Origin of the sequence: Klebsiella quasivariicola (assembly GCF_002269255.1) — a bacterium.
In the GTDB taxonomy this organism is placed as follows: Bacteria; Pseudomonadota; Gammaproteobacteria; order Enterobacterales; family Enterobacteriaceae; genus Klebsiella; species Klebsiella quasivariicola.
Genome location: NZ_CP022823.1, coordinates 3759295 through 3986740 on the forward strand (window position 1 = coordinate 3759295; position 227446 = coordinate 3986740).

Below are 227446 nucleotides of genomic sequence, written 5' to 3' on the forward strand. Positions count from 1 at the left end.
TAGGCCGCTGATAAGGCGGCACGCGCGCCAGATCCACGCCGTCGAGCATAATTTGCCCGGCGGTCGGTTGTTCAAAGCCCGCCAGCATGCGCAGCAGCGTCGATTTCCCGCAGCCTGATGCGCCCAGCAGAGCAAAAATTTCGCCTTTGTAGATAGTGAGACTGACGTCGTCGACCGCGTGCTGGCCATCAAACGACTTGGTTAAGTTACGGATTTCCAGTAGCGGGGTCAGCGCTTTGGGGGCTTTCGCCTGTGGGCGGGGCATTACGTCGTTCAATCGGGTGCTCTCCGGCAAAAAAACGATCACCATATGGTCCGGTGCCATACTTCGTGCTTAACAGTGCATTTGCACCATCCTGGTGCGTCTGCTCGCCGGGCGCGCTGCTATTTCCCGGCGAGTACCGAACTGATTCGGCCCGTTCACCGGGCCGTCAGAGATTATTTGCCACTCTTCACTTTGGTCCACGCGCGGGTGCGCACGCGGTCGATCTTCGGATCCTGCACCTTCAGCGTGAACAGTTTGGCGAATACATCCGCTGGCGGATAAATCGCCGGGTTGTTACGGATCGTCTCGCTGACCAGCGGCGTGGAGGCCTTGTTGCCGTTGGCGTAGAACACCTGGTCGCTGATCTTGGCGATCACATCCGGGCGCATCAGATAGTTAAGGAACTGATAGGCTTCATCTTTATTCTTGGCGTCGGCCGGCATAGCAAAGACGTCAAAGAACGCCAGCGCGCCTTCTTTCGGAATAAAGTAAGAGACGTTGACGCCGTTCTTCGCCTCTTTCGCGCGGTTGGCCGCCTGCCAGACATCCCCTGCCCAGCCGATCGCCACGCAGATATCGCCGTTGGCAAGGTCATTAATATATTGCGAAGAGTGGAAGTAGCGAATGTTCGGCCGCAGTTTCAGCAGCAGGTCGGTGGCCGGGCCGGTATAGTCATCTGCTTTACTGCTGTTCGGATCCTTGCCGAGGTAGTTCAGCACGGTGGCGAAAATCTCTTCCGGCGCGTCGAGGAAGGAGACGCCGCAGCTTTTCAGTTTTTCGAGGTTCTCCGGCTTCAGCACCAGATCCCAGCTATCCACTGGCGCATCTTTGCCCAGCACCGCTTTCACTTTATCCACGTTGTAGCCAATACCCGTCGTCGCCCACAGATAAGGCACCGCGTATTTATTCTCCGGGTCATGCTTGGCGACCAGCTTCAGCACTTCGGGGTCAAGGTTCTTCCAGTTCGGCAGCTTGCTCTTATCCAGCGGCTGGAACACGCCCGCCGCCAGCTGGCGTTCAAGGAAACTTGCCGACGGCACCACCAGGTCGAAACCGGTGCTGCCGGCCATTAATTTGCCTTCCAGCACTTCATTGGAATCAAAAACGTCATACACGACTTTAATCCCGGTCTCTTTTTCGAAATTTGCGACCGTGTCCGGCGCAATATAATCAGACCAGTTATAAACATGCAGGGTTTTTTGTTCGGCGGCGAGCGAACCGGCAGAGACGGCCATCAGCGCACCCGTAACCAGACCTGTTAACCATTTTTTACCAAAGGCGGTCATATCTCTTTTCCTTCTCAACGCCCGTTAACATACGGGCTCAAATATACGCATTTCTACGCATGCAAAAATCATGCATATTTTTTCATTGCCTGAGAAAAGGAGAGCGGATCTCTCCCGGAGTGGTTGCTCGCAACTGGAAGCATCGCCAGAATAACTGTAGCCAGAATAAGAGGCTATAGCCCAGGTAAAAAAACGCCTTTTATCAAATTTTTATGCAATAACGGTCTACGTGATAAGCCAAAACGGCCGGAATGGCGGTGAATAATGCTTTAAGAAAAGGTTAAATGCAGAATAAAAGCGGGTAATACGCAGCCGCTGCGGTAGTGGCTGCGCTAATTTTAGGCAGGCTTAGTGAAGAAAATGGTATTGCACGTTTTCCGCTGCCGGCTCTTCTTCTTCGCCTTTGTACAGTAGCTGATTGGCACCGGCTTCGAGGATCACCATCGAGATCTGCTCTTCACTTTGGCGGAAAAACCAGGCGAACTGCTCCAGGGTCACCCCGGGGCCGATGGACAGCGACTGGCAGACCACCAGCTTGGGCAAATTATCGTCCTGAATGTCGATAAACGCCTTCACGGTTAATGAGCTGGCGTTGATGGCCGAGAGATCCGCCGACAGCGCCAGCAGGGCAGACGGCTTCACCTCCGCCAGGGCGGAAAAGAGCACCACGTTGTCCACCAGGTCAATTTTGGCATCAAAAATACCGTCGAAATTCTGCATATGCGGCAGGTGCAATGCCTGGCAGGAATCGCACTCAAAAAAGCTGATGCCGATCTCGTCCAGCCAGCGACGTAGCGTATCCAGACCTGGAACGACCAGTGAATCCATAGTGCCTGTGACCTCTTACAGTGGAAAAACGACGCCATAGCTTACGCAAAAAAAGCGCCGCGTACCATGGCCGTCTTGCATCCGGCGGTTAGCCGCCTATTTTCAAACAGAATTCCGGCGTCGCCTGGCGCTCGATCCAGGCGATCATCTTGCCGGCAATATCCACCCCGGTGGTGGTTTCCACCCCTTCCAGCCCCGGTGAAGCATTGACCTCCATCACCAGCGGCCCGCGGGTGGCGCGTAAAATATCGACACCGGCGACGTCAAGCCCCAGAGTTTGCGTCGCCTTGATAGCGATAGCCCGCTCCTCGTCGCTAATCTGCGCCACCGTGGCCACGCCGCCGCGGTGCAGGTTAGAACGAAAGTCGCCCTCTTTTGCCCGCCGTTCGATCGCCGCCACCACCTCATTGCCGACCACCAGGCAGCGAATATCGCAGCCTTTCGCCTCGGCAATATACTCCTGCACCAGGATGTGGGCGTTCAGCCCGCGAAAGGCGTCGATCACGCTCTCCGCCGCCTGACGGGTCTCCGCCAGCACCACGCCGATCCCCTGGGTGCCTTCCACCAGCTTCACCACCAGCGGCGCGCCGCCCACCATGGCGATCAGGTCGCTGGTGTCATCAGGGGAGTGAGCGATGCCGGTCAGCGGCAAATCGATGCCCTGGCGCGCCAGCAGCTGCAGCGAGCGCAGCTTATCACGAGCGCGGGTGATGGCGACGGATTCATTCAGCGGGTAGCTTCCCAGCAGCTCAAACTGGCGCAAGGCCGCAGTGCCATAGTAAGTGATCGCCGAACCGATGCGCGGGATCACCGCATCAAAATGCGGCAGCTGGCGACCTTTGTAGTGGATAGACGACGCCACTGGGCTAACGTTCATATAGCAGGAAAGCGGATCGAGGATCTCAACCTGATGACCGCGCTTCTGCGCCGCTTCGCGCAGGCGTCGACATGAATAAAGCGTTCCATCCCGGGATAATATGGCAATTTTCATCCTGCACCTCTGCAAAAAGACCCGCTCTGGCGGGCCTCAGCTATCGATCAAACTCTCACCTTTCCTGCAGCCGGCAACTGATATCGCCTGGCCGGTGCAGCAGTGTACACGTAATCAGCGCGTTGCCCACCCCTGCTTATGCAGATAGTCGAGAATAAACGGGCGGCTCTCTTTCACGATAGTGCGACGGATATGATCGCTCCAGGTATCACGGCGGGCGTTGCTGCTGCGCGACAGATAATAGTGCGCCAGCTGGTCGTCATACTCCGCCAGCAGCGCGTTATCCAGTGGCTGATAGCGGTTCTCATGCACCAGCATGGCCGCCGGCATCCGCGGCTTGATGTCCGGGTTATCCGCCGGCCAGCCGAGGCAGAGGCCAAACAGCGGTAGAACATGCTGCGGCAGCGCCAGCAGCTCTGTCACCGCCTCGATGCTGTTGCGCAACCCGCCGATATAGACGCCGCCCAGTCCGAGGGACTCGGCGGCAATCAGCGCGTTTTGCGCCAGCAGCGCCGTATCAACCACGCCGATCAGCAGTTGTTCAGCCAGCCCCAGCTGCGCCTGCGGGCAAATTTGCAGGTGGCGGTTGAAGTCGGCGCAGAAGACCCAAAACTCCGCCGCCTGCGCCACGTGCTGCTGGCCGCCGGTCAGCGGGACCAGACGTTCACGCAGGGCCGGATCGGTAATGCGAATAATGGAGATGCACTGTAAAAAACTCGAGGTAGATGCCGCTTGCGCGCTGGCGATAATGGCTGCGCGCTGTTCGTCGCTCACAGGCGCATCGGTGAAGTGGCGGATGGAACGGTGGCTGCACAGCAGCTCAATGGTCGGCGTCATTGCGTTTTTCTCTGTCAGACAATGTTTCAGGCTTAGAAGAGTGCGTTAACTGCGGGGCCACAATCTGCGCCACCCGCCACATGACGGCGATGGCGGCGGGGATCATCAGCAGGATCCCGGCAAAAATCATCACCAGCGCCGCGGTCGGACTGGCCACAGGCGCAGGCAGCCGGACATACTGATTAAGCGAGAGCCAGGCCAGGGTTAATAACCCCATCCCGAGGATCTCAAGCAGCAGAATACTTTTCGGCAATGGGGCAGGTTTTCGCATCACGCCTCTCCGGTTGATAAACGTAGCACACCAGGCAATCCCAGCGCGCCGCCGGGTCAGTATACGGGTTTTGATAGTACGACATTTATCAAACATAGCCGTAAACCATCGAAGCAAAAGGCAGAACCTTCTTTCCCTCCCCGGCCGATGCAGGCATCATAAGCACCATTCGCCATCCGGCAGAGGTTTAAGGAGAGAAGCAATGTTTACCGTTATTTTTGGTCGTCCAGGCTGCCCATACTGCGTTCGTGCTAAAGAGCTGGCAGAAAAACTGACCAACGAGCGTGATGATTTTAACTACCGCTACGTGGATATTCACGCCGAAGGCATCAGCAAAGCTGACCTGGAAAAAACCGTCGGCAAACCGGTTGAAACCGTACCGCAGATTTTCGTCGACCAAAAACACATCGGCGGTTGCACTGATTTTGAAGCCTGGGCGAAAGAAAACCTCGGTCTGTTTGCCTGAGTAGATTTATTTGCTAGATGAATGACTGCGCCAGGCATCAAGCCAGGCGCAGATAAACAAAAAGCACAGCGCCCCAAGCGCGCACCAGAACACAGCGCTCAGCACCCACGCCATCTCCTGCCAGAACGTTCGGTGCGTCACGAAGAATAAGCGCATCGTGACCATACAGACCGGTGCCGCCAGCATCGCGCCCAGCAAAGGACGCAGCACCCGCTGACCCGGAGAGAGACAGCTCGCCGCCGCCCCTGGCAGCAAAAAGAAGAGCAGGCCCAGCTCCGGATTGCCGCTGGCGCGAAAGGCCCCTTTCATATGTAACAACAGCGATAAGCACACCACAATGAACAGAACGAAGCCGCAGATAATACCGGCCCAACTACGCTCAGATTTCACCGTATCCTCCTGATGTCGCCTCTAACTCACGTCCACGTCGCCCAGTCAGATAAAGCATTTCGGCAATCCATGCCAATAACTCCCCGTCCAGCGTAAAAACGATTGTCACTAGCCGCCGCATCCAGGAAGGATTAAACTAGCGGGTATATTTTTGCTGGTTATAACAGGGTGCCAGAATAGGTTCGCCACAATGCGAACACCAGAGCAACCTTAGACCAAATAACCATTTCCTTCAACAACTTACTAGTAAACGAGAAGTTGGCTTTCGTGAATATAAACGTCGCAGATTTGTTAAACGGGAATTACATCCTGTTATTATTCGTTGTACTTGCATTAGGACTATGCCTGGGAAAACTGCGTCTCGGCTCAGTACAACTTGGTAATTCCATTGGCGTTTTAGTCGTTTCTCTATTATTAGGCCAGCAGCATTTCGCGATTAACACCGATGCCCTTAATCTCGGCTTTATGCTGTTTATTTTTTGCGTTGGCGTAGAAGCCGGCCCCAACTTTTTTTCGATTTTTTTCCGCGACGGCAAAAACTACCTGATGCTGGCGCTGGTGATGGTCGGCAGCGCAATGCTGATCGCCCTGGTGCTGGGTAAAGTCTTCGGCTGGGATATCGGGCTCACCGCCGGTATGCTGGCGGGGGCCATGACCTCCACCCCAGTGCTGGTCGGCGCGGGAGACACCCTGCGCCATTTCGGCCTGCCCAGCGATCAGCTGGCGCAGTCGCTTGACCATCTGAGCCTCGGCTATGCCCTGACCTACCTGGTTGGCCTGGTGAGCTTGATCGTCGGCGCTCGCTATATGCCCAAGCTGCAGCACCAGGATCTGCAGACCAGCGCCCAGCAAATCGCCCGTGAGCGCGGTCTCGATACCGATTCAAAACGTAAAGTCTACCTACCGGTGATCCGTGCCTATCGCGTCGGCCCGGAGCTGGTGGCCTGGGCGGACGGTAAAAATCTGCGCGAACTGGGTATTTATCGCCAGACCGGCTGCTATATCGAACGCATCCGCCGCAACGGCATTCTGGCCAACCCGGACGGCGATGCGGTGCTGCAGATGGGCGACGATATCGCGCTGGTAGGCTATCCGGACGCCCACGCCCGCCTCGACCCCAGCTTCCGTAACGGCAAAGAGGTGTTCGACCGCGATCTGCTCGACATGCGCATCGTCACCGAAGAGATTGTGGTCAAAAACCACAACGCCGTCGGCCGCCGCCTGGCGCAGCTGAAGCTCACCGACCACGGCTGCTTCTTAAACCGGGTTATTCGCAGCCAGATTGAAATGCCTATCGACGACAACGTGGTACTGAACAAAGGCGACGTACTGCAGGTCAGCGGCGACGCCCGCCGTGTGAAAACCGTGGCCGACCGCATCGGCTTTATCTCCATTCACAGCCAGGTGACCGATCTGTTGGCCTTCTGTGCCTTCTTTATCGTCGGCCTGATGATCGGCATGATCACCTTCCAGTTCAGCTCCTTCAGCTTCGGCATCGGCAACGCCGCCGGACTGCTGTTCGCCGGCATCATGCTTGGCTTCCTGCGCGCCAACCACCCAACCTTCGGCTATATCCCGCAGGGGGCGCTGAACATGGTGAAAGAATTTGGTCTGATGGTATTTATGGCCGGGGTCGGACTCAGCGCCGGCGCCGGGATCAATAACGGTCTGGGCGCTGTCGGCGGCCAGATGTTGGCGGCAGGGCTTATCGTCAGCCTGGTGCCGGTAGTGATCTGCTTCCTGTTCGGCGCCTACGTGCTGCGCATGAACCGGGCGATGCTGTTCGGCGCCATGATGGGGGCCCGCACCTGCGCCCCGGCGATGGAGATCATCAGCGATACCGCGCGCAGCAACATTCCCGCGCTCGGCTACGCGGGCACCTACGCCATCGCCAACGTCTTGCTCACCCTCGCCGGGACGCTCATCGTGATCATCTGGCCAGGGCTACAATAAATTTTTTGCGAAAAAAACCGTCACAGGCAGAACTTTTTCTCAGGGCATCAGTCATAAGTAATGCCACTGCTTTTCTTTGATGTCCCCATTTTGTGGAGCCCATCAACCCCGCCACTTCGGTTCAAGGTTGATGGGTTTTTTGTTGCCTGCGTTTCACCCGCATGCACATCTCGCACCGCTTCAGCGCCTCTCTTCCTGCGCCCTCTCCCCTGCCAACTGCCCGACCATCATGCGGATTGCCGCCTTAGACAACGGTGCGCGGTCGGTGACAAAGTGCAAGGTCATCCCTTCAATAAAGGCGTCGAGACCGCGGGCGGTATCGGGGGCAAACCATTGTTCCAGCGTCTGCTGGCTGCGCCGCATCCAGTTTTGCATCACCGCCTTCAGCGCCGGCTGACTGCTGCAAAAAGCATACAGCTGGTACATCAGCTTCATATTACGCGCCGTGGTCACCTGGGCGCTGAAAATCAGCTCAGCAATGGCATCGCAGGCTTGCTCCTGATTCGTTACCCCAACGAAGCCTTGCTGGTAGTGCGCCGACATCTCGGCAGTAAACAGGCTGAACGCCTCCTCAATTAACGCCTCAATGCCGCTAAAATAGTAGGTCAATGACCCCAGCGGCACATTCGCGCAGGTGGCGATTTTACGGTGCGTTACCGCATGGACGCCGTGCGCCGCGATGGTGTCCAGCGTCGCCTGCAGGATGCGCTCGCGGCGCTGCGGATCGTTCGGTCTACGGGCCATGATTTTCCTCTTCCGGTTTATGTACAAATGTACACATGCTTGCTACTGTTGTCTTCACTCTTCTCGTTTAAGGCGTTTACGGATGACGACGCAATCCTCGCGCAGAGCGCTGCAGCTTCGGCTGTGGGCGCTGTTTATGTTCTTTTTCATCCCCGGCTTGCTAATGGCCTCCTGGGCCACCCGCACGCCGGCGATCCGCGATCTGCTGGCACTCTCCACCGCAGAGATGGGCGTAGTGCTGTTTGGCCTGTCGGTGGGGTCGATGAGCGGTATCCTCTGCTCGGCATGGCTGGTGAAACGCTTTGGTACCCGCAAGGTTATCCGCACCACCATGTCCTTCGCCGTACTCGGCATGCTGGTGCTCAGCCTGGCGCTGTGGATCTCTTCCGCCCCGCTGTTCGCCTTCGGTCTGGCCATCTTTGGCGCCAGCTTTGGCTCGGCAGAAGTCGCGATTAACGTTGAAGGCGCGGCCATCGAGCGGGAGATGAATAAAACGGTGCTGCCGATGATGCATGGATTTTACAGCTTCGGCACCCTGTTCGGCGCCGGGGTGGGCATGGCAGTGACTGGATTCGGTCTGCCTGCCGCCCCGCATATCCTGGCGGCCGCGCTGGTGGCTGTCCTGCCCATCGCCATCGCCATCCGCGCCATTCCCGATGGCACCGGCAAAAATGCCGCCGAAGCCGCCCACGGTGAAGCGAAGGGTCTGCCGGTATGGCGCGACGCGCAGCTGCTGCTGATCGGGGTCATCGTCCTGGCGATGGCCTTTGCCGAAGGCTCGGCCAACGACTGGCTGCCGCTGCTGATGGTGGACGGCCACGGCTTTAGCCCCACCTCCGGCTCGCTGATCTATGCCGGCTTCACCCTCGGCATGACGCTGGGCCGCTTTACCGGCGGCTGGTTTATCGATCGCTACAGCCGGGTGACGGTGGTCCGCGCCAGCGCGGTGATGGGTGCCCTGGGTATTGGCCTGATCATCTTCGTCGATAACCCCTGGGTGGCAGGCATCTCGGTACTGCTGTGGGGCATTGGCGCCTCGCTCGGCTTCCCGCTGACCATCTCCGCCGCCAGCGATACCGGGCCGGACGCGCCCAAGCGCGTCAGCGTGGTGGCGATCACCGGCTATCTCGCTTTCCTCGTCGGGCCGCCGCTGCTGGGCTTCCTCGGCGAACATTTCGGCCTGCGCAGCGCCATGATGGTGGTGCTGGGTCTGGTGATGGTGGCGGCGCTGGTCGCCCGCGCGGTGGCTAAGCCACAGTCTGAACCCGTTATGGAGAACAGCTAATGAGCATCAAACTGATTGCGGTGGATATGGACGGCACCTTTTTAAGCGATGCCAAAACTTACAACCGGCCGCGCTTCCTCGCCCAGTACCAGCGAATGCGTGAGCAAAACATTCGCTTCGTGGTCGCCAGCGGCAACCAGTATTATCAGCTGATCTCCTTTTTCCCGGAGATTGCCCATCAGATCGCCTTTGTGGCGGAAAACGGCGGCTGGGTGGTGAGCGGCAATGAAGACGTGTTCAACTGCCAGCTGCCGGTTCACCATTTCAATGCCGTGGTCGACCATCTGCAGACCCTGCCAAATATCGAAATCATCGCCTGCGGGAAGCGCAGCGCCTACACTCTCAACCGCTATAACGACGCGCTGAAGACGGTGGCGGCGAAGTATTATCACCGCCTTGAACTGGTGGATGATTTTAACCATCTCGATGACACCATCCTCAAATTTGGCCTCAACGTGCCGGACAGCCTGATCCCGGACATTCAGCCGAAGCTGCACGCGGCGCTGGGGGACATGGTCACCGCGGTGGCCACCGGCTACGGCAGCATCGACTTAATTATCCCGGGCGTGCACAAAGCCAATGGGCTGCGCATTTTGCAGCAGCGCTGGGGCATTGAGGATCACGAGGTGGTGGCGTTCGGCGACAGCGGCAACGATATCGAAATGCTGCAGCACGCCGGGTTTGGCTTTGCCATGGCCAACGCCCGGGAAGACGTCAAAGCCGTCGCCCGCTATCAGGCGCCGCACAACAACGAAGAAGGCGTGCTGCAGATTATTGATAAGGTGTTAGATCGCGAAGCGCCGTTCGCCTGACAAGACCCGGATGCGAGCGCATCCGGGTTGAAAACAACTACCCCTGCTGCGAATTGCCGATGCTTTTATCTTTCAGGAAGTAGATCATCAGCCCCAGCCACAGCACCCCGCCCAGCAGGTTAAACAGGCTGAACAGCCCGTTGCCGCCCAGCGCGTAAGCATGTTTGCTCAGCTCGATGCCGACGGTGAAGATTAGCATCTGCAGCATCCCCATCGCCGCCGAAACCGTGCCTTTGCTCATCTCGCTGGCGAACAGCGTTAAGCGCACCAGGCCGGCGTTCGCCAGGCCAATCCCGAAGGCGTAGAAGCTCAGGCCGGCGGTCATCCACAGATACGCATGGGAAGAGACCACGGTCGCCGCTGCGGAGAGGATCAGACCAAACATGATCGGCCAGCCGCCCATGATAATCAGCGAGCGCACGGTCCGGCGCGAAGTCAGACGCGCCAGCACCAGGTTACCGGCAATCAGCGCACCGAAAATCGGCACCTGCAGCATGCCGTACTCATAGCTGGTGGCCTGTTCACCGCTGATAATAATCACCGGCGACTGGGCAATCCACGCCAGCAGCGGCAGGCTGACAAAGCCGGTGGCCAGCGCGCCGGCGACGAAGCGCAGGTTTTTTAGCACCAGCCGATAGTCGCGGCCCAGCTCTTTGACCGACAGCTTTTCGCCGAGTCGCGTCGCGGTTTCCGGCATCGCCCGCTGCAGGCCGAAGAACGAAATGGCCGCCAGCACGGCGAACAGGACAAACATCATCTCCCACGGCAGGATATGCACCCAGGCGGCGCCCACCAGCGGCCCCAGCAGCGGGGCAATCAGCGCCACGTTAGCCATCAGGGCGGTAATTTTGATACACACCGCCTCCTCGAAGGACTCCTGGATCGCCGCATAGCCCACCGCGCCGATAAAGCACAGGCTGATCCCCTGCAGAAAGCGCAGCAGGGTAAACTGCTCGATGGTCTGCGCCAGCAGCGTCGCCAGGCAGGTAACGATAAACCAGACCACGCCGGTCAACATCACCGGACGGCGGCCAATACGATCCGATAGCGGCCCCAGCAGCCACTGTAAAAACATACCGCCAGCCAGATAGGCGGTCATCGAGGTAGGTACCCACTCGTTGCCCACCTGAAATTCCTGCACCACGGCTAACATGCCCGGCTGAATCATATCGTTGCCGATATAAGTGGAAAACTCGTACAGCACCAGACATAGCGGGAACAACAGCGCCTGCCTTCCGAGGCGGCGGCCTGAAAGCGAATAATTTTGCATGAAATCTCTTATCTATCAAAAATCGCGCAAAGTGTAATGAAACTCCCGGCGCGGAGATAGTGAATTGTGGGTGACACCGCACAATATTGCGCATCCTGCGCCGCGTGCTGGCCCTCCCCGGCTATTCAGCTTGTGTATATATTCCGTTTATGTTTCAGCAATGTGACAAACGATATACTGACGTTTTTCAGGTTGTTAGCACTGAAACCACTATGCAAAATTTCTTAACAACCTGATTTTTAAGACAATGCTGCTTTATCTCTGCGCTGCTTTTTTTTAGAGTAAGCGGCTTATTTGCTCTCGGACCAACAAGCCTGGAAGTCTATGCTGGAAAATATTAATTACGCGCTGTTCGCCCTGCTCAACGCGACACCGGCCTCGCCGCAGTGGGCCATTGAGGTAGCCCTTTTCATCGCCAAAGATCTGATCCTGATCGTGCCCCTGCTGGTGGTGACATTATGGCTGTGGGGACCCGCCCAGCGGCAGATGATATTTAAGCTGATGCTGGCGCTGATGCTCAGCCTGACCGTGTCGTGGGCGATCGGCCACCTTTACCCGCACGATCGGCCTTTTGTCGCCGGCGTAGGCTATAACTTCCTGCATCACGCCGCAGACGACTCCTTCCCCAGCGACCACGGCACCGTCAGCTTTACCTTTGCCCTGGCCTTCCTGTTCTGGCACCGTCTGTGGTCCGGCGCGCTGTTGATGACTATCGCCGCGGCCATCGCCTGGTCCCGCGTCTATCTCGGCGTCCACTGGCCGCTGGATATGGTCGGCGGCCTGCTGGCCGGCATGTGCGGCTGTCTTGGCGCGGCGCTGATCTGGCATACGTTCGGTCCGGCGCTGTACCGTCAGCTGCAGCGGCTGTACCGCCTCTGCTTCTCCCTGCCGATCCGCAAAGGCTGGGTACGCGGCTAAACGCCAGCCGCCGCTGCGGCCACCGCGTGACTAACCCGCAAGCGACAGGTAAAATCCCGCTAACGCCCTGCCCCCGCAGGGCGATTTTAGCGCAGAGGGAATATGGAAACTCGCCGTGACGAACGTATCAGTCAGCTCATTCAGGCACTCAAACGCAGTGATAAGCTGCATCTGAAAGAAGCCGCTTCCCTGCTTGGGGTGTCGGAAATGACCATTCGTCGCGACCTCAACGGCCACAGCGGCCCGGTTGTGCTGCTCGGCGGCTATATTGTGCTGGAACCGCGTAGCGCTACCCATTACCTGCTCAGCGATCAAAAAACCCGGCTGGTTGAGGAAAAACGCCGCGCTGCCCGCCATGCCGCGGCACTGCTGGAGGCCCATCAGATGGCCTTCTTTGACTGCGGCACCACCACGCCGTGGATCATTGACGCCATTGACGATGCCCTGCCCTTCACCGGCGTCTGCTACTCCCTGAACACCTTTCTGGCCCTGCAGGAAAAACCGCAGTGCCGGGCGGTCCTGTGCGGCGGGGAATTTCATGCCAGCAACGCGATTTTTATGCCGTTGAGTCTTGAGGATACCCTCAGCCATCTGAGCCCCGACATCGCCTTTTACTCGGCGGCAGGCATTGACTGCGAGCAGGGGGCAACCTGCTATAACCTGGAAGAGCTGCCGGTCAAGCACTGGGCGATGCGTCACGCCCGCTACCACGTGCTGGTGGTCGACCACAGCAAGTTTGGCAAAGTGCGTCCGGCGCGGATGGGGGCGTTAGCGAAATTTGACGTGATTGCCAGCGACATCTGTCCGGATGACGAGCTGGTGGCGCTGGCGAAGGCGCAACAGATCTCTCTGCTGTATTGAAGACTGCCCGCGCCCCACAAGGCGCGGGCATGGCATCAGGAGAACCAGCTGCCGAACCAGCCGTGCAGTTTCATCAGCACGAAGTCGATCATCCGGCTGAAGAAGCCGCCCTCTTTCACCGGCTCCATGACGATCAGCGGCCGCTGCTCGATGGTTTTATCATTCAGCTTAAAGTCGATAGTCCCGACCACCTGCCCCTTCTCCAGCGGCGCGGTGAGCTGCGGCTGATTTAAGGTGTAGCTGGCTTTCAGGTTCTTCAGCTGGCCCTTCGGCAGGGTGATAGAGCCCGCCTCACCGGCCCCCAGTTTCGCTTCGCTGCTGTCGCCAAACCACACGCGCTGGGTGACGAAGGTGGCATCTGGTTTAATCGGCGTCACGGTTTCATAGAAGCGGAAGCCCCAGGTCAGCAGTTTTTCCGACTCGTTAAAGCGAATGCGGTCGGTTTTGGTTCCCAGCACCACCGCTATCAGACGCATATCGCCCTGAGTGGCCGAGGAGACGAGGTTATAGCCGGCCCCGGCGGTGGTCCCGGTTTTCACGCCGTCGGCGTTGAGATTGGTGCTCCACAGCAGACGGTTGCGGTTCGGCTGACGAATTTTATTAAAGGTGAACTCTTTTTCTTTATGTACCGCGTACTCTTCCGGTACGTCGTGGATCATCGCTTTGGTCAACAGCGCCATATCGCGCGCGGTACTGAACTGCCCCGGCGCATCAAGGCCGTGGACGGTCATAAAGGTGGTATTGGTCAGCCCCATTTTTTTGGCATAGCCGTTCATCAGACTGACGAAAGCATCCTGGCTGCCCGCCACGTAGTCAGCAATCGCAATGCTGGCGTCGTTCCCGGACTGAATGATGACCCCTTTATTCAGATCTTCCACCGAAACCTGCATGCCGGGTTTGAGGAACATCACCGATGACCCGCGCAGGGCCGGGTTGCCGGTCGCCCAGGCATCACGTCCGACGGTCACCATGTCGGTCAGTTTGATTTTTCCCGCTTTTATCGCCTGCCCCACCACGTAGCTGGTCATGATCTTCGTCAGACTGGCCGGGTCGAGTTTTTCATCGGCATTGCCTTCGCTCAGCACCTTCCCGCTGGCATAGTCCATCAGGATCCAGGCGCGAGCGTCAATCGAAGGGGCGTCGGGGAGTTGTTCTGCAGCCTGCACCGCAGGTGCGACAAGAAGTAATAGTGCGCAACCTGCCGCGAGGCCGCGAAGGGAAAAAGCGTCATGCATCATAAGAGCCACCCAAGTATCCTTTCCAAACAAAATATGCCGCACCACTCTGACCGCGCCGCAGCAACCGGTGAGTAAAGCGTACAAATGACCTTAAAGAAACAGCGAGTTGGTAAAGTTTTTAAAGTTTACGCAATAACCTGCCGCTGTGCTTTAATCAGAACAATTTTTTTGATCGCGATTGCCTAAATATTATCTTTATTATGGCATGCCAAAAAATAGTTTATCAAATTCAACGTTCTGCAATACTTTCAACGTTATAGCTTTGTTGATGTTTGGACAAATGCGGACAAATGCGGACATTTGAATGCCCCAAATCATGCCCCAAACCCCATTCTGCCCCAAAATTAGCCCCATTTTTAGCATTCAAACCGGGACATGATCCTGCATCAGATCGATGATGGTATGCGTTATCACGCCGCCAACTTCAACGTCGTCAAGCGCATCTCCCTCGACCGCTTCTCCGTCAGCAGTAATCAGCGCCGACCCCATCACTTTCGCAAACTCCATACGGCCGTCATACCGTATTAGCACTGTATCGCCCTGCTGCAGCCGTCGGGCAACGTCAATGACCACATATCCGTCGCTTGTTTCGATTGCAAGCGTATTGGCGCTTAGGTTACACAGACTGGTAATGCTGATTCTGCGTTCGATATAGTCAACTGCTGGCGAAGGAAAGCCCATATCACAGCCCTCCGTTTGGATTGAAAAGCTGGAAAGTGCGGTTATCGCCTTCCTCAGTAGACACGTCCCGGAATGTCGTGACGTAATTCTCCACCCACTGGTTAGCCTGCTTTGCAGACCATATCCAGTTCGACGCTTCCAGTTCCCTGATAAACCGCCTTGTCGTGACTGCGCGCCGCCCGTTTGGCTCAATAACAATTGACCGGAACCAGGCGGCCTCTATGTCTGCTGTATGTGGCATGATCTGAACCTCTCAATGATGTCGCGGTAGGGATACCCGTTACCGGATACCCCCCGCACAGATCCCGGCGTGCGCGATTTACGCACCGGGCTCCTGCCTCGGGTGTCTGGCGGTGAACCGCTCCACAGGCCTGGACGCAGGTATTTGCCACCAACGGCACTATTTCGCCATCAGACGAAACCCTGAAGTGCGATAAGCGCGAGATGTCAGAAAATCAGATTCTGGCCTTTTATTTTATCGGCGTACTGAAAGTCGCGGTCTGGCGCTGGATTAAACGCGTGGATGAGGAAGGTGAGCTCGCCCGTGACCATATCGGCCCTATCGCCCAGGAGGTTATCAAGATTTATGAGCATTATTGCGGCGAAGGTTCGTGGCGTCAATGTGGCGTCTTCGGTTACGACGAATGGGCAGAACAGCCGGAGGAGTGGCAGGATATCCCGGCCCGCGAGGAAATCACCGAAACCGATGGAGACGGAAAAACCCGCGTTATCCAGGAGGCGGCGGCCGCAACCCGCATTCTCACTCGGGAATATCGCGCTGCCGGTAGTGAGTATAAGCTTCGCAAGGACGAACTCCTGTGGGCGGTAACTCAAGCGACGCGCATCGTCAATGACAGGGCGTTGAAGGCCGCTGGTATTAATCTCCCTCAAGCGCCCGATGAAATATCACATTATATTAAAGGTTAGGAAAACCCGTCATGTTATATCTAGCGGTTTTTTTAAGTTGATCTAATAAACGGCCACTCCGGGTCAATGTCGATACTGTAGTCAGTTGGTGCAATATCGACATTGATTGTCCGCGGGTCGCCATAGGTAAATGCATATAGCCCGTTATCACCCTCGACGTAATATCCTGCGACAAACGGAGTGTTTCCGTTTTCAACGTCGTAGCCAATAGATTCAAAAATTCTCATAAATTGGTCACCTTCGCTTTATCGACATACAGAGAGCCGGCAGACATGCCGCTGAGCGTGATTTTTATCACCATAAACTCTGCCCACTCAGGTGTATACGACCTCAGCAATTGCTGGTCTACGCGCACCCAGTCTGCCAGGGTTGCAGCATCAAGAGTGCGCGTTGGGCCGACCTGCTCATCCCTGCCGGTAATGGGCGTTCCGTACTGATTTTGATACTGGGTCGTAGCGTAATAGAACTCTACAAAAATTTGCCCCGCCAACGCAGCCCCTTTCAGGTACAGCGCATACTGACTGAGCGATCCTGGTGCAGCCTTAACCCTGAGTTTAATTTCCGACAGTGAGCCAACACCGAAACTTTTCGCCACCTTCATGGATTTTGTGCCAGAAAGTGAGGTATCAGTGGAAACTGTCAAATTGAGGTTATAGCCCGCAGTACGGCTTTTTATTTCGGCCATATCCTGGGTGATATACCAGTCCATAATCGTCGGACGCGTATACAGCGGGTCAGATAACGTATTCTGCCTGTCAGATTTTAACATAGGTACCAGCGTATTCCCGCCACCACCAATAGTCGTAATGCCGCGGGTGATAAATGGACCAGACCCGTCGTTAATTTCATAGTTTCCGGCGGGGAGAACCAGATTCATCAGGTTGACGTCCGTCAGTTTAACCCCGTTAGTGTTGGCCCCACACCTGAAAATAGTCGGCGCTGACGCTGGCAAAGGGGCTGAAAACCCGAGAATCTCCCCGCCACTGACAACAATTTCAGCCCGCTCAGATGAGGCTGTTTCAAACGGTATCCCGGTCAGTTTATTTGACGCGTTGTTAACCTCAATGTGGCACTCTGAAAACTCAATTCGTCCGCCATTGGTGACAGCGATTCGCCCCATATAATCGAGACTGCAATTAACGAACCGAATGGCACCATTAGGGTTATCATTCCTGACCCCGACACCTGACGAGGTGCTAAGCAGGCTGTCGGTGTACCCAATACCCTCGCCATAGTTTGAATATCCCGACGGCATCCAGACGTGATTCACACAGCGATTAATAGCGCGGCCGATGTGCTTGATGATGTATGCGTTTTGACCGTAGGTATCACCTATCCCAAACTCCTGCGCGGTAATACCCAGCGTCATAAACCCGGCCCCCTGACCCTCTGGGCTATGGAATACGTTGAACGCAACATTGCTGTTACGTCCGGGGCCGATAGCGGTAAATCCAGCCTGTTTAACGGTAAACAAATTAGCGAGATTATTAATATCTGATTTTTTGCTGTTAAAAATGCGCATGAAATAGTTGCCCTGAGCGTCAGGGATGCCCTGCGCATCAATCACGACATTCCCGCCTTCACCAACAATTGACGCATAGGTAATATCAATATCCGTTTTCGCGTCATTCCATGATGCGAAATTTCGCGCAAGCCTGATTTCAGCCGGCCGCTGCAGGTCATTATTAATATGTTCTATAGCCTGCAATAATTCATAACGAGAATAGACCCTAATATACGCATCGCGCAGGTAGTCTCCCACCGTAGAGGAGCGGCCCAGCACGCTGCGAAATGCCAACAAATCTGCTCCCATCCCCTCTTCGCCTGAACCCAGGTTTTGGCGAAGCGTATCGCCATCCATCAGCACGAAATGAGTGACGTCGTTTGCGAAGCTGGCCGCTGTAGTGCCGGTAGTTGTAAAACCGACATCAGTAGCAGCATTGAGACGGTAATACTGGTTATCATACCGGATATACTGGTTACGGGCGCCAAACTGGAACGGTCCGTCTTCATAGTCGCCGAGAAATACGTAACCGGAGCTATCAAGAAAAGCCTGGAATCGGTTTTCCTTATCGACCTGGGATACATCAAAAGTGGCTTCCTGCTCGACTATCTGGGTGGAAAAACGGGACTCAAAGTCACTCAGTTTTACAGTAAACGCAGACTCCAGTCCGAACCATGACATACGGCTACGACCGAGCCGATCACTCCAGAAAGAGGATGTAATATCATTCAGGGCAAGGTCCAGATTCTGAGCGTTATCAAAAACGTTGCGCATGTCTGCCGACGGGACCGGATCCCGCGTTAAATAAAATGGCATAGGGGTATTACCTCAGAAACAAATCAGGCAGGAATTTCAGGCCAGGCGATATCGGGAGCGGTAGCTGTATCAATGCGGCTCAAAGCAACACGGTATTTTTTCCACTCAGTCAGTTGCATGACTTCTTCGTCGGTCTGGATACCAAGCTCTACAGCGTCGTTTAGAGGGGCTATTTTTGCGTTTGCCTCTCGCATCAACTCGGTTAACAGCTCAATAGCGCTGCTCACTTCAGCCTGGTGTTTAGCCTCCGGGTCACTAATCCAACCATCGCCATTCCATTTTTGGTAGCTGTCAGTGGGTGCTATTGCCGTCACATCATCTGGCAGGGCGCCGAGTTCTGAAATCTCAACAGGCTCTCCAGATATGGTGCTGTATACGATTTTTCCGCGATGGTCCTCGAAAATAGACCACAGGCCCGCAGCGGTATTAAAAACCGCCGTTTCTCCTGTGGCTGTTTCGGGTGGTGAACTTTGAGTGCTGAAGGCAGGCAAGCCGGTATGAGGCGGGATCGACAATTCTTCAACGCCCACCAGCTCCCCCGTATCGTCGCTGATATGATAAACGGTTACCACCTGAGGTTTGTCAGACATTTCAAAAGACATTATGCGAGCCTCACGATGTAGTTAAATGCGATGTTTTTGACGGTGTTTTCTGCGTTACCAGCAGCATCGACAGTAATGATGTGCGAGTGAGCGCCAAGAGCCAGGGTATGCGTGTGCGCGCCGGCAGTAGAGGTTGTGCCAAAGTTATTGCCGCTGTTGCTGCCAACTTCCTGATCGCTACCGCCCTGCTTCTGCATTGCCGATCCCCACGTGTGGTTGTGGTCCCCGTTGCTGCTTGTCGTTTTGGTACCGAGATCGGTCGATGTGGCCGACGCTGTGTGTGAGTGTGATTTAACGCCATCCTGTTCCTGAGACAGCACCGCACGCCCGGTGGCCGGCTTCCCCTTAATGGTCCAGCCTCGCATGTCTGGAATGACACCTGACGGGTAAGCTGTAGCCAGTAACGGGTATGCCGTAAGGCTGAATGCCTGCCCCTGCATGAAAGCGAAATTACCATCTGCCGGCAAAATGTCAGAGGGCCATGGTATGGGGGTGCCAACTGGCAGAGCGCTCCGCGCAACCGTGTTAACTGAACTGATCAGCAGAGATACCAGTTTTGCTGTATCTCCATCATCAAGCACATCCTCTTCGGTTGTCTCAGCCATGAACTGAGCTAAGACGCTCGCCATCACCGTCCCCTGGCGCAGGGCTTTATTAATCTGTGCAGACCGGGCCAGCCCCGCTGTAAATCCTGTAGAAAGGGCTATCAAACCTTCCCATTCCGTCTGAGATGTCACATTTGAGCCAGATGCGATGGCAAACGGTTTAAAGTTATTAACTGGCATCAGAAGTTTTCTCCCCATGCGCCGGACTCAAAGCCAGCGATATAGTCATTTTCGACATCAAATCCAAAGAATTTATATCCATTAGAGGGCATAACTGTTTCCCTGACTCTTACCCCGGCGGCCTTTACGGTAAGAAGGCCTGCACGCACAACAAAAACAAACTCAGCCGGGAGTTTATCTATTGGGTTAATGTCATATCGCGATGGCGTGTAATCATCAGGAAGAGAAATAAAAGGACCACGGTTCATTCCAGAATCAAATATCAACCGGTCTGTTACAGACATTAAATATTCAGAATCAATGACGATGAGCACTGAGATAGTCATATCCTGATTATCGAGGATGATCATTTTAATCCCAGTACCAGAAAGCGCTGTTTCCAGAATGTCAGGCAGCGTTCCGTTCTGACCATTCCAGTTATTAATCCCTACTCTGGCCTTTAACACGACCCGATATACGTCATCGCTCAGGTAGGTTAATGCATCAGAAGACTGGTACGGACCAAGCCAGATCCCCTGATCCCAGCCAACTCGCTCTTTGTCCCATTCAAGGAAAACACCAGATATCGGCGCGGCAACAGTTCGGGCTACACCAATCCATTTACCAAGAATATCAAGTTGTGCCCCTACGCCAGTATCTATATCGAACGCAGAGATAAGACCGGACACTGAACCAGACACATCAATTAGCGGCCTTGTCGACAGATCAACATGTTTTACAAATTTTGGTTTTCCTGCATGGTAGTTGGAAATAAGATCGGTGTATTTGCTCATGCTGTCACCGTTATCTCTATATTCTCCACGCTACATGAAACGGCCTCGTCATATACGACTGTGACATTAGCTGCTGCGACAGACTCAGCCGACCGACCTATTAACAGCTCCATAATGTCGTAATATCGCGCATTCCCTCCACTGACTACGCCGAGGTTCGCCGGGGAATAAACCCGGCTCAGCAGCACACCATCACCAATAGCGAGAGAGTTAATGTACGAAGCCACAGCGGCTTTCATTTCATCGCCAATGTCTGAGGTGTAGCCAGTTAACGCCTTCAGGGTAATTGACACATATACCGGAACATCTACCGGGCGAGAGAAACGAATGGTATAAGGATTTCCATACTTATCTGTGACTACCACGGCCGTCGTGCCGTAGGTGGATACTCCCTGCCCCTTCACGCTTCGGATGGTACTGGCAATTTCTGTTGCATCCCCACCCTCAACGACAGCAGAAATAGAGTGCTCTGGTAACCCGTTAGCGTCCGTAATCTCGGTATCATTCTCAAACAGCTTGTGACGGGTTACGCCTTCAACGTTAGCAATTGCACCATCTACCGCGTCAAACGGCGTGAGAGAGGCCAGCGCGACGCTTTGCGCCTGCCTTACGCGTAGCTGCGCATCCATCTCAGCAGCGACACCTACCGTGGCCGCCAGAGGGTTAGTCACCGAAGACCATCCACGCGTCGGCGTGTTGATGCCATTTACCGACCCCGCCACCGCAGCTACGGCGCCAGCATTCGCACACGTGGCCGTCGCCACCACGGTACCATCAGAGCCAATCACTACCGTCGCCGGCAGATTCCACACCACACTGTTTGTGTCGCGTACCGAACCATTTGTGATGGTCGTGCCGATAGTGCCGGTCAGCAGTAGATCGACCGTCGAATTAGTCGCTGCACGCCGGGTAATGCCGTTAATTTTGACGTTGCTCGTCAGTGCATCTGACAGGGCCGTCGCCGGCGAGAACGAACGGTAAACCGAAATGGCTGTGTTGTTCGCGTCATGAATGGCCAGAGCCACCAGCGCCACCATCTGGCCGTCCTTGCTGTCAGGATCGAGATAGGCATCACTGCTATAAATCTGCTGGAAATAGCCGGTGATAGTATCCAGCACGGTCTGATAGTCTGGCGCACTTATCCCCTCAGCGGTTACCGTTGCCGATAAGCCGAGTGTATCGAGGTCCAAAGACATTACGCCTCCGAGGTTACTGTGGTTGTCCCGTAGAGGGTTTCTACCGTTGCTGTGAACGTTACACGGCGCGTACGCCCATCAACTTCGGTATTAAATTCGGTGATAGAGCTGACGCCCTGCGTTTCCAGGATGCGGCGTCGGATAGCCAGGTTATAGGTATCGGGCTTTTGCTTACCCAGTACCGACTGAATCCAGGGTGTTCCCTCTGTGGTATCGAGGAACCACTGACCGTACCAGAGTAAAAATCGCGTTTTAATGGCCTGCGCGACAGCCTCAGGGGAATTAACCAGCCAGGTATCATCACCCTGACCGAAGGTGTAATCCCCGTCATCATCTTCTCGACGGTAGCGCATTACTCAGGCCCTCCTGTGCTGTCGTTGCCATGTTCAACCCCTCCATGCGTGTGCGTCATCAGGCTCTTACCGCCAGCGGTCACGTCGTTAGTTACGGTGACCGGGCCGTGCATCGTCGCGGTGCCTCCGCTATCACCCATACCTTGCGACAGGTTGCCGTTGATCGTCACGTTGCCATTAAGAATGATTTCAGGGGATGTTATTTCCGTTCCGCCGTCGGCGCTGGCCGTCAATTTACCAGGCGTTTTAACGGTGACGTCATGACCTGCAGCCACCTCAATAAATGCTGCCCCGTCATCGGTACGCAGCTGCACGGCCGTAGTGCTGATGCCGCCGATTTTCTTCGCCTGCGACTGCGGACCAACAATACAGAAGGCATCAGACAAATCGTGCATTCGCCCGTCTACCGGCTCCTGTATGCCCCCGCTCTGCCACCAGAAATCAATGCAGCGGTCGGCAAAAATCACCAGGCATTCATCACCTTCTTTAACGGGAAAAGTCAGCGTACAGCCACCACCGCGAGGGAAGACGACAGGAACGTCCACCAGCAGCGGGTAATCCTTCGTGCTTTTGTTGCCGTCGTTATCTCGTTCGACGTAGCGGATTGCCGGCTGAACAACAGCAGTGACGGCATCAGGATCAAATGACTGGATGATGCCGGGTAGCGCAACACGCATTTGCTCGCCGATCACCTTCCGTTCAGACGCCAGAACCTCCGCCAGCGCACCACTGCGGGTTTTGTCAGATACAGCCATTTGCTTTACTCCGGGCATTAAAAACCCGCCGAAGCGGGTTATTTTTTAAGCTTGCATTTTTCAGTGGTGCCGTCACCTCTTGGTAGATTATCGGCATCAAGAGTGCGCTTTTGCAGTGTCATTGTTTTGTGAACTGTATTGAATACGAGGAAATGATGCACGTGAATGCCTCCGTTCTGCCCCCATTCATCAAACTCAAAAATAACGGCATTTTCGTCATCTTCATAAGGATTTGAAAATCCCTTTGTATCGCTCATCAGTACGCCATTTTTAATAGCTGCATGCTGATAATTCACGCTCTCATATAATATGTAATCATCTTTACCACAAATTATATTTATTGGCGGTCCGGATACCCCTGAGGCAAAAGTAAAAAAGGGCAAGCTTAAAAGTAAAGGAGCTAAAAATTTAACATACCCCATAATTAGTTAGACACCTTTTTGCAAGGGAAGGACCCGATAACTTTCGGTGCATCCATGTTATTTTGTAGAAGTTGAACGTTCAAAAATCGAGATTCAGAGCCAGGTCGATGAATGTACTGAAACCCGTAGTTATTCCCGTCTTTGGCGGGCATCAGGCCCATGTCGATCTTTATCCCATCACTACCTAAGTTTGTGATTTTTTGAGATGTCACTCGCTCACCATTGATAACGTCCATTTCGCCTAGGTTTGCCACTACAGTGTATGGTCCGCAGTATGCGGTATATCCGTTTGCAAGGGCTCCAAAGGAAATGAATAAACCTATAATTATGGCGAAAGTTTTCAATGTTACCCCCGGTTTAGCGAATCCATCGTTCTCAGATCGGTAGCCCCACGCGCTTCACACATCATATCCATGTACCACGCCTGGCCCCGTGTATCGCCAGTGTACATAATGCCGCGCACAATATAAACGCCGTCGGTCGCAATGCTCGCGGGTTGTGCGGTAGTACCCTCAACGGTGATGTTGCCGTTGTTGTTCTGGTCGGTGATGCGTCCCTGAGTCATGGCGATATCGTTATTACCCAGTACCGTGCGATAGACGGAGGCCTGATTCAACTCGATCAGCCCGTTAACCCGGATATTGGGGTTAATCAGACAGCGCACGTTAACACCGCTGCCGATGGTTTGCTGCGGCATACCGATGAGGCCAGTCGCGCTGTTCAGCTTAATAGCATCGTGAACCACTTCGTTTTTCGCCACCATCTCACGCTTACCATCAACAAACATCCAGTCAGCCTGGCATTGATCGGCAACGTTATCCATCAGGTGACGCGTCATGCCAAACAGCACCCGCCCACGTGGGAAGACCGTAGCGGGCATAGCAGGAGTGCTTCCCTCAGTCGCGCCTTTTGCGTTGAAATCCTTCATCAGTGCCGCATTGACATCTGCAACCGTATAGCCCGCAGCAAGCGTCTGCGTCATGATCGAGGTTGCAAATGCCCGGTCTGAGTCGGCCGCCTGAATCAGCACAAAGCTGTCGATGGGGTTATCTTTACCGGTGATGGTGTAGCGGATCTCGCCATCAAAGATTAGCCCATAATTTCGCCCGTCCATCTGGCCTACTTCGTCGTGGTTTACTGTTCGCGCTACGCCGACCTGGCTGGCGGAAACATCAGCCGCAATCCCGTCGTAACCGGCAATTACCCGGATACGGGTAAATTCATCGCCAACAATCCGGTTAACGGTATCAGCAGCGAGGTTATACACCTTGAAGGTCCCTACCCGCGTTTCACTGCTCAGATTGAACCAGTCGATGGTAAAAGTGACCTTGAAGCTACCGAAATCGGTAGCGTTGCCTTTCGAGTCGACAAGCTGCAACTCAAAATGCCGCATCCAGTTCTGTGACATGATTACTCCGTTACCGCATAAAGATGGCTGTTTATTCCGAGATCGGTTTCGGTGGGGTTTTCGTTCGCCGGGTTATCACAGCCGACATAAAGCGAAAACCCCAGCCCGAGATAATCGTACTGCGCCAGCAGGTCAGCGCCGGTGATAAGCGGTACGCCTTTAATCAGGTCGCCACCGCTGCTGTCCATGATGTCCAGACACCAGAACGCAGCCCGCCAGGTAACCGCCATCTGAAAACTCTGCCCCGCCAGTGATATTGAAAACGACTGATTTTCTGGTGACAGCGGGATTTCTGATACGGCCATTTATCCTCCGGTTGCGTAGCCAGCCAAGCGGCTTAACAGAGACTCATTTTTCGCCGTCGGCGTTTTAACTCCTGAGTTCTGCACTGCCGAAGTATTAGCCCCCAGTTTCATATCTTCTTTGGCTGCTACCTGCGTGGTGGTTGTACTGGTAATAATTACCTCACGAAGCGTTAGCTCTGCGGACAGAACATTTTCTGACGCCCTGTCGGTGGTAACCTCCAGAGCACGGATCAGCATGTTGGTGTAAATCCGCTTACCGGTCACCACATCGAAAGGCACCCTGCTGTTTTGCAGGTCCAGCAACTCCTGATACGTTTCTTTCGGGCTAAGCCCTGCGCTCAACCCGATAGAGGTGGTATCCAGGAAATCGAGCAGTGACCCGCCGCCGGCAAAACCGACCTGCATAACCACTTCAGATGGGCGGCGGTAGGCGTGGTCAGAAATTGCAGCACCAACCTCTACCGGGTGTTCGGTAATTTCCAGCGTGTCATTGTGCTTTTCAGAAATGACAACACTGGGAACTATCAGCCCGATCCGCCGGCTCTGCTGCTGAAATAGCGTTGAGAGAATATCCATCAGCCGGCCCCACTTTGGTTAACCCGCAATACCCTGGCGTTTGCCTCAAGTTGCCGGCGCCCGACTTCCTGCCCGACCTCCTGAGCATTTGCGCCATAGATGTTGTAGGTGTTCTGCTGTTGAACTTGCGCGCCAGCAGCCTGATGAGCCAGTGGGCTGTTCCAGTTCGAATAACCCTCCTTGCGGGCCATAGACTGCATTAGCGCACCCATCGTATTTGGGTCTGACAGGTTAAGTGCTGCCGTAGGCGATACGCCCATCCACCCGGCTACCTGCCTGGCGTACTGCTGCGGGTCGTTATTGTCTCCCGCTGGCGCCCAGGTGCTTACAATATCCATGATGGTCTGCAGACGGCGGCCGGTCGTTTTCCCGGTGAAGTAGCGCATCAGCTGGTTCTTCATGGCGCTCCAGCCTTCAAGCGCAGATCCAAAGTTCCGGAATCCTCCACCTCCTACAGGTCGTATATTCCCCGGATTATTGTTCCGATCGGCGAGAGTTTTCTGCTCGTGCTGATACCAGCCGCCGTCACTGAAGCGGGTTTTAACCTCCTCCCAGAAACCGAGGACCTTACCCCGGGCGTTAACGGCACTACTGGTTACGCCAGGCAATGCATCTGGCTGATCGCTCCCCTGTTTCAGTAGCGCTTTACCGATGCTGGCGGCATCGGACCAGCGGCCGTCTTTGATGGCATTCAGCAGGTCGCCAATCAGGCTCAGCATTTTGCTGAATTCGCCCATCTGGGTAATAAAGTTGCTGAAGTCCCACTTCAGTGACCAGGATTTAGGGTCGATGTTCAGAAGCTTCGCCAGCGCCTTCCCGAGATCGATGACCGTTTGTTTCAGGTCGCCAACCATCTTAAGCGCGGCATCAACTTCAGGTTTCCATTTCTCCCAGTCGATAAGGCTTTTGCCGCCCTCTTTCCAGGTCTGGTAATCCTCCCAAAGCAACGCTATGGCACCCGCAAGGCCAAGCACCCAGGTAATAGGCGACGCCATCATGGCGCGGTTCAGTAGCCACCAGGCTGCAGTCAGTGCCCCGAGGAGCTCTATCAGCTCCTGAGACTGCTTATCCAGAGAATCCCACCAGTCACTGATACCCTGGCCTAACTGCATGAGCCGGTAAATCATCCTGCCGACCATTTCACCAGCCCAGAGGATCCCCTTAACCGTTGCGGTGATTGCGCCTTCGATTTTCGGGAAATTGTCCAGTATCTGGCGCCGCAACCGGTCCAGCGACCCGGCCAGGCCATCAGCGAGGCCGGAACCGATTTTATCCCGTGCCATGCCGGCCATTTCGCCGAACGAGCGCAGCGACGTCATGAATTTGTTTGAACTGACGGCTGCCACGTCGGCGTTATAGCCGATCGCCTTCGCCATTGCGGTGTATTCGGCGCTGAACTGTCCGATACCGCGACGCATAGCCATCAGGGTGTTTTCATCAATACCCAGCATCTGCGCATACTGATTTGCGCGGTAGTACGGCATGCTGCTTAGCCGCTGGCCGACGCCGGTAAAGATCGTCGCCATGTCCCGCATATTGCCTTTGGCATCGCGCGTCTGCACGCCCAGGCGATTCAGGAACCCTTCGGCGCCTGGGTTGTTACGCACGAACCGTGACAGATTTTCCAGAGAGCCGCGGGCGGCGTCCACACTGCCGCCCATCTGACTGACGGCGTAACCTATCTGTTTGATGCCCTGGACCGTTGCTCCGGTCCGCTGAGAGGCCCAGTACAGGTTATCGAGGCTGCTGGCGATTTTAGCTGTGAAGACCACAACTGAAGCGGCCGCCAGTTCAACTTTGGTACCGAGTTCAATTGCCTTGAGCGTTGTCCCTGTAATCACAGCATCGAACTTTCTGGCGCCTGCCTCATCAACCTTGAACCCAAGCGAGATCAGAAAGTCCTTGAGCGTTTCAGCGTTCATTAGCCTCTCTCCATTTCGCTATGCGGTAATCGTTATCGGCTTTGAGGTCCAGCCAGTCATTCATGCGGGCAACGTCGGCCAGGTCGACCGAACCATCCTTCAATGCGGTGTAAGGAATGTACCCGGCTTCCACCGGGCGCATCAGGAAGCTTTCGCCTTCCGGCAGGGATTCCAGCGTTAATCCTGCGGCGACGGGGCCACCGTCTCGCTGTCGGGGAGTTCTTTCAAAAAATTTCCCAGGCTGTCGGCGACCACCCGCGCCACCAGCTGCAGCATCGTAAACAGGTCGATATCGTCGAACATCAGCACGCCCTGATCGAAGACTTTCACCCATCCCTTTTCGTGCTGACGGGAAACGACGCCCAGGCAGGGATATATCACCGCGTTAACGTCTTCATCCGGCAGTGACGCCAGAGTGTCGGCAATTTTAGGCAAAACAGCATCCAGCACAGCAGATCCCCTTTGCTTATCAAAAACAACCTTCCCTTCACCATCCCTGACCACCAAAGATTTCAGCGTACTGAAATCACTGACCAGACCGGCCAGCACCGGCAGCAGCTTACGGCTTACCTTCAACTGCTGGAAAACGTCGAGCTTCGCCGTACGGTAGTTAACGCCTTTGATTTCAAATTCCATCGGTTAGAACTCCCCCAGCAGCTGGTCGATTTTGATGCAGTCGAATACCCACGACACCGTATTGCCAACTTTGGCGTTAGCGTGATCCGGCTGTTTCTGGAACGCGCATCCGCGGGCGGTCGAGATATCGCCGGATGCTTTGTTTCGCACGACGATAACGTTATTGCCCCAGGTGGCGGAGGACTGACTCTGTGCGTTGTACATCAGGGACAGCTTTTTGTTTACCGGGGAGGTTTTCAACAGAGTGACGGTGATTGTGCCGCTTTTGCCGCCGTGCAGGCTATGCATGCCTTCGCCGTCCGCACCGATGGTCATGGTGTTTTTTGCCTCGGTCATCACGACCGTTATGCCTTCTTCGGAGTTCGCTGAACCGGAACCCAGATCGATACTCCCGGTCGGTCCGGTAAGGGAGGCCGATACGTCAATAAAGCTGTAGGTATTTCCCATTTATTCCCCCTTAACGGACCACGTTGATCTGCACATCGGCATAGTGAATGGCGCCCGCCAGTTTAATCGCTGCCTGAATCACCGGCGACTTACGCGCTTCACGGTCAGACTGCGCCTGATTGGCTACCACATCGGCATGGACGTAATAACCTTTGGTCAGCGTATCCCCGGATTCAATCTGTCCAATCGGACCGCCATTCCAGACGCCCGGAGCAATCAGGCCGTTATTCACCGCCTGATCCAGCGATGCTTCGACGTTGGTCATTAACCGGGTAACGCCGGCATCGGTCTGCGGAATTTTAGTGGTCGAGGTGTACAGCAGGTTAAATAGATTGGTCTGAACGTAGTTTTGCAGCCAGTCCAGCCCGTGGCGCTCGTCGAAGAAGTCGCCGTTAGCCATTACACCCTGCTGGATAATCGCAGTGTCGTTGGCATAGTAGACGTAGACGTTACCGTTAATGGCATCAATAGCGGCTGCCTGTGCGGTCGTCAGCGTCTCGTACGTCACACCAGGCTCGGTTTTAAACTTCAGGGTGATTGTGGTGTTGTTGCCGGTAAAGTTCACCGTAAACGCACGACCGAAGGCCGAGATAGCGGCATATTTGCTGCTGGTACTGTACTGCCAGAACGTGCGGGAGTAGGCCGCTGCCTTCAGCTTATAGCCGATATTGTCGGTATTACCGGATACCAGCACATTCGCGTCATCAGTGGTTACCGCCAGAATACGGCTAAGACTGGAAGCCTCGATCGCCGCGGCCACCGAAATCACATCCGCTTCAACCAGATCGGCACTATCGGCAATCGCTAGTCCGTACCAGTTGGTGTATTGCAGTGAGGCATTAACCGCCTGCAGCAGGGTTTCGCCTCCCGTCTCCGCTTTCCCCCAGCGGCCGATATAGACCAGAGTTGGTTTTGGTGACTGTGAAAAGAAGATGGTCGCCGCCTCGTACTCGGGAGAATCGACACCAAAATCATCGCCGATATCCTCAATGGCTGAATACTGGCGAATACGCTCAGTGACCGGGATAACGGTAGAGGTACCCAGAATGAGGAGCGCACCGAAGTTACGCCCCGTTGCCGCTACCGGTGACATGATGACATCAACGTTAACGACATTGGAAACAGGTAAACCCTGTGCCATGTTTTAATCTCCAAAGAATTGCACTGGCGCGTCGACCAGCGATTTAATGCCGTACTGGCGGATGATTTTGCGGCGCAGGTCAACGCTGATATCGTAACGGCGTACCCACTGGTTATTGATGAGTTCGGGAAGATTGAGAAGTCGCCCATGCTGCAGGAACGTCAGCCCGGCGCGGTTCAGTTCGGCGTTGTTCTGAGCCACCAGAAGGCCATCACGAAATCGCGTGGCCGTCGCCAGACCCTGCGGGCCATAAAAGCAGAGGATCAGGCTGATGGTTTCGTGTGACCACTGCTCGGTGTTCTCTTCGCCCTGCACGTATGCCGGGTTGAAGTCCTCCTGGATGCCGGTAATACCGAACGCGCACCAGGTGGTGCCGTTTTTTGGGATGGCCTGCTGCGGGTCGGTCCAGCGAGGGTACACCAGCGTGGCATCCAGTCCGGTTATGCCCCGTATCCAGCGGCTGATTAGCCGTTCCAGATCTTCATCGTAGGGCGGCGAATCCCCGACTGGCGTCAGGTAACCCGCCGTAGTGCTGTCGTTACTCAATTGGCGTTCCCCCGTCGAATTCCAAGAGCTCACAGTGAGCCTGAACGAAACCGGCACCGTATGCCGTGTACGGATCGACAAAGGTCACGCGGTACTCTCTCCCTCTGTACGTCACAGTGTCAGCGTCTAACCCTGGCTGACCCTGCGTCAGGCGGAATTGCGTGACGATAAGTATCGCACCGTTAATGTTCTGTCCGGCGGCCATGCGCTTCGCTTCAAGCGAACGGTCGACAGTCACCACGCCAGAGAACGGGATATCCTGCGCGGTGTTAACTGGGAAGTTATCTTCATCAACCGTCTGCACCTGCCGGTGACACACCAGCGTCAGATCGACAAAATCCGGGTCTAACAGGACTTCTGTCACATCGAGTAACGGCATTATTTTTTCCTCACGACGTAGTTAATTGCCCGCAACAGGAAGCCATGCGCATAAAGCGGCTTGTCGCCAGGTAATCCCTGCGCTCGCCGGCGCTGGAGCGTTTTCTCCGAGAGAGGCGTGAGGCGGTCACCGTCACCGATAACCGCTTTTGCAGCGTCTCGGGCAATCTGGCCGGCGGCTTCAAGATGCTGTTCCGCCATCCCGGCATTACCATCAAGCGCCGCCTGTGCGGCAAGTTTTAACCGGGCAGTGGTTTTATCCCTAGAGTCTTCAATCCCCATGTCGAGAAAAGGCCGCGGTGGCAATGTCACGGTTTCGCCGTCGATCTCCACCGTGGCGCCAGTGGATTGCAGGTAACCAATTTCTGCATTGTTCAGCGGCCCTTCTTCACGTTGTGCCTTATCCGCCGGAATACCCACCAGCACGTCAGTACCGGAAAGCTGCTTCAGCGCGTCGAGGACACCGGCGTAATTGTCCTCGCGAACCGTTAGCCCAGATTTCATAGCAGTTGCCTGCCACCGGCGCCGAACATCGACCACCACCAGAAGAACTCGCGGCCGTAGCCGGTGTTGTTCCAGAAACCTGCATCAGGGTTGATGATCCCCGACACGTCGTAACTGGCGCTGACCTTATCGACAGATTTCGACGTCAACACACCACCGCCGGCAGAGTTGACCCCGCCACCGATAGCGGATGCTGCAATCGCCCGCCCGCGCAGCTCGGTATAGTGCGCGACAAACAGCTCAGCCAGATAAACGAACTGATCGCCCAGCACGTCCTGATTGAGGATGACGTCAGCCTGCCCCAAATAGAAATTCACTGCGGGGTCGGGATAACGGGTGGTGTCGGAGAACTCTGGGAAGTCGGCGCGGAATTGATTACTTGTTGGTAGAAGACTGTTTTTTGGCATTGCCAGCCTCCTGCTTTCCATCGTCAGTAACAGGATTTTCAGCGGCAGCCTTCAGATCAGCGATTTCCTTATCTTTATCGGCGATCTGGGCTAATAGCGCAGCGTTAGCACTTTCCAGAGAGGCGACATAAACCTTCAGGTCAGCGTTAGCCGCTTCTAGTTGCTCTGCCTCTGCGTCGTCGATCTGTTTTGCATAAGCTTCAAAAGCCCAGTGAGATTTAACATTGTCAGGGAAGTCAGCGCCGCTATGGACACCTTTGGTGATTTCAAACTTAGAACCATCCGCGAGGCTCAGCGTTGCGGCAGCAGTTACGAGATACTTCATGTGATTACTCCATTAGAAGGCGAGGTTTCCCTCGCCCACATAGGTTATCAGGATGCCGGAACGTCCAGGTAAGAGAGCGTATTGGAATACGGCACTTCAACCTGCCCCAGTTTTCCGTAGTACACGGTCAGTTGCTGCATGCTGCGGTACTCCAGTGGCGTGTTCAGCAGCGGCACCATCGGGAAGCGAATGTACTTTTCGTCCTGAGTGTACGCAACGATACGGTGAGAACCACCGGCACCACGTTTTGACGCCCACTTGATGGAGACGATCTCCAGCGGTTCACCATTCTCCTGAAATGCGATGCTGTTGATTTTCACGTACTCCAGAACGGAGATGTTACCCGCAGAGGAAACCTTTTTAATGGTCAGCAGGCCAAACAACTCTGGCGCCAGGCCGATTTTTGCCGGGCATACCGCATAACCAGAACGCATCCACACGTCGGTCAGCAGCAGGTTAATATCCTGCAGGATGACGTCCGGATCGGTTGTAGCTGTCCAGGCTGCGGCGGCAGCTAGCGGCGTGATATCTGGCAGGTTAAGCATGCCGGCCACGCCCAGGCCAGAGTCACCGATATACACCTGCTCGTCGGTATCCATGTTCCATTTCAGCTTCATCGCTTCGTACTTCTGGACATCAATAGGACGTCCCAGCTTCTGAGCGGATGCCAGCTCAAGAACGGTCCATGACACCTCCGTCGCCCACGGCGTCAGGTTGTTACGGGTAGGTTCAATGTTGAGCTCAGGGCCAGGCGTTGCCGTGCCCTTCTTACCCATCCAGTTTTTACCCATCGGGTTTGGGCCGCCAACGCTGGAGAAATCAGTGTTTGTGAAGGATGATACTTCGTCCGCAATGGAGATATCGCTACGCAGTGGTATATCGCGGGTGTACTTAACGGACACCAGCGGCATGTTCAGCGTTTGGTCCATGCGCTCCAGCTCACCGACCACAAAGGCGCCGGTTGAGTCGATAGTCGCTCTGTCAACTGTAAACATTCATTCTTCCTCAGATGTTAAATGCGATTTCGATTCGACCGTCGGCTTCGCCTGGCCCCATAACCTCTGCGTTAGGCAGCAGTGGCGTATTTGTTGCGGTGGCATCCTGCACCAGCACAAAAGTGCCAACCGGGCTAGGAGTAGTCCCACCAGCCACCCGGACATATACCGGATCACCTTTTTTCGCAGTCGCCGCATTGCCTGCCGTTGCCTTGACGCAGATATAACCGCGCTTGAGGTTGTCACCAACCTGATTGGCGGTAACGCCGAGATAGGCCAGATCAATAGCCGACGTGATAGGGAACGGACGTACGAAAATACCTTTCACTTTTGCAATGGTGTCGCCATCCACCAGGGGAACGAATTGATCGTTAACGTACTTACCCGGCAGGCCATAGGTTGAAAATAAGTTGGTGTGGTTCAGAGTAACCGGCTCGATAGTCAGATCACGCGGGCGCGTTACTGCACCGACAAACCCCAAGGGCATGCGGGTTAAATATGCATTTCCAGCCATGTTGAATTACCTTATTTGCGCTTGTTCCAGAAATCGGCGTTGATCTTGTTCAGTTCCGCCGGGGACATGTTTTTGGTGCTGTGGTTGCTGTCGGTTGTACGGACGCCGTTATTCAGCGGCAGCAGGTTATTTTTCGCCTTGTTGATTTCGACAGCGGCCTTAAATACAGCGTCAACCGTCGACTTTGGCGCCTTAGTGAAATCATCAACGCCAAATGCTTTCAGGCTGTCACCCATGCGCATGGCATGGCTGAGGACCTGACGTTTAAGCCCCTTATCCCCGGTAGGCTGGAAGCCAGGAGCGATAATCTCGGCATCCGCGATGATGTTGCGCTTAAACGCAGCGTCACCGGTCACCTTCTTATCTTCTTCCGCGTCTTCGTCACCGGTCGGGGTGTCGTCCGGATCCGGGTCCGCATCGGTAGTTTTACCCTCCAGCGCGTCAATGCGGGCGATCAGCGCCTGCGCCCACTCGGGCACGCCTTCGTCGTTGGTCTTCTCTTTCTCCGGTTCGTCTGGCGTTTCGTCTGTGGTAGTCCGGTTTTCGGTCGGCAGCGCGGTAGCCTGAGAAGGGATATTGATGTTGATGGTAGAGCCAGGGATAGATCCCATCGCATCAGAGGGTAAATCTGCTGCCGCGGCCTCATCAGCCAAGCGGGCCAGCGCGTCGTCATCACGCGTACGAATGGCCGCTACCAGCTTCTGTAGTAACGTAGGTTTCATGTTTTTTCCTTTGGGTGATGGGACGGAATCCCCGATTGCACAGCGGCCGCCAGCCCGTCCCCGGTCAATGCCGACGGCCAGGTGGTTACCCGTGATCTGGTATTGCTTCCCCTTGCCAGGGGAGAGCTGTTTGTATTTGGCGTCATAGCCGCAGCTGACGTCGGTATAGCCAGCCTGAATGGCGTCGATAGCCTCCTGCCGCTTAACCAGAACATCCGCAATCAGCAGGTCCGATTTATCGCCAGTAGCGCGGCGAACGTTCTGGATGTGTCCGTGGCCCAGCTCGGAGTAGTTGGAAGGGTTAACGAAGACGATTTCGCCATTCTCCCCCTCTGGATGCTCCAGTGTGACGGCGACGCCTTCAAAGCTCGCCATCGTCTCCGGGGAGAAAACCTCATCCTCTGTGCGCCACACCGTCACGGTGCCGGTTAATGGGTCAGGCTCAAGATTCACCTCTTCCGGCAGGTAAATTTGCGTCCCGGTTCGTGCTATCGGGACGTCTTTGCAAAGCAATGAGCCATCGGCCTGCAGGTATAGCGTCTCCCCCAGCCTGGCGGTGAAGTAATATTTCATGGGTTACCTGCTGAATTACGGACAACAAAAAGGCCGCTCAGTGGCGACCTTCGGTTAAGGGATAATTGTTCAAAATGACAGGCTATTTAACATAATGGTTCTTACCCGCACCAGAGAAAATGGACTCGATTAAAATGTCCGGTCAAAGCGGCAAAAGACCCGGTTTAGCGGGCTATTTTGGCCTCTTTTTCATCACAACATTTTGATAACATTTCGCGGATTTGAGGTTTCAACCAGAATGACAGGGATAAGCCGCATTTTTCATTTTCTCGGTTCAGGGATCTGCACTTCTGACCAGCATTTGCAGTTCGGCAAACACCCGGCGTGTCCGGTCATGCCGTCGAGGGTTGGCGGGTCATCCCAGCGTACGAATTTATCTTTCATTTTGCGGTGTGATGGTCGGGTACCAGCGCCTTCAATGCGCCACCAGTAGCCCTCAGAACCAACAGCCAACGCACGGGCCTGTGTCAGAGCTCCAGTTGCACGGCCTATCTCCGTACGGGCAATCATGCGTGCCCTGCTGGCTGCTACGCCGCCGGTCTGCATAATCATCTCGTAGAGCTGATCCGGGCGCTCACCGTTGACCATCGCCTCAATGGCTCGAGTCTGGATATCGCGCACCCGGTCGGCAGACTCCAGGGGAAGAGATTTCATCAGCTGTATCTGGCGATACACGATATCCTGCGCTACCTGGCCGACGGGTGTGTTACCCATCACATCCCGCAGGCCGGCGCCTATCTCCTCAGAGACTGACCGCCATTGCCCCCACTCCTCCTGCTCGACCTGGGCGAACATTTTCTTGCCGACCATTTCCGCCCAGTCGTCAATCACCATCGAGTAGTCAAGAAGCCGGGAAGCGATGCTGTCAGCGCTGGCCTGTGATCCATCGTAAGAGCCCGTGACGATTTGGTTTATCTGGTCGACTATCGCCAACAGGCTTTTCTGATACTGGCGCTCCGACCGGCGGCGGAGGTTCGGTTTCAGATTCAGTCTCCTCCCACTGGGCTTTCGCATCTTCAATATCCTTGTCAGTAATTGAACCGCCGATGCCGATCACATCGGAGATATTACGCAGGTCGTTCATTGCTGCGTGTACCGGCATGATCTGGCGGTCTACCAACGCAGTGAGCGCCGTAGCAACGTTGTTAGCCATCGTCGAGCGGTCCGTGTCGGACATCTCCCAGAGCTTGTTAAACTCAAAGGTGAAGTCATCAGGCAGAGGCTGACCGAAGAGAGAGCGCCAGCTGACATCCAGCAACTTGCGAACATGGCGACGTAGCCGGCGCTCCTGCAGCGAGTTAACGCGGCTATAGTAGTTTTCGAGGTCACCATCGCCGGTATTGAATCCAGCGGGAGACTGCCCGAACAGACGAACCAGCGGGATACCCGTAGCGCCTGAGACCTGCTCGGCGAAGCGAAGGAGCACATCAGCCACGCCTGCGAACGAATAGCTGTGCGTTTCGAACTTGTCCGAGGCATCCATTAAGGTCATGCCTTCGATGGTCTGGAATTCTCGGATCATGTCCAGGTGACGCATCAGTCCTTTTTCAAGGTCGCCACCCGTAGCCAGTATCGTGCGCAATTTCTCAATGCTGTAGGTTCGAAGGTGAGCTTTGTGGATCAGCTGCGTGGTGCCGACTGTCGCTGTATCGAATGCCTGAATGCGTTCAAAGATGCGCTCGACAACAGACATACCCCAGCCGTTTTCCGTCTGGGCCTGCTGGAATGGCAATGAGTCGCCCTCCATACGGATAAGGCGGCTGTGATGGATTTTCCAGGGGGGAATACCCTGCTGGTTAACCACCACCTTGTAAAATTTCGGCTTTCCAAACTCAGGCCCGTAGTCAGTCACCAGGTTGTGGTAGGTAGGATTGACCATCCAGCGATCCAGTGCCATGACGCCTTTAAACTGCCCCTCTTTGATGCGGTCAATATTTAACGGAGTGGACATATCCTGCCCGTCAATCAGCATGACCAAAATCGCGCCACCGTACAGTCGTGACCACTTCAGGACATCATTCACCCCATCCCAGATAGCGAAGTCATCCCAGAAGGTTTCTACTTTGCCCTTCTGTCCCGGCTCCAACTTTGAACTGATGCTGATCCCCTTTCGGGTCATATCATCGGCCATAGAGTCAACGCCAGCGCCAACAAGAAACGATGACCGGTAGGCAAATTCCAGCATCACACGGTTGCGCGTGATATAGCCTGGAACGTACGTGCCGCCGGTCTGGATGTTCTGGGTATTAGTGCCGAGTTTGGCGGTGAAGTTATTGTACCCGTCAGCGGTCCTAACGGGCTGTTGTGCGCCGTTATGGCGTTTCTTACGGGACATATTAAGCTCCAGCCAGTTTGGCCCAGATATCGAGGGATGAATCCATCGGCGCGTAGTTAATCATCACTGAGTCGGCCAGGTTAGGTGACTTGGTTCCTTCTGGCTGCTTGTCCACCAGGATCTTACCGACGGCGTTTTTGGACCATGTGGGCTGCGACAGCTCCATCAGAAGCCGGTCTTTATTTTCCATCGTGCTACTGATGGAAATAATCTGATCGGGGTTATAGTCCATTCCCTGAAGCGCGCGAAAGGTATTACGGAATAGCTTGCGGAGATGCCACCAGCTTTGTGCTTTAGCATTCGCAAACATATCTTTGTTCAATCGGGCAGGTTTGCCGTTATCGCCGGGGACAGCTTCATCCTCCGGGTCAAAGACACTGCCACTACCTCGGAACGGGGTCGCAGTGATGTAACCCAGCCGTTCGGCCTGGCGAAGTTCGTTTATCACCCTGGCATCACCGCGGGCGCCGGCACCCAGGCCGTCTTCATCAAAACGGAACTCATCGAGGCCGAAATCATCGCAATAGCCAAAGACCTTAACGACGGAAGCATAGATATCGCTACCCTCGCCAGACCATTCTTTGACGTCCTGCAGCAGGAAGCCGTAACGCGCCGAGAAGCCGTTTTTATCCTTGCCCTCGTCCGCAATGTCCATCGCTCCGAGTCGCTGACCGCTGGGCTGAATACCCAGCTTAATATGAGCATCAACCGCAGCCTGTACCCACTCAGAGGGGATCAGGATGCCTTCAGCGGATGCCTGATAGTTCAGGTCAAGTTCCTGGGCGACGATGACCGGGTTATCAATTTTCTCGCATTCCTTGCGGTACCACTCATCATCCTTGCGCGGGTCACTGCGCCAGTGGAAGGTAAATACAGGGATTTTCCCGCTGTGTCGCTTCTGCGCGAATGGGTTACTCATACCGTTAACGGACGAGAGATCGATACGGCAGCGCGTAGTTTGAGAAAGAGCGGCATCTATCAATAGCGGGCGCTGAAGAAATGCCGCCTCATCCACAAAGTAAAGCGTCGTACGGTCACCGCGGCCGATGTTATCGCCAGCCTCCCCCTTAATAACAGCCCCCGTCTCCGGGAACTCAACGCGCATGTAAGGGGCGTGCTTTTTTTCCGTCCAGGATCCGCGGAACTCAACGGGCAGCATTTCAACAAATTTGCGGGCCTTCCAGAAAAGTGCCTTCGGGTCACCGGTGCTGTCCACGTACTCCTCTTTACGGGAGCCGAAGCCAATCACCATTTCTTTGTTGAACAGGCACAGCGAGCAGGCAAGCCCTATCGAGGTCCAGCTCAGTCCCATTTCGCGGCTCTTTTCCGTGAGCCCGTTTTCGAGCTGGCTACGGCGTTCCATTATCCAGTTAATCCACTCTTCCTGTTTCGGGAATAGCAGAAACGGAATGGTTGCCGGTAATCCGTAGTCGAGGTTACGGGGGTCTGTGGTCATGCCCCAGTCGATAATGAACTGCGCCGGGTCGTTACGATAAAACTGCGTAAGCGCAGGGAGAACGTCAGGGTTCTGCCGTATGCGCTGCAGGCGCTCCATTCTCCACTCAAAAACCATGTTGTAATCAGGATTTTTGAAGTCAAAGTGGAAAGGCAGCGGCATGAGATAATTTCCTAAAAATCGACCCTATTTAACATAATGACCGTTACCCGCACCACGGGATCGGCACTCATCACTGATTAAGCCTGAAACGTCGTTTTGTGCGGGTTAACTGGCTAAAAGTGGCAAAAATAGAGTGAATAAGTCGTGCATAAACCAGGGTCAAAAATGCATAGGTTTTTTAACCTGCGTAATTCTTGTTTTTGCAGTTTTAGCCCATCAGCTTTTTGTATGCGTCGGCTGCTTCCTGCGGGGTCATTGCTACCGATTCGGTTTTAATTGGGCCACCGTCCTTCCCGGTGCTTTCTACCTTCAGCTTGTTACTGTAGGCATCTCCTACATCTTTAGCGGCCTGCTCAAGTAGCTGCGCGGTCATACCGTAGTTCTTCATTCTTTCGGCATTTATGGCCATGCGGTTGAGCACGCGGAGACGGTACGCCTTATTGGCGATCGGAATGTCAGATATCTCGGTCTGGAAGCGCTTACGGGTAGCATTGAAAAGGTCTACCCATTTCTTAGCCAATCCCTTACCGCTAACCTTCGTCGGATCGTTTTGATCCACCTGCTGCCGGGTTATTTTTATCCCAAATTCTTTTAGGACTTCATCAGCGACCTGCGAGGGTGCTTCGTAACAAGCAACCGATTGAATTATGAAAGCTTTAACCTCTGGTTTTAATGCCGCCATAATTCACCATCCGTCCTAACCTGTCCTGAATTTAAGCCAGTCTCAGCATGCAAGTCCCGCACGCCCTGGCAACATCGATATGTGCAACCTCCGCTGGCCTGTTCGCCGCATCAACCATTTCCCGCACGTCTTTGCTGGCACCGTAACGCCGGACCACTCCAACGAATTCCTCGACGTCGTGACCTCGAAGTTTAAGCACCGGCTGCCCGGTCTCTTTGTTGAACTTCGGCGCGCCGAATTCATCGGTAGCCTGGGCGATGTGATAAAGCTCATGTTCCACCAGTGCACAGAATTCGACATCGCTGCATTGCTCGCAGTAGTCGGCAGCCAGCGTGATGATGAACTTCGGTATGCGACCGAACCATTCATGCATCTGCTGATCCATTCTGGCTTTCTGCCAGCCACCGGCGCGCATCATTACCTGCTCACACTGACCCAGCACAATGCGCCCGCTTTTGGCGAATGAGCCAGAGGCCCACATGAACGCGACATCAGCTTCGAGCAAGTGCGTATGGTCAGGGTTATGGATTCGTCCGTCTTCGGAGAGGATGTTCTGGTTAATCCACTCGCCAATTTCGGCAGCAGGGATAAGCCGGGTGTAAGGCAGCCAGTTCTCACCAGTGAAATTGACGGGAGGGAATGGCCTATAAATCTTTTCATCGCTCATGAAGAACAAACCTCAGCGTGCGTCAACTAAAAACCTTAATTGGTAATCCCGATTTGATATTGCATGCCTAGTTAATGACTTCAGCTCGCCCCCTTGAGTTCGATAAGTTAATACCCATATAAATTATGCTGGGTATGTTTATCAACTTGTAAGGACAACACATGAGTGAATTAATTAAAAACTCTTACAGACTGATTGTTTTCAGTCGCGAGGAAAACAAAGCATTACTCGAGTTAACTTCTAATGCGCCTTTCGGTGCCATTAGCCGTGGCGACTCGATCAATGTTAATGATATGAGAGGGGACAAAGCTGAGTCTATCTGCACCTCTTCAGGACCCTATGCCACCGTCACCAACGTAGAGCATAGAGTTACTCAGGGTCCCTTTGGTGATATCGACCACACTACAAAGATCACTATTGACAACAGCAACAAAGACTTTAGTCAGTGATACCAAAGGGTGATTCCGGTCACCCTGTTTTTAGTTTGTGCATTGCGACTTTATATAGTCCTGCAGGTAGCTCACCTGGCCGGTGGCTGTGGCGATTCCGGCTCGGAGACGCCAATAATCCCGCTCAGCGGAGTCAGTAAGTCGGGGGCTGGAAGCATCGCCCACGCCGCCGGTGCCGGTCGTTCCGTTCTCTGAACATCTGGCGTTGAGCTGCAGCCGACGCTTGCCAGAAGCAACATCACGCTCAAGCTGATCGATAGTGGCTTTAGCATCTGCCAGTTCTCCGGTGTATTTGGCATCAAGTGCAGCAACGTCTCGCTGACGGGCCTGCATGTCAGCGATGGTGTCTTTCGCCAGGCTGAGTTGCTCAGTTGCTTTATCGCGCTGCTTTTTGAACTCGGTGGCGTTGCCGTGGTAGTGACTGGCCAGCCACCCAAGGCTGACTATCAGGCAGATAACCACTGCGCTGATAATGGCGGTTAAGCGGCTCATTTCACACCGTCCAAACAGAGCTGTTTCTCTGCTGCACGACGTGTCACCAGGCCAGGGAGGACTTTCCCATCACCGTATACCCAGCGAGGAAACTGGCTGCAGGCTTTTTCCGTTTCCCCTGCTTTCAGATACCGAAATAACGTGGATTGCTTCATGGTTGCACATCCACAGTTAAACGTTATGGACGTGACGGCAGCGAACGTGTTGTCGCTCAGTTGCCGGCCATTGCCGTAGGTGTTCACGCAACGCTCAGCCTCAAGGATGTTTCGCTCCCAATCAGCGGCGATCTGCTTATCAGCTTTACGCACGCCAGCTTTAACGCCGTGGGTGTTGCCGATGCCATCAGTGAGAACGGCAGCCGGGCAAACATACGGATCACGCCGACAACCTTCAGCATTACCAATCAGCTCAAGCCCACGCTCGTTGGTCCGAACGTTACCAGCATTCAGCACGATTGCGATAATCGCGCCAACAGAACAAACCACACCGGCAGCACCGGCCTTTTTAGTCAGTTGCGCCATCGTTGTTTATCCTGTTCATTGATTCGGTGATCACCTCTGCTGATGATGGACGCTCACGGACCGGTTTCTGCTGAACACCATGGAGATAATCAGCCAGCAACTGCGTTCGCTTGCTGTCTTCGCTGCGTTCTTTCCTTGCATCCATACGACCCAGTACAAACGACGCGAGAGAAATCACCACGCCGATAAAACCAAAGAGGATATAAACCATGTCTTGGGTAGTTATCCCCAACATTGAGGCGACAGCGGCCAGCCACCCAAAGAAATGGGTAACGATATTCTCGTTCTGGTTGTTCATTTTCATGATCTCTCACCTTCGATTAATACGGAGGCTGTGATAGGAATAAAAAAGGCCGCATCAGCGGCCCTTTAAAAAAATTTGGGAGGGAAGAGTTTTTCTTTTAGTTTTAAAAGCCATTTTGGAAGTTTAGACTTTGGCCGCCAGATATTTCTTGCTTCAGTTCTAGCGCGCTCTTCAGTCATACCAGGAATCTTAAGCCAACGCTTATAGGTGCGATATTCAAATACTCTATTTATCAAGTAACCAATAAATGGGAAAACGATTTTTATAATCGTGGCAACAAAGACGAGAGTCGTCATCGCTGCAAAATGTTCCCCAATCTTATTAGGAATAGAAATTATGAAATCAAGCATTTAAGATCCAAAAAACCCGCTTAGTGGCGGGTTAATATGTTGCTGTTGCTCAGTTCGCTTTAACGTCCCGAGCCTATCACAATTCAAGCACTTTACGCGCAAGAATGCAAGTAAAATCTATCGCCATTTGCGCCAAACGCGTCACACATTGGTGCGTAAAGCATCGATTCTGCAAGATTAAGCCAAACATCGATCCTACTTTCACACGTTCTCAGGCACCACTCGGGGTGCTTTTCGTTAAGGTCGCGGGCCATCGCCTTTTTACTGAGGCACTTGATATACCTGTCTTCTATAAGCGCATAAAGCCTCTTATGTCCCGAGCGAACCAATATCTTCCCAAGCACAGAATTGATGGTCAGCGCTTCTTCATCAGAACAAAACGCCAGACCGCTTTTATTCTTACCCCCGAGGATTTCTTTTAAAAATGCTTCCAGCTCAGGCTTAGTAAGCCCTGATTTTTTCATGCGGCGCAAAGCGTCATTGGTAGCCGTTTTAGTTATCTTCCCGGATGCCAGTAGCTGGTTAAACATATTGCCACCACTACCGCCCCCGATATATGACCAGCGACCCCACATGCGCAGCTTTCCCTGTATCCAGATACTTTCCAGAGTGCGGAGGCGAACCATTTCACCTGACTTACCAATCTCAGAAGGGTTAATCATTCATTCACCTCATTTTTAAAAATATGTCCGGGGATAATTTCAAAGGAGTTGGAGCACTGGTTTCCCCAGCGGTCCCAGCCAGGCCAGGATTCGCGCGCAAATAGCTCTACGCGTGATACGTCTCCGTAAAGCTTCTCCAGCCGGTGGCGAACCTCCCACGGCTTTTCGCTGTGCTCGCCCAGGCATGAATACACAACTTGTTTGATCGATGCGTTGACGCGCTCCAGCCCAATACCGCGGGTAGCAATCAACAAATCCTCAGTGTTTGCCCTGGTGTAGTTGCCGCCGTTCATCCGTGTCTCGCTGTTGAGCATGGAAAGCAAATCGTTGAAATCCACCAGCTCACCTTCGGCTATCGCCTTATTGAATCGCCGCTCTGCATTTTGGTTGAGTTTTACCCACGTAAAACCCTTCATCGTGCGAATACGAAAGCCCCAGGCTTCAGCCAGCTCGATCGCTTCTTCCGTATGCGTGCCGGTGTACCACATTGCTAAAACAGCATCTTCAGCAGCCACTTCCCATACTGGTAAATGTTTAAGCTCTGAGAGGCTCATTGTGGCGTAGTGATTCTCTGCTGCACCATTGCTGATTTTGTTGCCGTATTGCCAGGGCGGATCGACGTAAATAAGTTGGTAAGTCATGCGTTGATCTCCCCTAACTCCTGAAGAACCTGCGCCAGCAGTTCGCTTTCAGTACCGAATTTTTCTTCCCATGATTTACGGCCAGCATGAATAGCAACGCCGTGACCGCCCGTGCGGTGATGTGCGTGGCATAGAGGGATTACATGGAAGTTGTCAGCACGGACAGATAAGCCCGTGCCAGAGCTGCAGTGATGGATTTCAGCCGGTGATTCACCGTAATCAAGATTTCGGCAAACTATGCAACCAAGCGCGGCCACACGGCTAAGATGGAGCTTTTCAGCTTTGTTTTTTGATTTGCTCATACCGCACCGCCTGGGTGCGACAGACAAACAGAAACACCGCGCACAAAGGCACGGCGTAAAATAGCGTTGCTGCGTTTTTGCGTCATCACTTTACTCCGGTGATGGCGCGATAGGTTCGGTGTTCAGCCGAAGTGATTAGTATAAATCAGCTTTTCTTCTTCCGGAAGAATCTTTTACATTGCTTGTGAGATTCCTCGGTATTTATGATTTCCCCATCCTCCATTGGGGTAAGAACAAAAATCCCCCCAGGCAGGCTATCAACGACATAACGACCCAGAATGCGAATTGCTTCAATAATCTCTTTCTCATTCATTAGTTAGCACCTTGTGAATATTCCATAATTAGTGGTTTTTGCTTTTCCTGTACAGTGATGGCTAAAAATGAACTCGCGACGTTCTGGAATACAATGACATATTTAGATCGTCCATCAAGACCCTATTTTCACGGATAAAAGAGAATGATCGAAAAAATACAAATAACAATAAATTCAACATCTTAAATGAAAATTACGAATATAAAAAAGTCATTCACATTTTTTCTCTGGCGCAACCCCCTATTTCACTCAGATAGAAGAATCCAGCCAATTTCAGAATTTAATTAATTGCATGTTAAATGGATCAGCAGAAAACACTACCGCGACAAAGAATGCACATTTTGTGTAGTGTGCAAGCCCCTATTTACTAGGCCAGAAAAAGAAAACCCGCAAAAGCGGGCTTAAGGTGATGGGCTAATAATCACTGAAGTAACTTGGGTTCGACCTTGCTGTGAATCTCCCAGAGGCTAATTCCACAGCTCCCGCAGAAGTTAGCCAGGTAGTCCAGACCTGACCACTCCCTGATTCCACCACGAGCAGCCTCGACAAAAACCGCGATATCCTTATCGCGCCATAAACCGAACAACCGCCAACCTCCTCCGTCAGGGCTTTTTACCGCAACGATGCGGGTAAGAACTCCCGTGTTGAACAGTTCGGTGAAGGCCGGCTTCTTCCTGGTTATCATTCGCATAAATAACAAACCTTAGATTTGTTGATAACAAATGTCGCTTTTGCGTTTTATGACTTCACCTCCTGAGGGACGGCTGCGAGCATGGCCCGGTACACAGCATTGCCTGTCCATAGCTTATTAACCGCCGTAGTTTCGATTCGAATAGCACTTGCTCCTGCTGACTGCATTTCAGATGTCGGCTCCTTCGGCACCATCACGTAACCATCCGGAATTACCGGAGAGTTACCAGCCTGGAGCATAGCGGCGCGGCGATTTACCACCTCGATTAACGCTTCTTCGGCATCACCCAGGCAATCAGCGATACCACGGCGATCGCCGTCGAATTCATTCAGGTCGAGCCGTATTCGAGCAACCTTCTGTAATGCGTCCAGCACATCCTCCGGCACTACCGGCTGCTGCGCGTGGAGATAGAGCGGAGCCGAGCGCCAGAATTTAACCTCGCGAGCCAGTATCCTGGCAGCATGCGCCATCGGTGAATTTTCTTCGTCGTCAGATAAAACATTTTCCAGAGTTGGATTCTGTAGATACGTAAGATGGTCAGGGACCGCCACCGACTCGCTGTCCATTGCGGCCAGCGCCATGCGGGCTACTCGCTTGAGAATCTCTACATCGGCGAGCCCCAATGTGTAGCCGGCTTTTAAATCAAAGACAGCCTGAACATTCTCTTCTCTGGTTAACTGGTTATTGGTCATTGGTTGACTCCCCGGAACAAGATTGACTGCTGAAAACCGATTAAGAACCACAGGCCATCAGCACGCTGGCTCATCTCGTACCAGTCTTCTTGGTTGAGGTCTGAAACGAGGTTGTCACCGCAAATGCATTTATCAACGCCTCGAGGCTCAGAATCGTAGACAGCACCTGGAGTAAACCAGGCAGGCTTGGTCGAGATAACGCAAAGCATTTTTGTAACGGCCATCTACTCAGCCTCCCACTTGATGCCAGCGGCGGTCAGCACCGCCTCAACATCAGCCTTCAGGTAAACAGCCATGCGCTCACCTGAGATAGAGACGAAACCAGGGCGCGGCAGCTTCACGGGGACGCTGATGCATAGCATCTGCTCCAGCGTATCCATGCGGTTGTTTCTGACGAAATACCCGACCACCTCGCCACCCTCACAAACGGCCTCGTTGCTAATTTCAGCAAACAACTCTTTTCTGCTAATCATCAGAAACCTCCACGCCTGCCGCGCGAATAGCGGCGATTACGTCCGATTTTTCGTAGCAATCAGTCACGCCAGCCCATAGACGGGTTGTTGGCAGCTTCACGGTGACGGTGCGGGACTCCAAATGTTCGATGTACGCCTTCAGCACATCAGCGCGGTGTTTTCCCAGCGGCTTCACTACGCCGAACCGCCTATCTGTGTTCACCCAATCTGTTTTATCGCTCCATTCCATGTAAGCCGTGCGGAAGGACTCCAGCTCGGCGATGCGCTGGCGATATGAATCCATTAAGCTGAAATTAGGTTTAGGGCCAATAGGTGGCCTCCACAACTCCCCGCCATTGTCTCTGTACCCGAGAGATTCAAGTGTTCTCTTTGCGCTCTCAGTCTTCTCCAGTGCCTCTACCAGCTCAGCGCTAAGCGCTTTAACTGCACGCCAGGCCATTTCCGTTGAGGAATAAACATAACCGCAGTCCCCATACGCGAGGCTGAGTTTCTGACTGCGGGCCCACGCTTCGAATTTCTCTCTCTGCCCCAGTTCGGTGATATCAGTTGTCATGCTGCACGCTCCTGTTTTGACTTACTCAGCACCTCTTTGTAGCTGGCCTTGGCTGCTTTCTTTGTTGGGCACCATTCGCCCTGAATATCACGACGCGGGTAGCCATAAGATGCATCGTATGAGCATCTGAACATCCGGCATTTCCCGTGACGGTCATACTCGACCTCTGGAAGTTGATAACCCAACAGCCATTCACCGAATGGCAGGCAACTATCAGCGTCGAGGTATTCTTCGTAACGCGTCTTTTTCTTCGGTTCAGGTAGCGCAGAAATAGCTAATTTTTCGCCTTTATCTGTGACGTGATAGAGCGTTCCACCGCCAACAAAATCAGGAGCAGGCCTGGAGGTTGCGAAACCATCAGAAACCAGTTTTTCCCACGCCCCATTGTCCGTATGACCATCTCCGGCGAGGAAATAATTTCGGTACGGCGTTCGGTTGCGCTCATTGATACCCAGCGCATGCTGCATAAGCTCGATTCCGCTGCTCATTTGGCCTCCTGTTTAACGAGCGCCAGCCCATCCTTGATAAATGCGTGGTATTTCTTCCCGGTAAGCGCAGATTCAACAACAGGCGTCAGCGGCAACAGGACAGAAATAACTTTCGAGAATTCTTCAAATCCGATATCGAATTTCTCGTAAAGAAGTTCATCAAAATCAAAACCATCATTCCGCTGCTCATCGCTAATGTCGTACATAGCGCTCAGTAATTCTTCAATATCAAAGTAGTCGATGCTCATTTGTCGCCCTCTTCGCGCAGCGCAGCTTCCCATTCAGCCAGTGATTTTTCAGCGTATTCACCTGACAGGCCATCGGCAGCCAAGACCGGGTCGTTTGCTAAATCCTCTTTTGCGGTCAGAATCATGCGCACCACGTCGCCTACCTCAGCCATTGGCTTATCAACGAATCCGTGATTGAAAGCGGCTGCAAGGCGGCTTGCTGCAAAGTTGATGCCTTCAATGCGCCCTTCAGCCTTAATCCCGGCTACGATGTGATCGGTGGCATGGGTTTCCAGATTCATATTCAGCGGGTAATCAGCATCAAGTTCTTCATGGATGAATTCAGCCAAATTATTTCGGCTTTCCTTCAGCACCACATTCTCCGCAGCCAGCTGCTGGTACGCTTTCGCCAGCTTCAGGAACTTCTGCTCTCTGATCGACAGCTCGCCCGCAGACTCCAGCGACTGAATGAGCTCGATTACTGTTTCAATATTCATACAGCCTCCCCTAACACCCAGCGCAGAGCATCAGCGTAATCTCCACTGGCGCCCTCGAGGGCTTTGGTTATTTCTTTGCGGGTTTTAATGCGTGGTTTCTTATCGCCCAGCACCTGACGCTGGCGACGCGCTTTTTCATGGCCGGTAGTGCCAGCAGTTGCCGCTTCGATTTCGGCTACCTTTTCCCGCTGTTCTTCGGGTTTCAGTGATGCCAGTTGACGCGCCTGGGTAACTGTTACTGTGCCGGACTCTACAGCGTCTTTGACTGCCTGAGTGGCATCCAGCAGTGATAGGGTTGCGCGTACAGTGGGGACGCTGACACCGAACATCAGCGCGAGGTCTTCCTCATCATGCCCGCGCTCCAGCGCATCAGCCATTTTTTTGGCTCTGCCCAGCGGTGTATCGGCTTGGCGGATTTCGTTTGCGCTGACCATCGCCTGAGCCATGCGTACAGCTGAACCGCGTTTAGTAACTGCCGGAACCAGCAGCGGGGTTTTTCCCTCTTTTGCCAGACGCCTGTTAGCTTCCAGGGTATGGCGTACACGCTGACGGCCATCAACCACGCATGACAGGCCACTTTCCGGGTCTTTCCAGACGATAATCGGCTCAAGAACGCCCTGATCCATGATGTTCAGCACCATTGCTTCGCTGATAGGCAGGTGGATACGCTCATCGTAAAGCGGGTGAGTTTTGTCGGTAACCAGATGCAGGTTTTCAGGTTCGAACGTCAAAACGTTCGTTTTGCCACTGGCGCCGTATACAACTTTTGAGTCTTTAGCCATTTTTAACCTCGCCGTTTGTCACTTCTGATACCCATTTTTTCTCTATCGCCTTCCGGGCATTTGCTTTTCCACCAGCCCAGTAACTATGCTCGACGCGATGATGCTCATACGGGCACATCAGGGAAACTGAACAGGAACCGAATGTGTAATTCTTCCAGCTAAATTCCGGAGAAAGCCCACACTCAGGGCACACAGGTAATTTCACTGAGCCACCTCGCGGAGTTTGCAAAATTTAATGCTGTAATACGGACTGTCAGGGTTGGTGATTTTGGAACTCAGGAAGCCCGCCTCTTGCAATCGTCCGCAGCGGTAGTGCGGCCGATCGATAGTGCCGACCAGAGACTGCCACTCAAACCAGACGCCAACCGGGACAGACTGGAGCAGCTTAATATCTATCGACGTGAGGTTATGAGACGCTCTGAACGGTGTTTTATCTCCGCCAGGCATCCAGTAGCCGTTCAGGTTCTGCGCCTTGCCTTCACGCTCCAGCACCAGAAGGCGTGCCAGCATTTCAGGTGGTTGCAGGTCGAAATATCCAGCAAGGTCGCGGCAGGTTACTTTTCCTAACTCGCTCAATACGTCAGTGATTTTTTCCATCAGATTTAATCTCACGCTTAAATTTGTTAGCCCCGAAAACCTTTCGGGATGTTGGTATCAACTTTGCCGCTAAACCCAGGGTTGCCGCCGACTGCGAGGTTTACCGGGCACAGCTTCAGAGCCAACTCAGGCCATTTGCTGCGCAGTGTCTTCATGGATTGAATTTTTGAGCACCAGAACTGGTCGCGCTGAATACGCTCAATCATGGTGCGCATTTGGTCATGACTGCAGCCGTGCTCCTGGCGCAGCAAGCGAACCTCTTGCGCCCAGGCTACAAAGTTTGGTTCTCTCGGTTTTGCCAGAGAGCCGTCGAACTCGGCAGCACGCTCGTACATCTCGATGATGGTCGACCAGAACCACATCGCGAGATCGAAATCGTCATCGGTAGCCAGGATGCCGTCTTCGGTAGCATCAGGAAGATTTTCTTCCGGGGTGACTGTTTTCTGAGTCGATTCAGAAAAGTTATCCACAGGATAAATCTCTCCCGCGTGGTTTTTATGATCTGTATGTAGTGATCTGTTTTTAAGATCTGTATAGAGATAGGATTCGGCTTGAGAGCCGTTTCCAGGATTCGGCTCATAAGCCGTTTCCATTCGGCTCTTGGGACGAATGCATTCGGCTCTTGAGCCGTTTCCATTACTTTCAACTACTTGCTTCGATTCGGCGTTTAAGCCGTTTCCATTCGGCTCTTGAGCCGTTTCCATTACTTTCAATGACTTATTCCCATTCGGCTTAAGAGCCGAATCCAGTATTTGCGGGAATATCCGGGAAATGAGTGCATCCTGATCGATGCGGTAGTGTTTTTTTGGCGTACCAGCTACCTGGCGAAGCTCTTCTTCGATAACTCCTGACAGGTACTGATCTGTGATTTTGAACATCGCCTTTCGGACCACATCGCCGTCTTTAGCACGCACCTCCTTTGCAAGCGCCGCATGCTCTTTGTAAAACCAGCCATCGTCCAGGCTTGACTTACCAGACCAGAACACCAGCTGGTTCAGGATGGCGGCCAGCAAATGCTGCTGCCTGTCTCCTGCAAATAAATCCAGATACGGTCCGGGGATCGTGATGCAATTCCCCTGTCCTGACATGGCCTGAACAATGTCAAACACCTGATTGCTCATACCGAAACCTCATTGTGTAGCCGTAAAAACTCTCTCAATCCCACCCAGCCAACAGTCCCGCAGGCTTTGCGGTAGGAAACATCTTTCTCGGTTGCCGTGATTACCGTCACCATGTGGCCCTTCTGCCTGTGCTGAAAGCGTGCTCCGGCCTTAGGGATGCCGTTGCTTGCACGATCTCCTTCAGACGGCGCATACGCCGGATAAGCCCGCTTCAGGCGAGCAATCAATTCAGCAGCAGACTGGTTACACATAGTCACCTCCGGAATCAGTGGTATTTCGTCACTTCAACAGCACCAGGCTGATACGCCTTGCTGTAAACGGCCTCGATAGCGTCATCATGCGCATCAATCGCCGTACCAATGGCGTGCTGGGCCGCCAGGAGCGCCCGGCGCTCAATGGTGTCGTAGATACTCAGTCGATGACGGATTTCACGCGGGAGAACGCGCAAGATGGCCGGGAGCAGAATGCGGATTTTCTCGCGCTGCAACTCGGTTTCCCCCTTCAACCAGCGATGGAAAATATTCTGCTGATTGGCCCAGGTCTTCCCTGGTACCAGGCGCAGTTGATTACCACCAATACGCGCATACTCTTCAGCGATTGAATTAGCTGCATTCGCCTGGCCAACTTCTGCAGCCCAGGCGAGCAGGGCCATTTCGATGTGCTCGTGTTTGATTTCCATCAATCAGACTCCTTCTGTCGCTTGGTGATAATTTCTTCCGTAAGCCCGCTGATTGGTGTCGGGTGAAGATCCGGACGAAGTTCGTGGGGAGTGACAACCCACCCGCCCATCCGACAAAGAGGAATCACGCGGTCGCTAGGTACGCTATTGCGGCTAATCCAATTTGCTACTGATTGGCTAGATTTAAAGTTGAACATCCGCGCGACGCAGGAAACATTCCCAATCGCCCTGACGGCCTTCTCTGTGATGTTTTTGTATGGCGTAAGCATTCTTACCTCCTGTGAGTTGGTAAGTAGAGAATACTACACAAAGTAGAGAATGCAACTACTTAAAATAGAAATGACTAAAAACACGCCCTGCCGTAATCTTCTACCTATGGTAGAAAAATCGAATAAGCATCAAGACTTCGCAGACCGCCTTAACCAAGAGATGAGTAAAAAGAACTTGTCTGTTAAGCAATTAAGTCATGCGGGACAGGTCACCTACGAAATGGCTAGGCGGTATACGCTCGGCACAGCAAAACCACGCGATGAAAAGCTAATTAGAATTGCGGAATGGTTGAACGTGCCTCCAGCCTGGCTCGACTACGGGGCAGTAGAAAACGTAGCTGAATCCAATATCGTTCCAGAGGCTTCCACCCCCTCCCATCCAGATAAAGGCGACGAAACAGAATTCACCAGCTTAAGCGATGAAGAGAAACGCCTGATTCGAGTCTTCCGAAAATTCCCTGATGCCGAAGCAAACAACATGCTTCTGGCCTTTGAGATTCGCTATAAGAAGCTCCTGGAGTTCTACAGCGAATACGCAGACCCAGACAAAAAATAACCCCCAAACAACTTCCCTAAACCCAGCAATGCTGGGTTTTTTTGTGTCTCCAAAACAATAAAACAACCAAAAGTAGATATTTATTTCTACTTTTGGTGTTGACCAATCTACTTTATGTAGTATTCTCTACTTATCGACACAACGGTGCGATAGGTTAAACGTTCCGCTACCCGGCGATAAGGGACAACTAAACGAGGTTATCACCATGACTAAAGCAGAAATGATTCAGTACCTGATGAACCGCTATCAAGTTTCATACCGCATAGCACAGGATGCACTAAGCGATAACGACTGGGATTTGATGATGGCTGCAGGCGATATTCGCGATGAATTGAATGCGGAAGTCTGACCAATTTGGTTACTGAGGTGAGGAGAAGAGATGATTAGAGAAGAAGAGGTTCCAGCGTGGAACCGGTTCTGCATTAAGGTCACCCTGTTTTTGGTTGCGGTCTTATTTGTCAGTTTTCAGTGCTGGGGTGGCGTATGAGCAGAAACGGCATTCGTTCGCTGGTAATTGTCATTCTATTGATGATTCCGGTATGGGTATCAGCAGCAATGTTCCTGGTTCCTCTGTGGAGGGTTTTTCATGGCTAGTTTACCGAAGCACAATCCTCAGGTTCAGGCAGCTCAAAGCAAGTTAGCGATAGCCCATTTTGTTGATAGCAAAGAAATGTGGGCTCAGGCCATGGAGTCAATGAAAGTTATTCATGACTCCGAAAAGCACGAAGAAGACAATATGTTTTGTGGGCGCGTAGAGGCGCAGTCAGGACTTAAATTTAGCGATATCTCTTTAAATTATGACATGTACGGAGATTTAATTTTCGTCAATGCAGATATGCATACTGCTCAATATAAAATTAACACCGAAGTTTCATATTAATTAATTACCAATTTACTTAATGCCTTAAGCGGCAGGCATCCACACACCTTAATACAGGAATAAATATGGAAACCGAAACTCATAACTGCTATGGCTGCGGCGGCTCCTTCGCACGCCAAGAACTTCAATACCGCCCTTCTGGTAAAGGTGCATATCGGAAAGAAAGATATTTCTGTCCAGCATGCAACGAGAAAGAGAAGCAGAAAAACATTCTGGCTAACTCTATATCTACGTTTCGTAAATCCTTGCCTTCACAACCGGGCTACATGAGCCATAAACGCTGGTAGGTGGCAAATGATAATAACATCTAACCGCATCCCTCTACATATCAATGAAAGGGCCTCACAGGTTCTGGGCTTGTATGACAGCGGAAATATAAAGCCATGTCGGATCAAATGCGGAAATTTAAGTTTAAAGCTTGGCAGGAAATGGCGCTTGTTATCCAGAAATAATGGGAATTGCTGGGAGGTAATGAGCCATAAAAAATATAACCAAATTAAAGACAGGAGATAGCCATCATGAAAGTTGAGTTCAACGATCAGGGAGCGACCGCGACCGCCACTATCACCAGTACAGTATTCGAGTTCCGACGCCATAATCGCGCGGTCGAGACAACTTTATTCCTGGCTCCTGGCGTTCGTGCCAGCAGGAGCGGCTTCTTTATCTTGAAAACGGTGATATCTGGCAAAGTCATTCATGTACTACGTGCGTACAAAACGCTTCAGGCGGAGGCTATACGATGAGCAACCAAAACAGAGAATTAACCCTAGAGGCGTTTCGTGCAGAGATTAAAGCTCAGGACGTTGATCCACTGGATTACGCGTTTATCTGTCCCGCATGTAACACCGTTCAAAGTGCACGGTGGTTGATTACCGCTGGAGCCGGGAAAGACTTTGAAGAGGTGCAGGGTGTACTGGGATTTTCCTGCGTTGGTCGCTTCACGGGTGCTGGTAGTGACCGTATTGAAGGTAAAGGCTGTAACTGGACGTGCGGCGGTTTATTTCAGATCCACAAGCTGACCGTGATCACCCCGGACGAAAAGAAACACCCTCATTTTGAAGTTGCAAGCCAGCAGCAAGCACACGAGTTACGCATAAAACTGGAGGCGCGCCATGTGCCAGGCGCTAATTCTTAAATACTCAAACGCCGACCCTGAGCAGCTGCTTGGCGTCATCCCTCTGGAAGAGGTTGCCGAACTGATGCGGCTACGGATCCGTAAGCAGGTTCAGAATGAGGTCGAGTCCGAACTGATGGACCGTGTTGCAACCGCGGAGGATGAAGCCAGTGAGGCAGAAGGACGCGCAGACGACTGGCAGCAGGATGCGGAATGGCTGTACCAGTCCATCAAGGAAGCCTTAGATCAGGACTGGGAAACCGCGAAAGAAACACTCAGAAGTGCGCTTAATAATTCACAAGCAGGTTAATTCAGTTCAAACAATGCGACAGCACACTGCATGATTTCCAATAATCAACATTAAGCCGGGACACTGATTATAGTTTCCCGGCCATGAGGTTATTTATGGCCGATATTACTCGTGAAGATGAATGGGTGATGGAAAAGGGAATTGTAGCGAAGATGTATATGACTCCCCGGCAAATTAAATCTTACCGGGAGGGGCGATGGATTGAAGGGGTTCATTATAAGAAGCACCCACCTGACCCCAAAGCTTCAGAAGGAAGAGTGACGCTTCTCTACAACTACACCAGGATTAATAGGCTCGTTGGAGAAACTTAATGAATATGCCTGCTGGCGTAGAGCTGCATGGGAAGGGTATAAGGATTAGCTTTCTATATCGCGGCATACGTTGCCGCGAAGTTTTGCGAGGCTGGACTGTATCAAACAGTAATATACGGAAGGCTGGTAATCTCCGCGCTTTAATTGTAAGTGAAATTCAGCAGGGTAAATTTGACTACGCAGAGTATTTCCCCGAATCAAAAGCGCTTAAAAAATTCACTACGACACAAAAAATTAAAACCTTTGGTGAATTGTGCGAAGTGTATCTGGATGCAAAAAAACTTGAGGTATCGGCAGCATCGTATAAAGGATCTGAGTCACGCGTAGCTACCCTTTCCGCCATCGTCGGAAGAAATACTCTAATTGCTGACATCCAGCATACAGACCTGCTGAACTACAGGAATACGCTGTTAACTGGCGATACCATTAGCGATCATGCACCCTGGCTACAAAAAAAAGGCCGCGCTGTATCCACGGTCAATGGCCTGATGAATAACCTGACTGCATTACTCAAACTGGCAAACCTGAGCGGCTTTATAAGCCATACCCCGCATGACGGGATAAAGATGCTTAAGCGCTCCAGGCGAGACCCGGATCCGCTCCTCCAGAGTGAGTATGAGGGTTTTATAAACGCCCTCCCGCAGAGGCATGCTCTGCTTTGGACAACGGCCATCTTTACCGGCCTTCGTCATGGAGAACTCACAGCGTTAGCCTGGGAGGATGTAAATCTTGATAAAGGTGAATTGTATGTCAGACGCAACCAGACGAATGAGGGGCTATTCGTTCCGCCCAAAACCGAAGCGGGGATCAGAACGGTAACTCTGCTTAAACCTGCACTGGGTGCTCTGCGCGAACAATTCAAGCTAACAGGTGCATTAAGCAAAACTGAAATCACCTTCCATCACCGTGAACATGGCTTAACTGAACAACAAAAATTGCGGTTTGTGTTTGTCCCGCCAAAAAACTGGCGCGGGGAAACGAAGTATTATGGATCTCAGTCTCTGGGGTATAGTTGGGAGGCAGGGTTAAAGAAGGCGGGGATTAGAAGCAGGCGCCCGTATCAGTCACGCCATACATTTGCATGCTGGCTTTTAACTGCCGGTGCCAATCCGTCGTTTATCGCCGGACAGATGGGCCACGAGAACGCGAAGATGGTTTATGAGATTTACTCGAAGTGGATCGGTGAAATGAATCGTAACCAGGTAGACATGCTGAACGACAGCTTTTCTGACGTAGTGTCCCATGGGTGCCCCAAACGCAAGGTAGTGGGTATAAAAAACCTTTAATTACAGTCAAATAAAAAGAGTTGCCGGAATATTAACTTTATCCCAACATGATCGCCGATCGCGCTGCAACGGCAGTGAAACAAACTCAGGAGCGAAAATGATTACACTGTGGGGACGTAATAACTCGACCAACGTGAAGAAAGTACGCTGGGTGCTGGAGGAGTTGGAACTGCCTTATCAGCAGATCCTCGCCGGGCTGGAGTTTGGTCTCAATCATGACCCGGAATATCTGGCGATGAATCCGAACGGACTGGTGCCGCTGTTAAAGGATGATGCCACCGGGGTGGTACTGTGGGAATCAAACACCATTATTCGCTACCTTGCCGCCCAGTATGGCGTTGACCGTCTGTGGCTGGCCGCGCCGGCGCAGCGCGCGCAAGGGGAAAAGTGGATGGACTGGTCCAACGGTACCCTCTCTCCCGCCCATCGCCCGGTGTTAATGGGCCTGGTCAGGACGCCGCCGGCGCAGCGCGACCCGGCGGCCATCGCCGCGGGGATCGGCGCCTGTGAATCGCTGTTTGCCATGCTCGATGACGAACTGGCCAAAATGCCGTGGCTCTCCGGGGAACAGTTCGGCCTTGGCGATATTGCCGTTGCCCCCTTCGTCTACAATCTGCTGTCGATCCTCGATAGCTGGCAACCGCGGCCCCATCTGCAGCGCTGGTATCAGCAGATTAGCCAGCGTCCCGCCTGGCGCGAAGTAGTGCAGATCCCGGTGACCTGAGGTTAATTCTCCGGACTCAAGCGCAACAGCTCGCCGTTAGACTCGTCGGTTAAAACGTACAGATAGCCGTCGGGTCCCACGCGAACGTCGCGGATACGCTTCCCGCGCGCCTCCAGTAACCTCCCCTCCTCGCGGACCTGATTACCATCAACCGATAAGACGATAAGCGACGTCTCCTTCAGCGCGCCGATAAACAGCTTATGCTGCCACTGGGGAAAAGTCTGCGCCGCGTAAAAGGCCATCCCGCTCACGCCGGGGGAGACCGGCCAGACATACAGGGGAGGCTCGGTACCCGGGGCCGTTTTGCCCTTCGCCTCCGGGATCGGCTGACCGCTGTAGTTAATGCCATGCGTCGCCAGCGGCCAGCCGTAGTTTTTCCCCGCCTGCGGGATGTTAATTTCATCTCCGCCGCGCGGGCCATGCTCATTGAGCCACAGCGCGTCGCTCCATGGGTTCATCGCCATGCCCTGCGGATTACGGATGCCGTAGGCCCAGATCTCCGGCCTGGCGTCGGTCCGGCCGACAAAAGGGTTATCCGACGGGACGCCTCCGGTTTCCGTCAGGCGGACCACTTTCCCCTGCAGCTTGCTGAGATCCTGGGCAGTGGGGCGCTGATTGTTTTCTCCCAGACCGATAAACAGATATCCTTTGCCGTCGAAGACCAGCCGGCCGCCGAAATGGTTGCCGACGGAGAGCTTCGGCTGCTGGCGAAAGACCACGGTAAAGTTCGACAGCTGCGTGGCATCCTCGCTTAACCGCCCGTAGCCTACCGCAGTGCCGGCTTTGCCGCTGGCGTCGCTTTCCGCATAGCTCAACCATACCCGCCGTGATTGGGCGAAATCCGGGGCCAGCGCCACATCCAGTAAGCCGCCCTGGCCGTTGGCCCATACCTGCGGCACGCCGGATATCGGTGCCGACAGGCCTTTACCTGGCTGCCAGCGCTTCAGCTCGCCGCCACGCAGGGTAATCAGCATACCCTGATCGTCGGGGAGAAACGCCAGGCTCCACGGATGTGCCAGCCGGTTTTGCAATACCTCAACCCGCACCGCGGCCTGGCTCAGGGCTGGTAGCGCTAAGGCGCTCAATAGCAACAGCAGTGGGATCGGACGCATGGCATTCTCCTTTCGTCAGCTCTGGGCTAAAGGGTAGCCAGCGGGGAAATTTGCGCGGGGATTTTTACATAACCTTTAACAGGGGAAGCGTTCACTTCCCCTGGGTTGCAGCCGATCAGGCATGAGTGATTGGCGCCAATTTATTCAGTTTATGAATATTTGAAGTCAATCCCGTCAGACAGCGTTCTAGCTTCTCTACGTTAACAGCGATGTACAGTGGACAATCATGATGCCCACTCATCAGGCATACTGCCGCTGCGGCGACGGACTCGCCGGCCAGACGAAGGGCCTCCTTTTCCTCCGGTGAAACAATATGCTGCAGGCGCGGCGCCTGCGCACGCATTTCACGGCAAAGCTCAAACAAGTTTTCACGCAGATGGTCATTTTCGCTGACTGACATGTAGCCTTTGGCCTTTCGCAGCTGCAGATAGGCATCAATATCAATATTGGCATTGATGAGCTTCTGCAAAAGGTGGCGGTACAGTCTGTCAACGGTCATCACGGTTCCTCCTCTGTCGTCCTTTACCCTTTCCATAATACGGTTATTTTTTGTGCAAAATGATGCGCCAGGTCAATTATTACCAAGCCTTTAACACCCTTTACAATGTGACAACTTTACGGTTTTGTAGGTTATATAACAAATAAAATGTAATACGATCACAATTAATTCCACAATGAAATCAAATACAGTTTAGTGCCATTTTTGAGTCAATTAGTGCCAATAAGATCACAATACAGCATAAACACAGTTGCACAACTGGCAGTCAGGATGTCATAACAAATAATTAATGTGATACGTATAACACAAAAGAAAAACAGCGAGCGCGTGGCGTACTTCGCTGATAATCTCTCTGCTCGTTTGCAAGGAACTGAACCATGACGTCCGGTAAAAGAAACTACCTTCTGTTGAGTCTTTTCGATTTCCTCTACCTGTTCGCCTGGTCGTCGACCATGGCTTTCTTTGTCATCTGGACCACCCAGCATCTAGGTATCAGCGCGACGAAAACCGGCCTTCTCTATTCGGTGAATGCCTTCATCGCTCTGCTGATGCAGCCTTTCTTCGGCTACATTTCCGATAAGTTCGGCCTGAAAAAACGGCTTATCTGGCTGCTGGTGGCACTCCTACTGCCGGTGGGACCTTTCTTTATCTACGTCTACGCGCCGCTGCTGGTGCATAACTTCTGGTTCGGCGCCCTGCTCGGGGGGATCTATCTGGGGATTATTTTTAATTCCGGCTGTGGGGTGATCGACTCTTACATCGATAAGATTTCTCGCCGCTACCAGTTCGAATACGGTCGGGTGCGGATGTGGGGCTCGTTAGGCTGGGCGGCGGCAGCCTGGATTGTAGGTAAATATATCGACAGCAATCCTAATCTGGCCTTCTGGCTCGCCAGCCTCGCCATCGTCATCGCCGCCATCTGCTTTATGCTGACCAAAATTGAATTAACCGACGCCGATGTGGCGCGAAGCGAGTCGCTGAAGGTCTCCCATGCCCTTGAGCTGGCGAAGAATGGTCAGTTCTGGATGCTGCTGCTCTTTACCCTCTTCGTCACGCAAATTTACGACACTTACGATCAGCAATTTGCGCAATACTTCTCACTGCAGTTCCCGACGCCGGAGGAAGGCAACCGCTGGTACGGGATCCTCGCGTCCATTCAGGTCTGCGGCGAAACCCTGTTCCTCTGCCTGATGCCATGGTTTGTTAACCGGACCGGCGCTAAATGGGCGCTGATCATCGCCGGGTTAATCATGTCGGTACGTATCGTCGGGTCAGCCGTGCCCCTCGGCCCGGTGTGGATTGGTGCGGTGAAAATGATGCATGCCCTGGAGAAACCCTTAATTCTGGTGTCCGTCTTTAAATTCATCGCCGCCAACTTCGACCATAAACTCTCGTCAACCGTCTATTTACTGGTGCTGTTTGTCGCCTCGATCGCCACCGCCATCTACTCCCCGCTGGCAGGCTATCTGTACGATACCATTGGCTTCGCCAACACCTATCTGATCCTCGGCGGCATTGCCGGGCTCTTCACCCTGATCTCCATCTTCACCCTGCAGGATAAGCGCGAACCGAAAAAGCCCGACGCGACCCCCTCAGACGCCGTGACGTCGGCACAATAACCCGCCAGGCCGGGCATTATCTGGTGCGCGCCACTAACGGCTTTTGCAGGAGCGTTTCCAGCACCCGCAGCGGCGAAAGATGCGGGTTAGTCATCGCGCTTACCGGCAGCAGGAACGTCTGTTCAAGCAGATACTGGCCGCGCATCGCCGCATGCGGGGTCTGATCGGAAAAGCAGATCCAGGTGCTGCCAGCGGCAAAGTCGATCTCCTGCTGCACCCCCTGTCGTTGGTACTCAGGGGCGCTTTTCATCGCATCGTGCAGGGCCAGCATCAAATGATCGTAATGGCTGCGCCGGGTTTTGGTGATCCCCAGGGCCGACTGCAGCCAGGCGCCAAACGGCGACCAGGGTTTCAGCTGCGGCAGGAAGCGCGCCGCGAGGGTATCGAAATGCTCCCCCGTTCGCCAGGTGCGGGGTTCGCCGCGGGGGTGAATATTGCAAAAGACGCGCAGAATACGCTCACCATTGACCGGTCGTGACGGAAAAGCATCCACATGCAGACGGGAGTCATCTTTGCGCCAGGAGGTCTTCTCCCGCCAGGCGGTGATGGGATGCAGGCGCAGACTGGTTTGCGGATGGTGCAACGCCTCGCCATAGCCTGGCAATAACGCGTCGATCAGCTGCAGCGTCATCTGATGATAACGCGCCAGCAGCCGGGCGACGGCGGCGGTTTTTTGCTGATCGGCAACGCCTTTGAGCGTGCGCGAGTCGGGTTGATAACTGATGTTCTTGCGCCGCGGCGCGACCAGCTCGGGCGTGAGCAACCCCTGCTCCGCCGCGGTTAATGAAAAGGCCAGCTGCGGCAGATAGAGCACATTCCCCTGCTCAAGGGAGCGTTGGATCTGCGGCGGCTGCGGGGGGATCTCCAGATTACTGAACGGCAGGGTGGCAATTGCCACCGGTGCACTTATTGGTGTCATTTCCTTGCCTCTTCTCCTCGCGGTCATCGAGGTGTTTAGTAAAGAAATTGTTATATTTTTGTAGAATACAACGTAAATAACCGCCGTTTTTATCAGGAATGGCGGTTTACGCACAACCAAACCGCCAGGATGCGCTTCAGCCGAGCGCTTTTTCACCATTAACCGCGACGGAGCTATACTCTTTTTCGCAAAGATCTGTAGAATTCCTGCCCTGACCATTCCAATAATTGAACACTTTTTAAGCTATGAGCAATGTCACGCATCAGCCGAAAATCGGCTTCGTCTCCCTGGGCTGCCCGAAAAACCTCGTGGACTCAGAGCGTATCCTGACCGAACTGCGCACCGAAGGTTATGACGTCGTACCCACCTACGACAACGCCGATATGGTGATCGTTAACACCTGCGGCTTTATCGACAGCGCTGTGCAGGAATCGCTGGAAGCGATTGGCGAAGCGTTAAAAGAGAATGGCAAGGTGATCGTCACCGGCTGTCTCGGCGCGAAAGAGGATCAGATCCGCGAAGTACATCCGAAGGTGCTGGAGATCACCGGTCCGCACAGCTATGAGCAGGTGCTGGAGCACGTCCACCACTACACGCCGAAGCCGAAGCACAACCCGTTCCTGAGCCTGGTGCCGGAACAGGGCGTTAAGCTGACCCCGCGTCACTATGCCTACTTAAAAATCTCCGAAGGCTGCAATCATCGCTGCACCTTCTGCATTATTCCGTCTATGCGCGGCGACCTGGTGAGCCGTCCGATTGGCGAAGTGCTGGCGGAAGCCAAACGCCTTGCTGACGCAGGGGTGAAAGAGCTGCTGGTCATCTCGCAGGACACCTCCGCCTATGGCGTCGACGTTAAGCACCGCACCGGTTTCCACAATGGTATGCCGGTGAAGACCAGCATGGTCAGCCTGTGCGAAGAGCTGGCGAAGCTCGGCATCTGGGTGCGCCTGCACTATGTCTACCCGTACCCGCACGTTGACGATGTGATCCCGTTGATGGCGGAAGGCAAGATCCTGCCGTATCTCGATATTCCGCTGCAGCACGCCAGCCCGCGAATTCTGAAGCTGATGAAGCGTCCAGGCTCGGCGGATCGTCAACTGGCGCGTATCAAGCAGTGGCGCGAGATCTGCCCGGATCTGACCTTGCGTTCCACCTTCATTGTGGGCTTCCCGGGCGAAACGGAAGACGATTTCCAGATGCTGCTCGACTTCCTGAAAGAGGCGCGTCTCGACCGCGTCGGCTGCTTCAAATACAGCCCGGTTGAAGGCGCCACCGCCAATGAGCTGGCGGATCAGGTGCCGGAAGAGGTGAAAGAGGAGCGCTGGAACCGCTTTATGCAGCTGCAGCAGCAGATCTCTGCCGAGCGTCTGCAGGAAAAAGTGGGTCGCGAAATCCTGGTGCTGGTGGATGAAGTTGATGAAGAAGGCGCCATTGGCCGCAGCATGGCCGACGCCCCGGAAATCGACGGCGCGGTCTACCTGAACGGCGAAACCCGCGTTAAGCCGGGCGACGTGGTGCGGGTGAAAGTCGAGCACGCCGACGAATACGACCTGTGGGGAACCCGGGTCTAGTCCAGCTTCCCGGATAGCGGCTTAGTGCATTCCCAGCCTACGGGGTCCTCCCGTAGGCTCCCCCCCCAGGCCCGCGCAAGCACAGCGCCGCCGGGCAAGCATTGATTACTTCCAGGCAGACCTGTTACATCGTTATTTTGCCGGGTGGCGCTACGCTTACCCGGCCTACAGTGCGTGCGATCTGTCGTTAATTTATTCACCATTGTTGCTGAAACTGCCGGTGCTGGCGGCCTCAACATCGCTGAGACGTTCCCGGAAGGCCGGGGCAGCCCGCATGGATGCGGGCTGAGGGCCGTGTTTTGCACGGACGCTGCCTCGGCCCGACCCGAAGCCTGCAGGGATAAGTCGAAGGGACCACGCAGTGGCGATTTTGCTGGCCGGAGCCCGGGGGTACAGGGGGCGGCGGCGACTGGCCGCCCCCTGTGCGCTCCCTGCGCCGTAAGAGACATAACGCAGAAGACTAACCGGGAGCGCAAACTACGCTGAAGCCACAAATAATATAAAGCACCGCACGGCGGTGCTTTCCCTCACCCTACCCCTTTAACTTCGGATCCAGCGCATCGCGCAGACCATCGCCCAGCAGATTAAACGCCAGCACGGTCACGAAAATCGCCACCGCCGGAAACAGCGCCACATGCGGGGACATCACCATATCCGCCCGCGCCTCGTTAAGCATCGCGCCCCACTCCGGGGTGGGCGGCTGCGCGCCAAGGCCGAGAAAAGACAGGCTGGCCGCCGAAATAATCGACACCCCAATACGCATTGTGAAGTAAACCACGATCGATGACACCGTCCCCGGCAGGATGTGGTTGAAGAGGATGGTGGCGTCGCTGGCGCCGATGCTGCGCGCCGATTCAATAAAGGTCTGCTGCTTTAACACCAGCGTATTGCCGCGCACCAGACGGGCGAATGCCGGGATCGAGAAGATCGCCACGGCGATGATCACGTTGGCCATCCCGCTGCCCATGACGGCAACCACCGCGATCGCCAGCAGGATCCCTGGAAAGGCGAACAGCACGTCGCAAAGTCGCATAATGAGCCGGTCCCACCAGCCCTCATAGTACCCGGCCAGCAGCCCCAGCACCGTGCCGATAGCCGCGCCAATCAGCACCGCCAGCACCCCGGCTGCCAGCGAGATCTGCGCCCCGACCAGCACCCGGCTGAAAATATCCCGCCCCAGGGAGTCGACACCGAACCAGTGCACCAGCGAGGGCCCCTCGTTAAGCCGATCATAGTCAAAATAATTTTCCGCATCGTACGGCGCTATCCATGGGGCAACGATGGCTACCACAATCAGCAACAGCACGAAAATACCGGCGCCCATCGCTACCGGCTGGCGACGAAAGCGCCGCCAGAACTCATGCCATGGGGTATGGATCTCGCCGGGTCTGATACCCGGCATGGCGTTCAGCGCCGCCTGCCTTCTCCAGTTGAGCAATCGCACCTTACTTATACCTGATAGCCGGGTTTATGGCCGCGTACAGCACATCCACCACTAAATTGATAAGAATAAACTCCAGCGAAAAGAGCAGGACTTCCGCCTGAATCACCGGGTAATCGCGCATTTCTACCGAATCGACCAGCAGTCGCCCCAGCCCCGGCCAGTTGAAGACCTTCTCCACGACGATCGAGCCGCCGAGCAGGAAACCGAACTGCAGCCCCATCATGGTGACCACCGGGATCATCGCATTGCGCAGACCATGCTTAAGCACCACCCGCGTTTCGCTCACTCCTTTCGCCCGCGCGGTGCGCATATAGTCTTCATGGAGCACATCGACGAACGATGCGCGGGTAAAGCGCGCCATGACCGCCGCCACCGCCGCGCCAAGGGTTAGCGAAGGCAAAATATAGTGCCGCCAGCTGTCGGCCCCCACCGTCGGCAGCCAGCCCAGCTCGACAGAAAACACCTGCATCAGCAGCATACCGAGAGCAAAGGCCGGAAACGAAATACCGCTCACCGCCAGCGCCATCCCCAGGCGATCAGGCCAGCGATTACGCCACACCGCGGCCGCGATCCCGGCCGCCATTCCGAACAGCACCGCCCAGCTCATGCTGGCCAGCGTCAGCCATAGCGTGGGCATAAAGCGGCTGGCTATCTCGCTGGCAACAGGACGCCGCGAGGCCATGGAAATACCAAAATCGCCGCGCAGTACGCTGGTGATATAGTGCCAGAACTGGACATGCAGCGGCTGGTCAAGCCCCAGCTGCTGGCGCACCATCGCCACCACCTGAGCGTCGGCCTCCGGTCCGGCAATCAGCCGCGCCGGGTCACCGGGCAGCATATGCACAAACAGGAACACCAGCACCGCAACGATAAGCAGGGTGGGGATCAGCCCCAGCAGGCGCTTAATCACATAATTCAGCATCTCCCCCTCCCATCCCGGGAGAGGGAACGCATGAGGATAGACATGATCACTGCGTCAGATCCGCCTGCTCGAAGCTAAAGCCGGTATCCGGCTGGATATAGAAACCGGTGAGGTTCTTGCTGTGGGCGGAGACCAGTTTCTCGACCACCAGCGGCACCCACGGCGACTCTTTCCAGATAGTATCCTGCGCCTCTTTATAGAGTCTGGTTTTCTCTTGCGGATCGGTGGTTTTCAGCGCCTCGCTCAGCGCTTTATCCACCTGCGGGTTGCTGTAAAACGCGGTGTTAAACAGCGTCGGCGGCCAGTTTTGTGAGGCGAACAGCGGCGACAGCGCCCAGTCGGCTTCACCGGTGGAGGCGGACCAGCCGGTATAGAACATCCGTACCCCGCTCTCTTTCTGCCCTTTGCCTTCCACTTCCGCCGCCCGCTGACCGGCGTCCATCGCCGTCACCTGTGCCTTAATCCCCACCTGCGCCAGCTGCTGCTGGGTGAATTGCAGCACTTTCTGCGCGGTGCTGTGGTTATGGGACGACCATAGCGTGGTACTGAAGCCGTCAGGATAGCCGGCCTCTTTCAGCAGCTGGCGCGCTTTCGCCGGATCGTAGGGCCAGGCGGTGTAGGTCTGGGCGTAGGCAATCGACGGCGGCACCACGCCGGTTGCCGGGGTGGCGTATCCGGCAAACGCCACCTTGACCAGCGCCTGACGGTTAATCGCATAGTTGATGGCTTCGCGCACCTTCGGGTTATCGAACGGCTTCTGCGTCACGTTCATGCTGATGTAGCGCTGCATGATCGACGGGCTGGCCACCAGCTCCAGTTTGCTGTTTTTTGCCAGCAACGGCGCCTGCTCGTAAGGGATCGGGAAGGCAAACTGCGCTTCGCCGGTCTGCAGCATCGCCGCCCGGGTGTTGTTATCCACCACCGGACGCCAGGTGATGGAATCCAGCTTCGGCAGGCCCGGCTGCCAGTAACCCTCGAACTTGCTGACCTTCACGAAGTCCGTCTGGTTCCAGGTGTCGAGCTTATATGGCCCGGTACCCACCGGATGGAAGCCAATATCCTTGCCATATTTTTTCAGCGCCGCCGGCGAAATCATTGCCGTCGCCGGGTGGGCAAGAATATTAATAAACGCCGAGAACGGCTGCTTCAGGGTGATTTTGACCGTGGTCGGATCGACCGCCTCAGTGCTGGCGATATTTTTATACAGGTTATAGCGCTTGAGATGGTTATCCGGGTTGCTTGCGCGGTCGAGGTTCGCCTTGACCGCCTCGGCGTTAAAGTCGGTGCCATCCTGGAATTTCACCCCGCTGTGCAGCTTGATGGTGTACACCAGACCGTCCGGCGATACGGTATAGCTCTCGGCGAGGACGTTTTGCAGCTTCATCTCTTTATCAAGGCCGAACAGGCCTTGATAAAAGGACTTCGCTACCGCCTGCGACAGCGTATCGTTGGCGTCATAGGGATCAAGGGTTGTGAAGTTGGATCCTACCGCCACCACCACATCTTTGGCGGCAAAAGCGGGCGCGCTCGCCAGCACTGACGCGATACTCAGCGCCAGCCACCATTTGCGTGAAACAGGTTGTGTCATCGTGTTCTCCTGAAAAGGTGCATTATGTGTTGTTATGTTCAGCCCAGCACATCGGCGGATTCACGGGCAACAAAGTGGCCCGGCCCTACCTGCTGCAATGGCGCGCTGGCGATCTCTTCGCCCCGCTTATAGATATTCCCCGGGACGTCATCCGACAGCAGGATCCGCTGCGGATGACGAAAGGTCGGGTCGGCCACCGGTACGGCAGCCATCAGCTTACGGGTATAGGGGTGCTGCGGGTTTTCAAACACCGCGCGGCGGGGGCCTATTTCGACAATCCGACCACGGTACATCACCGCCACGCGGTGGCTGATGCGCTCCACCACCGCCATATCATGGGAAATAAACAGAAACGCGATGCCCATCTCGCGCTGAAGGTCGAGCATCAGATTAATTATCTGCGCCCGAATGGAGACATCCAGCGCCGATACCGACTCATCGGCTATCACTACCTTCGGATTTAGCGCCAGCGCGCGGGCAATGCAGATCCGCTGCCGCTGGCCGCCGGAAAAGGCGTGGGGGTAGCGCCAGGCATGCTCCGGCTGCAGCCCCACCCGCTTCAGCAGCCAGGCAACCCGCTCGCGCGCCGCCTCGCCGTGCAGCAGCCCGTGGACCCGCAGCGGTTCCATGATCGAGTCACCGACCGTCTGACGCGGATCAAGCGAAGCGTAAGGATCCTGAAAAATAAACTGAATATTGCGCCGCAAAGATTGCAGCTTGCTGCCGGAGAGGGTATCGATTCGCTGGCCGTCGAAGGTAATGTTCCCCCCCTGGGTCTCCACCAGTCGCAGCAGCGCCCGGCCGGTGGTCGACTTGCCGCAGCCGGACTCGCCCACCAGCGACAGGGTTTCCCCCGGCCAGAGATCAAAACTGACCTTCTCCACCGCATGCACTTCGCGCGTCACGCGGTTGAGCCACCCGCCGCGCACCGGAAAACGGACGACCAGGTCGCGCACCTGCAGGATCGGCTCGCCGGCTGCCACCGTGTCAGATGTTTCGCTCTCCGCCAGCGGCTGGCCCGGCAACGGAAAACGGCGCGGCAGATCCCGGCCGCGCATCTCCCCCAGCCGCGGAACCGCCGCCAGCAGCGACTGAGTATAAGGGTGCTGCGGCGAACGAAAGATCTCCTCAACGCTGCCGTTCTCTACCGCCTCGCCGCGATACATCACCAGCACCCGATCGGCGATATCGGCCACTACGCCCATATCGTGGGTAATAAAGATCACTCCCATCGCCATCTCCTTTTGCAGGACGGCAATGAGTTGCAAAATTTGCGCCTGGATGGTGACATCCAGCGCGGTGGTTGGCTCATCCGCAATCAGTACCGCTGGCCGGCAGGAGAGCGCCATGGCGATCATCACCCGCTGGCGCATGCCGCCGGAGAACTGGTGCGGATAGCGCGAGAGCATCTCTTCCGCCTGGGGAATACGCACCTGGTCGAGCATCTTTTTCGCCGCGCGCAGCGCCTCTTCGCGCCCCAGCCCCTGGTGCAGGCGCAGGGATTCGGCGATTTGTTCGCCGATAGTAAACACCGGGTTCAGCGAGGTCATCGGCTCCTGAAAAATCATCGCCAGATCCGCGCCGCGCACCCGGCGCATCTCGGCGTCCGTTTGCTCATTGAGCGCAATCACCTGCCGGTTACGGCGCCGCAGCCACAGCCCCTCGCTGCTCACTTCGCTGCTGGCGGCGTCGAGCAGGCGCATCAGCGCCAGGGCGGTCACCGATTTTCCCGAACCGGACTCGCCCACTATCGCCAGCGTCTCGCCGCGGCGCAGGCTGAAGGAAAGCTGACGCACAGCCTGCACCTCAGGCGCATCCTGTTGGCGGAACGCGACGTTCAGGTTGCGCACCACCAGTACCTCGCAGGTATCCGTTTCGTGAGTTTGCGGCACTCTCCCTCTCCCTTGTTCTATTCGCGATAAATGCCAATGGTCGGCGTATCGCCGGCATAGCACCAGGCGCGGTACATGCCTTCACTGTTAAACGGTAAAACGACGTTGCCTTCGCGATCGACGGCAATCAGCCCGCCGCTACCGCCGAGAGCCGGCAGTTTCTCCATTACCACTCGTTCACAGGCGGTGTAAAGACTCAGCTGACCATACTCCATCAGGGCGGCAATGTCGTAGGCCGCCAGGGTACGCATAAAGACTTCGCCGGTGCCGGTGCAGGAGACCGCCACGCTGGCATTGTTGGCATAGCACCCCGCGCCCGGCAGCGGGCTGTCGCCGACGCGCCCGGGCAGCTTGTTGGTCATACCGCCGGTGGAGGTCGCCGCCGCCAGGTTACCCGCCAGGTCGAGCGCCACCGCGCCGACGGTGCCCATCTTTTGACGTTCGTCAAGCGGAGCGGCGTGGTGGTCGAGGATAATCTCCCCGCCCGCTTTCGCCTCCTGCAGCTGCAGCAGTCGCTCGGGGGTGGAAAAGAGATCGTTATCGACGCGCGCCATCCCGCGGGAGAAGGCAAAATTTTCCGCGCCCTCGCCAATCAGCAGCACGTGCGGGCTCTCCTCGAGTACCAGACGCGCCGCCAGCACCGGATTACGCAAATGTTTGACCCCGGCCACCGCCCCCGCCTGCAGGCTATAGCCGTCCATCACGCAGGCGTCCAGCTCGTGGGTTTGATCGCGGGTAAATACCGCGCCCATCCCGGCGTTAAACAGCGGACACTCTTCCAGCAGCCGAACGGCCTCGGTCACGGTATCCAGCGCACTGGCGCCCGCGGCCAACATTTTCTGTCCGCTTTCGACGATAGCCGACAGCGCCGCCACGTACTCCCGCTCCCGCTCCGGCGTCATCTGCGCGCGGGAAATCGCCCCTGCGCCGCCATGAATTGCTATTACCGCCTTGCCCATTTCGCCAGTCCTTAACGATAAAGTAGAGAACCCCGCCCTGTCGTACCGCGTCGCGGCGCCGGTCTCATCAGGAATAAGGGTATTGATATCATTATATTGCTGAATGTCTTATACAATTTTTGAATATAGAAAGTGCGGCCAGCAATGTAAAGCCTCCTGGCCAGGTGGCATACAGCCCGCGCCGCTTTTCTGCCATAATAGGCGTTTTCGCTGTTTTGCCCGCAGGAGTGACCCATGGATTTTACCGCCGGACTGATGCCGCTCGACACAGCCCTCACCCAGATGCTCGATCGTATTACGCCGCTGAGCGCGACGGAAACTGTACCGCTGTTGCAGGCCTTCTCGCGCGTCACCGCCCATGACATTGTCTCCCCGCTGGATGTTCCCGGCTTTGATAACGCGGCGATGGATGGCTATGCCGTCCGGCTGAGCGACCTCCGCGATGGCGCCGCGCTGCCGATCGCGGGTAAGGCCTTTGCCGGCCAGCCTTTCAACGACGCCTGGCCTGGCGGCACCTGTATCCGCATTATGACCGGCGCGCCGGTGCCGGCTGGCTGCGATGCAGTGGTGATGCAGGAAGAGACCGAACAGAGTGACAGCGGCGTGCGCTTTACCGCGCCGGTAAAAGCCGGGCAGCATATTCGCCGTCGCGGAGAAGATATCGCCCACGGTGCAGTGGTCTTCCCGGCGGGTACGCCCCTGACGGTAGCGGAGCTGCCGGTGCTGGCTTCGCTGGGCATTGCCGAGGTCGAGGTGGTGCGCAAGGTTCGCGTCGCGGTCTTCTCGACCGGCGATGAACTGCAGCTGCCGGGCCAGCCGCTCGGCGACGGCCAGATTTATGATACCAACCGCCTGGCGGTGCACCTGATGCTGCAGCAGCTGGGCTGCGAGGTCATTAACCTCGGCATTATTCCTGACGACCCGGCGAAGCTGCGTGACGCGTTTATCGCCGCCGACCAGCAGGCCGACGTGGTCATCAGCTCCGGCGGCGTCTCGGTGGGCGAAGCCGACTACACCAAAACCATTCTTGAAGAGCTGGGCGAAATCGGCTTCTGGAAGCTGGCGATCAAGCCGGGCAAACCCTTCGCCTTCGGCAAGCTCAGCAGCAGCTGGTTCTGCGGCCTGCCGGGCAATCCGGTTTCCGCCACCGTCACCTTCTGTCAGCTGGTGCAACCCCTGCTGGCGAAGCTATCCGGTAACCACGGTTCGCTTCAGGCGACCCGTCTGCGGGTTCGCGCCGCCACGCGGCTGAAAAAGTCCCCGGGCCGCCTCGATTTTCAGCGCGGAATTCTGCAGCGCAACCCGGACGGCGAACTGGTGGTAACCACCACCGGTCATCAGGGCTCGCACATATTTAGTTCCTTCAGCCTCGGCAACTGCTTTATCGTGCTGGAGCGTGAGCGCGGCCACGTGGAAGCAGGCGAATGGGTCGAGGTCGAACCGTTCAGTCACCTGTTTGGGGGGCTGTAATGGCCGTGGAGCTGAGCGATAAAGAGATGCTGCGCTATAACCGGCAGATCGTCTTGCGCGGTTTTGATTTTGACGGTCAGGAGCGGTTAAAAGCCGCTCGCGTGCTGGTGGTCGGCCTCGGCGGGCTCGGTTGCGCCGCCGCCCAGTATCTGGCGGCCGCGGGGGTGGGCCAGCTTACCCTGCTCGATTTCGATACCGTCTCGCTGTCCAACCTCCAGCGCCAGACGCTGCACAGCGACGCCACCCTCGGCCAGCCGAAGGTGGATTCCGCTCGCGAGGCGCTGGCGCGTATTAACCCGCACGTTCATCTGGTGCCGCTCAATGCCTTGCTGGATGAGACCGCGCTGGCGGCGCAGATTGCCGATCACGATCTGGTGCTCGACTGTACCGACAACGTCGCCATTCGTAACCAGCTCAATGCCGGCTGCTTTCGCCATCACACCCCGCTGGTCTCCGGGGCGGCGATCCGCATGGAGGGGCAAATTAGCGTCTTCACGTATCAGGAGGGCGAACCCTGCTACCGCTGCCTGAGCCGCCTGTTTGGCGAAAACGCCCTCACCTGCGTCGAAGCCGGGGTGATGGCCCCGCTGGTGGGCACTATCGGTTCGCTGCAGGCCATGGAAGCCATTAAACTGCTGAGCGGCTACGGCACGCCTGCCAGCGGGAAAATCGTCATGTACGATGCCATGACCTGCCAGTTCCGCGAAATGAAGCTGCCGCGCCACCCGCAGTGCGAGGTCTGCGGCTCGCATTAACACCCCACCACCGGCAACGAAAGTCGCCGGTGGTTTTGCGACCTCTCTCGTTATTTTCTCCCCGCTGGCTTATCCCCCTCTCGCTTGTTGATTTACGTCAATATAACTTTCATTCGAAAGTGTTTTTATATTCATACGCAAACAAGAGGGTAAATCATGATCTTCAACATCCAGCGCTATTCCACCCATGACGGCCCAGGGATCCGCACCGTCGTCTTCCTGAAAGGCTGCTCGCTGGGCTGCCGCTGGTGCCAGAATCCGGAAAGCCGTGCCCGCAGCGAAGACCTGCTGTATGACCCGCGCCTGTGCCTTGCCGGTTGCGATCTGTGCCAGCGGGCGGCGCCGGATGTCATCACCCGTACCCTGGATGGTCTGATCATTCATCGGCAAAAGGTTAACGATAAGCATATTACCGCGCTGCGCGACTGCTGCCCCACGACCGCGCTGACGGTCTGCGGCGAGGAGAAAAGCGTCGAAGAGATCATGGCGACGGTGCTACGCGATAAACCGTTTTACGATCGCAGCGGCGGCGGTATTACGCTTTCCGGCGGCGAACCCTTCATGCACCCGGAGCTGGCGCAGGCGCTGTTCGAGGCCAGTCATCACGCGGGCATTCATACCGCCGTGGAAACCTGCCTGCACGTGCCGTGGAAATACATTGCTCCCTCCCTGCCCTCTGTTGACCTGTTTCTGGCCGACCTCAAGCATGTCGACGAAGCTGTGTTCCAGCAATGGACCGACGGCAGCGCCCGACGGGTGTTAGATAACCTGCAGCGCCTGGCGCAGGCAGGGAAAAAAATGATTATTCGCGTGCCGTTAATCCAGGGGTTCAACGCCAGCGAAGCCGACATTACCGCCATTATCAATTTTGCTGCCGACCGTTTGCAGGTCAGCGAAATCCATTTCCTGCCGTACCACACGCTGGGAATGAATAAATACCAACTACTCAGTCAGCCCTATACTGCACCGGATAAACCGCTGGATGCTCCTGAGCTGCTCGCCTTTGCGCAGGATTACGCGCGAAGCAAGGGGCTAACGGCGATATTACGAGGATAACCCTATGACTACTCTGAAACTCAACACGCTCAGCGCCCGCATCCAGGCCCATAAAATGGCGCTGGTGCATATCGTCAAGCCGCCAGTTTGTACCGAGCGCGCCCGCCACTACACTGAGATGTATCAGCAGCATCTTGATAAACCGATCCCGGTGCGCCGTGCGCTGGCGCTGGCTCACCATCTGGCTGAGCGCACCATCTGGATCAAGCACGATGAGCTGATCGTCGGCAACCAGGCCAGCGAAGTGCGCGCCGCGCCGATTTTCCCGGAATACACTGTCAGCTGGATTGAAAAAGAGATCGACGATCTCGCCGATCGCCCGGGTGCCGGCTTCTCGGTCAGCGAAGAAAACAAACGCGTACTGCATGAAGTGTGCCCATGGTGGCGCGGCCAGACCGTGCAGGACCGCTGCTACGGTATGTTTACCGATGAGCAAAAGGCGCTGCTCGCCACCGGTATCATCAAAGCGGAAGGCAATATGACCTCCGGTGATGCTCACCTGGCGGTCAACTACCCACTGCTGCTGGAAAAAGGGCTCGACGGGATGCGCGCCAAAGTCGCCGAACGCCGCTCGCGCATTAACCTGACGGTACTGGAAGACCTGCACGGCGAACAATTCCTGAAAGCGATCGATATCGTGCTGGAAGCCGTGAGCGATCACAGCAAACGCTTCGCCGCGCTGGCGCGCGAAATGGCGGCGAAAGAGGCGCGCGAACCGCGTCGCGACGAGCTGCTGACAATCGCCGAAAACTGCGAAGTCATCGCCCATGAACCGCCGAAAACCTTCTGGCAGGCGCTGCAGCTGTGCTATTTCATTCAGCTGATCCTGCAGATTGAATCCAATGGTCACTCGGTCTCCTTTGGCCGTATGGACCAGTACCTGTACTCGTACTATCGTCGCGATGTTGAGATCCAGCAGTCGCTGGATCGTGAACAGGCCATTGAGCTGCTGCATAGCTGCTGGCTGAAGCTGCTGGAGGTCAACAAGATCCGCTCCGGCTCACACTCCAAGGCTTCTGCCGGCAGCCCGCTGTACCAGAACGTCACCATTGGTGGCCAGAATCTGGTAGACGGGAAGCCGCAGGACGCGGTCAATCCGCTATCGTATGCCATCCTTGAATCCTGCGGTCGTCTGCGTTCTACCCAGCCGAACCTCAGCGTGCGCTACCACGCCGGGATGAGCAACGACTTCCTTGACGCCTGCGTTCAGGTGATCCGCTGCGGCTTCGGTATGCCGGCCTTCAACAATGACGAGATCGTAATCCCGGAATTCATTAAGCTGGGCATCGAGCCGCAGGACGCCTACGATTACGCCGCTATCGGCTGTATCGAAACCGCGGTCGGCGGTAAGTGGGGCTACCGTTGCACCGGCATGAGCTTCATTAACTTCGCGCGGGTGATGCTGGCGACGCTGGAAGGCGGCCGCGATGCCACCAGCGGCGAAGTGTTCCTGCCGCAGGAGCACGCCCTGTCGAAAGGCAACTTCGCTAACTTCGACCAGGTGTTGGCCGACTGGGATACCCAGATCCGCTACTACACCCGGAAGTCGATTGAGATTGAGTATGTGGTTGATACCATGCTGGAGGAGAACGTCCACGATATTCTCTGCTCGGCGCTGGTGGACGACTGCATCGAACGGGCGAAGAGCATTAAGCAAGGCGGCGCGAAGTATGACTGGGTTTCCGGCCTGCAGGTGGGCATCGCCAACCTCGGCAACAGCCTGGCGGCAGTGAAAAAACTGGTCTTCGATCAGGGCGCCATTGGCCAACAGGAACTGGCGAAGGCGCTGGCGGAAGACTTCGAAGGGCTGACTCACGAGCAGCTGCGCCAACGGTTGATCAACGGTGCACCGAAGTACGGTAACGATGATGACAGCGTGGACGAACTGCTGGCGCGGGCCTATCAGACCTATATCGATGAGTTGAAGCAGTATCACAACCCGCGCTATGGCCGCGGCCCGATTGGCGGCAACTATTACGCCGGGACATCGTCTATCTCCGCCAACGTCCCGTTCGGCGCGCAGACCATGGCCACGCCGGATGGCCGTAAAGCGCACGCCCCGCTGGCGGAAGGGGCCAGCCCGGCCTCCGGTACCGACCATCTGGGGCCAACGGCGGTCATCAGTTCAGTGGGTAAACTGCCCACCGGGGCGATCCTCGGCGGCGTGCTGCTTAACCAGAAGCTGAATCCATCAACGCTGGAGAACGAGTCCGACAAGCAGAAGCTGATGGTGCTGCTGCGTACCTTCTTCGAGGTGCATAAAGGCTGGCATATCCAGTACAACATCGTGTCGCGCGAGACGCTGCTGGAGGCGAAGAAACATCCTGACCAGTACCGCGATTTAGTGGTCCGCGTCGCTGGATACTCGGCGTTCTTCACCGCCCTGTCGCCGGATACTCAGGACGATATCATCGCCCGTACCGAGCATACGCTGTAACCCTTCGTGCCCGCTGGCGCTACGCTTAGCGGGCCAACCCAGTTCAGCAGGCCGGGTAAGGCCACTCCACCACCCGGCATTTTTTCTCTGCGTGCACTTTCATTCGAAATAAATTTGTGCTCCCCATCACATTGTAATTAGAATGTTACTGGTCGAAGTTAAGCCAGGAGCACTCTCTTATGACCGTTAAAGTTATCGTCACCGATATGGACGGAACTTTTCTCAATGACGCCAAGCAGTACGACCGCCCGCGTTTCCTCGCCCAGTTTGCGCAGCTCAAGCAGCAAGGTATTGAATTTGTTGTCGCCAGCGGTAACCAGTACTATCAGCTGATCTCCTTTTTCCCGGAAATTCGCGAGCAGATTTCATTCGTCGCAGAAAACGGCGCTCTGGTTTATGAACATGGCAAGCAGTTGTTCCACGGCGAACTGACCCGTCACGAATCACAGGTGGTGATTGGCGAACTGCTGAAAGATCCGCAGCTGAACTTTGTCGCCTGCGGCCTGCAGAGTGCCTACGTCAGCGATAAAGCCCCGGACGCCTTTGTCGCGCTGATGGCGAAGCACTACCATCGCCTGCAGCGAGTGAGCGACTATCACGCCATCAACGACACCCTGTTTAAATTCTCGCTTAATCTGCCGGACAGCGAGATCCCACAGCTGATCGATAAGCTGCACGTGTCGCTCGACGGCATCATGAAGCCGGTCACCAGCGGCTTTGGCTTTGTCGATTTGATTATCCCTGGCCTGCATAAAGCCAACGGCATCAGCCGCCTGCTCAAACGCTGGAACCTTTCGCCGCAGCAGTGCGTCGCCATCGGCGACAGCGGCAATGACGCCGAAATGCTGAAGCTGGTGAAATACGCCTTCGCCATGGGTAACGCCGCCGACAGCATTAAGGCCATTGCGGGTTATACCACCGACGATAATAACCATGACGGCGCGCTGAACGTCATTCAGGCCGTCCTCGATAGTACCACTCCCTTCAACGCGTGACCCTTCGCCGGGGTCTCATGCCCCGGCTTTTCCATTTTGTGCGCCGCAGCAAGATTTTAAACTTGCATTAACTCCATTTTAACTTAAATTAACGTTTGTAAGATTTAATACTTTCGAACGAAAGAAACAGCGAGGTTATTATGGCTGCTCTCCCGACTCACGAAACATTACCTGCCGATCACAAAGCGGCGATTCGCCAGATGAAACAGGCCCTACGCGCGCAAATCGGTGACGTTCAGGCGGTATTTGATAAACTTTCCGCGCACATCACAGAGCGTCTGGACGAAATTGAGGCCCTGAAAGCCGCCGGCCAGGAGGTTTGGCCGACGATCCCGTTCAGCGATATCGCCGAAGGAAGAGTGAGCGATGCCCAGCGCGCGGCGATTAAGCGCCGCGGCTGCGCGGTGATCAAGGGGCACTTCCCGCGCGAACAGGCGCTGGCCTGGGACAACGCCATGCTGGAATACCTGGATCGCAATCATTTCGACGACGTGTACAAAGGCCCCGGCGACAGCTTCTTCGGTTCGCTGGAGGCTTCGCGCCCGGAGATCTATCCGATCTACTGGTCCCCCTCGCAAATGCAGGCGCGCCAGAGTAATGAAATGGCGGCAGTGCAATCCTTCCTTAACCGCTTGTGGCGCTTTGAGCAGGACGGCACACGCTGGTTCGACCCGGATGTCAGCGTGATTTACCCCGACCGTATTCGCCGCCGTCCGCCGGGAACCACTTCGAAGGGGCTGGGCGCGCATACCGATTCCGGGGCGCTGGAGCGCTGGCTGCTCCCCGCCTACCAGCAGGTCTTCGCCAACGTCTTTAATGGCCATATCGACGCCTACGATCCGTGGGACGCCGCGCACCGTACCGAAGTGGAAGAGTATACCGTCGACAACACCACCAAATGCTCGGTGTTCCGCACCTTCCAGGGCTGGACGGCGCTGTCGGACATGATCCCGGGACAGGGGCTGCTGCACGTGGTGCCGATCCCCGAGGCGATGGCTTATGTGCTGCTGCGCCCGCTGCTTGACGATGTGCCAGAAGATGAGCTGTGCGGCGTCGCGCCGGGCAGAGTGCTGCCGATCTCTGAGCAGTGGCACCCGCTCTTAATTAAAGCGTTAAGCTCAATTCCGGCGCTGAATGCCGGCGATTCGGTCTGGTGGCACTGCGATGTGATTCACTCGGTGGCGCCGGTGGAAAATCAACAGGGCTGGGGCAACGTGATGTACATCCCCGCCGCGCCGATGTGCGAGAAGAATCTCGCCTACGCGCAGAAAGTGAAAGCCGCTCTGGAAAAAGGCGCCTCGCCGGGAGATTTCCCGCGCGAGGACTATGAAGCCAGCTGGCAGGGCCGCTTCACCCTGGAGGATCTGAATATTCACGGCAAACGGGCGCTGGGTATGCCGGTCTAATCGTCATACGGCCCCGGCGTTTCATGTCGTTAGTCACCCGGGTAAGGCGGAAACCGCCACCCGGGTAACGGACAGGGATTACTCAATACCTTTGCTGCGCAGGTAATCTTCGTAGTTGCCGCTGAAGTCGATCACGCGTTCCGGGGTGATCTCCAGGACGCGGGTGGCCAGAGAACTCACGAACTCACGGTCATGGGAGACGAAGATCAGGGTGCCCTGATACATCTCCAGCGCCATGTTCAGCGATTCAATGGATTCCATATCCAGGTGGTTGGTCGGTTCGTCCATCACCAGGATGTTTGGCTTCTGCATCATCAGCTTACCGAACAGCATGCGCCCTTTCTCGCCACCGGAGAGGACCTTAGCCGGCTTTTTAATATCGTCCTGGCTAAACAACAGACGGCCGAGGATGCTGCGCACCGCCTGCTCGTCGTCGCTTTCCTGCTTCCACTGACTCATCCACTCGAAGACCGTCAGGTCGTTTTCGAACTCGTACTCATGGTCCTGCGCGTAGTAGCCGATTTGCGCGTTTTCAGACCATTTCACGCTGCCGTTGTCCGGCTGCAGTTCGCCCACCAGGGTTTTCAGCATGGTGGATTTACCCACGCCGTTAGCCCCCAGAATGGCAATCTTCTCGCCCACTTCCAGCAGCAGATTGACGTTTTTGAACAGCGGACCTTCATCAAAGCCTTTGGTAAGGGCTTCCACTTCCAGCGCATTACGGAACAGTTTCTTGTCCTGCTCGAAACGGATAAACGGGTTCTGACGGCTGGAGGCTTTGACCTCTTCCAGCTTGATTTTGTCAATCTGACGCGCGCGCGAGGTCGCCTGACGTGATTTAGAAGCGTTGGCGCTGAAGCGGCTAACAAAGGACTGCAGGTCCGCAATCTGCGCTTTTTTCTTGGCGTTATCCGCCAGCAGACGCTCCCGCGCCTGGGTGGCCGCGGTCATGTATTCGTCGTAGTTGCCCGGATAGACGCGCAGTTCGCCGTAGTCAAGGTCCGCCATATGGGTGCAGACCATGTTCAGGAAGTGACGGTCGTGCGAAATGATGATCATGGTGCTGTCGCGATCGTTCAGCGTCTGCTCCAGCCAGCGAATGGTGTCGATGTCCAGGTTGTTGGTTGGTTCATCAAGCAGCAGGATGTCCGGATTGGAGAACAGCGCCTGCGCCAGCAGAACACGCAGTTTCCAGCCCGGCGCGACTTCGCTCATCGGGCCGTAATGCTGTTCAACCGGAATGCCGACGCCGAGCAGCAGTTCGCCCGCGCGCGCTTCTGCGGAGTAGCCGTCCATTTCGCCATATTTGACTTCCAGATCGGCCACTTTATAGCCATCTTCTTCGCTCATCGCCGCCAGGGCGTAGATGCGATCGCGCTCCTGCTTCACTTCCCACAGCTCGCCGTGGCCCATGATGACCGTATCCAGCACGGTGAACGCTTCAAAGGCGAACTGATCCTGACGCAGCTTACCGATACGCTCGTTCGGATCGAGAGAAACGTTGCCCAGCGTCGGTTCGAGATCGCCGCCGAGGATCTTCATAAAGGTCGATTTACCGCTGCCGTTGGCGCCGATCAGACCATAACGGTTGCCGCCGCCAAATTTAACGGAGATATTTTCGAACAGCGGCTTACTGCCAAACTGCATGGTAACGTTGCTGGATACTAGCACGGGGATATCCTGAAAAAAGAGTATGAGGGGTGTGATACAGCAGACATTATGCCAGCAAATGACACACTTTTCACGGCCTGCGGTAAATTCCGCCGCGGCGCTTGTGCTAAGGTCTTTGTCAGATGAGGCGGAAACCCGCGCTCAAACGGTTATTCTGTACGTCATTATGAGGAGCCCCATGACCACCAGCCTACCGCGACATCCGGCCTTTTTATCCCTGCAGGGCGGTATTAATTTTCGCGACCTGGGCGGCCAGCGTGCCGCCGACGGACGCCGTGTACGCAGCGGCAAGCTGCTGCGCTCCGGCGCGCTAAACCGGTTGACCGCAGAGGATCTCAACCACCTGGATACCCTGCCGCTCAGCCGGGTGCTCGACTATCGCGACCCCGGCGAAGTGCAGCGCACCCCGGACAAACTGAGCCCGCTTACCCACTATCTCAACGCGCCGGCCAATCCGCCCGTCAGCGAGGTCAACGCGAAGGTTACCGAGCTGAATGCCGCCACCCTTAACGCGCTGAACGGTGAACAGTTCATGCTGCAACTCTATCGCCAGCTGCCGTTTAACAACCCGGCCTATCGCCAGCTCGCCGCGTGGCTTACCACCCCTTTTGACGGCGCCTTACTGCAACATTGCGCGGTCGGCAAAGATCGCACCGGCGTCGGCTGCGCGTTAACCCTGTTCGCCGTCGGCTGCGACAGCGAAACGGTGATGGAGGAGTACCTGCTTACCCACGGCATGTTAACGCCGGTGGAGGAGTGGATGCTGGAAAGGCTGGGCAACGACCTGACCGCCCAGGGGCGCCAGAGTCTGGCGGATATCCTGACGGTGAAAGAGTCCTATCTCGCCGCCGCGCTGTCGGCCATCCACCAGCGCTATGGCACCGTCGACGCCTGGCTGGCGAAAGAGTATCAGCTCACCGCTCCGGTTCGCGCCGATCTGCAGACCCGGCTGCTGGAAGAATAGCGTTTTTTTCTACCCCGAGGGGGCGCTGGTGTCGCCCGCCGGGACGCGTCAGCAGGGACGACAGGGAAAAAAATGTGATTTCGTACACATCTGATTTACCTGTTCAGCGGAATGCACATATAATGCGCTCCCATCTACTGTCTGAATCATTTAACAAAGGCCTGTGTGGCGTTGATTTCGCACACGACATTAAAGACTATGAAATTATCTACACTCTTAGCGGCAGCCTTCGCCATCGTAGGCTTTTGCAATACAGCGTCTGCTGTCACCTATCCTTTGCCAACCGATGGCAGCCGTTTGGTTGGTCAGAACCAGGTCATCACCATTCCGGATGATAACAAGCAGCCGCTGGAATACTTCGCGGCGAAATATCAGATGGGGCTTTCCAACATGCTGGAAGCCAACCCGGGGGTGGACACCTATCTGCCGAAAGGCGGTAGCGTACTGAACATTCCTCAGCAGCTGATCCTGCCGGATACCGTGCATGAAGGGATTGTCATCAACAGCGCGGAAATGCGTCTGTACTACTACCCGAAAGGCACCAACACCGTCATCGTTCTGCCGATCGGGATCGGTCAGTTAGGCAAAGATACGCCGATCAACTGGACCACCAAAGTCGAACGTAAGAAAGCCGGCCCGACCTGGACGCCGACCGCCAAAATGCATGCTGAATACGCCGCTGCCGGCAACCCGCTGCCAGCCGTCGTACCGGCCGGCCCGGATAACCCGATGGGCCTGTACGCGCTGTATATCGGCCGTCTGTACGCCATCCACGGCACCAACGCTAACTTCGGTATCGGCCTGCGCGTAAGCCACGGCTGCGTGCGTCTGCGCAACGATGACATCAAATTCCTGTTTGAGAACGTGCCGGTCGGCACCCGCGTGCAGTTTATCGATGAACCGGTAAAAGCCACCACCGAGCCGGATGGCAGCCGTTATATTGAAGTTCACAACCCGCTGTCGACCACCGAAGCGCAGTTCCAGGGCGGCGAGATTGTGCCGATCACCCTGACTCAGCCGGTACAGGCGATCACCAGCCAGTCTGATGTCGATCAGAACGTGGTTGAGCAGGCTATTCAGAACCGCTCCGGTATGCCGGTGCGTCTGAACTAAGTTCTGCATGACGAGAAAAACGGCGGGCCTGATGCCCGCCGTTTTTTTATCTGTATTTTCCCGGGCGACTAAACCGTGCCACATCGCAGCCCCGCTACGCGCAGCGCCAGCTAGGGACCTCACATTAACCGTTATTAACGAGAATAATCCCACCGTGATCGTAGCGGTAGTGACAGTGGGCATACTCCAGCGGCGTGCCGTCTTCGAGATAGATAACCTGCTCCACCTCCAGCACCGGATCGGTCGGCTCGCAGTGAAGATGCTGCCTGTCCAGCTCGTCCGGTTTCATCGCCCGTACCACACGGTAAGAGCCCATCAGCTTCAGCCCCAGCGTCTCCTGCAGGTAGCGAAACACCGACCCTTCCAGATGGTTTTTAGTTAACCCTGGCACCAGCCCCACCGGCATAACCGTCAGGTCCAGCGATACTGGCTCGCCGTTGAGCAGCCGCAGGCGGACAAAGTCATACACCGGGGCATCGGCGTCGATCAGCAGCGAGCTTTGCTCCTTGTCGCTGGGAAAGCGCACCGCAAAGCGCACCACTTCGCTTTGTACCTCGCCAAGATGCTCCCAGGTTTTGGTGGCGCCGAAATAGTCGCTGCCGGGCAGCTCCCACTGCGACAGCTGAAGGAAATTTTTCCGCACAAAGGTGCCCTGCCCTTTACGGGTATAGATCAGCCCTTCGACGATTAACTGGCGCATCGCCTGCTGGATGGTCATCCGGCTGGTGCTGAACTCTGCCGCCAGCGCAAACTGGTCGGGTAGCGGCGCGCTGGCAGGATACTGCTGGCTGATGATACGTTTTTTTATTTCCCGCGCGATTTGCAGATACTTCGCCGTCATTCCCCGGTCCTTATCCATTCAGTGAGTGGCTGGCGGGCAGAATACACAATCTGACCGCCAGGACACCGTTACATCGTTTCGCCGTTGCTGTGGATCACCTGCTTCAGCCACGCATAGCTCTTCTTCGGCACCCGCCGCAGGTCCTTGAGGTCATGGTTCTCACGATTGACGTACACCACGCCGTAGCGCTTACGCATATCGCCCTGTGAGCTCAGGATATCGATTAATCCCCAGCCGAGATAGCCAATCACCTGCGCCCCATCCTCAAAGATGGCCGCTTTCATGGCGTTGATATGGTCGCGATGGTAGGCGATGCGGTAATCATCGGCAACCGGATGTTCACCATCCCAGGATTCGATCACCCCGATGCCGTTTTCAATCGGGAACACCGGCAGGCGCCAGTCGTTATAGTAGCGAGTAATGATCGTCCGGAAACCCAGCGGATCAATCTGCCAGTTCCATTCCGTCGCTTTCAGGAACGGGTTATCCTGGTTACCAAATAACATATAATTATTGACCGCAGTTCCCGGCGGGATGACATCGCTATTCAGTGTGCGGCTGGCGTAATAGCTGAACGCCAGATAATCGACCTTCACCGTCGCCATCAGCGCAAGATCCTCCGGACGATAGATATCGTCAAAGCCCTCGCGGGCGACAAAGTGCATCACCTCCGGGCTGTAACCCTCGCCGGCATAGGCCCGCAGCAGGTTCTGGTTTAAAAACTCATCCAGTTGCTGGGCGCAGAAAATATCCCGCGGCTTACAGGTGGCCGGATAGACCAGCGCGTGAGCCAGCATCCCACCCATCAGACACTGCGGCTTCGCCTGATGCAGATAATGGGTGAGATGGACATGCGCCATCATGACATGGTGCTGGATCAGATACAGCTCGCGCAGGGTTTTCTCTCCCTGCAGGTAGCCGGAAATCAGAAACGCTTCCGGCGAATGGTACAGATTCTGTTCATTGAAGGTTAGCCAGTACTTCACCTTATCGCCGTAACAGTCGATCATCTTCTGACCATAGCGGATAAAGGCATCCATTACCCGACGGTCGGTAAAACCGTTGTAGCGCTCCGCCAGGGAGAGCGGCATATCAAAATGGTACAGACAGATCATCGGCTCGATGCCGCGGGCAATAAGCTCATCGATAAACTGATGATAAAAGGCGATCCCTTCTTCATTAAACTCCCCATCCCCCTCCGGGCACACCCGGCTCCAGGCGATCTGGAAGCGGTAGCAGTTCATGCCCAGATCCTGCATCAAATCGAAATCTTCGCGGAAGCGATGATACGAGTCAGTCGCCACCTTCCAGTCCGAGGCGAACTCCGCCGGTTGACGAATATCGTACACCGACATCCCCTTGCCGCCCTCGTTCCACGCGCCTTCCGTCTGCATGCTGGAGACAGAATTACCCCATAAAAAATCTGCCGGTAGCGTCTTTTTCATACTGCACCTCGGTATATGACTAGTCATTTAAAATTTATGACTAGTCATATACCGAAAAACGAACAGGTAAGCAAAGCCCGGGATCGGTTTCTGTGAGCCGGACAAAAAAAGATCGCCCCGGGGGGCGATCCTGGCGATCGACGTGGATGAGGGCACGATGCTGAGATCAGGCGCTGAGTTTGAAGAGCCAGTAGCCGGTGAGCGCCGCCCACAGCAGCATGGGGATGGAGTACAGATGGAAGCGCCACCAGATGCGCCGATCGCCGGCCATGCGCAGGGCGATAATATTGGCCAAAGATCCCGGCAGCAGGCCAAAGCCGCCCACGTTAACCGCCCAGGCGAGCAGGATCGACGGCGGAACATAGTTGAGCAGCAGAATGGTCGAGGGCACGTTACTGATCACTTGCGACAGGCCGATGGCGGTCAGCCACAGTCCACCGCCGGAGAGCGTCCCCATCCCGCTCAGCACCTGGTGCAGGGCCGGCAGCTGGGTCAGCAGATGGACGTCAATAAACATCACCATAAACACCAACAGCAGTGACCAGTCGACATGGACGATCACCGCCCGGGCCAGCACCAGGAAGCCCAGCAGCACCAGTGCCAGTCCCCACAGGGCCTGATTCATCTCCAGCGCCGTCAGGAACACCAGATACAATCCCAGACAGCTCCAGACGAGCTTAGGCTGCCACGACGGCGCTCTGTCGCTGCTCTGGTAGCTGAGCCGCTTCGCCGGGAAACAGAACCAGCACAGCACCAGCAGGGTCAGCATCATCGCCGCCGCCAGCGGCAGCATCTGGCCGATAAACCCGAGGAAAGAGAGGCCGGATCGTCCCCACAGCAAAATATTCTGCGGGTTGCCGATCGGCGTCAGCAGCGACCCGGCGTTCACCGCCAGCGCTTCGAAAATAATCAGCCGGTTCACCGGGATGGCGCACCACTTTTTCAGCGTCAGCGTCAACGGCACCACAATAAACAGGGCGACGTCGTTGGTGAGAAAGGTGGACAGCAGCGCCGCCGCCAGCACCATAAAGATGGCCAGCTGCCGCTCTGTCACAAAGCGGCGGGCCATTTTACGCCCCAGCACGTCAAAATAGCCGCTTAATTCAATTCCCTTAGTCAACAGCATCAGACCGCTGAGCGTGACGATGGTATGCCAGTCAATGGCTGCTGGCCAGCTTGCCGGAACAAACGGCACGATGGCGCTGAGCACGCAGGCGATAATCAGCAGCAGGTGTAAAAACCGGTCGCGCAACAGCGACTGGACGAAGGGAAGAGTCATACTTCCTGGGATCCCTGTTTTTGGGTAAATTTCAGGAACATCGCCAGCGTCTCTTCGCTCACGTGATGCTCCATCCCTTCCGCATCGCGGCGGGCAATCTCCTGACTGACGCCAATCGCCAGCAGAAAGTTTTCCACAATTTGATGGCGCTCGCGGCTTTCCTGGGCCAGCTTCTCTCCCTCCGGGGTTAAGAAGATCCCGCGCCAGGGGATCTGTTCAATAAGACCGACGCTGGCCAGGCGTTTGAGCATTTTGGCGACCGTGGGCTGCGAAACGCCAAGACGCGCCGCCATATCCACCTGGCGCGCCTCCCCCACTTCGTTGATCAGATCGGAGATCAGCTCGACATAGTCATCGATCAGCTCGCGGCGATGCGCTTCCCGCACCTGACGGAACCCCTCAACGTGCTCTTCAACATTTACTAACTGCGTCACTTTTTTTGTTATTGGCTTACCTGCGCGACGGTTCATTGTGCTTCCTCATTCGTGTGACGCGTCAAGCATCATATAAAAAGATCCACATTGTAATGGATTGCGGCAAGAGCACAAAAAATTAACGTTTTAGCCATAGCTATAAAATATAGCCTGTGCTATATCTGTATGTAATGCAAACAGCCATCATGGATAGACGGTGTGAACAGGCAGGAGGAGAGCAGATGAGCGAATTCAAGAGGTGCTTAAACGTGTTTAGCCATTCACCCTTTAAAGTACGATTAATGCTGATCGGTATGCTGTGCGAGATGATCAACGGTAAACCGCAGCAAGACAAACCCAATCCCTGAAGCGGCGTCGCGGTACGCCGCTTCATTTTTCTGTCATCTTCTGCCGGTAAAATGGCCAGTTCCCCCCGTTTCCCTGACCTTTTTTCAAGTTTTGTAAGCGTCCTCGCAAAACAATCTGTTATGTCTGGTTGACCTTACCATTTACAAGCCCTATCTTTGCACAGCCCTGCCACATTCGCGGCTCGCAGAGACCCTCTTCACGCACTGTCCAGCAGGTTTTACCCCTTGACGCCAGGGGATGCGCATGGCCTCTTTTTGATTGTTTACTATGAATGTCACCACCCTGAAAGATACGCTGGTTGCCCGCCGACTGGCACCGAACCCATGGACAGGATTCTACTTTTTACAATCGCTGTTAATTAATCTGGCGCTGGGCTATGAATTTAGCCTGCTCTATACCGTGGCATTTACCTGCGTGTTACATCTTCTGTGGCGCGCTTTTCCGCGCGTCCAGAAAGTGGTGGTCGGCGCCTATTCGCTGCTGGCAGCCCTGTACTACCCCTTCGGCCAGGCCTACGGCGCTCCTAACTTCAACACCTTACTGGCGCTTCACGCCACCAACGTGGAAGAGTCCACCGAAATTCTGACCATCTTCCCGTGGTACAACTATCTGCTGGCGGTCTTCATTTTCGCGCTGGGTATCATTGCGGTCCGCCGCAGGATCGTCGCGCCCTCCCGCTGGGGAAAAATGGAAACCCTGGGCCTGCTGTTCACTCTCGGGGTCTTCTTTCTCCAGCCGGTGCAAAACCTCGCCTGGGGCGGCGTGTTCAAGGTGATTGATACCGGTTATCCGGCCTTTCGTTTTGTCAAAGACGTGGTGGTAAATAACAACGAGGTGCTGGACGAACAGGCGCGGATGGCGCAGCTGGCCGGCATGAAAGACAGCTGGCACGTGCTGGCGGTGAAGCCAAAGTACCATCTCTATGTGGTGGTGATCGGTGAAAGCGCGCGCCGCGACGCCCTCGGCGCCTTCGGTGGCCACTGGGACAACACGCCATTTGCCAGCTCGGTGAACGGGTATCTGTTTAACAACTATGTCGCTGCCAGCGGCTCGACGCAGAAATCACTCGGCCTGACGCTTAACCGGGTGGTCGACGGCAAACCGCAGTTTCAGGATAACTTTGTCACCCTCGCTAACCGCGCGGGTTTCCAGACCTGGTGGTTCTCCAACCAGGGGCAGATTGGCGAGTACGACACCGCTATCGCCAGCATTGCCAAACGTGCGGATGAAGTCCAGTTCCTGAAAAACGGCGATTTCGAAGCCAATAAAAATACCCAGGACGAGCAGTTATTAAAGCTGACCGAGCAGGTGCTCTCCACCCAGCGCACCCAGCCGCAGCTGATTGTCCTGCATCTGATGGGCTCTCATCCGCAGGCCTGCGACCGCACCAAAGGCAAATACACGGTGTTCGTCCAGTCAAAGGAGACCTCCTGCTATCTCTACAGCATGACGCAGACCGACACGCTGCTGGCTAAGCTCTACCGGCAGTTGCAAAATTCGGGCAATACCTTTTCACTGACCTATTTTTCCGATCATGGCCTGGCGTTCAAGGAGCGGGGAAAAGAGGTGCAGTATCTGGCGCATGACGATAAGTTCCAGCAGAACTTCCAGGTGCCGTTTATGGTGCTCTCCAGCGATGACAAAGCGCATAAAGTGATTAAGGCGCAGCGTTCGGCGAATGATTTCCTCAGCTTCTTCTCCCAGTGGACCGGGATTCAGGCGGCAGAGATCGCCCCGCGCTACCGGTTTATCTCCGAGCAAAAGGCCGGTCCGGTGTATATCACCAACTTCCAGCTGCAGAAGGTCGATTATTCCCACCTCGGCACCGATGAGTTCACGGTCAACTAATCGTTCAGTCCCGGCCAACCGGCCGGGCCGCCTGCCAGCAGGCAAAAAAAATCCGCCCCGAGAGGCGGATTTTTCATATCACCGGAGTGATTAGAAGCGGTAACCCACGCCAGCAATCCAGGTACCGACGTCAACGTTACGAATACGAGACTGCTCGTAGGAGAAGTCCAGGGCAACGTTTTCGATCGGGTTGAACTGCAGACCAGCACCGTAAGAGAAACCGTAGTCGCTCATATCGGATTTCTGGTTCGGGAAGTTGTTGTTCTGGAATTTACCGTAACCAACACCCACTACGCCGTAGATGCTTGCCCAGTCGTTCAGACGGTAAGCCGGACCTGCGGTGATGCCGTAGTACTGACCTTTGTTGTAAGTACCGTTGCTGGTGTTATCCTTTTCGGTGTAGGTGAAGGAACCGATAACACCCAGCGGGTTGTTATCTTGCTCGTAACGGTATTTCAGGTTGAAACCGCCAGCTTTGTTCGCTTTACCCTGCATGTCGCTCTGCGCGTAACCGCCGGTTACGGTAGAAGTTGCAGCAAATGCAGTGGTACCTACGGATGCAGCCAGAACAACGGCCAGTGCTGAAAGACGTGCAATTTTATTCATAACCACCTCAAATGTGTTTCTAATAAGTCCTAAGCCTTAAATATATCAAAAATTTTTGGGAAACTCTTTGGAGTTTACATTGTCTAACATACTTTTTCATGTAACCAAAAGTTTCCATATTTCTATAACAATATGGAAAACAACAGTTTTTGTCGTTAACTTACATCTTAACGCTCATTAAGAAATTCGCAAGCATCCAGATTAATCCTAATCGACGGGCGCATTTCTCAGCCATGTTCGCCATTGTACTGTTTTTAGCCCCGTTTTTTTCAACATTAGCTCAACCGCTACCCGCTAATTCCAGTACACTGGAACTTTTACGACTTTTGACAAAACCTGACAGGAGAAAGGATGCCCGGTCCATCCCGAAAAACAGCGGCATGGTTGCCGATAGTTGTGATTTTAGTCGCGATGACCTCAATTCAGAGCGGCGCCTCGCTCGCCAAATCGCTGTTCCCGGTGGTCGGTGCCCCGGGCGTCACCGCCCTGCGCCTGGCGCTCGGGACGCTGATCCTGGTGGTGGTATTCAAGCCATGGCGGCTACGTTTCTCACCGGCGCAGCGCGTGCCGCTGCTGCTGTACGGCCTGGCGCTCGGGGCGATGAACTACCTCTTTTATTTATCCCTGCAGCGCATTCCGCTCGGCGTGGCGGTAGCTCTGGAATTTACCGGCCCGCTGGCGGTGGCGCTGTTCGGTTCGCGTCGTCCGCTGGATTTCGTCTGGGTGGCGCTGGCTATCCTCGGATTGTGGTATCTCCTGCCGCTGGGGCAGAACGTGGCGCAGGTTGATTTAACCGGCGCGCTGTTCGCCCTTGGCGCCGGCGCGTGCTGGGCGGTCTATATCCTGACCGGGCAACGTGCTGGTGAAGAGCATGGGCCAGCCACGGTGGCGATGGGGTCGCTTATCGCCTCGCTGGTGTTTGTGCCGTTAGGCATGGCGCAGGCCACCGATACGCTGTGGCAGTGGTCGCTGCTGCCGCTGGGGCTGGGGATCGCCATTCTCTCCACCGCGCTGCCCTATTCTCTCGAGATGATGGCCCTGACGCGCCTGCCGACGCGCACCTTCGGCACGCTGATGAGCCTTGAGCCAGCCTTAGCCGCTCTCTCTGGTATGGTCTTTCTCGGTGAAACCCTGAAGCTCTCCCAGACCCTGGCGCTGGGCGCGATTATCATCGCCTCAATGGGCGCCACGCTGACCATGCAGCGACAAAGTAAAATCGAGCAAGTCGATATCAATTAACATTCTGTTACGGCGGCAGCCCGCAGCGCCTGCGGGCCCGTTTTTATCAATTAACCGTCTGATCCTTCAGTTCTTTTTAAATAACCAACCGCTTTGCGCTATCAGAGTGATATGGCCTGCCGATGCCGCATACTTAAAATCCCTTGCTATACTTAGTCCCGAAGTTACCTGGGACAACGCTCCACATCATTCCGATTTGAAATGTGACGAGCATCAATATCAAGAGGATATGAAACGATGAGTACCGCAAAACTGGTTAAATCAAAAGCGTCTAATCTGGTCTATACCCGCAACGATGTCGCTGACAGCGAAAAGAAAGCGACCATTGAGCTGTTGAATCGCCAGGTGATCCAGTTCATTGACCTGTCTCTTATCACCAAGCAGGCACACTGGAATATGCGCGGTGCGAACTTTATCGCCGTGCACGAAATGCTGGATGGCTTCCGTACCGCGCTGACCGAACATCTGGACACCATGGCCGAGCGTGCCGTACAGCTGGGCGGCGTCGCCCTGGGCACCACTCAGGTCATTAACAGCAAAACGCCGCTGCAGAGCTACCCGCTGGACATCCATCACGTTCAGGATCACCTGAAAGCACTGGCTGACCGCTATGCGGTGGTAGCGAACGATGTGCGCAAAGCGATCGACGAAGCCAAAGACGAAGATACCGCAGATATTTTCACCGCGGCCTCCCGCGATCTGGATAAATTCCTGTGGTTCATCGAAGCGAATATTGAATAAGGCTCTGCCGCCGGCTGCTTCGCGGTCGGCGGCGCCTGTTACTTTTCCTACCGCTTTTCCTTTCCCTTTTCTTCTCAAGCCATTCATCAACAGCGGGTCATGCACCTTTTTAGGGCAGCGTATTGATGAAAATGCGCACAAAAGTAAAACAATTGTAATAATCACCTCACACAATCGTTACACCGAGATTGTTTTCCCGTCAGTGTTTGCGCTAAAAATGGGCTCGTAATTCAGCGACCTGATGATGCACCAAAATAACGCCCCGTTATGGTGCGATCGCTATCCCAAACGATCGATATTGTGCAACCACTGCCGCTTCGTTTGTTAGAAAACAACAAGTTGTAAAAGTGGCACGATTTTTTCATTAGGCTAGTCGTTCTCGCAGGGGATCGTCCCGTGGATATAAAAGGAAATGCTATGAAGTCTGTATTTAAAGTTTCACTGGCTGCACTGACCCTGGCTTTTGCGGTTTCTTCCCATGCCGCCAATAAGACGCTGGTTGTCGCCACCGATACGGCGTTCGTCCCGTTCGAATTTAAGCAAGGCGATAAATATGTCGGGTTTGACGTTGACCTGTGGGCGGCTATCGCTAAAGAGCTGAAGCTCGACTACACCCTGAAGCCAATGGACTTCAGCGGCATTATCCCGGCGCTGCAAACTAAAAATATCGATCTGGCGCTGGCCGGGATCACTATCACCGAAGAACGTAAAAAAGCGATCGACTTCTCCGACGGCTACTACAAAAGCGGCCTGCTGGTGATGGTTAACGCCAACAATAACGACATCAAAGATGTCAAAGATCTGAACGGTAAAGTGGTGGCGGTGAAGAGCGGTACCGGCTCCGTTGATTACGCGAAAGCCAATATCAAAACCAAAGACCTGCGTCAGTTCCCGAACATCGATAACGCCTACATGGAGCTGGGTACCGGCCGCGCTGATGCCGTGCTGCACGATACACCGAATATTCTCTACTTCATCAAGACCGCCGGCAACGGCAAGTTCAAAGCGGTAGGGGAATCACTGGAAGCGCAAAACTACGGTATCGCCTTCCCGAAAGGCAGCGACGAGCTGCGTGAGAAAGTGAACGGCGCGCTGAAAACGCTGCGCGAGAACGGCACCTACAACGAAATTTATAAAAAATGGTTCGGCACTGAACCAAAATAATAAGAATCAACTTCGCCGGACGCAGGTCCGGCGAAATAACCACGATCTTCCGATGCCCGCTGTGCGGAAGAGCGTATTTTGGCGGAGGCATTCCTCTGCTCTCGACACGGTAACAGGAACGTATTATGCAGTTTGACTGGAGTGCCATCTGGCCTGCCATTCCGATTTTGCTGGAAGGCGCCAAAATGACGCTGTGGATTTCCGTCCTCGGCCTGGCCGGCGGCCTGATAATCGGTCTGGTGGCCGGTTTCGCCCGCTGCTTCGGCGGCTGGATCGCCAACCACATCGCACTGGTGTTTATTGAAATCATTCGCGGCACCCCGATTGTGGTGCAGGTCATGTTCATCTACTTTGCGCTGCCGATGGCCTTTAGCGACCTGCGCATCGACCCCTTCTCCGCAGCGGTAGTGACCATCATGATTAACTCGGGCGCCTATATCGCGGAAATTACCCGCGGCGCGGTGCTCTCCATTCATAAAGGCTTCCGCGAAGCGGGCCTGGCGCTGGGCCTGTCGCGTCGCGAAACCATTCGCCACGTGATCCTGCCGCTGGCGCTGCGCCGCATGCTGCCGCCGCTGGGCAACCAGTGGATCATCAGCATCAAGGACACCTCGCTGTTCATCGTCATCGGCGTCGCCGAACTGACCCGTCAGGGACAGGAGATCATCGCGGGCAACTTCCGCGCCCTGGAAATCTGGAGCGCCGTTGCCGTGATTTACCTGATTATCACCCTGGTCCTGAGCTTTATTCTGCGCCGTCTTGAAAGAAGGATGAAAATCCTGTGATTGAATTTAAAAACGTTTCCAAGCACTTTGGCCCGACCCAGGTGCTGCACGATATCTCCCTGAAGATTAATCAGGGTGAGGTGGTGGTCATTATCGGCCCTTCCGGCTCCGGTAAGTCAACGATGCTGCGCTGCATCAATAAACTGGAAGAGATCACCAGCGGCGATCTGATTGTCGATGGCCTGAAGGTCAACGACCCGAAGGTGGACGAACGTCTGATCCGTCAGGAAGCCGGGATGGTATTTCAGCAGTTTTATCTGTTCCCGCACCTGACGGCGCTGGAGAACGTCATGTTTGGTCCGCTGCGGGTCCGCGGCGCCAGCAAGCAGGCGGCAGAGAAACAGGCGAAAGATCTGCTGGCGAAAGTCGGTCTGGCTGAGCGCGCGCATCACTATCCGTCTGAACTCTCCGGCGGCCAGCAGCAGCGTGTAGCCATCGCCCGCGCGCTGGCGGTGAAGCCAAAGATGATGCTGTTTGATGAACCGACCTCAGCACTCGACCCGGAACTGCGCCATGAAGTGCTCAAGGTGATGCAGGATCTGGCGGAAGAAGGCATGACGATGGTGATCGTGACCCACGAAATCGGTTTCGCCGAAAAAGTGGCCTCGCGGCTGATCTTTATCGATAAAGGCCGGATCGCCGAAGACGGCAACCCGCAGGAGCTGGTGAAGAACCCGCCAAGCCCGCGCCTGCGCGAATTCCTGCAGCACGTCGCTTAATCCACAGCGGCTCTCTCCCCCATAGAGAGCCGCTTTCCAGATTCCTCTTCCCTCCCCTTTCGCCATCGGCTTCTATACTTACCCGTTTACGTTGCAACGGAGGTGCCCATGCCGTGGATCCTGCTTTTGCTCGCCGCGCTGTTTACTGCCCCGCTTTCCGCCGCCGCCCTGCCCGGCGTCCCGGCGGCCAACACCGATAAAAACAGCGCCAGCGAACCCGATGTAGAACAGAAAAGAGCGGCTTATGCCGCCCTGGCCGACGTGCTGGCCAACGACAGCGCCCGTCAGGAGCTTATTGACCAGTTGCGGAAAGCGGCCGCCACGCCGCCGCCCGATAACACCCCGACGCTGACGCCACCGGCGGTGAAAGAAGAGACCACGGTGCTGGAGAACGTCACCCAGATCAGTCGGGAATACGGTGAGCAGCTCTCGTCACGCTTTTCCCAGCTGTGGCGCAATATCACCGGCTCACCGCATAAGCCCTTTAATCTGCAAACCTTTACCAGCGCGGCCTGGCATTTTTTACTACTGGCCGGGCTGGTGTTTGCCTTCTGGTGGCTGGTGCGCCTCGCAGCGCTGCCGTTGTATCGTAAAATGGGCGAATGGGGACGGCATAAAAATCGCGATCGCGGTAACTGGCTCCAGCTGCCCCTGACCATCGCCGGGGCGTTTATCATCGACCTGCTGCTGCTGACGCTGACCTTGTTTGTCGGTCAGCTGTTAAGCGATCGCCTGAATGGTAATAACCCCACCATCGCCTTCCAGCAGAGCCTTTTCCTCAACGCCTTCGCGCTGATTGAGTTCTTTAAAGCCATTCTGCGGCTCATTTTTTGCCCACGCATCCCGGCGCTCAGGCCCTTTAATCTCGGCGACGAGGCCGCGTCATACTGGAGTCTGCGCCTGAGCGCGCTCAGCAGCCTGATCGGCTACGGCCTGATCGTCGCCGTGCCGATTATTTCCAACCAGATGAATGTGCAGATTGGCGCACTGGCTAACGTCGTGATTATGCTGTGCATTACGCTGTGGGCGCTGTATCTGATCTTTCATAACAAAGCGGTGATTACTCAGGGGCTGATCCACCTGGCCGACCACTCACTCGCCTTCTTTAGCCTGTTTATCCGCGCCTTCGCGCTGGTCTGGCACTGGCTGGCCTGCGCCTACTTTGTGGTGCTCTTTTTCTTCTCCCTGTTCGACCCGGGCAACAGCCTGAAATTCATGATGGGCGCCACTCTGCGCAGCCTGGCGATTATCGGCGGTGCGGCGCTGGTGTCCGGCATCCTGTCGCGCTGGATAGCCAAAACCATCACCCTGTCGCCCGCGACCCAGCGAAACTATCCTGAGCTGCAAAAGCGGCTCAACGGCTGGATCTCCGCCTCGCTGAAGGCGGCGCGTATTCTCACCGTCTGCGTCGCCATCATGCTGCTGTTGAGCGCCTGGGGCCTGTTTGACTTCCGCGAATGGCTGCATAACGATGCCGGACAAAAAACGGTGGATGTGCTGATCCGCATCGCCCTCATCCTCTTCTTCTCTGCCATCGGCTGGACGGTGCTGGCCAGCCTGATCGAAAACCGGCTGGCCTCGGATATTCATGGCCGCCCGCTGCCCAGCGCGCGGGCCCGAACGCTGCTGACGCTGTTTCGCAACGCGCTGGCGGTGGTGATCAGCACCATCACGGTGATGATCCTGCTCTCGGAGATTGGGGTTAACATTGCGCCGCTGCTGGCGGGCGCCGGGGCGTTAGGGCTGGCGATTTCGTTTGGCGCGCAAACCCTGGTCAAAGACATTATCACCGGCATATTTATCCAGTTTGAAAACGGGATGAACACCGGCGATCTGGTCACCATCGGCCCTTTGACCGGTACCGTGGAACGCATGTCGATTCGCTCAGTAGGGGTGCGCCAGGATACCGGCGCCTATCACATTATTCCCTGGTCCTCGATCACCACTTTTGCCAACTTCGTGCGCGGCATTGGCTCGGTAGTCGCCAACTATGATGTCGACCGTCATGAGGATCTGGATAAAGCCAGCCAGGCGCTGAAGGCGGCGGTGGACGATCTGCTGGCCCAGGAGGAGATCCGCGGCCTGATCATTGGCGAACCATCATTCGCCGGGCTGGTGGGGCTGAGCAATACCGCCTTTACGCTACGCGTCAGCTTCACTACCCTGCCACTGAAGCAGTGGACGGTGCGCTTTGCCCTCGACACTCAGGTGAAAAAGCACTTCGATCGCGCCGGGGTTCGCGCGCCGGTACAGACCTGGCAACAGCTGCCGATGCCGGGCTCAGACAGCCCGGCCGCGGAGTAGCGTTAGAACGGACGGCGGCGTTTGGCGTCGTCCATAAAGCTCCAGGCGATAAAGCGGCTCTGCTTTTGCCCCTGGGCCATCTCTTTTTTCACCACTTTCACGGCCCCAACCTCGGTCAGCAGGCGGTAGAGCGGCGGCAGATTGTCGCCGCGCGACACCAGCGAGGTAAACCATTTCACCTGGCGGGCGAAGTCCTGGCTTTCGCGGATCATCTGCGAGATAAAGGCCACTTCGCCCCCTTCGCACCACAGCTCCTGCTGCTGACCGCCAAAGTTAAGCCCGCTGTCGGCGCCGAGTCCGAGATTGCGGCGCTTGCGCTCACCGCCCGCCCGGGCGCTCTCTGCAGAGTCATGGAACGGCGGATTACACAGCGTGGCGTCGTAGGTCTCGTTTTTGTGGATCACGCCGTGGAAGATGGCCTGACTCTCTTTTTGCCGGCGCAGACGGATCTGTCGGGTCAAGCCGGGGTTGCCATTGACAATCGCCTGTGCGCTGGCGAAGGCCTGCGGACTGATTTCGCTGCCGGTAAAACGCCAGCCGTACTCGTGAGCGCCAATCAGGGGATAGATGAGGTTGGCGCCGGTGCCAATATCAAGGATCGTGGCATCCTTCGGCACCTCACCGCTGTCTCCGGCCAGCAGATCCGCCAGATGATGAATATAATCGGCCCGCCCGGGCACCGGCGGACAGAGAAAGCCGTCAGGAATGTCCCAGTGTTTAACCGCGTAGAAATGCGCCAGCAGCGCTTTATTCAACGCCTTGACCGCCTGCGGATTGGCAAAATCAATAGTCTGCTCACCCAGCGGATTGAGCGTAATGTATCCCTGCAGGTCAGGATGCGCCTGGCACAGCGCGGGCAGGTCGTAGCGTTGATGGTGACGGTTACGCGGGTGTAACCCCGGTTTCTGGGCTTTCATGACAATCTCCTTTGAACAGCCGCGTAAGATACCCGTTGACGGCGGCGCGGTAAATAAGGGAGTCTGGATATCTCTATTATCCGTGACAGGTGCAGCATGTACTTTTATCAACCTTCGCAGGGCCACGGCCTGCCGCATGACCCGCTGAACGCGATTATCGGGCCTCGTCCGATAGGCTGGATCGCCTCACAGGACGCTGAGGGCCAGCGTAATCTGGCGCCATACAGCTTTTTTAACTGCTTTAACTATCGGCCGCCGATCATTGGTTTCGCCAGCAGCGGCTGGAAAGACAGCGTGCGAAATATCGTCGAAACGAAAGAGTTCGTCTGGAACCTGGCGACGCGCCCGCTGGCCGCCGCGATGAACGAAACTTCCGCCTCAATCCCACACGATGAGGACGAATTCGTCCGCGCCGGTCTCACTGCCGCCGCCAGCCGTCTGGTCAGCGCCCCCCGGGTCGCGGAGAGCCCGGTGAACTTTGAGTGTCGTCTGTCGCAGTGTATTCAGCTCACCACCGCCGACGGCAACCCTGTCGATACGTGGCTGGTGCTCGGCGAAGTGGTCGCCGTGCATATTGATGAATCACTGCTGGACAACGGCATCTATCAAACCGCCCGGGCCCAGCCGATCCTGCGCGCCGGCGGCCCGAGCGCCTACTACAGTATTGATGACAGCCTGCGTTTTGACATGATCCGCCCGGACGCCCGCTAACGCACAACATCGGCGCGGAGAACCATACCTGCGCCGGTTGCAGCAAAAATCCTTGTTTTTACATAAAAAATCCCCTCACACGCAGCCTTGACGGGCCTACACTTAAGCTATGTCCCATGCTGTTTATGAGGATATGCTGATGAAAATTACCTCGCTGCTGTTCGCCGCTGCGCTTGTCATCTATGCCAACGCAGCCTTTTCCCTTCCGCCGCCAGATGCCCCGACGCCGGTCGGGCCGCTCCGGCCTGTCGGTACCGTCTCCGCCTCCGGTGCCAGCACCCTTGATGACCTGGTTGCCGCTCTCGCAGATAAGGCCCACCGCCAGCGGGCACTGGCCTGGCGGGTCAATGCCGCCAGCAGCGGCAACCGGCTGTACGGTTCAGCTATAATTTATCAATAACCTTTTACAGGAGGCAGATGATGGCATCAGGTTGGGCAGGCGATGGCGCCGTTCAGGATCAGATCGACAGCACCATTGACGATGCGGTGGCTCGCGCCCGCCGCGAGCTTCCGCGCGGTGAAAGCAACAAATTTTGTGATGAATGCGGAGAGCCGATTCCGGAGGCCCGTCGACAGGCCATTCCTGGGGTCAAATACTGTGTGAAGTGCCAGCAGGAGAAAGATTTACATAACAATACATTTTCAGGATATAATCGTCGCGGATCCAAGGATAGCCAGCTACGCTGACTTGCCTTTACCGTTCATGACAGCCTTTCGCATTATCTTTTCGCGCACATTTTTTAGCGGAAAAAGTCGCAATATGTGCCCTTAAACGCGTCGGTCTTCCTCGCTACGCTTCGTGACGAAAAGAATGAGAAATAATTTATTAATAATCAGTAAATTATTAATCATTCAAAAAATTCGATGAAGACTGTGAATTTCCTTCGATTTTATCTCTCGCAAAAAAGCGTGATACTTATCACATCGACGGAACATCGTCCCCTGAACAGAACAACCTGCGAGAGATTAACTATGAAAAATATTAAATATGCTGCCGCTGCCATCGCCCTGACCGCCCTTTCCTTCGGAGCCTTTGCCGCTGAGCCGGTTACCCCCGCTCAGGCTGAAAGCATGAATAAAATTGGCGTGGTGTCTGCGCAAGGCGCAACCACTTTAGATGGTCTGGAAGCAAAACTGGCTGCTAAAGCCGAAGCCGCTGGCGCAACCGGCTACAGCATCACTTCCGCCAACACCAACAACAAACTGAGCGGTACCGCGGTTATCTACAAATAATCGCTGTTCCCTCGGTAAGCCACTGAATTAACCCTGAAAAGGCCTTTAATACCCTTGCCTTGCCCGTCCGAGCCACCGGACGGGCTTTTTTTTATCCTGCAGATCCGATTACCAGCAGTCGTCGACGCGGCTGAAGCCCTGCTCCAGGGTTGTGACTTCCCCGCTGGCCAGCAGACAGCAGGCAAGCTGAATTTTCAACGAATTGGGCACCGGTTCGACACCGGCGACGCAGCGTTCAATCCAGCGCGCGGTGACCTCGGGATCTTTCGACGCCGGCAGAACCACCGCCTCCGCTGCCGTCGCAGTCTGGCGTTCGTACAGCACCCGCACACCCTGCTCATCGATCAGGCTGATCTGCGGGCAGCGCTGCGGATTGGCGTACACTTCGCCCTCGGTACCGTGCATCAGCAGCGCGCGGCCACCGGTCTCACGAAAGAAGTTCGCCACCCGCGGAACATATTCCGGATGCGACACGCTGGAGAGACGCAACGCCTCCCCTTCGCCAAACGGCGTGGCCAGCTTGGCCAGGGTATGGGCGCTGTTGCGCACGCCCATCCGCCAGCGCATCGCCAGCTGTTTCTCCAGCGGCGCACAGAAGGCGCCCACCGGGATATACACCGGCTCATGCCCCTCCAGCTGCGCCTGTGCCTGTCCGGCGTGCCGGGTGACCGGAATGTCCAGCAGGGTAAAAATGGTTTCGGTCAGCACCCGGGTGGGATCGTGACTGACGCCGTGAACCACCACCGGAAATCCCAGCTTGTGCAGGAGCATCGCCAGCAGCGGCGTCAGGTTCGCCTGCTTGCGCGCGCCGTTGTAGCTGGGGATAACGATCGGCATCGGCTTGCCGGTGGGCGGGGTCAGGCGCAGCGTATGCTGCTGCATCGCCGCGTAGAACCCTTTCATCTCCGCTTCGCCTTCGCCTTTGATACGCAGGGCGATTAATATTCCCCCCAGCTCCAGCTCCGGCACCTCGCCGTCCAGCATCCGCGCGTAGAGCGCGCGGGCGGTCTCTTCATCGAGGTCGCGGGCATGATTCTTACCGCGACCCACCTCTTTTATAATTTTGCTGTACTCCATGGCTCCCCCTGGTGCATCACGCGCCGGCGTCAGCGACGTTTGCGGCCTGTCTGTTTTGCTGTCTGTTTTGCTTTCCGTTTTACTATAACCTCCGGGACGCCCGGCTGCTCTATGGGAAAAACAGGTAACGCGTTCAGTAGACGCGCGCCATAGTTTTTGGTCAACAGGCGCTTATCGTAAATCACCACCTCTCCCCAGCAGTGATGGCTGCGGATCAGACGCCCCACCTGCTGAATAAGATTAAAGGAGGCGCTGGGCAAACTCTGTACCTCGAAAGGGTAACGATTGAGGCTTTTCAGCCATTCGCCTTCGGTGATCACCACCGGACTGTCGATGGGCGGAAAGGCGATTTTATGGATATGTACCTGGCTTAGCAGCTCGCCCTTTAAATCCAGCCCTTCGGCAAAGGACTGCAGACCCACCAGCACGCTGCGTTCGCCGCTTTCCACCCGTTTGCGATGCAGCTCCACCAGCCGATAGCGCGGCTGGTCGCCCTGCACCAGCAGCATCAGGCGCAGATCGGTCACATGCTCAAGGAAGCGGTTCATCGCCCGCCCGCTGGCAAACAGCACCAGCATCCCGAGATGTTTCTTGCTCTCTACCTGCTGGCGAAAATAGGCCGCCATCTCGGCTATATGCTGCTCTTCGTTATCCATCAACGGTTCATAGCGCATTTGAGGAATAATAATTTTCCCCTGCTCCACGTGGTTGAACGGCGAATCCAGCGCCACGAAGCGGTCACCCGCTTTCTCCTTCAGACCACTCATCTCCTGCAGGCGCGAGAAGCTGTTTAGCGAGCGCAGCGTCGCTGACGTCACGACGATATGCGGCACGCTGCGCCACAGCAGCCGTTCCAGCTGATCGCTGACGCGGATGCCGACGCAATGGAACCAGACGTGGATCTGGCCGTCGCGCACCACCCGCGTCGCCCATTTAGTCACCGGCGCACCCGAGGATTGCGCCAGCGACGCCAGGCGCCACAGCTTGCTTTGGCTTTCAAACATACCGAGCGCGCGGTTCATCTGCAGCAGCACCCGATGCAGGCGCACCACGTCATGGCTGCCGGTCTTTTCGCTGAGATCGTTCAGGAACAGCTCCGCCAGCCCGCGCAGCATCTCGGTGAGCTTCGCCAGCCGCTGGCAGATCTCCATCACCTCCTGCGGCAGTTCGCCCATCGGGAAACGATGCTCCGCTTCCTGACCGGCGGGCATGTAGAGATTGAGAATATTATTCAACGAGGCAATCAGCTCGAACAGCTCTTCGCAATGGCCGGTGAGCCGCTCCGGATTGGCCAGCGGCGGCGTGGTTTTCGGGCGGAACTGCTCCATGCAGGTGGCAACCAGCTTGCAGAACAGATCCAGCTGCAGGCGAAACCAGGGGGCGGTGATCTCGGCGCTCATCTCCAGCGCGTCGCGGGCGACGTCCGGCAGATGATGGCCTTCATCGAGGACCAGCAGCAGGTTTTTCGGCTCCGGCAGCACCGCCTCGCTTTCCATCGCCGCCATCACCAGCGCATGATTGGCTACCACCACTTCCGCCTCCTGAATTTCCCGCCGCGCCACAAAGAACGGGCACTCGCGATAGTAGTGGCAGTTACGGTTCAGGCAGCTGGCCTTATCGGTGCTCAGCCGGCTCCACAGCGCATCGTCAATGGCTTTGTCGGTGTGATCGCGCAGGCCATCCCAGCGGTAGCTGTCGAGATCCTGCTTCAGGGTCGCGCACAGCTTCTGCTCGGCCTGGTTATTCGGGGTGAGATCGTCATCGAGAAACGCCAACAGATCCTGCTGCGACGGCTCGGTGCTGGCCAGCGCCGTCAGGTTGCGCGGGCAGACGTAGCGCCCACGACCGAAGGCGGCGGTGAAGCGCAGATCGGGAATGATTTTACGCAGCAGCGGCAGGTCTTTACTGTAGATTTGATCCTGCAGAGCGACGTTGGCGGTACTGACCACCAGCGTTTTTTGCTCCTCACGGGCGATAGCGATCCCGGGGATCAGGTATGACAGCGTTTTACCGACGCCGGTCGGCGCTTCGATAGCCAGATGCCTGCCCTCTTCCCCGGCGAGCGTTTTCGCCACATCGGCGATCATCTGCCGCTGCGGAGGGCGGGGAATAAAGTCCGGGATCTGTTCCTGAAGCGCCTTATACCAGGCGGCGATTTGCGCTTTCAGCGCAGCGGTCAAAGCCATGAGAAAACCTGAATACTGTATAAACAGCCACTATTGTGCCATTTTTGCCTGCCCGGAGGTATTGCTTTCTGCTGAGAGTGGAAGCGTGCTCGACAAATAGTGTAACGGAAAGAAAAAGGCCCGCCGCCGCGTAGCGGACAGACGGGCCTGAGCCGGGCCGCGTTATCGCGGCCGGGGCACCAGCGCGTTATTCGCCAGCCGGCTTACGCGGGCGACGGCGGCGCGGCGGTTTGCCGTCCTGAGTGCGCGCTTTCGGCGCCTCGCCGTCCTGACGACGCGGGGCGCTGCTCTGGCTGCGCGGCTGTCCGCTGCGCCCCTGCCCCTGGCCGCCGCGTCCCTGACCCTGACCACGACCGCCGCCACGCTGCTGGCGACCGTTCTGGATAGGTTCGGCTTTAATGGACGGATCCGGCTCATAGCCGGCAATCGCGATGCGCGGGATCTCTTTTTTCAGCAGGCGCTCGATATCGCGCAGCAGCTTGTGCTCATCCACGCACACCAGCGACAAGGCTTCGCCGGTGGCCGCCGCGCGGCCGGTACGCCCGATACGGTGGACGTAATCTTCCGGTACGTTCGGCAGCTCGTAGTTCACCACGTGCGGCAGCTCTTCGATATCCAGACCACGGGCAGCGATATCGGTCGCCACCAGCACGCGAATGCCGCCGGATTTAAAGTCGGCCAGCGCGCGGGTACGCGCTCCCTGGCTCTTGTTGCCATGGATCGCCGCGCTGCGAATGCCGTCTTTGTTCAGCTGCTCCGCGAGGTGGTTGGCGCCATGCTTGGTACGGGTAAACACCAGCACCTGCTGCCAGTTGCCTTCGCCGATAAGCTGCGACAACAGTTCGCGCTTGCGGTTCTTATCAACGAAATGGACGTGCTGGGTGATCTGCTCGGACGCGGTGTTGCGGCGCGCCACTTCCACTTCCAGCGGGTTGTGCAGTAGTTTCTCGGCCAGGCCCTTGATCTCGTCGGAGAAGGTCGCCGAGAACAGCAGGTTCTGCCGACGCGCCGGCAGTTTGGCCAGTACGCGGCGGATGTCGTGGATAAAGCCCATATCCAGCATGCGGTCCGCTTCGTCCAGCACAAGGATTTCTACTTTATCCAGACTGACCGCGTTCTGATGTTCAAGGTCCAGCAGACGGCCCGGGGTGGCGACGAGGATATCGACGCCACCGCGCAGTTTCATCATCTGCGGGTTGATGCTCACGCCGCCGAATACCACCAGCGAGCGAATATTCAGGTATTTACTGTAATCGCGGACGTTCTCGCCCACCTGCGCCGCCAGCTCACGGGTCGGGGTCAGGATCAGCGCGCGTACCGGACGACGGCCCTTTGCGTGCGGCTCATTCTGGATCAGGCGCTGCAGCAGCGGCAGGGTAAAGCCCGCCGTCTTACCGGTGCCGGTCTGGGCGCTGGCCATCAGGTCACGGCCCTGCAGTACCGCTGGAATGGCCTGCTGCTGGATAGGGGTCGGCTCAACGTAGCCCTGCTCAGCGACAGCGCGCAGGATATCGGGATTCAGGCCAAGGGAATCAAAAGACATAACAACTCCGAACCGCCCCGGCCCGGTGAAGGGCGTAGTTTTCAGGGAGATTATTGCGATAGAGATGGCAAAAACCACAATGCCATGAAGGGGCGCAGTCTAGCAGATTTTGTGACAGGCCGCATAAAATCTGCAAAAGAATGCCGGGTTTATCTGGCGGGGGGAGCAGGCCGCTGAGCGCGCTCAGCGGCCTGGTGCGTCATTGCAGCGCGGTTAACGCAGACGATACTTAATTTTTTCGACGATCTTCGCGGTGGAGATGCCATAGCGATCGTGAAGGGTCGGCAGCGCCCCGGCTAACAGGAACGCGTCGGGCAGCCCCACGCTATCCAGCTCACAGCGCACGCCCTTACGCATCAGCAGCGCGGCCACCGTCTCCCCTAACCCGCCGACCGCGGTATGGTTCTCGGCGGTTACCACCAGACGACCCGGCTTCGACGCCTGTTCAATAATCGCTTTTTCATCCAGCGGTTTGATGGTCGGCACGTGCAGGACCGCCACGCTGATGTTATCGGCCCGCAGCTTTTCAACCGCCTCCAGCGCGCGCATGGTCATCAGCCCGGAGGAGATGATCAGCACATCGTTGCCCTCCTCCAGCAGCTTCGCTTTACCCAGTTCGAACTGATAGTCGTATTTATCCAGCACCAGCGGCACCTTACCGCGCAGCAGGCGCATATACACCGGACCAGGGTGATCGGCGATAGCCGGCACCGCCTGCTCGATCTCCAGCGCATCGCAAGGATCGACGATGACCATCCCGGGGATACCGCGCATAATCGCCAGATCTTCGGTGGCCTGATGGCTAGGGCCATAGCCGGTCGTCAGGCCCGGCAGCGCCGCGCAGATCTTCACGTTCAGATGCTCTTCGGCGATAACCTGATGGATAAAATCATAGGCGCGACGGGTCGCAAAGGCGGCATAGGTGGTGGCAAAGGGAATAAATCCCTCCTTCGCCATCCCCCCTGCCGCCGCCATCAGCAGCTGTTCGGCCATTCCCATCTGGAAAAAACGATCCGGGAAGGCCTGGGCGAAAATATGCAGGTCGGTATATTTTGACAGATCCGCGGTCATGCCGACGATTTCCGGGCGCTGCGCCGCCAGTTTTGACAACGCGACGCCGAAGGGCGCAGAGACGGTCGCCTGGCCTTCATCAGCAATCGAGGCGATCATCGCCGACGTTTTTAAACGGGGTTGACTCTGGCTCATTACAGCACTCCTTCCGGTTTGTTAGCATCCAGCACGGCGATCGCTTTTTGCCATTCGTCTGCATCGACGCGAATAAAATGGTTTTTATCGCGGGTTTCGAGGAACGGCACCCCTTTGCCCATCAGCGTGTCGCATAAAATGACCCGCGGCTGGTTGCCGGAATAACTTTTCGCGTTGTCAAAGGCGGCCATCACCGCCGCCAGATCGTTACCGTCCACGCGCTGTACGTACCAGCCGAATGCGGCCCATTTTTCATGCAGCGGCTCGAAGCCGAGGATTTTGCGTGAATCGCCGTCAGCCTGCTGTTTGTTGACGTCGACAAGATTAATCAGGTTGGTCAGGCCATAGTGAGCCGCCGACATCGCCGCCTCCCAGGTCGACCCTTCGTCCAGTTCCCCATCGGACATGGAGTTGTAGACCCAGGCCGTGCTCTGTTTCTGCCGCAGCCCGAGCGCCATACCGACGGCGATGGACAGCCCCTGCCCCAGCGAACCGCCGGACATCTCCATCCCTGGCGTGTAGGTCGCCATACCGGACATCGGCAGGCGGCTGTCGTCGGAGCCATAGGTTTCCAGCTCGGCTTCCGGGATAATGCCCGCCTCCAGCAGCGCGGCATAATAGGCGATGGCGTAATGACCGTGAGAGAGCAGGAAGCGATCGCGCCCCTCCCACTCGGGATCTTCCGGGCGATAGGTCATCGCGTGGCTGAAGGCGGTCGCCAGTACATCGGCATAGCCCAGCGCCTGGCCGATATAGCCCTGCCCCTGAACTTCCCCCATTTGCAGGGCGTAGCGACGAATACGCCACGCCGCCGCGGCGACTTTTTGTGATTCGGTGATCTTCATCTGTTTGCCTCGCTTAGTGAATTAACATGCCGCCGTTAACGTCCAGGGTGATACCGGTGGAGTAGGAAGAGAGGTCGCTGCCGAGGAACAGCGCGGCGCGCGCGATGTCTACCGCGTCGCCGAGGCGGTTCATCGGGATCCCGGCAAGAATGTTGGCCGTCATGTCGTCGGTCAGCTTGCCGGCGGTAATGTCGGTCTGAATCAGCCCCGGGGTGATGCAGTTAACGCGGACGTTATCCGGGCCCAGTTCGCGCGCCATCGCCCGCGCCAGGCCAAGCACCCCAGCTTTTGCCGCGCTGTAGTGCGGGCCGCCGAAGATACCGCCGCCGCGCTGGGCGGAAACAGAAGAGATGCAGACGATGCTGCCGGATTTTTGCGCCCGCATGGTGGGAATTACCGCCTGCGACATCAGCAGCGTGCCGCGCAGGCTGACATCGAGCACGGCGTCATAGTTGGCGCGCTTGATATCCATCAGCTTCAGCGGCTGGGTAATTCCGGCGTTATTGACCAGTACATCGACCCGACCATATTTCGCCAGGATCTGTTCAATGGCCGCCTGCACCTGCACTTCGTCGGCGACGTTGGCCGCCAGGCCAAGATGGCCTTCACCCAGCGCCGCCGCCGCGGTTTTGCTGGCTTCGCCATTGAGGTCGATAATGACCACTTTCGCGCCGTTGTCGGCGAATAATTTCGCGGTGGCGAAACCCAAACCGCGTGCGGAGGCCGCGCCAGTAATAATGGCGACTTTATCTTTTAATAACATAGTTTCACTCCATGACATTACGTCATATTAATTAACAGGATATATTTCCGTTATTGTGGTTCATCGAGGAAGAGAATCACCACCAAACCAATGGCGGCGCAGATACCAAAATAGGTAAATACAGAATTAAAACTCCCCGTTTTATCAAGTAAGAAACCGGCTGCCATCGGCGCGACAAATCCACCGAGGTTGCCGCCGCTATTAATTATGGAAGAAGCGATCGGATAGGTTTTGCTATCCGAAACGGCCATACCGTAAGCGGTAAAAGCCGGCCAGCCGATATTCAAACAAAAACCGACAAAAAATAATCCAATACAGACCGCCAGGGTGCTCGCCGGGATATTCAGCATAATTAACATCATGACCACCGTTGACACCGCAGTAAACATCATGGTGGGTTTACGTCGGCGGCCCAGGACTTTATCTGAAATCCACCCGCCGCCGATCGCGCCAATAAAGCCGCCGATGCACGGCATACTGGCTACGAAGCCCATACTCATTACATCAAAGCCACGCTCTTTGACTAAATACAGGGGGATCCAGGTTAATAATCCGTACAGCACGCTAACCATCATAAAATACGCCAGGCAGTCACCGAGAATATTTTTTGAGGTGAATAAGCCTTTCGCCGTATCAATTGGCGCCATCTTCTTTACCCGAATGATTTTATCCAGCCAGGTGAATCGATCGGCAATTAATATATTTTCGCGTACGCTATTATTATGACTTTCACGCCCGGCATTAATCTCTGCCAGTTCGCTTTGTGAAACAAATCCGCTTTCTGATGGCTTTGACTTCACCAATAAATACCAGGCTATCGCTGCCACAATCCCGGGTATCGCGAAGGAGAAAAAGACCCATCGCCAGCCCCAGGTCACCGCAATCCACACCGCCAGCGGCGGGACGATAATCGGCGCAAACATAGTGGCCGCGATATATACGCCGGTTGCTGTGGCTTTCTCCTTTGGTGGAAACCAGTTATTTATGGTGGAAGCCAGCCCCACCGGGCATGGCCCTTCGCTAAGGCCCAGTCCCAACCGCACCAGCTTCAGGCCAAACACCGAGCTTACCGTGCCCATTAGCCAGGTAAAGGCGGAGAAACCGAAAATGGACAGTGAGACCAGCCCCCGGGTACCGCGTTTGGCGATGAAAAAGCCGGCCGGGATCTGGCTTACCGCATAGCCGAGGAAAAACATACTGGCAATCGCCCCGGCTTCAAAATTGTTGATATGAAATTCATCAATGATAAACGGCAGTACCGCGCCGATATTTGTTCTGTCGGCGTAATTTATGGCATACACCAGAAAAATCATCGTCAAAACTACGAGACGATATTTTGTTTTCCTGGCGTCAGTACAGACTAGTGTATCTATACGTGACATAGGGTTTCCTCATCTTATACCTCATCCACCTCACTGCCCGTTGCCGCTTCGGATCACCGCGTTTTCACTTTCCATACAGCAGCAGGAGATAAATATCTTTTCGCTCAGCTAAACAGGTGGTTAGGTGTTTTATTATGGCGATCTCAACGCATCGCCGTTTGTGATCAGGCCTGTGAGAGGAATATAACAACCCCACAATGAAACGGTATTCAAAAAACCTCAATTATGATTGAGAAAAATTGAGTTAGTGACTTCCCGCAAATTTTTAGCGTTTACTGACAGGCGCTCTTTTAATGAGATAAATTGTTAAGCCCATCACAAATTAACGTTGTTTTTTCGCTTTTCCCTATGCTGGCTATCCTGGCTGCGCCACGCTGTTCGCTATTTTATTTTATTCGCGCCCTGCGCAGGATGCCGTCATGAGTCAACCGCTGCCCAATAAAAATTTGCCGATGCCCTCTTTACGCAATATCCAGGCGTTTATTGAAGTCGCCGATACCGGCAGTCTCAACCTGGCCGCAGAGAATCTCAACATTACCGCCTCGGCGGTCAGCCACCAGATAGCCAGCCTGGAGCACTTTCTGGGGAAAAAACTCTTCTCCCGCAGTAGCAAGGGCGTCATGTTGACCGCGGTGGGAGAAAAATATCTCAAAGAGGTTTCCGGCGCGCTGAATATGATTGGCCAGGCCACCAGCCAGGTGATCAACGATATTCATCAGGATTATTTACGTATTCACTCGGCGCCGAGTTTCGGCCTGCTGTGGCTGATGCCTCGTCTGGATAAATTCCGCCAGGCGTGGCCGACGTTAAAAATCAGCCTGACCTGCTCATATGAAAGCATCCAGTTCTCGCGGGATAATATTGATATCGATATTCGCCACGGCCTGTCACAGTGGCCGACGCTGATGGTCAGAACCATTAAAAATGAATGCGTACTGCCCTACAGCGCAGCCTCTTATTTAGCCGACCACCCTGTTCGCACCCCGGAAGATCTGCTGGCCTGCGATCTGATCCACTCCGACAGTACCTTAATTAACTGGAGCAACTGGCTGTCGTGGCACAAGGTCCGCGGCTGGCACAAAAACTTTATCTTTAACTTCGACCGGTCATACATGAGTATTGAGGCAGCCCGAATGGGGATGGGAGTGATCCTTGAAAGCAATCTGCTGGCCGGCGGCCATGTGCGCCAGGGGCAGCTGACGCCGGTATTTGCCGACGAGCGGAGTATGCCGGTCGGCGCGCACCACTTCGTTCTCCCCCACGCCAATGAACAGAAGGAGAAGGTTCAGCGCTTCTTCACCTGGGTCGCCGGGGAGCTACAGGAAGACGGTTTTCATATTTAGTCCTGGCGGGTGGACAAACCGCCAGTCGGCGCCTAAAGTTAATCAATCGATTGATTAATTTTTGCAGAACGCGATGACCACTAAAGGCGAACAGGCAAAAAGTCAGCTTATCGCAGCCGCTATCGCCCAGTTTGGCGAATACGGCCAGCATGCCACCACCCGCGATATCGCCGCCCAGGCCGGGCAGAATATCGCCGCGATCACCTATTATTTTGGCTCGAAAGACGACCTGTACCTCGCCTGCGCCCAGTGGATCGCCGATTTTATCGGGGATAATTTTCGTCCGCACGCTGAAGCGGCAGAGGCCTTGCTTGCCAGTGAGGCCCCCGATCGCCAGGCAATACGCACCTTGATCCTCAGCGCCTGCCACAACATGATCCTGCTGCTGACCCAGGATGACACGGTTAACTTAAGCAAGTTCATTTCCCGTGAGCAGCTGGCGCCGACCGCCGCGTACCATCTGATCCACCAGCAGGTGATCGCCCCCCTGCACCACTATCTCACCCGGCTGATTGCCGCCTGGACCGGCCGCGATGCCGGTGATACGCAAATGATCCTCCACACCCACGCCCTGCTGGGCGAGGTGCTGGCTTTTCGTCTCGGGCGCGAAACCATTCTGTTGCGCACCGGCTGGACGCAGTTTGACGCGCAAAAAACCGAACAAATTTTCGCAGTCATTACCTGCCATATCGATTTCATTCTGCATGGGTTATCGCAAAGGAGTTTGGGCTGATGAAAAAACCCGTCGTCGTCATTCTGTTGATTGTGATTATTCTCGCCGCGCTGGGCGGCGGCTGGTGGTGGTACCAGAACAGCCGGCAGCAGCCGCTGACCCTGTATGGCAATGTCGATATCCGCACCGTCAACATGAGCTTCCGCGTCGGCGGCAGGCTAGCCTCGCTGACCGTCGACGAAGGCGACAGCATCCGCGCCGGGCAAACCCTCGGCGAGCTTGACCGTGCCCCCTATGAAAACGCCCTGCTGCAGGCCCAGGCCAATGTCTCCACCGCCCAGGCGCAGTATGACCTGATGATGGCCGGCTACCGCTCGGAAGAGATTGCCCAGGCCGCGGCGGCGGTAAAACAGGCGCAGGCCGCTTACGACTATGCGCAAAACTTTTATCAGCGCCAGCTCGGGCTGCGCGCCAGCAGCGCCATTTCCGCCAACGATCTGGAGAACGCCCGCTCCTCACGTGACCAGGCGCAGGCAACGCTCAAATCGGCGCAGGATAAGCTGCGTCAGTACCGCGCCGGTAACCGCCCGCAGGAGATAGCGCAGGCCAAAGCCAGCCTGGAACAAGCGCAGGCGGCATTGGCCCAGGCCAAACTGGACCTGCACGACACCGTGCTCACCGCCCCTTCTGACGGCACCCTGATGACCCGCGCCGTCGAGCCCGGCACCATGCTGAACGCTGGCGGCACCGTGCTGACGCTGTCCTTAACCCATCCGGTATGGGTCCGCGCCTACGTTGACGAGAAAAACCTCGGCCAGGCGCAGCCGGGACAAGAAGTGCTGCTCTATACCGACGGCCGGCCGGACAAGCCCTATCACGGTAAAATCGGCTTTGTCTCGCCGAGCGCTGAATTCACGCCGAAGACCGTCGAGACTCCCGATCTGCGCACCGATCTGGTCTACCGTCTGCGCATTGTGGTGACCGACGCCGACGGCGCGCTGCGTCAGGGGATGCCGGTGACCGTCTCCTTTAACAACGGGAACGGACATGAGTGAGGCCGTCATCGCCTTAAACGGCCTGAGCCGCCGTTTTCCCGGTATGGACCGGCCAGCGGTAGCGCCGCTGACCTGCACGATCCGCGCCGGCTACGTCACCGGGCTGGTGGGCCCCGACGGCGCAGGGAAAACCACCCTGATGCGAATGCTGGCCGGGTTGCTCAAGCCCGATGAGGGCAGCGCCAGCGTCATCGGCTTCGACCCGCTAAAAGACGACAGCGCCCTGCACGCGGTGCTTGGCTATATGCCGCAGAAGTTCGGCCTGTATGAAGATCTGACGGTGATGGAAAACCTGACCCTGTACGCCGACCTGCGCAGCGTCACCGGCGAGGCGCGGAAGAAAATATTTGCCCGTCTGCTGGAGTTTACCGCCCTTGGGCCGTTCACCGACCGGCTGGCAGGCAAGCTTTCCGGCGGCATGAAACAAAAGCTGGGGCTCGCCTGTACCCTGGTGGGCGACCCGAAAGTACTGCTGCTTGATGAGCCTGGCGTCGGCGTCGACCCTATCTCCCGCCGCGAGCTGTGGCAGATGGTGCACGAGCTGGCCGGCGACGGCATGCTGATCCTGTGGAGTACCTCTTATCTCGATGAAGCCGAGCAGTGCCGCGATGTACTGCTGATGAACGAAGGCAAACTACTCTACCAGGGAGAGCCGACGGCGCTGACGCAAACCATGGCCGGACGCAGTTTCCTTGTCTCCAGCTCGCAGGAGAACAATCGCCGTCTGCTGCAGCGGGCGCTAAAGCTGCCGCAGGTTAGCGATGGCGTGATCCAGGGCAAGTCGGTGCGCCTGATCCTGAAAAAAGACGCCCCTATTGATGAGGTCCAGCAGCAGGCCGACATGCCGCCGCTGCAGGTGGCGGAGACGGCGCCGCGCTTTGAAGACGCGTTTATCGACCTGCTCGGCGGCGCCGGCACCGCCGAATCGCCGCTGGGAGCGATCATCCATCGCGTTGACGGCAGCAAAGACGAAACGGTGATTGAGGCGCAATCATTAACCAAAAAATTTGGTGATTTCGCCGCCACCGACCATGTCGATTTCCAGGTCAAGCGCGGCGAAATCTTCGGCCTCCTCGGTCCCAACGGCGCCGGGAAATCCACCACCTTCAAAATGATGTGCGGTCTGCTGGTGCCTACCTCCGGCAAAGCGCTGGTATTGGGGATGGATCTCAAGGTCAGCTCCGGCAAGGCGCGCCAGCATCTGGGCTATATGGCGCAAAAATTTTCGCTGTACGGCAACCTCAGCGTCGAGCAGAACCTGCGCTTTTTCTCCGGCGTCTATGGCCTGCGCGGCCGGGCGCAAAGTGAAAAAATCGCCCGGATGAGCGATGCTTTTGGCCTGAAAAGTATCGCCCGCCACGCCGCCGACGAGCTGCCGCTCGGCTATAAACAGCGGCTGGCGCTGGCCTGCTCGCTGATGCACGAGCCCGATATTCTGTTTCTCGATGAGCCCACCTCCGGCGTCGACCCGCTTACCCGCCGCGAGTTCTGGCTGCATATCAACAGCATGGTCGATAAAGGGGTGACGGTGATGGTCACCACTCATTTTATGGATGAGGCGGAATACTGCGATCGCATCGGGCTGGTCTATCACGGCAAGCTTATCGCCAGCGGTACCCCGGATGCGCTGAAGGCGCAGGCGGCGGATGACAGCCAGACGGACCCGACCATGGAACAGGCGTTTATTACTCTGATTAACCGCTGGGATAAGGAGAATGACCATGAGCAGTAACCTCCTCTCCTGGCGACGGGTCCGCGCCCTGTGTATCAAAGAGACCCGGCAAATCGTCCGCGATCCCAGCAGCTGGCTGATCGCAGTGGTGATCCCGCTATTGCTGCTGTTTATCTTCGGTTATGGCATCAACCTCGACTCCAGCAAACTGCGGGTCGGCGTATTGCTGGAGCAGCAGAGCGAAGAGGCGCTGGATTTCGTCCATACCATGACCGGCTCGCCCTATATTGACGCCACCGTCAGCGACAGCCGCAGGCAGCTGGTTGAGATGATGCAGGCCGGGCGCATTCGCGCCATGGTGGTCATTCCCGTCGATTTCGACCGCCAGATGGCCCGCGCCGGCGCCAGTGCGCCGATTCAGTTGATTACCGACGGCAGCGAGCCCAATACCGCGAACTTCGCCCAGGGCTATGTGGAAGGTATCTGGCAGATCTGGCAGCAGCAGCGGGCGGAAGACCGCGGTGAAACCTTTGAACCGCTGATCGACGTGCAGATGCGCTACTGGTTTAATCCGGCCGCCATCAGCCAGTACTTTATTATCCCCGGCGCGGTGACCATCATTATGACCGTGGTCGGCGCCATACTAACCTCGCTGGTGGTGGCCCGCGAGTGGGAACGCGGCACTATGGAAGCGCTGCTGTCGACGGAAATCACCCGCGCCGAGCTGCTGCTGTGCAAGCTCATCCCCTACTATTTCCTCGGCATGCTGGCGATGCTGCTCTGTATGCTGGTATCGGTATTTATTCTCGGCGTGCCCTATCGCGGCTCGCTGCTGATCCTGTTTGTCATCACCAGCTTGTTTTTGCTCAGCACCCTGGGCATGGGGCTGCTGATTTCAACGATAACCCGCAACCAGTTTAACGCCGCCCAGGTTGCGCTGAACGCCGCCTTTTTACCGTCGATTATGCTGTCCGGGTTTATTTTCCAGATAGACAGTATGCCGGCGGTGATCCGCGCGGTGACCTACGTGATCCCGGCGCGCTATTTCGTCAGCACCCTGCAAAGCCTGTTTCTGGCGGGTAATATTCCGGTGGTGCTGCTGGTGAACGTGCTGTTTTTGATTGCGTCGGCGGTGATGTTTATCGGTCTGACATGGTTGAAAACCAAGCGGCGTCTGGATTAGGTTTTGCCCGGTGGCGCTGCGCTGACCGGGCCTGCGGTAGGTTTCGGTCGCCCGGGTCCGACATGAGGAAGGTTCTATGTTTCACCGTTTATGGACATTAATCCGCAAAGAGCTGCAGTCGCTGCTGCGCGAACCGCAGACGCGGGCGATTTTAATCATGCCGGTACTGATTCAGGTGCTGCTGTTTCCCTTTGCCGCGACGCTGGAGGTGACCAACGCCACCATCGCCATCTACAACGAAGACAGCGGCCGCCACGCGGTAGAGCTGACCCAACGCTTCGCCCGCGCCAAAGCTTTTACCCATGTCCTGTTGCTGAAAAGCCCTCAGGCGATCCAGCCGACCATCGACGAGCAAAAAGCCCTGCTGGTGGTGCGCTTTCCGGCCGATTTTTCGCGCAACCTCGACAACTATCAAACCGCCCCGCTGCAGCTGCTGCTCGACGGGCGCAACTCTAACAGCGCGCAAATCGCCGCCAACTACCTGCAGCAGATCGTGAAAGACTATCAGCAGGAACTGCTCGAGGGGAAAGCGAAGCCGAATAACAGCGAACTGGTGGTACGCAACTGGTATAACCCGAATCTCGACTATAAATGGTTCGTGGTGCCATCGCTTATCGCCATGATCACCACCATCGGGGTGATGATCGTCACCTCGCTGTCGGTGGCCCGTGAGCGCGAACAGGGAACCCTCGACCAGCTGCTGGTCTCTCCCCTTGCCACCTGGCAAATCTTCGTCGGTAAAGCGGTGCCAGCGCTGATTGTCGCCACCCTGCAGGCGACTATCGTGCTGGCGATCGGGATCTGGGCCTATCAGATCCCGTTTGCCGGCTCGCTGCTGCTGTTTTACTTCACAATGGTAATTTATGGCTTATCGCTGGTGGGCTTTGGCTTATTGATTTCGTCGCTGTGCGCCACGCAGCAGCAGGCGTTTATCGGCGTGTTCGTCTTTATGATGCCGGCGATCCTGCTCTCCGGCTACGTCTCGCCGGTAGAAAACATGCCGCAGTGGCTGCAGGATGTCACCTGGATCAACCCGATCCGCCACTTTACCGATATCACCAAGCAAATTTATCTGAAGGATGCGAGTCTGAAGATAGTGTGGGGAAGTTTGTGGCCGCTACTGGTCATAGCGGCCACCACCGGCTCAGCGGCGTATGCGATGTTCCGAAGAAAGATTGCCTAGTTTTTTATCTTTCGCCAGCAGCGAGACCACCGCCGGGCCTGCCAGTATCACCAGCCCGGCGAGGGCCAGCAGCAGGTTATTGTGCAGCACGCGCGACAGCAGCCACAGCGCTATCATGGCGGCGCCAAAGTACCAGGTCGTGGTGAGCTCCTCAAGGAAGTCTCCCACGTCGCGCCAGCGCGCCTCATGGTGACGCTGCAAAAACAGCATCGCCAGCAGCGTGACGCTATAGAGGACGCACAGTCCCAATCCGACGCGCACCAGCGCGCCGCTCATCCAACCCATCACCAGTACTGCCACGACCAGTAGATGCAACATAATCTGCCAGCAACTAAGACCTGTTGCGACGCGTACACGTTGTTGCCACTTCATGGCTTCTCTCCTGAAGGATTTTTCTCTGTTACTCAGAGTACCGCACTTTACGGAAAATTCCGTATCACCGCATCTTTTTGTGACGTCTACTACACTATTTTATTCAGGAAAGTGACATTTACTGGAGAATTATGGCTGAGCCAACGTCGGGATTTTCGTTGAACGTGCTGACAATTAACACCCATAAAGGCTTTACGGCGTTTAATCGGCGTTTTATCTTGCCCGAACTACGCGACGCCGTGCGCAGCGTCAGCGCTGACATTGTTTGCCTGCAGGAAGTGATGGGCGCTCACGAAGTTCACCCGCTGCACATCGAGAACTGGCCAGATACCACCCATTATGAATTTCTCGCCGACACCATGTGGAGCGATTACGCCTACGGGCGCAACGCGGTCTATCCGGAAGGCCACCACGGCAATGCCGTACTGTCGCGCTTTCCCATTGAATACTATGAAAATCGCGATATCTCGGTCGGCAACGGTGAGAAACGCGGTCTGCTGTACTGCCGCATCGTGCCGCCAGAAAGCGGCGTGACGATCCATGTTATCTGCGTTCATCTGGGCTTACGCGCCGACCAACGGCAGGCGCAGTTGACCATGCTGGCGGAGTGGGTCAATACCCTGCCCGCCGGTGAGCCGGTGGTGGTGGCCGGGGATTTTAACGACTGGCGTCAGCAGGCGAATCAGCTGTTAAAAGCGCAAGCCGGGCTGGAAGAGATCTTTACCCGCGCCCGCGGGCGACCAGCGCGCACATTCCCGGTCAGTTTTCCGCTGCTGCGCCTTGACCGCATTTACGTCAAGAACGCCCATGCCAGCCAACCGAAGGCGCTGGCGCTCAAACAATGGCGGCATCTGTCCGATCATGCCCCCCTTAGCGTGGAGATACATTTGTGAAATGTCGTTGGCAGGAAGGCAACCGCATTACGCTACTGGAGAACGGCGACCAGTACTATCCGGCGCTGTTTGCAGCCATCGGCCGCGCCAGTCGTCGGGTGATCCTCGAATCCTTTATCTGGTTTGAAGATGAGGTCGGTCGGCGGCTACACGCGGTCCTGCTGAAGGCCGCCCGCCGCGGCATCCAGGTGGAGGTTTTGCTCGACGGCTACGGCTCACCGGATCTCAGCGATGAGTTTGTCGGCGAACTCACTGCCGCCGGGGTAATTTTTCGCTACTACGATCCGGGTCCTAAGCTGCTGGGGATGCGCACCAATCTGTTCCGCCGTATGCACCGTAAAATCGTGGTGATCGACGACACCACCGCCTTTGTCGGCGGCATTAACTACTCCGCCGAGCATATGAGCGACTACGGCCCCGAGTCAAAGCAGGATTACGCGGTGCAGGTCGAGGGACCGGTGGTGCTCGACATCCTGCAGTTCGAACTGGAAAATCTGCCCACTAGTGAACACACCCGCCGCTGGTGGCGCCGCCGCCGTCACCAGCCGGAGATCAACCAGACGCCCGGCGAGGCGCAGGCGCTGTTTGTCTGGCGCGACAATCAGGATCACCGGGACGATATTGAACGCCACTATCTGAAGATGCTGACCAGCGCCCGCCGGGAGGTGATCATTGCCAATGCTTATTTCTTTCCTGGCTATCGCCTGCTGCATGCGATGCGCAATGCCGCGCGGCGCGGCGTGCGGGTCAAGCTGATCGTCCAGGGCGAGCCGGATATTCCGATTGTGAAGTTTGGCGCCCACCTGCTCTATCACTACCTCGTTAAGGGCGGAGTGCAGATCTACGAGTATCGCCGCCGTCCACTGCATGGCAAGGTCGCCCTCGCAGACGATCACTGGGCCACCGTCGGGTCGAGCAACCTGGATCCATTGAGCCTGTCACTGAATCTGGAAGCCAATCTGATCATCCACGATCGGGTGTTTAACCAGACGCTGCGCGATAACCTCAACGGGCTTATCGCCAGGGATTGCCAGCGCATCGATAAATCCATGCTGCCGAAACGCAGCTGGTGGCGGCTGGGCGTCAGCGTGATGGCCTTCCACTTTCTGCGCCACTTCCCGGCGTGGGTCGGCTGGCTGCCGGCCCATACCCCGCGCCTGGCGAGGGTTAGCCCGCCGGTGCAACCGGAAATTGAAACCCAGGATCGCGTCGAATCACAAACCAGGGATAATCCGCTATGAGCAAATCGCATCCCCGCTGGCGGTTGGCGAAAAGAGTATTGACCGGGCTCTTTTTTATCGCCGTCATCGTCCTGCTGGTGATTTACGCGCAGAAAGTCGACTGGCAGGACGTGTGGAAGGTGATCCGCGGCTACGACCGGCTGGCGCTGGGCAGCGCCATTGCGCTGGTTATCGTCAGCTATCTGATCTATGGCTGCTACGATCTGCTTGGCCGCGCCTATTGCGGGCACAAGCTGGCGAAACGCCAGGTGATGCTGGTGTCGTTTATCTGTTATGCCTTTAACCTGACGCTCAGCACCTGGGTCGGCGGGATCGGTATGCGCTACCGGCTGTACTCGCGGCTGGGGCTGAACGGCAGCACCATTACGCGTATTTTTTCCTTAAGCATTACCACCAACTGGCTGGGCTATATCCTGCTCGGTGGCGTGATATTCACGGCGGATCTGGTGAAGCTGCCGCCGCACTGGTACATCAGCCAAACCACTCTGCGCATTATCGGTGGGGTGATGTTGGTTCTCACGCTTTGCTATCTGTTCGGCTGCGCGTTCGCCAAACGCCGTCACCTGACGATTAAAGGCCAGCGGCTGGTGCTGCCCTCCTGGCGCTTCGCGCTGCTGCAGATGGGACTCTCTGCGGCAAACTGGATGGCGATGGGGGCGATAATCTGGCTGCTGTTGGGCAGCGAGATTAACTATTTTCTGGTATTAGGGGTGCTGCTGGTCAGCAGTATCGCCGGGGTGATTATCCACATTCCGGCCGGGATCGGCGTGCTGGAGGCGGTATTTATCGCCATGCTCTCCGGGGAAGAGATTACGAAGGGCGCGATCATTGCCGCTCTGCTCGCCTGGCGCGCACTCTATTATTTCCTGCCGCTGCTGCTGGCGACGGTGGCTTATCTGCTGCTGGAGAGCCGGGCGAAAAAGCTGCGGCAGAAGAACGAACGCAAGCTGGCCCGCGAGTAAAACGACCAGGTCACGCTGCGCTTGCACGGCCTAAACGCCAGCCGGATGATTCCCTCTCCCTCCGGGAGAGGGCCAGGATGAGGGAAAGCACTGCAGTGTGGTTGTTTATGTTATCAGTGGCTTCAGCGTAGTTTGCGCTCCCGGTTAGTCTTCTGCGTTATATCTCTTACGGCGCAGGGAGCGCACAGGGGGCGGCCAGTCGCCGCCGCCCCCTGTACCCCCGGGCTCCGGCCAGCACCGGCAGTTTCAGCAAGAAAGGTGAATAAATTAACGGCAGACCGCACAAACCGTAGGCCGGGCAAGGCGCCAGCCGCCGCCCGGCAACATCACGGGTACCGTGCCTGAAATCTCGCCCGGCGGCGCTGCGCTTGCACGGGCCTAAACGCCAGCCGGATGATTCCTTCTCCCTCCGGGAGAGGGACAGGGTGAGGGAAAGCACTGCAGTGTGGTTATTTATGTTATCTGTGGCTTCAGCGTAGTTTGCGCTCCCGGTTAGTCTTCTGCGTTATGTCTCTTACGGCGCAGGGAGCGCACAGGGGGCGGCCAGTCGCCGCCGCCCCCTGTACCCCCGGGCTCCGGCCAGCAACATCGCCGCTACGCGGTCCCTTCGACTTATCCCTGAAAGCTTCGGGTCGGGCCGAGGCAGCGTCCGTGCAAAACACGGCCCTCAGCCCGCATCCATGCGGGCTGCCCCGGCCTTCCGGGAACGTCTCAGCGATGTTGAGGCCGTCAGCACCGGCAGTTTCAGCAAGAAAGGTGAATAAATTAACGGCAGGTCGCACGAACCGTAGGCCGGATAAGCGTAGCGTCATCCGGCACAAGACGGGTATGGCGCCGGAGATATCCTGCCCGGCGGCGCTGCGCTTGCACGGGCCTAAACGCCAGCCGGACAGTTCCCTCTCCCTTCGGGAGAGGGCCAGGGTGAGGGGAAGCACTGCAGTGTGGTTGTTTATGTTATCGGTGGCTTCAGCGTAGTTTGCGCTCCCGGTTAATCGTCTGCGTTATGTCACTCATGGCGCAGGGAGCGCACAGGGGGCGGCCAGTCGCCGCCGCCCCCTGTACCCCCGGGCTCCGGCCAGCAACATCGCCGCTACGCGGTCCCTTCGACTTATCCCTGCAGGCTTCGGGTCGGGCCGAGGCAGCGTCCGTGCAAAACACGGCCCTCAGCCCGCATCCATGCGGGCTGCCCCGGCCTTCCGGGAACGTCTCAGCGATGTTGAGGCCGTCAGCACCGGCAGTTTCAGCAAGAAAGGTGAATAAATTAACGGCAGGTCGCACGAACCGTAGGCCGGATAAGCGTAGCGTCATCCGGCACAAGACGGGTATGGCGCCGGAGATATCCTGCCCGGCGGCGCTGCGAATGCACGGGCCTAAACGCCAGCCGGTCGGTTCCCTCTCCCTCCGGGAGAGGGCCAGGGTGAGGGGCAGCACTGCAGTGTGGTTGTTTATGTTATCTGTGGCTTCAGCGTAGTTTGCGCTCCCGGTTAGTCTTCTGCGTTATGTCTCTTACGGCGCAGGGAGCGCACAGGGGGCGGCCAGTCGCCGCCGCCCCCTGTACCCCCGGGCTCCGGCCAGCAACATCGCCGCTACGCGGTCCCTTCGACTTATCCCTGCAGGCTTCGGGTCGGGCCGAGGCAGCGTCCGTGCAAAACACGGCCCTCAGCCCGCATCCATGCGGGCTGCCCCGGCCTTCCGGGAACGTCTCAGCGATGTTGAGGCCGTCAGCACCGGCAGTTTCAGCAAGAAAGGTGAATAAATTAACGGCAGGTCGCACGAACCGTAGGCCGGATAAGCGTAGCGTCATCCGGCACAAGACGGGTATGGCGCCGGAGATATCCTGCCCGGCGGCGCTGCGCTTGCACGGGCCTAAACGCCAGCCGGACAGTTCCCTCTCCCTTCGGGAGAGGGCCAGGGTGAGGGGAAGCACTGCAGTGTGGTTGTTTATGTTATCGGTGGCTTCAGCGTAGTTTGCGCTCCCGGTTAATCGTCTGCGTTATGTCACTCATGGCGCAGGGAGCGCACAGGGGGCGGCCAGTCGCCGCCGCCCCCTGTACCCCCGGGCTCCGGCCAGCAACATCGCCGCTACGCGGTCCCTTCGACTTATCCCTGAAAGCTTCGGGTCGGGCCGAGGCAGCGTCCGTGCAAAACACGGCCCTCAGCCCGCATCCATGCGGGCTGCCCCGGCCTTCCGGGAACGTCTCAGCGATGTTGAGGCCGTCAGCACCGGCAGTTTCAGCAAGAAAGGTGAATAAATTAACGGCAGGCCGCACGAACCGTAGGCCGGGCAAGGCGCCAGCCGCCGCCCGGCAACATCACGGGTACCGTGCCTGATATCTCGCCCGGCGTTGCTGCGCTTGCCGGGCGTCAGGAGATGTAACCCTTTAATAAAAAGGGTTAGCGGCGGTTGCCCATAATACGCAGCAGCATCAGGAACAGGTTAATGAAGTCCAGATACAGCGTTAAGGCGCCGAGAATCGAATATTTACGCAGTGTGGCGCTATCGCGGGTATCAATCTGCTCGCCGATGTTTTTCAGCTTCTGGGTGTCATACGCCGTCAGACCGACGAACACCAGCACCCCAATGTAGGTCACCGCCCACATCAGCGCTTCGCTCTTCAGCCACAGGTTCACCAACGACGCCAGCACGATACCAATCAGCCCCATAAACAGCATGCTGCCGAAGCCGCTCAGATCGCGCTTAGTGGTGTAACCATACAGGCTCATCGCCCCGAACATCCCGCCGGTGACCACAAAAGTGCTGGCGATCGATGAGTAGGTATAGGCGATAAAAATGCTCGACAGCGTCAGCCCTGTCAGCGCCGAGTAGAGCATAAACAGCGTGGTGGCCATCCCGGCACTCAGCCGCTGCACCATCCCCGACAGCACAAACACCAGCGCGAGCTGAGCAATAATCAGCCCGAAGAAAGTGATTTTGCTCGAAAAGACGAACATCATCACCGCCGGGGTGTTGGCCGCAAACCACGCGATAAACGCCGTCAGCAGCAGGCCGACCGTCATCCAGCCGTACACCTGCGCCATGTAAGTCTGCAGGCCGGTACGGCCCTGCACTATTGAATCGGAACGCGGATATCTGTCCATGACTCTCTCCTGATTAACCAAGTTTCACCCTGTAAGCGTATCACACTACCAGCGCTCTGCCGCCTGACGATCGCTGTCGCGAGCGTCGACCCAGCGTTCGCCTTCCGGCGTCGCCTCGCGCTTCCAGAACGGCGCGCGGGTTTTCAGGTAATCCATAATAAACTCGCCGGCGGCGAAGGCGCTGCCGCGGTGGGCGCTGGTGACGCCGACAAACACAATTTCTTCCCCCGGCCACATTTCGCCAATGCGGTGGATAACCGTCACCCGGCCCAGCGGCCAGCGCTCGCGCGCCAGCTCGACAATTTCCGCCAGTGATTTCTCGGTCATCCCCGGATAGTGTTCGAGGGTTAAGGCTTTCACGCTGTCGCCGAGGTTGTGATTGCGTACTTTACCGGTGAAGGTGACCACCGCGCCGTCTTCATCGCGTTCGGCCAGCCAGGGATATTCCTCGCCGACGCTAAAGCGCGCCGGGCTGACCACGATACGGGTTTGCGTCATCTTAGCCTCCCGTTACCGGTGGAAAGAACGCCACTTCGTCGCCGCTGGCGACCGGATGGTCAAACGCGTTCAGCGTCTGGTTGACTGCCGCCAGCAGCTTGCCCTCTTCCAGGGCCAGCGCCCAACGGTCGCCGCGAGCGGCAAGCTGCTGACGCACGGCTTCGACGGTCGCCAGGTCGCTGGCGTCGAGAGTCAACGCATCGGTACCCACCAGCTCGCGCACCTGGGCAAAAAACAGAACCTTAATCATGGCGTTCACCCGCCTTAAAATCCCCGGACTTGCCGCCGCTTTTCTCCAGCAGGCGCACCGGGCCAATCACCATATCTTTCTGTACCGCTTTGCACATATCGTAAATGGTCAGCGCGGCAACCGAGGCAGCGGTCAATGCTTCCATTTCGACGCCGGTTTTCCCGGTGAGCCGGCAGAGCGACTCGATGCGCACCCGGTTATGTTCCGGCTGCGCCTGCAAATTGACTTCCACTTTGCTGAGCATCAGCGGATGGCACAGCGGGATCAGATCCCAGGTGCGTTTGGCCGCCTGGATCCCGGCGATACGCGCGGTGGCGAACACATCGCCTTTGTGGTGACTGCCGTCGATAATCATCGCCAGCGTCGCCGCCTGCATTTCGACGAATGCCTCGGCGCGCGCTTCGCGCACCGTTTCTGCTTTGCCGGAGACATCCACCATATGGGCTTCGCCCGCGGCGTTAATATGGGTCAGTTGTGACATAAATTATTTCTTCAGGTGGGGAAGGAAGTTACACGGACGGGTGCGGGCATCCAGCTGCGGGGCAATGATGTTGTCCCACGCCGTGCGGCAGGCTTTGGTCGAACCCGGCATGGCGAAAATCAGCGTGCGGTTAGCAACGCCGGCCACGGCCCGGGACTGCAGGGTCGAGGTGCCGATCTCTTCGAACGACAGCATGCGGAACACTTCACCAAAGCCTTCGACCTCACGGTCAAACAGCGGCAGCAGCGCTTCCGGCGCCTGATCGCCATCGGTAAAACCGGTCCCGCCGGTGATCAGTACCACCTGCACGTCGTCGCTGGCGATCCACGCCGATACCTGGGCGCGGATGGCGTAGCGGTTCTCTTTCACGATCGCCTTATCGACGACATGGTGCCCCGCCTCCTGCGCCGCCTCGCGCAGCCAGTGGCCGGAGGTGTCGTCCTCTTCGCCGCGGCGGCTGGAAACGGTTAGAACAGCAATACGGGTCGGGATAAACTCAGCGCTAGCCTGGCTCATCTGAATACTCCTTTCGAAAACGATTAACCGCCAATATAGGACAGGTTCTGCGTAATACCGGTGTTGCCCTGATGCAGGAAATGGGTCTGCTTTTTATGGGTCAAGGCTTCGGCGATCCGCGCCTCCAGCTCGGCCTGCTGCCGGTCGTCGGCCATCAGATCGCGCAGATCGACGCCGCCATCGCCAAACAGACACAGATGCAGTTTGCCAACGGATGAGACGCGCAGACGGTTGCAGGTGGCGCAGAAGTCTTTTTCATACGGCATGATGAGGCCGATTTCACCGGCGTAATCAGGATGACAGAAGACCTGCGCCGGGCCATCGCTGCGCTGGCGGATCTGATGGATCCAGCCGCGACGCAGCAGTTCGTCGCGCAGCACTATGCCGGAGAGATGATGACGGCGGAACAGGTCGCTGCCCTCGCCGGTCTCCATCAGCTCAATAAAACGCAGTTGAATACGGCGCGGCTGGATCCACGCGAGAAAGGTATCGAGCTGGTGGTGGTTAACATCGCGCATCAGCACGGTGTTGACCTTCACCTTGTCAAAGCCAGCGGCGAAAGCGGCGTCAATCCCGTCCATCACCTGGCGGAACTTGTCCTGGCCGGTGATGGCGTGGAACTGACGGGCGTCGAGGCTATCAACGCTGACGTTAATCGCCGTCAGCCCGGCATCGCGCCAGCGTTCGACGTCGCGCGCCAGACGGTAACCGTTAGTGGTGACCGCAATCTGACGGATCGCGCTGTTTTCACGCACTGCGGCAATGATCTCAGTGAAGTCGCGGCGCAGGGAGGGTTCCCCACCGGTCAGGCGAACTTTTTCAGTGCCCAGCGCGGAGAAAGCGCGCGTGACCCGGCGCACTTCGTCTACGCTGAGAAAGCCGTTGTTATTGACGGCGCCGGGCTTGTAGCCATCCGGCAGGCAGTAGGTGCAACGGAAATTGCACACATCGGTAATCGACAGACGCAGGTAAAAAAACTTACGCGCGAATGCATCGGTAAGCTGTGAGGCCATATACACCTTTCCAAATACGGGAGGCGCGGTCATTTCTTCCCACGCCCTGGCGACACCCGGAGGGGTCGCGGCCAAACCGCCATATCTTTTGACACAGGCGAAGAGGCTAGAGTGTTAACAGGTTATGCCGATAGTAGCGCGTTACGGACGGTTTCGCCATTTGCGATTTCGCTATATAAGCTTGTATATATCGCTAACTTCGTGCATTTTCGCTACAGAATAGCCATAAATCATTTTTTTGCCTTGATATCGGTCAGTTTGTCAGGCTCCTCCCATCGTCTTTTAGGGGTAGATCGGGTAGTGTGTGGCCGTTTATGTGAAATAAGGAATTTCTATGCGCAATCGTACATTCGCTGACCTCGATCGGGTGGTCGCGCTCGGCGGCGGGCATGGTCTGGGCCGGGTGATGTCTTCCCTCTCCTCGCTCGGCTCGCGGCTGACGGGCATTGTGACCACCACCGACAACGGGGGTTCTACCGGGCGGATCCGCCGCTCGGAAGGCGGCATTGCCTGGGGCGATATGCGCAACTGCATCAATCAGTTAATCGCCGAGCCGAGCGTGGCGTCGGCGATGTTTGAGTATCGTTTTAGCGGTAATGGCGAACTTTCCGGGCATAACCTCGGAAACCTGATGTTAAAGGCCCTCGATCACCTCAGCGTGCGGCCTTTAGAAGCTATCAATTTGATCAGGAACCTGCTGAAAGTCGACGCGTTTCTTATCCCGATGTCGGAACAACCGGTGGATTTGATGGCGCTCGATCATGAAGGCCATGAAGTTTACGGCGAAGTGAATATCGATCAGCTCGACAACGTACCCCAGGAGCTGATGCTCACCCCGCCGGTGCCGGCCACCCGTGAGGCAGTGGAAGCTATCGCCGAAGCCGATCTGATCCTCATCGGCCCGGGAAGCTTTTACACCAGTCTGCTGCCGATCCTGTTGCTCGACGAAATGGCTCAGGCGCTGCGCCGAACCCCAGCGCCGATGGTGTTCATCGATAATCTCGGCAAAGAGCACAGCCCGGCCGCCAGACTGTCGCTGGCGGAACGCGTTGCGATTATGGAGCGCTACGTGGGTAAGCGGGTGGTGGATGCGGTCATCGCCGGCCCGAAGGCCGATATCCGCGGCATCGACGACCGGCTGGTGATTCAGACGCCGCTGGAGGCCAGCGATGTGCCCTATCGCCATGATCGGGCGCTGCTGCGCGGGGCGCTGGAAAAAGCGATCCAGCTGCCGGGCTGACGCTGCGCGCCGGAGGGACTGCTTTCGGCGCACCTTAAAATCTTAAGGTTGTCTTAAAATACGGCTGGCACTATACCCTTATCTTTTTCTGTGGGTAGGTATTATGTCGTTATTACCTCTGCGTCGGCCAGTTCTCAGCCGCACGGCTTATTTGATTCTCTTTGCTTGCTATATCGGTATCTTTCTCAACCTGGCCTTTTATCGCCAGGTTTTCCCGCTACTGCCGGTAAACAGCCTGCATAACTGGCTGGTATTCCTCAGTATGCCGATCGTGGCCATTAGCGTGATGAATATCATCACCACCCTCGCCTCGTTCCTGAAGCTCGATCGGGTGGTCATCAGCCTGTTTATTCTGCTCAGCGCGTCGGCGCAGTACTTTATCTGGTCCTTCGGCGTGGTGATTGACCGTTCGATGATCGCCAATATCTTCGATACCACCCCGGCGGAAAGCTTTGCTCTGCTGTCGACGAAAATGGTCATCGTGCTGGGACTTTCCGGACTGTTGATGGTTCTGGTCGCCTGGTGGATTAAAGTTCGTAAGCCCGCCTCTTTCTGGCGCGGCGCGGCGATGCGCCTGCTCAATATCGCCGTTTCGACGCTGCTGATTATTCTGGTGGCCGCGCTGTTCTATAAAGATTACGCCTCGGTGTTCCGTAACAACAAAGAGCTGGTGAAATCCCTGAGCCCTTCCAACAGCATTGTGGCGGTCAACTCCTGGTATGCTCACCACCGGATGGATAACCTGCCGCTGGTGAAGATTGGCGAAGATGCCAAACAGAAACCGGTGATGCATAACGGTCCCCGCAAGAACCTGACGATTGTCGTGCTGGGCGAAACCTCGCGCGCCGGGAATTTCTCGCTGGGCGGCTACGGGCGGCAGACTAACCCACGCCTGCAACAGGACGACGTGGTGTACTTCCCGAAAACCACCTCCTGCGGCACGGCAACCGCGGTTTCCGTCCCCTGTATGTTCTCCAATATGCCGCGCGCGCATTACGATGAAGAACTGGCGCACCATCAGGAAGGCGTCCTGGATATTCTGCAACGCGCTGGTGTTCAGGTGCTGTGGAACGATAATGACGGCGGCTGCAAAGGGGCTTGCGATCGGGTGCCGCACCAGAACGTGACTGACCTGAAGCTGACCGGCCAGTGCATCGATGGCGAATGCTACGACGAGGTGCTGTTCCATAATCTGGATAGCTACATCGACAACCTGCAACAGGACGGCATTATCGTACTGCATACCATCGGCAGCCACGGCCCGACCTATTACAACCGCTACCCGGCTGAATTCAAAAAATTCACCCCGACCTGCGATACCAATGAAATCCAAAGTTGTACGCAACAACAGTTGACCAATACCTACGACAACACCATTTTATATGTCGATTATGTCGTTGATAAAGCCATAAAATTACTACAATCCAAACAGGATAAATTTACCACTAGCCTGGTTTATTTGTCCGACCACGGCGAATCGCTGGGTGAAGATGGCGTCTATTTACATGGTCTGCCGTACTCCATCGCGCCGGATACGCAAAAACACGTGCCCATGCTGCTGTGGCTGTCGCCGGATTACCAGCAACGCTATGGTGTTTCCAGCCAGTGTTTGCAACAACAGGCTAAGACGAAGGATTATTCCCAAGATAATCTGTTCTCCACCCTGCTCGGCCTGCTCGGCGTCAGCACCCACGAGTACCAGGCAGCAGATGATATTTTAACGCCATGTAGAGAGGCTGGTTGATGAAAATCTTAGTCATTGAAGACGATGCGCTGCTGTTGCAGGGATTGATCCTGGCGATGCAAAGTGAAGGATATGTGTGCGACGGCGTCTCCACAGCGCACGAAGCGGCGCTATCGCTGGCCAGCAATCATTACAGCCTGATCGTACTCGACCTCGGCCTGCCAGATGAAGACGGCCTGCATTTTCTCACCCGTATGCGGCGAGAGAAAATGACCCAGCCGGTGCTGATCCTCACCGCCCGCGATACGCTTGAGGATCGCATTAGCGGTCTCGATACCGGCGCGGATGACTATCTGGTGAAACCCTTTGCCCTGGAAGAGCTGAATGCGCGCATTCGCGCCCTGCTCCGCCGGCATAACAATCAAGGCGATAACGAAATCAGCGTTGGCAATCTGCGCCTCAATGTCACCCGCCGGCTGGTATGGTTGGGTGAGACGGCGCTGGAATTGACACCGAAAGAATATGCCCTGCTGTCGCGACTGATGATGAAGGCCGGTAGCCCGGTCCATCGCGAGATCCTCTATAACGATATCTACAGCTGGGACAACGAGCCGGCGACCAATACCCTGGAAGTGCACATTCATAACCTGCGCGATAAGATTGGTAAATCGCGGATCCGCACCGTCAGGGGCTTTGGCTATATGCTGGTTAACAGCATCGACACGGAATAGACCATGGCTCTTTTTGCAACCGAAACCTGGACCATGCGCCACCGACTGCTGCTGACCATTGGCACCATTCTGGTGGTCTGCCAGCTGATCAGCGTCTTCTGGCTATGGCATGAGAGTAAAGAGCAGATCCAGCTGCTGGTGGCCAGCGCCATCGAAGGCCACAACAACCAGAAACATGTGGAGCATGAGGTTCGGGAAGCGGTCGCCAGCCTGCTGGTGCCGAGCCTGCTGATCGTTGGCCTGGCGCTGTATATCAGCATGCTGGCGGTGCGCAAGATCACCCGCCCGCTCTCACGACTGCAAAGCGAGCTGGAGAGCCGCACGCCGGACAACCTCACCCCTATTGTGCTCAGCGAATCAGTGCCCGAAGTCACGGCGGTGACTACCGCCCTGAATCAGCTGGTTTCCCGCCTTAATCTGACCCTCGACCGCGAGCGGCTGTTTACCGCCGACGTGGCGCATGAGCTGCGTACCCCGCTGGCCGGCCTGCGGCTGCACCTTGAGCTGCTGGCGAAAGTGCACGGCATGGGCGTCGACCCGCTGATCCAGCGCCTCGACCAGATGACCAACAGCATTTCCCAGCTGCTGCAGCTGGCGCGTGTCGGACAGTCCTTCTCCGCCGGCAGCTATCAGCAGGTGCTGTTGCTGGATGACGTGGTGAAACCGTTACAGGAAGAGCTGGAAACCATGCTGGCGCAGCGTCAGCAGCGGCTGCTGCTGACGGATGCCGAAAATGAGGCCGTCGTCTCGGGCGACGCGACGCTAATCCGCGTCATTTTGCGCAATCTGGTGGAGAATGCTCACCGCTACAGTCCGGAAGGGTCGACGATCCGTGTGTCGGTGAAAGCGGGCCTGATGCCGGTGTTGTCCGTGGAAGATGAAGGACCGGGGATTGATGAGGCGAAAAGCGGCGAACTGAGTAAAGCCTTTGTGCGCATGGACAGTCGCTACGGCGGCATAGGCCTCGGACTGAGCATCGTCACGCGCATCGCTCAACTGCATGACGCCCAGTTCTTTTTGCATAACCGCCAGCCGGGGCCAGGGGTCCGCGCGTGGGTATTATTCCCGCAGCGTGCGCGTCAGAACGTCAACACCCACTGATGGAAAAAGGCAACAATAATGACCAGGGCGGTGGCGACCGCCAGATATTCACGGAAGTTGATTTTTTGCATGGGCACTATCCTCATCAGGTTGAGGATAGTGTCGCCTGGCGAGATTAAGCGAACATTAAGAAGGCCGCAACGCGGCCTTTTTTTCTTCTCTGCTACTGTGACTGCAAGACGGCGGGTATTGCGCGCCGGCTTTCAGCGTTGCGCCTCTGCGCACATTACGGCCTGCCGTCAGGAAGCGGCGATAAATAGCTCACGCAGCTGATGCAGCTGGTCGCGAATTTGCGCCGCCTCTTCAAACTCGAGGTTCTGGGCGTGCTGCATCATCTGTCCTTCCAGCTCATGAATTTTCTGCTGCAGCGCTTTTGGCGTCATATCCACCCCACTGAGCCCGGCAGGTTCGGCAGTCTTCGCTTTTCCGCGCCCTTTGGCTTTGGTTTTCGCCAGGCCCTGACCCAGCTGCAGGATATCCACCACTTTCTTGTTGAGCCCCTGCGGCACGATGCCGTGCTCTTCGTTATAGCGCTGCTGTTTCTCCCGTCGGCGCTCGGTCTCGCCAATGGCTTTGGCCATCGAGGGGGTGATCTTATCGCCATACAGGATAGCTTTGCCGTTGATATTTCGCGCGGCGCGGCCGATGGTCTGGATCAGCGAGCGTTCGGAGCGCAGGAAGCCCTCTTTGTCGGCATCCAGGATCGCTACCAGCGACACCTCCGGCATATCCAGCCCCTCACGCAGCAGGTTGATCCCTACCAGCACGTCAAACTCGCCCAGGCGCAGGTCGCGGATAATCTCCATACGTTCGACGGTGTCGATATCCGAGTGCAGATAGCGCACGCGCTCACCGTGTTCCTCAAGGTACTCGGTTAAGTCTTCCGCCATCCGCTTGGTAAGGGTAGTGACCAGCACGCGCTCGTTGATGGCCGTACGCAGGCGGATCTCCGACAGCAGATCGTCGACCTGAGTCGCCACCGGCCGCACTTCGATCAGCGGGTCAAGCAGACCGGTAGGCCGCACCACCTGATCCACCACCTCGCCGCCGGATTTATCCAGCTCGTAGGCCCCCGGGGTCGCCGAGACGTAGATGGTTTGCGGCGCCAGCGCTTCGAATTCTTCAAACTTCATCGGCCGGTTGTCCAGCGCCGACGGCAGGCGGAAGCCGTACTCCACCAGCGTCTCTTTACGCGCGCGGTCGCCGCGGTACATGCCGCCAATTTGCGGCACCGTGACGTGGGATTCGTCAATCACCAGCAGGCCGTCTGCCGGCAGATAGTCAAACAGGGTGGGCGGCGGCTCGCCGGGCCCGCGACCGGAGAGGTAGCGCGAGTAGTTTTCAATGCCCGAGCAGTAGCCCAGCTCGTTCATCATTTCGAGGTCAAACTGGGTACGCTGGGTTAAGCGCTGCTCTTCCAGCAGCTTGTTATTTGCCAGCAGCACCTTGCGGCGATCCGCCAGTTCCAGCTTGATCTCTTCCATCGCCTGGACGATGCGTTCCCGCGGCGTCACATAGTGCGTCTTGGGGTAAATGGTATAGCGCGGTACCGTCGACTCCACGTGTCCCGTGAGCGGATCGAACAGCGACAGGCGCTCGACCTCTTCGTCAAACAGCTCAATACGCAGCGCGATATCGTCGGATTCCGCCGGGAAGACGTCGATCACCTCGCCGCGCACGCGAAAGGTGCCGCGCTGGAAGGCCTGATCGTTACGGGTATATTGCAGCTCGGCCAGACGGCGCAGGATCGCGCGCTGATCGATTAGCATCCCCACCGTCAGGTGCAGCATCATCTTCAGGTACAGGTCCGGATCGCCGAGGCCGTAGATAGCCGAGACCGATGCCACCACTACCACGTCGCGCCGCTCAAGCAGCGCTTTGGTGGCCGACAGGCGCATCTGCTCAATATGTTCGTTCACCGAGGCGTCCTTCTCAATGAAGGTATCGGAGCTAGGGACGTAGGCTTCCGGCTGGTAGTAATCGTAGTAGGAGACGAAATACTCGACGGCATTCTCGGGGAAAAACTCTTTCATCTCGCCGTAGAGCTGGGCCGCCAGGGTTTTGTTTGGCGCCAGCACCATCGTCGGCCGCTGCAGGTCGGCAATCACGTTGGCAATGGTAAAGGTTTTACCTGAACCGGTGACCCCCAGCAGCGTTTGATGCGCAAGCCCATCCTCCAGCCCCTCTTCCAGGCGACGGATGGCTTCCGGTTGGTCTCCGGAGGGACGAAAGGCAGAATGCAGTACAAACGATTTACTCATCGATCAGAACCTGAAGAAAGATTTAGCGGCCGGTGTTTAATTCTACCCCCCGGGCCGTTTTTTGCCAACAAATTATACTGGATATTTAACCAGTATCTACTTATGATAGCGCCAGAAGCCGGCTTTTTAGCCGGCAAGTTGGGTACAAAACGCCCGCCGGGCGGAATAATCGTCCGACTGTCAGGGTTATCCCCAGAAATTTTGACCTTTTAACATTTGTCAAGCGAACGGGTGAAAGTTTTATGGCAGCAGATGACGCTTTTCTTACACCCATTGATTTTATCTAACAAGCTGATATTTAATGAGTTTAAAGAAAAGACGCCTTTCGCGTCAATTCAGCCGCAAGCCGCGCACGCTCTAGCTTACCGCAGGTTTTCTAACTCTAATACACAAGGTTATCCACAGGAATAGTGGATAACTGTCTGCAGCCCAAGACCGCCGCCGCCCGGCGCTTATCGACTTTCGCCGTAAACTGCGTGGCGAAAAATTTTTATCGAACTATTTTTGATAACTATCCGCCTAAAGCCGCTCGATTTTTGCTGCTTTTTGCACCACCCTTTAGCGTCGGGCACCGGAAAAGTGCAGCTGCGGCGCTGACGGTGCCCGATGGTATCGGCGTTTCGCGCTTTTTTCCGAGCGTTCTTTTTCCTGGCAAGAGTTTTGCAGCATCTTTCTGTCGCCCTGACGCCAGGATAAGGAGAAAACGTCCATGTTGAATTTACAGGCAGTAAATCATTTTTATGGCAACCAGCACTCGTTGTGGAATGTCGATCTTGAACTACGCCCGGGAGAGTGCATTGGCGTACTGGGACGCGAGGGCATGGGGAAGACCACCCTGGTTAACTGTATTGTCGGACACCTGCCGGTGACCAGCGGCCGCATGACCTGGCATGACATTGGCGCCCCGCCGCGGGATCTCACTCCCCTCTCCGCCCAGTCGCGCAGCGCCATCGGTATCGGCTACGTTCCCCAGGATCAACGTATCTTTTCGCAGCTCAGTGTGGAAGAGAATCTACATATCGCCCTCGCGGCCGGGAAACCGGGGGTAAACGCCAGCGGCGGCGAAATCTATGAGCACTTTCCCGAACTTTATGCCCTGCGACAGCGCAAAGGCGCCTCGCTGAGCGCCGACGATCAGTTCCAGCTGGCGCTGGCCAGGGCGCTTATCGTCCAGCCACGGCTGCTGATTCTCGATGAACCTTCGCGTGGCAGAGGGCCGCGCTGTCTGCAAAAGCTGGCCGATCTACTGCTGCGGTTGAATCGCGATATCGGCCTGACGGTGCTGCTCGCCGAGCAGCACCTGCCCTTTATCCGCCGGGTAGCGGATCGCTTTTGTCTCTTGCACCGGGGGCGTAACGTCGCCGAGGGCGATATTATGGCGCTTGATGAGCCGCTGCTGGCGCAGTGGATGACGCCGGATCCAGCGCCCTGAGGTCCAGATACTGGCCGAGATCGCCACGCTGCGCGATGTCCGCAAGCCACGGTATTTCACCGAGGAACGGCGCGGCCAGCCGCTGTTTCAGCGTCGCCAGATACTCGGCGTGACGCTTGCCCGGCGGCTGCACGTCATTGGCGATCCAGCCCGCTAAAGGCAGCCCCGCCTGGCGTACCGCCTGGGCGGTAAGCATCGCATGGTTGATACAGCCGAGCTTAACCCCCACCACCAGAATGACCGGCAGCTGCTCGCTCTGCACCCAGTCGGCAAAGGTCAGGGTGTCCGAGAGCGGCGTGAACCAGCCACCGGCCCCTTCCACCAGCACCCAGTCGGCGAGATTTTCTAACTCGCGCAGCCCACCGGAAAGCGCCGCCGCGGCGATTGGCCGACCTTCATCGGCGCTGATGATGTGCGGTGAGGTCGGCTCGGCGAAGGTGTAGGGGTTTACCTGGTCGTAGCGCAGCGCGACCCGGCTATGGCGCTGCAGGGCCAGCGCATCTTCATTGCGTAACCCGTGTGCGGTCAGGTCGCTACCGGAAGCCACCGGCTTATAGCCCGCGGTGTTAAATCCCAGCTGATTCGCCGCCTGCAGCAGCGCGCTGCTGGCGACCGTTTTACCGACTTCAGTATCGGTTCCGGTAACGAAGAAACGTTTAGTCACGTTCAATGACTCCTGTAAAAAGAGAATACGTCAGCGGGCAGTGGCCCTGCTGTTGCGGCCAGGCCAGCTGCAGTTCGCGCAGTTTGCCGCGGCCAAGCGGGGCGGATGCCCGCCCCTGGTGCAAATGGGTGGCGCCGATGCCCTTCAGCGAGCGCATAGCGCTCAGCGCATCGGTGAACGGCAGGCTAATCTGATGCACCTCGCCGGTCGCGCGCAGGCCGCTCAGCGCCGCGCGCACCGCCCTTTCGCTGAGAAAACGGTTGGCATGCGGCCGGTCGTCAACTGCCCGCCACGCCTGATTCAGTTCCGGCAGCGAGTCGGCCAGCAGCGTGGTAAACGCCACCCTACCGCCGGGGCGCACCACCCGATACAGCTCGCCGAGGGCTGTGCGTAGATCGTCGCACCACTGCACCGCCAGGTTGCTCCATGCCAGATCGACGCAGGCATCCGGCAACGGTAGCGCTTCGATATCGCCCTGCAGATAATGCTGTGCAGCATCTTGGCGTTGCGCCTGCGCCAGCATCCCGGAGGAGAGATCCAGTGCGGTAACTTCGCTTCCCGCTTCGCGCCAGTAGCGACTCATGCTGCCGGGGCCGCAGCCAGCATCCAGCACCTGAGCAAAATTGCGGCGCGCTAGCTGGCGCAGCAGCAGATCGGCGCTGCGCCGCTGCAGTTCATCATGTTGCGTATAGCCGCTGGCCGCCCGGCCAAACGCCGCGGCCACCGCCTGCTTATTCACCGTGGCCATGCAGCGCCTCCAGTAAACGGTTAATGTCCTCAGCCTGATGGGCGGCGGTCAGGGTCAGACGCAGGCGAGCGCTGCCGACCGGCACCGTCGGCGGACGGATCGCCGTTGCCCAGCAGCCGGCCTCGCGCAGACGGCAGGCCAGGCTCAGCGCCCGGGCGTTATCCCCGACGATCAGCGGCTGGATCGCGCTGACGGAATCGGTCAGCCCCAGCGATACCTCGCTCATTCCCTCGCGGAACTGACGGATGCGGGTGGTCAGGGTTTCCCGCCGCTGCTGCCCCTCATCGCTGCGAATGATTCGCAGGGCCGCGCTCAGCGCCACCGCCTGCGCGGGCGGCATCGCAGTGCTGTAGATCAGATGACGGGCAAACTGCAGCAGATAGTCGGCCATCGACTCACTGCACAGTACCGCCGCGCCGCTCACCCCAAACGCCTTGCCGAAGGTGACTACCAGCAGCTCCGGGCGAACCGCCTGCGTATGACAGCTTCCGCGCCCTTCATCGCCAATCGCCCCGATTCCGTGAGCATCATCAACCAGTAATAATGCTCCGGCGCTGCGGGCTGCCGCCTGAATGTCAGCCAGCGGCGCGCTGTCGCCGTCCATACTGAAAATCCCTTCGGTAACGACTAACTGCTGGCCGTCCAGCGGTTTCGCCAGCCGTTGCGCGAGCTGCTGCGGGTCATTGTGGGCAAAACGGCGCAGCTGGGCCGGGCTGAGGCTGGCCGCCTCCAGCAGGGAAGCGTGGCTCAGGCGATCGGCGACAATCCGATCGTCTTTTTCCGCCAGCGCGGCAACCAGCGCCTGATTCGCGGCAAAGCCGGAGATAAACAGCAGGGCCCGCGGATAGCCCAGCCAGTCGGCAAGTTCCTCTTCCAGCGCGCGATGCGCCTCGCTGTAGCCGCTTACGTGGCCCGACCCGCCGGAACCGACGCCATACCGTTCCGCCCCCTGCTGCCAGGCGGCGATAATCGCGCCATGCTGGCTCAGGCCCAGGTAGTCATTGCTGGAGAAGTTGAGCCAGCGCTCCCCTTCCCGTTCCAGCCAGCGTCCGGCGCCGTGGCTTACCGGCAGACGGCGGCGAAGGGCATCCGCCGCCCGCCGTTCGTCCAGCGCTCGATCGATTCGCTGCTGCCAGCTCATAGTGCCGCCGCGTTGTAATATTCCTCAGTGTCCGGGGTGAGTAAGGCCTGCTCCAGACGCTGCTGTTGCTCATTGTCCCCTTCCAGCACCGCCGTCTGCTGCGGATTGATCCCCAGCTTGCGGAACAGCTGCAGGTCTTTGTCCTCTTCCGGGTTCGGCGTGGTCAGTAGCTTGCAGCCGTAGAAAATCGAGTTCGCCCCAGCCATAAAGCACATCGCCTGGGTCTGCTCGTTCATCTGTTCGCGCCCGGCGGAAAGCCGCACGTAGGAGGTGGGCATCATGATGCGCGCGATGGCGATGGTGCGGATGAAATCGAAGGCGTCGACATCGTCATTATCCGCCAGCGGCGTGCCTTTAACCTTCACCAGCATGTTGATCGGTACGCTCTCCGGCGGCGTGGGCAGGTTGGCCAACTGCAGCAGCAGCCCGGCGCGATCTTTCACGGTCTCTCCCAGCCCGACGATGCCGCCGGAGCAGACTTTGATCCCGGCATCGCGCACTTTGTCCAGCGTATCCAGGCGCTCCTGATAGGTGCGGGTGGTGATGATGTTGCCGTAAAATTCCGGCGAGGTGTCGAGGTTGTGGTTGTAGTAATCGAGTCCCGCCTCGGCCAGGCGCTGCGCCTGGCTGTCGGTCAGGGTACCGAGCGTCATACAGGACTCCAGCCCCAGCGCCTTGACGCCTTTCACCATCTGCTCCAGATAGGGCATATCGCGGTCGTTGGGGTTCTTCCATGCCGCGCCCATGCAGAAGCGGGTCGAGCCGGCGTTTTTCGCCTGGCGCGCCGATTCCAGCACCTGCTCGACTTCCATCAGGCGCTCTGATTCAAGACCGGTTTTGTAGCGTGCGCTTTGCGGGCAATATTTACAGTCTTCCGGACAAGCGCCGGTTTTAATCGACAGCAACGTACTGACCTGCACCTGACGCGGATCAAAGTGTTGACGATGGATTTGCTGCGCTTCGAACAGTAGATCGATGAGCGGTTTATTAAATAACTCAGTAACTTGCGACATTGTCCAGCGGGGGGGGTGAGCCATTGTCCTCTCCAAAGGTCGTACACTTCCTATTTCACACAGCCTCTTTGTTGGCTGCACTCGCGCACCCCAGTCACATAGTGAACTATGCTCCTGGGGATGTTCTCGCTTGCCGCCTCGATGCTGCGCGAAATATTTTGTGTACGTTTCATTGTAAGTAAGTTCAGTGTAGACTTGTAAACCTAAATGTTTTCAAAATGGTTTACAAGTCGCTTATGACACTGGACGATCTCACCTTCGATCGGCGCCACATCTGGCACCCCTACACCTCTATGACTTCCCCCCTGCCGGTCTACCCGGTGGTTTCCGCCCACGGTTGCGAGCTGTCCCTCGCCGGCGGCGAACAGCTGATTGACGGTATGTCCTCCTGGTGGGCGGCGATCCACGGTTACAATCACCCGCGCCTGAATGCGGCGATGAAAGCGCAGATCGACCAGATGTCGCACGTGATGTTCGGCGGGATCACCCATCCGTCGGCGGTGGCGCTGTGCCGCCAGCTGGTGGCGATGACCCCGCCATCGCTGGAGTGCGTTTTCCTCGCCGATTCCGGTTCGGTGGCGGTAGAGGTGGCGATGAAAATGGCGCTGCAGTACTGGCAGGCGAAAGGCCAGCCGCGCCGTCGATTCCTGACCTTCCGCAACGGCTATCACGGTGACACGTTCGGCGCGATGTCGGTCTGCGATCCGCAGAACTCGATGCACAGCCTGTGGCAGGGCTACCTGCCGGATAACCTGTTTGCCCCCGCGCCGCAAAGCCGCTTCGATGGCGAGTGGGATGAGCTGGATATGGTGCCGTTTGCCCGCCTGATGGCCGCGCATCGCCACGACATCGCCGCGGTGATCCTCGAACCGGTAGTCCAGGGCGCGGGCGGCATGCGCATGTACCACCCGGAGTGGCTGAAGCGAGTGCGTAAAATGTGCGACCGGGAAGGGATTTTGCTGATCGCCGATGAGATTGCCACCGGCTTTGGCCGTACCGGCAAACTGTTCGCCTGCGAGCATGCCGGTATCTCCGCCGATATTCTGTGTCTGGGTAAAGCGCTGACCGGCGGCACCATGACCCTTTCCGCCGCCATCACCACCCGCGAGGTGGCAGAAACCATCAGCAATGGCGAAGCCGGCTGCTTTATGCACGGCCCCACCTTTATGGGCAATGCGCTGGCCTGCGCGGTGGCCAGCGAAAGCCTGCGCCTGCTGGAGAGCGGCGAATGGCAACAGCAGGTGGCGGCGATTGAAGCCCAGCTGAAGGCCGAGCTGGCGCCGGCGCGCGAGTCAGAATGGGTCGCCGACGTGCGCGTACTGGGCGCGATTGGCGTGGTTGAAACCCGGCATCCGGTGAACATGGCCGCCCTGCAGCGCTTTTTCGTCGAACAGGGGGTGTGGATCCGCCCGTTTGGCCGCCTGATCTACCTGATGCCGCCGTACATCATTACGCCCGGGCAGCTGACCCGCCTGACCCGTGCGGTCAACCTGGCCGTGCAGGACGAAACATTTTTTAGCGAATAAATAGCGGAATTGCGTCGTCGGGAAGGCTACACTTCTTTGTTAATCAGCGCATTATCAATGAGGATGAAGCATGAAACTGATCAGTCACGATCTCCAGGACGGCGGCAAACTGCCTAACCGTCACGTCTTCAACGGCATGGGCTACGATGGCGATAATATTTCACCGCACCTGATGTGGGACGACGTCCCCGCCGGAACTAAAAGCTTTGTGGTGACCTGCTACGATCCGGATGCGCCGACCGGCTCCGGCTGGTGGCACTGGGTGGTGGCTAACCTGCCTGCTGATACCCGCGTCCTGCCGCAGGGGGCCGGCTCCGGTCAGGCGGAGCTGCCGGAAGAGGCCGTTCAGACCCGCACCGATTTTGGTAAAGCGGGATACGGCGGCGCGGCGCCGCCAAAGGGCGAAACCCACCGCTACATTTTTACCGTCCACGCCCTGGATATCGATAAGATTGATGTCGATGCCGAGGCCAGCGGCGCGATGGTCGGCTTTAATGTCCATTTCCATTCGCTCGCCAGCGCTTCCATCACCGCCCTGTTCAGTTAATCTTCCCCCGGATAGCGGCTTGCGCCTTATCCGGGCTACTCGCTATGGTCAGTGCCATTTGTAGCCCCGGTAAGCGCAGCGCCACCGGGGGAGTTGCTTTACTGTTCGGTGACCACCTGCAGCGCGGTTTTACGCACCCGCGCATACCACACCACCGTCAGCAGCCCCAGCCAGACCAACCCGGCGATCAGCGCCATCCGCGTCTCGGCAAACATTCCCAGCACGGCGATGACCAGCCCCATAAACAGCAGCGTTAACAGCGGCGCCACCGGCCAGAACGGGATGGGGAATTCGATCTTACTGCGCTCTTCGGCCGACAATCCCCGGCGCATAGCGAAATGGGACAACAGGATCATCAGCCACACCCACACCGTGGCGAATGCCGCCAGCGAGGCAATTAGCACAAATACCTGCTCAGGGATCAGATAGTTCAGCACTACCGCCGCCAGCAGGGCGCTGCCCATGACCACCACCGTCATCCAGGGTACGCCGTTGCTGGCGATGCGCTGGAAGCTTTTCGGCGCCAGCCCCTCTTTCGACATCCCGTACATCATGCGCCCGGCGCCAAAAATATCGCTGTTAATCGCCGAGATACTGGCGCTGATCACAATGATATTGAGAATAGTCGCCGCCGCCGGGATCCCCAGGCCGTCGAAAATCAGCACAAACGGACTCCCCTGCTCGCCAAAGCTGTTCCACGGGAAAATCGCCATCAGCACCGCCAGGGTGCAGACGTAGAACAGAATAATCCGCAGCGGAATGGTATTGATGGCCTGCGGGATCACCTTCCGGGGATCTTTCGCTTCCGCGGCGGTGACGCCGATAATCTCCACCCCGCCGAAGGCGAACATCACGATACCGAGCGAGGCGATGACGCCCTGCCAGCCGTTAGGGGCAAAGCCGCCGTGGCTCCACAGGTTTTCCAGCCCGGTGGCCGGGAAGCTGTGGCCAAAGCCAAAGAAGATGATCCCCGCCCCCGCCAGCATCATGGCGATAATCGCCACCACCTTCACCAGCGACAGCCAGAACTCCATCTCACCGAACACCCGCACGTTGCACAGGTTCATGGCGCCGATAAAGAAGATGATGCTGAGGATCCAAATCCAGCGCGGTACATCGGGGTACCACAATCCCATATAGATACCGAATGCGGTGACGTCGGCCAGCGCCACGATCACCATTTCAAAGGTATAGGTCCAGCCGGTAATAAACCCGGCCAGCGGCCCGAGATACTGACGGGCGTAGCTGCCGAAGGAACCAGAAACCGGGTTGCGCACCGCCATCTCGCCCAGCGCGCGCATAACGATAAACACCGCCGCGCCACCGATGAGATAGGCCAGCAGTACCGCCGGACCCGCCGCCTTAATGGCGGATGCCGAACCGTAAAACAGCCCGGTGCCGATCGCGGAACCGAGCGCAATAAACCGAATGTGTCGGGCATTGAGCCCGCGCAGCAGATGTGGCTTGTGTTGTTGTTGCATATACAGGTGTCCTGATTTTTTTATATGACGACAAATATGCGATGTAGGGCGGTCGGGGGAATGACGTCCCCCGACGCGGGTACAGAGAACAACGGTGATTAATGCAGTACGGCAGGCAGCAGACGCGTCAGGTGACGGGCCGCCAGAAGCGCAATGGCGTTATCGATATCCGGGGCGAAGTAGCGATCCTGCGTATAGTGCGGCACGCGTTCGCGCAGCAGATGACGCGCCTCTTCCAGCAGCGGACTGGTGGTCAGCCCTTCGCGCATATCCAGCCCCTGCGCCGCCGCCAGCCACTCGACGGCCAGCACCCCACGGGTGTTTTCCGCCATCGCCCACAGGCGACGACCGGCAGCCGGCGCCATCGAGACGTGGTCTTCCTGGTTCGCGGAAGTTGGCAGGCTGTCAACGCTATGCGGGTGCGACAGCGCTTTGTTTTCACTGGCTAACGCCGCCGCCGTGACCTGGGCGATCATAAAGCCGGAGTTGACGCCGCCATTTTTGACGAGGAACGGCGGCAGCTGCGACATATGGCTGTCCATCATCAGCGCGATACGGCGCTCGGAGAGTGAGCCGATTTCCGCGATCGCCAGCGCGATATTATCCGCCGCCATCGCTACCGGTTCGGCATGGAAGTTACCGCCGGAGATGACGTCATTTTCAGCGGCAAAGACCAGCGGGTTATCGGAGACCGCATTCGCTTCGGCTAACAGTACTTCCGCCGCCTGGCGGATCTGCGTCAGGCAGGCGCCCATCACCTGCGGCTGACAGCGCAGAGAGTACGGATCCTGCACCTTGGCGCAGTTATGGTGCGACTGCGAAATCGCGCTGTCATCGGTCAACAGGTGGCGATACAGCGCCGCCGCATCAATCTGGCCACGCTGGCCGCGTACCTCATGAATACGCGCATCGAACGGACGACGCGAACCCAGCGCCGCTTCGGTGGTTAACGCCCCGCAAACGACCGCGGAGGCGAACAGATCTTCGGCTTCGAACAGGCCGCGCAGCGCAAAAGCCGTCGACGCCTGGGTGCCGTTCAGCAGCGCCAGACCTTCTTTCGCCGCCAGGGTAATCGGCTCCAGCCCCACCTGACGCAGCGCGTCCGTCGCCGGCAGCCATTCGCCGCCGCGTACCCGCGCTTTGCCTTCGCCCAGCAGCGTCAGCGACATATGCGCCAGCGGCGCGAGGTCGCCGGAGGCGCCGACGGAACCTTTCGCCGGGATCCACGGCGTCACGCCGGCATTGACCAGGCCAATCAGCGCCTGGATCACGCTCAAGCGGATCCCGGAGAAGCCGCGGGACAGGCTGTTAATCTTCAGCACCATAATCAGGCGCGCCAGGTCATCGTCCAGCGGCTCGCCAACGCCCGCCGCATGGGATAACACCAGCGAACGCTGCAGATTCTCCAGATCTTCCGTCGAGATACGGGTCTGGGCCAGCAGGCCAAAACCGGTGTTAATACCGTAGGCGGTCCGCCCTTCGGCAAGGATGGCGTTAACGCAGGCCACGCTCTCATCGATTGCCGCAAACGCGCTGCTATCGAGGGTGATGTTCAGCGGGTGGCTGTAAACTTCGCGGAGCTGCGACAGGCTCAGTTGCCCCGGAATGAGCGTTAAAGATTTCATTTAGCGTTCCCCTGCGTTGCCGCAACCATCGGAAGATTCAGACCCTGTTCCGCCGCACATTCAATGGCGATATCGTAACCCGCATCGGCATGACGCATCACGCCGGTCGCCGGGTCGTTATGCAGGACGCGAGCGATACGCGCCGCCGCTTCATCGGTACCATCACAGACGATAACCATCCCGGAGTGCTGCGAGAAGCCCATGCCTACGCCGCCGCCGTGGTGCAACGACACCCAGGTCGCGCCGCTGGCGGTGTTAAGCAGGGCGTTGAGCAGCGGCCAGTCGGATACCGCATCCGAGCCGTCGCGCATGGCCTCGGTTTCGCGGTTCGGGCTGGCGACGGAGCCGGAATCAAGGTGATCGCGGCCAATGACGATCGGCGCGGAGACTTCGCCGCTACGCACCATTTCGTTAAAGGCCAGCCCCAGCTTCTGCCGCCACTCCAGACCGACCCAGCAGATACGCGCCGGCAGTCCCTGGAAGCTGATGCGCTCGCGCGCCATATCCAGCCAGTGGTGCAGATGCTGATCATCTTTAATGATCTCTTTCACTTTCGCGTCGGTTTTGTAGATATCCTGCGGATCGCCGGACAGCGCCACCCAACGGAACGGGCCGATACCGCGGCAGAACAGCGGGCGGATATACGCCGGCACGAAGCCCGGGAAATCGAAGGCGTTGCTGACGCCCATTTCCTGCGCCATCTGGCGGATGTTGTTGCCGTAGTCGAAGGTTGGTACGCCCATTTCATTAAAGGCCAGCATCGCCTGAACGTGGTCGGCCATCGAGCGTTTGGCCGCCAGAATAGTGCCCTGCGGATCGGATTCGGCTTTCTGCTGATACTCTTCCCAGCTCCAGCCTTTCGGCAGATAGCCGTGCAGCGGGTCGTGGGCGCTGGTCTGGTCGGTGACCATATCCGGGCGCACGCCGCGTTTCACCAGTTCCGGAACGATATCCGCGGCGTTGCCGCACAGCGCGATGGAGATAGCGCGGCCTTCGGCGGTATATTTTTTGATGCGCGCCAGGGCGTCATCCAGAGAAGTGGCCTGTTCATCCACGTAGCGGGTACGCAGACGGAAATCGATGCGGCTCTGCTGACATTCAATGTTCAGCGAGCAGGCGCCGGCCAGCGTCGCGGCCAGCGGCTGCGCGCCGCCCATACCGCCCAGACCGGCAGTTAACACCCAGCGGCCTTTCAGGTTGCCCTGATAGTGCTGGCGACCCGCTTCGACGAAGGTTTCGTAGGTGCCCTGTACGATGCCCTGGCTACCGATGTAGATCCAGCTGCCGGCGGTCATTTGGCCGTACATCGCCAGCCCTTTGGCATCCAGTTCGTTGAAGTGTTCCCAGGTGGCCCAGTGCGGAACCAGGTTGGAGTTAGCGATCAGCACGCGCGGCGAGTTTTCATGCGTTTTAAAGACGCCGACCGGTTTACCGGACTGCACCAGCAGGGTCTCATCGCTTTCCAGGTTTTTCAGCGCCTTCACGATAGCGTCATAGCATTCCCAGTTGCGCGCAGCGCGACCAATACCGCCATAGACCACCAGCTCATGCGGGTTTTCGGCGACATCGGGATCGAGGTTATTCATTAACATACGCAGCGGCGCTTCGGTCAACCAGCTCCTGGCGGTCAGCGTCGTGCCTCTCGGGGCTCGGACGTCCAGCTGGCGATATTTGCTTTGCGACATCGGGGTTTCTCCTGACAATGAACGTTGTTTACGTAGATACATATACTTGTCTATACAAGCATGTGCAAGCCAGGATTTAACAGAAATGATACAATTTTGTTATATTGCGTCAGCAATCACGTTTTGCTGACGCCAGTGTGGATCAGGAGCCAAAGCGGCCCTGCAGACGATAACGGCTACCGGGGAACAGCAGGCGCGCGTGGGAGACGATGTGAGTTGTCGACCAGGTGCGGCGACGGATCAGCAGGCACGGATCGTGGGCGTGAATATGCAGCAGGGCACACTCTTCCGCCGTGGCCTGCACCGCTTCAACAATATGTTCACCTTCGGTTAACGGCGCGATCAGCGACAGATAATCATGCGGCGTGGTGGCGGTGTAGTCCTGATGCAGATAGTCCGGTACCACCGCGGCATTCACACAGCGATCTTCGATTTGCACCGGGACGTCGTTTTCGTAATGCACCATCAGCGAGTGAAAGATACGGGTACCTTCCGCGACGCTGAGCGCCGTCGCCTGAATATGATCCGCCCGGGTCTCCTCCAGCAGGAGCACCTCACAGCGGTGCTGATGGTGACGGGCAACAATTTCCGCCGCAATGCTGCGCACTTCAAACAGCGCCGACTGCCCTTTCGGCTCGGCGACAAAGGTTCCCACCCCTTGCAACCTGACCAGCAGGCCTTCATCCGTCAGCTCGCGCAGCGCGCGGTTGATGGTCATGCGGCTGAAGCCGAACTGCGCCACCAGCTCGGCTTCCGAAGGGATACGGTCATGTGGTCGCCAGACGCCGCTGTGGATCTTTTCACCGATAGCCTGCTTCACCTTCTCATAAAAAGGCGCGGGCGCGGAACGGGGTTGCTGTGAAAACATAGCCTGGCTTTCCTTTTGCAAAATGGGCGGCGAAGTCCCCAGAATATACCGGAATGGCTACTGCCACCAATGGGCGATTTGCCATGCCAGACGGGCCGCCGCGCGGGCGCCCTGTCCGTCGATGTCAAACTGCGGATTAAACTCGACCAAATCCACCGCCTGTAGCTTACCGCTGCGGCACAACGGCTCAACGATCCGCAGCAGGGTCGCCAGCGGCACCCCCAGCGCCGCCGGGGCCGACACCGCCGGCATTTCACGCGCCGGCAGCACGTCGAGATCGATGGTCAGATACAGACGGTCGAATTGCGCGATATTGCGCTCAAGCTCCGGCAACACGCAGGTTTCGAAGGCCGCCAGCACCTGCAGATCCTCAACGATAGCCACCTGGCGGCGCGCCGCTTCATCCCACAGCGCCTGGGTATTCGCCGCCCGGCTCACGCCGATGCAGGTATAGTGAAAACCTCGCTGCTGCGCCTCGCACTCCAGCGCCAGCTGGCGGAACGGCGTCCCGGAGCTGGCGCATTCGGCAAAGCGTAAATCCAGATGCGCGTCGAGATTAATAATGCCCACATTTTCGCCCGGGAAGGCATCCAGTACCCCAGCGCCGTGGCCGAAGGCCGTCTCGTGGCCGCCGCCCAGCACCAGCGTGCGTTTGCCGGCGCGTTGACAGGCGGCCACCGCCTCGCGCAGCGCCTGATGCGCGGCTTCTAACTGTTCACCGTCGACGCTAATCGTGCCCATATCCACGCAGCGGTCATGGCCCTGATGGCTGGCCATATTGGCCAACGCCCGGCGCAGCGTTTCCGGACCATGTCCGGCGCCGGTACGCCCTTTATTACGCCGGACGCCTTCGTCGCAGGCGAAGCCGAGCAGCGCGATATCACCGGACATCTCCTGCGGCGCGAAGCGTTCCGCGCGGGCGATGGTCTGGAACAGGCGCAGCGCATTGGGCGCTTCCGCGCTATCATCACGCCCCTGCCAGAGACTGGCGGGCGTAGCTTGCCACAGCATCATTGCCGTTCTCCTCGTACCACGCGTCCCCAGAGCGGCGCGCGCCCCGGCTCATACACCATCTCGACCGGATGCTCGGCATCCCAGATGGCAAAGTTAGCCACAAAGCCCGCCGCCAGCTGACCATGGCTGTTCTGCCGCCCCAGCGCCCGCGCGGCATGGCGAGTCACCCCGGCCCAGGCCTCCTCCGGCGTTAAACCAAACTTGACGCAGGCCATGTTCATCGCCAGATGCAGGCTGGCGAAGGGGCTGGTGCCGGGGTTGAAATCGGTCGCCACCGCCATCGGCACCTGGTACTTGCGCAGCAGTTCCACCGGCGGTTTGCGGGTTTCATTAAGGAAGTAAAACGCGCCGGGGAGCAGGGCTGCCACGGTGCCGCTTTCGCGCATCGCAGCCACGCCCTCTTCCGTCAGATACTCGATGTGGTCGGCGGAAAGCCCATGATAGCGGCTCACCAGCTGCGCGCCGCCCAGCGACGAGAGTTGCTCAACGTGGCCTTTTACCGGAATGCCCAGCGCCTGCGCGGCCTGAAAGACGCGCTCGGTTTGCTGTGGGCTGAAGCCAACGTTTTCGCAAAAGACGTCAACGCTTTCAAACAGTCCCTCCTGCCACAGCGTCGGCAGTATGGTCTCGCAGACCAGCGAGATATAGCCATCGGCGTCGCCATGATATTCCGGCGGCGTGGCATGGGCGGAGAGCAGCGTCGCCGACAGTTCCACGCCATTATGATTGGCCAGCTGGCGGGCGACCCGCAGCATTTTGCGTTCGTTTTGCAGATCGAGACCGTAGCCTGATTTAATCTCCAGGGTGGTCACCCCTTCACGCAGCAGGCGAGCAAGACGCGGCTGCGCCAGCGCCAGTAGTTCAGCTTCGCTGCTGTCGCGCGTGGCGCGCACGGTGGAGTTAATGCCGCCGCCGTTGGCGCTGATGGTTTGATAGGAGACGCCGTTCAGCCGCTGCTCCCACTCCTGGGCCCGGCTGCCGCCAAAGATCAGGTGAGTGTGGCAGTCGATTAAACCCGGCGTTACCAGCCGGCCGTCGAGATCGATACTGCGCCCGCTGGGGGCGTCAGCATCAGCGACGACCGCCTCAATGCGGCCGTTACGCACCAGCAGCGCGTGGCGCTCCAGCAGGCCGTACGGTTGGGAAGAATCAGGGTTCAGAGTGGCGAGACGCGCGTTTCGCCAGATAACGCGTTCAGAGGTGGCTTCAGTCATAGCGCTTAACTTGTCATGGGTTGTATAGACATTTATTTTCATAACGCCGATAAAGTCAACAATAGCGCAGGGAAATGTTATTTTTTTGTGACTGCAGACCATCCGGCAGGACTACGCGTTGCGTAAAGACGGTAAGTTTTTCCGCACATGTCTTCCCGTTTCGTTCAAGTTAGTATAAAACAGCAGGTTTTAAAGGACTTATACCCTGGCGTCTCAGCCGGGGTATTTCACTACGCTTAATTTTGCCCGGAGCAACATGAACACATATTCCGTTTCCCGCCTGGCGCTGGCGCTGGCCTTCGGCGTGACGCTGTCCGCCTGTAGCTCGACGCCTGCCGATCAACAGCCCTCAACGCAGACTGCACCGGGCACCAGCGCGCGTCCCATTCTGAACGCCGAAGAAGCGAAAAACTTCACGCCGGCGGCCTATTTCCAGTCGCTGGATCCCAACGCCGCCGCCTGGACGCCGTCTGCCATCAGCCTGCCGGCGCAGCCTGACTTTATCGTCGGCCCCGCGGGAACCCAGGGCGTGACCCATACCACCATTCAGGCGGCGGTGGATGCGGCGATTGCCCGTCACTCGAACCGTCGTCTGTATATCGCGATTATGCCGGGCGAGTACCCGGGCACCGTCTACGTTCCGGCGGCGCCGGGCGCCCTGACCCTGTATGGTACCGGCGACAAGCCAATTGACGTGAAAATCAGCGAAGCGATTGATTCCGAGATGGATCGCAACACCTGGCGCCGTCTGGTCAATCCAGGCGGCAAATATATGCCGGGTAAACCGGCATGGTATATGTTCGACAGCTGCCAAAGTAAATCCGCGGCGACCGTCGGCGTGATGTGTTCCGCGGTCTTCTGGTCACAGAATAATGGTCTGCAGCTGCAGAACCTGACTATCGCTAATAACCTCGGCGACAGCGTGGACGCCGGCACTCACCAGGCCGTGGCGCTGCGCAGCGATGGCGACCAGGTGCAGATCAATAAGGTCAATATTCTTGGCCGTCAGAATACCTTCTTTGTGACCAACAGCAGCGTGCAGAACCGTCTGCAGGACAACCGCCAGACCCGCACGCTGGTGACCAACAGCTACATTGAAGGCGATGTGGATATCGTTTCCGGCCGCGGCGCGGTGGTGTTTGATAATACCGACTTCCGCGTGGTGAACTCGCGCACCCAGAAAGAGGCCTACGTCTTCGCGCCGGCCACCCTGAAAAGCGTGACCTACGGCTTCCTGGCGACCAACAGCCGCTTCACCGCCTCCGGCGATAACGTCGCGCAATTAGGCCGCGCGCTGGACGTCGATGGCAACAGCAATGGCCAGGTGGTGATCCGCGACAGCGCCATCAATGAAGGCTTTAATATTGCCCAGCCGTGGGCGGCGGCGGTAGGATCCGGCCGTCCGTTCAACGGCAACACCGGCAGCGCCGATGACAAAGGCAATCTGCAGCGCAACCTCAACGACAACGGCTTCAACCGCATGTGGGAGTACAACAACCGCGGCGTGGGAAGCACGGTGGTCGCCGAGCCGAAACAGTAAAGCACAACAAGCGTGAACCATAATAAAAGAGAGGGCGATGCCCTCTCTCAGACTGCTGACAACGTGCAATCTTCAGGAATTGCCCGGCGGCGCTGCGCTTGCGCGGGCCTACAGCTAATTGCATAACGGTTTGATACTGAAGTCTTTCGCAGGCCGGGTAAGGCGAATGCCGCCACCCGGCAGAAATGCGAGCACAATGACGAAACAGGTTTGTCGTCAGCCAGAGAGGGGGCGATGCCCCCTCTTTTCTTTTTCGTTCAGCGCTTCACGCCGTCAGGCGGAACGCCATTTGCGGGTCAGCGGCTTTTCCAGTTCGACGATCAGGAACATGGCGAAACCGATGATAAAGGTGATCACCCAGTAGCGGAACGGCAGTCCGGTGGTGCCGAACAGCATCTGCATAAACGGCGCATAGATAATCAGCAGCTGCAGGACCAGCAGCACACCGCTAACCACCCAGATCCCTTTGTTGGCCAGCAGACCTTTGGTTAACGAGAAGCCATCCGACACGCGGCAGTTCAGCATATAGAACCACTGGGCGGTGACCAGGGTCTGCAGCAGCACGGTCCGGATAAACTCTGGCGAATAGCCGCGCGGCTGCAGCCAGGCCTCGAGAATAAAGGCGCTGACCGCAATCATCGATCCCACAAACGCCACGCGCCAGATGGCAAAGCCGTCCATCACGTGCAGTTTGGGGTCGCGCGGTGGTCGTCGCATGATATTTTTCTCGCCGGCTTCAAACGCCAGGCCAAACGACAGCGTGGCCGAGGTGGCCATGTTCATCCACAGGATCAGCACCGGCGTCAGCGGCAGCACGTTGCCCGCCAGCAGCGCGATCACGATCAGTAACCCCTGGGCAAGGTTGGTCGGCATGACGAAGAGAATGGTTTTCTTCAGGTTGTCATACACCCGACGCCCCTCGCGGACCGCGCTGGCGATGGTGGCGAAGTTATCATCGGTCAGCACCATATCGGCGGCTTCCTTGGTCACCTCGGTCCCCTTGATCCCCATCGCCACGCCGACATCAGCCTGCTTCAGCGCCGGGGCATCGTTCACCCCATCGCCGGTCATCCCGACAATCTCTTTCTTGCTCTGCAGGGCCTGCACCAGGCGGAACTTATCTTCCGGGCTGGTGCGGGCGAAGATATCAAACTGCTGCGCGGCCACACTCAGCTGCGCGTCGTCCATCACCTCCAGCTCGCGCCCGGTAATGGCATTTCCCGCATTGCCAATCCCCAGCATCTTGCCGATGCTCATCGCCGTTTGCGGGTGGTCGCCGGTGATCATTTTCACGCGGATCCCGGCCTGCAGGCAGTCGGCAATCGCCGTGATGGCCTCCGGCCGCGGCGGATCCATCATCCCGGCGACCCCTAGCAAAATCACCCCTTGCTGCAGATCCTGATGGGTCAGTTCGGTCTGGCCTGCGGCAGCTGGCTTCCAGGCCGCGGCCACCATCCGTAGCCCTTCCCGGGCGTACTCTTCAATTTTGCCTTCCCAGTACGGCAGATCCAGCGGCTGCAATCCGCTGTCGCTTTGCTGATACTGGCACAGGCGGAACAGGACATCCGGCGCGCCGGTAACCAGCACCACCTCCTCTTCACCCAGCCGGTAGAGAGTCGACATGTATTTATATTGCGAATCAAAAGGAATTTTACTGCGCAGTTCGCTGGTCAGCGGCGGCAGAGTGACCTTCGCCGCCAGCACCTTCAGCGCCCCTTCGGTCGGGCCACCGGTGATTTTCCACAGTCCGCTCTCCTCTTTAATAAGCTGGCTGTCGTTACACAGATCGATGGTGCGCAGATAGCGCTCGAACAGCGAGCCAGGCGCGATCGTGACCGGCGTCGGGTCGTCAATGGCGTGGATCTTACCGACCGGCTCATAGCTGTCCCCTTCCACCCGATAGACGCTGTCCGCGGTGATCACCGCCTTCACCGTCATTTCGTTCATGGTCAGGGTCCCGGTTTTATCCGAGCAGATCACCGTCATCGCGCCGAGGGTTTCCACCGTCGGCAGCTTGCGGATAATCGCCTTCTGGCGGGCCATCGCCTGCACGCCGAGCGACAGAATAATCGAGATAATCGCCGGCAATCCTTCCGGAACCGACGCCACCGCGAGGCTGATCAGCGACAGCATCAGTTCAGAAACCGGCATATCGCGGAACAGCAGACTAAAGACGAACAGCGCCGCCATCATCACCAGAATGAGGATAAAGATGGCTTTGCCCAGCTTGTCCATTTGTACCAGCAGCGGCGTGCGGTGTTTCTCAATGCCCGCCATCATCTGGTTGATGTGGCCCAGCTCGGTGTCGCCGCCGGTGGCCACTACAATGCCTTTCCCCGCGCCGGAGCTGACGGTGGTCCCGGAAAACAACAGGTTGCTGCGATCGCCGAGCGGTAAATCGCCGCTTAGCGGCTCGGTGGTTTTCTCCACCACCGTCGACTCGCCGGTGAGAATGGCCTCTTCCACCCGCAGGTTGTGCGCCTCAGTCACGCGTAAATCGGCGGGGATACGGTCGCCGGCGCGGATCACCACGATATCGCCGGGTACCAGCGAGGTGGTGGGGATGGTTTCATGGTTGCCCTGGCGGATCACCACCGCCTCGCTGGACAGCATATTGCGGATACTCTGCAGCGATTTTTCCGCATTACTCTCCTGAATGAAGCCGATCAGCGCATTGACCACCGCTACCGCGAGGATCACCGACATGTCGATCCAGTGGCCCATCACCGCCTTCAGCAACGCCGCTGCCAGCAGGACGTAGATCAGCACATCGTTAAAATGCACAATAAAACGCAGCCAGGCGGGTTTACCCGGCTTCTGCGGCAGGGCGTTTTCGCCATACTGCTGCAGGCGCGTGGCCGCTTCTGCTCCACTAATCCCCTCCGGCGTACTCTGCACGCTGGCGAGCGTCTCCTCAACGGAGCGCTGATAGTAGGGCGCGCCCGGTTTATCTGTATTCATACTCTCTCCCTCGATTTCTGAAGCGGAAGTCAGGACCCGTCATCAGCGGACAACGAACACCGGGACATGGGCATAGCGCACGATATTTGCCGCTTCAGAGCCGAGCAGGTGCGTCTGGATCCCCGGATTGCGCGAGCCGACAATCACTACATCCGCTTTCAGCTCATCGGCCAGGGTGATCACTTGATCGCGAATATTGCCACTACGCACATAAAGATGGCTGGCGTCTTCCGCAAGGCCATTTTTCTTCACCAGCTCATTCAGTTTTTCCTTAGCGGTATTAAGCAAATGCTCCTCCATCTTTCGGGCGTCCGAGATAAATCCGCGGGTTAATACAGGAGAAAAGGCAGGAATAACATGGACAAGATGAATTTGCCCGGCGGAGTGCTGAGCAAGGAATTTCGCATGAGAGAGCGCTTTGTCAGCCAGGCCTGCATCAAACACGTCAACGGGAACAACGATATTTTTATACATGAGATAATCCTTTTATTACCAATACAATGCGTAGTGATGAATAGCCCCATACGTGGGGAGGAACGAAATCTCAACAACAGAAGCGGCGAGCGGAATAGATGTTATTAAACGTAGCACAGGAAAATTAACAGTAGAAAATGACGGATTAATAGACTGAAAAATATTATAAAAGCCCGCGAATGCCCGCAGATCTCCTGCCCTCCCCCCCTTGACGTCAACAGCGACGCGGTATTCTCTTTTTTAACACTTCATATTTTCTCCGACTATGCTGATTACTAGCAGGAGTGCCGCACCGAATATCCGACGGTGACACATTGCGCCGGACGAAATCACATTCGCGGTTCGGGTGGGAGTGAAGGGAGAACATTATGTTTGGTTATAGCCTGTTACGTCTGGGATTGTTTGTCGCGCTGGCCATTGTTGCCTGCACGCTGGTGGGACTATTCACTTATCTGGTTGTCGCCGCCCTCGCAGAATAAGCGTGCGTCACGGAATAAAAACGTAGAATAAATCCTGAGTCTGAGGGGAATACTGTGAACCGTTATTTTTCTCTCATCCCGGTTGTTATTTTATTAACAACCGCTTGCGATCAAAAAGCACCTTCCGTTGAGTCTGCCCCACGCATGGTTAAGGTGGCGCAAGTCACCGCCGTGGGCAACACCCAGCAGCGAACGTTTCCGGCACGCATTGAGTCTGGCGACGCCACCGAGCTGTCGTTTAAGCGGGGCGGCCAGGTGGAATCGCTGGATATTCGTCAGGGCGCCACCATCACCGAGGGACAAACGCTGGCGCGTCTGAATGCCCGCGAGGCCCAGCAGCGGGTCAATGAGCGACAAACGGCGGCCACCCTCGCCCAGCGTCAGTTCGACCGCTTCCAGACTTTGGCCGGGCGCCAGGCGATCTCCCAGGCGGAGATGGACGTGCAGCGCGCCAATCGCGATGCCGCCAACGCGGCCTTAAAAATCGCCCGTGAAGAGCTGGCGCAAATGAGCCTCACCGCGCCCTTCGGCGGGATTGCCGCCGGCGTGCATATCCGTAATCATCAGGTGGTCGCTGCCGGTCAGCCGGTGATCACCCTGACGCGCACCGACCTGCTGGACGTGGTTTTCAGTATTCCGGAAAATCTGTTCACCTCGCTGGATATCCGCAATACCGCCTACCGCCCCGTCGTCAGGATCAATACTCTGCCGGGCCGTGAGTTTACCGCGGAATACAAAGAGCATACCGGCAGCAGCGATATCAGCACCCTCACCTGGCAGATCATTTTAACCATGCCGCGGCCGGATGACTTTCCCACCGTCGGCGGGGTCAGCGGCACCGTGACGGTCAATCTCGGCAATTTACCGGTCAGCGCCGGACGGGATGCCCTTGTGGTACCGGTGGAGGCGGTGTTTAACCCCGATAACCGACCGAAGAATGAACCGGTTGTCTGGGTGGTAAAAGGCGACAACGCACATCAATACCTTGAAGAGCGCAGGGTCACGGTCGGGGAAGTGACCTCGCAGGGCGTGACGATCACCGAAGGACTCCGCGCGGGTGAACACGTGGTGGCGGCGGGGGTAAGTGAACTCCACGACCGGCAGCCGGTGCGGATCTGGACGCGTGAACGAGGATTATAGATGGACATTTCCCGTCAGTTTATTAACAACCCGACCCGCGTCTGGTTAGCCATTTTGCTGTTGGGGGTGGGTGGCCTGTTCGCCCTGCTCAATATCGGCCGCCTGGAAGATCCGGCCTTCACCATCAAAATGGCAGTGATCGTCACCCATTACCCGGGCGCGTCTGCCCAGCAGGTGGAGGAAGAGGTGACCCTGCCGCTGGAAAACGCTATCCAGCAGCTTCCCTCGCTGGATAACGTCAGCTCCATCTCGTCGAATGGCTTATCGCAAATTACGGTGAATATCGCCTCGCAGTACCATTCCAGCGAACTGCCGCAAATCTGGGATGAGCTGCGCCGCCGCGTCGGGGACGCCAGCCGGCTTTTTCCCCCGGGGGTGGTGCCCCCTTTCGTCAACGATGACTTTGGCGATGTGTTTGGCTTTTTTTTCGCTATCTCGGGCGACAGTTTCACCAACCCCGAGCTGGTGCGCTATGCCGAGCAGCTGCGCCGGGAGCTGGTTCTGGTACCGGGGGTCGGTAAAGTCGCCCTTGGCGGCGCTATCTCGCCGCAGATCAATGTGGATATCTCGCTGGCGAAAATGGCAGCGCGCGGGATCACCCTTAACCAGCTTGCCGCTATCCTGGCCCGGCTCAATGTGGTCTCCAGCGCCGGGGAGATCCGCGCCGGCAGCGAATCGATCCGTCTCCACCCCACCGGGGAGTTTCAGAACCTCGATGAACTGGGGGATCTGCTGGTCAGCCCGCATGGCGCCAGCGCCACCACCCGACTGCGGGATATTGCCACGCTGTCGCGCGGGCTGAGCGACTCGCCCGCCAGTATCTATCATGCCAAAGGCCGCCAGGCGGTGACCATGGGGGTCTCGTTTATCCCTGGCGTTAACGTCATTGACGTGGGGCATGCCCTCGAAGCCCGACTTCAGCAGATGTCGGCCGATAAACCAGCGGGTATCGACATCGCCATTTTTTACGATCAGGCGGCAGAGGTCGCCCACTCGGTCAATGGCTTTATTATCAACTTCCTGATGGCCCTGGCGATTGTCGTCGGCGTGCTGCTGGTATTTATGGGGGTGCGCAGCGGGATCATTATTGCATTGTCGCTGGCGCTCAACGTCCTCGGCACCCTGCTTATCATGTACATCTGGGGGATCGAGCTACAGCGGATCTCCCTCGGGGCGCTGATCATCGCCCTGAGTATGCTGGTGGACAACGCCATTGTGATTGTCGAAGGGGTGCTGATCGCCCGCCAGCAAGGCTCGCCGCTGCTGGGTGCGATTAACTATGTGATCCGCCGCTCCGCCCTGCCGCTGCTCGGCGCGACGATCATCGCCATCCTCGCCTTCGCGCCGATTGGCCTCTCGCAGGACTCCACCGGGGAGTATTGTAAATCCCTGTTCCAGGTGCTGCTGATCTCCCTGATGCTGAGCTGGTTTTCCGCGCTGACCATCACCCCGGTGCTCATTAAGTGGTGGTTGTTTAAAAACGCCCCGCCGGCCGCCATCGCGGAGGAAAAAGCCGATCCCTACCGCGGCCGCTTCTATCGCGGCTATCAGCAGACGCTGCGAATACTGCTGCAGCAAAAGACCCTGACGCTGGTGCTGATGGGCGCGCTGTTAGCCGGGGCAATCTGGGGCTTCACCTTCGTCCGGCAGAATTTCTTTCCGTCATCGAATACGCCCATTTTCTTTGTCGACCTGTGGCTGCCCTACGGGACCGATATTAATGCCACCGAGCAGATGACCCGCGATATTGAGCGGTCGATCGCCAGCCAGCCGGGGGTGGTCACCACCGTCTCCACCATCGGCCAGGGCAGTATGCGTTTTATTCTTACCTACAGCGGACAGCGGCAATATAGCAACTACGCGCAGATCATGGTGCGGATGGACGACCAGCGCAGTATCGCCCCGGTCACCCGCCATGTGGAAACCTGGATCGCCAGGAACTACCCGCAGGTGAACGCCAGCACCAAACGCATTATGTTCGGCCCTTCCGGCGATAGCGCGATTGAAGTGCGCATTAAGGGCCCCGACCCGGATACGCTGCGCATGCTGGCCAGCCAGGTGGGCGACATTCTCGCCGCGGATCCGGCGACCGACAGTGTGCGTAACGACTGGCAGAACCGTAGCAAGGTGATCCGCCCGCAGTACTCCCCGGCGCTGGGGCGCGAGCTGGGGGTGGATAAACAGGATATTGATAACGCGCTGGAGATGAATTTCTCCGGGAGTCGCGCCGGGTTATATCGTGAAGGGGCCGATCTGCTGCCAGTGATCGTCCGGCCGCCGCAAGCGGAGCGGCAGGATGCCAACCACCTGAATAATGTGCTGGTCTGGAGCCAAAGCCGCCAGCAGTATATCCCGCTGAGTAACGTCATCAATGGCTTCTCGCTCGAGTGGGAGGACCCGTTGATCCTTCGCCGGGATCGCACCCGGGTGCTCACGGTGCAGACCGATCCCAGCCCGCAAAGCGGCCAAACCTCGGGTGATATCCTCGCCCGGGTGAAACCGCGCATTGATGCGCTGCCGCTGCCGCACGGCTACCGCATTGAATGGGGTGGCGATGCCGAAAATTCCAGTGAAGCGCAGCAAGGGCTGTTCACGACCCTGCCGCTCGGCTATCTGGTGATGTTTATCATTACAGTGCTGATGTTCAGTTCGCTGAAAAACGCCGTCGCCATCTGGCTGACCGTCCCGCTGGCGCTGATCGGCGTTACGCCCGGGTTTTTGCTCACCGGCATTCCGTTTGGCTTTATGGCGTTAATCGGCTTGCTCAGCCTCAGCGGTATGCTGATCCGCAACGGCATTGTGCTGGTGGAAGAGATAGAGCAACAGAAACAGGAGAAAGATCAACGACAAGCTATTATTGATGCGGCAACCTCGCGTCTGCGGCCCATCCTGCTGACCGCCTTCACCACCGTGCTTGGCCTTGCCCCGCTGTTGCGCGATGTCTTTTTCCAGAGTATGGCGGTGGTGATTATGTTCGGGCTGGCCTTTGCCACCGTACTGACGCTGCTGGTTCTGCCGGTGATTTACGCTTGCTTCCACCATAAGGATATGACGCCTCAACGATGAACAGTACCGGTCTGAGCATTATCAAGACATTAGGCTGTATGACAGCGGTGACCTTTTTCACCATCTATAACACCTGGGATCGCTATGATTATGACTATCACTGGATCCTCGGGCTACTGACCTTTATCTCGACCATCGCGACGCCGCTGTTTTTTGTGGTGGCCGGTTATCTTGATGCGCAGACCCGCCACGATGCCAACTGGCAAATCGGTAAAATTAAAAGCGTGGTGATCGTCTTTCTGTTCTGGGTGACGGTCTATTATGTCTGGGAGCCTTACCAGCGCGGCTATCTGATCCAGCCCTGGTTTATTTTCGCCCTGATTGTCATCTACACCTTTCATCCGCTGATTGCCTGGCTCAGTCAGCGGCGCGGTCTGTTTTTCGTCGTGGTACTGACGCTGCTGTGCTGCTCCTATGGTTACGACCTGCTCTCGGTGCTCCACCCGGACAAACATCTTTTCAGCCTGCCGCCACAGTATCGCCTGTGGACCTGGTTACTGTTTTATTTAACCGGGCAGTTATTCAACGATCCAAAGGTCACGGAGTGGATACGTCATCCCCGGGTGATTAAAGCCGCAATTATCGCCCTGCCCTTTGTCTATTTATTTACCTGGTTTTATGAGCGTCATTTTTTCTTCGCGCTGTTTAAAGCCGATCGCAATGCGTTCATCCTGACCGGATCGCAAATTTATATTCTGATCGTCCTGCTGGTTATCGCCGCTAACGCTGTTCAGTTTAACAAGCACCGCGAGCTGAAGGAGGCGGTGCTGGCGACGGTCAGCAAAGCGATGACCGGGGTCTATATTCTGCACTACTCGGTATTTCATCTGCTGGTGATGCTGATCCCAATTCACTCATTAGCCGCAAAGCTTGGGGTGATCGCGCTGACCTTTGTGCTGTCGGTCCTCATCTCCCTTGCCGCGCTTTCCAGTTCCTGGCTCAAGAAGGTGATTACCCTGTAATCGACAACGCGACGAGTTAACGGAAGCTCCACTGGATGCTTATCACAAACACGCTGGGAATAATAATGCCGCTCTCGAGGGCGAAATAGTCGGTAAAGTTGTACTGGATGGCATGGTAGATATAAGGGGAAAAGCCGATCCCGGTGGCGTCCTTAAAATCTTTATAGGATCCATGATCGCCGCAATGCTCAAAGGCGTCGAAGAAGAATTCGCCGGTGTAGCCATAGACGCCTTTAAAGGTCCACCCACTACCGTTGTGATACCAGTCTCTTCTGACCCCCAGCGCCAGGCAGCGATCGTCGAAACTGTTATTCATGGTGCCCACCAGCAGGCTGTATTTCGACTGTTCAGAGAATTTCCGCTCCACGGAAAAAAAGTGGTTTTCGAAATTCTCGGTATATTGTCCGTGGTTATTGGTCAGATGGTAGACATAGGAACCGGTATTGACTGAATAGAGGTTAATTTCCTTCGCCTGCGCAACGGTGGCTAACCCGGCCAGGAGCATCACGCTTTTACCGCGCATCATCTCTCCTCAACTCTCTATGCCTGCCCATGGACAGAACGCGTGTGCCGTATTTACCGGTCGTTATACTGACAGAAGATCCGACAGGGAAATGGGGAAATAGATGACGGTGCTGAACAGCGACGTCGTTAGTAAAAAAGCGTAGCACACGCCTTATCCGCTCACAAAGTGGCCGGAGCGCGCCGTGTCCGCGATTTTCCCCTTTACCTTGCTGTGCAAAAAACAGACAAATCCTCACCTATTTTCCGCTATCATCGGGATCCGACGCGGAAGTAAGCCACCTGTCGACGACGGCGTTGCTGTGTACCCCCTTCCTGCGTCGGCACGCTTTCCCTGACACGAAAACTGTAACAAATGTTACACATTGTTCTCCTTCCGGTCGTCGCCAGTCCCGCTCTGCTGGTTTTACATACCTATCCTGCACAACCCCGCCTTTTTGTACAAGTTATAAAAGTAAAAATAACCTTTTAAATCAAACAATAAGAACACACACAAAAAATAATCCGTTACGTTGTACATATCGATATGAAAAAAGTTGTACATATCGGGATCACCGTCTATAGTTTTGGAGTGTTAACTGCTTGTTGCGCAACAAAGCGGGAACGTTTAGCGGTTGCGCGGTGAGTACGGTGGTGGTTCCTGGTTTTGCATTTCCTGTTTTTGACTTTGCGCGTATCTACGGTACGCCGAGACTTTTATTGTCAATTGCTTTATACGTGGGAGAGTTCGAGCTATGCATATTAAAAATACCATTCCAGCAGAGTTTGTCTTCAATTCAGCCCTGATGAAGAATATTGAAAATACGCTCATTAAGCAGCACAGAACGATTAATAATGAGCGGATGATTACGGAAATCCAGCACCGTCTGCAAACGGAAAGTAATCAAATACTCTCCGACCTCTATCTGCAGGCGCTGGATATGCTGTACAGCAAACCTCATCATTAAATAACCCCCGCGATGCTGGCAGCAGGTTTCGCCCTGCTCTGCCGGCGCGCCTGGGTCTCAATCGGCTAACTGGGGCAAAAAAAATGTCACACCATAATACTTGCTATCGTTCTGAGCATTACGACCTGTGGTTTGATAATCGTTTTCTTCTCTATGGGATGTCGCTGATTCTGAATAACCTGCCGGCATCTTACTTTCGTAAAAAACATGTTTTCTTTACCAGCGACAATTATTTCGCGGTACTGCAGCACGATTATAACCGTCGGGATACGTTATTTATTCTTTTAACCGAAGGTAACGATCTTAATTTTCTTAGTGAACTCCCTATGCTGCGGTTGCCGGCAGACTCAACGCCGGAAGAATTAAAAATCTTCCTGCATCAGCCCACCCGCTATTACAAAACCCACCCAGCGCCGGGCGCTTCGGTGCAGTTTACTGAGCGGGAAAAGAAAGTTATCCAGCTTATCAGTAATGGCGAACCGGTCGCCAGCATTGGTCGGTCACTCAATCTGCATATCAAAACCATTTATCAGATCCGGCTGAATCTGATTAAAAAGCTCGGCTGTAGCGGTAGGACCGATTTTTTTAATATCAGCCGTAGCGAGGCCTTTAAATCCTGGAGTCAGATCCACCTGTAACCCGGCGCAAAAGTCCTGGCCTGTACAAGCAGGTCAGGACGATTAATTATTCCCGTGAAAATGGATGCTGAAGCCCTGCTCCTGCCAGTGGCTGAGCAGCTCTTCCTGCAGTGGCGTGGCAGCGCGTCCGGTCCAGACGAAGATATGCTGCCCGGGGAACAGCTCGGGCCGTGGCGACTCCAGCGGCTCGGAGAGGACGTTTACATGCCAGCCGCGCTGGGAAAGGCGCCATGCCTCCAGCCACAGACGCGTCCGGTCTTCATTGCTCCAGCCCACCAGCAGCGTCTCTTTGCCATTTTTTTTACGCGCTTCGGCGAGAAACAGCGCTACGCAGTCAATGAGCAGACCGTCCAGCAGGCTGCTAATCACCAGCGAGGTATTCTGATCGAGCTTGAGGCGCTGACGTACCGGCACTAACAGGCTATCAATAAGGGTGTCGACGGGGTGTTGATGACTCAGCGCCATTAATTTGGCACGGATTCTGGCGGGCTGCATATAACGCAGAATAGACATCATCTCTTCCTGAAGATGCGCGGATTCATCGCGCGCCACCGGCAGGTTATCCTCCAGCAGCGCTTTGACCTTCCCCACGGACACACCGCGCTCTATCCAGCGCTTGATCTCTTCAATGCGCAGGATATCTTCTTCATCAAACTGTCGATGCCCGCCTTCGCTGCGTTGCGGTTTCAGTAGCCCGTAACGCCGCTGCCAGGCGCGCAGTGTGACCGGATTGATTCCGCAACGTTCGGCGACTTCACCGATACTGTAAAACGCCATAGCAGCCTCACATCAACCTGATACTTAATACCTAAACTAACGAATTCAGGCATCCTGTACAACTCTATTTTCTTGTACAGATAAAGATATCAGGTTGTGGCTCACAGCGCGCGGGAAAAAAGATGAAAAAATATTTAGCGAATTTGACAGTGGTTCATTTCTTCTCCGGCCATGCGACGGCGGGCAGGCCCCCCAGGCGGGCGCCAGCGAATAAATTCCCCTGAAACTGCGAAATACCCGCTGATTCCAGCCACATCCACTCTTCAGCACGCTCAACGCCGACAGCAGAGACGGCAATCTCCAGCGAAAAACAGCATTTGATAATAGCCTGTACAATCGACTGGCGCGGCCCATCCTGATGGATGTTGCGGATCAGCTCATGGTCAATTTTAATTCGGTCGGGCTGATAGTGCGCCAGCAACGACAGTCCGGCAAATCCAGCGCCGAAGTGATCGATAGCAAGACTGATCCCTGCCCCCTTCAGTTTGCGTACCGCATCGGTAAAGTCATCCATTCGTGAAATGACCTCCCGCTCGGTAAACTCGACAATAATCTGCTCCGGAATCAGATCATTGCGGCTAATCTCATCGAGCAGGAAGGCCACCGCATTGGGCACTTTGACCAGCGTCATCGGCAGCAAATTAATACTTAATGCCTTATTACGTAAACCTAATTTACCCGCCAGCGACAGGGCGACGCGTTTACTGTGCAGGTCGGCGAGATAAATATCGTCCCCGGCCAGACCGGCAAAATAGGCGCCTGGAGACTGGCCATCCGGTGTACGCAATAGCGCTTCCCACGAAATGATTTCGCAGGCGAAAGGATCGACGATCGGCTGGAACGCAAAGGAGCAGCTTTCCGTCTTATCGATAATCGGGGTATCAGGATAGAACGTCTCCTTATCCGGAATAAAAACCCAACTATCAGCGGAAGGAATCTCAAAATAATTCGCTTTTTCCGTGGATTCGACAAAAGTACGGAAAAATTGCAGCGCCCGGTCATCGTAGGTGAGCTGATATTTTGATGTACCCCGGTCCATCACCACCTGCAGAACTTCCTCACGATCGTGTTCGCGTAAATCAAACAGTTCCATTCCGACCTTACCAAAACGACGGGACGGCGCATAATCGCAAAGCAACTCCACCAGATTATAGTGGCGAGGATCCTGGCAAATATGCTGATATATATCCTGTACGTTTTCTTCAGGCCCTTCAATAAGTTGGAAAAAATGAGTCCCGTTAAAAAGTAAAATACCGGTGACATCCGCCTGCCCATTTCGCTCGTTTGCCTTGGCAACCATGGCCTCGATCGATTTGAATGAGACATTGTCGCAGATATGGCTGCGATAAATGATGGTGGTTAGCATAGTGATTCCAGATGGGAGGGATAAGCATTCACAGTAGCAGTTATCAGGCTAATCGTCTTGTAAAACTACATTTTGTATTAACAAAAAAGATACACTAAAAAACCATATTTTGTGCAAGGTTTTTTCTTTTTTTCTTTCCTTGTACAACATGCAACGCTAAACCCTACCTTTACAAGTCAAAATCACCCCAAATAAAAACAAATATTTCATTAAAAATCATAAATTTAACAACAATAGCCGCATTATTGCGCAACTTTCTATGTACAAGTTAATAATTATTGTATAAGTTTATTGGCAGTTAACAGATGAGTGAAATTAAAGGAGCACATATGCAGCAGAATGGTTACATTCCAGATACAGCGAACGCAATTGCCCAGTATTTCAATAAAGCATCGTTACCTTCCCAACAGGAGACGCTGGGTCAGATCGTGATGGATATTCTTAATGAAGGACGCCATCTCAACCGCAAGGCGCTGTGTACCAAACTGTTGAACCGCCTTGACCGCGCCCGTGCTCCCGAAGAAGAGAGCCATTATCAAACCTTAATTGGTTTGCTGTTTGCCGGTCAGGAGTAACGTCATCGATCGTCGCCTGATGCAACAGACGCAGCAGAGATGGGGCGATCGCTGTCCATAAACCTGCTGCTGACCTGAATGGCCTTTGTCCATTCAGAAAAGAGTGGCATGCAGAGAGACGGTTATGAAAAGCAGTGAAACTGAGGAAATAACCGATGAAATCATCGGCGAGGCGGTTCTCGCGCTGTTGAAAACGAATCGCCCAATTACTACCCCGACCCTGCTGGTCCGGCTTCGGTTGATGCAGGCGACGGAGCCAGATTGCCAGCGACGAAAAATCATCGCGGCGGTGATCGAAGAAATTTGCGCAAAGCTAGCCCAACAACGCAAGCAAGCGCCTTTGCAGGTAAAGAAAATCAATGGCCGTTGGGAATCCAGAGGATCGCTGGCGCAAAGCAATATGGCGTCGGAAAGCAAAAAGATCCACTGATCGCCCCAACCATGGTGAATAAAACAGAGTGAGAATGTGATGAGACAGACTATGCATCAGCAACCCGATATTTACGCAGGACTGCAGGACACCGCGCTCTCAGACTATTTCCGTAACGCCGGTGATAAACTGGTTGATGAGTCCGCCGTCATGTCGCTCGCCATCAACAGTATTCTGCAGTCAGAGGGGCATCTGAACAATAAGGCCATTATCTTATGGCTGATTCAGGCGCTGGAAACCACCGATGACGTGGTCACCGCGGACGTCATCCGTAAAACACTGGAGATTGTCGTCGGCTACACCATGGACGATATCTAACTGGTCCGCCAACACAGCGCCTTCCCTACAGAGCCTGTCCGCTCTGATAAAAAAACCTCGCGACTGCGAGGTTTTTTCTTTTACTGCCGCCTGATGGTTTAGTGGGCGTTGACCACCACCCACATTGGGCCCTGCCCTACGGCATAGCGGCCTTTCTCCTGCAGCAGCCCCTGCTCGCCGGCAATTTCATACACCGCAATATGGTGCGACTTCTGACCTGCCGCAATCAGATACTTACCGCTGTGATCGAGGTTAAAGCCACGTGGCTGGGTTTCGGTCGGCTGATAGCCCTCAACAGCCAGCACGCTGCCATCTTCCGAGACGCTAAATACCGTGATGATGCTGGCGGTACGATCGCAGGCGTACAGATGACGGCCATCCGGTGTGATATGAATATCCGCAGCCCAGCGCACGCCGGTGAAATCCTGCGGCATCATATCCAGAGTTTGTACACATTCGATATTGCCATTCGGATCTTTCAGCTCCCAGACGTCGATTGAACTGTTCAGTTCATTGACGCAGTAGCCATACTGCTGGTTGGGATGGAACACCATGTGGCGTGGACCGGCCCCCTCAACGGTGGTCACTTCCGCCGGCTCCTGCGCCGAGAGGAAACCATCGTCGCTAAGCGTAAACAGGCAGATGCGATCCTGCTTCAGCGCAGGCACCCACAGGGTGCGATTGTCCGGGGAGATATTGGCCGAGTGGCACCCTTCCAGGCCTTCCACCACGGTGACGGTTTCACCCGGCAGACCGTCCTGCAGCGGCGTCACGCTGACGCAACCCTGATTATAGGAAGCGCTGAACACGAAGCGGCCATGATGATCGGTAGAAATATGGGTCGGGCTGCCCGGCAGCGCCGCTTCGCCAGCAAAGGTTAACGCCCCGTTATCCGGCGTGATGCGATAGGCCAGCACGCGAAACTCCGGACGAACGCCAACGTACAGGTACTCCTTGTTGGGACTGACCACCATCGGCTGTACCTGCCCCGGGGCATCAACCACCTGCACCAGCGTCAGTTTGCCGTCCGCTTCAAGACTCCAGACGTGGATTTGTTGGCTTTCCGGGCTGGCGGTATAAACGGTTTGTTTCATGACTACTCCTTCCCTCACTGCACATGGAATTTTCATTTTCAGGATAACAGCACCCTGAAAATTATAAGACATCCGCCCATGATACTCGCAAAGTCCAGCGGATTTCCGCCGGACAGCGGCACAAAGGGCATACAAACATTGACGGCAGATGTGGAAAAATTGGTCCTGACGCCACGGCGGTGTACCATCATGGCCAGGTCACTTTTCAACATCAACCGGAAATAACACATGACAACACGCGTGATTGCCCTGGATTTAGACGGCACGTTGCTCACCAGCAAAAAAATAATCCTTCCCGCTTCGCTGGAGGCGCTGGCTCGCGCCAGAGAGGCGGGCTATCAGGTGATCGTCGTTACCGGACGTCATCACGTCGCGATTCATCCTTTTTATCAGGCACTGGCTCTCGATACACCTGCAATTTGTTGTAATGGCACCTATTTGTATGATTATCACGCAAAAAAGGTTTTGGCCGCCGATCCGATGTCGGTCGATCACGCCGTCAGCCTGACCACTATGCTTGCCGAACAGCAGATTCACGGCCTGGCGTATGTAGATGATGCCATGCTTTTCGAGCAGCCCACCGGGCACGTGATCCGCACCCGCAACTGGGCGCAGTCGTTACCGGAGGATCAGCGCCCGGTCTTCAGCCAGGTCGACTCGCTGGCGCAGGCGGTCCGCGAAGTCAACGCGGTATGGAAATTCGCCCTCACTGACGATGATATTCCCCGTCTGCAGCGGTTTGCGCAGCAGGTCGGCGAGACCCTGGGACTCGAGTGTGAATGGTCGTGGCACGATCAGGTGGATATCGCTCGCGCCGGCAACAGCAAAGGCAAACGGCTGGCGCAATGGGTGGCCGACCAGGGGCTGTCGATGAAGGATGTCGTTGCCTTCGGCGATAACTATAACGATCTCAGTATGCTGGAGGCGGCGGGCACCGGGGTGGCGATGGGCAATGCGGTGGACGAGGTGAAAGCTCGCGCCAACGTGGTTATCGGCGACAATGAGTCCACCAGCATCGCCGAGTTTATCTACCGCCAGTTGTTGTAATCAGGCAGCAATCGACACGCTTTTGATCTGGGCAAACACCTGCTGGCCTGGCGCTATCGCCAGGTCGTCCCGCGCCCACGGGCTGATTCGGGCCCACAGCAGACGACCGCTCACCCTGAGCTGCACCTCAATCTGCCCGTTGACCTCCAGACACTGAACTACCTGGGCGCGCAAGATATTACGAATACTGGTCCCGGACGGTTGCGCTAACGTCAGCGAGACGTCCGACGCCTGAATGCGGATCCTTGCACTCTCGCCGGCGGGACGATCGAGTCGGTTAACCCACAGCAGCTGGTCCCCCAGCGCCAGGGCGGTCATCGCGTATTGCGGGTGCTGCGCGGCGACAGTGGCGCTGAGGATAGTGCTTTGCTGTTCCGCCGGCAGCCAGGGGTGCATCACGCTGCTGCTCCAGACCTCCTCCAGCGGACCGAACGCCTTCACCTTACCGGCCTCCAGCACCAGCACGCGATCGGCCAGATGCTGGATCTCATCCAGCGAGTGGCTGACGTAGAGCATCGGAATATGGATCTCCTGCGCCAGCCGCTGCAGGTAGGGCAACAGCTCGCGTTTGCGCGGAATGTCCAGCGACGCCAGCGGCTCATCCAGCAGCAGCAGCTCCGGTGCGGTCAGCAGGGCGCGGCCGATAGCCACCCGCTGCTTTTCGCCGCCAGACAGTCGGCCTGGCAGGCGATCCAGCAACGGCGCAATCCCCAACAGCTCCACCAGCTTATCGAACTGGCTGACCATGGATTTCGCCATCCCATACTGCAGATTGCCGCGCACTTTATAGTGAGGAAACAGGCGCGCATCCTGAAAGACATAGCCGATACGGCGCTGCTCCGGGGCCAGGCAGATACGCTGCGCGGTGTCGTTCAGCACCCGGCCATTGAGTACGATCCGCCCCGTCTGCGGACGGGTCAGGCCGCTGATGGCGTTGATCAACGAGGTTTTGCCCGCGCCGGAGACGCCAAAAATAGCGGTAATACCGCTGGCGGGCAGGGTTTCACGGATCTGCAGGCTGTGGCTGCCAAGGGTCTGGGTAAAGTCCAGTTCCAGCATCATTATCCTCCCATGCGCTGACGACTCACGCGGGCCAGCCATTCCGAAATCAATAGCGAGACCAGCGCCAGCACGATGGCGATAATACAGAGGCGGGCCGCCGCCCCTTCCCCGCCCGGCGTCTGGATCAAGGTGTACATCGCCGAAGGCAGGGTGCGCGTTTCGCCGGGAATATTGGAAACGAACGTGATGGTCGCGCCAAACTCCCCTAACGAGCGGGCGAAGGCCAGCACCGTGCCGACGATAATTCCCGGCAGGGTCAGGGGCAATGTTATGGTGAAAAATACCCGCCAGCGGCTGGCGCCAAGGGTTCTGGCCGCTTGTTCCAGTTTACTGTCCACCCCTTCCAGCGCCAGGCGGATGGCGCGCACCATCAGCGGGAAAGACATCACCGCTGCCGCCAGTACCGCCCCGCGCCAGCTGAAGGCAAAGCTGATGCCGAACCAGTCATACAACCAGCTGCCAATAAATCCGCGTCGTCCCATGGCCACCAGCAGCAGATACCCGACCACGACCGGCGGCAGCACCAGCGGCAGATGGAGAATACTGTCGAGCAGGGCCTTGCCGGGAAAGGAACGCCGTACCAGCAGCCAGGAAAAAAAGATCCCGAAGGGTAAGCTCAATACCACCGCCAGGGAGGAGACTTTCAGGCTCAGCAGCACCGCCTGCCATTCGGGTTCGCTCAGAAACATCAGTGAGTGGTAAATCCGTAACGTTTAAAAATAGCGGAGGCTTCCGGCCCTTTCAGGTAGTCATAGAAGGCGCTCACGACCGCGTTGCGGTGACCATCGACAATCGCCAGCGGGTACTCGACTTTCTGATGCGAGGCTTCCGGGAAGGTGCCAACCACTTTCACCCCTTTGCTGGCTACGGCATCGGAGCCATAGACAATCCCCAGCGGCGCTTCGTTGCGCTCCACCAGCGCCAGCGCGCCGCGAACGTCTTCAGCCGGGGCGAGCTTCGGCGACAACGTCTCCCAGGCACCGAGTTTCTGCAGCGCTTCTTTGGCATAAATACCGGCCGGGACATGCTGCGGATCGCCCACCGCCAGACGGCCTCCTTTCAGCAGGCTGGTCCAGTTGGTTTTCTCATCAATGGTTATCGTCCCCTGTTCGCTGGCTTTTGGCGCGACCACCACCAGGCTGTTGCCAAGCAGGGTCGTACGGGTCGCCGTATCAATGGCTTTTTTCTCTACCGCGTAATCCATCCATTTCTGATCGGCGGAGATAAACAGATCCGCCGGCGCGCCCGCTTCAATCTGCCGCGCCAGCGTCGACGACGAGGCAAACGACGACACAACATCGACGTTTTTTTCTTTCTTATACGCCTGGGCAATATCCTGCATCGCGTTAGTTAACGACGCGGCGGCGAAAACGGTCACTTTCCCCTCTTGCGCCAGTGCCTGCCCGGCGACGAACAGCGTGAGTGATGCCCCGATAAAGCCGCGTAACCAAGAACCTGCCATCTGAATCTCCTGTCAATTCGTTATGTAGTCGATAATATAACGGTAAGCCAGGCTTTTTTATAGTGACTCAGAACAATAAAACGAAGGGAAAATATAGAGGAAGGAAATAGCACAGCGCCCGGTTAAACCGGGCGCCGGGAAATCAGTGATTTTGCTGGCTGCGATCTTTACGACTTACACCGGAAAAGACGTTGAACACTTCGCCGAGGCCGTAAATCAACCCCAGGATCACCGCCATCACCACCGGTACCATGATGACCGCAAAAACCAGACTTTTCAAAAGCTCTAACATGGTTCACTCCAGATAGTACGATACCCTGATTGTAACGGTTTCAGCCGAAAAAACACGCCCCATTTGTGCGGTGGGAAGTAACAAAACCGCGCAGCAGCATTTTGCATCAGGGCCGCTATCAGTCACAATAGGCTTTTTGTCAGGATACGATTATGCAGGCCGAAATTCTTCTCACCCTTAAGCTACAGCAGCGCCTGTTTGCCGATCCCCGGCGGATCGCCCTGCTTAAACAGATTGACCAGACCGGTTCGATAAGCCAGGGGGCAAAGCACGCGGGCATCAGCTATAAGAGCGCGTGGGATGCGATCAACGAGATGAACCAGCTCAGCGAACAGCCGCTGGTGGATCGCGCCACCGGGGGTAAAGGCGGCGGCGGCGCGGTGTTGACCCGCTATGGGCAGCGCCTGATCCAGCTGTACGATCTGCTGGCGCAGATCCAGCAGAAAGCCTTTGACGTCCTCAGCGATGACGATGCCCTGCCGCTGGACAGCCTGCTGGCGGCTATTTCACGCTTTTCTCTGCAAACCAGCGCCCGTAACCAGTGGTTCGGCACCATTACCGGTCGCGATCGCCAGCGGGTACAGCAGCACGTCGAGGTGCTGCTGGCCGACGGGCAGACCCGCCTGAACGTCGCCATTACCGCGCAGAGCGCTAAGAAGCTGGGGCTCGATGAGGGCCAGGAGGTGCTGGTGCTGCTGAAAGCGCCCTGGGTCGGCATCACCCTTGACCCGGACGTGGCCCGCCAGGCTGATAACCAGTTACCTGGCCGCATCAGCCATCTCGAATGCGGGTCCGGACAGTGCGAAGTGCTGATGACCCTGGCGGACGGCCAGACCCTGTGCGCCACCCTGCCGCAAGCGCACACGTCTGGCCTGGCGGAAGGGACGGAGGCGATCGCTTACTTCAATGCCGATCGCATCATTCTCGCGACGTTATGCTGACCCCATTGACATTACGCGCCTGAAGACGTATCCCTGATGCACATCGCTGCAAAAAATGGGATACATCATGTCATCATTGCAAATTTCGCAAGGCACGTTTCGCCTGAGCGATACAAAAACCTTAAAAATAGACCATCTGCGCGTGACCACCGGTGAAAGCTGGGCGTTTGTCGGCAGTAACGGCAGCGGCAAATCTGCCCTCGCGCGGGCGCTTGCCGGCGACCTGACCTTGCTCAGCGGCCAGCGCGAAAGCCAGTTCTCCCGCGTGACCCGCCTCTCCTTCGAACAGTTGCAGAAGCTGGTCAGCGACGAGTGGCAACGCAATAACACCGACCTGCTCAGCCCCGGTGAAGAAGATACCGGTCGCACCACGGCGGAGATTATCCAGGATGAGGTAAAAGATCCTGCCCGCTGCGCGCAGCTTGCCGAACAGTTTGGCATCAGCGCCCTGCTGAACCGGCGGTTTAAGTATCTGTCGACCGGCGAAACGCGTAAGACCCTGCTGTGCCAGGCCCTGATGAGCGATCCGCAACTGTTGATCCTCGACGAGCCCTTCGACGGCCTCGACGTCAGTTCCCGCCAGCAGCTGGCCGCCCTGCTGGCCGACCTGCATCGCGCCGGCATCACCCTGGTGCTGGTTCTCAACCGCTTCGATGAGATCCCGGAGTTCGTGCAATTTGCCGGCGTGCTGGCTGACTGCACTCTCATCGACACCGGCGCGACGTCGTCCCTGCTGCAGCAGGCGTTGGTGGCCCAGCTGGCGCACAGTGAAAAACTGGACGGTATCAGCCTGCCGGAGCCGGATGTCCCGCCGGCCCGGCAAGCGCTGGCAGACACAGCGCCGCGAATCGTGCTCAATGACGGCGTGGTCTCCTATAACGATCGCCCGGTCATCAACCACCTTTCCTGGACCGTAAACCCGGGCGAACACTGGCAGATCGTCGGCCCCAACGGTGCCGGTAAATCCACGCTGCTGAGCCTGATCAGCGGCGATCATCCGCAGGGCTACAGCAACGATCTGACGCTCTTTGGCCGCCGTCGCGGCAGCGGCGAGACCATCTGGGACATCAAAAAGCATATTGGCTACGTCAGCAGCAGCCTGCATCTGGATTACCGGGTCAGCACCAACGTCCGCAACGTTATTCTGTCGGGTTACTTTGACTCTATCGGCATTTATCAGGCAGTTTCCGACAAACAGCACAAACTGGTACAGCAGTGGCTGGATATTCTCGGTATCGATAAACGTACCGCCGACGCGCCGTTTCATAGCCTGTCGTGGGGCCAGCAGCGGCTGGCGCTCATCGTCCGCGCGCTGGTGAAGCATCCGACCCTGCTGATCCTTGATGAACCCTTGCAGGGGCTGGATCCCCTCAATCGCCAGCTGGTGCGGCGCTTTGTCGACGTGTTGATTGGCGAAGGCGCGACGCAACTGCTGTTTGTCTCACATCATGCCGAAGACGCACCGGACTGTATTACCCACCGTCTGGCGTTTATCCCCAGTGGAGACGGTTACACTTATCAGCTCGGTCCCGTGGCCTGACGCCCTCTGCCAGGGGTCGAAAGATCCCTGGTATTTTTCAGAAAAATAGCGCCAAACAAACATAACACAATGAATTAAAATGAAAAATATAAAATTTACGCTATTTATATCTCAAGTGTAAACGATTCCACTAACTTGCCCTATGTCACACTTTTCACTTCTTTGATATGCTATCTTCCTCACAAACGATAAGCCGAATGGAGCGAATCATGAAAGTTCTGGTTACAGGTGGTAGCGGTTACATTGGAAGTCATACTTGCGTTCAACTGCTGCAGCAGGGACATGAGGTGGTGATCCTCGACAATCTCTGCAACAGCAAGCGCAGCGTACTGCCGGTGATTGAACGTCTTGGCGGCAAAGAAGCCACCTTTATTGAAGGCGATATTCGTAACGAAGCGCTGATGACGGAGATCCTCCACGATCACGCGATTGAAGCGGTGATCCACTTCGCCGGGCTGAAAGCCGTCGGGGAGTCCGTCGCCAAACCGCTGGAATATTACGACAATAACGTCACCGGCACACTGAAATTAGTCTCTGCCATGCGCGCCGCAGGCGTGAAGAACTTCATCTTTAGCTCCTCCGCCACCGTCTACGGCGACCAGCCGAAAATCCCGTATGTCGAAAGCTTCCCGACCGGTACCCCGCAAAGCCCCTACGGCAAAAGCAAACTGATGGTGGAACAGATCCTGACCGACCTGCAGAAAGCCCAGCCCGAGTGGAGCATTGCGCTGCTGCGCTACTTCAACCCGGTCGGCGCCCACCCGTCGGGCGACATGGGGGAAGACCCGCAGGGGATCCCGAACAACCTGATGCCTTACATCGCCCAGGTCGCCGTTGGCCGTCGCGAATCGCTGGCCATTTTTGGTAACGACTACCCGACCGAAGATGGCACCGGCGTGCGCGATTATATCCACGTGATGGATCTCGCCGATGGCCACGTCGCGGCCATGGAAAAACTGGCTGGCAAAGCCGGCGTGCATATCTACAACCTTGGCGCCGGCGTCGGCAGCAGCGTGCTCGACGTGGTCAATGCTTTCAGCAAGGCCTGCGGCAAACCCATTAACTACCATTTCGCGCCGCGCCGCGATGGCGACCTCCCGGCCTACTGGGCGGACGCTGCCAAGGCCGACCGCGAGCTGAACTGGCGCGTGACGCGCAACCTGGACGAAATGGCGCAGGACACCTGGCACTGGCAGTCCCGTCATCCGCAGGGTTATCCAGACTAAGGAACCTTCATGAGCGTATTTAACCCCGTTGACCATCCACATCGTCGTTATAACCCGTTAACCGGGCAGTGGATTCTGGTTTCTCCGCATCGCGCCAAGCGCCCCTGGCAGGGGGCGCAGGAAACGCCGGCAAAACAGACCTTGCCGGCCCACGATCCGGACTGCTTCCTGTGCCCGGGCAACACCCGCGTGACGGGCGACACCAACCCGAATTACACCGGTACCTACGTATTTACCAACGACTTTGCGGCCCTGATGACCGACACCCCGGACGCGCCGGAGAGTGACGACCCGCTGATGCGCTGCCAGAGCGCCCGCGGCACCAGTCGGGTGATCTGCTTCTCGCCAGACCACAGCAAAACGCTGCCGGAACTGAGCCTTGAAGCGCTGGAAGGCGTGGTTAAAACGTGGCAGGAGCAGACCGCGGACCTCGGGAAAAGCTACCCGTGGGTTCAGGTTTTTGAAAATAAAGGGGCAGCGATGGGCTGCTCCAACCCGCACCCGCACGGCCAGGTGTGGGCCAACAGCTTCCTGCCCAATGAAGCGGAACGGGAAGACCGTCTGCAGAAAGACTATTACGCCGCACAGGGCCAGCCGATGCTGCTGGACTATGTGCAGCGCGAACTGGCCGACGGCAGCCGCACGGTGGTCGACACCGAGCACTGGCTGGCGGTGGTGCCTTACTGGGCCGCCTGGCCGTTCGAAACGCTGCTGCTGCCAAAAGCGCATGTGCAGCGTATTACCGATCTCACCGACGCCCAGCGCAGCGATCTGGCGCTGGCGTTGAAAAAGCTGACCAGCCGTTACGACAACCTGTTCCAGTGCTCCTTCCCCTACTCCATGGGCTGGCACGGCGCGCCGTTTAACGACGAAGACCATAACCACTGGCAGCTTCATGCCCACTTTTATCCGCCGCTGCTGCGCTCCGCGACGGTCCGCAAGTTTATGGTTGGCTACGAAATGCTGGCCGAAACCCAGCGCGATCTGACCGCCGAGCAAGCTGCCGAACGACTGCGCGCCGTCAGCGACGTCCATTTTCGTGAATCCGGAGTGTAATGATGAGTCTGAAAGAGAAAACCCAAACCCTGTTTGCTGACGCCTTCGGCTACCCGGCCAGCCACGTGATTCAGGCGCCAGGCCGCGTCAACCTGATCGGCGAGCATACCGATTATAACGACGGTTTTGTGCTGCCCTGCGCCATCGACTACCAGACGGTGATCAGCTGTGCGCCGCGTGACGATCGTACCGTGCGGGTGATTGCCGCCGATTACGACAATCAGACCGATGAGTTCTCTCTCGACGCGCCGATTATCAGCCACGACACCCAGCAGTGGTCGAACTATGTCCGCGGCGTGGTAAAGCATCTGCAGCAGCGGAACAGCCACTTTGGCGGCGCGGATCTGGTGATCAGCGGCAATGTACCGCAGGGCGCGGGATTAAGTTCCTCAGCCTCACTGGAAGTCGCCGTCGGGACCGTTTTCCAGCAGCTGTATCATCTGCCGCTGGACGGCGCGCAAATTGCGCTGAACGGCCAGGAGGCGGAAAACCAGTTCGTCGGCTGCAACTGCGGCATCATGGATCAGCTGATTTCGGCGCTGGGTAAAAAAGACCACGCGCTGCTGATCGACTGCCGTTCACTCGGTACCAAAGCCGTCTCGATGCCGAAAGGCGTGGCAGTGGTGATCATCAACAGCAACTTTAAGCGTACCCTCGTCGGCAGCGAGTACAACACCCGTCGTGAACAGTGCGAAACCGGCGCGCGCTTCTTCCAGCAGCCCGCCCTGCGCGATGTCAGCCTTGAACAATTTAACGCTGTCGCCCATGAGCTGGATCCGATCGTCGCGAAGCGCGTACGCCATGTGCTGACGGAGAATGCCCGCACCGTGGAAGCCGCCAGCGCTCTCGAAAAAGGCGACCTGAAGCGGATGGGTGAGCTGATGGCCGAATCCCATGCCTCGATGCGCGATGATTTCGAGATCACCGTCCCGCAGATCGACACCCTGGTGGAGATTGTTAAAGCCGCGATCGGCGATAAAGGCGGCGTACGCATGACCGGCGGCGGCTTTGGCGGTTGTATTGTTGCGCTGGTGCCGGAAGATCTGGTCGATACCGTTCAGCAGGCCGTTGCCAACGAGTATGAAGCGAAAACCGGAATTAAAGAGACGTTCTATGTCTGCAAACCGTCACAGGGGGCAGGCCAATGGTAACGCAAACCACCGCGCTGGCGCCGGACGGCCAGCCATGGCAGCAGGTGACCCTGCGCAATAAGGCGGGGATGACCGTCACCGTGGCGGACTGGGGCGCGACGCTGCTCAGTGCCGAGGTGCCACTGGCCGATGGCAGCGTGCGTCGTCCGCTGCTGGGCTGCGCGACGCTGGAAGATTACTCCCGTCAGGCCGCGTTCCTCGGCGCCTCGGTAGGCCGCTACGCCAACCGTATTGGCAATAGCCGCTTCCCGCTTGACGGCCAGCTCGTTAACGTCACGCCGTCAAACGACGCGGGTCACCAGCTCCACGGTGGCCCGGAAGGGTTTGATAAACGTCGCTGGAATATCGTCCGCGCCGACGAGCAGGAAGTGCTGTTCGCCCTGACCTCGCCCGACGGCGATCAAGGCTTTCCGGGCACGCTGCAGGCCACCGCGCACTATCGTCTGACCGACGATAACCGCATCGCGATTACCTATCGCGCCACCGTGGATAAACCCTGCCCGGTGAACATGACCAATCACGTCTATTTCAACCTCGACGGTGTGCAGGGCGATGTGCGCCAGCACCAGCTGCAGATCCTCGCCCAGGCGTATCTGCCGGTAGAGAGCGATGGTATCCCGGGTGGTGAACTGAAAGATGTTGCTAACACCAGCTTTGATTTCCTCCAGCCGAAAACCATCGCCGCCGACTTCCTCGCCGACGCCGATCAGCAAAAGGTGAAGGGATACGATCATGCCTTCCTGCTGGACGCCAGAGGCGACGCCAACCAGCCTGCAGCCCAGGTCTGGTCGCAGGACGGCAAGCTGCAGATGACGGTCTATACCTCTGCCCCGGCGCTGCAGTTCTACTCCGGCAACTATCTCGGCGGCACGCCGTCGCAGACGACGCAGCCCTACGCCGACTGGCAAGGGCTGGCGCTGGAGAGCGAATTCCTGCCGGATTCGCCGAACCATCCGCATTGGCCGCAGCCGGACTGTGTATTACGTCCGGGTCAGGAGTATGTCAGCCTGACCGAATATCAGTTTATCGCCCGATAACCGCCAGCGCCCTCCATCGGGGGGCGCTATTTTTCGCCTCCCTCGCTATCTCCCCGCCTCTTTTTTCATCATCCTGCTCTATTTTCCGTCATTAAAGGACAAAAAAATAACCTGTGTATTACAAGCACCTTACACTGAGCCACTATTTTCGCTATGGTTAGGGATAAGCATTGCCGTGAGCCAAATCACGGCAATATAATGAGAATAGTTATCAATCAATAACACAGACACCATCACGTTCAGCGCGCCGTTCGCGGCGTGAAGGATGGCGTGTAGAGAGGAGTAAGAGAATGGCTGTAACTAAGCTGGTACTGGTTCGTCATGGCGAAAGCCAGTGGAACAACGAAAACCGCTTCACCGGTTGGTACGACGTTGATCTGTCCGAGAAAGGCGTTAGCGAAGCGAAAGCGGCAGGTAAACTGCTGAAGGCTGAAGGCTTTAGCTTTGATTTTGCTTATACCTCCGTGCTGAAACGTGCCATCCACACCCTGTGGAACGTGCTGGACGAACTGGATCAGGCCTGGCTGCCGGTGGAGAAGTCCTGGAAGCTGAACGAGCGTCATTACGGCGCGCTGCAGGGCCTGAACAAAGCGGAAACCGCGGAGAAATACGGTGACGAGCAGGTCAAACAGTGGCGTCGCGGCTTCGCCGTCACTCCGCCGGAGCTGACCAAAGACGACGAACGCTACCCGGGCCACGATCCGCGCTATGCAAAACTGACCGACGCGGAACTGCCGACCACTGAAAGCCTGGCGCTGACCATCGACCGCGTCGTGCCTTACTGGAACGAAACCATTCTGCCGCGCCTGAAAAGCGGTGAGCGCGTGATCATCGCCGCTCACGGTAACTCCCTGCGCGCGCTGGTGAAATACCTCGACAACATGGGCGAAGACGAGATCCTCGAACTGAACATCCCGACCGGCGTACCGCTGGTGTATGAGTTCGATGAAAACTTCAAGCCGATCAAACATTACTATCTGGGCAACGCGGAAGAGATCGCGGCGAAAGCTGCTGCCGTCGCCAACCAGGGTAAAGCGAAGTAATTCCTCCCGGTGAGAACAAAAAAGCGTGGAAATCTCCACGCTTTTTTTATTGCCTGCGCCAGCGCAGATTCGCTTAGCCGCGGCGGGTTTTCACCGCTTCCGCCAGCTGGCGCAGGATCGTTTCGGTATCCTCCCAGCCGATGCAGGCGTCGGTAACGCTCTTGCCGTAAGTCAGCGGTTCACCGCTCTCGAGGCTCTGGTTGCCTTCCACCAGATGGCTTTCAATCATCACGCCCATGATCGCCCGCTCACCGCCGGCAATCTGCTGGCATACGTCGGCGCCCACTTCCATCTGCTTCTTGAACTGCTTGCTGGAGTTGGCATGGCTGAAGTCGATCATCACCTGCGCCGGCAGGCCCGCTTTCGCCAGGCCGATCTTCACATCCGCCACGTGCTTCGCGCTGTAGTTCGGCTCTTTGCCGCCGCGTAAAATAATATGGCAGTCGCCGTTACCGCTGGTATTCACGATGGCGGAGTGGCCCCACTTGGTGACCGACAGGAAACAGTGCGGTGCGCCAGCGGCGTTAATCGCATCGATAGCCACCTTGATGGTGCCATCGGTACCGTTTTTAAAGCCCACCGGGCAGGAGAGTCCGGAAGCAAGCTCACGGTGCACCTGGGATTCGGTAGTACGCGCGCCAATGGCGCCCCAGCTCATCAGATCGGCGACATACTGCGGGGTGATCATATCGAGGAATTCCCCCGCCGCCGGCAGGCCGCTGTCGTTGATGTCCAGCAGCAGTTTGCGCGCAATGCGCAACCCGTCGTTGATGCGGAAGCTGTTATCCATATGGGGATCGTTGATAAGCCCTTTCCAGCCAACGGTGGTGCGCGGTTTTTCAAAATAGACCCGCATGACGATCTCGAGCTCACCTTTCAGCGCCTCGCGCAGGGGCAGCAGACGGGAAGCGTACTCTTTCGCCGCCGCCGGATCGTGAATAGAACAGGGCCCGATCACTACCAGCAGACGATCATCATCGCCCTTGAGGATCTGATGGATCGCTTTGCGAGCATGTGCAACGGTGTTTGCAGCATTTTCGGTAGCAGGGAATTTTTCCAGGAGCGCAACGGGAGGTAATAATTCGTTGATCTCTTTAATGCGTAAGTCGTCGTTCTGATAATTCATCTTCTTTCCAGCGTTGCCATACTTATTCAATGAAATGCAATCCCTCCAATCTATCTCTTCGCTGAAAAAGTGTAAACGTGATTTTACAGTAGTGATGGAATAATCCTGGAAATAGGCAAAAATACGCCATAAAGTAGCGAAACCAGGCGCATGCACTACAATATTTAACTGTTAAAGCTAATTAAGTCTTACGTTTCAGGATTATATAGTGACACTGCGATCGTCTGCGGAGTCTTTAACCATAACGAGTCAGATCCCTGGCACACTCAACGAGGGAGACGTTTTTACCGCTTCCCGACTCAACAGGAGTATCCGATGAATATGAAAAAACTGACGACCCTTTTGCTCACCGCCACTTTAAGTCTTGCCAGCGGCGCAGCCCTGGCGGCAGATACCGGCGCCCAGTCCAATAACGGTCAGGCCAACGCTTCCGCGGATGCCGGCCAGGTGGCGCCGGATGCCCGTGAGAACGTGGCGCCAAATAACGTGGATAATAGCCAAATCAATTCAGGTTCTGGCGGCACCATGCTTCATCCTGACGGCTCGACGATGACCCAGGATAATATGTCGAGTGATGAAGTGCATAAAAACTCGATGTGTAAAGACGGTCGCTGTCCGGATACCGGGAAAAAACTGGATAACGGCGGCAACACGACCCAAGACAACAGCAAGACCGACGGCACCACCCAGTAATTGAGGCGGTGGGTACAAATAGAGAAAGGCGAGCCCGGCTCGCCTTTTCTTCGTTTGTTATCGCCCTCTGTTTATGATGTCATAGCGTAATAATGATAACTATCAAGGGACGACACTATGGCGCACCCGCATTCGCACACCCCAGCTCAGGCTCCGGATAACAGCAACGCCCGCCGGCTGCTTTGGGCGTTTATCGTCACCGCCGGTTTTATGCTGATTGAAGCTATCGGCGGCGCTATCTCCGGCTCGCTGGCCCTGCTGGCGGATGCTGGCCATATGCTCACCGACTCCGCCGCCCTGCTGTTTGCGCTGCTGGCGGTTCGCTTCGCCAGCCGCCCACCAAATGCCCGCCATACCTTTGGCTGGTTGCGTTTAACCACCCTGGCGGCGTTTCTCAATGCTATTGCTCTGGTGGTGATCACCATTCTGATTGTCTGGGAGGCGATTCAGCGCTTCCAGCATCCGCAGCCGGTAGCCGGCGTGACGATGATGGTCATTGCCGTCGCCGGTCTGCTGGCCAACGTGCTGGCGTTTTGGATCCTGCATCGTGGCAGCGAAGAGCGGAATCTCAACGTGCGCGCCGCAGCGCTACACGTGCTCGGCGACCTGCTGGGCTCGGTTGGCGCGATTGTGGCGGCCGTGGTGATCCTCACCACCGGCTGGACGCCTGTCGACCCGATTCTTTCCGTGCTGGTCTCCTGCCTGGTATTACGTAGCGCCTGGCGATTACTGAAGGAAAGTCTGAATGAACTGCTGGAAGGCGCGCCGCGTTCGCTGGATGTGGCGGCCCTGCAGCGGGATATCCGTCGCTCTATCCCGGAGGTACGCGATGTTCACCACGTCCACGTCTGGCTGGTGGGGGAAAAACCGGTGATGACGCTCCATGTTCAGGTGGTCCCGCCGCACGATCATGATGCGTTACTCAACCGTATCCTGCATTTCCTGGAACATAAATATGAAATTGAGCATGCCACGGTGCAGATGGAGTACCAGCCCTGCAGCGGCCCGGAGTGCCATCTCAACACGATGCACGCCGGGCACGATCATCACCACCACCATTAGCCAGAAAACGCGTGAGAACCTCGCTCACGCGCGCTGTTTATCCACATCCGGCTGCCGTTCAGCGCAATGAACGTCAGCAAGAGGTATTCCAGCGACATGGCATAGACGCCCTGGCGGGCAAAAATCACCACGCTTATCACGTTGACAATCACCCACAGCAGCCAGTTTTCAACATACTTGCGGGTCATTAAGATCATCGCCACCACCGACAGCACCGTCATGCAGGAGTCCCAGAACGGGAAGGCATCCGGCTGCAGCACCGGCATGGAGACCTGCAGACCCAGCGCTTGCATCAGGCTGACCGCGATCCGCGTCAGGAAAGCAAAAAACGGGTTGATAAACAGGGTCAGCAAGCCGATCGCCACCACGCAGGCCGCCAGCCAGCCCAGCGCTTTGCTGCGCGGCAGCCAGCGGATCTGCAGCTCAGCCTCATGGTTGCTGCTTTGTCGCGACCAGGCATACCAGCCGTAAACGTTAGCGGCAAAGAAGAACAGCTGCAGCAGCAGGCTGGCATACAGCTGGATCTGAAAGAAGATGATGGCAAACAGCGTGACGTTGACCAGTCCAAAAGCATAGTTACTGATCTTCTCCAGGCTCGCCAGCCAGATACACAGCAGCCCGGCGATGGTCCCCACGGCCTCAATCCATGACAGATCGTACCCCCCGGCGCCGATGGGTATGTGTACTAAAATATTCTGCGTGCTAAAAAAATCCATTTTATCCCCTCAGCGTCTGCCGACGCGACAATAGGTTATCCCCGTAGTGTAGCTGCAAAATCCAGCATCCGGTTAAGCGGAATTAATGCGCCGGTCCGTAGCGCTTCGTCAACGTGAATTTCATGTTCAGCTCCGCCCTGTTCAAGCCCCTCGGCAATGGCTTTCAGGCCGTTCATCGCCATCCACGGGCAGTGCGCGCAGCTGCGGCAGGTCGCCCCTTCGCCAGCGGTAGGCGCTTCCAGCAATGTTTTTTCCGGTACCGCCTGCTGCATTTTATAGAAGATACCGCGATCGGTGGCCACGATCAGCTGGCGCTGGGGCAGGCTTTTCGCCGCCGCAATCAGCTGGCTGGTGGAGCCTACGGCATCCGCCATCTCGACAATCGCCTGCGGCGACTCGGGATGGACCAGCACGGCGGCTTCCGGGTGAAGAGCCTTCATCCGCGTCAGCGCCTGGGTTTTAAACTCATCATGCACGATGCACGCCCCCTGCCAGCACAGCACGTCTGCGCCGGTCTGACGCTGGACGTAGCGGCCAAGGTGGCGGTCCGGCGCCCAGAGGATCTTTTGACCAAGACTATCCAGATGGTCAATCAGTTCGACGGCGATGCTGGAGGTGACCACCCAGTCGGCACGAGCCTTCACCGCGGCGGAGGTGTTGGCATAGACCACCACGGTGCGATCGGGATGGGCATCGCAGAAGGCGTTGAATTCCTCAATCGGACAGCCCAGATCCAGCGAACACTCTGCGTTCAGGGTCGGCATCAGAATGGTCTTTTCCGGGCTGAGGATTTTGGCGGTTTCCCCCATAAAACGCACCCCGGCGACCAGCAGCGTGGAGGCTGAATGACGGGCGCCAAAGCGCGCCATCTCCAGCGAGTCGGCGATACAGCCGCCGGTCTCTTCCGCCAGCTGTTGAATTTCGGGATCGGTGTAGTAATGCGCCACCATCACGGCGTCGCGCTCGCGCAGCAGGCGCTTGATTTTTTCACGATAAAACTGCTTTTCGTCGACGGTCAGCGGCTGCGGTTTCGCTGGGAAGGGATAAATCGCCGTTTCAGGATCAAACATTACGCTCATCATGCAATCTCGTTTTACTGGCTTAACTCTAAGACCGTCAGTATGGCCTGTCTGCGCCTTAATACGGTCATGGTGTTTTATATGCTAAACAAGATAGCCGATTGCGAGCAAAATGTCGTGATGAATTTTGTACATGAGCACCTATTCCCCGGGGACGATGCTACGCATCTTCCCGGGCTACCGGTTCGTGCCTTATGGCGTCACGGTAAGCGGCGGCAGGGGGTCATGCTGAAGTAGGATTGTGGAGAATGACGCATAGCAAAAAGGCGCCTTTAGGGCGCCTTTTTACATTGGTGGGTCGTGCAGGATGACTCGGCTTCGCCTCGCCCTTCGGGCCGTCGCCGCAAGCGGCTCCGTTGTCTCACTACGTTCGACCCGAACCTGCGGCAGGTTCGAATCGTTGAGTTCTACGCATAGCAAAAAGGCGCCTTTAGGGCGCCTTTTTACATTGGTGGGTCGTGCAGGATTCGAACCTGCGACCAATTGATTAAAAGTCAACTGCTCTACCAACTGAGCTAACGACCCGCTCTGGTACTACCTGAATAATTTCACTCGACACCAATAGTGAAATTGGTGAGTCGTGCAGGATGACTCGGCTTTGCCTCGCCCTTGGGGCCGTTGCTGACGCAACGTTATCCTTCACGTTCAACATCTAAGTTAAATGCTGAAATTGGTGGGTCGTGCAGGATTCGAACCTGCGACCAATTGATTAAAAGTCAACTGCTCTACCAACTGAGCTAACGACCCGCTCTGGTACTACCTGAATAATTTCACTCGACACCAATAGTGAAATTGGTGAGTCGTGCAGGATGACTCGGCTTTGCCTCGCCCTTGGGGCCGTTGCTGACGCAACGTTATCCTTCACGTTCAACATCTGAGTTAAATGCTGAAATTGGTGGGTCGTGCAGGATTCGAACCTGCGACCAATTGATTAAAAGTCAACTGCTCTACCAACTGAGCTAACGACCCGAGTGGTGGGTGATGACGGGATCGAACCGCCGACCCCCTCCTTGTAAGGGAGGTGCTCTCCCAGCTGAGCTAATCACCCGAAACTGCGCTGGATACTACTGATACTGCGTCCACCGACCCCATCATTCACGTTTAACACCGACGTCCGATGTTAAAGATGGTGGGTCGTGCAGGATTCGAACCTGCGACCAATTGATTAAAAGTCAACTGCTCTACCAACTGAGCTAACGACCCGGTGGTGGGTGATGACGGGATCGAACCGCCGACCCCCTCCTTGTAAGGGAGGTGCTCTCCCAGCTGAGCTAATCACCCGATACTACGCTGGATACTGCTAAGTGGTGGGTCGTGCAGGATGACTCGGCTTCGCCTCGCCCTACGGGCCGTTGCTGACGCAACGTTATCCTTCACGTTTTACTATCGCGTTCCACCAGAACGATTGGTGGGTCGTGCAGGATTCGAACCTGCGACCAATTGATTAAAAGTCAACTGCTCTACCAACTGAGCTAACGACCCACTCTGGCATCGCTTTGGGCTTGTTTGATATCCCTTGGCAACGGCGGCATATATTACTGATTTCAGAATTCAGCGCAACTAAAATTTCGATAAAGATCACTTAACTGCTGGCGATTCAGGCGACAAGACCAGAAATAACGCGATTTCTGGTCATGCCATAATCAACCAAGAGCATTAAGACGTTTTTGCGCTTGTTTGGCACCATCGGTACCGGGGAATTTATTGATCACCTGCTGGTAAACCGCTTTCGCTTTCGCAGTATCACCTTTGTCCTGCATGATCACGCCGACTTTAAACATCGCGTCTGGCGCTTTCGGCGATTTCGGGTAGTTCTTCACTACCGAGGCGAAGTAAAACGCCGCATCGTCTTTTTTCCCCTTATTGTAGTTCAACTGTCCGAGCCAGTAGTTAGCGTTCGGCTGATAGGTTGAATCCGGGTACTTTTTAACGAAGTTCTGAAACGCCACCATCGCGTCATCCTGGCGTGAGGCATCCTTCACCAGAGCAATGGCGGCATTGTAATCGGTGTTCGCATCGCCGGTCATCGCCGGGGCGCCTGACGAGGCCGCTGGCGCTGCGCTGGCGGTAGCCGCGCTCTGATCGCCAGAAGACGACGAAGCCTGCGCACCTGATGCTGCCGCTGCGCCGCCTCCGCTGCTCAGACTATCTATCTGCAGCAAGATCTGCTTCTGGCGCTCAACGATCTGATTCAGCTGATACTGGTTTTCCTGGATCTGACCACGGAGAGAATCAATGTCAGTCTGATTATCAGAGAGTTGTTGCTGGAGTTGGGTTAAAAGCTGGCTGTGAGCATTGGAAATACGCTCGAGTTGAGTGACACGGTCTTCGACCGAGCCTGAGCCGACACTACTGATTGGCGCCTGAGCAAAAGCGGCCCAGGGGGCCGCTATGCCAACCAGTAACGACAGACTCAATAAATGATGTCTGAAGTTACTGCTCATGCAATTCTCTTAGTAAACCAGTACGGCGCGACGGTTTTTGGCATATGCCGCTTCGTCATGACCCAGTACTGCAGGTTTTTCTTTACCGTAAGAAACGATGGAGATCTGATCGGCAGAAACACCTTTGCCCTGCAGATACATCTTAACGGCGTTAGCACGACGCTCACCCAGAGCGATGTTGTATTCCGGCGTACCGCGCTCATCCGCGTGACCTTCTACAGTCACTTTGTAGGACGGGTTGCTACGCAGGAAGTTAGCGTGCGCGTCCAGCATCGCAGCGAAGTCAGAACGGATATCGTACTTGTCCAGATCGAAGTAAACGATGTTGTTCTGCTGCAGCTGCTGCATCTGCAGACGAGCTTGCTCTTCAGAAGACATGTTGCCGCCGTTACCGTTAGCGTCCATACCAGTGCCGGCACCCAGCATGCCTTCACCGCTCTGGTCGTTGCTGGCGTTCTTGTTAGAAGAACACGCCGCGATTGCCATAACCGGCAGAGCGATCATCAGCCCTTTCAGCACTTTGTTCAGTTGCATTTCTTTGATTCCTTTAATAATCAATTATTTATTATCACAGATACGGCGACCAGGCAGGTGATTTTACCTGTCCATCAGTTGCCGGAAGACGCGCTTTGAAACGCCCATCTGTAGAAACCAGATTCAGCACGGATCCCATCCCCTGAGAAGAGCTGTAGATTACCATAGTGCCGTTAGGTGCCAGACTTGGCGTTTCGTCTAAAAACGTTGATGACAGAACCTGTACACCACCCGCTTCCAGATCTTGTTTGGCAATGTGCTGCTGCCCGCCGGCCGAGCTAACCATTACCATGATTTTACCATCCGCGCTCACGTCGGCGTCCTGGTTCTGCGAACCTTCCCAGGTGATACGCTGCGGCGTGCCGCCATTGATATTGACTTTATACACCTGCGGACGACCGGCCTGGTCAGAGGTGAAGGCCAGGTTCTGGCTGTCCGGGAACCAGGTTGGTTCAGTGTTGTTGCTGCGACCGTTGGTCACCTGACGAATCTGACCCGAGCCCAGATCCATTACATACAGGTTCAGGCTACCGGTTTTCGACAGGGCGAAGGCCAGTTTAGAGCCATCCGGTGAGAACGCCGGCGCGCCGTTGTGCTGCGGGAAGGAGGCGATCTGACGCACTGCGCCGTTCGCCAGGGTCTGCACCACCAGCGCAGAACGACCGCTTTCAAAGGTCACGTAAGCCAGTTTAGCGCCGTCAGGAGACCAGGCCGGAGACATCAGCGGCTGGGAGGAGCGGTGCACCACAAACTGGTTATAACCGTCATAGTCGGAGACGCGCAGCTCGTACGGGAACTGACCGCCGTTGGTCTGCACCACGTAGGCGATACGGGTACGGAAAGCGCCTTTAATACCGGTCAGCTTTTCAAATACCGCGTCACTGGCAGTGTGCGCCGCATAGCGCAGATACTGTTTGGTGACTTTGAAAGAGCCTTGTGCCAGCGTTGTGCCCGGCGCGCCGCCGGTATCCACCAGCTGATACGCCACCTGATAAGAACCATCCGGGTTTGGCGTGACCTGACCGACGACCACGGCATCGATACCCAGCGCAGACCAGGCTGCAGGCTGCACTTCCTGGGCACTGGTCGGCTGCTGCGGCAGACGCGAGCGATCCAGCGGGTTGAATTTACCGCTGTTGCGCAGGTCAGCTGCCACGATACCGCCAACATCTTCCGGCGCAGCGCCCTGGCCGGCCCACTGGAACGGTACCACGCCGATAGGGCGCGCCGAGTCCACCCCCTGGGTGATCTCGATACGTACTTCTGCGTGCAGCACCGCCGCCCACAGCATTAAAAAACCAAATGCTACTCGTAATGCCTGCTTCATCATATCTCCCTTATCCGGGCGGAAAGCCCACGATAATTTAGCAGAATGTTAACAAACCCAAATACACAAAACTACCAAAACCCATGACCGCCCTATATTCTTTTCCCCCGCTGGCGCGAGGGAAAAAGCGCTTAAGGTTTGAAGTCCAGTGGCGCATTTTTGAACGTTTCATAAACAGCCTGCGAAGGCGGTTTAGGGAATTTGCTCATCCGACTGGTTGCCGCCAGCATTTGCTGACAGAAGGCCGGATCGCCGCCTTCCGATTTCACACTCAATAACGTTCCATCCTGAGCCAGGTTTACGCGCAACGTACATACTTTACCCTTGTACGTATCCCAGTCATAGAGATGTCCTTTAATCGCGGCCTGCACCTGCGAAATATAGCTGGCAATCTCCGCCTGAGACGCACCGCCCTGCCCCGGTTTACTTCCTTTAGCAGGTGAAGAGCCACCTGTGCTACCGCTGGTGCTACCTTTCGGCGCATTCTTACCCGAACTCAGATCGCCAAGCAGGTTGTCAACGCCGTCCGCTTCTTTCGCCGCCGCCGCTTTTTTCGCTGCCGCGGCTTTTGCTGCTGCCGCTTTGGCCGCTTTGTCGGCGGCAGCCTTCTCTGCTGCTGCCGCTTTGGCTGCCGCCGCTTTTTCAGCGGCTGCGGCTTTCTCGGCAGCGGCCTTCTCAGCGGCTGCTTTTTGTGCGGCAGCTTTCTCAGCAGCCGCTTTTTCTGCCGCTGCCTGCTTAGCCGCTTCCTGCTGGGCTTTCTTCTCCGCTTCCTGCTGGGCTTTCTTCGCTGCTGCCGCTTCCGCTTTCTTCTGTGCCTCTGCCGCGGCTTTCGCTGCTTCGGCTTCCGCCTGTTTTTTGGCATCGGCGGCGGCTTTCGCTGCGGCAGCTTCGGCCTGTTTCTTCGCGTCAGCGGCGGCTTTTGCTGCGGCCAGCTCTGCCGCTTTTGCCTGGGCGTCTGCCTTCGCTTTTGCATCAGCAGCCGCTTTAGCAGCGGCTTCCTGCGCTTCTTTGGCCTGCGCATCCGCTTTGGCTTTCGCCGCCGCGGCAGCCTTGGCAGCCGCTTCCTCAGCCTGCTTCTGCTGTTCCTTCGCTTCTTTCGCCGCTTCCTGCGCCTGCAGCCGTTCCTGTTCGAGCTGTTTCAGCCGTTCCTGTTCCGCCGCCTGTTTCTCACGTAACTCTTCTGCCTGCTGCTGCGCCTGTTTTTCACGCTGTTCAGCGGCGCGACGTGCGCTGGCCTGCTGCTGTTGCTGACGGTTATAGTTATTTACCACCGCCCCCGGATCGACCATGACGGCATCAATCGACGATCCCCCACCGCCGCCGGCAGAGGCATCCAGATGCTCGTCAAACGAACTCCAGATCAGCAGCGCGATCAGAATGATGTGCAGCGCGACTGAAATGATGATCGCTCGTTTAAGCTTGTCGTTTTGTTCGGTTGCCTTTGACACTATCGGTTCCCAAAAACTGTTCGCCTGTACCCGCGATACGCACCGACGGCGAGCGATACTCGCCACCGGACGCCGCGCGGACGCACCTACCTGAAGCGATTAAATAGGTTTGGTCATCAAGCCGACCGATTTAACCCCTGCACTATGCAACAGGTTCAGCGCTTTAATAATTTCATCGTAAGGGACGTCTTTCGCACCGCCGATCAGGAACACCGTTTTCTCATTGGCTTCAAGACGTCGCTTCGCTTCGGCAATCACCTGCTCCGGCGGCAGCTGGGACAGCGTCTCCTGCCCCACTTTCACGCTGTACTGCCCTACCCCGGAGACTTCTACAATCACCGGCGGATCGTCATTGCTTTTCACCGCTTGCGATTCCGTGGCGTCCGGCAGATCGACTTCCACGCTCTGCGTAATGATCGGCGCCGTTGCCATAAAGATCAGCAACAGCACCAGCAGGACATCCAGCAGCGGAACGATGTTGATCTCGGACTTCAGTTCGCGACGTCCGCGTCCACGTGCTCTGGCCATGGCTTACCCCTTATTGCTTTCGCTGCTGGTAAAGGCCTGACGGTGCAGAATGGCGGTGAACTCTTCCATAAAGTTGTCGTAATTCAGTTCAAGCTTGTTCACGCGCTGGTTCAGGCGGTTATACGCCATGACCGCCGGAATAGCAGCGAACAGACCGATCGCGGTGGCGATCAGCGCTTCGGCGATACCCGGCGCCACCATCTGCAGGGTGGCCTGCTTCACCGCGCCCAGGGCGATAAAGGCGTGCATGATCCCCCACACGGTACCGAACAGACCGATATACGGACTGATGGAACCCACGGTGCCGAGGAACGGAATATGGGTTTCCAGCGTTTCCAGTTCGCGGTTCATCGAAATACGCATCGCGCGCGAGGCCCCTTCGACGATCGCTTCCGGCGCATGGCTGTTGGCCCGATGCAGGCGCGCAAACTCTTTGAAACCGCTGTAGAAGATTTGTTCCGAACCGGTCAGGTTATCGCGACGCCCCTGGCTCTCCTGGTACAAACGGGACAGCTCGATCCCGGACCAGAATTTGTCCTCGAACGCTTCTGCTTCACGCGCGGCCGAGTTAAGGATACGCGTTCTCTGAATAATGATAGCCCAGGAAGCGATAGAAAAACCAATCAAAATCAACATGATAAGTTTAACCAGAAGGCTCGCCTTCAGGAACAAATCAAGGATATTCATGTCAGTCACTGCTTAAACTCCGCGACAATAGACTTGGGAAGCGCACGAGGCTTCATTAAGAGTGGATCAACGCACACAATGAGAACCTCAGCTTCGTTTAACACTGTATTCTCGGCATTGACGATTCGCTGCGTGAAAACCAAAGAGGTGCCGCGCATCGAGGTAATTTCCGTCTGGACTTCGAGCATGTCGTCGAGTCTGGCGGGGGCAAAATACTCCAGCGTCATTCTGCGAACCACGAAGGCAACGCGTTCAGCCAACAGCACCTGTTGACTAAAGTGATGGTGGCGCAGCATCTCTGTGCGTGCTCTTTCATAAAAAGCGACGTAACTGGCGTGGTAAACCACACCACCGGCGTCGGTATCTTCGTAGTAGACCCGAACCGGCCATCGAAACAGCGTTGTATTCACTTTACATCCCGGTAATGCAAAAAAAGGTTAGAGCTTTCAAACTTCGCTACTATACGCGCGGGAAAGGTGGTTTGGAATGGGGGAAAGTAAACGGGGCGTAAATTTTTATGGGCTTATGCAAGCCCATACCATTAACAGAGATCTCTTATTCAAAAGAAGAAAAAGAAGAGACCTAAAGCGAGCACGATATCAGCGATAAGCGGACAAAAAATCCCCTGCCAGTGAACGGCACGCGGACGGAAGCCCACGCCGTGAATAACACCGCTGCAAACCGCCCACATCAGCAAGAAACCATGCCAGATTTCCAGCTCGCTGGTCTTCGCCGCAAAGCGCGACGGATCCCAGAAGATGCAGCCGGCCAGCAGCAGCGCCATCAATAAGGAAAGCGCCCTTAACGGGCGCTTGTCCATTATCGCATACATATACTTTATCATTCACGTCGCCTCTTTGTTGGCTACGTCTGCTTACCCCAGTCACTTACTGGTGTAAGCTCCTGGGGATTCACAGACTTGCCGCCTCGATGCAACCCGAATGATTTCGTATATCGCATCACGACAATACTCATCAGTGTTCTTCTTTACCTGCTTTGGTGGCTTCCACGTGCTCAAGCGCCAGCGCGGTAATCACCCCAAAGGCACAGGCAAGAAGCGTTCCCAAAATCCATGCGAAGTACCACATATATAGCTCCTTACCTTAGTACAGCGAGTGGGTGTTCTTTTCGATGTCTTCGCGCGTGATGCGGCCAAACATCTTCCAGTAACACCAGCTGGTGTAGGCCAGAATAATCGGCACAAAGACAATCGCCACGTAGGTCATCAGATTCAGCGTCCGCTGGCTGGAGGTCGCGTCCCACATCGTCAGGCTGGCGTTCAGCATGGTGCTGGACGGCATGATGAACGGGAACATCGCGATACCGGCGGTCAGAATGATGCAGGCCAGGGTCAGCGAGGAGAACAGGAATGCCCAGGCGCCTTTATCCGCTTTAGTCGAGACGACGGTCAGCAGCGGCAGCACCACGCCCAGGGCAGGAACGGCCCACAGCGCTGGCATATTGTTAAAGTTCACCATCCACGCGCCGGCCTCACGCACCACTTCTTTGGTTAGCGGGTTCGACGGACCGGTATGATCCATTACCGATTTCACCACATAGCCGTCGATGCCGTAGTAGACCCACACGCCCGCCAGCGCGAAGCAGACCAGCGTCACCAGCGCCGCCACCGTGGAAACGGTGCGGGTACGCAGGTGCAGTTCGCCTACGGTACGCATCTGCAGGTAGGTGGCGCCCTGGGTCAGGATCATCGCCACGCTGACGATACCGGCCAGCAGACCAAACGGGTTCAGCAGCTGGAAGAAGTTACCGGTATAGAACAGACGCAGGTATTCATCGACGTGGAACGGCACGCCCTGCAGCAGGTTGCCGAAGGCCACGCCAATCACCAGCGGCGGCACGAAGCTACCGATGAAGATGCCCCAGTCCCACATGTTGCGCCAGCGGGTATCCTCGATCTTGGAACGGTAGTCAAAACCAACCGGACGGAAGAACAACGAGGCCAGTACCAGAATCATCGCCACATAGAAGCCGGAGAACGCCGCGGCGTAAACCATCGGCCAGGCAGCGAACAGCGCGCCGCCGGCGGTGATCAGCCACACCTGGTTACCGTCCCAGTGCGGAGCGATGGCGTTGATCATAATCCGACGCTCGGTGTCGTTACGGCCGAGGAAACGGGTGAGCATGCCCACCCCCATGTCGAACCCGTCGGCGACAGCGAAGCCAATCAGCAGAATGCCAATCAGCAGCCACCAGATAAAACGCAATACTTCATAATCGATCATTTGACGACTCCTGTCTTAGCGTGCCGACTGAATAGCCGCAGAGGACTGTTCAAAGTGATAGCGGCCGGTTTTCAGGCTGCTAGGTCCTTTGCGGGCAAACTTGAACATCAGGAACAGTTCAGCCACCAGGAACAGCGTGTACAGACCGCAGATCAGCAACATAGAGAAGATCAGATCGCCTGCGGTTAGCGACGAGTTGGCCACCGCCGTCGGCAGGACCTCACCAATCGCCCACGGCTGACGGCCATATTCGGCAACAAACCAGCCTGATTCCACGGCAATCCACGGCAGCGGCAGGCCATAGAACGCGGCGCGCAGCAGCCATTTTTTCTCGCCAATGCGGTTACGGATCACGCTCCAGAAAGAGGCGCCGATAATCAACAGCATCAGGATGCCGCACGCCACCATGATACGGAAGGCGAAGTACAGCGGCGCGACGCTCGGTATAGAGTCTTTAGTCGCTTTGGCGATCTGCTCTTCGGTAGCGTCCGCGACGTTCGGGGTATAGCGCTTGAGCAGCAGGCCATAGCCGAGGTCTTTCTTCACATTATTGAACTGATCACGCACGGCCTGGTCAGTCGAACCGGCACGCAGTTGCTCCAGCAGCGCGTACGCTTTCATCCCGTTACGGATACGCTCTTCGTGCTGAACCATCAGATCCTTCAGACCGATAACCGGCTTATCCACCGAGCGGGTGGCAATAATGCCCAGCGCGTAAGGGATCTGGATCGCGAAGTGGTTGGTTTGCGCATTCTGATCGGGAATACCAAACAGGGTAAAGGCCGCCGGCGCCGGCTGGGTTTCCCACTCTGCTTCGATAGCCGCCAGTTTGGTTTTCTGCACGTCACCCATTTCGTAACCGGATTCGTCACCCAGCACAATAACGGAGAGGATCGCCGCCATACCGAAGCTGGCTGCGATGGCAAAAGAGCGCTTGGCAAAAGCAAAATCACGGCCTTTCAGCATGTACCATGAGCTGATGGCGAGGATGAACATCGCGCCGGTGACATAGCCAGACGCCACGGTGTGAACGAATTTCACCTGGGCGACCGGGTTAAGCACCAGTTCAGAGAAGCTGACCATCTCCATACGCATGGTTTCGAAGTTGAAGTCCGATGCGATCGGGTTTTGCATCCAGCCGTTAGCGACGAGGATCCACAGTGCGGAGAGGTTGGAGCCCAGCGCCACCAGCCAGGTGACCGCCATGTGCTGAACTTTACCGAGACGATCCCAACCGAAGAAGAACAGACCTACAAAGGTGGATTCGAGGAAGAAGGCCATCAGACCTTCAATGGCCAGCGGCGCACCGAAGATATCGCCCACGTAGTGTGAGTAATACGACCAGTTAGTCCCGAACTGGAACTCCATGGTCAGACCGGTCGCCACACCCAGCGCGAAGTTGATACCAAACAACTTGCCCCAGAATTTGGTCATATCTTTATAAATCTGTTTGCCGGAAAGGACGTAGACCGTTTCCATGATGGCCAGCAGGAACGCCATACCGAGCGTTAGTGGCACAAACAGGAAGTGGTACATCGCGGTCAAGGCAAACTGTAAGCGCGACAGTTCGACTATATCTAACATCATGACTCCTTGCTCATCGCATGAAGACTCCGAAAATGAACCGAGAAGCTCTGGCTCATACGCATGCCCCAATACAAATTTTATTTGTTGCCCGCCCACTGCAGGTTTCAACCGAAGGTAAAACCATGCCAGGACAAGGTTACAAATACGTTAACGAAAAACCCAATTGATTCCCCAATATATTACGCCGCAATAACCTTACAATAAATATGTTTTTATTGTTCCAGTTTTACATTTTTCGACGGTGATCAATATATAGCGAAGATGGCCGGTTTAAGCCAATTTGACTTGAGACAATTTAACGTTTTTTGAATGATTTTTCCAAGTATTAAGTATTGATATAAATCAATTTTTACCCTTCGTGTTAATTATGTAGCCCAATAAAGAATATTGGTGAACTTAATGTTAAAGTTATGTTTAAAGCATAACCTTATTGGTTACTAAAAAGAGAGATATGCGAATCATAGGTAATATTATTTAACGTCGCGGGAAAAAACGAACCGATCTGAATAATGTTAGACTGCTCACAGTATTTTGCCTGCTTTCATATCCCCTGCCCAATACCTTTCTTCGCTCCCGCTTTTGTTTCTCTACGGTATGACCGGAGGATATTTTCACTGCCAACCAGGGTACGGCGAAAATATTAATAAAATAACACATAAAATCAATATGATAGATAGGGTCTTTTGAAAAAACGGTTTTACTGTTGGCGCTGCGCTACTGACGAGGCGAGATAACGCCCATAAAAAAGGCCACCTGACGGTGGCCAACCATGTCGAAATCGGACAGATATCTGCTTGCGGACAAACAGAGAGGGTTTACTTGATGATGGATTTCAGCGCTTCGCCGATGTCGGCCAGGCTGCGAACGGTTTTCACACCGGCCGCTTCCAGCGCGGCAAACTTCTCATCAGCAGTACCTTTACCGCCAGCGATGATGGCGCCGGCGTGGCCCATACGCTTGCCCTTCGGCGCGGTAACGCCCGCGATGTAGCCGACAACCGGCTTGGTCACGTGCTCTTTGATGTACGCTGCCGCTTCTTCTTCCGCGCTGCCGCCGATCTCACCGATCATGACGATTGCTTCGGTCTGCGGGTCTTCCTGGAACATTTTCAGGATATCGATGAAGTTGGAGCCCGGGATCGGGTCGCCGCCGATACCGACGCAGGTAGACTGACCGAAGCCGTAGTCGGTGGTCTGCTTAACCGCTTCATAGGTCAGGGTACCGGAACGGGAAACGATGCCCACTTTACCCGGCTTGTGAATGTGACCCGGCATGATGCCGATTTTGCACTCGCCCGGAGTGATAACGCCTGGGCAGTTCGGGCCGATCATACGCACGCCCGCTTCGTCCAGCTTCACTTTCACAGTCAGCATATCCAGCGTCGGGATACCTTCGGTGATGGTGATAATCAGCTTAATGCCCGCGTCGATCGCTTCCAGAATGGAGTCTTTGCAGAACGGCGCCGGAACGTAGATCACGGTCGCGGTCGCGCCGGTCGCTTCAACGGCTTCGCGCACGGTATTGAACACCGGCAGGCCCAGGTGAGTAGTGCCGCCTTTACCTGGCGTCACGCCGCCAACCATTTGCGTACCGTAAGCGATCGCTTGTTCAGAGTGGAAGGTCCCCTGGCTACCGGTGAAGCCCTGGCAGATAACCTTGGTATCTTTATTAATTAAAACTGACATTATTTCCCCTCCACTGCGGCAACAACCTGCTGTGCTGCGTCCGTCAGACTTTTCGCTGCAATAATATTCAGGCCGCTGTCAGCCAGTTTTTTCGCGCCCAGTTCGGCGTTGTTACCTTCCAGACGAACAACGACCGGAACGTTAACCCCAACTTCTGCGACCGCACCGATGATGCCGTCAGCAATCAGGTCGCAACGCACGATACCGCCGAAGATGTTAACCAGAACCGCTTTAACGTTGTCGTCAGAGAGGATGATTTTGAACGCTTCGGTCACGCGCTCTTTAGTTGCGCCGCCGCCCACGTCGAGGAAGTTAGCCGGTTCGCCACCGTGCAGCTTAACGATGTCCATGGTCCCCATCGCCAGGCCTGCGCCGTTAACCATGCAACCGATATTGCCATCCAGTGCGACGTAGTTCAGTTCCCACTGTGCCGCCTGGGCTTCACGCGGGTCTTCCTGAGACTGGTCGCGCATTTCGCGCAGATCCGGCTGGCGGAACAACGCGTTGCCGTCAGCGCCCAGTTTACCGTCGAGGCAGATCAGGTCGCCCTGCTTAGTGATAACCAGCGGGTTGATTTCGATCAGCGCCAGATCGCGCTCAAGGAAAATGGTCGCCAGACCCATGAAAATCTTGGTGAACTGCTGAACCTGTTTACCTTCCAGACCCAGTTTGAACGCCAGTTCACGACCCTGGTAAGGCATCGGGCCCGCCAGCGGGTCCAGCGCGACTTTGTGGATCAGGTGCGGGGTTTCTTCCGCCACTTTTTCGATTTCCACGCCGCCTTCGGTAGAGGCCATGAACACCACGCGACGGGAGCTACGGTCAACAACCGCGCCCAGGTACAGCTCTTTATCAATGTCGGTCGCCGCTTCAACCAGGATCTGGTTTACCGGCTGGCCGTTCGCATCTGTTTGATAGGTCACCAGGCGTTTGCCCAGCCAGTGCTCAGCAAAAGCACGGATCTCTTCTTTGCTCTTCACTACTTTCACACCGCCCGCTTTACCGCGGCCACCAGCGTGAACCTGACATTTCACTACCCACGGACCCGCGCCGATTTTTGAAGCGGCTTCTTCTGCTTCACGCGGAGTAGTACAGGCATAACCCACCGGCGCCGGTAAGCCATAGCGGGCAAAAAGTTGTTTTGCCTGATATTCATGTAAGTTCATGTGTTCAGTCCATCCTTCAGGGTGTAATTATCTTTAAACCTGTAGGCCTGATAACGGCGCTAACGCGTGTTATCCGGCCTACGGTAAGTCATACTCTTACTGACTACACGTCCAACAGCAGACGGGTCGGATCTTCCAGCAGCTCTTTAATCGCCACGAGGAAGCCTACCGACTCGCGTCCATCGATCAGACGGTGGTCATAAGAGAGCGCCAGGTACATCATCGGCAGAATTTCTACCTTACCATTCACCGCCATCGGGCGGTCTTTAATGGCATGCATACCCAGAATGGCGCTCTGCGGTGGGTTAATGATTGGCGTGGACATCAGGGAGCCGAAAACGCCGCCGTTGGTAATGGTGAAGTTACCGCCGGTCAGGTCGTCTACGGTCAGCTTGCCGTCGCGGCCTTTCACTGCCAGCTCTTTAATATTCTTTTCGATATCTGCCATGCCCAGCAGGTCGACGTCACGCAGAACCGGGGTAACCAGGCCACGCGGGGTAGAGACCGCCATGCTGACGTCGAAGTAGTTGTGGTACACCACGTCGTCGCCATCGATAGAGGCGTTCACTTCCGGATAGCGTTTCAGCGCTTCCACTACCGCTTTCACGTAGAAGGACATGAAGCCCAGACGGATGCCGTGACGTTTTTCGAACGCCTCACCGTACTGCTTACGCAGATCCATAATCGGCTTCATGTTGACTTCGTTGAACGTGGTCAGCATGGCGGTAGAGTTTTTCGCTTCCAGCAGACGCTCAGCCACGCGTTTGCGCAGGCGGGTCATCGGGACGCGTTTTTCAGAGCGGTGGCCCAGCTGCGGCGCCGGTGCGGCTGCTGCGGCTGCGGCTGGCGCTTTGGCTTCTGGCGCCGCCGGGGCTTTCGCCAGATGTTTTTCGACGTCTTCACGGGTCAGACGGCCGCCGACGCCGGTGCCTTTGATGGCCGCTGCGTCGAGGTTGTGTTCCGCCAGCAGACGACGGATCGCCGGGCTCAGCGCATCGTTGTTCTGCTCTTCCAGAGAGGCCTGCTGACGCTGTGCCGGGGTGGAGGCTTTCGCATCGGCTTTTTCGCTGGTTTCTTTACCTGCGCTGTTGCCTTCGCGCAGGCGGCCAAGGATCTGGCGAGACAGGACGGTGGCGCCCTCGTCTTCCAGTACTGCATCCAGAATGCCGTCCGCTGATGCCGGTACTTCCAGTACCACTTTGTCAGTTTCGATTTCGACCAGGACTTCGTCACGGACAACCGCGTCGCCCGGTTTTTTGTGCCAGGTGGCGACGGTTGCGTCAGCTACGGACTCAGGCAGGTCGGGAACCAGAATATCTACGCTACTCATTGTGTATCCTTTAATTAATCGACGTTCAGCGCGTCATTGACCAGATCTTGTTGCTGTTTCTGGTGAACGGACATATACCCTACCGCCGGAGAGGCGGAGGCCGGGCGGCCTGCGTAACGCAGAGAGGCCCCAAACGGAATCACTTCACGGAAGTGATGCTGGCTGCAGTACCATGCGCCCTGGTTGAGCGGCTCTTCCTGGCACCAGACAAAATCATGCACGTGCGCATACGCTTTCAGCGCTTCCTGTACCGCCTGGTGCGGGAACGGATAGAGCTGCTCGATACGAACGATAGCGACATCTTTTTGCTCGTTTTTGCGGCGCTGTTCCAGCAGGTCGTAGTAAACCTTACCAGAGCACAGCACAACGCGCTTCACAGCCTGCGGATCGAGTTGATCGATTTCACCAATGGCCGGCAGGAAAGTACCGTTCGCCAGCTCATCCATGCTGGAGACCGCCAGCGGATGACGCAGCAGCGACTTCGGCGACATCACCACCAGCGGACGGCGCATACCGCGCAGCGCCTGGCGACGCAGCATGTGGTAAACCTGCGCCGGGGTGGACGGCACGCAAACCTGCATGTTTTGCTCAGCGCACAGCTGCAGATAGCGTTCCAGACGCGCGGAGGAGTGCTCCGGACCCTGGCCTTCGTAGCCGTGCGGCAGGAGCATCACCAGGCCGCACATCCGGCCCCACTTCTGCTCACCGGAGGAGATGAACTGGTCGATCACCACCTGCGCGCCGTTGGCAAAGTCGCCAAACTGCGCTTCCCAGATGGTCAGAGTGCGCGGTTCGGCGGTGGCGTAACCGTATTCGAACGCCAGCACCGCTTCTTCGGACAGAACCGAGTCCCAAACGCGGAACTGACCCTGGCCGTTATGGACATGCTGCAGCGGCGTGTAGGTTGAACCATTGGTCTGGTTATGGATCACCGCATGACGGTGGAAGAAGGTGCCGCGGCCGGAGTCTTCCCCGGACAGACGCACCGGGATGCCTTCGTCAACCAGTGTGGCGTAGGCCAGGTTTTCGGCACCGCCCCAGTCGAACAGCTTCTCGCCTGCCGCCATCGCCTGGCGGTCGGCGTAAATTTTCGCCACGCGGGACTGCATTTCGATACCTTCCGGCACCGTGCTGATGCGTTTGGCCAGCTCCTGCAGACGCTTCGGCTCCACTTTATCCGGATAGCTCTCGTCCCACTCGTGGTTGAGGTACGGCGACCAGGTAAAGGAGTGCATGTTCATCGGGCGCCATTCCTGCACCACGCACTCGCCGGCATCCAGCGCATCGCGGTAGAGATTCACCTGCTCGGTGGCGTCTTCCAGGGTCGCGACGTTGTCCTGCTCCAGCTTATCAGCATAGATTTTGCGCGGAGTCGGATGCTTTTTGATCTTCTGGTACATCAGCGGCTGGGTTGCGCTCGGCTCATCGGCTTCGTTATGGCCGTGACGGCGGTAGCACACCAGATCGATGAAGACATCGCGTTTGAAAGTATTGCGGAAATCCAGCGCCAGACGGGTGACGAAAGCAACGGCTTCCGGGTCATCCGCGTTAACGTGGAAAATCGGCGCCTGCACCATTTTACCGATGTCGGTGCAGTATGGCGTAGAACGCGCATCCAGCGGGTTCGAGGTGGTAAAGCCCACCTGGTTGTTGATAACGATACGCACGGTACCGCCCACTTCGTAGCCGCGGGCTTTCGACATGTTCAGGGTTTCCTGAACCACGCCCTGGCCGGTGACGGCGGCGTCGCCGTGGATAGTGATCGGCAGAACTTTGTTGCTGCTCGGCTCGTCCAGACGATCCAGACGGGCGCGTACGGAACCGATAACCACCGGGCTGACGATCTCGAGGTGCGACGGGTTAAACGCCAGCGCCAGGTGCACCAGACCGCCTTCGGTTTCGATATCGGAAGAGAAGCCCATGTGGTACTTCACGTCGCCGGTGCCGAGGTGTTCTTTATGTTTGCCAGCGAACTCGTCGAACAGGTCCTGCGGTTTTTTACCCAGCACGTTGACCAGCACGTTGAGGCGGCCGCGGTGCGCCATACCCAGCACCACTTCACGGGTGCCGCTCTTGCCCGCATGGCGGATCATCTCTTTGAGCATCGGGATCAGGGCGTCGCCACCCTCCAGCGAGAAGCGCTTCGCCCCCGGGAATTTGGCGCCGAGGTAACGCTCCAGGCCTTCTGCGGCGGTCAGCTCGCTGAGGAAGCGTTTTTTCTCTTCCGCGCTGAAGTTCGCTTTACCGGCTACCGATTCAATGCGCTGCTGGATCCAGCGTTTTTCTTCGGTAGAGGTGATATGCATGTATTCCGCGCCGATGGAGCCGCAGTAGGTTTGCTTGAGGGCGGCAATCAGGTCGCCCAGCTTCATCGTGTCTTTACCGATGGCAAATGAACCTACGTTATAGCTTTCCTGGAAATCGGCCTCGGTCAGATCGTGGTAGGCCGGATCGAGATCCGCCACTCTCTCTTGCTTCCACAGTCCCAGCGGATCGAGATTCGCATGCTGGTGACCACGGAAACGGTATGCGTTGATGAGCTGCAGGACTTTAACCTGCTTCACATTGGTATCTGGGTCGGAAATCGAAGAAGTGTAACGTGAGGCATCCTTCGCCAGTCGACGGAAATAATCACGCGTTTTGGAATGAAATTGATCCGGTTTAACTCCGGTGCCAGGTAACTGCTGGAACATTGAACGCCAGTTGGCGTCAACAGAGTCAGGATCGGTTAAGAAGTCTTCATAGAGCTGTTCTATCCAGCTCTGGTTCGAACCAGAGAGGTAAGAAGAGTCCAGCCAGGCTTTCATTGCGCCGTTCTGCATCGTGATCCCTTAAGCATTCATATGCTTATTTCGCCGTAGAAACTACCACGCACACCGCGTGTACGTGCCGGGGTTCACTTGTTGCGGACGAGTTGTGGTTTCTATCCGCTAAGGAACCTTTAAAAACTGCCATTAATCTTCAGCGTTCCGGCTGCGGTTGCGTTGGCTGCCTTCGCTTACCCCGGTCACATAGTTCACTATGCTCCCGGGGATGCGCTCAGTTGCCGCCTTACCTCGCACTGAACGCCTCGATTACTGGTACATCTTGTGGCGGTTTTTAAAGATTTCCTGCTATCCCCTTCATACTTCAAGTTACATGTGCGTTGGCTTTCCTGTAACTCGAATTATTTAGGGTATTCATTTCCCGGTGGCACAAACGCTACCGGGGTTACTGCTTTTGGTAGCCCGGATAAGCGCAAGCGCCATCCGGGACAGACCGTGTTGCTTACGCGCTGCGCTGCAGCAGCATCGACTTAATATGGCCGATGGCGCGCGTCGGGTTCAGCCCCTTCGGACACACACTGACGCAGTTCATAATGCTGTGACAGCGGAATACGCTGAAAGCATCGCTCAGACCGTCGAGGCGTTCGCTGGTTTCGGTATCGCGGCTGTCAATCAGGAAGCGATACGCGGCCAGCAGGCCAGCCGGGCCGATGAACTTGTCCGGGTTCCACCAGAACGACGGGCACGAGGTCGAACAGCATGCGCACAGAATACATTCGTACAGACCATCGAGCTTCTCACGCTGTTCCGGCATCTGCAGATGCTCGCGAGCCGGAGGATTTTGCCCATTATTCAATAAGTAAGGCTTAATCTTCTCATATTGTGCATAGAATTGCCCCATGTCCACCACCAAATCACGGATCACCGGTAATCCAGGCAGCGGACGGATGACAATCTTCTTGCCCGGCTGATTCAGCGCGGAGATCGGCGTGATGCACGCCAGACCGTTTTTCCCATTCATGTTCAGGCCATCGGAACCACACACCCCTTCACGGCAGGAGCGACGGAACGACAGCGACGGATCTTTTTCTTTCAGCTGGATCAGCGCATCCAGCAGCATCATGTCGCGACCTTCTTCCGCTTCGAGGGTGTAATCCTGCATGTGCGGAGCGTCGTCAACATCCGGGTTATAGCGATAAATTGAAAACTCGAGTTTCATTTTCCTGTCTCCGCATTAGTAAGTACGAATCTTCGGCGGGAATGCCGGACGCAGTTTCGGTTCCATGTTGACGCTACGACGCGTCATGGATTCCGACTCTGGCAGATACAGGGAATGGCACAGCCAGTTTTCATCATCACGATCCGGGAAGTCGAAGCGGCTATGGGCGCCACGGCTTTCAGTACGGAAGTTAGCGGACACGGCGGTCGCAAACGCGGTCTCCATCAGATTGTCCAGCTCCAGGCACTCAACGCGCTGGGTGTTGAACTCGCTGGAAGTATCGTCGAGACGCGCGTTTTTCAGGCGCTCGCGGATCACTTTCAACTGCTCCAGACCTTTGTGCATCGCATCGCCTTCGCGGAACACCGAGAAGTTGTGCTGCATACATTCCTGCAGCGCTTTGCGGATTTCCACCGGGTCTTCGCCGGAGCGGGTGTTGTTCCAGCGGTTGAGGCGGTCCAGCGAGCCTTCGACATCCGATTCGCTGGCGTCGCGCAGCGTACCCTGTTCGGCGATGGACTCCTGCAGATGCAGACCCGCCGCACGGCCAAAGACCACCAGGTCAAGCAGCGAGTTGCCGCCGAGACGGTTGGCGCCGTGGACCGATACGCAGGCGATTTCGCCTACCGCGAACAGGCCCGGGATCACCACATCTTCGCCCTTCTCGTTCACGGTCAGCGCCTGGCCGGTGACTTTGGTCGGAATACCGCCCATCATGTAGTGGCAGGTTGGGATAACCGGAATCGGTTCTTTCACCGGATCAACGTGAGCAAAGGTACGGGACAGCTCAAGGATGCCTGGCAGACGAGATTCCAGAACCTCTTTACCCAGGTGATCCAGTTTCAGTTTCGCGTGCGGGCCCCACGGACCGTCGCAGCCGCGGCCTTCGCGGATTTCGATCATGATGGAACGCGCCACCACGTCACGACCCGCCAGGTCTTTCGCGTTCGGGGCATAACGCTCCATAAAGCGCTCGCCGTGTTTGTTCAGCAGGTAACCGCCTTCGCCGCGACACCCTTCGGTGACCAGCACCCCTGCCCCGGCGATGCCGGTCGGGTGGAACTGCCACATTTCCATATCCTGCACCGGCACGCCAGCGCGGATAGCCATCCCCACGCCGTCACCGGTATTGATGTGGGCGTTGGTGGTGGACTGATAGATACGGCCTGCGCCGCCGGTCGCCAGCACGGTCGCACGGGCTTTAAAGTAGACCACTTCACCGGTCTCGATGCACAGGGCGGTACAACCGACCACCGCGCCATCCTGGTTTTTCACCAGATCGAGCGCGTACCATTCGGAGAAGATAGTGGTGTGATTTTTCAGGTTCTGCTGATACAGGGTGTGCAGCAGCGCGTGGCCGGTACGGTCAGCCGCCGCCGCGGTACGTGCCGCCTGCTCGCCGCCGAAGTTCTTCGACTGGCCGCCGAACGGGCGCTGATAAATACGGCCGTCGTCAAGACGGGAGAACGGCAGCCCCATGTGCTCCAGCTCAAGAATCGCTTCCGGACCGGTTTTACACATGTATTCGATGGCGTCCTGGTCGCCGATATAGTCCGACCCTTTTACGGTGTCGTACATATGCCATTCCCAGTTATCTTCATGGGAGTTACCGAGCGCGACGGTGATGCCACCCTGCGCGGATACGGTATGGGAACGGGTCGGGAATACTTTGGAGAGCAGTGCACAGGTCTGTCCGCTCTGGGAAATTTGCAGCGCCGCGCGCATACCTGCGCCGCCGGCACCGATGACAACAGCATCAAACTCTCTGACTGGCAATTTCATTACACACCCCACACCACAACAAATCCATAAAGAACGTAAGCCACCAGCGCCACAACGATAGCCAGTTGCAGAACCAGGCGCAGAGCCAGTGGTTTAACGTAGTCCGTTAACACCTGCCACATCCCGATCCAGGCATGGATGAGAATGGAGACGAGAGCCAGCAGAGTGAAGACTTTAGTGAAGCCGGAGGCAAAGAATCCGGTCCACACTTCCCATGAGATTTCACCGGTGGTGGCGAAGAAGCCAACCATGTAGATGATGTAGAGGGTCAGAACGATGGCGGTAGCACGGACCAGAATAAAGTCATGTACGCCGTTGCGTCCCAGTGCTGAGGCGTTGCTTACCATACGAGGACTCCTGCGAGAAGTGAAAGCACGACAGTAATAACAAAAGAAATTTTGGCGGAACGTTTCCCTGCTTCGAGGGTTTCGTCCAGGTAGCCAAAGTCCATCATCAGATGGCGGATACCGACCACAACGTGATAGGCCAGCGCGGTGAGAATGCCCCACATGATGAACTTCACAAAGAAGCTATCCATGATGGAGGCCGCCGTCAGAAAACCTTCAGGGGAGGAAAGGCTGGTGCCCAGCAGCCAAAGCAGAATTCCGACCGCCACGAAGGTGATGACACCGGAAACGCGATGGAGAATGGACGCTATCGCCGTGATTGGGAACCGTATCGTTTGTAGATCCAGATTGACAGGTCTTTGTTTTTTCACATTTCTTACCATGAATAACGCCCACATGCTGTTCTTATTGTTTCCTTCCTCCGGTCTGCTTGCGGGTCAGACAGCGTCCTTTCTATAACCAGAAGTCATGTTAAAACGTCTTTTCAGGCATTAAAACATCACTAAACAACGCTGGGTGGCTCGGGATTGCAGGGTGTTCCGGAGACCTGGCCGCAGTATAGGCCGTTCACAAAATCATTACAATTAACCTACATATAGTTTGTTGGGTTTTCTCCGGAACAGTGATCAAGGTCACGATAACAACATTTTTTTAATTTTTAATCACCTGATTTGACAAATATTAAACATTCTTGTTACAACCATTACCAGTTAAATGCAATAATGCTCAAAAGTTATGGGGTCACTCTTTCACCTGAGAATAAGTTATGTAACAGTGTGTCAGTATTGACCGATGTAATCAGGACAGTTATTAGTGGTATATAGGTTTTAATATTCGGACTGCTAAAACGCTGATTTGCTGTTGTTTCACCGCAGCCCTGAAGAACGTGCCATCAAGCGCCGTTGCTCTGTACCCTGCCCTTTTCGCTGACGCAGAGCTGTGTGCAACATAACAAACTGGTAACGTATGCAGGCGCGGGCCGAAAGCAAATCCACCACCCGGCAGTCTTAAGCAATAAAGGCGCTAAGGAGACCATAAATGTCTGATGCTAAAGCAAAAATCACCCTGGGTGGTGACACTGCTATTGAACTGGATGTGCTAAAAGGCACGCTCGGTCAGGATGTTATTGATATTCGTAGTCTTGGTTCAAAAGGCGTATTTACTTTTGACCCAGGTTTCACATCAACGGCTTCTTGTGAATCTAAAATTACGTTTATCGATGGTGACGAGGGGATCCTGCTGCACCGCGGTTTCCCGATCGACCAGTTAGCGACCGAATCTAACTATCTCGAAGTTTGTTATATTTTGCTGTACGGTGAAAAACCGACCCAGGCCGAATATGACGAATTTAAAACCACCGTCACCCGTCACACCATGATTCATGAGCAGATCACCCGTCTGTTCCATGCGTTCCGTCGCGATTCTCACCCGATGGCCGTTATGTGCGGGATCACCGGCGCCCTGGCGGCGTTCTATCATGACTCTCTCGACGTCAATAACCCACGTCACCGCGAGATTGCCGCCTATCGTCTGCTGTCCAAAATGCCAACCATGGCAGCCATGTGTTACAAGTATTCTATCGGTCAGCCGTTTGTTTATCCGCGCAACGACCTCTCCTACGCCGGCAACTTCCTGCGCATGATGTTCGCCACGCCGTGCGAAGAGTATGAAGTCAATCCGGTGCTTGAGCGCGCCATGGATCGTATTCTGATCCTGCATGCCGATCACGAGCAGAACGCGTCGACCTCGACGGTCCGTACCGCGGGCTCCTCCGGCGCGAACCCGTTCGCCTGTATCGCTGCGGGCATCGCCTCCCTGTGGGGACCGGCACACGGCGGTGCCAACGAAGCGGCGCTGAAAATGCTGGAAGAGATCAGCTCCGTTGAGCACATTCCGGAATTTGTTCGTCGTGCGAAAGACAAGAATGACTCTTTCCGCCTGATGGGCTTCGGCCATCGCGTGTACAAGAACTACGACCCGCGCGCCACCGTGATGCGTGAAACCTGCCACGAAGTGCTGAAAGAACTGGGCACCAAAGACGACCTGCTGCAGGTGGCCATGGAGCTGGAGCATATCGCGCTGAACGACCCGTACTTCATTGAGAAGAAACTGTACCCGAACGTCGACTTCTACTCGGGTATTATCCTGAAAGCGATGGGTATTCCGTCCTCCATGTTTACCGTTATCTTCGCCATGGCGCGTACCGTGGGCTGGATTGCGCACTGGAACGAAATGCACAGCGATGGCATGAAAATCGCCCGTCCGCGTCAGCTGTACACCGGCTACGCCAAACGCGATTACCAGTCCGACATTAAGCGTTAATCTTGCGGTCCGGATGACAAAAACGCGCCTGTTGGCGCGTTTTTTTTATCTGTCTGAAACTGGCTTAATGCTGGCATCGCGGGCACCAGTAAAACGGCCGCGAGGAGAGCGTTGTCTTTTCAATTATCCCCCCGCAGCGCTCGCAGCGTTCCCCGGCACGATGGAAGACCTTAAAGCGGAACAGCGCGCCGTGATGCTTGTTGTCATCCACCAGGCCGCGGGTGTGATAAGAAAGCCGCGGGATAGCCAGCAGCGCGTGCGCCAGCGCATCCAGCTGGCTGTCGCTCAGTTCAGCAGCTTTACGCTTCCCGCTTAATCCCACCTGCCAGAGAATTTCCACCCGCAGATAGTTACCGAGCCCGGCCAGAAAGGCCTGATCGAGTAGCAGGCCGGAAAACTGACGATGGCGGAATTTGGCCGACAGCAGCCGCGCTTTCACCGCCTCCGCGGTTAACGTCATATCCAGCACATCCGGTCCCACGCGCAGTAAGAACGGGTGATGGGCAACCTGCTCCGCCGTGAGCATCTCAATATCTGACGCGCTGTAGAGCAAAATCGCCTTCCTCGCCGTCTGCAGCCTGACGCGCAGCACGCGGTTGGAAGTGGGCTGTTCACCGGCATCAACCACGCGCCAGACGCCGTACAGCTGATTATGACTGTACAGGGTCAGTCCGCCGGAGAAGCGGGTCAGCAGGGCTTTCCCCCGGGTATCGATACGCGTCACCCGCTGACCCGTCAGCGAGGTTTGGTAGGGTTGCAACTGGGGAAAGGCGAACCAGACGTCAGTTAAGGGTTCGTCTTTGATTGCCGCCTCCAGTTTGTCCGCCGCACGGCGGATCTCCGGACCTTCCGGCATACTGTCATCCTTTTGTTAGTGGGTAGCACCGCCACCCAGTTTGCTATCTACCGGCTGACGCAGCGCCACGGCAATGGCCGTTTCCAGCGCCTCACGCACAGTGGCGGTCGCCATGCTCGGCTCGCCGGGATGGGCCGCCGCCTGCGCCGGTAGCCAGGGAATATGGATAAAGCCGCCCCGCACCTCAGTCTGCCCCTGCAGCCTGTGCAGCAGGCCGTACATGACGTGATTGCAGACGAAGGTGCCGGCGGTTTGCGACACCGACGCCGGGATCCCGCGATCGCGCAGCGCGCTGACAATCGCTTTGATCGGCAAAGTGCTGAACCACGCCGCCGGCCCGCCGGCGACGATCGGCGTGTCGACCGGCTGCTGGCCTTGATTATCAGGAATACGCGCATCATCGACGTTGATAGCCACACGTTCGAGGCTGATATCGACGCGACCGCCAGCCTGCCCCACGGCGATAACCAGCTTTGGCTGCAGCGCGTTTATCGCCGTATAGAGCACCGACAGCGCCTCGCCAAACACACAGGGAAGCTGGCGGGCGATCACCGTCTGACCGGCAATCATCGTCCCGTCCAGCTGCTGCACCACTTCCCAGGAAGGGTTCACCGTCTCGCCGTCGAAGGGTTCAAACCCGGTTATCAGTACTCCCGCCATCATCCTCTCCTTCGCGGTCAGTCAGATTGTCATATTTCTGCGTCCAGCTGAGCGCTGACCTGAATATGGCGCCCGGCAAAGGCCGCCCGCAGACGGCGGGCAAAATCCAGCGCGTGTGGGCCATCGCCATGCAGACACACCGTCTGCGCCACCACGTTCGCCCATTCGCCGCTGACGCTACGCACCCGGTGGTGTTGCACCATCTCGAGAGTTTGCGCCAGAGCCTGCTCTTCGCTGTCAATCAGCGCCCCGGGTTGGCTGCGCGGCACCAGGCTACCGTCGGCCAGGTAGCCGCGATCGGCAAACACCTCCTGGCGCGTCGTCAGACCATAGTGCTGCCCGGCGCGGACCAGTTCGCTGCCCGCCAGCCCCACCAGCACCAGTTTCGGATTCACATCACGGATCGCGCGGGCAATCGCGTCCGCCAGCGGCGGTGATTTGGCCGCCTGGTTATACAGCATGCCGTGCGGCTTCACGTGCTGCAGCTCACCGCCCTGCGCCTGAACGATCGCCGCCAGGGCGCCAATCTGATACAGCGTCTGGGCATAGACCGTTTCCGGCGGCAGATCCATCGCTGTGCGGCCGAAATTTTCCCGGTCGGCATACCCTGGATGGGCGCCGACCGCTACGCCGTACTTCAGCGCCTCGCGTACGCTCTGCACCATCAGCCCGGCGTCGCCGGCGTGAAAGCCGCAGGCGATATTTGCCGACGAGACCAGCTGGAGGAGCGCGCTATCATTCGCCCCGCCTTCCCCGAGATCGGCATTGAGATCAATCATCATCGTGGAGTCTCCAGGCCAGTTGTTCAAGATAACGTTGACGATCGGCCCGCGCCTTCAGGGCCTCCTCCAGCGAACAGGCGACGAAGTGGATCGGCTGCCCCAGCGGGATCTGCGCCAGCTGGTACATATCGGACTCAATAATGCAGGCGATGCGCGGATAGCCGCCGGTGGTTTGCGCATCGTTCATCAGGACGATGGGCTGGCCGTTATGCGGCACCTGCACTACGCCCGGCAGCAGACCGTGCGACAGCATCTCGCGATCGGTGATCCGTTTCAACGGCTGCCCCTGCAGGCGGTAGCCCATGCGATTGCTCTGCGGACTGAGCTGCCAGGGGGAGCGCCAGAACGACGCCTGCGAGGCCGCATCAAACTCATGATACTCCGGGCCCGGCAGCGCGCGAATGCGGTTGCCCAGCGGCAGCTGCTTGACACCGCGCGAGGTGGTAAAGCGCCGAGCGGCTTTCCCGAGCTTCAGTTGGTCGCCATCCTGCAGGCGGCGTCCTTCCAGACCGCCAATCCCCGCCTTAAGATCCGTGCTGCGCGAGCCAAGCACCACCGGGACCGCGACCCCGCCCGCCACCGCCAGATAGCTACGAATGCCATGCTGCGGCGTTTTCAGCACCAACCGTTGCCCGGCCCGGTAGGCGGTGCGCCAGCCCACCCAGACCGCTTTGCCGTCCAGCGTCGCTTCGCAGGCGGCGCCGGTCAGCGCGAACCAGCCGCTGCGGGCAAATTCGATCTCCACCTGACCGAGGGTAATCTCCAGCCCGGCGGCGTTCGCCTCGTTGCCAACCAGCAGATTGGCAATCACCAGCGAGGGATAATCCAGAGCGCCGCAGCGGCTGATGCCAGACTGACGCAGGCCTTCTCGTCCACCGTCCTGTACCGAGGTGTACAGACCGGCGCGGATCAGGGTTAACATACCCCCTCCTTTTGCGGCACAAAGCGAATTTTATCGCCCACGCGCAACAGCGCAGGCTCCTTACGCGCCGGGTCAAACAGCGTCAACGCGGTCCGCCCCAGCAGCTGCCAGCCGCCGGGCGTCGCCAGCGGATAGATGCCGGTTTGCGCGCCGCCAATGCCCACCGATCCGGCCGGGACCCGCACGCGCGGTTCGGCGCGACGCGGGGTCGCCAGCGCCGGCGGCAGCCCGCCCAGGTAGGGGAATCCCGGCTGAAAACCAATAAACCAGACCAGGTATTCCACCGAGGCATGCAGCTCCACAACCTGTTTTTCACTCAGGCCGCTGTGCTGCGCCACCACCCCGAGGTCCGGCCCGGCTTCGCCGCCGTACACCACCGGGATGGTCAATGATCTCGACTCCGGCTCCAGTGCGAGGCTCTCCTCCCACCAGCGCTGCAGACGGTCTATCGCCTCCCATGCCATCTCCTGAGGGCGGCGGAGCACCACGGTGATATTGTTCATGCCGGGAATGGCGTCAACCACCGCTTCGTGGTGAGACAGCCGCTGGGCCAATCCCCAGATCCGTTGCTGGCTCTCGAGCGTGACCGGCGGCTCCAGCTCCAGCACGACGGCCGTTTCTCCTAACAAATAACAACGCGCTCGCTGCACTTTTTTCTCTCCCGTCAGGCAGGGTTAGGAATATCAATAAAGGTAATATCCAGGTCGGTCGTTTCCGTCAGCCATTCGCTGAGGGCGCGAATGCCGCCCCGCTCGGTGGCGTGGTGGCCGGCGGCATAAAAATGCAGCCCCTGCTCGCGGGCAGAGTGAATGGTTTGTTCTGACACCTCGCCGGTGATAAACGCATCCACCCCGAAGCGCGCCGCGGCGTCGATAAAGCTCTGGCCACCGCCGGTACACCAGGCGACGCGGCTGACGGTATCCGGCCCGGTATCGCCGCACCACAGCGGCTTACGCCCCAGCCGGGCTTCGATCCACGAGGCCAGTTCGAGGCCGGAAACCGGCATCGACAGTTCGCCCCACGGCACCAGCGGTTCGATTTCACCCAGCACATTAATCCCCAGCAGATGCGCCAGCTGCGCGTTATTGCCCAGCTCCGGGTGGGCATCCAATGGCAGGTGCCAGCCGTAAAGATTGATATCGTTGGCCAGCAGAGTTTTCAGGCGGCGGCGCTTCATGCCGCGGATCACTGGCGATTCGTTTTTCCAGAAATAGCCATGATGAACAATCACCGCATCCGCCTGCAGCCGAACGGCCTCATCCAGCAGCGCCTGGCTGGCCGTCACCCCGGTGACGATCTTGTGTATCGTGTCGCGTCCTTCCACCTGCAGACCGTTAGGGGCGAAATCACTGATGGCCGCACTATTGAGCTTGTCGTTAATCAGTTGTTCCAGTTCGCTATTTTTCATCGCCACTCCAGCAGATAATCAGGGTATACAAAGGCATAACATAACCATATCCATTCGGGTCGTCGATAGTCCGCTACCGCCGCTGACCATGACTTTTTAGCGAATCCCGCAATTTGTCTATTCATACCGTCGCGCATTCATGTATATTTATGCACTTATAAAGCATATTAAATAACCAGAAAGCCCCTCAAGCCATGAATATGACTAATACATCGCTATTCATGCAGAACGATCGACTTTCGCTTTACGCCAGGAACCACACTTCATATGAAGACAACATCATCGCAGCCGCGGGCGATTTACTACGTCGTGGCGCTGCAGATCTGGGAGTATTTTAGCTTCTACGGCATGCGCGCCCTGCTGATCCTCTATCTCACCAATCAGCTCAAATATGACGATAACCACGCCTATGCCCTGTTCAGCGCCTACTGTTCGCTGGTCTATGTCACGCCGATCCTCGGCGGCTATCTGGCCGATAAGCTGTTAGGCAACCGGATGGCGGTGATGCTCGGCGCGCTGCTGATGGCCATTGGCCATCTGGTGCTCGGGGCCAGCGAAGCGGCTCCTATCTTCCTCTACCTGTCGCTGGCGATCATCGTCTGCGGCTACGGGCTGTTTAAATCCAACGTCAGCTGTCTGCTGGGCGAACTCTACGAACCCGCCGATCCGCGTCGCGATGGCGGCTTCTCGCTGATGTATGCCGCGGGCAATATCGGCTCGATTATCGCGCCGATCGCCTGCGGCTACGTACAGGAAGAGTATAGCTGGGCGATGGGCTTTGCCCTCGCGGCCATCGGCATGATTGCGGGGCTGGTGATTTTCCTCTGCGGCAACCGTCACTTCCGGCATACCGCCGGCGTCAACCGCCAGGCGTTGTGCGCGCGCCGTGTTCTGCTACCAAACTGGGGCTGGCTGCTGGTGCTGCTGGTCACCGCCCCGCTGCTGATTGCGGTGCTGTTCTGGCAGGAGTGGTCGGTGTATGCCCTGATCGTGGCGACCGCGATTGGCCTGGTGGTACTGGCGCGGATCTACCTGCGCGCCGAGACCGATAAGCAGCGCAAGGATCTGCGGCTGATCGTCGTCCTCACCGCGTTTAGCCTGCTGTTCTGGGCCTTCGCCCAGCAGGGCGGCAGCTCCATCAGCCTGTATATCGACCGCTTCGTTAACCGCCATATCATGAGCTATGAAGTTCCCACCGCCATGTTCCAGTCGGTCAACGCCTTCGCGGTAATGCTCTGTGGGATGGTGCTGGCGTGGCTGGTGAAAGAGAGCGTGGGTGGCAATCGCACCGTACGCATCTGGGGGAAATTCGCCCTCGGTCTGGGCCTGATGAGCGCCGGGTTCTGCATTCTGACCCTTAGCGCCCGCTGGTCGGCGGCCTATGGCCAGTCGTCCATGCCGCTGATGGTGCTGGGGCTGGCGGTGATGGGCTTTGCCGAACTGTTTATCGATCCGGTCGCGATGTCGCAAATCACCCGCATTGAGATCCCGGGGGTCACCGGGGTGATGACCGGTATCTATATGCTGCTCTCCGGGGCCATCGCCAACTATCTGGCCGGCGTCATCGCCGACCAGACCTCGCAGGCGTCATTCGACGCCGCCGGGGCGGTGAACTACTCCATTGACGCCTACATCAAGGTCTTCAGCCAGATCACCTGGGGCGCGCTGGCCTGCGTCGGCGTGGTGCTGGTCATCTGGCTGTATCACTCGCTGAAGGTCAGGACCCGCCGTCTGGCGGTGGAGTAATCCCCTTTCTGGCGGCCTCCCAGGCCGCCAGCGTCTCCTGCCGCGCCTGTTTGTGATCGACCATCGGGCGCGGATAATCCAGTTTGATCCCTTGTTTATCCGCCCACACCCACGGCTGATGCAGCGCCTTCTCCGGCACCTTTGCCAGCTCAGGCAGCCAGCGACGCATAAACACCCCCTGCTTATCAAACTTCTCGCCCTGGGTGGTGGGATTAAAAATGCGGAAATAGGGCGCGGCGTCGGTGCCGGTCGAGGCTGCCCACTGCCAGCCACCGTTGTTCGCCGCCAGGTCGCCATCAATCAGTTGGCTCATGAAATAACGCTCCCCTGCCCGCCAGTCGAGGCGCAGATCCTTCGTCAGGAAACTGGCGACAATCATACGCAGCCGGTTATGCATCCAGCCGGTGGCGTTAAGCTGGCGCATCGCGGCATCGACAATCGGAAAGCCGGTCTCCCCGCGCTGCCAGGCCTGCAGGGCGGCCTCATCTTCACGCCAGGCGACCTTATCGGTCCACGCGATAAACGGGCGTCCTTTACAGAGTTTCGGATAGTAAACCATCAGATGGCGGTAAAACTCGCGCCAGATCAGCTCATTAAGCCAGGTGGCGCCGGCCCCGCCGTCCAGCGCGTTCGGGTGCTCCGCCAGCAGACGATGCAGGCACTGGCGCGGCGACAGCACCCCGGTGGCGAGGCAGGGCGACAGACGACTGGTCCCTTCCACGGCGGGGAGATCGCGCTGCCCCTCATAATCCGCCGCCGGTTGCTGACAAAACGCGCGCAGACGGGCCAGCGCCGTTTTTTCATCCGCGGCAAACAGCAGCCCATCAAACGGCGTTTGCGGGTAGTTAAGCTCAGGCACCGGCGGCGCCTGGCGGGCTGGCGTCTGGCGCGCCTTCGGGGCCGCCACGCACGCCGGCAACCCGTCCCGCAGACGGCGAATAAACGCATTCTTAAACGGGGTGAAGACTTTATACATTTCGCCGCCGCCGGTCAGTACGCTGCCAGGCGGCAACAGGACGCTGTCGTCAAATCCCTGGCAAATCACGTCGCGCAAGGTGTTCTCAACGGCCGCATCGCGCTGGCGTTCATTGAATTCGTACTGATAGTTGTAGAACAGGTGACTGACCTGATGCTGCTGGCAGAAATGGGCCAGCCGCTCGACGCTGGCGGTAAAATCGTCCGCCTCTTCGACCCACAGCGGTATACCCCGTTCCGCCAGCGCGGCGTGCAGACTGTGCAAATGGCTGGCGATAAACGCGGCCTGCCGCGGCGCCAGGTGATGCTCACGCCACTGCCCCGGGGTGGCGATAAACAGCGCCAGCACCTGCGCCTGCGGATCGCGGCAGGCGGCGGCCAGCGCCAGGTTATCGTGAATGCGTAAATCCGTGCGTAACCAGACCAGATGGGTGGCCATATCACTCCTCATTATCCGTCAGCAAAACTCATCTCATGATATAAGCCGGCAAAAATAGCGCGCTCCGGCAAAATAAGCACCTGCCAATTCCGTTGCGGCGCATGAAAACGAGTGTAGACAAGCGGCGAAAAAAAACCGCCGGGGGCAACCCGGCGGTTTTCTTATTTTCTTCGCAGCAGGACGATTAATAAAAATCGTGAGCGGCTTTTTCCGCCTGCGCCATCCATACCGGCTGCTCGCTGGTTTTCGACCATACCCGGTGCAGCCAGCTGTAGTAGCGGGCGCGATCTTTCCAGAACAGCATCACCGGCAGCGCCACGACGCCAGCCACGACGGCGAAAGCACGACGCAGCAAAATAATATGAGCAGGATAAGCTTTGTACAACGCCATCATTTCTCTCCCCTTTATCAGGCCGGCAAGCAGCGCCGGTAAAATTAACTTGTTTGTCTGAGCAAAATAGTACCGTGTTGGTTGTAATTTTACTACTCATCCGACCACTAAAAAGCACGTATTTATACTTAATTTACATTCATCGCGTAAATTAGTTACAAAAAAGTTAAATTAATACTAACCATCAGTTAATTTGTGCCTTTGTCATTTTTATACTTTTTTTACACCGCGCCCGCGGATTTTTGCGAAATCTTTGCGCCGTAATTTCTATTCTCCTGGTAAATCAAAAAGACACCCGGAGGTGGATTGTGACTGCAGGCGTACTCACTGGCGTTGGGCTGGTGTTCCTGTTACTGGCTTATCTGGTTTATGCCTTGATACATGCGGAGGCATTCTGATGGCTGCCCAGGGATTTTTATTATTAGCCAGCTATCTGCTGGTATTGCTGGTGCTGGCGCGCCCGCTGGGGGCGTGTCTGGCGAGGATGGTAAACGATATCCCGCTTCCCGGCCTGGCCGGCGTCGAGCGCGTCCTGTGGCGCGTAGCCGGGATCCGCGCCGAGGAGATGGGCTGGCTGCAGTATTTGCTGGCGATCCTGCTGTTTAACGCCCTCGGCGGCCTGGTCCTGTTCGCCCTGCTGATGCTGCAGGGCGTGCTGCCGTTTAACCCGCAGCATCTGCCGGGATTATCATGGGATCTGGCGCTCAATACCGCGGTCAGCTTTGTCAGCAATACCAACTGGCAGGCTTACGCCGGCGAAAGCACCATGAGCTATCTCAGCCAGATGGTCGGTCTGACGGTGCAGAATTTCCTCTCTGCCGCCACCGGGATCGCCGTGGTCTTCGCCCTGACCCGCGCCTTCGCCCGGCAGAAAATGTCCACCCTTGGCAATGCCTGGGTCGACCTGACGCGCATTACCCTGTGGCTCCTGCTGCCGCTCTCCCTGCTGGTGGCCCTGTTCTTTATTCAGCAGGGTGTGCCGCAGAATCTGCTGGCCTACCAGCCCTTTACCACCCTCGAAGGGGCGCACCAGCTGTTGCCGATGGGGCCTGTCGCCTCGCAGGAAGCGATTAAGCTGCTGGGCACCAACGGCGGCGGTTTCTTTAACGCCAACTCCGCTCACCCGTTTGAAAACCCAACCGCGCTGACCAATATCGTGCAGATGCTGGCGATCTTCCTTATCCCGGCGGCGCTGTGCTTCGCCTTCGGCGAGGTGGTGAGCGATCGCCGTCAGGGACGCGCCATCCTGTGGGCAATGACGCTGATCTTTATCCTTTGCGTCGCCGTGGTGATGTGGGCGGAAACTCGCGGCAACCCCCACCTGCTGACGCTGGGCGCTGACAGTAGCCTGAATATGGAAGGTAAAGAGAGTCGCTTCGGTATTCTCGCCAGCAGTCTGTTCGCGGTGATCACCACCGCCGCCTCCTGCGGCGCGGTCAACGCCATGCATGACTCCTTCACCGCGCTGGGCGGCATGGTGCCGATGTGGCTGATGCAGATTGGCGAAGTGGTGTTCGGCGGCGTCGGCTCGGGCCTGTACGGCATGCTGCTGTTCGTCATGCTGGCGGTATTTATCGCCGGGCTGATGGTCGGCCGCACCCCGGAGTACCTCGGGAAGAAAATCGATGTCCGGGAAATGAAAATGATCGCCCTCGCCATTCTGGTCACCCCGACGCTGGTGCTGCTCGGCACGGCGCTGGCGATGATGACCGACGCCGGTCGCGCCGGGATGTTCAACCCCGGGCCGCACGGCTTTAGCGAAGTGCTGTACGCCGTCACCTCGGCGGCCAATAACAACGGCAGCGCCTTCGCTGGCCTGGGTGCGGCGACGCCGTTCTGGAACCTGCTGCTGGCGTTCTGCATGCTGGTCGGCCGCTTCGCCGTCATCATTCCGGTGATGGCCATCGCCGGCTCGCTGGTGGCGAAGAAAATACAGCCGGCCAGCCCCGGTACCCTGGCCACTCACGACGCCCTGTTTATCGGTTTGCTGATCGGCACCGTACTGCTGGTGGGCGCCCTGACCTTTATTCCTGCGCTGGCGCTTGGCCCGCTGGCTGAATACTTTTCCTTACTTTGAGCGATGCGGAGCACCCTGTTATGAGTCGCAAACAATTAGCCCTGCTGGAGCCGACGCTGGTGCGCCAGGCGCTGCTGGATGCCGTGAAAAAACTCAGCCCGATGGTGCAATGGCGCAATCCGGTGATGTTTATCGTCTGGGTCGGCAGCCTGTTAACCACCCTGCTGGCCATCGCCATGGCGGGCGGTGCCCTGACCGGTAGCGCCACCTTTACCGCCGCCGTCAGTATCTGGCTGTGGTTTACCGTGCTGTTCGCTAACTTTGCCGAAGCGATGGCGGAAGGCCGCAGCAAAGCCCAGGCCAACAGCCTGAAAGGGGTGAAAAAAACGGCGTTCGCCCGCAAACTGCGCGCCCCGCAGCATGACGCGACGGTCGACCACGTGCCGGCGGAAGACCTGCGCAAAGGCGACGTGGTGCTGGTGGAAGCCGGGGATATTATCCCCTGCGATGGCGAAGTCATCGAAGGCGGCGCCTCGGTGGACGAAAGCGCCATCACCGGCGAATCTGCCCCGGTGATCCGCGAATCCGGTGGCGATTTCGCCTCGGTGACCGGCGGGACGCGCATTCTCTCCGACTGGCTGGTGATCCGTTGCAGCGTCAACCCGGGAGAAACCTTCCTCGACCGGATGATCGCCATGGTGGAAGGCGCTCAGCGCCGTAAAACGCCGAACGAGATCGCCCTGACGATCCTGCTGATCGCCCTGACGCTGGTGTTCCTGCTGGCCACCGCCACCATCTGGCCGTTCTCGGCGTGGAGCGGCAATGCGGTCAGCGTCACCGTGCTGGTCGCCCTGCTGGTGTGCCTGATCCCGACCACCATCGGCGGGCTGCTGTCGGCCATCGGCGTCGCCGGGATGAGCCGTATGCTCGGCGCCAACGTCATCGCCACCAGCGGCCGCGCGGTGGAAGCCGCTGGCGACGTCGATGTCCTGCTGCTGGATAAAACCGGGACCATTACCCTCGGCAACCGCCAGGCTTCCGCCTTCCTGCCGGCGCGCGGTGTGGAAGAGCGAACCCTCGCCGATGCCGCCCAGCTCTCCTCGCTGGCGGATGAAACCCCTGAGGGGCGCAGCATCGTGGTGCTGGCGAAACAGCGCTTTAACCTGCGCGAACGCGATCTGCAGTCGCTGCACGCCACCTTTGTCCCCTTTACCGCGCAAACGCGGATGAGCGGCATCAATATTGATCAACGCATGATCCGCAAAGGGTCGGTGGATGCCATTCGCCGCCACGTGGAGGCCAACGGCGGCCACTTCCCTGCCGATGTCGATAAACAGGTCGAAGAGGTCGCCCGCCAGGGGGCCACGCCGCTGGTGGTCGCCGAAGGGGAAAAGGTGCTGGGGATTATTTCGCTCAAAGATATCGTCAAAGGCGGTATCAAAGAACGTTTTGCCCAGCTGCGCAAAATGGGCATTAAAACGGTGATGATCACCGGCGATAACCGCCTGACCGCCGCGGCGATCGCCGCCGAGGCCGGGGTCGATGATTTCCTCGCCGAAGCGACGCCGGAAGCCAAGCTGGCCTTGATCCGCCAGTACCAGTCGGAAGGTCGGCTGGTGGCGATGACCGGCGACGGCACCAACGACGCGCCCGCGCTGGCTCAGGCCGATGTGGCGGTGGCCATGAACTCCGGCACCCAGGCGGCGAAAGAAGCGGGAAACATGGTCGACCTGGATTCCAACCCTACCAAGCTGATTGAGGTGGTCCATATCGGCAAACAGATGTTAATGACGCGCGGCTCGCTGACCACCTTCAGTATTGCCAACGACGTGGCGAAATATTTCGCCATTATTCCGGCGGCGTTTGCCGCGGTCTATCCCCAGCTGGCCATGCTGAACGTGATGGGCCTGCATTCACCGTCTTCGGCGATCCTCAGCGCCGTTATCTTCAACGCGCTGATCATCGTCTTCCTGATCCCGCTGGCCCTGAAAGGCGTGAGTTACCGTCCGCTCTCCGCCTCGGCGATGCTGCGCCGCAACCTGTGGATCTACGGCCTCGGCGGTCTGCTGGTGCCCTTTATCGGTATTAAAGCCATTGACCTGCTGCTGACCCTGAGCGGTCTGGTGTGAGGAAAAAACGATGTCATTGATTCGTCCAGCACTTGTGCTATTTGTTCTGTTAACGCTGCTCACCGGCGGCGTCTATCCTCTGCTTACCACCAGCCTGGGACAATGGTGGTTTAACCCGCAGGCTAACGGCTCGCTGATCCGCCTGAACGGTGAAGTGCGCGGCTCGGCGCTGATTGGTCAGAACTTTACTGCCGCAGGCTATTTCCAGGGCCGCCCGTCGGCCACCGCTGAGACGGCGGATAACCCCATGGCCTCGGGTGGCAGCAATCTCGCCGCCAGCAACCCGGCGCTGGATAACGCGGTGAGCGAGCGCGTGCAGGCTCTGCGCGCCGCCAACCCGGACGCCGACCCGCGGGTGCCGGTCGAGCTGGTCACCACCTCGGCAAGCGGTCTCGATAACAACCTGACTCCGGCCGCCGCGCTGTGGCAGGTCCCCCGGGTGGCCAAAGCGCGCCAGCTGAGCGTTGAGCAGGTAACCCAGCTGGTGAATCAGGCCACAGAAACGCCGCTGCTGAGCTTCCTTGGCCAGCCGGTGGTGAATATACTGCAACTCAATATGGCGCTGGATGCCCTGAAGGATAAGTAAATGAGTGACGAGCCGCTGCGCCCGGACCCTGACCGCCTGCTGCAGCACACCGCCGCCCCGCATCGCGGCAAACTGAAAGTGTTCTTCGGCGCCTGTGCCGGAGTGGGGAAAACCTGGGCGATGCTGGCGGAAGCGCAGCGGCTGCGCGCCCAGGGGCTGGATATTCTGATTGGCGTGGCGGAGACCCACGGCCGAAAAGAGACCGCCGCGATGCTGGAGGGCCTGAGCACCCTGCCGCCGCGGCGGCTCGCTCATCGCGGGCGGTACGTCTATGAGTTCGATCTCGACGCCGCCCTCGCCCGCCGTCCGGCGCTGATTCTGGTGGATGAGCTGGCGCACAGCAACGCGCCCGGCTCCCGCCACCCAAAGCGCTGGCAGGACGTGGATGAACTGCTGGAGGCCGGGATTGATGTCTTTACCACCGTTAACGTCCAGCATCTGGAAAGCCTGAATGACGTCGTCAGCGGGATCACCGGCGTGCAGGTGCGGGAGACCGTCCCCGACCCCTTCTTTGACGCCGCGGACGACGTGGTGCTGGTGGACCTCCCCCCGGACGATCTGCGCCAGCGGCTCAATGAGGGCAAAGTCTATATCGGCGGCCAGGCTGAGCGCGCTATCGAAAACTTTTTCCGCAAGGGCAATCTGATTGCGCTGCGCGAACTGGCCCTGCGCCGCACCGCCGATCGCGTCGATGAGCAGATGCGCGCCTGGCGCGACCGTCAGGGCCAGGAGAAAGTCTGGCACACCCGCGATGCGATCCTGCTCTGTATCGGGCACAACACCGGCAGCGAAAAGCTGGTGCGCGCCGCCGCCCGGCTCGCCGCCCGCCTGGGCAGCGTCTGGCATGCGGTGTACGTCGAGACCCCTTCCCTGCACCGGCTGCCGGAAGCCCGGCGACGGGCTATTCTCGCCGCGCTGCGTCTGGCCCAGGAGCTGGGCGCCGAAACCGCCACCCTCTCCGATCCGTCGGAAGAGAAAGCGGTCCTCCATTACGCCCGCGAGCATAACCTCGGCAAAATCGTCATCGGCCGCCAGCGCAAGCGCCGCTGGTGGGATCGCAGCGGTTTCGCCGACCGTCTGGCTCGCCATGCGCCGGACCTCGATCTGGTGGTGATCGCCCTCGATGAAAAACCGTCCCCTCTCCCTGCGCGGGCCAACGACAGCCGTACAGCGCTGGAGAAGTGGCGCCTGCAGCTGCAGGGCTGCGCGGTGGCGGTGGCGCTATGCGCCATCATTACCCTGGTAGCCATGCAGTGGTTGATGGCCTTCGAAGCCGCCAATCTGGTGATGCTCTATCTGCTGGGAGTGGTAATCATCGCCCTGGTCTATGGCCGCTGGCCGTCGGTGCTGGCGACGGTGATCAACGTTATCAGCTTCGATCTCTTTTTTGTCGCCCCGCGCGGGACGCTGGCGGTGTCGGATGTCCAGTATCTGCTCACCTTCGGCGTGATGCTCACCGTGGGTCTGCTTATCGGTAACCTCACCGCCGGCGTGCGCTACCAGGCGCGGGTGGCGCGCTACCGTGAACGCCGTACCCGCCACCTGTATGAGATGTCTAAAGCGCTGGCGGTGGGTCGCAGCCAGCAGGATATCGCCACCACCAGCGAGCGGTTTATCGCCTCTACCTTTCAGGCCCGCAGCCAGCTGCTGCTCCCGGACGCCCAGGGAAAACTGCTGCCCTTAACCCACCAGCCAGGGCTGACCCCGTGGGATGATGCCATCGCCCGCTGGAGCTTTGATAAGGGCCAACCTGCCGGCGCCGGCACCGATACCCTGCCCGGCGTGCCGTATCAGATCTTGCCCCTGAAGAGCGCCGCCCGCACCTGGGGACTACTGGTGGTGGAACCGGAGAATCTGCGCCAGCTGATGATCCCGGAGCAGCAGCGGCTGCTGGAGACCTTTACCCTGCTGGTGGCCAGCGCCCTGGAGCGCCTCACCCTGACCGCCAGCGAAGAGCAGGCCCGTCTGACCAGCGAGCGGGAAAGCCTGCGTAACTCGCTGCTCGCCGCCCTGTCGCACGATCTGCGTACTCCGCTAACCGTGCTGTTTGGCCAGGCGGAAATTCTGACCCTCGATCTGGCCAGCGAAGGTTCAAAACATGCCCCGCAGGCCAACGAAATCCGCCAGCATGTGCTCAACACCACCCGGCTGGTGAACAACCTGTTGGATATGGCGCGGATCCAGTCCGGCGGCTTTAATCTGCATAAGGAGTGGCTGACGCTGGAGGAAGTGGTCGGCAGCGCGCTGCGCATGCTCGAGCCAAGCCTCGGCGGCCAGCATATTCAGCTGGATTTACCCGATCCCCTCCAGCTGGTGCATGTCGACGGGCCGCTGTTCGAGCGGGTGCTGATCAACCTGCTGGAAAATGCCCATAAGTATGCCGGGGGCCGGGCGGACATCGGTATCCGCGCCGAAGCGGACGCCAAACAGCTGTCGCTGGAGGTCTGGGATAACGGTCCGGGGATCCCGGCAGGCCAGGAACAGGCTATCTTTGATAAATTCGCCCGCGGCAACAAAGAGTCGGCGATCCCCGGCGTCGGGCTGGGCCTTGCCATCTGTCAGGCCATCGTCGACGTCCACGGCGGGACCATTTCCGCCAGCAACCGGCCCGAGGGCGGCGCCTCTTTCCGTGTTACACTCCCGGGAGAAGCGCCCCCTGAACTGGAAGAGTTACCTGAGGAATTGTGATTAACGTTCTGATTATCGAAGATGAACACGCTATCCGTCGCTTTCTGCGCACCGCGCTGGAAGCCGACGGCATGCGCGTATTTGAAGCGGAAACCCTGCAGCGTGGTCTCATTGAAGCCGCCACCCGTAAGCCCGACCTCGCGATCCTCGATCTGGGCCTGCCGGATGGTGACGGCATCGATTTTATTCGCGACCTGCGTCAGTGGAGTCAGATACCGATTATCGTCCTGTCAGCGCGTAGCGAAGAGCATGACAAAATCGCCGCCCTGGATGCCGGCGCCGATGACTACTTAAGTAAACCCTTTGGCATCGGCGAGCTGCAGGCCCGCCTGCGCGTCGCGCTGCGTCGCCACGGCGCGGCGCAGGCCGATGAGCCGGTGGTGCGCTTCGCCGACCTGGAGGTCAATATCCCCGCCCGCCGCATTCTGCGCGGCAGCGAAGAGATCCACCTGACGCCTATCGAGTTTCGTCTGCTGGCGGCGCTGTTGAATAATCCCGGCAAAGTGCTTACCCAGCGCCAGCTGCTGAATCAGGTGTGGGGGCCTAACGCCGTGGAGCACAGCCACTATCTGCGGATCTATATGGGTCATCTGCGGCAAAAGCTGGAGGTCGATCCGGCACGGCCGCAGCATTTGCTGACCGAAACCGGCATTGGCTATCGCTTTATGCCCTGAGCCCCGCCTCTGCAGTACCAGAGGCTGGCGATTTTCAGCCCTTCAGAGAGCAGCAGAAAACCGGCCAGGATCGCTACATGCCTGACGCCGGCAGCCTGAATCAGCCACAGACCCAGCGACAGCGAAGGCTGCATAAACACCAGCCTGAGCGGCGCCTGCCCCCAGGCCAGCCACAGCGCATAGCGGCTCTGGCGGAAAAAAAGGATCATCGACAGCGGGATGCTGATAATCAGCAGAACATTCAGCGGATAGAGCCAGACCGCCGCGGAGCCCCAGGTGTGCAACAGCTGAAGATACGCCAGCATGTCGTCGTAGAAAGGGAGACGGCGGTGGGAAATATTCCACCATAAGAATTGCAGGACGAAAAAGAGATCCATCCACGCCCAGAACAAAAACAGGGACTTCCGTTGTATTTTCATCGCTATCCTTGCGAAAAAAATCAGGCCCGCAAGGGGCCTGAGAGTAGTGCGTAGTTACGCGTTCTTCAGCACTTCACTGACAATCTCTACCGCTTCTTTTTCAATCAGCTTGCGATGTTCTTCGCCGAGGAAGCTTTCGCAGTAGATCTTGTAGGCATCTTCGGTGCCTGACGGACGCGCCGCGAACCAGCCGTTGTCGGTCATCACCTTCAGACCGCCAATCGCCGCCCCGTTGCCCGGCGCCGCGGTCAGACGGGCAGTGATCGGATCGCCCGCCAGCGTATCGGCGCTGACCATTTCCGGAGAGAGCTTGGACAGCGCCGCTTTCTGCGCGGAGGTCGCGGAAGCCTGCAGACGGTTATAGCTCGGCGCACCGAAGCGTTCCGCCAGCTCGTTGTAATGCTCCTGCGGGTTTTTCCCGGTGACGGCGGTGATTTCCGCCGCCAGCAGGCACATGATGATGCCGTCTTTATCGGTCGACCACGGCGTGCCGTCGAAGCGCAGGAAGGAGGCCCCGGCGCTCTCTTCGCCGCCGAAGCCGAAGCTGCCGTCGAACAGGCCGTCAACGAACCACTTAAAGCCCACCGGCACTTCCACCAGCTTGCGGCCCAGATCGTTCACCACGCGGTCAATCATCGCGGAGGAGACCAGCGTTTTACCGACTGCCACCTCTTTGCCCCACTGCGGACGATGCTGGAACAGGTAGTTAATCGCCACCGCCAGGTAGTGGTTCGGGTTCATCAGCCCGGCCGGGGTGACAATCCCGTGACGGTCGTAATCCGGATCGTTAGCAAACGCCAGGTCGAACTTATCGCGCAGCGCCAGCAGGCCCGCCATCGCACACTCCGAGGAGCAGTCCATACGGATGGCGCCGTCTTTATCGAGGTGCATAAAGCGGAAGGTCTGATCCACCTGATCGTTGACAATGGTCAGATTGAGCTTGTAGTGCTCGCCAATGCGTTTCCAGTATTCGATACCGGACCCGCCCAGCGGATCGACGCCCAGCGTCAGGCCGGCTTTCTGGATCGCCGCCATGTCGACGATATCCGCCAGGCCTTCGATGAACGGCTGCACCAGATCCTGTTCTTTAACGTGGCCAGAAGCCAGCGCCGCGTCCAGAGAAATGCGTTTCACGCCCTGCAGGCCGGCGGCCAGCAGTTCGTTGGCGCGGTTTTCCACCACTTTGGTGACGTTGGTATCCGCCGGGCCGCCGTTTGGCGGGTTGTACTTGATACCACCATCTTCCGGCGGGTTATGTGACGGGGTGATCACAATGCCGTCCGCCAGCGGACCGCCTTTTTTGTTATGCACCAGAATCGCGTTGGAAACCGCCGGCGTCGGGGTGAAACCGTTGTTTTCCTGCACGATCACGTCAACGCCGTTGGCGGTTAACACTTCCAGCACCGAGATAAACGCCGGCTCGGAAAGGGCGTGGGTATCTTTGCCGACATAGCACGGCCCGGTGATCCCGTTCTTCGCACGATCTTCCGCAATGGCCTGGGCGATGGCCAGGATATGCGGTTCGTTGAAGTTGTGGCGCGCCGCGCTACCGCGATGGCCAGAGGTACCGAATTTTACCGCATGCTCCGCATTACCGACTTCAGGCTTCAGCACATAGTACTGAGCAGTCAGTTGGGCGACGTTAATCAAATCACTCTGTTGCGCAGGCTGCCCCGCACGTTTATCGATTGCCATTGCCTGATCCTTCTGGTGCAAATGTTAAAAAACTAGATCGTGCCGCAAACCTTCTCAATCAGCTCCGCAGGGAACTGCATCGACTGCATGATGTGCTCGATCATGCTGCATTTACGGCCGGTATTGGTATTGGTGATAACCCACCACGGGGTACCAGGAACCTGTTTCGGTTTGGTCTGGTTGCCGCTTTTCAGCAGCGTACGCGCATCTTCCGCGAAGTAGACGCGCGTGCGGCCATGCAGAGACTCGGTGGCCTCAGCAAATGCCTGACTGTCCAGGGAGTAGAGGGTCGTCAACACCAGCATAAAACGGTTCACCGCACGCTTCTGCTCGGCGTATTCATCAGATAACAGCAGCTCGCGCATGGCGCGGACTTTATCTTTCACCGGGTTAGCGGCTTTCACCTCAACGGCAGGCGCTGGCACCAGTGCCGGCGCGGCTTTGCTGACCGGTGTAGCCGGTTGGGAAACGGCGGAAAATTTCAGCATGCGCCGTAAAATGTCGGATGCGCTCTCGCCGATATGCAGAGTGTGGCTGGCAATATAGCGATAGAGTTCATCATCAACTTCAATTGTTTTCATCTTAATCCAGTGCGATATCTTTTCTGAATACAAATCGTTGGGATTATAAGTACAAATCCCAACCGCGGATAGCGTCAAACCAGGATGGCGGTAAAACTCAGAAAACTTCTGGGTCTTGCAGCCGGATGGCAGAATGTCCAACATAATACCCTAACCCGACGGAGCGAAAAAAAGAACTTTGCCATGAAATTAAATAGCCGAGCGCAATCTGCACAGAATTCGCACAACCACTCCCCGATCGTGCTGGTCCACGGTCTGTTTGGCAGCCTGGACAACCTGGGCATCCTCGCCCGCGACCTGATCGCCGACCACGATATTGTGCAGGTCGATATGCGCAACCACGGATTATCGCCGCGGTCGCCAGAGATGACCTACCCCGCCATGGCGCAGGATCTGCTCGATACGCTTGACGCGCACCAGATTGAGCGCGCCACCTTTATCGGCCATTCGATGGGCGGCAAAGCGGTGATGGCGCTCACCGCCCTGGCGCCGGAACGCATCAGCGGACTGGTGGCGATCGATATCGCGCCGGTGGATTATCACGTACGCCGCCATGATGAGATCTTCGCCGCTATCCGCGCCGTCAGCGAATCCGCCGCCAGCACCCGCCGGCAGGCAGCGCAGGTGATGCGCGAGCATCTGCAGGAGGAAGGGGTAATTCAGTTCCTGCTGAAATCCTTCGTCGACGGCGACTGGCGCTTCAACGTGCCGGTGCTGTGGGACCAGTATCCGCATATTGTCGGCTGGGAAACCATTCCGGCCTGGCCACACCCGACGCAGTTTATTCCCGGCGGCAACTCGCCCTATGTGACCGATGCCTACCGTGAAGCGCTGCTGGCCCAGTTCCCGCAGGCGCGGGCCCACGTCATCGCCGGCGCCGGACACTGGGTCCATGCCGAGAAACCCGAGGCGGTATTACGCGCGATCCGTCGTTACCTGATGAGCATCGCCGTCTGATTGGCTAAAATATGCCCGACCGCGCCGCAGAATGCCCGCGGTCGTTGGCGCAGCCGTTCGCCTGATGTATGATGGCGCGCTATCTGCGCCGGCTAGAGCCCGGCTGCTTGTTTCCCCGAAGTCACTCAGAATCATGGCAAAAGAACAAACGGACCGTACGACATTAGATTTGTTCGCAAACGAGCGTCGCCCGGGAAGACCGAAAACCAATCCGCTGTCGCGCGATGAACAACTGCGCATCAACAAACGTAATCAGCTGAAACGCGATAAAGTGCGCGGGCTGAAGCGCGTCGAGTTAAAACTCAACGCGGATGCGGTCGATGCGCTCAACGAGCTGGCGGAAGCGCGTAATATGAGCCGCAGCGATCTCATCGAAGAGATGCTGATGACGCAATTAACCGCCCTGCGCAGCCAGGGAAAAGTCTAACTTTCCGCGAAAAACCCGCATTCATGTAGCAGAGTGTGCAGTCGGGCGTGATTGCTGTTTCCGCGCCCTTGCCTGTTCTGCTATGATTGCCGTTATCTATGGGCATCGCGTCCCTACCACATCATTTAAGTTTCAAGAGGTTATTTTACTCATGGCAATCATCGGCATCTTTTTTGGCAGCGACACCGGCAACACCGAAAATATTGCAAAAATGATTCAAAAGCAGCTTGGTAAAGATGTTGCTGATGTTCACGACATTGCCAAAAGCAGCAAAGAAGACCTGGAAGCCCACGACATCCTGCTGCTCGGCATCCCGACCTGGTACTACGGGGAAGCGCAGTGTGACTGGGACGACTTCTTCCCGACGCTGGAAGAGATCGACTTTAATGGCAAACTGGTGGCGCTGTTCGGCTGCGGCGACCAGGAAGACTACGCAGAATACTTCTGCGACGCGCTGGGCACCATCCGCGACATCATTGAGCCACGCGGCGCGACCATCGTCGGTCACTGGCCGACGGCCGGGTATCATTTTGAGGCTTCCAAAGGCCTGGCGGATGACGACCACTTCGTCGGCCTCGCCATCGATGAAGACCGCCAGCCGGAGCTGACCAACGAGCGCGTGGAGAAGTGGGTGAAGCAGGTTGCCGAAGAGCTGCACCTTGAAGAAATCAAAAACGCCTGATGATTAAGCGGCGTAACTATTGAGTTGCGTCGCATTAATAGACAAAAGCAATCAAACTAATAGCTACAAGTTTTTAACTTTTAATCACATATCTGTACAATGTCCTCTGATTCTACGAGGCACGTGACGCAGTTTGTAGCTGGTGCCTCGTTTTTGACAGCAAACCAGGCCTGATGCTTGCAGTTTTCATTTACCAGTGGCAGTTCTATAATGAGACGCATTACGTCGGGTTAATTTCTGTATGACTTCCGTTGAAGGAAGTAGATCGTTTAGCAACAGGACAGATTCCGCATGACTGACAACAATACCGCATTAAAGAAGGCTGGCCTGAAAGTCACACTTCCTCGACTGAAAATCCTCGAAGTGCTGCAGGAACCGGATAACCATCATGTCAGTGCGGAAGACTTATATAAACGCCTGATCGACATGGGCGAAGAGATTGGTCTGGCGACCGTTTACCGCGTCCTTAACCAGTTTGATGACGCCGGTATCGTGACTCGTCATAATTTTGAAGGCGGAAAATCCGTTTTCGAACTGACCCAGCAGCATCACCACGATCACCTGATCTGCCTCGACTGCGGCAAAGTGATCGAATTCAGTGATGACTCTATTGAAGCGCGCCAGCGTGAAATCGCTTCCCGTCACGGCATCCGCCTGACCAACCACAGTCTGTATCTGTACGGTCACTGTGCGGAAGGGGATTGCCGCGAGGACGAACACGCCCACGACGCAGTGGAAAAGTAATTCCCCGCGTCGTCTGCTCTGAAAAGCCAACCTGCCGGTTGGCTTTTTTATGGGCGCTTCTGCCGCGCTTCCCGCTCAGTCCCCTGGGATAACCTTCCTCGTCCCCGCTTTGTCCGGAGAGTTGATATGGAACTTCGCCAGCTACGCTACTTTGTGCGCATTGTGGAAACCGGCAGCATGGGGCGCGCTGCGCTCGATCTCAATATCGGCGTCTCGGCGCTTAGCCAGCAGATCGCGCGCCTGGAAAACGAACTGGCCATTCGCCTGCTGCAGCGGACCTCCCGCGGGGTCACGCCCACCAGCGCGGGCCTTGCTTTCTACTCCCAGGCGCAGCTGGCGCTGCGCCATGCCGATGATGCCATCCTCGCCGCCCGCGAGGCGCGCCTGTCGGGCCACGTCAGCGTTGGCATGGCCCCCAGCACCGCCTCCGTTCTCGGCGTTCCGTTCATCAATGCGATGCGCGAAAGCTACCCCGACGTGCGCCTGCATCTGGTGGAAAGCCTTTCCGGCAATCTGGAACGGATGATCAACACTCGCCAGCTCGATTTTGCTATCGTTTTCCAGCAGGAGAAGATCCTGCGCTGGAGCGCCAGACCGCTGCTGGAAGAGCGCCTGTTCCTGATTGGCAGCCATGCGCTGTTAGCCCCCCTGCAGGATGACCATATCACCCCCGACCAGCTCGCCACCCTGCCGCTGATTATGCCAAGCCAGGGCCACGGCCTGCGCGGCCGGCTGGAGGCGGTTTGCCAGCAGCATCATCTCAGCGTTGAGGTGGTGGCGGAGATTGACGGCCTGGCCCTGCTGATGCAGGCCGTGCGCAGCGGACTGGGCGCCACTCTTCAGCCCGGGGCCGCCATCTCCCATCTCGACCATCAGGCGCTAAGAGTGATCGGCGTCGCCAATCCGGTGCTGAGTCGCCCCAACTTTCTGGTCAGCCTGTCCGATGATGAGCTCACCCCGGCAGGGCTTGCCGCACGGGTAATACTGAGCAAAGTCATGCGTCAGCTGGTGGAGTCTGGCCGCTGGCCGGGCGCTACCCTTTACACCAACTAAACCCCTCTTTAGCACTACGCCATAGCGCTCTGTCGCCGTTACCGCCTACATTCCCATTACAAATTTAACAATTAATTAAATTGTAAGGGAGCCGATAATGGTGGATGTACTGGTGATTGGCGGCGGCAATGCCGCGCTATGCGCCGCCTTAACCGCCCGGGAGGCCGGCGCCTCGGTGCTGCTGCTGGAGGCGGCGCCGCGGGAGTGGCGCGGCGGCAACTCGCAGCACACCCGTAACCTGCGCTGTATGCACGATGCGCCGCAGGACGTGCTGGTCGACAGCTATCCGGAAGAAGAGTATTGGCAGGATCTGCTGCGCGTCACCGAGGGGAACACCAACGAAGCGCTGGCCCGGCTGGTGATCCGTACCTCGTCACAGTGCCGCGACTGGATGCGCCAGCATGGGGTTAACTTTCAGCCGCCGCTCTCGGGCGCTCTGCACGTTGCCCGCACCAACGCCTTTTTTATGGGCGGCGGCAAAGCGCTGGTCAATGCCTATTACCGCAGCGCGGAGCAGATGGGGGTGCAGATCCGCTACAACACGCCGGTGCAGGCCCTGGAACTGCGCAACGGGGAATTTGTTGCCGCGCTGGCAGGCGAGGAACGGATTGTCGCGAAAAGCTGCGTCCTCGCCGCCGGCGGATTTGAATCCAACCGCGAATGGCTGCGCGAGGCCTGGGGGCAGAACGATCGTGGCGAATGGCCCGCCGATAATTTCCTCATCCGCGGCACCCGCTTCAATCAGGGGGTACTGCTCAAGTTTATGATCGACGCCGGGGCCGATATTATCGGCGATCCTTCGCAATCCCACTGCGTCGCCATTGACGCCCGGGCGCCGCTCTATGACGGCGGGATCTGCACCCGCGTCGACTGCGTGTCGCTGGGGGTGGTGGTGAATCGCGATGCCGAGCGTTTTTATGATGAAGGAGAAGATTTCTGGCCCAAACGCTACGCCATCTGGGGGCGACTGGTCGCCCACCAGCCGGGGCAAATCGGCTACTCGATCATCGACAGTAAAGCCATTGGCCACTTTATGCCCCCCGTCTTTCCCGGCGCTCAGGCCAATACTATCCCCGAGCTGGCGCGCCAGCTCGGGCTGGACGGCGAGCGCTTAGCGCAAACCCTCGCCGATTATAATGCCGCCTGTACCCCGGGTGACTTCGATCATACCCGCCTGGATAACTGCGCCACCTCCGGCCTGACGCCGGCGAAAACCCACTGGGCGCGCCCCCTCGATACGCCGCCTTACTACGGTTACGCCTTACGTCCGGGGATCACCTTCACCTACCTCGGGCTCTACGTCGACGACACCGCCGCCGTCCATTTTGCCGGCAAACCCAGCCGCAATCTGTTTGTCGCCGGGGAAATGATGGCCGGCAATGTGCTCGGCAAAGGCTATACCGCCGGCGTCGGGATGTCGATCGGCACCACCTTCGGTCGCATCGCCGGCCAGCAAGCCGCCCGTGCGGCACAGCAGGAGAACCACCATGAAGTCGCTTGAAAAGCTGATCATTGACGCGCAGATCATCACCGAGCCGGAGGCGGAAGTCGAACGGGTGATGCAGGTGTGTAACGCCTGCCGTTATTGCGAAGGGTTTTGCGCCGTGTTCCCGGCGATGACCCAGCGCCTGGCCTTTGGCAAGGCGGATATCAACTATCTGGCTAACCTGTGTCATAACTGCGGCGCCTGCCTGCACGCCTGCCAGTACGCGCCGCCGCACGAGTTCGCCATTAACGTGCCGAAGGCGATGGCCGAAGTCCGGCTGGAGACCTATCAGCATTACGCCCAGCCCGCCGCCTTTGCCAGCCTGTACCGCCGGGCCGGCGTGACCACCGTGCTGGCGCTGATCGCTGGCCTGATCGTCTTTCTGCTGCTGGCGATGGGGCTCAACGGTTCACTGCTGCACCCGCCGCTGGCCGGTGATTTCTACCAGATATTCCCGCATAACCTGCTGGCGTGGATGTTTGGCTCGGTCTTTGTGCTGGCGATTGGCTTACTGATGACCGGGGTGATCCGTTTCTGGCGCGAGATCTCCCCGGGTCAACCGCAACCGATTGATATTGCAAAGGCATCCCATAATGCGCTGACGCTGAAATATCTCGACGGCGGGCACGGGAAAGGCTGCAACGAAGCCGATGACGCCTTCACGCTGATGCGCCGCCGTTTCCACCACTTCACCTTCTACGGCTTTATGCTCTGTTTCGCCGCCACGGTGGTGGCCACGGGCTATCACTATTTCGCCGGCCGGGAAGCCCCCTACCCGTTCTTCAGCGTCCCGGTGCTTCTCGGGACCCTCGGCGGCATCGGCCTGCTGGTGGGGCCGGCTGGTCTGCTGTGGTTGAACCTGCGCCGGTCGCCGCTGCATGGCGATGCGCGACAAAAACCGATGGACCGCGCATTTATCCTGCTGCTGCTGCTGACCAGCTTCACCGGTCTGGCGCTGCTGGCGGGACGGGATACCTCGTGGATGGGTATTTTGCTCGCCGTTCATCTCGGGGTGGTGATGGCCCTGTTTTTAACCCTTCCCTACGGAAAATTTGCCCACGGATTTTATCGCTGTGCGGCGCTACTCAAGTGGGCGATTGAGAAGCGGCGCGGAAAACAGGCGGCAGTCGCAGGCGACTAACCCGCTCCCTCTTACCTCTATAAAAACAAGATAAAGACAATGGAGAGCACCCGATATGACCCAACAACCTACCCGCGCCGGCACCGTCGGCGCTATCCTCCGCGTGACCAGCGGTAATTTT

The 227446-nt window shown here is 57.0% G+C and carries 238 protein-coding genes, 7 tRNA genes, 1 other RNA gene, 3 pseudogenes and 1 riboswitch (2 of these 250 running past the window's edge); of the genes and pseudogenes, 94 read left to right on the top strand and 155 right to left on the bottom strand.

The features are described from left to right. The 6 genes from potG to B8P98_RS18870 all read right to left on the bottom strand — a co-directional run. Window positions 1-277, bottom strand: partial view of a putrescine ABC transporter ATP-binding subunit PotG gene (gene potG / locus B8P98_RS18845; protein WP_002896370.1) — the start only. It extends 857 nt beyond the left edge of the window; 277 of the gene's 1134 nt are visible here — the first part of the coding sequence; it begins with the start codon at window positions 275-277; its stop codon lies beyond the left edge, outside the window. A gap of 161 nt (window positions 278-438) precedes the next feature. After that, a complete protein-coding gene (gene potF / locus B8P98_RS18850) occupies window positions 439-1551 on the bottom strand; it encodes a spermidine/putrescine ABC transporter substrate-binding protein PotF (protein WP_087804989.1) in 1113 nt (370 codons plus the stop codon). A gap of 348 nt (window positions 1552-1899) precedes the next feature. Then, window positions 1900-2379 (bottom strand): type III secretion system chaperone family protein, encoded by a 480-nt coding sequence (locus tag B8P98_RS18855; protein WP_025713834.1) that lies wholly within the window; start codon window positions 2377-2379, stop codon window positions 1900-1902. 88 nt (window positions 2380-2467) lie between these two features. Continuing rightward, complete coding sequence (rimK, locus tag B8P98_RS18860) at window positions 2468-3370, bottom strand: 30S ribosomal protein S6--L-glutamate ligase (RefSeq protein ID WP_025713833.1); 903 nt, start codon at window positions 3368-3370, stop codon at window positions 2468-2470. 114 nt (window positions 3371-3484) lie between these two features. After that, the gene (gene nfsA / locus B8P98_RS18865; protein WP_095033294.1) at window positions 3485-4207 is read right to left on the bottom strand and encodes a nitroreductase NfsA; all 723 of its coding nucleotides are present in this window, start codon (window positions 4205-4207) and stop codon (window positions 3485-3487) included. Continuing rightward, window positions 4191-4478: a YbjC family protein gene (locus tag B8P98_RS18870; protein WP_025713831.1), complete on the bottom strand. Its 288-nt coding sequence runs from the start codon at window positions 4476-4478 to the stop codon at window positions 4191-4193. Before B8P98_RS18870 ends, nfsA begins: the two co-directional genes overlap by 17 nt. Before the next feature lie 202 nt (window positions 4479-4680). Here B8P98_RS18870 and B8P98_RS18875 point away from each other — a divergent pair, with 202 nt between their 5' ends. Then, the gene (locus tag B8P98_RS18875) at window positions 4681-4944 is read left to right on the top strand and encodes a GrxA family glutaredoxin (protein ID WP_002896352.1); all 264 of its coding nucleotides are present in this window, start codon (window positions 4681-4683) and stop codon (window positions 4942-4944) included. Between the two features lie 6 nt (window positions 4945-4950). On the opposite strand, the gene ybjM is transcribed toward B8P98_RS18875, so the two are convergent. After that, window positions 4951-5334 (bottom strand): inner membrane protein YbjM, encoded by a 384-nt coding sequence (gene ybjM / locus B8P98_RS18880; protein ID WP_025713830.1) that lies wholly within the window; start codon window positions 5332-5334, stop codon window positions 4951-4953. Window positions 5335-5601: 267 nt separating this feature from the next. Here ybjM and B8P98_RS18885 point away from each other — a divergent pair, with 267 nt between their 5' ends. Beyond that, window positions 5602-7287, top strand: a complete 1686-nt coding sequence (locus B8P98_RS18885) for an aspartate:alanine antiporter (RefSeq protein ID WP_025713829.1) — start codon at window positions 5602-5604, stop codon at window positions 7285-7287. 180 nt (window positions 7288-7467) lie between these two features. Here B8P98_RS18885 and B8P98_RS18890 read toward each other — a convergent pair whose 3' ends face one another. After that, window positions 7468-8031, bottom strand: a complete 564-nt coding sequence (locus B8P98_RS18890) for a TetR/AcrR family transcriptional regulator (RefSeq protein ID WP_087804995.1) — start codon at window positions 8029-8031, stop codon at window positions 7468-7470. Window positions 8032-8113: 82 nt separating this feature from the next. On the opposite strand from B8P98_RS18890, the gene B8P98_RS18895 reads away from it, so the two are divergent. Together B8P98_RS18895 and B8P98_RS18900 are read left to right on the top strand one after the other, a co-directional pair. Then, window positions 8114-9316, top strand: coding sequence for an MFS transporter (locus tag B8P98_RS18895; RefSeq protein ID WP_087804997.1), 1203 nt, complete (start codon window positions 8114-8116; stop codon window positions 9314-9316). Next, window positions 9316-10128: a Cof-type HAD-IIB family hydrolase gene (locus tag B8P98_RS18900; protein ID WP_087804999.1), complete on the top strand. Its 813-nt coding sequence runs from the start codon at window positions 9316-9318 to the stop codon at window positions 10126-10128. The genes B8P98_RS18895 and B8P98_RS18900 overlap by 1 nt, the downstream gene beginning before the upstream one ends. Window positions 10129-10165: 37 nt before the next feature. Here B8P98_RS18900 and kdeA read toward each other — a convergent pair whose 3' ends face one another. Continuing rightward, window positions 10166-11398, bottom strand: coding sequence for a multidrug efflux MFS transporter KdeA (gene kdeA, locus B8P98_RS18905; protein WP_087805001.1), 1233 nt, complete (start codon window positions 11396-11398; stop codon window positions 10166-10168). Window positions 11399-11722: 324 nt separating this feature from the next. Between kdeA and ybjG the strand changes: the two genes are divergently transcribed. Then, window positions 11723-12316: an undecaprenyl-diphosphate phosphatase gene (gene ybjG / locus B8P98_RS18915; RefSeq protein ID WP_025713826.1), complete on the top strand. Its 594-nt coding sequence runs from the start codon at window positions 11723-11725 to the stop codon at window positions 12314-12316. Window positions 12317-12418: 102 nt separating this feature from the next. Further along, complete coding sequence (gene deoR, locus B8P98_RS18920) at window positions 12419-13177, top strand: DNA-binding transcriptional repressor DeoR (RefSeq protein ID WP_004151717.1); 759 nt, start codon at window positions 12419-12421, stop codon at window positions 13175-13177. A 35-nt stretch (window positions 13178-13212) separates the two neighbouring features. Here deoR and dacC read toward each other — a convergent pair whose 3' ends face one another. The 3 genes from dacC to B8P98_RS31705 form a co-directional block, all read right to left on the bottom strand. Beyond that, on the bottom strand, window positions 13213-14415 hold the full coding sequence (gene dacC, locus B8P98_RS18925; protein ID WP_042929693.1) for a serine-type D-Ala-D-Ala carboxypeptidase: 1203 nt from the start codon (window positions 14413-14415) through the stop codon (window positions 13213-13215). 363 nt (window positions 14416-14778) lie between these two features. After that, complete coding sequence (locus tag B8P98_RS31930; protein WP_323807388.1) at window positions 14779-14922, bottom strand: hypothetical protein; 144 nt, start codon at window positions 14920-14922, stop codon at window positions 14779-14781. A 175-nt stretch (window positions 14923-15097) separates the two neighbouring features. Then, complete coding sequence (locus B8P98_RS31705) at window positions 15098-15337, bottom strand: DNA polymerase V (protein ID WP_228706663.1); 240 nt, start codon at window positions 15335-15337, stop codon at window positions 15098-15100. A gap of 203 nt (window positions 15338-15540) precedes the next feature. Here B8P98_RS31705 and B8P98_RS18940 point away from each other — a divergent pair, with 203 nt between their 5' ends. Continuing rightward, window positions 15541-16023, top strand: a complete 483-nt coding sequence (locus tag B8P98_RS18940; protein ID WP_095033296.1) for a tail fiber domain-containing protein — start codon at window positions 15541-15543, stop codon at window positions 16021-16023. Window positions 16024-16055: 32 nt separating this feature from the next. Here B8P98_RS18940 and B8P98_RS18945 read toward each other — a convergent pair whose 3' ends face one another. From B8P98_RS18945 to B8P98_RS19095, 31 genes are all read right to left on the bottom strand, one after another. Then, window positions 16056-16250 carry a hypothetical protein gene (locus tag B8P98_RS18945; RefSeq protein WP_095033297.1) on the bottom strand — a complete coding sequence of 65 codons (195 nt, stop codon included), beginning with the start codon at window positions 16248-16250 and terminating at the stop codon, window positions 16056-16058. Continuing rightward, complete coding sequence (locus B8P98_RS31440; protein ID WP_174705287.1) at window positions 16247-18343, bottom strand: hypothetical protein; 2097 nt, start codon at window positions 18341-18343, stop codon at window positions 16247-16249. Before B8P98_RS31440 ends, B8P98_RS18945 begins: the two co-directional genes overlap by 4 nt. Before the next feature lie 23 nt (window positions 18344-18366). Beyond that, window positions 18367-18945, bottom strand: a complete 579-nt coding sequence (locus B8P98_RS18955; RefSeq protein ID WP_095033298.1) for a tail fiber assembly protein — start codon at window positions 18943-18945, stop codon at window positions 18367-18369. Beyond that, on the bottom strand, window positions 18945-19730 hold the full coding sequence (locus tag B8P98_RS18960; protein ID WP_095033299.1) for a phage tail protein: 786 nt from the start codon (window positions 19728-19730) through the stop codon (window positions 18945-18947). Before B8P98_RS18960 ends, B8P98_RS18955 begins: the two co-directional genes overlap by 1 nt. Further along, complete coding sequence (locus tag B8P98_RS18965) at window positions 19730-20503, bottom strand: DUF2612 domain-containing protein (protein ID WP_095033300.1); 774 nt, start codon at window positions 20501-20503, stop codon at window positions 19730-19732. Before B8P98_RS18965 ends, B8P98_RS18960 begins: the two co-directional genes overlap by 1 nt. Continuing rightward, the gene (locus tag B8P98_RS18970; RefSeq protein WP_075808578.1) at window positions 20500-21699 is read right to left on the bottom strand and encodes a baseplate J/gp47 family protein; all 1200 of its coding nucleotides are present in this window, start codon (window positions 21697-21699) and stop codon (window positions 20500-20502) included. Before B8P98_RS18970 ends, B8P98_RS18965 begins: the two co-directional genes overlap by 4 nt. Then, entirely contained in the window at window positions 21699-22052 is a 354-nt protein-coding gene (locus tag B8P98_RS18975) for a thioredoxin domain-containing protein (protein WP_095033301.1), read from the bottom strand. Before B8P98_RS18975 ends, B8P98_RS18970 begins: the two co-directional genes overlap by 1 nt. Then, the gene (locus B8P98_RS18980) at window positions 22052-22807 is read right to left on the bottom strand and encodes a Gp138 family membrane-puncturing spike protein (RefSeq protein WP_095033302.1); all 756 of its coding nucleotides are present in this window, start codon (window positions 22805-22807) and stop codon (window positions 22052-22054) included. Before B8P98_RS18980 ends, B8P98_RS18975 begins: the two co-directional genes overlap by 1 nt. Window positions 22808-22845: 38 nt before the next feature. Next, complete coding sequence (locus B8P98_RS18985; RefSeq protein ID WP_095033303.1) at window positions 22846-23229, bottom strand: hypothetical protein; 384 nt, start codon at window positions 23227-23229, stop codon at window positions 22846-22848. Between the two features lie 2 nt (window positions 23230-23231). Beyond that, window positions 23232-23573 (bottom strand): hypothetical protein, encoded by a 342-nt coding sequence (locus B8P98_RS31710; protein WP_095033304.1) that lies wholly within the window; start codon window positions 23571-23573, stop codon window positions 23232-23234. Between the two features lie 2 nt (window positions 23574-23575). Next, on the bottom strand, window positions 23576-24637 hold the full coding sequence (locus B8P98_RS18995; protein WP_095033305.1) for a hypothetical protein: 1062 nt from the start codon (window positions 24635-24637) through the stop codon (window positions 23576-23578). A 2-nt stretch (window positions 24638-24639) separates the two neighbouring features. Continuing rightward, a complete protein-coding gene (locus B8P98_RS19000; protein ID WP_095033306.1) occupies window positions 24640-24942 on the bottom strand; it encodes a phage baseplate plug family protein in 303 nt (100 codons plus the stop codon). Then, entirely contained in the window at window positions 24943-25518 is a 576-nt protein-coding gene (locus B8P98_RS19005; protein WP_095033307.1) for a phage baseplate protein, read from the bottom strand. Then, complete coding sequence (locus B8P98_RS19010; RefSeq protein WP_095033308.1) at window positions 25518-27440, bottom strand: hypothetical protein; 1923 nt, start codon at window positions 27438-27440, stop codon at window positions 25518-25520. Before B8P98_RS19010 ends, B8P98_RS19005 begins: the two co-directional genes overlap by 1 nt. After that, entirely contained in the window at window positions 27430-27582 is a 153-nt protein-coding gene (locus B8P98_RS19015) for a DUF6889 family protein (protein ID WP_032409090.1), read from the bottom strand. Before B8P98_RS19015 ends, B8P98_RS19010 begins: the two co-directional genes overlap by 11 nt. Before the next feature lie 35 nt (window positions 27583-27617). Further along, window positions 27618-28076 carry a phage tail assembly chaperone gene (locus tag B8P98_RS19020; RefSeq protein WP_095033309.1) on the bottom strand — a complete coding sequence of 153 codons (459 nt, stop codon included), beginning with the start codon at window positions 28074-28076 and terminating at the stop codon, window positions 27618-27620. A gap of 3 nt (window positions 28077-28079) precedes the next feature. Beyond that, window positions 28080-28523: a DUF3277 family protein gene (locus B8P98_RS19025; RefSeq protein ID WP_095033310.1), complete on the bottom strand. Its 444-nt coding sequence runs from the start codon at window positions 28521-28523 to the stop codon at window positions 28080-28082. A gap of 10 nt (window positions 28524-28533) precedes the next feature. After that, on the bottom strand, window positions 28534-29664 hold the full coding sequence (locus B8P98_RS19030) for a DUF3383 family protein (protein ID WP_095033311.1): 1131 nt from the start codon (window positions 29662-29664) through the stop codon (window positions 28534-28536). Window positions 29665-29667: 3 nt separating this feature from the next. Continuing rightward, window positions 29668-30210: a phage neck terminator protein gene (locus tag B8P98_RS19035; protein ID WP_410476991.1), complete on the bottom strand. Its 543-nt coding sequence runs from the start codon at window positions 30208-30210 to the stop codon at window positions 29668-29670. Then, window positions 30203-30589, bottom strand: coding sequence for a head-tail adaptor (locus B8P98_RS19040; protein WP_095033312.1), 387 nt, complete (start codon window positions 30587-30589; stop codon window positions 30203-30205). The genes B8P98_RS19035 and B8P98_RS19040 overlap by 8 nt, the downstream gene beginning before the upstream one ends. Continuing rightward, a complete protein-coding gene (locus B8P98_RS19045) occupies window positions 30589-31092 on the bottom strand; it encodes a hypothetical protein (RefSeq protein ID WP_095033313.1) in 504 nt (167 codons plus the stop codon). The genes B8P98_RS19040 and B8P98_RS19045 overlap by 1 nt, the downstream gene beginning before the upstream one ends. After that, on the bottom strand, window positions 31089-31499 hold the full coding sequence (locus B8P98_RS19050; protein WP_095033314.1) for a DUF4054 domain-containing protein: 411 nt from the start codon (window positions 31497-31499) through the stop codon (window positions 31089-31091). The genes B8P98_RS19045 and B8P98_RS19050 overlap by 4 nt, the downstream gene beginning before the upstream one ends. Continuing rightward, entirely contained in the window at window positions 31468-31824 is a 357-nt protein-coding gene (locus B8P98_RS19055) for an STY1053 family phage-associated protein (protein ID WP_095033315.1), read from the bottom strand. Before B8P98_RS19055 ends, B8P98_RS19050 begins: the two co-directional genes overlap by 32 nt. A gap of 47 nt (window positions 31825-31871) precedes the next feature. Further along, window positions 31872-32819, bottom strand: a complete 948-nt coding sequence (locus B8P98_RS19060; protein ID WP_095033316.1) for a DUF2184 domain-containing protein — start codon at window positions 32817-32819, stop codon at window positions 31872-31874. A 10-nt stretch (window positions 32820-32829) separates the two neighbouring features. Next, window positions 32830-33333 carry a structural cement protein Gp24 gene (locus tag B8P98_RS19065; protein ID WP_095033317.1) on the bottom strand — a complete coding sequence of 168 codons (504 nt, stop codon included), beginning with the start codon at window positions 33331-33333 and terminating at the stop codon, window positions 32830-32832. 11 nt (window positions 33334-33344) lie between these two features. Next, entirely contained in the window at window positions 33345-34628 is a 1284-nt protein-coding gene (locus B8P98_RS19070) for a DUF2213 domain-containing protein (protein ID WP_095033318.1), read from the bottom strand. A 261-nt stretch (window positions 34629-34889) separates the two neighbouring features. Next, window positions 34890-35438, bottom strand: a complete 549-nt coding sequence (locus B8P98_RS19075) for a phage head morphogenesis protein (RefSeq protein ID WP_095033656.1) — start codon at window positions 35436-35438, stop codon at window positions 34890-34892. 55 nt (window positions 35439-35493) lie between these two features. After that, window positions 35494-36963 carry a DUF1073 domain-containing protein gene (locus tag B8P98_RS19080; protein ID WP_095033319.1) on the bottom strand — a complete coding sequence of 490 codons (1470 nt, stop codon included), beginning with the start codon at window positions 36961-36963 and terminating at the stop codon, window positions 35494-35496. A gap of 1 nt (window position 36964) precedes the next feature. Continuing rightward, window positions 36965-38581 (bottom strand): TerL protein, encoded by a 1617-nt coding sequence (locus tag B8P98_RS19085; protein WP_095033320.1) that lies wholly within the window; start codon window positions 38579-38581, stop codon window positions 36965-36967. A gap of 208 nt (window positions 38582-38789) precedes the next feature. Continuing rightward, complete coding sequence (locus B8P98_RS19090; RefSeq protein WP_095033321.1) at window positions 38790-39263, bottom strand: DUF2280 domain-containing protein; 474 nt, start codon at window positions 39261-39263, stop codon at window positions 38790-38792. Between the two features lie 31 nt (window positions 39264-39294). Beyond that, window positions 39295-39930, bottom strand: coding sequence for a putative metallopeptidase (locus B8P98_RS19095; RefSeq protein WP_095033322.1), 636 nt, complete (start codon window positions 39928-39930; stop codon window positions 39295-39297). Window positions 39931-40091: 161 nt separating this feature from the next. Here B8P98_RS19095 and B8P98_RS19100 point away from each other — a divergent pair, with 161 nt between their 5' ends. Beyond that, complete coding sequence (locus B8P98_RS19100; RefSeq protein ID WP_095033323.1) at window positions 40092-40379, top strand: hypothetical protein; 288 nt, start codon at window positions 40092-40094, stop codon at window positions 40377-40379. A 30-nt stretch (window positions 40380-40409) separates the two neighbouring features. Here B8P98_RS19100 and B8P98_RS19105 read toward each other — a convergent pair whose 3' ends face one another. From B8P98_RS19105 to B8P98_RS19205, 20 genes are all read right to left on the bottom strand, one after another. Next, entirely contained in the window at window positions 40410-40871 is a 462-nt protein-coding gene (locus B8P98_RS19105) for a lysis protein (protein ID WP_095033324.1), read from the bottom strand. Further along, window positions 40868-41392: a lysozyme gene (locus B8P98_RS19110; protein WP_095033325.1), complete on the bottom strand. Its 525-nt coding sequence runs from the start codon at window positions 41390-41392 to the stop codon at window positions 40868-40870. The genes B8P98_RS19105 and B8P98_RS19110 overlap by 4 nt, the downstream gene beginning before the upstream one ends. Beyond that, a complete protein-coding gene (locus B8P98_RS19115) occupies window positions 41376-41696 on the bottom strand; it encodes a hypothetical protein (RefSeq protein WP_095033326.1) in 321 nt (106 codons plus the stop codon). Before B8P98_RS19115 ends, B8P98_RS19110 begins: the two co-directional genes overlap by 17 nt. A gap of 65 nt (window positions 41697-41761) precedes the next feature. After that, entirely contained in the window at window positions 41762-42046 is a 285-nt protein-coding gene (locus tag B8P98_RS19120; protein ID WP_095033327.1) for a hypothetical protein, read from the bottom strand. Between the two features lie 92 nt (window positions 42047-42138). After that, complete coding sequence (locus B8P98_RS19125) at window positions 42139-42708, bottom strand: DUF1133 family protein (RefSeq protein ID WP_095033328.1); 570 nt, start codon at window positions 42706-42708, stop codon at window positions 42139-42141. Beyond that, the gene (locus tag B8P98_RS19130; RefSeq protein ID WP_095033329.1) at window positions 42705-43349 is read right to left on the bottom strand and encodes an MT-A70 family methyltransferase; all 645 of its coding nucleotides are present in this window, start codon (window positions 43347-43349) and stop codon (window positions 42705-42707) included. Before B8P98_RS19130 ends, B8P98_RS19125 begins: the two co-directional genes overlap by 4 nt. Beyond that, on the bottom strand, window positions 43346-43651 hold the full coding sequence (locus tag B8P98_RS19135) for a Ref family recombination enhancement nuclease (protein ID WP_095033330.1): 306 nt from the start codon (window positions 43649-43651) through the stop codon (window positions 43346-43348). Before B8P98_RS19135 ends, B8P98_RS19130 begins: the two co-directional genes overlap by 4 nt. A gap of 145 nt (window positions 43652-43796) precedes the next feature. Continuing rightward, a complete protein-coding gene (locus B8P98_RS31085; protein WP_167382678.1) occupies window positions 43797-43964 on the bottom strand; it encodes a hypothetical protein in 168 nt (55 codons plus the stop codon). Window positions 43965-44385: 421 nt separating this feature from the next. Continuing rightward, window positions 44386-44655: a hypothetical protein gene (locus B8P98_RS19140; protein ID WP_095033331.1), complete on the bottom strand. Its 270-nt coding sequence runs from the start codon at window positions 44653-44655 to the stop codon at window positions 44386-44388. Between the two features lie 47 nt (window positions 44656-44702). Then, the gene (locus B8P98_RS19145) at window positions 44703-45347 is read right to left on the bottom strand and encodes a hypothetical protein (RefSeq protein WP_095033332.1); all 645 of its coding nucleotides are present in this window, start codon (window positions 45345-45347) and stop codon (window positions 44703-44705) included. Window positions 45348-45571: 224 nt separating this feature from the next. Beyond that, entirely contained in the window at window positions 45572-45820 is a 249-nt protein-coding gene (locus B8P98_RS31445) for a hypothetical protein (protein WP_174705288.1), read from the bottom strand. After that, window positions 45813-46373 carry a hypothetical protein gene (locus B8P98_RS19160; protein WP_095033334.1) on the bottom strand — a complete coding sequence of 187 codons (561 nt, stop codon included), beginning with the start codon at window positions 46371-46373 and terminating at the stop codon, window positions 45813-45815. The genes B8P98_RS31445 and B8P98_RS19160 overlap by 8 nt, the downstream gene beginning before the upstream one ends. Then, window positions 46370-46861 (bottom strand): hypothetical protein, encoded by a 492-nt coding sequence (locus B8P98_RS19165; protein ID WP_095033335.1) that lies wholly within the window; start codon window positions 46859-46861, stop codon window positions 46370-46372. Before B8P98_RS19165 ends, B8P98_RS19160 begins: the two co-directional genes overlap by 4 nt. Next, window positions 46858-47109, bottom strand: a complete 252-nt coding sequence (locus B8P98_RS19170; protein ID WP_095033336.1) for a hypothetical protein — start codon at window positions 47107-47109, stop codon at window positions 46858-46860. The genes B8P98_RS19165 and B8P98_RS19170 overlap by 4 nt, the downstream gene beginning before the upstream one ends. Further along, window positions 47106-47585, bottom strand: a complete 480-nt coding sequence (locus tag B8P98_RS19175; RefSeq protein ID WP_095033337.1) for a hypothetical protein — start codon at window positions 47583-47585, stop codon at window positions 47106-47108. The genes B8P98_RS19170 and B8P98_RS19175 overlap by 4 nt, the downstream gene beginning before the upstream one ends. Continuing rightward, the gene (locus B8P98_RS19180; protein ID WP_095033338.1) at window positions 47582-48367 is read right to left on the bottom strand and encodes a ParB/RepB/Spo0J family partition protein; all 786 of its coding nucleotides are present in this window, start codon (window positions 48365-48367) and stop codon (window positions 47582-47584) included. Before B8P98_RS19180 ends, B8P98_RS19175 begins: the two co-directional genes overlap by 4 nt. A gap of 201 nt (window positions 48368-48568) precedes the next feature. Then, window positions 48569-48964: a hypothetical protein gene (locus tag B8P98_RS19190; RefSeq protein WP_157738375.1), complete on the bottom strand. Its 396-nt coding sequence runs from the start codon at window positions 48962-48964 to the stop codon at window positions 48569-48571. Window positions 48965-48990: 26 nt separating this feature from the next. Continuing rightward, window positions 48991-50085, bottom strand: coding sequence for a hypothetical protein (locus B8P98_RS19195; protein WP_095033340.1), 1095 nt, complete (start codon window positions 50083-50085; stop codon window positions 48991-48993). Then, the gene (locus tag B8P98_RS19200; RefSeq protein WP_095033341.1) at window positions 50082-50336 is read right to left on the bottom strand and encodes a hypothetical protein; all 255 of its coding nucleotides are present in this window, start codon (window positions 50334-50336) and stop codon (window positions 50082-50084) included. Before B8P98_RS19200 ends, B8P98_RS19195 begins: the two co-directional genes overlap by 4 nt. Before the next feature lie 14 nt (window positions 50337-50350). Next, complete coding sequence (locus B8P98_RS19205) at window positions 50351-50764, bottom strand: toxin YdaT family protein (protein WP_095033342.1); 414 nt, start codon at window positions 50762-50764, stop codon at window positions 50351-50353. Between the two features lie 318 nt (window positions 50765-51082). Here B8P98_RS19205 and B8P98_RS19215 point away from each other — a divergent pair, with 318 nt between their 5' ends. The 11 genes from B8P98_RS19215 to B8P98_RS19255 all read left to right on the top strand — a co-directional run bounded on the left by B8P98_RS19215 (window position 51083) and on the right by B8P98_RS19255 (window position 56214). After that, a complete protein-coding gene (locus B8P98_RS19215; protein ID WP_095033344.1) occupies window positions 51083-51589 on the top strand; it encodes a helix-turn-helix domain-containing protein in 507 nt (168 codons plus the stop codon). A gap of 205 nt (window positions 51590-51794) precedes the next feature. After that, window positions 51795-51938, top strand: a complete 144-nt coding sequence (locus B8P98_RS30525; protein WP_157738376.1) for a hypothetical protein — start codon at window positions 51795-51797, stop codon at window positions 51936-51938. Between the two features lie 237 nt (window positions 51939-52175). After that, entirely contained in the window at window positions 52176-52469 is a 294-nt protein-coding gene (kil, locus tag B8P98_RS19220) for a host cell division inhibitory peptide Kil (protein WP_095033345.1), read from the top strand. A 65-nt stretch (window positions 52470-52534) separates the two neighbouring features. Then, a complete protein-coding gene (locus B8P98_RS30530) occupies window positions 52535-52756 on the top strand; it encodes a hypothetical protein (protein WP_134936523.1) in 222 nt (73 codons plus the stop codon). 7 nt (window positions 52757-52763) lie between these two features. Then, window positions 52764-52982 carry a ParE family toxin-like protein gene (locus tag B8P98_RS32150; RefSeq protein WP_095033346.1) on the top strand — a complete coding sequence of 73 codons (219 nt, stop codon included), beginning with the start codon at window positions 52764-52766 and terminating at the stop codon, window positions 52980-52982. A gap of 5 nt (window positions 52983-52987) precedes the next feature. Beyond that, window positions 52988-53212, top strand: a complete 225-nt coding sequence (locus B8P98_RS31715; protein ID WP_095033347.1) for a hypothetical protein — start codon at window positions 52988-52990, stop codon at window positions 53210-53212. Beyond that, entirely contained in the window at window positions 53209-53604 is a 396-nt protein-coding gene (locus B8P98_RS19235) for a VVA0879 family protein (protein ID WP_049099375.1), read from the top strand. Before B8P98_RS31715 ends, B8P98_RS19235 begins: the two co-directional genes overlap by 4 nt. Next, complete coding sequence (locus B8P98_RS19240) at window positions 53582-53893, top strand: hypothetical protein (protein ID WP_095033348.1); 312 nt, start codon at window positions 53582-53584, stop codon at window positions 53891-53893. The genes B8P98_RS19235 and B8P98_RS19240 overlap by 23 nt, the downstream gene beginning before the upstream one ends. A gap of 95 nt (window positions 53894-53988) precedes the next feature. After that, window positions 53989-54204 carry an excisionase family protein gene (gene xisR / locus B8P98_RS19245; RefSeq protein ID WP_095033349.1) on the top strand — a complete coding sequence of 72 codons (216 nt, stop codon included), beginning with the start codon at window positions 53989-53991 and terminating at the stop codon, window positions 54202-54204. Then, entirely contained in the window at window positions 54204-55490 is a 1287-nt protein-coding gene (locus tag B8P98_RS19250) for a site-specific integrase (RefSeq protein WP_095033350.1), read from the top strand. Before xisR ends, B8P98_RS19250 begins: the two co-directional genes overlap by 1 nt. Before the next feature lie 97 nt (window positions 55491-55587). Further along, window positions 55588-56214, top strand: coding sequence for a glutathione S-transferase family protein (locus B8P98_RS19255; protein ID WP_025713824.1), 627 nt, complete (start codon window positions 55588-55590; stop codon window positions 56212-56214). Between the two features lie 2 nt (window positions 56215-56216). Here the strand turns inward: B8P98_RS19255 and B8P98_RS19260 are convergent, their stop codons facing one another. Both B8P98_RS19260 and bssR read right to left on the bottom strand, forming a co-directional pair. After that, window positions 56217-57326 (bottom strand): PQQ-dependent sugar dehydrogenase, encoded by a 1110-nt coding sequence (locus B8P98_RS19260; protein WP_025713823.1) that lies wholly within the window; start codon window positions 57324-57326, stop codon window positions 56217-56219. 115 nt (window positions 57327-57441) lie between these two features. Then, window positions 57442-57825, bottom strand: a complete 384-nt coding sequence (gene bssR / locus B8P98_RS19265; protein ID WP_025713822.1) for a biofilm formation regulator BssR — start codon at window positions 57823-57825, stop codon at window positions 57442-57444. A gap of 377 nt (window positions 57826-58202) precedes the next feature. Between bssR and B8P98_RS19270 the strand changes: the two genes are divergently transcribed. After that, on the top strand, window positions 58203-59444 hold the full coding sequence (locus B8P98_RS19270) for an oligosaccharide MFS transporter (protein ID WP_025713821.1): 1242 nt from the start codon (window positions 58203-58205) through the stop codon (window positions 59442-59444). 16 nt (window positions 59445-59460) lie between these two features. On the opposite strand, the gene B8P98_RS19275 is transcribed toward B8P98_RS19270, so the two are convergent. Then, on the bottom strand, window positions 59461-60363 hold the full coding sequence (locus tag B8P98_RS19275) for a Kdo hydroxylase family protein (protein ID WP_095033351.1): 903 nt from the start codon (window positions 60361-60363) through the stop codon (window positions 59461-59463). 245 nt (window positions 60364-60608) lie between these two features. Here B8P98_RS19275 and rimO point away from each other — a divergent pair, with 245 nt between their 5' ends. Further along, on the top strand, window positions 60609-61934 hold the full coding sequence (rimO, locus tag B8P98_RS19280; protein ID WP_025713819.1) for a 30S ribosomal protein S12 methylthiotransferase RimO: 1326 nt from the start codon (window positions 60609-60611) through the stop codon (window positions 61932-61934). Window positions 61935-62466: 532 nt separating this feature from the next. Here the strand turns inward: rimO and gsiD are convergent. Genes gsiD through iaaA form a run of 5 tightly spaced genes read right to left on the bottom strand, consistent with a single transcriptional unit; the run spans window position 62467 to window position 68739 of the window. Continuing rightward, window positions 62467-63378, bottom strand: coding sequence for a glutathione ABC transporter permease GsiD (gene gsiD, locus B8P98_RS19290; RefSeq protein ID WP_025714160.1), 912 nt, complete (start codon window positions 63376-63378; stop codon window positions 62467-62469). A gap of 1 nt (window position 63379) precedes the next feature. After that, entirely contained in the window at window positions 63380-64300 is a 921-nt protein-coding gene (gene gsiC / locus B8P98_RS19295) for a glutathione ABC transporter permease GsiC (RefSeq protein ID WP_025714159.1), read from the bottom strand. A 46-nt stretch (window positions 64301-64346) separates the two neighbouring features. Further along, window positions 64347-65888 carry a glutathione ABC transporter substrate-binding protein GsiB gene (gene gsiB, locus B8P98_RS19300; RefSeq protein WP_095033353.1) on the bottom strand — a complete coding sequence of 514 codons (1542 nt, stop codon included), beginning with the start codon at window positions 65886-65888 and terminating at the stop codon, window positions 64347-64349. Window positions 65889-65926: 38 nt separating this feature from the next. Further along, window positions 65927-67780: a glutathione ABC transporter ATP-binding protein GsiA gene (gsiA, locus tag B8P98_RS19305; protein WP_095033354.1), complete on the bottom strand. Its 1854-nt coding sequence runs from the start codon at window positions 67778-67780 to the stop codon at window positions 65927-65929. A gap of 17 nt (window positions 67781-67797) precedes the next feature. Then, window positions 67798-68739, bottom strand: coding sequence for a beta-aspartyl-peptidase (gene iaaA / locus B8P98_RS19310; RefSeq protein WP_025714157.1), 942 nt, complete (start codon window positions 68737-68739; stop codon window positions 67798-67800). A gap of 234 nt (window positions 68740-68973) precedes the next feature. Between iaaA and moeA the strand changes: the two genes are divergently transcribed. The 6 genes from moeA to B8P98_RS19345 all read left to right on the top strand — a co-directional run bounded on the left by moeA (window position 68974) and on the right by B8P98_RS19345 (window position 76858). Further along, window positions 68974-70209, top strand: a complete 1236-nt coding sequence (moeA, locus tag B8P98_RS19320) for a molybdopterin molybdotransferase MoeA (RefSeq protein WP_025714156.1) — start codon at window positions 68974-68976, stop codon at window positions 70207-70209. After that, window positions 70209-70964, top strand: a complete 756-nt coding sequence (gene moeB, locus B8P98_RS19325; RefSeq protein ID WP_025714155.1) for a molybdopterin-synthase adenylyltransferase MoeB — start codon at window positions 70209-70211, stop codon at window positions 70962-70964. The genes moeA and moeB overlap by 1 nt, the downstream gene beginning before the upstream one ends. Before the next feature lie 156 nt (window positions 70965-71120). Further along, complete coding sequence (locus B8P98_RS19330) at window positions 71121-72020, top strand: glycyl-radical enzyme activating protein (RefSeq protein ID WP_080897584.1); 900 nt, start codon at window positions 71121-71123, stop codon at window positions 72018-72020. A gap of 4 nt (window positions 72021-72024) precedes the next feature. After that, window positions 72025-74457 carry a formate C-acetyltransferase/glycerol dehydratase family glycyl radical enzyme gene (locus B8P98_RS19335; RefSeq protein ID WP_025714153.1) on the top strand — a complete coding sequence of 811 codons (2433 nt, stop codon included), beginning with the start codon at window positions 72025-72027 and terminating at the stop codon, window positions 74455-74457. A 179-nt stretch (window positions 74458-74636) separates the two neighbouring features. Beyond that, a complete protein-coding gene (locus B8P98_RS19340; protein ID WP_025714152.1) occupies window positions 74637-75452 on the top strand; it encodes a Cof-type HAD-IIB family hydrolase in 816 nt (271 codons plus the stop codon). Window positions 75453-75592: 140 nt separating this feature from the next. Continuing rightward, the gene (locus B8P98_RS19345; protein WP_095033355.1) at window positions 75593-76858 is read left to right on the top strand and encodes a DUF1479 domain-containing protein; all 1266 of its coding nucleotides are present in this window, start codon (window positions 75593-75595) and stop codon (window positions 76856-76858) included. A gap of 78 nt (window positions 76859-76936) precedes the next feature. Here B8P98_RS19345 and B8P98_RS19350 read toward each other — a convergent pair whose 3' ends face one another. After that, window positions 76937-78529 (bottom strand): ABC-F family ATPase, encoded by a 1593-nt coding sequence (locus tag B8P98_RS19350; protein WP_095033356.1) that lies wholly within the window; start codon window positions 78527-78529, stop codon window positions 76937-76939. A gap of 48 nt (window positions 78530-78577) precedes the next feature. Between B8P98_RS19350 and B8P98_RS19355 the strand changes: the two are divergent. After that, window positions 78578-79493, top strand: a pseudogene (locus B8P98_RS19355) (tyrosine-protein phosphatase). A 198-nt stretch (window positions 79494-79691) separates the two neighbouring features. Further along, a complete protein-coding gene (gene ldtB / locus B8P98_RS19360; protein WP_025714147.1) occupies window positions 79692-80606 on the top strand; it encodes a L,D-transpeptidase in 915 nt (304 codons plus the stop codon). Between the two features lie 124 nt (window positions 80607-80730). On the opposite strand, the gene B8P98_RS19365 is transcribed toward ldtB, so the two are convergent. The 4 genes from B8P98_RS19365 to mntR form a co-directional block, all read right to left on the bottom strand. Next, on the bottom strand, window positions 80731-81447 hold the full coding sequence (locus B8P98_RS19365) for a GntR family transcriptional regulator (protein ID WP_095033357.1): 717 nt from the start codon (window positions 81445-81447) through the stop codon (window positions 80731-80733). Window positions 81448-81515: 68 nt separating this feature from the next. Continuing rightward, complete coding sequence (locus tag B8P98_RS19370; protein ID WP_095033358.1) at window positions 81516-82892, bottom strand: glycoside hydrolase family 1 protein; 1377 nt, start codon at window positions 82890-82892, stop codon at window positions 81516-81518. Between the two features lie 166 nt (window positions 82893-83058). Continuing rightward, window positions 83059-84171, bottom strand: coding sequence for an anion transporter (locus tag B8P98_RS19375; protein WP_095033359.1), 1113 nt, complete (start codon window positions 84169-84171; stop codon window positions 83059-83061). Next, window positions 84168-84641, bottom strand: a complete 474-nt coding sequence (mntR, locus tag B8P98_RS19380) for a manganese-binding transcriptional regulator MntR (RefSeq protein ID WP_025713998.1) — start codon at window positions 84639-84641, stop codon at window positions 84168-84170. Before mntR ends, B8P98_RS19375 begins: the two co-directional genes overlap by 4 nt. Window positions 84642-84826: 185 nt before the next feature. Between mntR and mntS the strand changes: the two genes are divergently transcribed. Continuing rightward, entirely contained in the window at window positions 84827-84952 is a 126-nt protein-coding gene (gene mntS, locus B8P98_RS19385; RefSeq protein WP_042929743.1) for a manganase accumulation protein MntS, read from the top strand. 268 nt (window positions 84953-85220) lie between these two features. Next, entirely contained in the window at window positions 85221-86801 is a 1581-nt protein-coding gene (locus tag B8P98_RS19390) for a phosphoethanolamine transferase (protein ID WP_095033360.1), read from the top strand. A 90-nt stretch (window positions 86802-86891) separates the two neighbouring features. Here the strand turns inward: B8P98_RS19390 and ompX are convergent, their stop codons facing one another. Continuing rightward, a complete protein-coding gene (gene ompX, locus B8P98_RS19395) occupies window positions 86892-87407 on the bottom strand; it encodes an outer membrane protein OmpX (RefSeq protein WP_008805777.1) in 516 nt (171 codons plus the stop codon). A 351-nt stretch (window positions 87408-87758) separates the two neighbouring features. Here ompX and rhtA point away from each other — a divergent pair, with 351 nt between their 5' ends. From rhtA to ybiO, 6 genes are all read left to right on the top strand, one after another. Further along, a complete protein-coding gene (rhtA, locus tag B8P98_RS19400) occupies window positions 87759-88646 on the top strand; it encodes a threonine/homoserine exporter RhtA (RefSeq protein WP_025713996.1) in 888 nt (295 codons plus the stop codon). Window positions 88647-88883: 237 nt separating this feature from the next. Further along, window positions 88884-89387, top strand: a complete 504-nt coding sequence (gene dps / locus B8P98_RS19405; protein WP_002895841.1) for a DNA starvation/stationary phase protection protein Dps — start codon at window positions 88884-88886, stop codon at window positions 89385-89387. Window positions 89388-89804: 417 nt separating this feature from the next. Next, window positions 89805-90551 carry a glutamine ABC transporter substrate-binding protein GlnH gene (glnH, locus tag B8P98_RS19410; RefSeq protein ID WP_025713995.1) on the top strand — a complete coding sequence of 249 codons (747 nt, stop codon included), beginning with the start codon at window positions 89805-89807 and terminating at the stop codon, window positions 90549-90551. Between the two features lie 125 nt (window positions 90552-90676). Then, the gene (glnP, locus tag B8P98_RS19415) at window positions 90677-91336 is read left to right on the top strand and encodes a glutamine ABC transporter permease GlnP (protein WP_002895837.1); all 660 of its coding nucleotides are present in this window, start codon (window positions 90677-90679) and stop codon (window positions 91334-91336) included. Continuing rightward, window positions 91333-92055, top strand: a complete 723-nt coding sequence (gene glnQ, locus B8P98_RS19420; protein WP_008805775.1) for a glutamine ABC transporter ATP-binding protein GlnQ — start codon at window positions 91333-91335, stop codon at window positions 92053-92055. The genes glnP and glnQ overlap by 4 nt, the downstream gene beginning before the upstream one ends. A 108-nt stretch (window positions 92056-92163) precedes the next feature. Continuing rightward, the gene (ybiO, locus tag B8P98_RS19425) at window positions 92164-94359 is read left to right on the top strand and encodes a mechanosensitive channel protein (protein WP_080897589.1); all 2196 of its coding nucleotides are present in this window, start codon (window positions 92164-92166) and stop codon (window positions 94357-94359) included. Window positions 94360-94361: 2 nt separating this feature from the next. Here ybiO and rlmF read toward each other — a convergent pair whose 3' ends face one another. Beyond that, window positions 94362-95276 carry a 23S rRNA (adenine(1618)-N(6))-methyltransferase RlmF gene (gene rlmF / locus B8P98_RS19430; RefSeq protein ID WP_080897590.1) on the bottom strand — a complete coding sequence of 305 codons (915 nt, stop codon included), beginning with the start codon at window positions 95274-95276 and terminating at the stop codon, window positions 94362-94364. Between the two features lie 96 nt (window positions 95277-95372). Here rlmF and B8P98_RS19435 point away from each other — a divergent pair, with 96 nt between their 5' ends. The 4 genes from B8P98_RS19435 to ybiJ all read left to right on the top strand — a co-directional run bounded on the left by B8P98_RS19435 (window position 95373) and on the right by ybiJ (window position 97220). After that, complete coding sequence (locus B8P98_RS19435; RefSeq protein ID WP_080897591.1) at window positions 95373-95987, top strand: flavin reductase family protein; 615 nt, start codon at window positions 95373-95375, stop codon at window positions 95985-95987. A 139-nt stretch (window positions 95988-96126) separates the two neighbouring features. Then, on the top strand, window positions 96127-96387 hold the full coding sequence (locus tag B8P98_RS19440) for a YdgH/BhsA/McbA family protein (protein WP_087805014.1): 261 nt from the start codon (window positions 96127-96129) through the stop codon (window positions 96385-96387). A 20-nt stretch (window positions 96388-96407) separates the two neighbouring features. Next, window positions 96408-96674 (top strand): DksA/TraR family C4-type zinc finger protein, encoded by a 267-nt coding sequence (locus tag B8P98_RS19445; protein ID WP_080897603.1) that lies wholly within the window; start codon window positions 96408-96410, stop codon window positions 96672-96674. Window positions 96675-96959: 285 nt separating this feature from the next. Beyond that, window positions 96960-97220: a DUF1471 family protein YbiJ gene (ybiJ, locus tag B8P98_RS19450; RefSeq protein ID WP_004176772.1), complete on the top strand. Its 261-nt coding sequence runs from the start codon at window positions 96960-96962 to the stop codon at window positions 97218-97220. Window positions 97221-97328: 108 nt separating this feature from the next. On the opposite strand, the gene ybiB is transcribed toward ybiJ, so the two are convergent. From ybiB to B8P98_RS31100, 8 genes and pseudogenes are all read right to left on the bottom strand, one after another. Next, window positions 97329-98297, bottom strand: coding sequence for a DNA-binding protein YbiB (ybiB, locus tag B8P98_RS19455; RefSeq protein ID WP_080897593.1), 969 nt, complete (start codon window positions 98295-98297; stop codon window positions 97329-97331). Window positions 98298-98326: 29 nt separating this feature from the next. After that, on the bottom strand, window positions 98327-100483 hold the full coding sequence (dinG, locus tag B8P98_RS19460) for an ATP-dependent DNA helicase DinG (RefSeq protein WP_025713988.1): 2157 nt from the start codon (window positions 100481-100483) through the stop codon (window positions 98327-98329). A gap of 187 nt (window positions 100484-100670) precedes the next feature. Then, window positions 100671-102026, bottom strand: coding sequence for an ATP-dependent RNA helicase RhlE (rhlE, locus tag B8P98_RS19465; RefSeq protein ID WP_080897594.1), 1356 nt, complete (start codon window positions 102024-102026; stop codon window positions 100671-100673). A 213-nt stretch (window positions 102027-102239) separates the two neighbouring features. After that, a complete protein-coding gene (locus B8P98_RS19470; protein ID WP_025714759.1) occupies window positions 102240-103232 on the bottom strand; it encodes a transketolase family protein in 993 nt (330 codons plus the stop codon). Continuing rightward, complete coding sequence (locus B8P98_RS19475) at window positions 103232-104077, bottom strand: transketolase (protein WP_025714758.1); 846 nt, start codon at window positions 104075-104077, stop codon at window positions 103232-103234. Before B8P98_RS19475 ends, B8P98_RS19470 begins: the two co-directional genes overlap by 1 nt. 13 nt (window positions 104078-104090) lie before the next feature. After that, window positions 104091-104840: an SDR family NAD(P)-dependent oxidoreductase gene (locus B8P98_RS19480; protein ID WP_012542384.1), complete on the bottom strand. Its 750-nt coding sequence runs from the start codon at window positions 104838-104840 to the stop codon at window positions 104091-104093. A gap of 50 nt (window positions 104841-104890) precedes the next feature. Then, the gene (locus B8P98_RS19485) at window positions 104891-106222 is read right to left on the bottom strand and encodes an MFS transporter (protein WP_080897595.1); all 1332 of its coding nucleotides are present in this window, start codon (window positions 106220-106222) and stop codon (window positions 104891-104893) included. 290 nt (window positions 106223-106512) lie between these two features. After that, a pseudogene (locus B8P98_RS31100) lies at window positions 106513-106650 on the bottom strand (hypothetical protein). Between B8P98_RS31100 and B8P98_RS19490 the strand changes: the two are divergent. The 6 genes from B8P98_RS19490 (at window position 106642) to B8P98_RS19515 (ending at window position 113331) form a co-directional block, all read left to right on the top strand. Beyond that, entirely contained in the window at window positions 106642-107565 is a 924-nt protein-coding gene (locus tag B8P98_RS19490) for a LysR substrate-binding domain-containing protein (RefSeq protein ID WP_080897596.1), read from the top strand. The pseudogene B8P98_RS31100 and the gene B8P98_RS19490 sit on opposite strands and share 9 nt — an antisense overlap. Before the next feature lie 73 nt (window positions 107566-107638). Then, on the top strand, window positions 107639-108298 hold the full coding sequence (gene cecR, locus B8P98_RS19495) for a transcriptional regulator CecR (protein ID WP_042930026.1): 660 nt from the start codon (window positions 107639-107641) through the stop codon (window positions 108296-108298). Beyond that, window positions 108298-109293: a secretion protein HlyD gene (hlyD, locus tag B8P98_RS19500; protein WP_025714754.1), complete on the top strand. Its 996-nt coding sequence runs from the start codon at window positions 108298-108300 to the stop codon at window positions 109291-109293. Before cecR ends, hlyD begins: the two co-directional genes overlap by 1 nt. Then, window positions 109286-111025, top strand: a complete 1740-nt coding sequence (locus B8P98_RS19505) for an ATP-binding cassette domain-containing protein (protein ID WP_080897597.1) — start codon at window positions 109286-109288, stop codon at window positions 111023-111025. Before hlyD ends, B8P98_RS19505 begins: the two co-directional genes overlap by 8 nt. Continuing rightward, window positions 111015-112148: an ABC transporter permease gene (locus B8P98_RS19510; protein ID WP_080897598.1), complete on the top strand. Its 1134-nt coding sequence runs from the start codon at window positions 111015-111017 to the stop codon at window positions 112146-112148. The genes B8P98_RS19505 and B8P98_RS19510 overlap by 11 nt, the downstream gene beginning before the upstream one ends. 76 nt (window positions 112149-112224) lie before the next feature. Next, window positions 112225-113331: an ABC transporter permease gene (locus tag B8P98_RS19515; RefSeq protein ID WP_025714751.1), complete on the top strand. Its 1107-nt coding sequence runs from the start codon at window positions 112225-112227 to the stop codon at window positions 113329-113331. On the opposite strand, the gene B8P98_RS19520 is transcribed toward B8P98_RS19515, so the two are convergent. Beyond that, window positions 113293-113703, bottom strand: a complete 411-nt coding sequence (locus B8P98_RS19520; RefSeq protein WP_025714750.1) for a YbhQ family protein — start codon at window positions 113701-113703, stop codon at window positions 113293-113295. The two genes, B8P98_RS19515 and B8P98_RS19520, sit on opposite strands and share 39 nt — an antisense overlap. Before the next feature lie 131 nt (window positions 113704-113834). Here B8P98_RS19520 and B8P98_RS19525 point away from each other — a divergent pair, with 131 nt between their 5' ends. From B8P98_RS19525 to B8P98_RS19535, 3 genes are read left to right on the top strand one after another with little or no spacing between them, the layout of a single operon-like run. Then, the gene (locus B8P98_RS19525; protein ID WP_025714749.1) at window positions 113835-114596 is read left to right on the top strand and encodes an endonuclease/exonuclease/phosphatase family protein; all 762 of its coding nucleotides are present in this window, start codon (window positions 113835-113837) and stop codon (window positions 114594-114596) included. Next, a complete protein-coding gene (clsB, locus tag B8P98_RS19530) occupies window positions 114593-115837 on the top strand; it encodes a cardiolipin synthase ClsB (RefSeq protein WP_025714748.1) in 1245 nt (414 codons plus the stop codon). The genes B8P98_RS19525 and clsB overlap by 4 nt, the downstream gene beginning before the upstream one ends. Beyond that, window positions 115834-116799, top strand: a complete 966-nt coding sequence (locus B8P98_RS19535; RefSeq protein WP_025714747.1) for a lysylphosphatidylglycerol synthase domain-containing protein — start codon at window positions 115834-115836, stop codon at window positions 116797-116799. The genes clsB and B8P98_RS19535 overlap by 4 nt, the downstream gene beginning before the upstream one ends. 2394 nt (window positions 116800-119193) lie before the next feature. On the opposite strand, the gene B8P98_RS19565 is transcribed toward B8P98_RS19535, so the two are convergent. The 6 genes from B8P98_RS19565 to moaA all read right to left on the bottom strand — a co-directional run bounded on the left by B8P98_RS19565 (window position 119194) and on the right by moaA (window position 122656). Further along, the gene (locus B8P98_RS19565) at window positions 119194-119898 is read right to left on the bottom strand and encodes a Bax inhibitor-1/YccA family protein (protein ID WP_046882498.1); all 705 of its coding nucleotides are present in this window, start codon (window positions 119896-119898) and stop codon (window positions 119194-119196) included. Window positions 119899-119943: 45 nt separating this feature from the next. Then, window positions 119944-120396 carry a molybdopterin synthase catalytic subunit MoaE gene (moaE, locus tag B8P98_RS19570; RefSeq protein WP_080897249.1) on the bottom strand — a complete coding sequence of 151 codons (453 nt, stop codon included), beginning with the start codon at window positions 120394-120396 and terminating at the stop codon, window positions 119944-119946. Window position 120397: 1 nt separating this feature from the next. Continuing rightward, window positions 120398-120646 carry a molybdopterin synthase sulfur carrier subunit gene (gene moaD / locus B8P98_RS19575; RefSeq protein WP_095033364.1) on the bottom strand — a complete coding sequence of 83 codons (249 nt, stop codon included), beginning with the start codon at window positions 120644-120646 and terminating at the stop codon, window positions 120398-120400. After that, the gene (gene moaC, locus B8P98_RS19580) at window positions 120639-121127 is read right to left on the bottom strand and encodes a cyclic pyranopterin monophosphate synthase MoaC (protein WP_080897251.1); all 489 of its coding nucleotides are present in this window, start codon (window positions 121125-121127) and stop codon (window positions 120639-120641) included. Before moaC ends, moaD begins: the two co-directional genes overlap by 8 nt. 3 nt (window positions 121128-121130) lie before the next feature. Further along, the gene (gene moaB / locus B8P98_RS19585; protein WP_025714199.1) at window positions 121131-121643 is read right to left on the bottom strand and encodes a molybdenum cofactor biosynthesis protein B; all 513 of its coding nucleotides are present in this window, start codon (window positions 121641-121643) and stop codon (window positions 121131-121133) included. A gap of 23 nt (window positions 121644-121666) precedes the next feature. Beyond that, window positions 121667-122656: a GTP 3',8-cyclase MoaA gene (gene moaA, locus B8P98_RS19590; RefSeq protein ID WP_080897253.1), complete on the bottom strand. Its 990-nt coding sequence runs from the start codon at window positions 122654-122656 to the stop codon at window positions 121667-121669. After that, a riboswitch (molybdenum cofactor riboswitch) is annotated at window positions 122644-122782 on the bottom strand. Its footprint overlaps the gene before it by 13 nt. 208 nt (window positions 122783-122990) lie before the next feature. On the opposite strand from moaA, the gene yvcK reads away from it, so the two are divergent. The 4 genes from yvcK to pmrB all read left to right on the top strand — a co-directional run bounded on the left by yvcK (window position 122991) and on the right by pmrB (window position 127412). Continuing rightward, window positions 122991-123896, top strand: coding sequence for a uridine diphosphate-N-acetylglucosamine-binding protein YvcK (yvcK, locus tag B8P98_RS19600; protein WP_025714201.1), 906 nt, complete (start codon window positions 122991-122993; stop codon window positions 123894-123896). 103 nt (window positions 123897-123999) lie between these two features. Further along, entirely contained in the window at window positions 124000-125640 is a 1641-nt protein-coding gene (eptA, locus tag B8P98_RS19605; RefSeq protein ID WP_025714202.1) for a phosphoethanolamine transferase EptA, read from the top strand. Continuing rightward, the gene (gene pmrA, locus B8P98_RS19610) at window positions 125640-126311 is read left to right on the top strand and encodes a two-component system response regulator PmrA (RefSeq protein ID WP_025714203.1); all 672 of its coding nucleotides are present in this window, start codon (window positions 125640-125642) and stop codon (window positions 126309-126311) included. Before eptA ends, pmrA begins: the two co-directional genes overlap by 1 nt. A 3-nt stretch (window positions 126312-126314) precedes the next feature. Then, a complete protein-coding gene (pmrB, locus tag B8P98_RS19615) occupies window positions 126315-127412 on the top strand; it encodes a two-component system sensor histidine kinase PmrB (protein ID WP_080897256.1) in 1098 nt (365 codons plus the stop codon). Between the two features lie 239 nt (window positions 127413-127651). Here the strand turns inward: pmrB and uvrB are convergent, their stop codons facing one another. Continuing rightward, window positions 127652-129673 carry an excinuclease ABC subunit UvrB gene (gene uvrB / locus B8P98_RS19625; protein ID WP_025714205.1) on the bottom strand — a complete coding sequence of 674 codons (2022 nt, stop codon included), beginning with the start codon at window positions 129671-129673 and terminating at the stop codon, window positions 127652-127654. A 410-nt stretch (window positions 129674-130083) separates the two neighbouring features. Between uvrB and B8P98_RS19635 the strand changes: the two are divergent. Both B8P98_RS19635 and B8P98_RS19640 read left to right on the top strand, forming a co-directional pair. Next, window positions 130084-130293 (top strand): annotated as a pseudogene (locus tag B8P98_RS19635) (hypothetical protein); the annotation flags it as partial. A gap of 89 nt (window positions 130294-130382) precedes the next feature. Then, window positions 130383-131105 (top strand): ABC transporter ATP-binding protein, encoded by a 723-nt coding sequence (locus B8P98_RS19640; protein ID WP_025714206.1) that lies wholly within the window; start codon window positions 130383-130385, stop codon window positions 131103-131105. Here the strand turns inward: B8P98_RS19640 and bioD are convergent. The 4 genes from bioD to bioB are packed head-to-tail and all read right to left on the bottom strand — an operon-like array spanning window position 131047 to window position 134695. Beyond that, window positions 131047-131769 carry a dethiobiotin synthase gene (gene bioD / locus B8P98_RS19645; RefSeq protein WP_025714207.1) on the bottom strand — a complete coding sequence of 241 codons (723 nt, stop codon included), beginning with the start codon at window positions 131767-131769 and terminating at the stop codon, window positions 131047-131049. The genes B8P98_RS19640 and bioD overlap by 59 nt on opposite strands. Continuing rightward, window positions 131762-132517: a malonyl-ACP O-methyltransferase BioC gene (gene bioC, locus B8P98_RS19650; RefSeq protein ID WP_080897258.1), complete on the bottom strand. Its 756-nt coding sequence runs from the start codon at window positions 132515-132517 to the stop codon at window positions 131762-131764. Before bioC ends, bioD begins: the two co-directional genes overlap by 8 nt. Beyond that, a complete protein-coding gene (gene bioF / locus B8P98_RS19655; protein ID WP_080897260.1) occupies window positions 132501-133658 on the bottom strand; it encodes an 8-amino-7-oxononanoate synthase in 1158 nt (385 codons plus the stop codon). Before bioF ends, bioC begins: the two co-directional genes overlap by 17 nt. Beyond that, the gene (gene bioB, locus B8P98_RS19660; RefSeq protein WP_025714211.1) at window positions 133655-134695 is read right to left on the bottom strand and encodes a biotin synthase BioB; all 1041 of its coding nucleotides are present in this window, start codon (window positions 134693-134695) and stop codon (window positions 133655-133657) included. Before bioB ends, bioF begins: the two co-directional genes overlap by 4 nt. 212 nt (window positions 134696-134907) lie before the next feature. On the opposite strand from bioB, the gene bioA reads away from it, so the two are divergent. Both bioA and B8P98_RS19670 read left to right on the top strand, forming a co-directional pair. Next, on the top strand, window positions 134908-136197 hold the full coding sequence (gene bioA, locus B8P98_RS19665; RefSeq protein WP_025714212.1) for an adenosylmethionine--8-amino-7-oxononanoate transaminase: 1290 nt from the start codon (window positions 134908-134910) through the stop codon (window positions 136195-136197). A gap of 70 nt (window positions 136198-136267) precedes the next feature. After that, complete coding sequence (locus tag B8P98_RS19670) at window positions 136268-136744, top strand: kinase inhibitor (RefSeq protein WP_008805732.1); 477 nt, start codon at window positions 136268-136270, stop codon at window positions 136742-136744. Window positions 136745-136842: 98 nt separating this feature from the next. On the opposite strand, the gene B8P98_RS19675 is transcribed toward B8P98_RS19670, so the two are convergent. From B8P98_RS19675 to hutI, 6 genes are all read right to left on the bottom strand, one after another. After that, window positions 136843-138225 carry an amino acid permease gene (locus tag B8P98_RS19675; protein WP_025711762.1) on the bottom strand — a complete coding sequence of 461 codons (1383 nt, stop codon included), beginning with the start codon at window positions 138223-138225 and terminating at the stop codon, window positions 136843-136845. A gap of 98 nt (window positions 138226-138323) precedes the next feature. Beyond that, window positions 138324-139850, bottom strand: coding sequence for a histidine ammonia-lyase (gene hutH, locus B8P98_RS19680; protein ID WP_080897262.1), 1527 nt, complete (start codon window positions 139848-139850; stop codon window positions 138324-138326). Then, complete coding sequence (gene hutU, locus B8P98_RS31720) at window positions 139847-141535, bottom strand: urocanate hydratase (protein ID WP_080897263.1); 1689 nt, start codon at window positions 141533-141535, stop codon at window positions 139847-139849. Before hutU ends, hutH begins: the two co-directional genes overlap by 4 nt. A gap of 142 nt (window positions 141536-141677) precedes the next feature. Further along, window positions 141678-142403: a histidine utilization repressor gene (locus B8P98_RS19690; RefSeq protein ID WP_060876137.1), complete on the bottom strand. Its 726-nt coding sequence runs from the start codon at window positions 142401-142403 to the stop codon at window positions 141678-141680. Window positions 142404-142460: 57 nt separating this feature from the next. Beyond that, the gene (hutG, locus tag B8P98_RS19695) at window positions 142461-143417 is read right to left on the bottom strand and encodes a formimidoylglutamase (RefSeq protein ID WP_025711766.1); all 957 of its coding nucleotides are present in this window, start codon (window positions 143415-143417) and stop codon (window positions 142461-142463) included. Then, window positions 143414-144733 carry an imidazolonepropionase gene (hutI, locus tag B8P98_RS19700; protein WP_165931826.1) on the bottom strand — a complete coding sequence of 440 codons (1320 nt, stop codon included), beginning with the start codon at window positions 144731-144733 and terminating at the stop codon, window positions 143414-143416. The genes hutG and hutI overlap by 4 nt, the downstream gene beginning before the upstream one ends. Window positions 144734-144887: 154 nt before the next feature. Between hutI and B8P98_RS19705 the strand changes: the two genes are divergently transcribed. Further along, window positions 144888-146171, top strand: coding sequence for a putative acyl-CoA thioester hydrolase (locus tag B8P98_RS19705; protein ID WP_025711769.1), 1284 nt, complete (start codon window positions 144888-144890; stop codon window positions 146169-146171). 273 nt (window positions 146172-146444) lie between these two features. Here the strand turns inward: B8P98_RS19705 and B8P98_RS19710 are convergent, their stop codons facing one another. Then, window positions 146445-149132, bottom strand: coding sequence for a cation-transporting P-type ATPase (locus B8P98_RS19710; protein WP_025711770.1), 2688 nt, complete (start codon window positions 149130-149132; stop codon window positions 146445-146447). Window positions 149133-149174: 42 nt separating this feature from the next. Further along, a complete protein-coding gene (locus tag B8P98_RS19715; protein WP_025711771.1) occupies window positions 149175-149606 on the bottom strand; it encodes a universal stress protein in 432 nt (143 codons plus the stop codon). A gap of 533 nt (window positions 149607-150139) precedes the next feature. Here B8P98_RS19715 and B8P98_RS19720 point away from each other — a divergent pair. The 3 genes from B8P98_RS19720 to B8P98_RS19730 are packed head-to-tail and all read left to right on the top strand — an operon-like array spanning window position 150140 to window position 155253. Then, entirely contained in the window at window positions 150140-151225 is a 1086-nt protein-coding gene (locus B8P98_RS19720; RefSeq protein ID WP_025711772.1) for an efflux RND transporter periplasmic adaptor subunit, read from the top strand. Then, the gene (locus B8P98_RS19725) at window positions 151226-154291 is read left to right on the top strand and encodes an efflux RND transporter permease subunit (RefSeq protein WP_025711773.1); all 3066 of its coding nucleotides are present in this window, start codon (window positions 151226-151228) and stop codon (window positions 154289-154291) included. A 38-nt stretch (window positions 154292-154329) separates the two neighbouring features. Next, a complete protein-coding gene (locus B8P98_RS19730) occupies window positions 154330-155253 on the top strand; it encodes an acyltransferase (protein WP_025711774.1) in 924 nt (307 codons plus the stop codon). Between the two features lie 16 nt (window positions 155254-155269). Here B8P98_RS19730 and B8P98_RS19735 read toward each other — a convergent pair whose 3' ends face one another. Further along, window positions 155270-155776, bottom strand: a complete 507-nt coding sequence (locus B8P98_RS19735) for a hypothetical protein (protein WP_025711775.1) — start codon at window positions 155774-155776, stop codon at window positions 155270-155272. Window positions 155777-156509: 733 nt separating this feature from the next. On the opposite strand from B8P98_RS19735, the gene B8P98_RS19740 reads away from it, so the two are divergent. Further along, window positions 156510-156722, top strand: a complete 213-nt coding sequence (locus B8P98_RS19740) for a biofilm development regulator YmgB/AriR family protein (RefSeq protein ID WP_025711776.1) — start codon at window positions 156510-156512, stop codon at window positions 156720-156722. 83 nt (window positions 156723-156805) lie between these two features. Beyond that, window positions 156806-157360, top strand: a complete 555-nt coding sequence (locus tag B8P98_RS19745; RefSeq protein WP_095033365.1) for a helix-turn-helix transcriptional regulator — start codon at window positions 156806-156808, stop codon at window positions 157358-157360. Window positions 157361-157402: 42 nt separating this feature from the next. On the opposite strand, the gene B8P98_RS19750 is transcribed toward B8P98_RS19745, so the two are convergent. Together B8P98_RS19750 and B8P98_RS19755 are read right to left on the bottom strand one after the other, a co-directional pair. Continuing rightward, window positions 157403-158137: a MerR family transcriptional regulator gene (locus tag B8P98_RS19750; RefSeq protein ID WP_095033366.1), complete on the bottom strand. Its 735-nt coding sequence runs from the start codon at window positions 158135-158137 to the stop codon at window positions 157403-157405. 154 nt (window positions 158138-158291) lie between these two features. After that, complete coding sequence (locus B8P98_RS19755; RefSeq protein ID WP_025711779.1) at window positions 158292-159503, bottom strand: diguanylate phosphodiesterase; 1212 nt, start codon at window positions 159501-159503, stop codon at window positions 158292-158294. A gap of 329 nt (window positions 159504-159832) precedes the next feature. Between B8P98_RS19755 and ycgZ the strand changes: the two genes are divergently transcribed. The 3 genes from ycgZ (at window position 159833) to B8P98_RS19770 (ending at window position 160826) form a co-directional block, all read left to right on the top strand. Then, the gene (gene ycgZ, locus B8P98_RS19760; RefSeq protein WP_025711780.1) at window positions 159833-160078 is read left to right on the top strand and encodes a regulatory protein YcgZ; all 246 of its coding nucleotides are present in this window, start codon (window positions 159833-159835) and stop codon (window positions 160076-160078) included. A gap of 124 nt (window positions 160079-160202) precedes the next feature. After that, window positions 160203-160508: a hypothetical protein gene (locus B8P98_RS31450; RefSeq protein WP_042929181.1), complete on the top strand. Its 306-nt coding sequence runs from the start codon at window positions 160203-160205 to the stop codon at window positions 160506-160508. 51 nt (window positions 160509-160559) lie between these two features. Further along, the gene (locus B8P98_RS19770) at window positions 160560-160826 is read left to right on the top strand and encodes a biofilm development regulator YmgB/AriR family protein (protein WP_025711782.1); all 267 of its coding nucleotides are present in this window, start codon (window positions 160560-160562) and stop codon (window positions 160824-160826) included. Window positions 160827-160924: 98 nt separating this feature from the next. Here B8P98_RS19770 and pgl read toward each other — a convergent pair whose 3' ends face one another. Then, window positions 160925-161920 (bottom strand): 6-phosphogluconolactonase, encoded by a 996-nt coding sequence (pgl, locus tag B8P98_RS19775; RefSeq protein WP_025711783.1) that lies wholly within the window; start codon window positions 161918-161920, stop codon window positions 160925-160927. 228 nt (window positions 161921-162148) lie between these two features. Between pgl and B8P98_RS19780 the strand changes: the two genes are divergently transcribed. Further along, window positions 162149-162967, top strand: a complete 819-nt coding sequence (locus B8P98_RS19780; protein WP_025711784.1) for a pyridoxal phosphatase — start codon at window positions 162149-162151, stop codon at window positions 162965-162967. On the opposite strand, the gene modC is transcribed toward B8P98_RS19780, so the two are convergent. From modC to B8P98_RS19800, 4 genes are all read right to left on the bottom strand, one after another. After that, a complete protein-coding gene (modC, locus tag B8P98_RS19785) occupies window positions 162968-164026 on the bottom strand; it encodes a molybdenum ABC transporter ATP-binding protein ModC (protein ID WP_087805761.1) in 1059 nt (352 codons plus the stop codon). Between the two features lie 2 nt (window positions 164027-164028). After that, window positions 164029-164718 carry a molybdate ABC transporter permease subunit gene (gene modB / locus B8P98_RS19790; protein WP_087805755.1) on the bottom strand — a complete coding sequence of 230 codons (690 nt, stop codon included), beginning with the start codon at window positions 164716-164718 and terminating at the stop codon, window positions 164029-164031. Next, the gene (modA, locus tag B8P98_RS19795) at window positions 164718-165491 is read right to left on the bottom strand and encodes a molybdate ABC transporter substrate-binding protein (protein WP_025711787.1); all 774 of its coding nucleotides are present in this window, start codon (window positions 165489-165491) and stop codon (window positions 164718-164720) included. The genes modB and modA overlap by 1 nt, the downstream gene beginning before the upstream one ends. Window positions 165492-165633: 142 nt before the next feature. Continuing rightward, window positions 165634-165783 (bottom strand): AcrZ family multidrug efflux pump-associated protein, encoded by a 150-nt coding sequence (locus tag B8P98_RS19800; RefSeq protein WP_025711788.1) that lies wholly within the window; start codon window positions 165781-165783, stop codon window positions 165634-165636. Window positions 165784-165935: 152 nt separating this feature from the next. On the opposite strand from B8P98_RS19800, the gene modE reads away from it, so the two are divergent. The 7 genes from modE to gpmA all read left to right on the top strand — a co-directional run bounded on the left by modE (window position 165936) and on the right by gpmA (window position 173777). Continuing rightward, a complete protein-coding gene (gene modE, locus B8P98_RS19805; protein ID WP_025711789.1) occupies window positions 165936-166724 on the top strand; it encodes a molybdenum-dependent transcriptional regulator in 789 nt (262 codons plus the stop codon). Window positions 166725-166791: 67 nt separating this feature from the next. Further along, window positions 166792-168264: a molybdate ABC transporter ATP-binding protein ModF gene (modF, locus tag B8P98_RS31455; protein ID WP_025711790.1), complete on the top strand. Its 1473-nt coding sequence runs from the start codon at window positions 166792-166794 to the stop codon at window positions 168262-168264. A 209-nt stretch (window positions 168265-168473) separates the two neighbouring features. Further along, complete coding sequence (gene galE / locus B8P98_RS19820; RefSeq protein ID WP_025711791.1) at window positions 168474-169490, top strand: UDP-glucose 4-epimerase GalE; 1017 nt, start codon at window positions 168474-168476, stop codon at window positions 169488-169490. 9 nt (window positions 169491-169499) lie between these two features. Next, window positions 169500-170546, top strand: coding sequence for a galactose-1-phosphate uridylyltransferase (gene galT / locus B8P98_RS19825; protein WP_025711792.1), 1047 nt, complete (start codon window positions 169500-169502; stop codon window positions 170544-170546). A gap of 2 nt (window positions 170547-170548) precedes the next feature. Beyond that, window positions 170549-171697 (top strand): galactokinase, encoded by a 1149-nt coding sequence (galK, locus tag B8P98_RS19830; RefSeq protein WP_025711793.1) that lies wholly within the window; start codon window positions 170549-170551, stop codon window positions 171695-171697. Continuing rightward, a complete protein-coding gene (galM, locus tag B8P98_RS19835; protein ID WP_087805753.1) occupies window positions 171691-172734 on the top strand; it encodes a galactose-1-epimerase in 1044 nt (347 codons plus the stop codon). The genes galK and galM overlap by 7 nt, the downstream gene beginning before the upstream one ends. Window positions 172735-173024: 290 nt before the next feature. Beyond that, on the top strand, window positions 173025-173777 hold the full coding sequence (gpmA, locus tag B8P98_RS19840; RefSeq protein WP_002895089.1) for a 2,3-diphosphoglycerate-dependent phosphoglycerate mutase: 753 nt from the start codon (window positions 173025-173027) through the stop codon (window positions 173775-173777). Between the two features lie 73 nt (window positions 173778-173850). On the opposite strand, the gene aroG is transcribed toward gpmA, so the two are convergent. Beyond that, window positions 173851-174903, bottom strand: coding sequence for a 3-deoxy-7-phosphoheptulonate synthase AroG (aroG, locus tag B8P98_RS19845; protein ID WP_012542422.1), 1053 nt, complete (start codon window positions 174901-174903; stop codon window positions 173851-173853). Between the two features lie 315 nt (window positions 174904-175218). On the opposite strand from aroG, the gene B8P98_RS19850 reads away from it, so the two are divergent. Continuing rightward, window positions 175219-175596, top strand: a complete 378-nt coding sequence (locus B8P98_RS19850) for a YbgS-like family protein (protein ID WP_080897269.1) — start codon at window positions 175219-175221, stop codon at window positions 175594-175596. 117 nt (window positions 175597-175713) lie between these two features. Then, on the top strand, window positions 175714-176658 hold the full coding sequence (gene zitB / locus B8P98_RS19855; protein WP_087805751.1) for a CDF family zinc transporter ZitB: 945 nt from the start codon (window positions 175714-175716) through the stop codon (window positions 176656-176658). Here zitB and pnuC read toward each other — a convergent pair. The 29 genes from pnuC to sdhC form a co-directional block, all read right to left on the bottom strand. Continuing rightward, window positions 176655-177374, bottom strand: coding sequence for a nicotinamide riboside transporter PnuC (gene pnuC / locus B8P98_RS19860; RefSeq protein ID WP_008805696.1), 720 nt, complete (start codon window positions 177372-177374; stop codon window positions 176655-176657). The two genes, zitB and pnuC, sit on opposite strands and share 4 nt — an antisense overlap. A gap of 35 nt (window positions 177375-177409) precedes the next feature. Beyond that, window positions 177410-178453: a quinolinate synthase NadA gene (gene nadA / locus B8P98_RS19865; RefSeq protein ID WP_040153374.1), complete on the bottom strand. Its 1044-nt coding sequence runs from the start codon at window positions 178451-178453 to the stop codon at window positions 177410-177412. A 291-nt stretch (window positions 178454-178744) separates the two neighbouring features. Next, window positions 178745-178880: non-coding RNA, RtT sRNA (locus B8P98_RS19875), on the bottom strand. 22 nt (window positions 178881-178902) lie between these two features. Beyond that, a tRNA-Lys gene (locus tag B8P98_RS19880) sits at window positions 178903-178978 on the bottom strand. 146 nt (window positions 178979-179124) lie between these two features. Then, window positions 179125-179200, bottom strand: a tRNA-Lys gene (locus tag B8P98_RS19885). Window positions 179201-179346: 146 nt separating this feature from the next. Further along, window positions 179347-179422 (bottom strand) — tRNA-Lys (locus B8P98_RS19890). Window positions 179423-179425: 3 nt separating this feature from the next. Next, window positions 179426-179501: transfer RNA gene (locus tag B8P98_RS19895), tRNA-Val, on the bottom strand. A gap of 79 nt (window positions 179502-179580) precedes the next feature. Then, window positions 179581-179656 (bottom strand) — tRNA-Lys (locus tag B8P98_RS19900). A 2-nt stretch (window positions 179657-179658) separates the two neighbouring features. Beyond that, window positions 179659-179734, bottom strand: a tRNA-Val gene (locus tag B8P98_RS19905). 125 nt (window positions 179735-179859) lie between these two features. Further along, window positions 179860-179935: transfer RNA gene (locus tag B8P98_RS19910), tRNA-Lys, on the bottom strand. Window positions 179936-180096: 161 nt separating this feature from the next. Further along, window positions 180097-180897 (bottom strand): cell division protein CpoB, encoded by an 801-nt coding sequence (gene cpoB, locus B8P98_RS19915; RefSeq protein WP_025711802.1) that lies wholly within the window; start codon window positions 180895-180897, stop codon window positions 180097-180099. Between the two features lie 9 nt (window positions 180898-180906). After that, on the bottom strand, window positions 180907-181431 hold the full coding sequence (gene pal / locus B8P98_RS19920) for a peptidoglycan-associated lipoprotein Pal (RefSeq protein WP_002895068.1): 525 nt from the start codon (window positions 181429-181431) through the stop codon (window positions 180907-180909). 34 nt (window positions 181432-181465) lie between these two features. Then, entirely contained in the window at window positions 181466-182758 is a 1293-nt protein-coding gene (gene tolB, locus B8P98_RS19925; RefSeq protein WP_080897272.1) for a Tol-Pal system beta propeller repeat protein TolB, read from the bottom strand. Between the two features lie 131 nt (window positions 182759-182889). Beyond that, window positions 182890-184206, bottom strand: coding sequence for a cell envelope integrity protein TolA (gene tolA, locus B8P98_RS19930; protein WP_080897273.1), 1317 nt, complete (start codon window positions 184204-184206; stop codon window positions 182890-182892). A 99-nt stretch (window positions 184207-184305) separates the two neighbouring features. Then, window positions 184306-184734: a colicin uptake protein TolR gene (tolR, locus tag B8P98_RS19935; RefSeq protein WP_002895061.1), complete on the bottom strand. Its 429-nt coding sequence runs from the start codon at window positions 184732-184734 to the stop codon at window positions 184306-184308. Between the two features lie 3 nt (window positions 184735-184737). Then, complete coding sequence (gene tolQ / locus B8P98_RS19940; protein ID WP_025711806.1) at window positions 184738-185430, bottom strand: Tol-Pal system protein TolQ; 693 nt, start codon at window positions 185428-185430, stop codon at window positions 184738-184740. After that, window positions 185427-185831 (bottom strand): tol-pal system-associated acyl-CoA thioesterase, encoded by a 405-nt coding sequence (ybgC, locus tag B8P98_RS19945; protein WP_025711807.1) that lies wholly within the window; start codon window positions 185829-185831, stop codon window positions 185427-185429. Before ybgC ends, tolQ begins: the two co-directional genes overlap by 4 nt. Before the next feature lie 149 nt (window positions 185832-185980). After that, a complete protein-coding gene (gene ybgE / locus B8P98_RS19950; RefSeq protein ID WP_008805691.1) occupies window positions 185981-186265 on the bottom strand; it encodes a cyd operon protein YbgE in 285 nt (94 codons plus the stop codon). Window positions 186266-186395: 130 nt separating this feature from the next. Next, entirely contained in the window at window positions 186396-186509 is a 114-nt protein-coding gene (gene cydX / locus B8P98_RS19960) for a cytochrome bd-I oxidase subunit CydX (RefSeq protein ID WP_004100325.1), read from the bottom strand. Between the two features lie 15 nt (window positions 186510-186524). Further along, window positions 186525-187664: a cytochrome d ubiquinol oxidase subunit II gene (gene cydB / locus B8P98_RS19965; protein ID WP_025711808.1), complete on the bottom strand. Its 1140-nt coding sequence runs from the start codon at window positions 187662-187664 to the stop codon at window positions 186525-186527. Between the two features lie 15 nt (window positions 187665-187679). After that, entirely contained in the window at window positions 187680-189248 is a 1569-nt protein-coding gene (gene cydA / locus B8P98_RS19970) for a cytochrome ubiquinol oxidase subunit I (protein ID WP_002895047.1), read from the bottom strand. Window positions 189249-190066: 818 nt separating this feature from the next. Further along, the gene (gene sucD, locus B8P98_RS19975) at window positions 190067-190936 is read right to left on the bottom strand and encodes a succinate--CoA ligase subunit alpha (protein ID WP_014169173.1); all 870 of its coding nucleotides are present in this window, start codon (window positions 190934-190936) and stop codon (window positions 190067-190069) included. Then, the gene (gene sucC, locus B8P98_RS19980; RefSeq protein ID WP_025711810.1) at window positions 190936-192102 is read right to left on the bottom strand and encodes an ADP-forming succinate--CoA ligase subunit beta; all 1167 of its coding nucleotides are present in this window, start codon (window positions 192100-192102) and stop codon (window positions 190936-190938) included. The genes sucD and sucC overlap by 1 nt, the downstream gene beginning before the upstream one ends. A gap of 103 nt (window positions 192103-192205) precedes the next feature. After that, window positions 192206-193432 carry a 2-oxoglutarate dehydrogenase complex dihydrolipoyllysine-residue succinyltransferase gene (odhB, locus tag B8P98_RS19985; protein ID WP_025711811.1) on the bottom strand — a complete coding sequence of 409 codons (1227 nt, stop codon included), beginning with the start codon at window positions 193430-193432 and terminating at the stop codon, window positions 192206-192208. Between the two features lie 14 nt (window positions 193433-193446). Beyond that, window positions 193447-196254 carry a 2-oxoglutarate dehydrogenase E1 component gene (sucA, locus tag B8P98_RS19990; protein ID WP_025711812.1) on the bottom strand — a complete coding sequence of 936 codons (2808 nt, stop codon included), beginning with the start codon at window positions 196252-196254 and terminating at the stop codon, window positions 193447-193449. Between the two features lie 445 nt (window positions 196255-196699). Then, window positions 196700-197416: a succinate dehydrogenase iron-sulfur subunit SdhB gene (gene sdhB, locus B8P98_RS19995; protein ID WP_002894954.1), complete on the bottom strand. Its 717-nt coding sequence runs from the start codon at window positions 197414-197416 to the stop codon at window positions 196700-196702. A gap of 15 nt (window positions 197417-197431) precedes the next feature. Then, window positions 197432-199198, bottom strand: a complete 1767-nt coding sequence (sdhA, locus tag B8P98_RS20000) for a succinate dehydrogenase flavoprotein subunit (RefSeq protein ID WP_008805685.1) — start codon at window positions 199196-199198, stop codon at window positions 197432-197434. After that, window positions 199198-199545 (bottom strand): succinate dehydrogenase membrane anchor subunit, encoded by a 348-nt coding sequence (gene sdhD, locus B8P98_RS20005; RefSeq protein WP_002894949.1) that lies wholly within the window; start codon window positions 199543-199545, stop codon window positions 199198-199200. The genes sdhA and sdhD overlap by 1 nt, the downstream gene beginning before the upstream one ends. Then, window positions 199539-199943: a succinate dehydrogenase cytochrome b556 subunit gene (gene sdhC / locus B8P98_RS20010; protein ID WP_004142216.1), complete on the bottom strand. Its 405-nt coding sequence runs from the start codon at window positions 199941-199943 to the stop codon at window positions 199539-199541. The genes sdhD and sdhC overlap by 7 nt, the downstream gene beginning before the upstream one ends. Window positions 199944-200267: 324 nt before the next feature. Here sdhC and B8P98_RS32155 point away from each other — a divergent pair, with 324 nt between their 5' ends. Both B8P98_RS32155 and gltA read left to right on the top strand, forming a co-directional pair. After that, window positions 200268-200369 carry a hypothetical protein gene (locus tag B8P98_RS32155; protein WP_418133188.1) on the top strand — a complete coding sequence of 34 codons (102 nt, stop codon included), beginning with the start codon at window positions 200268-200270 and terminating at the stop codon, window positions 200367-200369. Between the two features lie 214 nt (window positions 200370-200583). After that, window positions 200584-201867, top strand: coding sequence for a citrate synthase (gene gltA / locus B8P98_RS20020; protein WP_025711815.1), 1284 nt, complete (start codon window positions 200584-200586; stop codon window positions 201865-201867). A 64-nt stretch (window positions 201868-201931) separates the two neighbouring features. On the opposite strand, the gene nei is transcribed toward gltA, so the two are convergent. The 6 genes from nei to B8P98_RS20050 are packed head-to-tail and all read right to left on the bottom strand — an operon-like array spanning window position 201932 to window position 206495. Beyond that, window positions 201932-202723 (bottom strand): endonuclease VIII, encoded by a 792-nt coding sequence (gene nei / locus B8P98_RS20025; protein WP_080924567.1) that lies wholly within the window; start codon window positions 202721-202723, stop codon window positions 201932-201934. 15 nt (window positions 202724-202738) lie between these two features. Then, window positions 202739-203383 (bottom strand): pyroglutamyl-peptidase I, encoded by a 645-nt coding sequence (gene pcp, locus B8P98_RS20030; protein WP_025711817.1) that lies wholly within the window; start codon window positions 203381-203383, stop codon window positions 202739-202741. Window positions 203384-203412: 29 nt separating this feature from the next. Beyond that, complete coding sequence (pxpA, locus tag B8P98_RS20035) at window positions 203413-204165, bottom strand: 5-oxoprolinase subunit PxpA (RefSeq protein WP_025711818.1); 753 nt, start codon at window positions 204163-204165, stop codon at window positions 203413-203415. Further along, window positions 204155-205087, bottom strand: a complete 933-nt coding sequence (gene pxpC / locus B8P98_RS20040; protein WP_025711819.1) for a 5-oxoprolinase subunit PxpC — start codon at window positions 205085-205087, stop codon at window positions 204155-204157. Before pxpC ends, pxpA begins: the two co-directional genes overlap by 11 nt. Beyond that, a complete protein-coding gene (pxpB, locus tag B8P98_RS20045; RefSeq protein WP_025711820.1) occupies window positions 205081-205737 on the bottom strand; it encodes a 5-oxoprolinase subunit PxpB in 657 nt (218 codons plus the stop codon). The genes pxpC and pxpB overlap by 7 nt, the downstream gene beginning before the upstream one ends. Before the next feature lie 14 nt (window positions 205738-205751). Further along, a complete protein-coding gene (locus B8P98_RS20050) occupies window positions 205752-206495 on the bottom strand; it encodes a type 2 GTP cyclohydrolase I (RefSeq protein WP_025711821.1) in 744 nt (247 codons plus the stop codon). Window positions 206496-206762: 267 nt separating this feature from the next. Between B8P98_RS20050 and dtpD the strand changes: the two genes are divergently transcribed. Then, window positions 206763-208241, top strand: coding sequence for a dipeptide permease DtpD (gene dtpD / locus B8P98_RS20055; protein WP_095033367.1), 1479 nt, complete (start codon window positions 206763-206765; stop codon window positions 208239-208241). Here the strand turns inward: dtpD and phrB are convergent. Together phrB and B8P98_RS20065 are read right to left on the bottom strand one after the other, a co-directional pair. Beyond that, on the bottom strand, window positions 208213-209655 hold the full coding sequence (gene phrB, locus B8P98_RS20060; RefSeq protein WP_080897275.1) for a deoxyribodipyrimidine photo-lyase: 1443 nt from the start codon (window positions 209653-209655) through the stop codon (window positions 208213-208215). The genes dtpD and phrB overlap by 29 nt on opposite strands. Before the next feature lie 184 nt (window positions 209656-209839). Next, window positions 209840-210049 carry a DUF2517 family protein gene (locus B8P98_RS20065; protein WP_025711824.1) on the bottom strand — a complete coding sequence of 70 codons (210 nt, stop codon included), beginning with the start codon at window positions 210047-210049 and terminating at the stop codon, window positions 209840-209842. A gap of 305 nt (window positions 210050-210354) precedes the next feature. On the opposite strand from B8P98_RS20065, the gene kdpF reads away from it, so the two are divergent. From kdpF to kdpE, 6 genes are read left to right on the top strand one after another with little or no spacing between them, the layout of a single operon-like run. Continuing rightward, window positions 210355-210444, top strand: a complete 90-nt coding sequence (gene kdpF, locus B8P98_RS20070) for a K(+)-transporting ATPase subunit F (RefSeq protein WP_020323459.1) — start codon at window positions 210355-210357, stop codon at window positions 210442-210444. After that, window positions 210444-212123 (top strand): potassium-transporting ATPase subunit KdpA, encoded by a 1680-nt coding sequence (gene kdpA / locus B8P98_RS20075; RefSeq protein ID WP_080897276.1) that lies wholly within the window; start codon window positions 210444-210446, stop codon window positions 212121-212123. Before kdpF ends, kdpA begins: the two co-directional genes overlap by 1 nt. Window positions 212124-212143: 20 nt before the next feature. Continuing rightward, window positions 212144-214192, top strand: a complete 2049-nt coding sequence (kdpB, locus tag B8P98_RS20080) for a potassium-transporting ATPase subunit KdpB (RefSeq protein ID WP_008805672.1) — start codon at window positions 212144-212146, stop codon at window positions 214190-214192. A gap of 10 nt (window positions 214193-214202) precedes the next feature. After that, entirely contained in the window at window positions 214203-214778 is a 576-nt protein-coding gene (kdpC, locus tag B8P98_RS20085; protein ID WP_025711826.1) for a potassium-transporting ATPase subunit KdpC, read from the top strand. After that, on the top strand, window positions 214779-217466 hold the full coding sequence (gene kdpD, locus B8P98_RS20090; RefSeq protein WP_025711827.1) for a two-component system sensor histidine kinase KdpD: 2688 nt from the start codon (window positions 214779-214781) through the stop codon (window positions 217464-217466). Further along, window positions 217463-218140: a two-component system response regulator KdpE gene (gene kdpE, locus B8P98_RS20095; RefSeq protein ID WP_025711828.1), complete on the top strand. Its 678-nt coding sequence runs from the start codon at window positions 217463-217465 to the stop codon at window positions 218138-218140. Before kdpD ends, kdpE begins: the two co-directional genes overlap by 4 nt. On the opposite strand, the gene B8P98_RS20100 is transcribed toward kdpE, so the two are convergent. From B8P98_RS20100 to seqA, 3 genes are read right to left on the bottom strand one after another with little or no spacing between them, the layout of a single operon-like run. Beyond that, a complete protein-coding gene (locus B8P98_RS20100; RefSeq protein ID WP_025711829.1) occupies window positions 218122-218559 on the bottom strand; it encodes a hypothetical protein in 438 nt (145 codons plus the stop codon). The two genes, kdpE and B8P98_RS20100, sit on opposite strands and share 19 nt — an antisense overlap. A 54-nt stretch (window positions 218560-218613) precedes the next feature. Further along, complete coding sequence (gene pgm, locus B8P98_RS20105; protein WP_002894773.1) at window positions 218614-220254, bottom strand: phosphoglucomutase (alpha-D-glucose-1,6-bisphosphate-dependent); 1641 nt, start codon at window positions 220252-220254, stop codon at window positions 218614-218616. Window positions 220255-220286: 32 nt separating this feature from the next. Next, entirely contained in the window at window positions 220287-220835 is a 549-nt protein-coding gene (gene seqA, locus B8P98_RS20110) for a replication initiation negative regulator SeqA (protein ID WP_095033368.1), read from the bottom strand. A 183-nt stretch (window positions 220836-221018) separates the two neighbouring features. Here seqA and ybfF point away from each other — a divergent pair, with 183 nt between their 5' ends. The 8 genes from ybfF to tcuC all read left to right on the top strand — a co-directional run. Continuing rightward, window positions 221019-221792 carry an esterase gene (ybfF, locus tag B8P98_RS20115; protein ID WP_095033369.1) on the top strand — a complete coding sequence of 258 codons (774 nt, stop codon included), beginning with the start codon at window positions 221019-221021 and terminating at the stop codon, window positions 221790-221792. Window positions 221793-221925: 133 nt separating this feature from the next. Continuing rightward, window positions 221926-222219 carry a LexA regulated protein gene (gene ybfE / locus B8P98_RS20120; RefSeq protein ID WP_002894767.1) on the top strand — a complete coding sequence of 98 codons (294 nt, stop codon included), beginning with the start codon at window positions 221926-221928 and terminating at the stop codon, window positions 222217-222219. Between the two features lie 151 nt (window positions 222220-222370). Beyond that, complete coding sequence (fldA, locus tag B8P98_RS20125; RefSeq protein WP_002894765.1) at window positions 222371-222901, top strand: flavodoxin FldA; 531 nt, start codon at window positions 222371-222373, stop codon at window positions 222899-222901. A gap of 291 nt (window positions 222902-223192) precedes the next feature. Then, the gene (gene fur, locus B8P98_RS20130) at window positions 223193-223645 is read left to right on the top strand and encodes a ferric iron uptake transcriptional regulator (RefSeq protein WP_004885952.1); all 453 of its coding nucleotides are present in this window, start codon (window positions 223193-223195) and stop codon (window positions 223643-223645) included. A gap of 126 nt (window positions 223646-223771) precedes the next feature. Further along, window positions 223772-224698, top strand: a complete 927-nt coding sequence (gene tcuR, locus B8P98_RS20140) for a tricarballylate utilization LysR family transcriptional regulator TcuR (protein ID WP_095033370.1) — start codon at window positions 223772-223774, stop codon at window positions 224696-224698. Window positions 224699-224795: 97 nt separating this feature from the next. Next, complete coding sequence (gene tcuA / locus B8P98_RS20145) at window positions 224796-226199, top strand: FAD-dependent tricarballylate dehydrogenase TcuA (protein ID WP_080924563.1); 1404 nt, start codon at window positions 224796-224798, stop codon at window positions 226197-226199. Beyond that, window positions 226186-227325: a tricarballylate utilization 4Fe-4S protein TcuB gene (gene tcuB / locus B8P98_RS20150; RefSeq protein ID WP_025711837.1), complete on the top strand. Its 1140-nt coding sequence runs from the start codon at window positions 226186-226188 to the stop codon at window positions 227323-227325. The genes tcuA and tcuB overlap by 14 nt, the downstream gene beginning before the upstream one ends. 55 nt (window positions 227326-227380) lie before the next feature. Beyond that, window positions 227381-227446, top strand: partial view of an MFS transporter gene (tcuC, locus tag B8P98_RS20155; RefSeq protein ID WP_025711838.1) — the beginning only. Its footprint extends 1230 nt past the window's final position; only the first 66 of its 1296 coding nucleotides appear in the window; its start codon is at window positions 227381-227383; the stop codon falls past the right edge of the window.

Coding starts and splice junctions, on each gene's coding strand:
- B8P98_RS19125 (WP_095033328.1), bottom strand. CDS start 42,708: ATGATTAACCCTTCTGAGATTGGTAAGTCAGGTGAAATGGTTCGCCTC.
- hlyD (WP_025714754.1), top strand. CDS start 108,298: ATGAAAAAACCCGTCGTCGTCATTCTGTTGATTGTGATTATTCTCGCC.
- B8P98_RS19270 (WP_025713821.1), top strand. CDS start 58,203: ATGACGTCCGGTAAAAGAAACTACCTTCTGTTGAGTCTTTTCGATTTC.
- B8P98_RS19330 (WP_080897584.1), top strand. CDS start 71,121: ATGATCTTCAACATCCAGCGCTATTCCACCCATGACGGCCCAGGGATC.
- B8P98_RS19505 (WP_080897597.1), top strand. CDS start 109,286: ATGAGTGAGGCCGTCATCGCCTTAAACGGCCTGAGCCGCCGTTTTCCC.
- dtpD (WP_095033367.1), top strand. CDS start 206,763: ATGAAGACAACATCATCGCAGCCGCGGGCGATTTACTACGTCGTGGCG.
- cpoB (WP_025711802.1), bottom strand. CDS start 180,897: ATGAGCAGTAACTTCAGACATCATTTATTGAGTCTGTCGTTACTGGTT.
- B8P98_RS19725 (WP_025711773.1), top strand. CDS start 151,226: ATGGACATTTCCCGTCAGTTTATTAACAACCCGACCCGCGTCTGGTTA.
- B8P98_RS30530 (WP_134936523.1), top strand. CDS start 52,535: ATGGAAACCGAAACTCATAACTGCTATGGCTGCGGCGGCTCCTTCGCA.
- modB (WP_087805755.1), bottom strand. CDS start 164,718: ATGTTTCTGAGCGAACCCGAATGGCAGGCGGTGCTGCTGAGCCTGAAA.
- B8P98_RS19730 (WP_025711774.1), top strand. CDS start 154,330: ATGACAGCGGTGACCTTTTTCACCATCTATAACACCTGGGATCGCTAT.
- B8P98_RS19565 (WP_046882498.1), bottom strand. CDS start 119,898: ATGGACAGATATCCGCGTTCCGATTCAATAGTGCAGGGCCGTACCGGC.
- ybiJ (WP_004176772.1), top strand. CDS start 96,960: ATGAAAAATATTAAATATGCTGCCGCTGCCATCGCCCTGACCGCCCTT.
- rhlE (WP_080897594.1), bottom strand. CDS start 102,026: ATGTCTTTTGATTCCCTTGGCCTGAATCCCGATATCCTGCGCGCTGTC.
- B8P98_RS31450 (WP_042929181.1), top strand. CDS start 160,203: ATGAAAAGCAGTGAAACTGAGGAAATAACCGATGAAATCATCGGCGAG.
- B8P98_RS19520 (WP_025714750.1), bottom strand. CDS start 113,703: ATGAAGTGGCAACAACGTGTACGCGTCGCAACAGGTCTTAGTTGCTGG.
- B8P98_RS19000 (WP_095033306.1), bottom strand. CDS start 24,942: ATGGCCGTATCAGAAATCCCGCTGTCACCAGAAAATCAGTCGTTTTCA.
- B8P98_RS19690 (WP_060876137.1), bottom strand. CDS start 142,403: ATGTTTTCACAGCAACCCCGTTCCGCGCCCGCGCCTTTTTATGAGAAG.
- B8P98_RS19205 (WP_095033342.1), bottom strand. CDS start 50,764: ATGGAAATCAAACACGAGCACATCGAAATGGCCCTGCTCGCCTGGGCT.
- B8P98_RS19045 (WP_095033313.1), bottom strand. CDS start 31,092: ATGAAATCTGGGCTAACGGTTCGCGAGGACAATTACGCCGGTGTCCTC.
- B8P98_RS19770 (WP_025711782.1), top strand. CDS start 160,560: ATGCATCAGCAACCCGATATTTACGCAGGACTGCAGGACACCGCGCTC.
- B8P98_RS19010 (WP_095033308.1), bottom strand. CDS start 27,440: ATGAACGCTGAAACGCTCAAGGACTTTCTGATCTCGCTTGGGTTCAAG.
- B8P98_RS19445 (WP_080897603.1), top strand. CDS start 96,408: ATGGCATCAGGTTGGGCAGGCGATGGCGCCGTTCAGGATCAGATCGAC.
- B8P98_RS19375 (WP_095033359.1), bottom strand. CDS start 84,171: ATGACTCTTCCCTTCGTCCAGTCGCTGTTGCGCGACCGGTTTTTACAC.
- ycgZ (WP_025711780.1), top strand. CDS start 159,833: ATGCAGCAGAATGGTTACATTCCAGATACAGCGAACGCAATTGCCCAG.
- bioC (WP_080897258.1), bottom strand. CDS start 132,517: ATGGCCACGGTGAATAAGCAGGCGGTGGCCGCGGCGTTTGGCCGGGCG.
- B8P98_RS20050 (WP_025711821.1), bottom strand. CDS start 206,495: ATGAAAAATAGCGAACTGGAACAACTGATTAACGACAAGCTCAATAGT.
- hutU (WP_080897263.1), bottom strand. CDS start 141,535: ATGTCGCAAAGCAAATATCGCCAGCTGGACGTCCGAGCCCCGAGAGGC.
- pxpC (WP_025711819.1), bottom strand. CDS start 205,087: ATGTTAACCCTGATCCGCGCCGGTCTGTACACCTCGGTACAGGACGGT.
- B8P98_RS31440 (WP_174705287.1), bottom strand. CDS start 18,343: ATGCCATTTTATTTAACGCGGGATCCGGTCCCGTCGGCAGACATGCGC.
- hutH (WP_080897262.1), bottom strand. CDS start 139,850: ATGAAATCTTTAACGCTCATTCCGGGGCAACTGAGCCTGTCGCAGCTC.
- B8P98_RS18890 (WP_087804995.1), bottom strand. CDS start 8,031: ATGGCCCGTAGACCGAACGATCCGCAGCGCCGCGAGCGCATCCTGCAG.
- B8P98_RS20065 (WP_025711824.1), bottom strand. CDS start 210,049: ATGATGGCGTTGTACAAAGCTTATCCTGCTCATATTATTTTGCTGCGT.
- cydA (WP_002895047.1), bottom strand. CDS start 189,248: ATGTTAGATATAGTCGAACTGTCGCGCTTACAGTTTGCCTTGACCGCG.
- tcuA (WP_080924563.1), top strand. CDS start 224,796: ATGGTGGATGTACTGGTGATTGGCGGCGGCAATGCCGCGCTATGCGCC.
- rhtA (WP_025713996.1), top strand. CDS start 87,759: ATGCCCGGTCCATCCCGAAAAACAGCGGCATGGTTGCCGATAGTTGTG.
- sucA (WP_025711812.1), bottom strand. CDS start 196,254: ATGCAGAACGGCGCAATGAAAGCCTGGCTGGACTCTTCTTACCTCTCT.
- sucC (WP_025711810.1), bottom strand. CDS start 192,102: ATGAACTTACATGAATATCAGGCAAAACAACTTTTTGCCCGCTATGGC.
- odhB (WP_025711811.1), bottom strand. CDS start 193,432: ATGAGTAGCGTAGATATTCTGGTTCCCGACCTGCCTGAGTCCGTAGCT.
- pmrB (WP_080897256.1), top strand. CDS start 126,315: ATGGCTCTTTTTGCAACCGAAACCTGGACCATGCGCCACCGACTGCTG.
- moeB (WP_025714155.1), top strand. CDS start 70,209: ATGGCCGTGGAGCTGAGCGATAAAGAGATGCTGCGCTATAACCGGCAG.
- aroG (WP_012542422.1), bottom strand. CDS start 174,903: ATGAATTATCAGAACGACGACTTACGCATTAAAGAGATCAACGAATTA.
- B8P98_RS19130 (WP_095033329.1), bottom strand. CDS start 43,349: ATGACTTACCAACTTATTTACGTCGATCCGCCCTGGCAATACGGCAAC.
- B8P98_RS18980 (WP_095033302.1), bottom strand. CDS start 22,807: ATGGCTGTATCTGACAAAACCCGCAGTGGTGCGCTGGCGGAGGTTCTG.
- B8P98_RS19345 (WP_095033355.1), top strand. CDS start 75,593: ATGGCTGCTCTCCCGACTCACGAAACATTACCTGCCGATCACAAAGCG.
- B8P98_RS19170 (WP_095033336.1), bottom strand. CDS start 47,109: ATGAGCATCGACTACTTTGATATTGAAGAATTACTGAGCGCTATGTAC.
- modA (WP_025711787.1), bottom strand. CDS start 165,491: ATGGCAGGTTCTTGGTTACGCGGCTTTATCGGGGCATCACTCACGCTG.
- B8P98_RS18900 (WP_087804999.1), top strand. CDS start 9,316: ATGAGCATCAAACTGATTGCGGTGGATATGGACGGCACCTTTTTAAGC.
- B8P98_RS18945 (WP_095033297.1), bottom strand. CDS start 16,250: ATGAGAATTTTTGAATCTATTGGCTACGACGTTGAAAACGGAAACACT.
- ybiB (WP_080897593.1), bottom strand. CDS start 98,297: ATGGAGTACAGCAAAATTATAAAAGAGGTGGGTCGCGGTAAGAATCAT.
- B8P98_RS31085 (WP_167382678.1), bottom strand. CDS start 43,964: ATGAATGAGAAAGAGATTATTGAAGCAATTCGCATTCTGGGTCGTTAT.
- fur (WP_004885952.1), top strand. CDS start 223,193: ATGACTGACAACAATACCGCATTAAAGAAGGCTGGCCTGAAAGTCACA.
- kil (WP_095033345.1), top strand. CDS start 52,176: ATGGCTAGTTTACCGAAGCACAATCCTCAGGTTCAGGCAGCTCAAAGC.
- mntS (WP_042929743.1), top strand. CDS start 84,827: ATGAGCGAATTCAAGAGGTGCTTAAACGTGTTTAGCCATTCACCCTTT.
- sdhD (WP_002894949.1), bottom strand. CDS start 199,545: ATGGTAAGCAACGCCTCAGCACTGGGACGCAACGGCGTACATGACTTT.
- kdpB (WP_008805672.1), top strand. CDS start 212,144: ATGAGTCGCAAACAATTAGCCCTGCTGGAGCCGACGCTGGTGCGCCAG.
- hutI (WP_165931826.1), bottom strand. CDS start 144,733: ATGGTCTGCAGTCACAAAAAAATAACATTTCCCTGCGCTATTGTTGAC.
- B8P98_RS19740 (WP_025711776.1), top strand. CDS start 156,510: ATGCATATTAAAAATACCATTCCAGCAGAGTTTGTCTTCAATTCAGCC.
- rlmF (WP_080897590.1), bottom strand. CDS start 95,276: ATGAAAGCCCAGAAACCGGGGTTACACCCGCGTAACCGTCACCATCAA.
- B8P98_RS30525 (WP_157738376.1), top strand. CDS start 51,795: ATGACTAAAGCAGAAATGATTCAGTACCTGATGAACCGCTATCAAGTT.
- ybgE (WP_008805691.1), bottom strand. CDS start 186,265: ATGATAAAGTATATGTATGCGATAATGGACAAGCGCCCGTTAAGGGCG.
- B8P98_RS19005 (WP_095033307.1), bottom strand. CDS start 25,518: ATGGATATTCTCTCAACGCTATTTCAGCAGCAGAGCCGGCGGATCGGG.
- B8P98_RS19075 (WP_095033656.1), bottom strand. CDS start 35,438: ATGGTCGGCAAGAAAATGTTCGCCCAGGTCGAGCAGGAGGAGTGGGGG.
- B8P98_RS19215 (WP_095033344.1), top strand. CDS start 51,083: ATGCAACTACTTAAAATAGAAATGACTAAAAACACGCCCTGCCGTAAT.
- modC (WP_087805761.1), bottom strand. CDS start 164,026: ATGCTGGAACTGGACTTTACCCAGACCCTTGGCAGCCACAGCCTGCAG.
- gsiC (WP_025714159.1), bottom strand. CDS start 64,300: ATGCTGAATTATGTGATTAAGCGCCTGCTGGGGCTGATCCCCACCCTG.
- B8P98_RS19250 (WP_095033350.1), top strand. CDS start 54,204: ATGAATATGCCTGCTGGCGTAGAGCTGCATGGGAAGGGTATAAGGATT.
- B8P98_RS19485 (WP_080897595.1), bottom strand. CDS start 106,222: ATGTCACGTATAGATACACTAGTCTGTACTGACGCCAGGAAAACAAAA.
- eptA (WP_025714202.1), top strand. CDS start 124,000: ATGTCGTTATTACCTCTGCGTCGGCCAGTTCTCAGCCGCACGGCTTAT.
- B8P98_RS19510 (WP_080897598.1), top strand. CDS start 111,015: ATGAGCAGTAACCTCCTCTCCTGGCGACGGGTCCGCGCCCTGTGTATC.
- B8P98_RS18855 (WP_025713834.1), bottom strand. CDS start 2,379: ATGGATTCACTGGTCGTTCCAGGTCTGGATACGCTACGTCGCTGGCTG.
- B8P98_RS19710 (WP_025711770.1), bottom strand. CDS start 149,132: ATGAATACAGATAAACCGGGCGCGCCCTACTATCAGCGCTCCGTTGAG.
- dinG (WP_025713988.1), bottom strand. CDS start 100,483: ATGGCTTTGACCGCTGCGCTGAAAGCGCAAATCGCCGCCTGGTATAAG.
- B8P98_RS19105 (WP_095033324.1), bottom strand. CDS start 40,871: ATGAGCCGCTTAACCGCCATTATCAGCGCAGTGGTTATCTGCCTGATA.
- B8P98_RS19705 (WP_025711769.1), top strand. CDS start 144,888: ATGAACACATATTCCGTTTCCCGCCTGGCGCTGGCGCTGGCCTTCGGC.
- bssR (WP_025713822.1), bottom strand. CDS start 57,825: ATGACCGTTGACAGACTGTACCGCCACCTTTTGCAGAAGCTCATCAAT.
- B8P98_RS19470 (WP_025714759.1), bottom strand. CDS start 103,232: ATGAGCCAGAGTCAACCCCGTTTAAAAACGTCGGCGATGATCGCCTCG.
- mntR (WP_025713998.1), bottom strand. CDS start 84,641: ATGAACCGTCGCGCAGGTAAGCCAATAACAAAAAAAGTGACGCAGTTA.
- pcp (WP_025711817.1), bottom strand. CDS start 203,383: ATGGCGGGAGTACTGATAACCGGGTTTGAACCCTTCGACGGCGAGACG.
- pxpA (WP_025711818.1), bottom strand. CDS start 204,165: ATGATGATTGATCTCAATGCCGATCTCGGGGAAGGCGGGGCGAATGAT.
- gsiB (WP_095033353.1), bottom strand. CDS start 65,888: ATGACACAACCTGTTTCACGCAAATGGTGGCTGGCGCTGAGTATCGCG.
- tolB (WP_080897272.1), bottom strand. CDS start 182,758: ATGAAGCAGGCATTACGAGTAGCATTTGGTTTTTTAATGCTGTGGGCG.
- moeA (WP_025714156.1), top strand. CDS start 68,974: ATGGATTTTACCGCCGGACTGATGCCGCTCGACACAGCCCTCACCCAG.
- nadA (WP_040153374.1), bottom strand. CDS start 178,453: ATGAGCGTAATGTTTGATCCTGAAACGGCGATTTATCCCTTCCCAGCG.
- sdhC (WP_004142216.1), bottom strand. CDS start 199,943: ATGTGGGCGTTATTCATGGTAAGAAATGTGAAAAAACAAAGACCTGTC.
- B8P98_RS19180 (WP_095033338.1), bottom strand. CDS start 48,367: ATGGCTAAAGACTCAAAAGTTGTATACGGCGCCAGTGGCAAAACGAAC.
- B8P98_RS19735 (WP_025711775.1), bottom strand. CDS start 155,776: ATGCGCGGTAAAAGCGTGATGCTCCTGGCCGGGTTAGCCACCGTTGCG.
- B8P98_RS31705 (WP_228706663.1), bottom strand. CDS start 15,337: ATGCCACATACAGCAGACATAGAGGCCGCCTGGTTCCGGTCAATTGTT.
- B8P98_RS19275 (WP_095033351.1), bottom strand. CDS start 60,363: ATGACACCAATAAGTGCACCGGTGGCAATTGCCACCCTGCCGTTCAGT.
- B8P98_RS19750 (WP_095033366.1), bottom strand. CDS start 158,137: ATGGCGTTTTACAGTATCGGTGAAGTCGCCGAACGTTGCGGAATCAAT.
- B8P98_RS19050 (WP_095033314.1), bottom strand. CDS start 31,499: ATGCCAAAAAACAGTCTTCTACCAACAAGTAATCAATTCCGCGCCGAC.
- B8P98_RS18975 (WP_095033301.1), bottom strand. CDS start 22,052: ATGCGCTACCGTCGAGAAGATGATGACGGGGATTACACCTTCGGTCAG.
- kdeA (WP_087805001.1), bottom strand. CDS start 11,398: ATGCAAAATTATTCGCTTTCAGGCCGCCGCCTCGGAAGGCAGGCGCTG.
- modF (WP_025711790.1), top strand. CDS start 166,792: ATGTCATCATTGCAAATTTCGCAAGGCACGTTTCGCCTGAGCGATACA.
- ybjG (WP_025713826.1), top strand. CDS start 11,723: ATGCTGGAAAATATTAATTACGCGCTGTTCGCCCTGCTCAACGCGACA.
- gpmA (WP_002895089.1), top strand. CDS start 173,025: ATGGCTGTAACTAAGCTGGTACTGGTTCGTCATGGCGAAAGCCAGTGG.
- cydB (WP_025711808.1), bottom strand. CDS start 187,664: ATGATCGATTATGAAGTATTGCGTTTTATCTGGTGGCTGCTGATTGGC.
- B8P98_RS19195 (WP_095033340.1), bottom strand. CDS start 50,085: ATGAGCAATCAGGTGTTTGACATTGTTCAGGCCATGTCAGGACAGGGG.
- B8P98_RS19085 (WP_095033320.1), bottom strand. CDS start 38,581: ATGCCGCTGCCTTTCCACTTTGACTTCAAAAATCCTGATTACAACATG.
- bioA (WP_025714212.1), top strand. CDS start 134,908: ATGACACTGGACGATCTCACCTTCGATCGGCGCCACATCTGGCACCCC.
- bioF (WP_080897260.1), bottom strand. CDS start 133,658: ATGAGCTGGCAGCAGCGAATCGATCGAGCGCTGGACGAACGGCGGGCG.
- B8P98_RS18895 (WP_087804997.1), top strand. CDS start 8,114: ATGACGACGCAATCCTCGCGCAGAGCGCTGCAGCTTCGGCTGTGGGCG.
- B8P98_RS19365 (WP_095033357.1), bottom strand. CDS start 81,447: ATGACGGCGAAGTATCTGCAAATCGCGCGGGAAATAAAAAAACGTATC.
- ybiO (WP_080897589.1), top strand. CDS start 92,164: ATGCCGTGGATCCTGCTTTTGCTCGCCGCGCTGTTTACTGCCCCGCTT.
- B8P98_RS19490 (WP_080897596.1), top strand. CDS start 106,642: ATGAGTCAACCGCTGCCCAATAAAAATTTGCCGATGCCCTCTTTACGC.
- B8P98_RS19440 (WP_087805014.1), top strand. CDS start 96,127: ATGAAAATTACCTCGCTGCTGTTCGCCGCTGCGCTTGTCATCTATGCC.
- deoR (WP_004151717.1), top strand. CDS start 12,419: ATGGAAACTCGCCGTGACGAACGTATCAGTCAGCTCATTCAGGCACTC.
- B8P98_RS19190 (WP_157738375.1), bottom strand. CDS start 48,964: ATGGAAAAAATCACTGACGTATTGAGCGAGTTAGGAAAAGTAACCTGC.
- pgl (WP_025711783.1), bottom strand. CDS start 161,920: ATGAAACAAACCGTTTATACCGCCAGCCCGGAAAGCCAACAAATCCAC.
- B8P98_RS19800 (WP_025711788.1), bottom strand. CDS start 165,783: ATGTTAGAGCTTTTGAAAAGTCTGGTTTTTGCGGTCATCATGGTACCG.
- B8P98_RS31930 (WP_323807388.1), bottom strand. CDS start 14,922: ATGGAGTTTGCGAAAGTGATGGGGTCGGCGCTGATTACTGCTGACGGA.
- potF (WP_087804989.1), bottom strand. CDS start 1,551: ATGACCGCCTTTGGTAAAAAATGGTTAACAGGTCTGGTTACGGGTGCG.
- B8P98_RS19110 (WP_095033325.1), bottom strand. CDS start 41,392: ATGGCGCAACTGACTAAAAAGGCCGGTGCTGCCGGTGTGGTTTGTTCT.
- B8P98_RS19780 (WP_025711784.1), top strand. CDS start 162,149: ATGACAACACGCGTGATTGCCCTGGATTTAGACGGCACGTTGCTCACC.
- ompX (WP_008805777.1), bottom strand. CDS start 87,407: ATGAATAAAATTGCACGTCTTTCAGCACTGGCCGTTGTTCTGGCTGCA.
- galK (WP_025711793.1), top strand. CDS start 170,549: ATGAGTCTGAAAGAGAAAACCCAAACCCTGTTTGCTGACGCCTTCGGC.
- moaE (WP_080897249.1), bottom strand. CDS start 120,396: ATGACGCAAACCCGTATCGTGGTCAGCCCGGCGCGCTTTAGCGTCGGC.
- B8P98_RS19640 (WP_025714206.1), top strand. CDS start 130,383: ATGTTGAATTTACAGGCAGTAAATCATTTTTATGGCAACCAGCACTCG.
- B8P98_RS18955 (WP_095033298.1), bottom strand. CDS start 18,945: ATGTCTTTTGAAATGTCTGACAAACCTCAGGTGGTAACCGTTTATCAT.
- iaaA (WP_025714157.1), bottom strand. CDS start 68,739: ATGGGCAAGGCGGTAATAGCAATTCATGGCGGCGCAGGGGCGATTTCC.
- sdhA (WP_008805685.1), bottom strand. CDS start 199,198: ATGAAATTGCCAGTCAGAGAGTTTGATGCTGTTGTCATCGGTGCCGGC.
- B8P98_RS19120 (WP_095033327.1), bottom strand. CDS start 42,046: ATGCTTGATTTCATAATTTCTATTCCTAATAAGATTGGGGAACATTTT.
- glnP (WP_002895837.1), top strand. CDS start 90,677: ATGCAGTTTGACTGGAGTGCCATCTGGCCTGCCATTCCGATTTTGCTG.
- ybfF (WP_095033369.1), top strand. CDS start 221,019: ATGAAATTAAATAGCCGAGCGCAATCTGCACAGAATTCGCACAACCAC.
- B8P98_RS19095 (WP_095033322.1), bottom strand. CDS start 39,930: ATGAGCGATGAAAAGATTTATAGGCCATTCCCTCCCGTCAATTTCACT.
- galE (WP_025711791.1), top strand. CDS start 168,474: ATGAAAGTTCTGGTTACAGGTGGTAGCGGTTACATTGGAAGTCATACT.
- B8P98_RS19475 (WP_025714758.1), bottom strand. CDS start 104,077: ATGAAGATCACCGAATCACAAAAAGTCGCCGCGGCGGCGTGGCGTATT.
- cydX (WP_004100325.1), bottom strand. CDS start 186,509: ATGTGGTACTTCGCATGGATTTTGGGAACGCTTCTTGCCTGTGCCTTT.
- B8P98_RS19115 (WP_095033326.1), bottom strand. CDS start 41,696: ATGAAAATGAACAACCAGAACGAGAATATCGTTACCCATTTCTTTGGG.
- B8P98_RS18995 (WP_095033305.1), bottom strand. CDS start 24,637: ATGTCACAGAACTGGATGCGGCATTTTGAGTTGCAGCTTGTCGACTCG.
- kdpD (WP_025711827.1), top strand. CDS start 214,779: ATGAGTGACGAGCCGCTGCGCCCGGACCCTGACCGCCTGCTGCAGCAC.
- B8P98_RS19755 (WP_025711779.1), bottom strand. CDS start 159,503: ATGCTAACCACCATCATTTATCGCAGCCATATCTGCGACAATGTCTCA.
- moaD (WP_095033364.1), bottom strand. CDS start 120,646: ATGATTAAGGTTCTGTTTTTTGCCCAGGTGCGCGAGCTGGTGGGTACC.
- B8P98_RS19090 (WP_095033321.1), bottom strand. CDS start 39,263: ATGGCGGCATTAAAACCAGAGGTTAAAGCTTTCATAATTCAATCGGTT.
- kdpA (WP_080897276.1), top strand. CDS start 210,444: ATGGCTGCCCAGGGATTTTTATTATTAGCCAGCTATCTGCTGGTATTG.
- B8P98_RS19235 (WP_049099375.1), top strand. CDS start 53,209: ATGAGCAACCAAAACAGAGAATTAACCCTAGAGGCGTTTCGTGCAGAG.
- B8P98_RS19525 (WP_025714749.1), top strand. CDS start 113,835: ATGGCTGAGCCAACGTCGGGATTTTCGTTGAACGTGCTGACAATTAAC.
- dps (WP_002895841.1), top strand. CDS start 88,884: ATGAGTACCGCAAAACTGGTTAAATCAAAAGCGTCTAATCTGGTCTAT.
- B8P98_RS19535 (WP_025714747.1), top strand. CDS start 115,834: ATGAGCAAATCGCATCCCCGCTGGCGGTTGGCGAAAAGAGTATTGACC.
- B8P98_RS19335 (WP_025714153.1), top strand. CDS start 72,025: ATGACTACTCTGAAACTCAACACGCTCAGCGCCCGCATCCAGGCCCAT.
- tcuB (WP_025711837.1), top strand. CDS start 226,186: ATGAAGTCGCTTGAAAAGCTGATCATTGACGCGCAGATCATCACCGAG.
- modE (WP_025711789.1), top strand. CDS start 165,936: ATGCAGGCCGAAATTCTTCTCACCCTTAAGCTACAGCAGCGCCTGTTT.
- B8P98_RS32155 (WP_418133188.1), top strand. CDS start 200,268: ATGCTCAAAAGTTATGGGGTCACTCTTTCACCTGAGAATAAGTTATGT.
- B8P98_RS19070 (WP_095033318.1), bottom strand. CDS start 34,628: ATGAAATATTACTTCACCGCCAGGCTGGGGGAGACGCTATACCTGCAG.
- B8P98_RS31445 (WP_174705288.1), bottom strand. CDS start 45,820: ATGATTAGCAGAAAAGAGTTGTTTGCTGAAATTAGCAACGAGGCCGTT.
- B8P98_RS19165 (WP_095033335.1), bottom strand. CDS start 46,861: ATGAGCAGCGGAATCGAGCTTATGCAGCATGCGCTGGGTATCAATGAG.
- galT (WP_025711792.1), top strand. CDS start 169,500: ATGAGCGTATTTAACCCCGTTGACCATCCACATCGTCGTTATAACCCG.
- pmrA (WP_025714203.1), top strand. CDS start 125,640: ATGAAAATCTTAGTCATTGAAGACGATGCGCTGCTGTTGCAGGGATTG.
- uvrB (WP_025714205.1), bottom strand. CDS start 129,673: ATGAGTAAATCGTTTGTACTGCATTCTGCCTTTCGTCCCTCCGGAGAC.
- dacC (WP_042929693.1), bottom strand. CDS start 14,415: ATGATGCATGACGCTTTTTCCCTTCGCGGCCTCGCGGCAGGTTGCGCA.
- B8P98_RS19670 (WP_008805732.1), top strand. CDS start 136,268: ATGAAACTGATCAGTCACGATCTCCAGGACGGCGGCAAACTGCCTAAC.
- pal (WP_002895068.1), bottom strand. CDS start 181,431: ATGCAACTGAACAAAGTGCTGAAAGGGCTGATGATCGCTCTGCCGGTT.
- B8P98_RS19480 (WP_012542384.1), bottom strand. CDS start 104,840: ATGTTATTAAAAGATAAAGTCGCCATTATTACTGGCGCGGCCTCCGCA.
- B8P98_RS19390 (WP_095033360.1), top strand. CDS start 85,221: ATGAATGTCACCACCCTGAAAGATACGCTGGTTGCCCGCCGACTGGCA.
- B8P98_RS19015 (WP_032409090.1), bottom strand. CDS start 27,582: ATGCGCCCGGTGGAAGCCGGGTACATTCCTTACACCGCATTGAAGGAT.
- fldA (WP_002894765.1), top strand. CDS start 222,371: ATGGCAATCATCGGCATCTTTTTTGGCAGCGACACCGGCAACACCGAA.
- tcuR (WP_095033370.1), top strand. CDS start 223,772: ATGGAACTTCGCCAGCTACGCTACTTTGTGCGCATTGTGGAAACCGGC.
- B8P98_RS18985 (WP_095033303.1), bottom strand. CDS start 23,229: ATGGGGTATGTTAAATTTTTAGCTCCTTTACTTTTAAGCTTGCCCTTT.
- B8P98_RS19200 (WP_095033341.1), bottom strand. CDS start 50,336: ATGTGTAACCAGTCTGCTGCTGAATTGATTGCTCGCCTGAAGCGGGCT.
- B8P98_RS19340 (WP_025714152.1), top strand. CDS start 74,637: ATGACCGTTAAAGTTATCGTCACCGATATGGACGGAACTTTTCTCAAT.
- tolR (WP_002895061.1), bottom strand. CDS start 184,734: ATGGCCAGAGCACGTGGACGCGGACGTCGCGAACTGAAGTCCGAGATC.
- B8P98_RS19675 (WP_025711762.1), bottom strand. CDS start 138,225: ATGCAACAACAACACAAGCCACATCTGCTGCGCGGGCTCAATGCCCGA.
- B8P98_RS19030 (WP_095033311.1), bottom strand. CDS start 29,664: ATGGCACAGGGTTTACCTGTTTCCAATGTCGTTAACGTTGATGTCATC.
- cecR (WP_042930026.1), top strand. CDS start 107,639: ATGACCACTAAAGGCGAACAGGCAAAAAGTCAGCTTATCGCAGCCGCT.
- moaB (WP_025714199.1), bottom strand. CDS start 121,643: ATGAGCCAGGCTAGCGCTGAGTTTATCCCGACCCGTATTGCTGTTCTA.
- moaA (WP_080897253.1), bottom strand. CDS start 122,656: ATGGCCTCACAGCTTACCGATGCATTCGCGCGTAAGTTTTTTTACCTG.
- xisR (WP_095033349.1), top strand. CDS start 53,989: ATGGCCGATATTACTCGTGAAGATGAATGGGTGATGGAAAAGGGAATT.
- ldtB (WP_025714147.1), top strand. CDS start 79,692: ATGAAATTATCTACACTCTTAGCGGCAGCCTTCGCCATCGTAGGCTTT.
- B8P98_RS19240 (WP_095033348.1), top strand. CDS start 53,582: ATGTGCCAGGCGCTAATTCTTAAATACTCAAACGCCGACCCTGAGCAG.
- B8P98_RS18965 (WP_095033300.1), bottom strand. CDS start 20,503: ATGAGCAAATACACCGATCTTATTTCCAACTACCATGCAGGAAAACCA.
- B8P98_RS19065 (WP_095033317.1), bottom strand. CDS start 33,333: ATGGCTGGAAATGCATATTTAACCCGCATGCCCTTGGGGTTTGTCGGT.
- B8P98_RS19080 (WP_095033319.1), bottom strand. CDS start 36,963: ATGTCCCGTAAGAAACGCCATAACGGCGCACAACAGCCCGTTAGGACC.
- B8P98_RS19020 (WP_095033309.1), bottom strand. CDS start 28,076: ATGGAATTTGAAATCAAAGGCGTTAACTACCGTACGGCGAAGCTCGAC.
- sdhB (WP_002894954.1), bottom strand. CDS start 197,416: ATGAAACTCGAGTTTTCAATTTATCGCTATAACCCGGATGTTGACGAC.
- B8P98_RS31715 (WP_095033347.1), top strand. CDS start 52,988: ATGAAAGTTGAGTTCAACGATCAGGGAGCGACCGCGACCGCCACTATC.
- B8P98_RS18970 (WP_075808578.1), bottom strand. CDS start 21,699: ATGTCTTTGGACCTCGATACACTCGGCTTATCGGCAACGGTAACCGCT.
- B8P98_RS19140 (WP_095033331.1), bottom strand. CDS start 44,655: ATGCGAATGATAACCAGGAAGAAGCCGGCCTTCACCGAACTGTTCAAC.
- B8P98_RS19160 (WP_095033334.1), bottom strand. CDS start 46,373: ATGACAACTGATATCACCGAACTGGGGCAGAGAGAGAAATTCGAAGCG.
- seqA (WP_095033368.1), bottom strand. CDS start 220,835: ATGAAAACAATTGAAGTTGATGATGAACTCTATCGCTATATTGCCAGC.
- B8P98_RS20100 (WP_025711829.1), bottom strand. CDS start 218,559: ATGAAAATACAACGGAAGTCCCTGTTTTTGTTCTGGGCGTGGATGGAT.
- B8P98_RS19135 (WP_095033330.1), bottom strand. CDS start 43,651: ATGAGCAAATCAAAAAACAAAGCTGAAAAGCTCCATCTTAGCCGTGTG.
- B8P98_RS32150 (WP_095033346.1), top strand. CDS start 52,764: ATGATAATAACATCTAACCGCATCCCTCTACATATCAATGAAAGGGCC.
- B8P98_RS19745 (WP_095033365.1), top strand. CDS start 156,806: ATGTCACACCATAATACTTGCTATCGTTCTGAGCATTACGACCTGTGG.
- B8P98_RS19515 (WP_025714751.1), top strand. CDS start 112,225: ATGTTTCACCGTTTATGGACATTAATCCGCAAAGAGCTGCAGTCGCTG.
- rimK (WP_025713833.1), bottom strand. CDS start 3,370: ATGAAAATTGCCATATTATCCCGGGATGGAACGCTTTATTCATGTCGA.
- B8P98_RS19040 (WP_095033312.1), bottom strand. CDS start 30,589: ATGCCGTTACTCGATGTGACAGAAGTCCTGTTAGACCCGGATTTTGTC.
- B8P98_RS18960 (WP_095033299.1), bottom strand. CDS start 19,730: ATGCCAGTTAATAACTTTAAACCGTTTGCCATCGCATCTGGCTCAAAT.
- nei (WP_080924567.1), bottom strand. CDS start 202,723: ATGCCGGAAGGTCCGGAGATCCGCCGTGCGGCGGACAAACTGGAGGCG.
- B8P98_RS19850 (WP_080897269.1), top strand. CDS start 175,219: ATGAATATGAAAAAACTGACGACCCTTTTGCTCACCGCCACTTTAAGT.
- B8P98_RS19100 (WP_095033323.1), top strand. CDS start 40,092: ATGAGTGAATTAATTAAAAACTCTTACAGACTGATTGTTTTCAGTCGC.
- sucD (WP_014169173.1), bottom strand. CDS start 190,936: ATGTCAGTTTTAATTAATAAAGATACCAAGGTTATCTGCCAGGGCTTC.
- B8P98_RS19175 (WP_095033337.1), bottom strand. CDS start 47,585: ATGAATATTGAAACAGTAATCGAGCTCATTCAGTCGCTGGAGTCTGCG.
- B8P98_RS19025 (WP_095033310.1), bottom strand. CDS start 28,523: ATGGGAAATACCTACAGCTTTATTGACGTATCGGCCTCCCTTACCGGA.
- yvcK (WP_025714201.1), top strand. CDS start 122,991: ATGCGCAATCGTACATTCGCTGACCTCGATCGGGTGGTCGCGCTCGGC.
- B8P98_RS19145 (WP_095033332.1), bottom strand. CDS start 45,347: ATGACCAATAACCAGTTAACCAGAGAAGAGAATGTTCAGGCTGTCTTT.
- B8P98_RS18940 (WP_095033296.1), top strand. CDS start 15,541: ATGTCAGAAAATCAGATTCTGGCCTTTTATTTTATCGGCGTACTGAAA.
- galM (WP_087805753.1), top strand. CDS start 171,691: ATGGTAACGCAAACCACCGCGCTGGCGCCGGACGGCCAGCCATGGCAG.
- nfsA (WP_095033294.1), bottom strand. CDS start 4,207: ATGACGCCGACCATTGAGCTGCTGTGCAGCCACCGTTCCATCCGCCAC.
- hutG (WP_025711766.1), bottom strand. CDS start 143,417: ATGATGCTGTGGCAAGCTACGCCCGCCAGTCTCTGGCAGGGGCGTGAT.
- B8P98_RS19435 (WP_080897591.1), top strand. CDS start 95,373: ATGTACTTTTATCAACCTTCGCAGGGCCACGGCCTGCCGCATGACCCG.
- ybfE (WP_002894767.1), top strand. CDS start 221,926: ATGGCAAAAGAACAAACGGACCGTACGACATTAGATTTGTTCGCAAAC.
- bioB (WP_025714211.1), bottom strand. CDS start 134,695: ATGGCTCACCCCCCCCGCTGGACAATGTCGCAAGTTACTGAGTTATTT.
- phrB (WP_080897275.1), bottom strand. CDS start 209,655: ATGGCCACCCATCTGGTCTGGTTACGCACGGATTTACGCATTCACGAT.
- moaC (WP_080897251.1), bottom strand. CDS start 121,127: ATGTCACAACTGACCCATATTAACGCCGCGGGCGAAGCCCATATGGTG.
- B8P98_RS19060 (WP_095033316.1), bottom strand. CDS start 32,819: ATGTTTACAGTTGACAGAGCGACTATCGACTCAACCGGCGCCTTTGTG.
- gltA (WP_025711815.1), top strand. CDS start 200,584: ATGTCTGATGCTAAAGCAAAAATCACCCTGGGTGGTGACACTGCTATT.
- glnH (WP_025713995.1), top strand. CDS start 89,805: ATGAAGTCTGTATTTAAAGTTTCACTGGCTGCACTGACCCTGGCTTTT.
- B8P98_RS19055 (WP_095033315.1), bottom strand. CDS start 31,824: ATGAAGTATCTCGTAACTGCTGCCGCAACGCTGAGCCTCGCGGATGGT.
- pgm (WP_002894773.1), bottom strand. CDS start 220,254: ATGGCAATCGATAAACGTGCGGGGCAGCCTGCGCAACAGAGTGATTTG.
- zitB (WP_087805751.1), top strand. CDS start 175,714: ATGGCGCACCCGCATTCGCACACCCCAGCTCAGGCTCCGGATAACAGC.
- kdpC (WP_025711826.1), top strand. CDS start 214,203: ATGTCATTGATTCGTCCAGCACTTGTGCTATTTGTTCTGTTAACGCTG.
- B8P98_RS19715 (WP_025711771.1), bottom strand. CDS start 149,606: ATGTATAAAAATATCGTTGTTCCCGTTGACGTGTTTGATGCAGGCCTG.
- B8P98_RS19255 (WP_025713824.1), top strand. CDS start 55,588: ATGATTACACTGTGGGGACGTAATAACTCGACCAACGTGAAGAAAGTA.
- rimO (WP_025713819.1), top strand. CDS start 60,609: ATGAGCAATGTCACGCATCAGCCGAAAATCGGCTTCGTCTCCCTGGGC.
- B8P98_RS19370 (WP_095033358.1), bottom strand. CDS start 82,892: ATGAAAAAGACGCTACCGGCAGATTTTTTATGGGGTAATTCTGTCTCC.
- B8P98_RS18875 (WP_002896352.1), top strand. CDS start 4,681: ATGTTTACCGTTATTTTTGGTCGTCCAGGCTGCCCATACTGCGTTCGT.
- B8P98_RS19260 (WP_025713823.1), bottom strand. CDS start 57,326: ATGCGTCCGATCCCACTGCTGTTGCTATTGAGCGCCTTAGCGCTACCA.
- pnuC (WP_008805696.1), bottom strand. CDS start 177,374: ATGGATTTTTTTAGCACGCAGAATATTTTAGTACACATACCCATCGGC.
- B8P98_RS18870 (WP_025713831.1), bottom strand. CDS start 4,478: ATGCGAAAACCTGCCCCATTGCCGAAAAGTATTCTGCTGCTTGAGATC.